Consider the following 220339-nt stretch of genomic DNA (forward strand, 5'->3'; position numbering starts at 1 on the left):
GTCACCATGCAACACCTCCTCATCCTCTCAGATTAAAGCGTGTTGCGATGACCGGTTGAACCCACCGATGGAAAGCGGACATTAAGGTCTAGACCCTAGAACCGAGGACACCCAGACTTTTTCAAATCGCTCGTTGAGTTCGTCCCATTCTCGTCGAGTAACATGCAATCCGTCCAACCAAACGGCTTTCAAAGCAGGCATGCCATATAGCAATGGTAAGGTTCCTGCTGCTGTGAAGGATGTCTGCTCGTCGTGACCCCCTATGGACAAATACTCTAGGTTCGGAAGCTGGGTCAGCACGTCCAGATCGTGCTCTGCGATCTTCGTCGACCATATGTCGAGCCAACGTAGTTGAGACATTGAACAGATAGCCCGAAGTCCTTCCTTGGTGACATCTGTGCTACCTAGCTCCAAATTTGTGATGATCTTCGACTCAGAGACCATCTGCGCAAAATCGTCGGTGAAGTTTGACTCTTCAAAGTCTAGTTCCGTCAGCGAGGGATTGCTGAGGAGCGCAGCGAGCGAGTCTTTCGTGACATGTGCAGAGTGCGCAGTCAGTTTTCTGAGAGTTGGAAGCTGTGCGATCTCAAACAAATCGCTGCTGCTGACGCCCCATTGACAGCTAAAATCCTCGAGGCTTTCGGCCTCCCTAAAGCCGACTAAACGACCGGACCCTGCAATTCCTAGTAGATGAAGTTCTTTTATGTCAGATATTTGCACAACGGAATTTATCGCCGCACGGGTAATGTCACACCAAATCTGAACGCGGCCTACGGACCGGATTGCTCTCAGATCTTCTGCATCGGCTTTCGCGAACAGCTTTTTCCATCGAATGTAGACCTCGTCATATTGCGGATTAGCCGCAAACTGAGCCTTGTGGTTATCGTCTAGAAATTCGTCACGTCCGCTCTCAAATGCGTCCAAGCTAAATTTCATTTTTTCTCGGTCCTACATGCCTACGACGCCACTTCCCCTGCTAAGGGTACGATCTGCAGTCTAAGAAGCCAAGAATGCGACCAATGGAGTTTAGCAAATGTCCGCAATAAGTCGTTTGTTGACTGGCGGCTTCCATCTCCCGCCGGATTCTGATGCCGGCCAAGCATAAGCTGCTTTTGGCCCCAGGGACTTCGACTGCGGCACCGTCCGACAAGCAGTAAGACACGCCGCCTGTCGAACGAGAAGCGACTCTAAAAGGTCCCTTATCCCTATCGATCCTCAAAACCCGTCAGCACGCCGACGGCGTTGATGCCGATCTCCTCGACGGCATAGCCGCCTTCCATGACGAACAGCGTCGGCAGGCCGAGCTTGGCGATGTGATGGCCGATCTTCGGATAGTCCGGGCTTTTCAGCTTGAACTGGCTGATCGGATCCTTCTCGAAGGTGTCGACGCCGAGCGAGACGATGACGATATCGGGCGCGTAAGCGGCGAGCCTGGCGCAAGCGTCTTCCAGCGAGGCACTCCAGGCGTCCCAGTCGGTGCCGAAGGGCATGGGATAGTTGATGTTGAAACCTTCGCCGACGCCCGCGCCGCGCTCGTCAGCATGGCCGAGGAAGAACGGGTATTCGACCATCGGGTCGCCATGCAAATTGAGCACCTGCACGTCGGCGCGGTCATAGAAGATTTCCTGCGTGCCATTGCCATGGTGGTAGTCGACGTCGAGGATAGATACACGGCTGGCGCCCTGGTCGAGGAACCATTGGGCGGCAACGGCGGCGTTGTTGATGAAGCAATAGCCGCCCATGAAGCCAGCGCCGGCGTGATGGCCTGGCGGACGGCAGAGCGCGAAGGCGGACCGCTCACCACCCTTGACCAGAGCCGCCGCGGTCAACGCGACGTCATAGGACGACTTGATCGCGGTCCATGTGCCTTCGACGAAGGTGGCGCCGGCGTCGAAGGAGTAGTAGCCGAGCAAGGCATCGACGCGCTGCGGCGGTACGTCGGCGCGCAGGCCGCGCGTCGGCCAGGTGAAGGGCATCGCCGTGCCCTTGTGGCCCTCTGCCGTCCATCGCGGCCAGACCGTCGGCAGGAAGTCGATGTAGTCGGTCTTGTGAATGCGCTTGGCCGCAGCGAGATCATGCTCGACCGGTCCGATGATCGGCCCCAGCTTCTCGCTCTCGACCCGCGCCTTGATGAACTCGGCCCGCGATGGCTTTTCGAAACCCGGCACGATGGCCGATGTGACCAGCTCCATCTGGCCGGCATGGCCGGCGTGGAGCGGGGAATAGACAGTCTTCATGAAGTTCCTCTCGAAGTGTGAAATCAGTCAAGGTTGAGATAGGGGGTCACCAGAGCGAGCCACATTCTTTCCACATCATCCTCGATGAGGTCGTATGTCTTGCGATCCCGTTTCAAACCTACGAGCCGGCAAGCGTGCCCGACATCCATCATCAGCACGCCGAGCCGACTGGCGATCTTGTCTTCAAGCGCCGGGTTCACATGCTGCAGCCATGCGGCGTACAGCGCGATGATCTGCTCGTCATATTCGTCCTGGATGGGTCTCAGATCGGCATTGCCGGAGATGGCTTCGATCACCGGCATCAGGGTGGCGTTTTCGAGATAAATCCTTGATGTATCGATGAAGAGCTTGCGCACTTCCTGTCGGAACTCGTCGCGGTTGGTGGGCGGAGTGACCTCGATGCGCCTGGCGATCACCTCGGGAAAGGATGACAGCCAGCGCCGGGCGAGGTCGAGAAGAATGGCTTCCTTGTTGGGAAAGTACTGGTAGAGCGAACCGACCGACAGGCCGGCGCGCTGTGCAATGGCGAGCGTCGTCGGCGTCTTGGTTCCTTGTTCCCGTGTCAAGGTCAGCGCCGCGTCGAGAATCCGGTCGACCACCTTGCTCGAACGTTCCTGCCGCGGCTGCTTGCGCGGTTCGAGCGCCATCCTGGTTTCGCGGCTGAGACTGCGTTTCACGGCTCGACGTCCTCCCACCCGGTCTCAACGCTATCCACAATACATTCGAAATTCGGCACGTTGACAAACGCGAATAATTAGTCGCATTCTTTTATCCACGCTGTTTTCGGAGATCACAAGGGGAAATTCAAAGCAGCGCACTGGGCATCAGTTTTCGCCCGATAGCGCCGCTCCAGCGGAGTGAAGGTTGTCGGACAAGAGGGTTGCCGGTCTCAGTCAGTCGTCAAAAGCGCGGAGTCGCGATGTCTGTCACGGGTGCGGGTGCTGATCTGATCGTCATCAATGGTCGCGTACAGACCATGGACGATGACAATCCCGCCGCCGAGGCCATTGCCGTCAAGGACGGCGCCATCATCGCCATCGGCAGCCGCGCCGCCATTGAAGCGCTCAAGGGACCAGCCACAAAGACCATCGACGCCATGGGCGGCTCGGTGATCCCAGGCTTCATCGAAGCCCACATGCATCTGTTTTCGGGAGGGGCCGAGCTCGCGCATCTTCAGCTTGGCGGCATCCACGGCTTCGAGGCGCTGCAGAAGGCGATCCGCGACTATGCCTCGACGCGGCCCGAGGCGAAGATGCTGGTCGGGCAGGGCGTCGATTATACCGTGCTCGGCGCCGAGCGAGTGACGCGCCATCATCTCGACGCCATTCTGCCGGATCGCCCTTTCTGCATGGCAGCGCCCGACCATCACACGATGTGGGCCAACACCAAAGCGCTGGAGATGGCCGGCATTCTGCAGGGGCGTACGCTCGGTCCGGGCAATGAGATCGTCATGGGCGAGGATGGCCTGGCCGCTGGTGAATTGCGCGAGGGGGAGGCGTTCGGTCCGGTGCTCGACCTTGCCGGCGAGAGCCGGGTGCGGCTGGGGCTGTCGACCGGCGGTGAGCCCGATCCGATGCCGTCGGCCGTCGGGCGCGCCGCCGACCGCGACATCATGCGGCGCGGGCTTGCCTGGTGCGCGCGCCACGGCATCACCTCGATCCAGAACATGGACGGCAATCTCTACCAGCTCGAATTGCTTTCCGAGATCGAGGCCGAGGAAGGCTTGCCCTGCCGCGTCAAAATCCCGTTCCACTACAAGAATTTCATGACGCTCGACATGCTCGACAAGGCCTCCGTGATGGCCGAGCGCTACGACAGCGAGTGGCTGTCATCGGGCATGGTCAAAGTGTTTTATGACGGCGTGCTCGACTCCTGGACCGCAGTCATGGTCGAGCCCTATGCGGACCGTCCCGACTGGGTGGGCGAGCCGCTGTTCACGCCGCAGCAATTCATCGACCTGGCGGTCGCCATCGACAAGCGCGGACTGCAGATCGCCGTGCACTCGATCGGCGATGGCGCGGTACGCGCGGTGCTCGACGGTTACCAAGCGGCGCAGAAGGCCAACGGCAAGCGCGATAGTCGGCACCGGGTCGAGCATATCGAGGTCACCACTGAAGCTGATGTGCCGCGTTTCGCCGAACTCGGCGTCATCGCCTCGATGCAGCCGCCGCATCCGCCCGGCGCCATGGATTTTCCGCTGGAGCCGACCATATCGCGCATCGGGCCGGCCCGCTGGCCGCTGAGCTATGCCTGGCGCACGCTGAAGGATGCGGGCGCGCATGTCGTGTTCGCGTCGGACTGGCCGGTGGCGGTGATCGACCCGATCCTGGGCATCCAGGCGGCAATGCTGCGCAAACCGTGGGCAGAAGCCGATCCGGACCAGAGTTTCTCGCTGCAGGAGGCGCTTGCCGCCTACACGGTAGAAGGCGCCTATGCCGAATTCGCCGAGCATCGCAAAGGCGTGCTGAAGCCGGGCTATATGGCGGATCTGGTGGTTTTGTCGGCTGATATCGAGAAGACGGCGCCGGCCGAATTGCACAAAGTGCGCCCGGTGACGACGGTCTGCGGTGGCAAGGTCACCTACCAGGCCTGAGAATGGCATGCGGCTTGCGAAGCTTGCGGCTTGCAAGGCGAATTGACTGACTGAACTGTGGTTCAAGGCCGGACTTGCCAACCTACCGGCCGTGTGGTCACATCGAACAGGGGAAAAACTCCGCCGAAAAGAGCGGGGTCAACAGTGAGGCGTATCGTGCCGGACAAACCGGATCGGAATGCAATTGAAGTCGTAAACGTCAGCAAAATTTTCGGATCAGGAGAAGGGCAGGTCGCTGCCCTCGACACGGTCTCGGTATCCATCCGCGAGAACGAGTTCTTCACGCTGCTGGGACCATCCGGCTGCGGCAAGACCACGTTGCTGAGGCTGATTGCCGGCTTCGACTTTCCAACCGCCGGCGAAATCCTGCTTTACGGCCAGGACATTGCGCCGCTGCCACCCTTCAAGCGGCCGGTCAACACCGTCTTCCAGTCCTACGCGCTGTTCCCGCACATGACCGTCGCCGACAATATCGGCTTTGGCCTCGAAATGCTGGGCAAGCCGAAGGCCGAGATCACGGCACGCGTCGGCGAGATGCTCAAGCTGGTCAAGATGGAGGCGCTGGCGGGTCGCCGCACCAGCCAGATCTCCGGCGGCCAGCAGCAGCGCGTGGCACTCGCCCGGGCGCTGGCGCCACAGCCCAAGGTGCTGTTGCTCGACGAGCCGCTCTCGGCGCTCGACTACAAGCTGCGCAAGGAAATGCAGATCGAGTTGAAGCGGCTGCAGCACGAGACCGGCATCACCTTCATCTTCGTCACCCATGACCAGGAAGAAGCGCTGACCATGTCGGACCGCATCGCCGTGATGTCGTCTGGCAAGATCCTGCAGGTCGGCTCGCCGCGCGACATCTACGACCGTCCGGCCGAGCGCTTCGTCGCGGATTTCATCGGCGAGTCGAATTTCCTCAAGGCGGACGTGGTCGGCGCGACTGGTGGCCGGGCGACGGTGAAGCTGTCCTCTGGCGTGCAAATCCCGGCCTCGCTACCGGAAGGCTTCAGCCCCAGTGGCAAGGTCACGATCGTCGTGCGTCCCGAGCATGCGCAGCTAGGGGCAGCCAGCCCGAGCGCTTCGCTGTCCGGCACCGTCGAGAACATCGTCTATCTCGGTACCGACACGCACTTTCACCTGCGCCTTGCAGGTGGCGAACCCTTCATCGTGCGGCGTCAGAACAGCCGCGGCGCCAGCGACGGCATCGTGCAGGGCGGCCAGGTCGGCATCGCGATCGGCAACGACGCCGCGCAAGTGCTGAAGGACTGATCATGGCGACCGCGGAAGAAGTCGCCAAGGCAGCGGAGCGGCGTGACGTCCGCGACCGCTGGCTGCTGTCAGCGCCAGCATTGCTGGTCATTTTTCTCGCCGCGACCGGCCCCTTGCTGATCGTGCTGATCTACTCGTTCCTGACGCCCGGCTCCTATGGCGATGTGAAGTGGCAATTTTCACCCGATGCCTGGCTGTCGGTGTTTATGGAGCGCGACATTTTCGACGACACGCTTTCGCTTGCGGCGGCGCATGTCACCATTTTCTGGCGCTCGATCAAGCTTGCGGTGGTGACGACCATCGCCACTTTGGCGCTCGGGTTTCCCACCGCCTATTTCATGGCGACGCGCAGTGAGAAGACCAGGGATCTCTGGCTGTTCCTGATCACCATTCCGTTCTGGACCAACCTTCTGATCCGTACCTTCGCCGTGCTGCAGATCATCCGCAACGAAGGCATCATCAACACCATTCTGCTCAAGCTCGGCATCGTCTCGGCGCCGGTGCAGATCCTCTACACCGACACCGCGATCCTGATCGGCATGGCCTATGTCTACCTGCCGCTGATGGTGCTGCCGATCTATGCCAGCATGGAGAAGCTCGATTTCCGGCTGGTCGAGGCGGGCTACGATCTCTACGCGACCCGCTTCAAGGTGCTGCGCAAGATCATCTTCCCGCTGGTCAAACCCGGCGTCATCGCCGGTTCCATCCTGGTCTTCATTCCGGCGCTCGGCGCCTATGTGACGCCGAGCGTGCTTGGCGGCGGCAAGAACATGATGCTGTCCAACCTGATCGAATTGCAGTTCGGCCAAGGCCGCAACTGGCCGCTCGGCTCGGCGCTCTCGATCACCGTGATGATCATCGTCATGGTGGCGCTGCTTGCCTATGTGCGCAATGCCGGCAAGTCGGGGGTGCGGCATGGCTAAGAACTTTTCCATCAAGCACCAGACCGGCTTCACGGCGATCGCCGCGACGTGTTTCATCGTGCTCTATCTGCCGATCATCGTGCTGGTCGCCTACGCCTTCAACGCGGCGAACTCGACGTCCGAATGGGGCGGCTTTTCGATGCGATGGTTCCAGTCGGCGTGGCAGAACGTGCAGGTCATCGACGCGACGCTGCGCTCGTTCCAGATCGGCGCCGTCGCGGCGGTGCTGTCGACCATCTTTGCCACCATGGCCGCGCTCGCCACCACGCGCACGGCGCCTTATCCCGGCCTGACCTTCAAATATGCGGCGATCAACCAGCCGCTGATGGTGCCCGAGATCGTCACCGGCGTGGCGCTGCTGATCTTCTTCTCGCGCATCAAGATCTTCACCGGCTATTCCGGCCTCGGCTATCTGATAGCCGCGCATACGGCGTTCTGCATTCCGTTCGCCTATCTGCCGATCCGGGCGCGCCTGGAGAACATGGACCTGACGCTTGAGCGCGCCGCGGCCGATCTCTACGCGACGCCGTGGAAGACCTTCCGCCGCATCACGCTGCCGCTTTTGTGGCCCGGCATCCTGGCCGGACTGATGCTGGCCTTCGTCATCTCGCTAGACGACGTCGTCATCACCGAGTTCGTCAAGTCGGGCGGCCAGGACACGCTGCCCACCTACATGCTCGGCCAGATCCGCCGCGGCATCACACCTGAGATCAACGCGATATCGACCGCCTTCCTGCTGCTTTCGGTTGCGATCGTCACGTTGTTTTTCTTTGTCAGCAGGAAACAAGACTGAACCTACAAATGGGAGTTAAAACCATGAACTGGAAAACAACGACAGCCGCCATGGGGTTGGCGCTGCTCGCAACGACGGGCCTGGCCCGCGCCGATGGCGAGTTGAACATCTACAATTGGGGCAACTACACCAGCCCCGACGTGATCAAGAAGTTCGAAGCCAAATACAACGTGAAGGTCACCATCACCGATTACGATTCCAACGATACGGCGCTCGCCAAGGTGCGCCAGGGCGGCACCGGCTTCGACATTGCGGTTCCGTCGCAGACCTACGTGCCGATCTGGATCAAGGAAGGACTCGTGCAGGAGACCGATCCGGGCAAGATGGAGAATTTCAAGAACGTCGCGCCGGAATGGGCCAATCCTGAGTTCGATCCGGGCCGCAAATATTCCGTGCCATGGGCCTGGGGCACGATCGGCGTCGTCGTCAACACCGATGCCTACAAGGGGCCGGCCGACACGTGGGGTATCGTCTTCAACACGCCGGACGAGTTGAAGGGCAAGGTCAATGTCGTTCCCGAGATGAATGACGTTATCTTCGCGGCGATCAAATATGTCGGCGGCCAGCAGTGCACGGACGACAAGGCGGTGCTGAAGAAGGTGCGCGATACGCTTGTCGCAGCCAAGCCGAACTGGATCGCCATGGAATACAACACCATCGAGAAAATGGGCGCGGGCGACTTCAAGGCGACCAGCGACTGGAATGGTTCGGCGCTGCGCCAGCGGCTGGCCAATTCGGCCATCCATTACAACTATCCGAAGGAAGGCTACGGCCTGTGGAGCGATAACGTCGTCGTTCTGAAGGAGGCCAAGAACGTCGAGAACGCCAAACTGTTCCAGAACTTCATCATGGATCCGGAAAACGCGGCCGGCCTCTCGGCTTTCCACCGCTACGCCAACGCCATCACCGGCTCGGACAAGTACATGCCGGCCGATATGAAGGATGCGCCGGAAGTCGTCATTCCGGAGGCTGCGAAGGCAAAGGGCGAATTCCAGAAGATGTGCGCGCCTGAGACCCAGGACATCTACACCAAGATCTGGACCGAACTGCAGAAGTAACGGCAGTCTGACTGGCCCGGTGGCATGCGCCGCCGGGCCTTTCCTTTGGAATTGCTTTCATGGACTCTTATCGCAACAGCGATCCGCGGCCACCGATCATGCAGGGCTCGCCGCCGCAATTGGTGCCGCCGAGGTTGGATTGGGACCGGCCGCCCTGGAACCGCTGGGCCTTCCAGCACATCCGCGAATTCCTTCCGACCATCGAGGTCTGGCGCGGTAATGGCCATCGCCACCGTTTCGAGCGCGCAGAGAGAGATCTCGACGCGCTGCCGGTGGAGGACAGCGAGGGCCGCCCGACAACGCTTGCCGGTCTGCTCGACGAAACCTATGCGGATGGCTTTCTCGTCCTGAAGCACGGCCGGATCGCCTATGAGCGCTATTTCAACGGCATGGACGAGCGCACGCTGCACTTGTCGCAGTCGATGGCGAAGTCGATAACCGGCACAGTGTTCGGCATACTGGTCGGGCGTGGGCTGATCGATCCGGCCAAACCGGTGACCGCCTATCTGCCGGAACTCGGCGAGACCGGCTGGGCCGGCGCCAGCGTGCAGCATGTGCTCGACATGACCACCGGCGTGCGCTTTTCCGAGGAATATACCGATCGCTATTCGGATATCGGCCAGGTCGATGTCGCCACCGGCTGGAAGCCGGTGCCGCCGGACAGCGATCCGGATTTCCAATGGCCGTCGCATCTGTTCGAACTGATCCTGCGGCTGAAAGACAAGGTGCGGCCACATGGTGCGGCGTTCGAGTACCGCTCGATCGAGACCGATGTGCTGGCCTTCATCATGGAACGGGCGACCGGCAAACGGCTGGCTCAGCTGGTGTCCGAGGAGCTGTGGCAGAAGCTCGGTGCCGACGAAAGCGCCTGCTTCACCGTCGACAGCGCCGGCTATGCGCTGGCCGATGGCGGCTTCAACGCGACACTGCGCGACTACGCCCGCTTCGGCCAGCTGATCCTCGACAAGGGCCGCGGCATCGTGCCCGCCGACTGGATCGAGGCGACGCGCAACGGCAGGCATGGGCCGGACTTCAATCCGAGCCTGCCGGAAGGCAGCTATCGCAACCAGTTCTGGATCGAGGATCCTCGCTCCCGTGCACTGATGTGCCGGGGCGTGTTCGGGCAAATGATCCATATCGACTGGGACACCAGCATGGTCGTGGTCAAGCTTTCGACCTATCCGGATTTCAGCAATGTTGCCTACTCCGTGGCGACGCTGAAGGCGGTGCACGCCATAGCCGAGGCGCTGGGCTGATCCCCAGCAAACCATCCCTTGAGGAAACGTCCATGACCGGCAAGACCGCGTTCGAGACCCGCTACGGCTTTCGCCGCAACGAGGTGCTGCTTTCCAACTGGCGCGAAAATCCGTTCAACCGGTGGTCGTTCCAGAACCTCGGCGAGATGGTGCCGACCGCCCCCATGGCGGCGACACCGGGAAGCGTCGATGCACCGGCGCGGGATCTCGGCGAGCTGCTCGGCGAAAAGGTTTCGATTGCCGGCGCGCCGGAGACGGTGACCCAATTCCTGACGCGTTCGAGCAGCGACGCGCTGACTGTGATGAAGGGCGGCAAGATCATCGGTGACTGGTTCGCGCCGCATATGGATTTCGGCGCCCGCCACATCGTCTTTTCGATCAGCAAATCGATCACCGCCATCATCGCCGGCATACTGGAAGGCGAGGGCGTGTTCGATCCGCAAGCGCCAGTGACCCAGTATATCAAGGAAGCCGCCGGCTCGGCCTATGGCGATGCGAGCTGCCGGCATGTGCTCGACATGAGCGTCAGCCTCGATTTCGAGGAGGCCTATCTCGATCCCGAAAGCGCCTTTGCCCGTTATCGCCGGGCGACGCTGTGGAATCCGGGCGGCGGCACGGAAAGCCTGCGCGAATTCATCCTGACCTTGCAGCGGCTGGCCGAACCGCATGGCGAAACCTTCCGCTATCGCTCGCCCAATTCCGATCTCCTCGGCATCCTGCTCGAGCGCGCTTCGGGACAGCGTTTCCCCGACCTGATGCGCGAGAGACTGTGGCTGCCGCTCGGCGCCGTCAGCGAAGCCTCGATCGGCGTCGATATGGAAGGCACGGCGCGCACCGCCGGCGGCATCTCGGTGACGCCGCGCGACCTAGCGCGGATCGGTGAGATGATGCGGCAGGGCGGAACGGCCAATGGTCGGCGCATCGTGCCGGAGGACTGGGTGCGTGACACAACTGTCACCGGCGGCAGTGCCAAGGCCTGGCAGCGCGGCACAATGGTGCCGTTGTTCCCGAAGGGACGTTACCGCAACAAATGGTACCAGACGGGTCACGAAAGCGGCGCCTTCTGCGGCATAGGCATCCATGGCCAATGGCTCTACGTCAATCCGAAGGCGGAAGTGGTGATTGCAAAAATGGGGTCGCAGCCGGTGCCCGAGGACCAGGCACTCGAACGCGAGATCGTTGCCCTCTTTGAAGCGCTGAGCCGTATGGTCTGACCCGACGAAAGCATGGCGCTTTCCTGTGGACCTCGTTGACGCTTGAGAACGCTGCGGTTGGCGTGGCTGATATCAGCGCCTATGGTCGCCGCTCTTTTCGACAAGAGTGGTTGACGCAATTCCCGATCGAAAACCGTTTCACACTTTTCCTGGAATTGCCTGGAGCAGGAACGACATGGCATCAGACATCAAGCGCATCGCAGCCATCATCGCTGCCGAGATCGGCGCGCGGCCCGAACAGGCGGCTGCGGCGATCGGCCTGCTCGATGAGGGCGCGACCGTGCCGTTCGTGGCGCGTTACCGCAAGGAGGTCACCGGCGGGCTCGACGACACGCAATTGCGCGACCTTGCCGAGCGGCTGGCCTATCTGCGCGAGCTCGATGCACGCCGCGACACCATCCTCGGTTCCATCCGCGACCAGGGCAAGCTGACCGAGGAGCTTGAAGCCAAGATCGTCGCCGCCACCACCAAGGCGGAGGTGGAAGACATCTATCTGCCCTATAAGCCCAAGCGCCGCACCAAGGCCGAGATCGCCCGGGAGCGCGGGCTGGGGCCGCTGGCCGAGGCGATCCTTGCCAACCGTTCGCTGGTGCCTGCCGAGGCGGCGCTTGCCTATGTCACCGAAGAGGTGGCCGACGCCAAGGCAGCGCTCGAAGGCGCGCGCGACATCCTGTCGGAACAGTTCGCTGAGAATGCCGATCTGGTCGGCAAACTGCGCAGCTACATGAAGGAGCGCGCCTTCATGCGCGCCCGCGTCGTCGACGGCAAGCAGGAGGCCGGCGCGAAATTCTCCGACTATTTCGACCACGTCGAGCGCTGGGCCAATGTGCCGAGCCATCGCGCGCTGGCGATGCTGCGCGGCCGCAACGAAGAGGTCTTGTCCCTCGACATCGAGGTCGACGCCGACGATGCGTCGCCGGTGAAGCCGGTCGAGCGGATGATCGCCAGTGCCTATACCATCGGAAGCAGCCTGCCGGGCGATCGCTGGCTGATGGAGGTTGCAGGCTGGACCTGGCGCATAAAACTGTCGCTGCACCTGACGCTCGATCTGATGCGCGACCTGCGCGAACGGGCGGAGGAAGAGGCGATCCACGTCTTTGCCCGCAACCTCAGGGATTTGCTGCTGGCAGCACCCGCCGGATCGCGGCCAACCATGGGGCTCGACCCGGGCATCCGCACCGGCGTCAAGGTCGCGGTGGTCGACGGCACCGGCAAGGTGCTGACGACGACGACGGTGTATCCGTTTCCGCCGAGGAACGATGTGCGCGGCACGCAGGCGGAACTGGCCAAGCTGATCCGCTTGCACAAGATCGAGCTGATCTCGATCGGCAACGGCACCGGCAGCCGGGAGACCGAGAAACTGGTCGCCGACATGCTGTCCGACATGCCTTCGGATGGCGGGCCGAAGCCGCTCAAGGTGATTGTCAGCGAAGCCGGCGCTTCGGTCTATTCGGCTTCCGCGACGGCTGCAGCAGAATTCCCCGGCCTCGACGTGTCGCTGCGCGGCGCGGTGTCGATCGCAAGGCGTCTGCAGGATCCGCTCGCCGAACTGGTCAAGATCGAACCGAAGTCGATCGGCGTCGGCCAATACCAGCACGATGTCGACCAATACCGGCTGGGCCGCTCGCTGGAAGCGGTGGTCGAGGACGCTGTCAATGCGGTTGGCGTCGATCTCAACACCGCTTCGGCGCCGCTTTTGGCGCGCGTATCCGGCCTTGGCGCATCGCTCGCCGACGCCATCGTCGCGCATCGCGATGCGACCGGACCGTTCGCCAGCCGCAAGGAGCTGCTGAAGGTGGCGCGGCTCGGACCGCGCGCGTTCGAACAATCCGCCGGCTTCCTGCGCATTGCCAATGGCAGCGAGCCGCTCGATGCCTCGTCGGTGCATCCGGAAGCCTATGGCGTGGCCAAGAAGATCGTCGCCGCTTGCGGCCGCGATGTGCGCGAGCTGATGGGCGACAGCGCCGCGCTCAAGGCACTCGACCCACGCGTCTTCGTCGATGAGCGTTTCGGTCTGCCGACGGTGCGCGACATCATTGCCGAGCTGGAAAAGCCCGGCCGCGATCCGCGTCCCGGTTTCAAGACGGCCACCTTCGCCGACGGCGTCGATGACATCAAGGATCTGAAGCCCGGCATGCTGCTCGAAGGCACCGTCACCAACGTCGCCGCCTTCGGCGCTTTCGTCGATATCGGCGTCCACCAGGACGGGCTGGTGCACGTCTCGCAACTGGCCGACCGTTTCATCAAGGACGCGCATGAGGTGGTGAAGGCCGGCGACGTCGTGAAGGTGCGCGTCGTCGATGTCGACATCAAGCGCAAGCGCATTGCGCTGTCCATGCGCAAGGACGGCGGCGAGGGCGGTGCATCGAAAGGGCCGCGCGACAATGGCGGCGGCAGGCCGGCGCCACGCTCGCCGGCGCCGCAGCGTCAGCCGGAACGGCCAGCCCAGCAAGGCGCGTTCGGCGCAGCACTGGCCGATGCGCTGAAGCGGAAGTAGCTACCACGCCAGAACAGCCGGCTCCTTCTCCACCTGGCCCAGCAGCCAGTCGCGAAAGCTGGCGACCGGCAGGTGGCCGCGCTTGTCGTGCGGGACGACGAGATAGTAGGCGCTGCGGCTTTGCATCGGCTGTCCCGGTGTCGGCACGAGCTGACCGCGCTGCAGCTCGCCGGCAATGAGAACCTGCGGCAGCAGCGCGACGCCAAGCCCGGCCATGCAGGCCTGGGCGACGGTGCCGAATTGCTCGAACTGCATGCCGGGCCCGCTCGGCGCGCTGAGACCTTGCGCTTCGAACCATTCGCTCCAGGCGCCGGGGCGTGTTGCCATGTGCAGCAGCGGCAGGCGGCTGATATCGGCTGCCGTGGCGATGTCGCGGCTGGCCAGGAACTCGGGGGAAACCACCGGCATCACGGTTTCACGCATCAGCAGCGTCGAGTCGGCATCCGGCCAGTCCGGTTGGCCGTGATGAATGGCGGCGTCGAGCCGCTCTCGGGCGAAGTCGAAGCGGCCGATGCGGGTGACGAAATTAATGGTGATGTCTGGATTGTTTTCAACGAAATCCGGGATCAGGGGCATCAGCCAGCGCGTGCCGAAGGTTGGCAGTATGGCAAGGTTCAGCATGCCGCTATGCCGATTACTCATCAATCCAAGTGCGGCATCGCGCAATTGGCCGAGGGCGGCGCGCACCGCTTCGGCGTAGACTTCGCCTGCCGCCGACAGCCGGACATTACGGCTGTCACGCTCGAACAACTTTCGGCCGAACTGCTCTTCCATAAGCTTAATCTGCCTGCTGACGGCGCCTTGGGTCAGGTCGAGTTCCTGGGCGGCGGCGGTAAAGGAGCCGAGGCGGGCCACCGCCTCGAAGGCTGCAAGGGCGCTGGTGCTCGGCAAAAGGCGACGCTGGACGTTCATAATCCATTACTACAGCTCATCGATCGGCGAAGCAATTTCGTTTGATTTTTTCAAGGCGGAGGCGGATAAGCCCGGGCAATCAAGATTTTTCTTTGCGCATGTCGTTGTCCCAAGACCGCTGAACACTTTTGGGCGACATGCATTTGGGAGAGACCGAGCCATGGCCGCCGACAAGAACGCGTTCGTCTGGGAAGACCCCTTCCTGATCGAGAACCAGCTTTCCGAGGATGAGCGCATGGTGCGGGATGGCGCGGCGGCGTTCGCCGCCGACAAGCTCGCACCGCGTATCGAAGAAGCCTATCTCGAGGAAAAGACCGATGCCGGCATTTTTCGCGAGATGGGCGAGGCCGGCCTCCTCGGCATCACCATCCCGGAGGAATATGGCGGGCTCGGCGCTAACTACGTCACTTACGGACTGGTGGCGCGAGAGGTCGAGCGGGTCGATTCCGGCTATCGCTCGATGATGTCGGTGCAGTCGTCGCTGGTGATGTATCCGATCCATGCCTATGGCTCGGAGGCGCAGCGCAAGAAATATCTGCCGAAACTGGCGTCGGGCGAATGGATCGGCTGCTTCGGCCTGACCGAGCCGGATGCCGGCTCCGATCCCGGCGGTATGAAGACGCGGGCCGAGAAGACGGCGAACGGCTACAAGATTTCCGGGTCGAAGATGTGGATTTCCAATGCGCCGATTGCCGATGTGTTCGTCGTCTGGGCGAAGCTGAAGGGCGAGAACGGCAAGGATGATATCCGCGGCTTCGTGCTGGAAAAGGGCATGAAGGGGCTGTCGGCGCCGAAGATCGGCGGCAAACTGTCGCTGCGTGCGTCGATCACCGGCGAGGTGGTGATAGAAGGCGTCGAGGTTGGCGAAGACGCTTTGCTGCCCAATGCCAGGGGCCTCGGCGGCCCGTTCGGCTGCCTCAACCGGGCGCGCTACGGCATTTCCTGGGGTGCGATGGGCGCGGCTGAGGATTGCTGGCACCGCGCGCGTCAGTACGGCCTCGACCGCAAGCAGTTCGGCAAACCGCTCGCCGGCACGCAACTGTTCCAGAAGAAGCTCGCCGATATGCAGACCGAGATCGCGCTCGGCCTCCAGGGCTCGTTGCGCGTTGGCCGGCTGATGGACGAGGGCAAGATGGCGCCCGAGATGATCTCGATCGTCAAGCGCAACAATTGCGGCAAGGCGCTCGACATCGCCCGCCAGGCCCGCGACATGCATGGCGGCAACGGCATCCAGATCGGCTACCACGTCATGCGCCACGCGCAGAATCTGGAGACGGTCAACACCTATGAAGGCACGCATGACGTGCACGCACTGATCCTTGGACGGGCGCAGACGGGGATACAAGCCTTCTTCTGAGCCGGCTTCCGCTGCTTAAATTAGGTGCACCGCAACATCTGTGCTTGGAGATTGGCCAGCAGATGTGTCAGGGTTCGGCTGCTAAAACACCGAACTTCGAGGCCCCATGGCAATTCTGGCAGCCGTCTACCATCTGACCCACTACAAATATGACCGGCCGGTGGTTCTCGGCCCACAGGTCATCAGGCTGCAGCCGGCGCCGCATTCCCGCACCAAGGTGCTCAGCCATTCGCTCAAGGTCGGACCAGCCAACCACTTCGTCAATCTGCAGCAGGATCCCTACGGGAATTTCCTCGCCCGCTTCGTCTTCCCGGAGCCGGTGACGGAACTGAAGATCGAGGTCGACCTCGTCGCCGACATGACGGTCTACAATCCGTTCGATTTCTTCGTCGAGCCGTCGGCCGAGACCTTCCCGTTCGAATACCCCGAAGAAATCCGCGACGATCTCGCCATCTACAGGACGCCTGAACCGGCCGGGCCGCTGCTGTCGGCCTTCCTCGCAACCATCGACCGCAGTGCGCCTAACACCGTCAATTTCCTCGTCGATCTCAACGCGCGGCTGCAGCGCGAGATCGGCTATATTGTGCGCATGGAGACCGGCGTGTTCTCGCCAGAGGAGACGCTGGCCGCGAAGAAAGGCTCGTGCCGCGATTCGAGCTGGCTGTTGGTGCAAATCCTGCGCAACCTCGGAATCGCCGCACGTTTCGTCTCCGGCTATCTGATCCAGCTCAAGCCCGACCTTGTGGCGCTCGATGGTCCAGCCGGAACCGCGGTTGATTTCACCGACCTGCATGCGTGGTGCGAGGTCTATCTGCCAGGCGCCGGCTGGATCGGCTTCGACCCGACCTCGGGCCTGCTCACTGGCGAAAGCCATGTGCCGCTGGCGGCGACGCCGCATTTCCGCAATGCGGCTCCCATCTCGGGCATGGCGAGCTTTGCCAATGTCGAGTTCGGCTTCGACATGCGGGTCGACCGCATTGCCGAGCATCCGCGCATCACCAAGCCGTTTTCCGACGAAAGCTGGCAGGCGCTGGATGCGCTGGGCAACAAGGTCGACGCCGCGCTGCAGGCCGGCGACGTGCGGCTGACCATGGGCGGCGAGCCGACCTTCGTCTCCATCGACGATTTCGAGTCGGCGGAATGGAACACCGCCGCCGTCGGCCCGACCAAACGCGAAAAGGCGGATGCGCTGATCAGAAAGCTGCGCGAACGTTTCGCCCCGGGCGGTTTTTTGCACTACGGCCAGGGCAAATGGTATCCGGGCGAAAGCCTGCCGCGCTGGACCTTCTCCCTCTACTGGCGCACCGACGGCCAGCCGGTGTGGAGCGATCCGTCGCTGATCGCGCGCGAAAAGAGCGACGCGAAGGTCGGACCGCAGCAGGCCGAAAGCCTGCTGACGGCAATCGCCGGCGAACTCGGCATCGATAAAGGCATGGTCAGCGAAGCCTATGAAGACCCGGCCGAATGGCTACTCAAGGAAGGCAAGCTGCCGGACAATGTCGACCCGTCCAATTCCAAGCTGGAAGACCCGGAAGAGCGCAGCCGCATGACGAAAGTCTTCGAGCGCGGGCTGACCAAGCCGTCGGGCTATGTGCTGCCGGTGCAGCGCTGGAACAGCCAGGCTTCGGCTTCAGAGCCGCGTTGGCGTTCGGAGAAATGGAAGACAAGGCGCGGCCGGCTGTTCCTGGTGCCCGGCGATTCACCGGTTGGCTACCGCTTGCCGCTGGGCACGCTGCCCTATGTGCCGCCGGCGCAGTTCCCCTACATTGTGCCGGTCGATCCGTCACTGCCGCGCGGACCGCTGCCGGCGCGTGAAGCAATACTGCCAGAAACGGCTCCGGCAGAACTGGAAGGCGCCGACGAAATGGCGCGCCGCCAGCAGGCGATTTCGTTCACCGCGACGACCGGCCAGCAGGACCGGGTCGAGCAGGAGATCACCGAGATCGGCGGCGCGGTGCGCACCGCACTTTCGGTCGAGCCGCGCGACGGGCGGCTCTGCGTGTTCATGCCGCCGGTCGAGGCGCTGGAAGATTATCTCGAACTGGTGGCAGCCGCCGAAAACGCGGCCAAGGCGATCGGCTTGCCCGTGCATATCGAAGGCTATGGGCCGCCGCACGATCCGCGCCTCAACGTCATCCGCGTGGCGCCCGATCCCGGTGTCATCGAGGTCAACATCCATCCGGCTTCGAATTGGCAAGACTGTGTGGCGACGACGACGGCGATTTACGAAGAGGCGCGGCAGACGCGGCTTGGCGCCGACAAGTTCATGATAGATGGCCGCCACACCGGTACCGGCGGCGGCAACCATGTCGTCGTCGGTGGCGCGACGCCGAATGACAGCCCGTTCCTGCGCCGGCCTGATTTGTTGAAGAGCCTGGTGCTTCAATGGCAGCGGCGGCCGTCGCTTTCCTATCTGTTCTCCGGCCTGTTCATCGGCCCGACCAGCCAGGCGCCGCGCTTCGACGAGGCGCGCCACGATTCGCTCTACGAGCTCGAAATCGCGATGGCGCAGGTGCCGCACCCCGACCAGGGCAATGCACCCTTGCCATGGCTGGTCGACCGGCTGTTCCGCAATCTGCTCACCGACGTCACTGGCAACACGCACCGCTCGGAAATCTGCATCGACAAGCTGTTCTCGCCGGATGGCCCGACCGGCCGGCTCGGCCTGGTCGAGTTCCGCGGCTTCGAGATGCCGCCCAATGCGCGCATGTCGCTGGCGCAGCAACTGCTTGTCAGGGCGATCATTGCCCGTGCGTGGAAAAACCCGCTCGACGGACGCTTCGTGCGCTGGGGCACGTCGCTGCATGATCGTTTCATGCTGCCGCATTATGTCTGGGCGGATTTCCTCGACGTGCTCGACGACCTCAAGCTCAACGGCTTCGAGTTCCGTCCCGAATGGTTCGACGCGCAGCTGGAATTCCGCTTTCCCTTCTGCGGCGAGGTGCAACATGCCGGCATCAAGCTGGAACTGCGGCAGGCGCTGGAGCCGTGGCACGTGATGGGCGAGCAGGGCGCCATCGGCGGCACGGTGCGGTTCGTCGATTCCTCGGTCGAACGGCTGCAGGTCAGGACCGAAGGCCTAAACCCGGAACGTCATGCGATCGTCTGCAACGGCCGCGTCGTGCCAATGAAGGTGACCGACAATCGCGAGGTCGCGGTGGCGGGCGTGCGCTTCAAGGCCTGGCAGCCGGCGTCGGGCCTGCATCCGGCGCTGCCGGTCAATACGCCGCTGGTCTTCGACATCTACGACCGCTGGTCGGGGCGGGCTGTTGGCGGCTGCGTCTACCATGTCGCGCATCCCGGCGGGCGCAGCTACGACACCTTCCCGGTCAACGGCAATGAGGCCGAGGCGCGGCGGCTCGCGCGCTTCGAGCCGCGCGGCCACACGCCGTCGGCCTATGTGCTGCGCAACGAAGAAGCCTCTGAAGACTTCCCGATGACCCTTGACCTCAGGCGGCCACCCAGACTCTGATCAGCGATGGCAAAGGGGAATCAGAAAAAGATACGCGGCAAGCCGCTGAGGCACAGTCTGCTGGAGCACTACCAGCCGATTGACGGTGTCGTTGACGAGATGGTCGATGCGTCGGGTCATCCGCGTCCAGCCTGGGCCGCTTTCATCGAGGCGCTGGAGGAACTGGGTCCGGAAAAGCTCGGTCAGCGCTTCGCCCGCGCCGACCAGTATCTGCGCGACGCCGGCGTCTATTACCGCGTCTACGACAAGGCCGGCGCCAATGAGCGCGAATGGCCGCTGGCGCATATTCCCCTGCTGATCGAAGACAGGGAATGGGCCGAGATCAGCGCCGGCCTCGTGCAGCGAGCCGATCTGTTCGAGGAGATCGTCGCCGACATTTACGGGCCGAACCGGCTGATCGAGAAGGGTATCCTGCCGGCCGGCCTGATTGCGGCGAGCCCTGAATATTTGCGGCCGATCGCCGGCACCCGGCCGGCCAGCGGGCATTTCCTGCATTTTTGCGCCTTCGAGCTCGGCCGCGGGCCGGATGGACGCTGGTGGGTTCTGGGCGACCGTACGCAGGCGCCGTCGGGCGCCGGCTTTGCGCTGGAAAACCGCGTCGCCACCACGCGTGCGCTGTCGGACATCTATGGCGAGATGCATGTGCATCGCCTGGCCGGCTTCTTCCGCCGTTTTCGCGATGCGCTGATCGGCATGGCCAAGGAGAATGACGGCCGCGTCGCCATACTGACGCCGGGGCCGCTCAACGAGACTTATTACGAGCACGCCTATATCGCCCGCTATCTTGGCATCATGCTCCTCGAGGGCGAAGACCTGACAGTCTCCGGCGGCAAGTTGATGGTGCGCACGGTGTCCGGGCTGATGCCGATCAGCGTGCTGTGGCGACGGCTCGATGCCGCCTTCGCCGATCCGCTGGAACTCAGGCCCGACTCGCAGATCGGCACGCCTGGGCTGGTCGAGGCGATCCGCCGCGGTGCCGTTTCGACCGTCAACGCGCTGGGCTCCGGCTTGATGGAGACGCGGGCGCTGCTCGCCTTCCTGCCGGAGATCTCGCGCGCATTGCGCGGCGAAGAGCTTTTGTTGCCGAGCGTCGCCACCTGGTGGTGCGGGCAGGACAGCGAACGCCGGCATGTGATTGCCAATCTCGACCGCATGGTGGTCGGCCCGGCGCTGTCGACGCGCCTTGCCTTCGAGGACGATGATCAGACCAGGCTCGGTTCGGCGCTGACGCCCGAGGAACGCACTGCGCTGATTGCGCGGATCGAGAGCGACGGCGGCGGTTTCGTTGGCCAGGAAGCGGTGACGCTGTCGACGACGCCGGTCTATGTCGGCGGCTGGCTGGAACCACGGCCGGCCAGCCTGCGCGTCTATCTGGCGCGCACGCCGGAGGGCTGGACGGTGATGCCGGGTGGTTTCGCCCGCGTTGGCCTCTCGCTCGACCCGACGGCCATCGCCATGCAGCGCGGCGGCCAGGCGGCCGACGTCTGGGTGGTCAGCGACAAGCCGGTCGAGCGCGAGACGCTGCTGCCGCAGGAGCATGACAGTTTTGCCCGCACCATGCCGGGCAGCCTGCCCAGCCGTGCGGCCGAAAACCTGACCTGGCTCGGCCGCTACATCGAGCGCTCGGAAGACACGGTGCGCATCCTGCGCGCCTATCATGTGCGGCTGGCCGAGACGTCCGATCCGGACATGCCGCTGCTCGCCGGCGTCAGGGACTATCTCGAACCGTTCGGCATCGACCTCGAAGCAGCCATTCCGCCCGGATTGATCGGCACGCTGGACAGCGCCGTCTACAGCGCCGGGCAGATCCGCGACCGGTTTTCGCCCGATGGCTGGCTGGCATTGAAGGACCTGTCCAAGACCATCCACCAATTCGCAACGACAGTGGCGCCGGGCGACGATGCGACGCGGGCGATGACGGTCATGCTGCGCAAGCTCGCCGGCTTTTCCGGCCTGCTGCATGAGAACATGTACCGTTTCACCGGCTGGCGTTTCCTCGAGATCGGCCGGCGCATCGAGCGCGGCATCCAGATCGCCCGCACGCTTGCCTGTCTCACCCGAGCCAGTGCGCCGGACGGCTCGCTCGACATGATGCTGGAGATCGGCGACAGCGTCATGACCCATCGCCGGCAGTATCCGGTGCGGGCCGGACGGCGCACGGTGATCGACCTTTTGGCGCTCGACCCGCTCAACCCACGCTCTATCCTGTTCCAGCTCGAACGGCTGAGGGCGGAAATCGGCCTCTTGCCGTCTGTCGGCCCGGAAGGGCATATGTCGGCGGCGGCCAAGGAAATCCTGCAGCTCAATACGGCAATTGCCGTCATGGAGCCATCGGAGATGTCGGCGGAGGTGCTGGACGATCTCGCCACCGAGATCGGCAACCTCTACAACAGCCTCGCCAAAGCGTATTTCGGCTAAGCAGGTTCCGCAAAAGTGTCGCGCGGGTTTTGCGAGAAGAGCCTCCGTCAAACAAGAAAAGTAGGCATGCTGTACGACATCAGGCTTCATCTCAGCTACGACTATGACGCCGCGGCCGGTGGCAGCCGACATCAGGTGCGCGTGTTGCCGCCGACCATTGAGGGCGTACAGCGTGTGGTCGCCGCCTCGCTTTCGTTTGTGCCGACCCCGTCGGAGCGCACCGATTTTTCCGATTTCTTCGGCAACAACGTCACCGCCATCGCCTTTCGCGATGTCCATGACGGGCTCGACATCAGGATGAGTGCGCGCGTGTCGGTGTCGCGTCCGGAGCCTGGGCTCGACGTGTCGCCCGACTTGCGGCGCCTGAGGGAAGAACTCGGCGCGGTGCGGTCACTGGCGGCTGACGCGCCGCATCACTTTCTCATGGCCAGCGATCATGCCGGCATCGATGCGGCGATCACCGCCTATGCACGCGGCAGCGCCAGCGGCTCGACGGTGGGCACGGCCATCGATCTGTGCAACCGCATCCATCGCGACTTCATCTATGACGGCAAGGCGACCACCGTGCATACCAGGGCAAGCGACGCCTTCCGCCTGAAGCGCGGCGTGTGCCAGGATTTCTCGCACATCATGATCGCCGGCTTACGCGGGCTTGGCATCCCCGCCGGCTATGTCAGCGGCTTCCTACGCACCATTCCGCCGAAGGGCAAGCCACGGCTCGAAGGCGCCGATGCCATGCATGCCTGGGTCCAGGTGTGGTGCGGGCGCGATGCCGGCTGGCAGGAATTCGACCCGACCAACGGCATGCGGGCAAGCAACGACCATATCACCGTTGGCTACGGCCGCGACTATTCCGACGTGGCGCCGATCGTCGGCGTCTTGAAAACCACCGGCGGACAAGTCGGCGACCAGGCGGTCGATGTCATTCCCGTTGCGCTGGAAAAAGCGTAGCTGCGTCGAAACGCCAACGAGCAAGATTGGCTGGTGCCGCCATTCTAAGTGGCGCGGCGGAACCAGTGGCCTGTCCGGCGCTTATCTACGAGAAAAATCTCGTGGAGGGGGCATGCTGGACAGATCCGGGGCGCCATCCGGCCGATCGGTTGCCGGGCAGGGAGTCAATGGGACGCCGAAGAATGGCGCGCAGGCCTCCGCCGAACAGGCTTCGCTGACCTATGTCAGCGACAGCGAGCCAGGTATTCGCCGCCTGAAGACGGGCGCGGGATTTTCCTACAAGGGCGCGAAAGGCCAGGCCGTCGGCGCTTCGGCCATCGCCCGCATCAAGGCGCTGGCCATTCCGCCCGCCTGGACGGATGTGTGGATCTCGCCCGATCCCGCCGGCCATATCCAGGCGACCGGCCGCGACCAGCGCGGGCGCAAGCAGTATCGCTACCATCCGCTGTGGGCCGCCGAGCGCGACGGCGCCAAATATTCGAGCCTTGTCGCCTTTGCCGAAAGCCTGCCGGAATTGCGTCGCCGCATCGATGCCGACCTGCGCCGCCGCGGCCTGCCGGCCGAGCGCGTCGTGGCGGCAATCGTCTGGCTGCTCGACAACACGATGATCCGGGTCGGCAACGCCGCCTACGCCCGCGACAACAAGAGTTTTGGGCTGACCACGCTGCGCGACCGCCACGTCGATATCCAGGGATCGAGCCTGCGCTTTGCCTTCAAGGGCAAGTCCGGCAAGGAGTGGAAACTGCAGCTGGTCGACCGCCGCATCGCCAAGGTTGTGCGCGGCGCGCAGGATATACCGGGGCAAAAGCTCTTCCAGTATCTGGATGAGGACGGCGCCCGGCATCCGGTTCGCTCCGACGACGTCAACCGCTACATCCGCGATGCTGTCGGAGAAGATTTCAGCTCCAAGCATTTCCGCACCTGGGGCGGCACGATCCATGCCGCGTCGCTGTTTGCACAGACGGAGCTTCCCGAAAGCCAGGCCGGGGTGAAGCGGGTGATGAATACCGTCATCGACAAGGTGGCCGAGCGGCTGGGCAACACGCGCGCCGTCTGCCGCAAATGCTATATCCATCCGCAGGTGTTCGAAGCGTGGTCGCAAGGACGGCTGCTCAGCGAAATGACCGAGGCCAACAAGCGCAAGCGATCGATAGACGGTCTCGACGACGAGGAGGCGCTGGTGCTTAGGTGGCTGAAGGTTCGGGAAGGCTGACCAAATCGCCATAAATTTTTGTCGACGCCGTGTCGGCATCGGTCCTACTGTTTCGTCCTTTGACAGAGAAAGGACTTGCCATGCTCTATGCTATCCTCTGCTACGCCTCCGAAGACGTCGTCTGCTCTTGGAGCAAGGAACAGGACGACGAGGTCATGACCAATCTTCTGGCGGTGCAGGAAAAGTATGCCGTGGCCGGCCGGCTTGGCCCGGTGGCGCGGCTGTTGCCGACCACCGCCGCGACGACGCTGCGCAAGGTCAAGGGCGAGCCCGTCGTCATCGACGGCCCGTTTGCAGAGACCAAGGAACAGTTCCTCGGCTTCTATACGCTCGAATGCGCCGATCTCGACGAGGCCGTCGATTTCGCGCGCGAGCTTTCCGAGGTCAATCCGAGCGGCGGTTCCTACGAGATACGTCCGGTTTCCATCTTAAATCCCGCCAGAGTGCCCGCATGACCGAACTTGCCTGGATCAGCAACGCGATCAGCACCGCCCGTCCGCAGGCGATGGGCGCGCTGCTGCGCTATTTCCGCGACCTCGACGCCGCGGAAGAGGCTTTCCAGGACGCGTGCCTCAGGGCGCTGAAGAACTGGCCGCAGAACGGGCCACCGCGCGATCCGGCGGCCTGGCTGATCTTTGTCGGCCGCAACAGCGGCATCGATGCGGTGCGCAAGCGCGCCAAGCAGGCGCCGATGCCGGAAGAGGACCAGATATCGGACCTCGAAGACGCCGAGAGCGATATCGCCGAGCGGCTGGACGGCGCGCATTACCGCGACGATATCCTGCGGCTTTTGTTCATCTGCTGCCATCCGGACCTGCCGGCGACGCAGCAGATCGCGGTCGCCTTGCGCATAGTCTCCGGTCTCACGGTCAAGCAGATCGCGCGCGCCTTCCTGGTCGGCGAAAGCGCCATGGAGCAGCGCATCACCCGCGCCAAGGCGCGCATTGCCGACGCCGGCGTGCCCTTCGAGACACCAGGCGCGGTCGAACGGTCGGAGCGGCTCGCCGCGGTCGCCGCCATGGTCTACCTGATCTTCAACGAGGGCTATTCGACCAACAGCGGCGAAGCGCCGGCGCGTGCGCCGCTTTGCGAAGAGGCCATCCGGCTGGCGCGGCTGTTGCTCAGGCTGTTCCAGACCGAGCCGGAAATCATGGGGCTGACAGCGCTGCTGTTGCTGCAGCATGCTCGTGCGCCGGCCCGTTTCGACGGCAATGGCGAGATCGTGCTGCTCGACGACCAGGACCGTTCACTGTGGAGCCGCAAGATGATTGACGAGGGCCTGGCGCTTGTCGACAAGGCGCTGCGCCACCAGAAGCCCGGACCCTATCAGGTGCAGGCGGCGATCGCCGCACTGCATGCGCGGGCGGCAACGCCCGAGGACACCGACTGGACCGAGATCGACCTGCTCTACAGCCTGCTGGAAGTGATGCAGCCATCGCCGGTGGTGACGCTGAACCGCGCGGTCGCGGTCGCCAAGGTGCGCGGCCCGGAAGCCGCCCTTGCCATGATCGAACCGCTCGGCGAAAGGCTGTCCGGCTATTTCCACTTCTTCGGCCTCAAAGGCGGCCTGTTGATGCAGCTCGACCGCGGCGAGGAGGCGCGTGTCGCCTTCGACCGTGCCATTGCACTCGCCAATACGGCGGCGGAAGCCGCCCACATCCGCATGCATATCGACCGGCTGATGAGGGATGGCGCCGTAAAGGCCCCCGCGAAGACAGCGCACTGAAGCCTGTTCCCCGCTGGCTCAATCGTGCAATCCCGGCTTGGACCATGCCGGGGTGGCGATTTTCCCCTGAAACGAGTAATGCCACGCCATGACAGCGCCTGAGGTGCCTTCGCGGCACGCGGGCGACGTGGCGCGAAGGCTCGATCGCCGCCACATGATGGCGAGCGAATCTGAAAGGGATAAAAATGACGATAGCGAAGGAAACGGCTGAACTTTTGGCGAAACTGGGCGTGGCCAAGGATGCGCTCACCGGCGGCGACCTCATCGTGCGCAGCCCGGTGACGGGCGAACAGATCGCGGCGCTGAAGACGATTTCACCGGCTGAGGCCGCCAGGACCATCGACGCCGCGCACACGGCGTTCCAGGCCTGGCGGATGGTGCCGGGTCCCCGCCGCGGCGAACTGGTGCGGCTGCTCGGCGAGGAGCTGCGCGCGCACAAAGCCGAGCTTGGCCGGCTGGTATCGATCGAGGTCGGCAAGATCCCGTCCGAAGGCCTCGGCGAAGTGCAGGAAATGATCGACATCTGCGATTTCGCGGTCGGGCTTTCCCGCCAGCTCTACGGCCTGACCATCGCCACCGAACGTCCGGGACACCGCATGATGGAGACCTGGCATCCGCTCGGCGTCGTTGGCGTCATCTCGGCCTTCAACTTCCCGGTCGCGGTGTGGTCCTGGAATGCAGCGCTGGCGCTGGTCTGCGGCGACGCCGTGGTGTGGAAGCCGTCGGAAAAGACGCCGCTGACGGCGCTCGCCTGCGAGGCGATTTTTGCCCGCGCGGTCAAGCGCTTCGGCGCGGATGCGCCGCAGGGTCTGGCGCCGGTGCTGATCGGTGATCGCGCCGTCGGCGAGATCCTGGTCGACCATCCCAAGGTGCCGCTGGTCTCGGCCACCGGTTCGACGCGCATGGGCCGGGATGTCGGCCCAAGGCTGGCCAAGCGCTTTGCCCGCGCCGTGCTCGAACTCGGCGGCAACAATGCCGGCATCGTCTGCCCGACCGCCGATCTCGACATGGCGCTGCGCGCCATTGCCTTCGGCGCCATGGGCACCGCCGGCCAGCGCTGCACGACGCTGCGGCGCCTGTTCGTGCATGACAGCGTCTATGATGCGCTGCTGCCCCGGTTGAAGAAAGCCTACGAGAGTGTTTCGGTGGGCAATCCGCTGGAGACTTCCTCGCTGGTCGGGCCGCTGATCGACAAGGCGGCTTTCGACGCCATGCAGAAGGCGCTGAAGGAAGCCGGCGCCCATGGCGGCAAGGTGACCGGCGGCACGCGGGTCGAGAATGGTCATCCCAACGCCTACTACGTGCATCCGGCGCTGGTCGAAATGCCGAAGCAGGTTGCGCCTGTGACGGAAGAAACCTTCGCGCCGATCCTCTATGTGATGAAATATTCCGACTTCGACGCCGTGCTTGGCGAGCACAATGCAGTCGGCGCCGGGCTGTCATCGTCGATCTTCACGCGTGACCTGCAGGAATCCGAGCGCTTCCTCGGCGTCGACGGCTCGGATTGCGGCATCGCCAACGTCAATATCGGCACATCGGGCGCCGAGATTGGTGGCGCGTTCGGCGGCGAGAAGGAAACCGGCGGCGGCCGCGAAAGCGGCTCGGATGCCTGGAAGGCCTATATGCGCCGCGCCACCAACACGGTGAACTATTCCAAGGCGTTGCCGCTGGCGCAGGGCGTGTCTTTTGACATCGATTGAGGCGGTGCGCTGGCTTCCCTGACCAGTTGATCCATCCCGCTTCAGTGGGGATGGATCGCTATCGTTCTGCCTGGATCGTTCCGCTTGCCGGCAATGGAAACGACGCCGCGAAAGCGGCATCGATGACAGCAAGCTTGGCGGCCTGCACGGTCATGTATTCCTGGTAGAAGCTGTTCGAGACCCACATCACCGAATGCCCGCGCCGGCCCATCCAGCCGACGCTGCCGAGCTTTTCGGCCTCGCGCAATTTGCGCGCCAGATGAGTGCGCGAAAGTTTTAACCAACTGGCGAATTCGCCGATCGAAACCACGCTGGTCGGGATCTGGTCGAGGCCGGCATGATCAGGGTCGATGCCCGACATCAGCCTATCCATGACGATGCCGCCATTGTTGAGCCAGATGAACAGCGAGAAGGTCTGCTTGGGCTCGCGCACCGGGTTGGAGGAAAGCAGGCCTTCCGCCACCATCGGCTGCAGCCTGGCGATCATGCCGTGCTGCTCGAGAAACAAGGTGAGGCGGTTGCCGCCATCGAGACCGTCGAGCGTGCGCAGGTGCGCGATCACCCAGCCGTCGAATTCCTTCAGCGTCGCCGCCGTCACCTGAAACGGGTGGGCCCGTCCGTCGCCGGTGTGCGGCAGGTATTCGATGATGCGATAGTGCAGCATCTCCTTGACGAAGGCCTCGGCGGTGTTGCGGCTGGCGACGGAATAGCGAAGCACGGCATCGATGAAGCGGGCGAGGGTAAGTTCCGTGCGGGGATCGCGCCGGTCGCGCGCGAAATGCAGGGCAAGGCCAGTGTGAGCCAGCAGCCAACGCTGTTGCGTGGCGAACACGGCGGCCAGGCGCGGGCTCGTTTCATAGATGTGCAGCAGAGCCTTCGACTGCGCCTGGACATAACGATGCAGCGCCGGATGGCCGGCAATATATTCGAAATTCAGCGCCATCCTCCTCGTCCTCCGGCAGCCCCCGGCAGCGAAGACGCAATCACATTTCCAGCCTTAGACGTCCGTGTCCAGCCATGCCAACCCGGACAAAAGGCCTAGAGCCGTCAATCGTTCCACAGACACGTTGAAATCGCTCCATCTCTTTGATTTTGCGGCAATTGCGATGGCGAAAGCGGCGCCTTGCATCGCGCTCGCGCGCCAAGCAACTCGAAATCGATTCCGCGACGCTGTGCCTTAGAATCAGACGTTGGCAGATGGCATCCAATACCTGCCTCTGCAAGCCAACAATGCCGTCCGCGAATCTGGGCTTCATTCGATCTACATCGGGAGAGCCGCGGTCCTCTTTGACCGGATGTCGGTTTGATCGGCTTGGTCACGTCTGACAAAACTGCGCCAGCCACCGTAGGTGGAGATATCGGACGCGCCTGCGAGGCCTGCGGTTTCGACCAGGAACCCTTTGGCCGCGCTGCCATCCTCGAGTTCGATCGTTCCTACACCGAGCGGCGACGGGATGGCAGCGACGAAGCGCCCGAAGGCGTCTGGATCAAGCCGCCAGACTTCAACGTCTATCCGCACACCATCCTTGGAGACCCGGACGAGACCGGGCTTTGGCACGGATTGTCCGGCAAGTGCATAGAGCCGGTAAGCGGGCGATGTCCTCACTGCCTTCGAGAATCTGGCGCCGAGATCCCGCAGTTGACCGTTGAGCGGCATTCCCGAAAGGTGCGCGCCTACGACCACCAGATCTATCATCCCGTCCTGCGCATATTCGCCGAACGGCCCCTGGTCCGGCTGTGCCCAGCCAGTGGCGCCGAGTGGAAGCGCACTCGCGGCATGGAGTTCGCGGGCGAGTCCCGCCGTCAACCAGTCGTTGCCTGCGGCGGCCAGCAAGGTCACGCTCATCGGCATCCCGTCGTCGCGCTTGCCGGTTGGCACGGCGATGCCGCACATGTCGAGCAGGTTGACGAAATTGGTGTAGGTGCCGAGCCGGCTGTTGGTGCCGATCGGATCGGCGAGCACGGCATCAACCCTATAGTGGGTCGGGGCTGTCGGGACGCAGAACAGGTCGACAGAAGCGATGACCGGCGCAAGCTTTGCCTTGTAAGCCTGTAGCGCATACAGGCCGTTGAAGGCGTCGGCGGCCGAAAGGTTGCGCGCGCCGCCGATGATCGTGCGCGTCACCGGATGGATGGCCGCTTCGTTGGCGTCCATGAAGTCGCGGATGGCCGCGTAGCGTTCGGCCACCCAGGCACCTTCGTAGAGAAGGTTGGCGGTGGCGTAGAAATCACTGAACGGAATTTCGATCAGCCGGCAGCCGAGCATTTCCAGACAACCAAGAGCCGCCTCGAAGCCCGCCCGCATCGAAGTGTCGCCGAAGAATTCGAGATCCGCCTTCGCCGGGACACCGACACTCAGTACAGGCGGGCGCACGGCAAGGGCCGGCACTTTGATCGCCCGCGAATAGGCATCGGCCGGGTCCTTGGCGGCGGCCACGCCGAACACCGCATAGGCGTCGTCGACGGTCAACGCGAAAACGGAGACGCAATCAAGCGTGCGGCAGGCAGGCACGACGCCGGCGGCCGAGAGTGCGCCGACCGTGGGTTTCAACCCGACAATGTTGTTGAGGCCGGCGGGAACCCGGCCGGATCCTGCCGTGTCGGTGCCAAGCGCGAAAGAGACGATGCCGCGCGCCGTCGCCACGGCGGACCCCGACGAAGAGCCGCCCGGCACGAGGCTCGCATTGATGGCGTTCCTCGGGATCGGATACGGCGTGCGCACGCCGACAAGACCGGTCGCGAACTGGTCGAGATTGGTCTTGCCCACCACAAGCGCGCCGGCGGCCTTGAGCCGCGCCACCGCTGTGGCGTCCGTCTCCGGCGTATAGGCATATTCGGCGCAGGCCGCCGTGGTCGGCATGCCTTCGACGTCGATGTTGTCCTTGACGGCGAAGGGGATGCCCCACAGCGGCTTCATCACCGGATCGAACGGCCCGAGCGCTTGAGCCTCGGCGAGCATCCGCGCCTTGCTGGCGACATGGATGAAGATGCCCGGATCGTCAGCAGCCGCGATGCGGGCGTGAACGGCATCGATCATGGCGGCAACGCTGAGGCCATCCGCGTAGGCCTTGTGCAGACCGCCGATGTCGAAGCGGATATCACTCATGTTGCCTCCCCCAGAATGATTACCGGCAGGTCCCATTGGATCAGCACGGTACAGCCGTCCTTCGTCCACACCGAATGCTCGGTTCCGACCGGATTCAGGACCACGCTGCCGGCCGGATAATCGCCATTCTCGTCGCTCTGCGTGCCATCGAGCACGACGATTGTTTCCAGCCCGACATGGCGGTGACGCGGCACGCCGGCGCCGGGCCGATAGTTGAGGATCGCGACCGATGGCTCGACCGGTCCGGCCTTGAGCAGCCAGTGGACCGCGATGCCCTCGCGAAAATGCTCGTATTTCAGATCGCGCCAGCCGCCGGCGGCGAGACCGGCAAAAGCCAGATTAGCCATTGGCAAGTCCCTGCAGCACCTGGTCGGTCGTCGCGGTCCAGCCGACGATCGCGCCCTGCGCGCGGATCATGGCGAGCGCTGCCGCCTTGAATTCGGGGAAATAGCTTTCGGTCGCATCCTCAGCCAGCAGGCACTCATAGCCCCGGTCATTGGCTTCGCGCATCGTCGTCTGCACGCAGACCTCGGTGGTGACGCCGGCAAAGACGAGTTGCTGCGCGCCGAGCCACTTGAGGTCGTTACCGAAGCTGGTCGCATAGAAGGCGCCCTTGCCCGGCTTCTCGATGACGATCTCGCCGGGCAGGGGGGCCAACTCATCGAGGATCGCCGTGCCCGGTTCGCCTGATATCAGCACGCGGCCCATCGGACCGATGTCGCCGATGCGGATCGACGGATTGCCACGGTTGCGCTTGGCCGGCGGCAGGTCGGAAAGGTCGGCTTTGTGGCACTCCATAGTATGGATCACCGGCAGGCCGGCGGCACGAAAGCCCTCGATCAGTTTCCTCACCGTCGGCACGATGGCCGTGACACGGCTGACATCGTTGCCGAGGCTGGCGCCGAAGCCGCCGGGCTCGGCGAAATCGCGCTGCATGTCGATGACGATCAGTGCCATGGATTCCGGCTTGAAGACGAAGGGAAACGGCAGCGCATCGATTTCAGCCATCAGTGATGTCCCGCCATATGCTCGCCGATGGTCTGGACGCTCGCCTGCGCGATCGGCGTTTCATAGACCAGCGCGCCGTCCGACATGACGAAGATGCGATCGGAGAGTTCCAGCAGTTCGTCGAGGTCTTCCGACATCAGAAGCACCGCTGCACCGGCATTGCGCGCCTTCATGATGCGGGCACGGATTTCGGCGACCGCCGAGAAATCGAGGCCGAAACACGGGTTGGAGACGATCAGCAGGTCGACCGCGCCAGTCAGTTCGCGGGCTAGCACGGCACGCTGCACATTGCCGCCAGACAGCGAGGCGATGGGCGAGGACAGTGACGCGGTCTTGACCCTGAACTGCTCGACCAGCCTGGCGCTGAACGCACGAATGGCACTGGTGCTGATCCAGCTCACAGGTCTGCCGTTGCCGTCGATGTCAAAGGTGCGGAAGGAGATGTTCTCGGCCACCGTCATTTTCGGCGCGCAGGCGTTCTTCAACGGCTCCTCGGGGATGAGACGGACATTGAGCGCGCGGGCCTCGGCGCGGGTCGCCGCATAGGTAGTGCCGCGCACCAAGACCTCGCCCGCCTCGAGTGGGCGCTGGCCGGCCAGCACTTCCAGCAACTCCTTCTGGCCATTGCCGGAAATGCCGGCGATGCCGACGATCTCGCCCGAGCGTACACCGAGATCCTCGATGCGGATCGACTTCAGCCCGGTTCTGTCAGGCGCCTTCAGCGACCTGACCTTCAGCACCGTTTCGGCATCGGGTTTCGGCGCGGCGCGGCTGTCGAGGGCTGCGATCGGCTGGTCTCCGATCATCATCGCCGCCATCGCCTTGTGGTCGAGATCGGCGACGCGGCCGGTTCCGGTGAGCTTGCCCTTGCGCAGCACGCTGACATCGTCGGCGAAGGCCGTCACCTCGTGGAATTTGTGCGAGATCATCAGCACAGTGAGGTCGCCCGCCCTGGTCATGGCGCGCACCAGCCCCAGCACCTCCTGCGCCTCGCCGGGCGTCAGCACCGAGGTCGGCTCGTCAAGCACCACGAAGGAGCGGCCGAGATAGAGCTGCTTGATGATCTCGAGCTTCTGCTTCTCGCCGGCGGCAAGCTCCGCCACCTTGACGTCGAGCGGCAGCTTGAACGGCATGCGCTCCATGAACATGGCAAGGCCGGCGCGTTCCTTGCGCCAGTCGATGATGCCGGGAACCGTTTTACGCGAAATGACGAGGTTCTCCGCACCCGTCAGCGAAGGCACCAGGGTGAAATGCTGGTAGACCATGCCGAGCCCGAGCGCCGACGCGTCGCGGGGACTGTCAATCCTGACCTCGCGGCCATCAACCAAGATGTCGCCGGAGGTCGGGTGATAAAAACCCATCATGCATTTGACCAGCGTCGACTTGCCGGCGCCGTTCTCGCCCAGCAGCGCATGGAACGAACCTGCCGGCACCTTCACGGAAACGCTGTCCAGCGCCGTGAAGCCGCCGAAGCGCATGGTCATGCCGATAGTTTCGACGCCGACGGCCTTTCTGACACTGTCGCTCATCACGGCTCTCTTACGGCAGCTGCGCGACAAGCGCCGTCGAATTCGACACCGTGCCGAAGACGCCGCCCTGCATCTTGATCATCTTGATCGCCGCCAGATGATTGCCGTGGTCGGTCGCCCCGCAGCAATCCTCCAGCATCATGCATTCATAGCCGCGGTCATTGGCCTCGCGCATGGTGGTGTGCACGCAGACATCGGTGGTGATGCCCGTCAGCACGATGTTCTGGATGCCGCGCTGGTTGAGGATCAGCTCAAGGTCGGTGGCGCAGAACGACCCCTTGCCGGGTTTGTCGATGATCGGCTCGCCTTCGATTGGATAAAGGTCGGGGATGATGTCCCAGCCAGGCTCGCCGCGCACCAGGATGCGCCCGCACGGGCCGGCATCGCCAATGCCGGCATTGATGCGGCGCGAACGCCAGCGCTTGTTGGCCGGCAGGTCGGCGAGATCGGGCCGGTGCCCCTCTCGCGTATGGATGATGGTGTAGCCCTTGGCCCGCATTGCCGACAGCACCCACTTGATCGGCTCGATCGGCGCGCGCACCAGTGAAAGGTCATAACCCATATGGTCGACATAGCCGCCGGGCCCGCAGAAATCCGTCTGCATGTCGATGATGATGAGCGCCGTGTTGTCGGGCCTGAGGTCGCCATTATAGGGCCATGGATACGGCTCGGCGTCGATCGTACGCTGGATGATTTCGGCTCTGGCGTTCATCGGCAAGAAACTCCAGTCATTTGGTGCCAAGTCTCATTTGGTGATCGACAGTTCACCCGGCGCGCCGGCAAGCGAGCGCGTCGGCGACGAGGTAGCAATCATGATGATGAGGGTGAGGATGTAGGGAGCGGCATAGAACAGGTAGTAGCCCTGCGTGACGCCGACCGATTGCAGGGCGGGGCCTAGCGCGCCTGCCCCGCCGAACAGAAGGGCCGCGGCAAAGCAGCCGAGTGGATTCCAGCGCGCGAAGATCACCAGCGCCACCGCCATCAGACCTTGGCCCGACGAGATGCGTTCGGTCCAGCTGCCGGGATAGTAGAGTGACAGGTAGGCGCCGCCGACGCCGGCCAGCGCGCCGCCGACGCCGGTGGCAAGCAGCCGCACCGTATCGGGGTTAAGGCCCATGGCGCGTGCGGCATCGGAGCTGTCGCCGACGACGCGCACGATCAGGCCGGCGCGGGTGTTGCGGAATGCCCACCACAGAACGACCGAAAGCACGGCTCCGATGAGGAACAGGACGTTGACGTCGAGCGCGGCCTGCACCTGTGGAATGTCGGACCAGCCGCCGAAGGGAATGGCGGGCAAATTGGGTGCCTTCGGCTTGATGAACGGCTTGCCGAAGAAGAAGGCGAGGCCCGATCCGAACAGCATCAGCGCGATGCCGATGGCGATGTCATTGACCTTGGGGAATTTGCAGATCCAGCCGTGGAAGAGACCGAAACAGATGCCGGCAACGGCAGCGGCGAGCAGGCCGATCCAGGGCGAGTTGGTCATCACCGCAACCGCATAGGCGGTCATGGCGCCGAAGACGAGTGTGCCTTCCAGTCCAAGGTTGATGCGGCCGGAACGCTCGGTGATCGCCTCGCCCAGCGAGACGAAGATGAAGGGTGTGGAGACGCGAATGGCGCCGCCCAGAATGGCCAGTGGTACGCCCCAGAGGCCGATCTCGGTCGCGTCCATCAGGCGACTCCCTTCCAGAGATCGGGGTTGAAAGCCTTGAGGCGGCCGTAGAAGGTTTCGCTGAACAGGATGACGATGAAGATCATGCCCTGCAACACCAGCACGGTGGCGTCGGGCAGGTCCATGCGGCGCTGGATCAGCCCGCCCGAGGCGTCGATGCCGCCGAGCAGGACGGCGACCGGGATGATGGCCAGCGGGTTGTGGCGGGCAAGGAAGGCGACGAGTATGCCGGTGTAGCCATAGCCGGCGGCGAGTGAGGCATTCGCGCTGCCCTGAACTGCGGCGACTTCCAGCATGCCGGCAAGCCCGGCGAAGCAGCCGGCCAGCGCGGTAAAGCCAACGATGAGCGGCCCGACGGCCAGCCCCTGGACCTGCGCTGCCCGCACATTGCCCCCGGCGATGCGTGCGGCAAACCCCCAGCGGGTCTTTTCGATCAGCACCCAGGATAGCACGCATGCCAGCACGCCGACGGCAAGCCCCCAATGCACCTCCATGCCGGGTATGTTGCCGATGCGGTAGGCCTCCGCCAGCGGCTGGGTCGACGGCTTGTTGAGCGAGGCCGGATCGCGCAGCGGCCCTTCCACCAGCTGGTTCATCAGCGCGATGGCGATATAGGCCATCAGCAGGCTGGAAATCGTCTCGTTGACGGCCCGGTAGTGGCGCAGCGCGCCGACGGCACCGATCCAGATGCCGCCGGCGGCCATGCCCGCCACGCCCATGACGAGTATGACAATGAAGGAGGGAGCGCCGCTGAGCGCCATGCCGGCCGCCGCAGCGGCAACGCCGCCGAGCACGATGGCACCCTCGCCACCGATGACGACGAGGCCAAGCCGCGCCGGCAGCGCCACGCAAAGCGCGGCCAGCAGCAGGGGCGCGGCGCGCGACAGCGAGTTCTGGACCGAGAACCAGGAGCCGAAGCCGCCGCGCCACATCACTTCGTAGAGTTGCACCGGCGATTTGCCGACCGCCAGGATGAACAGGCTGAAGATCGCCATGCCGACAACCAGCGCCAACAACGGAATGACGAAGGCTTCCGCCCGCCGTGCGACCCATTCCAGCGCCGGCGGATATCCCCTGGCGCCGAACAGCGCGGGCATTCCGGCTTCTGTCACCGTGTCCACCATCGTCCCGCTCCCCAGATCAGGCGGTCGAGCCGACGACACCCTCCACGAGATAGTCCATGCTTTCGAGCTCGATGGCGGTCTCAACGAAGGCCTGGCCTTCGGTGGCGACGACAACGCCCTTGTTGCTCTTCAACGGACCCTTGATGACGGAGAAACCACCCTTCATCATTTCCGCCAGCGTGGCGTCGAACTGCTTGCGCGCCGGCTCGCCGACGGCGGGGCCGAGCGGGCTCATCTTGACGAAGCCGTCCGCCAGCCCGCCGCGGGTGAAATTGGGCAGCGGCTTGCCAGCGACGAGGTCGTCGACGAACATCTTGTAGACCTTGGCCCAGTTCCACTCGGCACCCGTGAGGTATTTTTCCGGCGCCAGCGGGCTCTGGTTGGCGTGATAGCCGCAGACAAAGGCGCCGCGCCCGGCTGCCGTCTCGACGACAACTTTCGGGCTGTCGACGTGGCAGGTGATGACATCGGCGCCCTGGTCGACCAGGGCGTTGGTGGCTTCCGCTTCCTTCACCGCCAGCGACCACTCGCCGGTGAAGATCACCTGGCAGGTGATGGTCGGGTCGACCGAGCGCGCGCCGAGCAGGAAGGAGTTGATGTTGAGCAGAACCTGCGGGATCGGCTTGGCGGCGACGAAGCCGAGCTTCCTGGTCTTCGAGGTGTGGCCGGCGACGACACCGTTGAGATACTGGCCCATGCCGATATAGCCGAAATAGGAGCCGGCATTCATCGGATGCTTGGCCTTGTCCCACATGCCGCCGCAGTGACGGAACTGCACGTCAGGGAATTTCTTGCACATGGCCAGCATGTGGGGGTCGAAATAGCCGAACGAGGTCGGGAAGATCAGCGACGCGCCATCAAGGTTGATCATGGACTCCATCGTCTTCTGGACATCGACCGTCTCAGGCACGTTCTCCTCCTCGACGACGGTGATGCCCTCGATGCCCTTCAACGTCGCCGCACCTTCGGCATGCGCCTGGTTGTAGCCATAGTCGTCCTTCGGCCCGACATAGATGAAGCCGACCGTGGCGGCGGCGGCAAAGGCCCTCGAGATGGGAAAGGACGCCGAGGCAAGGCCGAGCGTTGCCCCGGCGGCGGTAGTCTTGAGCAACTGGCGGCGGCTAAGCATGAAACGGTCGGTCATGTTAATGCTCCTCTTTCAGGGCCCCTCAGGAAGCCGGTTAACGCCTCGATAAGAAAGTGCATGCAATCACCGTGCCAGTTCAAAAATTCAAATTTATGCAATATAATCAGAGGCACGGCTTTCTCCTTCTGCACAATGCGGCGGCAACTGCATACACTTTTTGCCTTCAGAACGGACAATTTGACACGCAGATTAAAATATAGGCATAGAAGGTGCCGGTGTGAGTCGTGACAGCGTGTTCGCTGTTCGATTTCATGGCCTGAAGAAGCGGGAGACGAGGCAGAGGTGTCGGGAAAGCGCAGCTTGATCCGGTCCGGTACGACCGTCGATCAGATGGTGAGGGCGATCGGCGACCGCATCGTCACCGGCGTGCTGCGGCCCGGTGAAAAACTCGACGAGGCTTCGCTTGCCGCCCGCTTCGACGTGTCACGCACGCCGGTGCGCGAAGCCCTTGGCCAGCTCAGCGCCATGGGTCTTGTCGAAAGACGGCCCAATCGGGGCGCGATCGTCGCGGTGGTCACCCAGGAACATCTGGCTTCCATGTTCGAAAGCATGGCGGAGCTGGAAGGGATTTGCGCGCGCTTCTGCGCCGAGCGCATGACCGGCGGCGAGCGCGGCGCGCTGGAGATCGAGCATCAGGCCTCGGCGCGGCTGGTGCGGCTCGGCGCTGAGGAGGAATACGAACATTTCAACACCGAATTCCACAGTCGGCTCTATCGCGGCGCCCACAGCACGCACATTTACGAACTGACAGCAACGACGCGCAGCCGGCTGGCCCCCTTCCGCCGCGCGCAGTTCAGGCTTGCCGGCCGCCTGGCCAAATCCTGGCAGGAACATGACGCCATCGTCACCGCGATTCTGCGCGGCGATGGCGTCGCCGCGGGCGCCGCCGCAAAGGATCATGTTTCAATCGTAAGCGTGGCAAGCGCTGTCTTTGCCCTCGGCGAACGGCCGAAGGGCGCTAGTACGACGCTGCCGGTCACCGCCAGCTGACAAAACAGAAGCGCGCCTGCAGAGGGCAGCTTCAGCCGTTCCCCGAAGGCTGATGACGGATAATGTTCGCGGCGCTCACCTCGGTGGCGATGAACTCGATGTCATACCGCGGGCTATTGACGCGGCGGGCGCCAACGGCCGTACGCGACTCTAAGTTCCCTTCACGATTCTCGGCTTGGGCGGTCGGCGGGATTGAGCCGCGCTTTCGAGGGTCAAGGCCAACCGCTTCTCGTCTTCTATGGCGCGATCGACAGCCTCAATTTCCTCTTGAAGCGCCTTCAGCTGGACTCCATAGCTAGAGCCATCGCTGTCTCCAATCTGAAAGCCACTTGCCCGCATTGCGTCGCGAGTATGATGGACGTTTCGAACTCCTTCGCGTCGAGTCGCGACCAGGATTTCCCGGAACTCTCCAAGACGTTCGATGTGACTGCGAGTCATTGGCGTTCTCCTATTTTGTCGTCATCGTCGCCGGAGGGAATTCAAAACCGGCTAAAACTTTACCGCGCAGAAGGTTTGACAGACTACAGGAGATACTCTCGACAAAGCATGAGTGCAGAAGCTCAAATTTGAACCTCTTGCTTAGGATCCAATCTATCGAGTGCTCGTCTTTTCGCCCAGCGCGCCTGCTGTTCGGCGCTCGTGCTGGTCCATATAGCTGTCGATTCTGGATCGTGAGGGTTCGTTTCTGAGTGCACAGCGATGCTGGCCTCAATGATCGACATGCGGTCCAGAGCGGGTCGGCTTCCTATGAGCCCGCTGAAAGACCCGTGCCGGCGGACTATGTCTGCCGACTGCCGTTCCCATCTCCGATGACTTCGTCTCGCAAGCGACAAACCGGTCCTTATGGGGCTTCGTAGAGTTCCAGCGGCAACCCATCTGGGTCGCTGAAAAACGCAAAACGTTGATCTGTATATGGGTCGATCCGGATTGGCTCAACGGCGACACCGGCGGCTTCCAGGCGCATAATTACGGGATCAAGATTCGCCACGGCAAACGCCAGATGTCTCAGGCCTGTCGCCTCTGGATAGGACGGCCGCATCACTGGGGCAGGGAAGGAGAACAATTCCAGTTGGACTGACCCGATCCGCAGATCCGCCTTCCACGACTGCCGGTCCTCCCGATAGACCTCCCGGATCAGATCGAGGCCGAGGAGGTCGACGTAGAACTGTCGCGACCGGTCGTAGTCGGTGCAGATGAGCGCGACGTGGTGAATTGCGTTCAGCATGCCACGAACTCTAGCCAAGCTGGGATTTGAGGCCAAGGTCACCATCGGGTATGTGGCACTTTGTCGATGTTGCCGTTCGGGAGGGGCGCCTCGCCCTTGAGGATTTTGCCTTGCGCACGATGTGCCGGCAGAGCGCAACCAAATCGGCATATCGGCTCTGGCCTCGCGATAGGTAGAGGGCAAGGCCGGCATCGGAGCTGCCCCCCGACTAAAATCTCAATACCCAGGCTTCCACTTTTCCCTTGCCTTTGACTTCGATAGCGCCGCGTGTCTCGAAGACGAATTGGTCCTTGAGCTGCTCGTAGACGGGGCGCGTCACCTGGACAGAGTCGGGAACTCCAGCAGATTCCATGCGGCTCGCCAGGTTCACTGTGTCACCCCATAAATCATAGATGTACTTACTCTTCCCGATGACGCCGGCGACCACTGGCCCGCTGTTGACGCCAACCCTGAGCTTCATTGAGACGTTGTGTTCCATCGCGTGCTCGCGGGTAATGTGGACCATGCGGATGGCCATGCGGACCATGCGCTCGGCGTGGTTGGCCACCGGCACGGGTAGGCCGCACACCGCCATATAGGAGTCGCCCACCGTCTTGATCTTCTCGATGCCGAGATCATTGGCGGCAACGTCGAAGCGCGTGAAGAGCCCGTTGAGAAACATCACGACATCGTGCGGCGGCATTTCCGATGTCAGTGCCGTGAACCCGACCAGGTCTGCGAATGCGACCGTGACCTCGGCGAAGCCGTCGGCGATCCTCTCCTCGCCGGCGCGCAGCCGATTGGCGATCGGTGCCGGCAGGACGTTGAGCAGCAGCTGCTCGTTCTCTCGGTTTTTGTTCTCGATTACGACATTCTTCCGGTGCAGATCCTCAACCATGCCATTGAAGGCCGAGCAGAGCTCGCCAATCTCGTCGCGCGTACGGACCGGCACGCTGGTCGCATAGTCGCCGGCAGAGAAGCGTTTGACCCCGGCAGTGAGATCGCGGAGCGGTCCGAGCAGCGCGCGTGAAAGCCAGGCGGCGGTGGCGGCGACCACGGCCATCGCCAGTCCTCCGACGAGCAGCAAATCCCGGCGGAGCTGGGCGATCGGTGCGAAGGCCTCGGCGCTGTCGATCTTGGCGACGAGAGCCCAATTGACATCGGAAATCGCTAGCGGTCCCCATGAAGCGAGCGTCGGGACGCCACGGTATCCGATGATCTCGCCCGTGCCCTCGACACCGGCGAGCGCGGCACGGGAGGCCTCGGTGTCGACGCGCTGATGCAGCACTGGTGTCCCGTAACGCTGAATGACGGCGATCTCCTCGTCCGAAGTGCCCACGGATTTGAGGTCGGCGAAGAAGTTATCGCGGTTCTCGTAGAACGCCCGCGGGCCAGAGCGCACCAGATAATCAGGTCCGACGAGATAGGCCTCGCCCGTGTCGCCGAACCCTTCCTGCCGCCAGCGGCGGTTACCGGTGACAACGTTGTCGATCTCATCATTCGACAATTGCGCGACCAGCACGCCGATGACGACGCCCTGGGCAATCACAGGTGCAGCCATGAAGGCTATCGGTGCGCCGTCCGATGGCGCATAAGAGGCGAAATCTACGAGGCATATGGCTGACGGGTCTGCGATTTGCGAGCAGCGGGCGACGGCGGCCGCGACGTTGGTGCGGCGGTACGGACCCAACTGAAGAGACGTGGTGAAATCCACCTCCTTCTCGACCGTATAGATCAGGCGACCTGATTTTGGATCGGCAATCATGAAATCGAAAAAGCCGACCGTGGTAGCCGCAGCGCGCATCAATGGATGATATATGGCATGCAGCCTGGAGTATTCGCTTCCGTCGCCGGCGTCGTCGAGAAGCTTGCGCCGCTCCGCCGGGTTGGGATTTTCCACAATGTAGTGATACTGCAGATAGTAGGGGGCACCGTCTACCGGCAGGTAGTCCGACAGGGCTGGTTCCCTGCCCAGGGTGCGCGTCATTCCGGGGATGAAGTTCTCGGCGTACCAATCGCCGACCCTCTGCCGTAGTTCAGGCGGCGCGCCTTCCCGGTCGAGTTGGTCGACCGCGGTCCGGAACTCGCGTGTAGCATCGACCACCATCTTGGAAGTGGCAAGCAGGCGCAGTTCCGCCTCGATCGTGCGAAAGTAGGTTTCGACCTGGCGCGTCTTGGTCTGACGGGCGGCCGTGAGTTGGTCAAAGACTGCTTTTCCGAGAGCGTCGCGGGCGCGGAAGTAACCGAGCGCCCCGGTGACCAGGACCGCGATCGCGCCAAGAAGCACGAGGGTTGTAAACAGCTTTGCAGCCAAGCCCCAGCCCGCTGGGCTGGATGAGCCGGTCACATCTGAAGAAGACATGAGATCTTGCTTTGCTTTGCATCGGGTCTTCGGAAACAGGAGCGTCGGCGTCGCATCGGACGCAAGCCAAGATTGTGTTTCATCTGCTACCCCTCCCTCGCATATGCATACCAAATTTACTGCGAGACGTGTGCGGGAATGTGTTGTGGATTCGACATGCTGGACGCCATGTCGCCGGATCCCGACAGGAAACCCTGGGAATCAACGGTAGCCAGTTGCTACGTGACGCGACATAAAAAGCAAGGAATGCGGCCACTTTGGCCACACTCAAGCTTTTGATTTTGCTTATGAAAGCGATGGTAGCGGGAGAGGGACTTGAACCCCCGACCCCAGGATTATGATTCCCGTGCTCTAACCAACTGAGCTACCCCGCCAGGGCGGCGAAAGGCCCGAAATCCGCCTTAAATCGAAAGGCATTTCGGGGCGTTCGCCAAGGTCGCGCGGATATAAGGTTGGGAGGGCGAGCCTGTCAAGCATCGATGCGTCAGGCGCGCCGGCATATTGCCGCTGGCAAAAAGCTTTGCCGGGCAGACCTCAGAGGCTAGAGCCTTTTCAATCCCGATGGCGTCGGGATGGGGCTCTGGTCTTTTGTTTGAGAATGGTCTTTTTCCGAAAAACCGGTTCCCACTTTTCGGGACCATGCTCTGGTCGCCGGGGTTGAGTTCGACGGGGCACGTCGCTATGTCTCGGCCAAGAAATTAGAGTTTTAAGCTGATGAAGCCGCGCATTGCAGTCCTCGGTTGCGGATACTGGGGCTCAAACCACATCCGCACCCTAAAGGCGCTTGGCGCGCTGCATGCGGTTTCCGATGCCAACCGGGCGCGGGCCGAAGGTTTTGCCAGCGAGCAGGACTGCCTGGCGATCGAGCCCGACCAGCTGTTCGTGCGTGACGATATCGACGCCATCGTCATGGCGCTGCCGCCGCAATTTCATGCCGATCTCGCCGTGCGCGCCACTGAGGCCGGCAAGGATGTGCTGGTGGAGAAGCCGATTGCACTGACTGTGCCCGACGCCGAAAGTGCCGTGCAGGCGGCAAAGGACAATGACCGCGTCTTCATGGTCGGTCATGTCTTGCGCTTCCATCCCGCCTTCGAGACGCTGAAGGCGCTGATCGACAATGGGGAACTTGGCGAAGTCCGCTACATCCATTCGCATCGCCTCGGCCTCGGCAAGTTCCACACCGAGAACGACGCGCTGTGGGATCTGGCGCCGCACGACCTGTCGATGATCCTGGCCATCACCGGCACCGAGCCGATCGAGGTCAGGGGCGAGGGTGCGGCACTGCTCGATAACCTCAGCGACTTCGCGCATCTGCATATGCGCTTTCCCAACGGATTGCGCAGCCATCTCTTCACCTCGCGCCTCAATCCCTACCGCGAGCGGCGGCTGACCGTGGTCGGCACCAAGGCGATGGCGGTGTTCGACGATGTCGAGCCGTGGGAGCGCAAGCTTGCCGTCTACCGCCACGCAGTGTGGCAGGACAGCGGCCAGTGGGCCTTCACCACCAACGAGCCGTCCTACGTCGCGGTCGGCCAGGGCATGCCCCTGACGCGCGAACTGGAGCATTTCATCCAGTGCATCGAGACGCGGGCCGAGCCGCGCACCAGCGGCGAGGAAGCGATCAGGGTGCTGCGCATCCTGACCGCGGGCACGGTCACGCACACCAAATCCTGAGACCGTTTGGAAGCTGCGCTGAAGGCAGTCTCTGAGAGGATGGCGCTTATTCCGCGGGAACCTGCGCCGGCCTGGCGGCGAGCCGCGTCAGCATGGCTTCGGCCTCGGCGCCGCGCTCGGAGCGCTCGATAAAGCCGCCGCCGAAGACGCGGGCTTCGTTGCCATCGTCGGAATAGAGCACGCAGGCCTGCCCTGGCGCGATGCCGGACTCGCCGTCGACCAGTTCGACAAAGGTGCTGCCGGCGCGGTGATGCAGCACGGCCGGCCGCGGCGGCCGCGTCGAGCGGACCTTGGCAAATAGTTCCATGCCGGCCGCCGGAATGTCGGACAGCGCGCGATCGCCCAGCCAGTTCATGTTGCGCAGGTAGATCTTGTGCGTCTCCAGCGCCTCGCGCGGGCCGACAATGACGCGCGCCCGGTCGGCATCGAGATGGACGACGTAAAGCGGCTCGCCGGAAGCGATGCCGATGCCACGGCGCTGGCCGATCGTGTAGCGCAATATGCCATCATGGCGCCCGAGCACGCGGCCGTCGATATGGACGATGTCGCCCGGATTGGCGGCAGCCGGCTTCAGCTTGGCGATGATGTCGGAATACCTGCCCTGCGGAACGAAGCAGATGTCCTGGCTGTCCTGCTTGGCGGCGACCGTCAGCCCCATCTCTTCGGCGATAGCCCGCACCGCCGGCTTCGACAGGCCGCCGAGTGGAAAGCGCAGATAGTCGATCTGCGCCTGCGTGGTGGCAAACAGGAAATAGCTCTGGTCGCGGTCGGCATCGACCGGCCGGAACAGTGCGCGGTGGGCGCCGTTGGCGCCGGAGCGGATATAATGGCCGGTAGCGAGCGCGTCGGCGCCAAGGTCCTTGGCGGTCGCCAGCAGATCGGCAAACTTCACCGTCTGATTGCAGGATACGCACGGGATCGGCGTCTCGCCGGCGACATAGCTCTCGGCGAACGGGTCAATCACCGCCTTGCGGAACCGCTCTTCATAGTCGAGCACGTAATGCGGGATGCCCAGCGTCTCGGAAACGCGGCGGGCGTCGTCAATATCCTGGCCGGCGCAGCACGAGCCCGCGCGATGCGTTGCCGCGCCATGGTCGTAGAGCTGCAGCGTGACGCCGACGACATCATAACCTTCGCGCTTCAAAAGGCCTGCGACGACGGACGAATCGACGCCGCCCGACATGGCGACGACGACGCGGGTGTTTTGCGGGCTGGCGGGAAGGTCGAGGCTGTTCATGGTTCTTTCATTCTGCGCGGCGCTTCAATGGCAGTGGCGCGAATATAGGTCAACCACATCAGCGGCGCCAGCTTTGCGGCAGCGCCGATTTGGCGGGAAAATTGTGCGTCTGCCGGCCGTTCACTCAAATGTCGACGAAAAGACTAACGCGGCGTTCATGATCCTTACCTAGTCATTAGGGTTCGCTTAGGCAATTTTTAAAGCTGTGGCGGTAATGTGGTGGGGATTGGGTCTTTGAGTTTTTTGTAGAGAGTACGATGACCGATCTTGTTAGACCGCGAGTCAAATATGTTATCGGGCCTGACGGCAGCCCCCTTACGATTGCCGATCTGCCGCCGACGAATACACGTCGCTGGGTTATCCGGCGCAAGGCGGAAGTGGTTGCTGCGGTGCGCGGGGGGCTTTTGAGCCTCGACGAGGCATGCCAGCGCTACAAGCTGACCACCGAGGAATTCCTGTCCTGGCAGGCGTCGATCGACGAATATGGCCTTGCCGGGCTGCGCACGACGCGCATCCAGCAATACCGGCACTAGAGCCGATCTGAACAAGAAAAAGGGCGCGGCAACCGCGCCCTTTTTTGCTTTGCCGCTACGTCCGCTTCAGACCGTCAGCACGACCTTGCCGATCGGCCTGGTGGCCAGAAAGGCATGCGCTGTTCCCGCCTGTTCGAGCGGAAACGCCTTTGCCACATGGACGGCGAGCTTGCCCGCATCGACCAGTTTGGCGAGTTCTACAAGGCCCTCGCGGTCGGGCACCACGGACATGCGCTCAACGCGAATGTTTCGCTCCTTGGCCTTGGCTCGGGTGGTATCGTGGACATCGAGCAGCGACACCAGGACGCCTCCGTCCTTCAGCACCGCCAGCGATTTGTCTGCATGGTCGCCGCCCACCGGCTCCAGCACCAGGTCGATGTCGCCAACTTCGGCGATGAAATCGCCCTCGGTGTAGTCGATCACCGCGTCGGCGCCGAGCGAGCGGACGAAATCGAGCTTTTCCGGGCTGGCGGTGGCGATGACGTAGGCGCCGCGCGCCTTGGCGATCTGTACCGCCAGGTGTCCGACGCCACCGGCGGCGGCATGGATCAGCACGCGCTGGCCATGCTTCAACCCGCCATGGCGAACAAGGCCTTGCCAGGCTGTCAACCCGGCCAACGGCAATGCGGCGGCATGGACGTGATCGATGCTTGCGGGCTTTAGTGCGATTTCATCGGCGGGCGTGACGGCCAATTCGGCATAGGCCGCTGCCTGTCTGGGAAAATGCGGCATGCCGAACACGGCGTCGCCGACCTTGAGGCCCGTCACGTCCGCGCCGAGCGCTTCGACGGTCCCCGAAATATCCCAGCCGAGGATGAAGGGCGGCTCGCCGAGAAGCGGGTAGTAGCCGCCGCGTACGGCACCATCGACCGGATTGATGCCGGCGCCCTTGACGCGGACAAGCACATCGCCGTGTTTTGGCGTCGGGTTGGGCCGATCGGCAATGACAAGGACGTCGGGTCCGCCGACGGAATTCTGGATAACGGCACGCATGGAAGCCTCTCCTGCTCTGTTGATGCCACTATCATTTGGATAGTAATATTCCCTTGTCTAGTATGTACCTTTTCCATATATAGGCACCTCATGGATAGTGATAATGATTGCGGCTCCGGCTATGACGCCTTCCAGCGGACGTGTCCTTCGCACGCCGTGCTTGAGATGCTGGCCAGCAAATGGGTCTATCTGACGGTTTGCGCGCTGCGCCGTGGCCGGATGCGCAATGGCGAACTGGCGCGCAAACTCGAAGGCATCACGCCCAAAATGCTGACGCAGACGCTGCGCGTCCTCGAGCGCGACGGGCTGGTGCGGCGCGAAGTCTTTCCCGTCATTCCGCCGCGGGTCGAATATGAATTGACGGAACTTGGCCAGAACCTGGCGGGGCTGCTCACCCAAATACGGTCCTGGTCGGAAGAGCACGTGCCCGACATCAAGGAAGCGCGGGCGCGGGCAGCGGCGGAGCAGGGGGGAGATTTGCAGGCGCAGGCCTGAAGCTGCGGCCGCCTTGCGGCCAGATCAGCAGCGCTCGGCTTTTTGGCGCTGCTACACTCAAAGCATGGTGTCAGGCGCCGGTTGGTTGAAACCCGGTCTTCAGCCGATCATGGCGCTGCGGCCGCCGAGTTCAGCGTCGCGGATCTTGGTGTCGCGCGATTCCAGCATCTCGGCCTTGGAAAGCTCCGCTTCAGCTTCGCCGAGTAATGATTCGGCAGCGCTTCGCTGCTGGGCGAGGTCACTTTGCGAATTCCTGAGGTTGTCGCGACGCAGACGCGCCGCCTTAGCGAAGGTCGGATAGGCAAAATGATTGATGTCGGTGATGCCGGCCTTCTTTTCTTCGGCGGTGATCTGAAGCTCCAGTTCGACGGCCATGCGCTCGAACTCGGCGATCATCGTGTCGAGCTGCAGCAGCTGCCGCCGCTTCTCATTCACCTGAAATTGCTTCAGCCGAACGAGGTTTTCACGTGACTTCATGATTCGGTACTCCCGGAAACGCACACCTGCACATATCGTCCAATCCGTCCGCCAGGGCCTGGCGCCACCCGTATCCACCGGCATTCCCCGAACTATGGGAAACAAATTCCTAAAGTTTTTTGCCGGCGGTAACCATTCGTTTACGGGCATTGTTAATCATAAGGGCGAGGACTTAAGGCCGGGTAAAAATTCCGGCTCCCGATACGGAAGCCGGCCAGCGAGTCCCTTGAGTCACTTAGTCCAACTTATTAATGTGTTGCATTAGCGATTTGGTTCTGTGATTCATCATTAGATTCAAGAGGGTGTAGAAAGCGGTTAAAAAATCTGGTACCGTCCTGGGTGCGGAATTAGGTTTTGTTAACCATTCGATGGCAGCCTTCTGTTCAGGCAATCACTGCTCCGGTCCCGGATGGGTCGTGACATGGTCCGGCGGCAGAAAAGGGGAATGAAATGCGCGTTCTGCTGATAGAAGACGACAGTGCAACCGCTCAGAGCATCGAGCTGATGCTCAAATCCGAAAGTTTTAATGTTTATACGACCGACCTCGGCGAAGAAGGTGTCGATCTCGGTAAACTCTATGATTACGATATCATTCTTCTCGATCTCAACCTTCCCGACATGTCAGGCTACGAAGTCTTGCGGACACTTCGCCTCTCGAAGGTGAAGACGCCAATCCTGATCCTCTCCGGCATGGCCGGCATCGAGGACAAGGTGCGCGGCCTCGGCTTCGGCGCCGACGACTATATGACCAAGCCGTTCCACAAGGACGAGCTGGTCGCCCGCATCCACGCCATCGTGCGCCGCTCCAAGGGTCATGCCCAGTCGGTCATCACCACCGGCGACCTGGTGGTCAATCTCGATGCCAAGACCGTCGAAGTCGGCGGCCAGCGCGTGCATCTGACCGGCAAGGAATACCAGATGCTGGAACTGCTCTCGCTGCGCAAGGGCACCACGCTGACCAAGGAAATGTTCCTCAACCACCTCTATGGCGGCATGGACGAACCGGAACTGAAAATCATCGACGTCTTCATCTGCAAGCTGCGCAAGAAGCTCGACGCTGCGTCCGGTGGCCAGAACTACATCGAAACGGTCTGGGGCCGCGGCTATGTGCTGCGCGAACCGGAAGACATTCGCGTCAGCGCCTGAGTGAACATCATCTGATTGAATTCAATGCAAAAAACCCGGCTCAGGCCGGGTTTTTTGCTGTCCCTTCCGTTCGAGTATGACCCGAATCAGGCGGCGATCTTCAGAGTACGAAAGCGCTCGAGAAGTTGCGGCCGGTTGAACGGCTTCAGGAGATAGCCTTGGGCGCCGGCGCGCTTTGCCTTCATGATCGAGGCAACGTCGACCTCCACCAGCGAAATCAGGATCTGCGGCTTGATCGCGCTTTCCATGGCGCGGACCTGGCGGATGACATCGACCGCCTGCATGTCGGGCAGGGCGCCGTCGACGACAATCACATCGGGCATTTCGGCAGCGCACATCTCTACCGCGTCAAGTCCGGTGGCCGCTTCGATCACCACCATGTCGGAGCCGCCAAGAATTCGTTTTGCGACCTTCCTGATCACACTTGAATCGTCGACAAACATGCAGCGCTTCATTTCCGGGTCCTCTTTGCCTTGGGGCGAACCGGCGGCATCCGGGGTTATCGAGATGCACCTTAGACCGATCTGGTAAAGAAGCCGAAAAGCCGTTAGGTAAAGTTTTTGCAAAAATGCCGTTTGCGTGCGGTCCCCAGCGGACGCGTCACCGACGATGAAACTTGGCTGTTCTGAATTTCGGCCAAAGCCGCAAATATCAGTGGCGAAAGATATTTGATTTGTTCTTGGCCGCCGGCCGAGCCGGCAAACGGCTTCGGGTCGTCAGACCGCGGACAGCACGATCTCTTCGGCTGTCGCGTGGATCGAGATCGTCATATTGGCCTCACGCGCAAGGAGCAGCGTGTAATAGGGCTGGACCGAATGGGCGTCGATCGGCTCCTCGGGCTTGTTGCCGGAATGCAGTTCGAGGAATTTCGGCGGCACGCGCAGCATCGGGCCGCTTGCCGCAAGCGCAAAGCGCGGCTCTGTATCGAGGTTTTCCAGCGTAACCACCAGCTTGCCGCCGCGCGGGATGGCTGCGTTGGCGACGAGCAGCAAATTGAGCAGCAGCTTGACCTTGTTTTTCGGCAGCAGGGCGCGAACCCCGTTCCAGATCAGTTCCGGCTTCTCGTTCTTCAGGAAAGCGATCGCGACGGACTCGGCATCGCCGGTGTCGATCATCATGCCGGCCGAACCGGCGGCGCCGAAAGCGATGCGGGCGAATTGCAGGCGGGCCGAAGCGTTTCTGGCGCTCTGGCGAATCAGTTTCATGGCGTCTTCGTCGGCGCCGCCTTCGTCGAGGAGCTCAAGGCCGTTGTTGATGGCCCCAACCGGCGAAATGATGTCGTGGCAGACTCGGCTGCACAACAAGGCTGCGAGATCGGGTGCGGAGAGAGAGAAAAGCTCGGCCATCGGCGAAAATCCCTGCTAAAAATTCACATCCTGGTGGCCACGGGGCCTACCGCCGCGCCTCACCCCACCCGAATCACGCTTTTTCCCCAGCGCTTCTGAATACACAGCGCCCGAGCGTGCAGCAACAAATCCACAATTTTCGTTAGCAAAAATGGCGTGTTTGCACAGGATGGGAGCCCGCACAGACGGTCAGACAGCCTTCGAACCGCCATGTTCATGTGGAAGGTTAATGGTTGAAAAAGGATTACGGCATAGTTTGCCCGTAACAGTCATCCTTAACGGCCGCCTAAAGAGCCGTACGGGGTACGAGGCGTCGGCGAAAGTGCTCCCTGACGGAGATTGGAAGCATGGTTTCCCGATTCTACGACCGGACCGTTGTCCGTGTCCTCTTCATGGCGATTGCCCTCATGGGCGCTCTCGCCTTCTCAACCTCTGCGTCGCGGGCGCAGGAATACACCGCTCAGGAGATCGTCGATTCTGGCCACAAGTTCTTCGGCGCGACGTCGGGCGGTCTGGCCACCGTCGTCGAGAAGATTTTTGCCTCCTACGGCCTGCCCAATGGCTATTTGCTCGGCGAAGAGGGTTCTGGCGCGGTGATCGGCGGCCTGACCTATGGCGAGGGCACGCTCTACACCAAGAATGCCGGCGACCATAAGGTGTTCTGGCAAGGTCCGTCGCTCGGCTGGGATTTCGGTGGCGAGGGATCGCGGGTGATGATGCTCGTCTACAATCTCGACGACGTCAGCAATCTCTACAACCGGTTCGGCGGCGTCGCCGGTTCTGCCTATGTCGTGGCAGGCGTCGGATTTAACGTGCTGCAGAACAACAGGGTACTGCTGGTGCCGATCCGCACCGGCGTCGGCGCGCGGCTTGGCGTCAATCTCGGCTATCTGAAGCTGACGCAGCGGCCGACCTGGAATCCCTTCTGAGCGATTCCGACCACAGTTCGACCCGATCAACAGGTTCTGACCCGATCAAGCTGCGGCATACTCTTGCCGCAGCGCTGGATTTGCGTCATGCGAACGTGGCAAAGTCCAGACTTGGCGGTTGCCGGATAGCGGCCCGCCCGTAACGGGTAGTCACCTTGGTTCAGTCGATCCTGTTCTTCGCCCTCGGCTTTCTGTGCGCCGGCTTTCTGGCGCTGCTGGTTGCGCCGGCCATCTGGCGGCGGGCGGTCGCGCTGACGCGCAAGCGTGTTGAGGCGTCGGTGCCGCGAACGCTGGCCGAGATCCAGGCCGACAAGGACAGCTTGCGCGCCGAGTTCGCCATGACGACACGCCGGCTCGAAATCAGCGTCAAGACGCTGCGCGAGCAGGTGAATGAGCAACTCGTCGAGATCAGTCGCGGGCACGAGGCGCTGAAAGGCCTGGCGGTCGAGCGCAAGGACAAGAAGCAGGCGCTTTCGGAGCTCGGAGAGAAAAACGAACTGCTCCTGCATCGCGAGCAGCAGATACAGCAGCTGATGGACAAGCTCGTACAAGCCGAGCGCATGATGGAAAAGCGCGCGCTCGAGCTGGAAAAGCTCGAGCAAATGTATGACGACGCCTCCTTCTCCTCCAGCAACAGGCAGATCGAACTCGTGGCACGCGAATCCGAGCTGGAAAAGCTTGCCAACGACATTGCGGTGCTGCGCGGCCAGCGCAAGGAGGCCGACAAGCGCCATCAGGAAGTCGTCGCCGAGGGCAAGGCCACGCGCGACGCGCTGAAGGCCGAGAAGAAAAGAACCACCGATCTCGAGAAGAAGCTCGAGCGCCTGCTCGCCACGCTTGCCGATCGCGAGGACAAGCTCGATCGCCGCGAAAAGGAACTGGCCCGGCTTCGCGAACGGTTGAAGGGCGAGGCCACGGGAGGCGCTGCGACCGCCGTTGGTCCGGTCGCTGCCCAGGACAATGCCCCATCCAGGGATGATGACATCGACAAAGTGCTGGCCAAGCTCGAAGGCGATCGCGAGCGCCTGGAAGCCAGGCTGACGACGCTGGCCCGTGAGAACAAGCGGCTGAAGACGGAGCTTGGCGGTTCCGAAACCGCGAGAAATGGCGACGACAGGCGCAGCGCCGGTGATGCGTTGCGCGAACAGATGAACACCCTGGCGGCAGAGGTCGTCAGTTTGACGGCCAAGCTCGAAGGGCCGGATTCGCCGATTGCCAAGGCGCTGGCGGCGCCACAGGAAACGCGATCGGGCAGCACCAGCCTCGCCGATCGCGTCCGGGCGCTGCAGAGGGCGGGTTCGGCGGGCTGAGCTTCGGGTAGCCGGCTTTCGAAAATCCTGGGCGACTACGACTTGCCAGTCGAAAAATGATGCAACGCGATGGCTGAGGCCGCAGCGACATTCAGGCTGTCGAACCCTTCAGACATCGCGATCCGCACCGTGCGTAGCCGGTGAAGCAGGCTCTCGGGCAGGCCTTCGCCTTCGGTGCCGAGATAGAGCGCCAGTCGTTTCGGCCTCGCGGCATCGCGGATGTCAGCCTCACCGCGCGGCGACAAAGCGACCTGGCCGAAGCCCAGCTCGTCGAGCTTCGCGATGAAAGTTTCAGTGTCGCCGAAGGACGCAAAGGGGACCTTCAGCGCGGCGCCGACTGAGACGCGGATCGCCTTGCGATACAGCGGATCGCAACAGGTCGCGTCGATAAACACGGCATCGGCGCCGAAGGCGGCGGCGTTGCGGAAGATCGATCCCATATTGTCATGGTTGGCGATGCCGACGAGCACCACGATCAACGCTTGCGCAGGCAACGTCTCCAGCAAGGCCTCGGCGGCCTGCGGCACGCCTTTGCTGCCGATCGCCAATATGCCGCGGTGGATGTGGAAGCCGGCGATCCTGTCCATGATGTCGCTTGCCGCAACATAAACCGGCAAGTCCGCAGGGGCCTTGCGCAGAATGTCGTCGAGCCCGGCCAGCCGGTTTTCGAGAACCAGGATCGACTCCGCGGCAAAGCGTCCGGTCGACAGCAGGACGTCCAGCACTACCTTGCCTTCGGCGAGGAACCGGCCATGGCGGCCGGTTAGATCGCGCTCGCGGATGTCAAGATAGGCGGCGACCCGCGGATCATGCGCGTCGTCGATCTGGATCGGATCCATCAATACCTCGGCCGGCGAAAAATCGTCAGCGAGGTAAGGAGCGATCGAAGCCGCAGGTCAAGTCCCGGCGCGGCGCAGACGCGTTGCCATCTGGGACAAGTCGCCTATCCCGAAAACGCCGTCCAGCATGCGCAACAGCTCGCGCACGGCTTCCGACTTGCAGGAATAGTAGATCATCTGCCGGTCGCGGCGGGTCTCGACAAGATCGAGCGCCCTGAGCTTGGCCAGATGCTGCGACAAAGCGGACTGACTGAGCACCACCTTTTCGGCGATGGCACCGACCGACATCTCACCGTCGGCCAGATAGCTCATGATCAAAAGCCGCTTTTCGTTGCCCATAAGGGTCAGAAATGTCGCCGCCGATTCGGCATTGGCGATTAGTTTGGTCGAGACCATGCCCCATGTTTCCCTGCTCATCCGAACGCTATGGGGGCAAATAGCGTTAGGTGCTATAATTCAGCGATGGATCGCGCTGCTGATTCAGCGTCGTATGAATCGTAGATCATTTCGCCCAAATCTCAAGACATGCTTTTGATTCATGACGATTATCCTTGCTAACCCTGCGTAGCCGGCGCTCGTCCGGCCTTGGCCATGTCGACAAGGACGGGCCGCAGGTCGCGCGCGGTCTTCAATGGTTGCGGAAAATAGACCCGGCAAACGGCGTCGCCCAATGCCAGGTCCATGCCGTCGGCGTCGAAGCCGGTCATGGTCCAGCCATCCCCTTCGGCCTTGGCGAAATGATGCGCATAGACGGCGATCGCATCGAGATGGTCGGCATTCATGTGGTCGAGGGCGGACTGTTCGCTGGCCGCCAGCTCGTCGACGATCGACCCATCGGTGACGAGATCGGCACGGTCGAGCAGATAGGCCTTGCCGAAGCCGCCATTCAGGCTGGCGCGCTCAGGCTCGAGGCGGAAGATCGAGAAATCGCCGAGCCCGGAATAGAGCTTTGCCTTGGGATTGCGGTTGAGATAGCGCCGCTCGGCGCGGGCATGCGCGCTCGAGCCGCGCTCAAGCGGCCGGGCCCGGCAAACAAGCGTTATCCTGGGGTGCGCCAGCGGATCGCCCTTGCCGGGTTCGCCGACAAGCAGCGAGCAGCGCGGCTCGGCAAGGATCGCGCCGGTGTGGGCGGAGAGCGCCGAGACCAGGATCAGCGGCGCGCCGTCGGTGTCGGTGGCGACCCCCACCCTGGAGGCCAGCGGCGAACCGGTTTTGGGCTCGATCACCGCCAGGGCGCCGAAACGAGCGCTGCGGATCAAGGTGCCAGCCAGCCTGACCGCCTCGGCGTCCGTCGCGCGAATGACCTCCTTCTTCGGCTCGTCCAAGATCTCACCGGGTTAAGTTGATTTTCTTCATCCAGTTATTGGCCAATCAGACCGGATTTGACAAGCGCTTTGATCTCATCGGCCGAAAAGCCGAACCGCGCCAGCACGATTTGCGGCCGCTGGTCATCATTGTCCGGCATGGTGGCAAGCGCCGGCTGTGAGGCCGAGAAGCGCGGCGCAGGCGCCGGGCGCTCAAGCGCGCCTGTCTTCACAAATGCGTGACGGGCGCTGATGTGTGGATGATCCCTGGCTTCGGTCAATGACAGGACCGGCGCGACGCAAGCGTCGCTTGCGGCAAACAGTGCATCCCAGTCGTCGCGTGTCTTCTGCCGGAAGCGGTCGGCAATGGCGGCGCGCATTTGGGGCCATGACGCCCTGTCGTACTGGCTGCGGACAAAATGCTCGCCGAGCGGCAGCAGGCCGGCAAATTCGGCGAAGAAGCGCGGCTCCAGGCACCCGACCGCGACATGACGTTGGTCCGCCGTCTCATAGGTGTCGTAGAAGGGCACGCCGGAATCGAGCAGGTTGGCGCCGCGCCGGTCGTTCCACAGACCGGCCGCCATGAAGGCGTGTATGGGCGCCGCCAGCATCGAAGCGCCTTCGACCATCGCCGCGTCCACCACCTGGCCTTTGCCGGAGCGCGAACGCTCAAACAGCGCGGCGAGCACGCCGGCGATCAGCATCATGGCGCCGCCGCCATTGTCGGCGATCAGGTTCAGCGGCGGAACCGGCCGCCCTTCCTCCCGGCCGATGGCATGCAGCACACCGGAATAGGCGAGGTAGGTGATGTCGTGGCCGGCGCGGCCTGCGAGCGGCCCGTCCTGGCCGAAGCCGGTCATTCGGCCGTAGATCAGCGCCGGGTTGCGCGCCAATGCGGCATCCGGGCCGAGACCTAGCCGCTCCATGACCCCGGGACGAAAACCCTCGACCAGCAGATCGGCTTTCTCGAGGAGACGCAGCACCAGTTCGATCCCCGATGATTGCTTGAGGTCGAGGCGCAGGATGGAGCGGCCGTGGCGGTCGAGATTGTGCTCATCGGAGAGCGGCAGCAGGGGTTGGTCCGAACCCGAACGCTCGACGCGGAGCACCTCGGCGCCCATTTCCGACAGCATCAGCCCGGCCAACGGCACCGGCCCGAGCCCGGCCATCTCGATGATTTTGAGGCCGGCAAGGGGGCCGGTCTTCACCACCGCTGCGCCGGCCACCATGGCCGTCTATTTCGGCGCCATGCGGATCGCCCCGTCGAGGCGGATGGTTTCGCCGTTGAGCATCTGGTTTTCAATGATATGCAGGGCGAGCGCCGCATATTCGGACGGCTCGCCGAGACGAGACGGGAAGGGCACGGCAGCGCCAAGCGAATCCTGCACCTCCTGCGGCATACCGGCCATCATCGGCGTCTTGAAGATGCCGGGTGCGATGGTGCAGACGCGAATGCCGGAACGCGCGAGATCGCGGGCGACCGGCAGCGTCATGCCAACGACGCCGCCCTTGGAGGCGGCGTAGGCGGCCTGGCCGATCTGGCCGTCATAGGCGGCCACCGATGCCGTATTGACGATGACGCCGCGCTCGCCGCCCTGCAGCGGCTCGAGTTTGGCGGCGCGGTCGGCGACGAGGCGGATCATGTTGAAGGTACCGATCAGATTGATCTCGATCACCTTGCGATACTGGTCGAGCGGGTGCGGACCGTCCTTGCCGATGGTTTTCACGCCGATGGCGATGCCGGCGCAGTTGACCAGGATGCGCGCCGGCCCAAGCCTTTTTTCCACTTCGGCGACCGCGGCCGCACCGCTTTCGGCGCTGCTGACGTCACACTGGATGGCGGTGCCGCCAATGTCGCCCGCCACCTTCGCCGCCCGGTCGACGCCGATATCGAAAATGGCGACGCGGGCGCCCTTGTCGGCCAGCGCGCGGGCGGTTGCCTCGCCGAGGCCGGAGCCGCCACCGGTTACGATCGCAATCTGGCTGTTCGGATTCATGCCGCGTCCTCCGTGCTGTTCCTGATCATGCTACGGAGGTCGCCGGCATGGTGCAACCTGACCAGTTCAACCGAGGGGCCTCGATCGGCCGGGCGATCAGGCCATCACCGGCGCGGGCTCGGCAATCCTGGCGACGCTGGCATGGCAGACCTCACCGGAGAGCCGCACGACCGCGCCAGGCACGATTTCGTGCGACAGCAGCCGGTCGAGGTCGACCGGGCGCGGCATGGAGATCTGGCCGCGCGGGATCTTCCTGAAGCCGAGCGGGCCGTAATAGGGCTCGTCGCCGACCAGGATCACCGCCGGCGCGCCGGCCTTGGCGGCCGCCTCCAGCGCGATCGCCACCAGCCGGCGGCCGATGCCGAGATTCTTGAAGGCGGGCCGCACGGCAAGCGGCCCGAGCATCAGCGCGCGGCCGGCGCCGGCCGCAATGCGGGTCATGCGCACCGATGCAACGACGATGTCGCCATCGACGGCGACAAAGGACAGCGCGCGCTCATGGCCGCCGGCCTCGCGAATCTTGTAGGCGGCCAGCACAAAGCGGCCGGGGCCGAAGGCTTCGTCGTTGATGGCTTCGATTTCGGGGTCGTGCGCCGGGGTTTCCGGCAGGTATTTCACGTCGGCAAGGCTCATGGTCTTCGCGGTCCGATATACGAGGAAGGTTGCTGCAAGCGGCAGCGTTCGCCAGTCAGCGCTTTCTAAGCGCGGGCGCCCTTTCGTCGTCGGTCAAACCATATCGAGGCAAAGTCGAACATGCGAAGTGTCCGCTAGCATCAATTTCCGGCGGCTGCAATCGGCTGTTTTCATAAGCCGTTCCGGGCGAGTGACGCTCTGTTCAGCAGATAACGTCTTCGACATTGCCGCCTTCCGCCTACATTGGCGAAAACGCACGCAAGGAGATTTCGCATGGGATTGCTGGTCGAAGGCAAATGGCAGGACCGCCCAGCCAAGGTCGATAGCGGCGGCAGGTTCATCCGCGCCGAGGCGCAATGGCGTGACTGGATCACGCGCGACGGCATGCCGGCGCAAGGCCGCAGGCGCGGTTTCAAGGCCGAACCCGGCCGCTATCATCTTTATGTCTCGCTCGCCTGTCCGTGGGCGCATCGCACGCTGATCTTTCGCGCGCTGAAGAAGCTCGAAGACATCATCTCGGTTTCGGTCGTGCATCATTTCCTCGGCGCCGACGGCTGGACTTTTCTGGCTGAGGACGGGGCCACCGGCGACACGCTCTACGGCCTCGATTTCCTGCATCAGATCTACACCAAGGCCGATCCCGCCTATTCCGGCCGGGTGTCGGTGCCGGTGCTGTGGGACAAAAAGCAAGAGACCATCGTCTCCAACGAATCCGCCGAGATCATCCGCATGCTCAATTCCGCCTTCGACGAATGGGGCGATGCCAGCGTCGATTTCTACCCGCCGGCGCTGCGCGGCGAGATCGACAAGGTCAATGCGCTGGTCTATCCGGCCATCAACAATGGCGTCTACCGGGCCGGCTTTGCCACCACGCAAGTGGCCTATGAGGAAGCGTTTGGAGAGCTGTTCTCGGCACTCGACACGCTGGAGGCGAGGCTGTCAAACCAACGCTATCTCACCGGCGGCCGTATCACCGAGGCGGATTGGCGGCTGTTCACGACGCTGGTGCGTTTCGACCCGGTCTACGTCGGCCATTTCAAATGCAATCTGCGCCGCGTCGCCGACTACCCCAACCTGTCGAACTATCTGCGCGATCTCTACCAGGTGCCCGGCGTCGCCGGCACGGTCAACCTGCACCACATCAAGACGCATTATTACGGCAGCCACGAGAGCATCAACCCGACGCACATCGTGCCGGTCGGGCCGGAACTCGATTATGCCGCGCCGCATGACCGGGCGCGGTTCAGGAAGGCGGCGTGAGCATCGGAACTGATAGGCTACCAGTACGGCGATACCGGTTCGCCCCCGAAAGCCTCGGCGATCCGCCGTAGCGTCGCCGGCGTCGTGCCTTGGGGCAAACGGTCGAGCGGGAAGAAGCTGGCTTCGGCGATCTCGTGGTCCGGCAGTTTCGGCGCCGTCTGGCTGAAGCTTTCGATGAGATAGAGGCCGACATGGTCGCGGCGGCTGGCGCGGCGGTTGAAATGCATCGATGTCAGCACCGGTGGGGCTGTCAGCACGATGTTACCTTCCTCTGCCAGTTCGCGCGTCAGCGCCTCGACCAACGTCTCGCCGACCTCGACACCGCCGCCCGGCAATTGCCAGCCGGGAACATAGGTATGGCGGATGAGGAAGACGGAATTCGAAGCGTGGTCGTGGATCAAGCCGCGCACGCCGAGCGTCATTGGCCGCCGCAGCAGGAAATAGAGATGGAACAGCCTTGCCCTGAGGCCGGGCCAGCCAGTCTGGCGAAAGGCCTGCGCCGGGTCCGATGTCGCCATCATCGGCGAAACTGTAAGCGGACAGGAAACAGTGAGTGGAAAGCGGGGGGCGCGTCGCCTATGAAGGAAGGATGTTCAGGCTCGCGCATATTTCCGATGTCCATCTGGGGCCGCTTCCCGGTGTAACCTATCGCGAACTCGCGTCCAAGCGCGTGGTCGGCTACGTCAACTGGCAGCGCAACCGCCGCCGCCATATGCATGATGCCGTCATTGACACCATTGTGGCAGACATGAAGGCGAGCGGTCCCGACCACCTCGCCGTCACTGGCGATCTGGTCAATCTGGCGCTCGACGGCGAGATCGAGATGGCCAAGCACTGGCTGGAGACGCTGGGCCCTCCGGAGGATGTCTCGGTGGTGCCGGGCAATCACGACGCCTATGTGCCGGGCGCCTTCGACAAGGTCTGCCGCTCCTGGGCGGCGTGGATGAGCGGCGACGACGTCACTGCGCCGATCGACCGCAACACATTTCCCTATCTGCGCGTGCGCGGCAACGTCGCGCTGATCGGCGTCTCGACGGCGCGCGCCACAGCACCCTTCATGGCCAACGGCTTCTTCCTCGAAGGCCAGGCGCAAAGGCTGGCCTCGGTGCTCGACGACACGGCCAAACGCGGGCTGTTGCGGGCGATCATGATCCATCATCCGCCGGTGCGCGGCGCCGTCACCCAACAAAAGCGCCTGTTCGGCATCTCGCGCTTCCACAAGACCGTTCACCGGCATGGCGCCGAGCTGGTGCTGCATGGCCATTCGCACCTGCCGTCGCTGTTCTTCATCGGCGGACGCGGCACCAGGATTCCGGTTGTCGGCGTCGCCGCTGCCGGCCAGTCGCCAGGCAGCAAGAACCCGGCGGCGCAGTACAATCTGCTCGATATCGACGGCGAAAAGGGCAACTGGCGGATCCGGCTGACGCGGCGTGGCCTGACGGGGCCTGCGACGCCGCCGTCGGACCTGCAGGTGGTGGAACTCGGCGTCGATGCCGAAGCATCGAAATCGCTGATCAGAAGCTGATCTTCATCGCCATCAGGCGATCCCAGAACAGCGCGGCCGCCACCGCGAGGCCGACCAGCGCGCCGGCGGCGATCACGCCGAGGCCGGACAGGAAGGTCGACCAGCGGTTGCCGGGCGCGGTTGCTTGCAAGGGTGGTTCGGCTTCCCGGACGGCAGCGCGGTTCAGGCCGGCGACGGCGGGCTCGACCCCGCCTTCCATCATGCGCTGGCGCTCGACGATGCGCTCCGCCACATAGCGCGTGACCTGATCGGCAACCGGTTTCATATCGGTCGATTCGGCAAGCACCACGCGGCCGATCCGGGTATCCCTGAGGAAGCGGTAGGTGCGACGGTCGCGCCCCATGGCAACATGGCTGACGGCGTCGATCCACAGCCTCGGCTGCAGGCCCGACGAAACAACGAAGTCGAAATTGTCCATATCAGCGGGCACGTCGGCAAAGACCGGGGCAAGTTCGGCGGCAAGCAGATCCAGCCGCATGCGATGCGCATCGCGCATGTCGACAACGATATCGTCGCGATCGGCAAAGGCGTTCTTTACGTCGCGAATGGCATCGGACAGTTTGCGCGACGGGGTTAAAGAGGTGAATTGCTCGTCTGAGTCCTTCATTATCCCTCGCTAATATGATTAATAGCGAGTTAACACAGCCGCCGGCAAAATGCACTGGCGAGATGCCGGAGCCAGTGAGGTTCAGCTCGCCGCGGCGCCGAATGTCGGACGCACACGCCTGCCGCGGCGTGCCATGTTCCGGCGCACGGCCTGGGCGACCACCTCAGGCACTTCTTCGACCAGCATATGGCCGGCATCGAGCACGTGATGGATATGAAAATGCGCCGGCAGGCCATCAGCATGGGTAACGGGCAGCACCGGATCGTCCGTTCCCCAAACGACCATCACCGGCATGTCGAGTGTGTCGAGCTGTTCGCGGGGGATGACGCCCTGACACTCGTCCCTGATCATGCCGGCGGCGATCTCGATCAGCTTGCGCAGCTGTCCGGGGCGACGGCGTACTTCGGCCAGGACGCCAACGATGCGTTCGGGCGGCGGACTTTGCGGCCCCGACATCGCGGCAAGGCAGGCGCGGATTTCCCGTGTGTCGGCCGCCGCGGCGTAGCGGCGCAACAGCGGTCCGTTGATCTCCGGGCCAACACCGCCCGGCGCCAGAAGCGTCAGCGAGGCTATTGTCTCGGGCTCGGCCAATGCCATCAGGGCAGCTATTGCACCACCCATCGAATGACCGGTGACATGCACCCGTCCTATCCCGCGCTCGGCCAGATCGGCGAGAACCGCTCGCGCCGCCGTCTTGGCCGGACCGCCGCCGGGGAAATCGAGCGACAGTCCGTGTCCCGGAAGATCGTAGGCCAGTGTTCTGATCCCGGGCGGCAGCGTCGCGGTCACCTCGCGCCAGATGTCATGGCAACCGCCGAAGCCATGCAGCAGGACGACCGTCTTCGGCCCTGCGCCCCGCTCGGCAACATAGAGGGATGAGACCATGAAAAATGTATGATTGTTGCTAGGTAGGTAGGACAGGAAATGCTGGATTGGGGTTGGATTGCTCCCAGTCCAGACCGATGGCCAGTAAAATTTTCGCGATCCGATATCAGCTGGCGTTGCCGAGGCCCGCGGCGTGCAACGCCTCGACCAGCCGGTCTGTCAGATCGCCGGGATATTTCCGTTCGGCGAAAGCCGCACGCGGGTCAGCGGCGAATTTCGGGAATTTGGTGTTCAACTCATCCAGAAGCTTGGCCGCGAGCTGCTCGCGGCCGGCCGCCTTGGCGCCGATCAGCCGCGCCGCCAGATAATGCGATTTCATCGCCGTCGTGCGCAGCGACTCGCCTTGTTCATGTCGCCCAGCATGAATTGTCCGGCGAAGAGACCGTAATCCCACCATGTCGGATGGCCACTGAACGTCTCGACGGCATGAGCCAGGATCGGTGTTCCCTCGGCATAATTGCCGGCAAAGATCAGACCATAGCCGTAAGCGGCAGCCATGCTGAGGTCGTATGGGTTGAGCTGATAAGCCTTGCGCATCCAGCGGATTGCTTCCTCGGTGTTGCCAAGGCGCGAGTAAAGGTAGCCGTACGCGCGGTGCGCATAGGGGCTGGTCGGCCCCATCTGGATGGCGCGATGGGCAAAAGACATCGCCTGTTCGACCGTCGCGCCAGGCGGATAGGCGTAGTGATCGGTCGCAGCCTCGAGATGGAGCGATGCCAGTTCCGAATAGACGAGCGACGATTTCGCACCCTGGCTGGCAAGGCTTTCCAGACAGCGATAGGCGGCCTCGTGTGTCTTGGTGCTCTGGTCGAGATAGTATCTGTCGTTGAGGATCAGGCAGCTCGTCAGACCGGTCTGGACGCCGTTCTGTTCGATGTAGCCGTAGAGCGGGCCGGAGGCGGGAATGGTCGAGCTGAGGATGGCAGCGATCCGATCCTCGACGGCGCCAGGTGCGCTGTCGGCCGCCGTCAGATTGCGGGACAAAAGCACACGGCCGGTCGCCACGCTCTGCAGTTCGAGCGTCACGTCACCTGCCATCGGCCCCGGCAAAACATCGAAAACGAAGCTGGTCGGGTCGGTGCTTGGATCGCGCTTGCTGTCGGCGTCGCGGCCGATGAAGTCGATGGTGTCGAAACCGGCAAGACCGGCGCGCAGCGAGGCGGCGACGCGGCCGGCCTCGGGGCCGGTGGCCTTCGCGGCGATGTAGACGAGGGGCAGCGCCTCCATCGTCGGCGATGCGATGCTGCTCGTTGCGCCCGCGGTCTCGACCGCCGCCGCCGGATCGCTGCCGGCAAGCAGTGCGCCGCTACCCTGGCGCAGGATGAGCACGCCCAGCATGAGGATGACCAGCGTCATGGCGACCCAGAAGAACTGGAGGTGGCGGGCTAGTGAAGGCCCCGGCTCTGTGATCGCCGAGGCCGTCGTTGGGAGCGCGGCACGAGAGGCCTGGTCAGGCGACCCGGGCAAGGCGGCTACCGCCTGCGCCAGCGCCACCGGCTCGTGCCCAACCGGCAGGCGTATGGCGTTGAGTTCATAGGACGGCACGTAGCCACCGCGCGGAATGGCAATGCGGACCGGTTCGGCTACGCCTTCATTGGCGAAATAATGCTGGAGGAGTTCGCGCAGCCGGCCTGCCTGCACCCGGACCACGGCATCGGTCGACGAATCGAAATCGCCGTCCTTGCCGAAGACGTCCATGGCGATGGAGAAACCCTTGAGCCTGTCGGCTTCGCCGGCTTGCTCGCGCTCCACAAGATAGCGCAACAACTTGCGTGCGCGCTCGGAACGTCCGAACGTTTCGCTGGCGAGTAGTCGCTCCAGTGTCTCGCGCACTGCGGGGGCGGCAGGCGTGGCATGCTGCAAGTGTCGATCCTCTCGAAGTCGGCACAGGTTGAGGCGCAATCATATAGAGCCTGCACTTCCATACAAGCTTGCTTATGTTATGCGATCGCGTACCGCACCGGATAATTGCTGATGGTTAACACGAGAAAACCGGTATTTCCCCCGGCAAATGGGGGATTTCCGGGCGCCGCGGATACAGCGCCCGGCGGGAAAATCAGCCAGCCTTGCGCCCGATGATACGGTTGGCAGCCGAAACAACGGCTTCCAGAGAGGCGGCGACAATGTTGGTATTGATGCCGGCGCCGAACAGCTTGCCGCCGGGATATTCCATCTCGACATAGGAGATCGCCGAGGCGTTCGAACCGCGCTGGAGCGAATGCTCGGAATAATCAAGCACCGACATGTCGACGCCGACATGGCGCGACAGCGCATCGACGAAGCCGTCGATCGGGCCGGTGCCGGAGCCGGTAATGGTCGTCTCCTTGCCGTTGTCGAGGATCAGCGCCTCCACCACGCGCCGGCCCTTCACCTCGGTGTCGGGATAGGTATGGTGGTCGAGGAATTTGAGCCGTGCGTCAGGCTGGTCGACATAGGTCTCGAGGAAACGATCATGGATGCGCTTTGCCGGCACTTCCTTGCCTTCCGCGTCGGTGATCGCCTGGATCTCCTGGCTGAACTCGATCTGCAGGTTGCGCGGCAGATTGAGGCCGTAATCGGCCTGCAGCACATAGGCGATGCCGCCTTTGCCTGACTGCGAGTTGATGCGGATGATCGCCTCGTAGCTGCGCCCGACATCGGCCGGATCGATCGGCAGATAGGGCACTTCCCATACCGGCGTGTTGGCCTTCTTCAGCGCCTTCATGCCCTTGTTGATGGCGTCCTGGTGCGAGCCGGAAAAGGCCGTGTAGACCAGTTCGCCGACATAAGGATGGCGCTCGGGGATCTTCAGCTGGTTGGAATATTCGTAGACGTCCTTCATCCGGTTGATGTCGGAGCAATCAAGATGGGGATCGACGCCTTGGGTGTACATGTTGAGCGCCAGGGTGACGATGTCGACATTGCCGGTGCGCTCGCCATTGCCGAACAGCGTGCCTTCGACGCGGTCCGCACCCGCCATCAGGCCGAGCTCGGTGGTGGCGATGCCGGTGCCGCGATCATTGTGCGGGTGCAGCGAAATCAACAGGTTCTCGCGGTTGTCGAGGTTGCGGCACATCCATTCGATGCGATCGGCGTAGATGTTGGGCGTCGACATCTCGACCGTCGAGGGCAGGTTGATGATCAGCTTGTTGTCGGGCGTCGGCCTCACGATCTCGGTGACGGCGTTGCAGATCTCCAGCGCGACTTCGAGTTCGGTGCCGGTAAAGCTTTCCGGCGAGTATTCGAAGCGGTAGCCGCCGCCGGCCCTGTCCGCCATGTCGGTGATCATCTTGGCCGCGTCGGTGGCGATGCGCTTGATGCCGCCGACGTCTTTCTCGAAGACGACGCGGCGCTGCAACTCACTGGTCGAATTGTAGAAATGAACAATCGGATTGGTGGCGCCCTTCAGCGCTTCGAAGGTGCGGGTGATGAGTTCGGGACGGCACTGCACCAGCACCTGCAGCGAGACATCGGCCGGCACATTGCCTTGTTCGATGCACCAACGGGCGAAATCGAAGTCGGTCTGCGAGGCCGAGGGGAAGCCGATCTCGATCTCCTTGAAGCCCATGTCGAGCAGCAGCGCGAACATGCGCGCCTTGCGCTCATGGCCCATCGGATCGATCAGCGCCTGGTTGCCGTCGCGCAAATCGACCGAGCACCAGATCGGCGCCTTGTCGATGACCTTGTTGGGCCATGTGCGGTCGGTGAGGCCGACGGTCGGATAGGGTTGGTATTTGCGGGCGGCGTCCGCCATGTGGCCGGCCGCGCGTTTTGCGCTTTCGGCTTCGCCGGATCGGATTTCTTCTCGTGCGTTCATCGTCGTTTCTCCCGGCGGCTCACGGATCGGTCTTCGGACGGATTGGTGGCGAGCGGCGCCTTACCAGATTTTCGTTCGCTTGATGTGAATTGCCAATTTTTAAACTGGCCAAGGAGCGTGCGCGTAAGCGGCGGTTCGACCGCCGGGCGCTCCTTCAGCGAACCCGGCGATCGCCGATAAGGCCGAGAAGAAGCAGGGTCGATGCCAGCGCGCGCACGGTCTCGCCGGCAAAACCGGCCGGACGGGAAGCGACGGAGGTGTGGCGCGTGTTCATGGCGGGTTTCTTACAGGAGCCGCCATGGACAGGCAAGTGGGCTGCGGTTTCGACCGCTTCCGAGCGGTCTTCCCCATGCGCGGCAAATGCGCCAAACTTGTGTGTAGCCGAGGTCGCAATGCTTCGCTGTCGAGAGGGGGCATCCATGAATTTCGTTTTCTTCTCTCCGCATTTTCCCGCCAACGGCGCCGATTTCTGCGACCGGCTGAAGAAGGCCGGCGCCACGGTGCTGGGCATTGGTGACGCGCCCTTCGATGCGCTGGACGGAAAGCTGAAGGCGGCACTGTCGGAATATTTCCGCATTGCCGACATGGAGGATTACGATCCGGTGTTCCGGGCGATGGGCCATTTCATCCACAAATGGGGCCGCATCGACCGCTTCGAGTCGCTCAACGAGCACTGGCTGGAGCTCGAGGCCAACATCCGCACCGACTTCAACATCTACGGCACCAAGCTCGATTTCGTGAAGAATCTGAAGCGCAAGAGCCGCATGCGCGCCTTCTTCCGCAAGAGCGGCGTCGATACAATAGCGCAGCGCAAATGCTCCGATCGGGCAGGCGCCATGACCTTCATCCGCCGCGTCGGCTATCCAGTGGTGGTGAAGCCCGATTCCGGGTCCGGTGCCTCGAACACCTTCAAGATTTCCAACGCCAAAGAGCTCGACCAGTTCTTCCGGGACAAGCCCGAGGATGTGACCTTCGTCATGGAGCAATTCATCGAAGGACTGGTGGTGACCTATGACGGGCTGGTCAACCGTGACGGCGAGGTGGTGCTTGCGGCCAGCCACCGCTACGACCAGAGCGTCATGGAGGTGGTCAACAAGGACCGCCACATGAGCTACACCTGCTTTCCCAGGATCAGTCCAGCGGTGGAGGAGGCAGGCAGGAAAATCCTGAAGGCGTTCGACGTGCGCGAGCGCTTCTTCCACATCGAGCTGTTCGAAACCAAGGACCGCGTCATCGCGCTGGAGGTCAATATGCGCCCGCCGGGCGCCTGGATGACCGATGCGATCAACTACACATTCGACATCGATGTCTATGCGGCGTGGGCCGACATGGTGGTGAAGGATGCCTCGGGCGGACCCTATGAGGGCAAGTATTTCACCGCCTATGCCAGCCGCAAGCAGCACCTCCACTATTTGCACAGCCATGAGGACGTGCTAGCCGCGCATCGCGACAAGATCGTCCACCATTCGCCGATAGAAAAGGTTTTCAGCCGCGCCATGGGAAATTACGCCTACCAGATGCGCTCGAAGGACGAGAGAGCGCTGCGCGAGGCCGTCGCCTACATCCACGCGGAAAAGGCGTGAACGCGATGGACATTTCCTATCACAAGCATTTCGCCCGCAATCTTGGCCGCGACATGGAATACAAGCGCTACGGCCATGCCGGCCGGCCGGTGGTGGTGTTTCCGACCTCGCAGGGGCGGTTCTATCAGTTCGAGGATTCCGGCGGGGTGGGTGCGCTCTCCGAATTCATCGACACCGGCCGTATCCAGCTGTTCGCGGTCGACGGCATAGATTCGGAATCCTTCTTCAACAAGCACGCCGACGCTGCCCACCGCATCGGTCGCCACGAGGCCTATTTCCGCTATGTCCGCGAGGAGGCGCTGCCGGAGTTTCTGGCCACCGCCGAGCAAGCCAATGGCGGGCGCAAATTGAAGCCGCTGTTCACCGGCTGCTCGATGGGCGGCTACCATTCCTCGAATTTCGTCTTTCGTTTTCCCGAACTCGCCAGCGGCGTCATCGCGCTGTCGGGCGTCTATTCGGCGCGCGACTTCTTCGGCAAGGCGCTGGAAGGCGACATCTTCTACAACTCGCCGCTCGACTATCTGCCCGGCATCGTCGATCCGAAACTGCTTGCCCGGCTGAAGGCGCTCAGGCTGATCTTCTGTTGCGGGCAGGGCGCCTGGGAAGAGCGGATGCTGGTCGAGACGCGCAAGCTGGAACAGATCCTGCGCGACAAATCGATTCCCGCCTGGGTCGACTATTGGGGTGGCGACGTCAGCCATGACTGGCCGTGGTGGCACAAGCAACTGGTCTATTTCTTCGGCCGCTGGCTGGATGAGGATCTGATGCATAGATTGGATTGATGACGACACCGGAACCCATCCGTCGTTTTGTCGAAGCCACCAATGAAGGCGACACCGAAGCCTTTCTTGGGACCTTTGCCGACGACGCATCCTTGAGCGACTGGGGCAACTCGTTCAGAGGCCGCGAAGAGATCGCGCGCTGGAACCAGTCGGACAACATTGGCGTGAAGTCCAATCTGCGCATCGTCCGCATCGCGGCGGTGGACGGCAACTGGCGCGTCCGCATCGCCGTCAAAGGCGAGGGCTTCAACGGCGAGGGGGACATGGTCTTCACGCTGGATGGCGACCGTATAGCGAGCCTCGTCATCAGCTGAGTCGCCTATCCTTCCTGGCATACCGGCAGCGGAACGGTTTCGTGCTCTACCGTCGATCCGCGGCGCAGGCCGAGGAAGACAACAAGGGCAGTGACGATGGTGATTGCCGCCAGCACAATCAGCAGCCTGTCGAAGGCCGTCTCGTAGGCCCGGATCAGTGTCGTGGCTCCGGCTCCCGGCAAGCGGGCTGCCGCTTCGCCGACATTGCCGGTCACCAGCAGCTGCGCGGCGGCGGTTGCACTGAGGGAAGACGCGGTTCCCTGGGCCGCCAGTTGCGCTGTCGTGAAACCCGACAGGACAGCCATGACGATGGCCAGCGCCACGCCCTCGCAAGCGACGCGGGTGGTGTTGAAGATGCCGACTGCCATGCCGGCACGCTCCTTCGGCACGACGCTGACGGCAAGCCCGTCCATCAGTCCCCAGGGCAGGGCGATGCCGACGCCGACCAGCATAAGCGGCGGCACCAGCGCGATGGCGACCGGCGGTGTCAGGCTCAGCCAGACAAGGCCGGCAGCGGCAATCAGCAGGCCCACGCCGCAGATCGTCGCCGGCGCGATCCAGCGTGCGAGTTGACCGGCGAGCAGAGGCAGGATCAGCAACGGTCCCGACAGGCATATCATCAATTGCCCGGCCTTGATCTCGCTCATCCCTTCGATGCCGATGAAGCGGATCGGCAACAGAAGGAGAAGGACGACGAAGCCATAGGCTGGTGCCGCCGCGAGGAACTGCACGCCGACGAAGCGGGGAAAGCGGAACAGCGAGAGATCGAGCATCGGTCGGCGCACGCGCCGCTCGACGATGACGAAGGCGGTAAAGAAGAGAGCAGCCATGGCAAGCAGTCCGATGACGAGCGGATCGGTCCAGCCGCTCTGCGGCGCCTGCAATACGCCATAGGTCAGCGATGCCAGCGCGATCGTGAAGGTGCCGGCTCCCGGCCAGTCGAGGCCGGTCGCATCCGGGTCGCGCGTCTCCTTGATGGTGCGAAGGCCGAGTAGAGCGGATGCTGCCGCAAGCGCTGTGACCAGAAGGAAGATCGACCGCCAGCCGAAGGCATCGATCAGCAGGCCCGACGCGATCGGTCCGAAGGCGAGGCCGATGCCGAAACTGGTGCCGAGGAAGGAGAAGGCGCGCAGCCGCAATTGCCCCTCGAATTCCTGGGCAAGCGCCGAGGCGCCGCCAGCGAAGGCAGCGGCACTGCCCAGCCCTTGCGCGGCCCGAAGTGTGTCGAACCAGACGATGTCAGGCGCCAGCATCGCGCCCAGCGTGGCCAGGACATAAAGGCCGAGGCCAACTATGAACATCCGCTTGCGACCGTGACTGTCGGCTAGCGCGCCTAGCGCCATCAGGGTGGCGCCGAAGGTCAGCATGAAGGCGTTCGTCACCCAGTTGAGTGTGATCGGGCTGCCGCCGAGATCGGCCGCGATGCGCGAAAGTGCGACGGCCGGGCCGGTGAAGGTCAAGGGCATGGTCATGGCGGCAAGGCATACCGACAGCAGGACGAGCCATGGCGCGGCGGCGCCGTTTTTGGTCTTGGAAGTCATGGGTTTTCCTATCTGAAGCAGGATCCGCCGGCCTGCCGCTGGGAGCGCGGCGCCGGTCGTGAGGAGAAGATAGGCCGACGACATTTGCAGAAAAATAGTATTTAATCTCCATATATATCGGACTAAAACGCTCGAATGGAGAAATGCGATGGAACGCCTCAACAGCCTTCAGGCCTTTGCCCGCACGGCCGAGTTCGGCAGCTTCATCGCTGCCGGCCGAACGCTCGGCATCTCGGCATCGGCCGTCGGCAAGAGCGTCGCCAGGCTCGAGCAGGACCTCGGCGTGCGGCTGCTACAGCGCAGCACGCGCCGTGTCGGGCTGACCGAGGAGGGCAAGCTGTTCAATGAGCGGGTGCGGCGTATCCTCGACGACATCGACGATGCCGAAGCCATGCTGTCGCGAACGCGAGAAACGCCGCATGGGCGGCTGCGCGTTTCGACGCCGATCGTGACCTATCACCTGCTGTTGCCGGTGCTGTCGGAGTTCATGGCGCGCTATCCCGAAATCGAACTCGACATCGACTTCAACGACCGCATCGTCGACCTCATCGACGAAGGCGTCGACATCGCGATCCGCAGCGGCGAGCTGCCGGATTCCCGTCTCGTGGCGCGGCCGCTTGCGCCCTTCCGGCTGCTGTTGTGCGCGGCACCTTCCTATATCGAGCAGCACGGCAGCCCGAGCGGGCCGGACGATCTCGCAAACCATTACGGCATACGCTTCCGGTTCCCCAACAGCGGCAAGCTGCAGGGCTGGCCCTTCATCGGCGGCAGTGTTGAGCCGCAGGTCCGCTCGATGCTGACCTGCAACAATACGGAGGCGTTGAAGGGCGCTACCATAGCGGGACTTGGCATCAGCTCGATGCCCGATTTCCTGGTCCGCGAGGCGCTGCGCGACGGCAAGCTGCTGACTGTTCTCGATGACCATGTCGACGGCCGCGGCCAGTTCCGCTTGCTGTGGCCGTCCAACCGCCATTTGTCGCCGAAGGTTCGTGCGTTCGTCGATTTCCTCCCCGACCGGCTTGCCGCGACGCTGAGCGGCTCGTAGTCCTTCAACAAATATGACTTCTCGTGCGCCAGGAATGGGCCTGCCGCGGCCGCCATCCGGTCGCCGCCTATCGGCGCCGCGACGCTGACGGCGATGATGAAGGCGGCGAGCGGGGCGCGAAGGATGACGAGGGCGGCGAGGATTAGGGCAGCGCTGTTGATGCGGAAGGGTCAATCATGGCGAGCCAGGAATGCCTCGGTGACGGCCATGCAATCCTGCCGTTCCTCGACATGCGGCATGTGGCTCGAGTGCGGGAAGACATGGCCTTCGACCGTCGGTATATGGTCGAGGAAGGGCTGCACGCAGGCCGGCGTGGCTTCATCGTAGAAGCCGCGAAAGGCCAACGTCGGCGCTTCGATCAGCGGCAAGCGGTCGATGATCGTCCAGTCGCGCATGGTGCCGACGACATGGAACTCGTTGGGGCCGTTCATGGTGTGATAGACTGTCGGGTCGGCGTCGATGGCGGCGAAAGTGCGCGCCACCTCGAGCGGCCAGGGCACGACGCGGCAGACATGCCGGTCATAGAACGCCCGGGTCGCCGCGAGGTAATCGGGATGATCCGTCGTGCCATCCGCTTCGTGGCGATCGAGCGCCTGTTGCACCGATGCCGGCAGCTCCGCGCGTAGCTGCCCCGCACCTTCGACCCACAGCTTCATCGAGGCAAGCGAGTTGGCGAGCACCAGCGCCTTGAGGCCTGCCGGCCGCCGCACCGCATGTTCGGCGGCGAGCATGCCGCCCCATGATTGTCCAAGCAGCGCGTAGCGATGCTCGATGCCGAGATGGGCAAGCAACGCATCCAGTTCGCCGAGGAAGAAATCGACCGTCCAGAAGTCGCCGCCCTTGTCGGGCAGGTGGGTGGATCGACCGTTGCCGATCTGGTCATAGTGGATCACCGCCCGGCCGAAGCCTGCGATGTCCTTGAAGCTGTCGACATAGTCATGGGTGCAGCCGGGACCACCATGCGCAACGACCAGCGGCAGCCTGGCCGAGCCCAAGTCTCCGGTCACGCGGTACCAGGTCCTGTATGGCCCATAGGCGCTGAAACCTTCTGCTTCTGCAAGACCGCTCATCGTAACCTCCGCCTGGCTCTCTCAATGGAAACCGCCGATCGGCGGTCTGCGTCATTGCTCGCGGCAAAGGGTACAGAGGCGGACGGGCAGGCGACCAGCTAGCAATAACATTAGTTTTGATGGTGCTGTCGCGCCAGGTTTTGGCCCTGGCTGATCGGTGCGAGCAGCCGGTAATGGGCCGCGAGCGCGATGGCGTGGAAGCGGTTGCGGGCGCCGAGCTTGCGGCTGGCGGCGTTGAGATGCAGCGTCGCCGTCGGCACGCTGCGGCAAATCTCATGGGCGATCTGCTTGGCTGTCAATCCGCATGCCGCCATGCTCAGACACTGGCGCTCCCGGGATGTCAGGTGGAAATACTGGCTTGTCCTCGTGCGCTGGTCGAAGCCGGCATAGACACTGTCGTGGAACAGGTGGCCGAGGTCGCCAATGCCGGGCAACATGGCGTGCGCCTCGGTTTCGAAATCCGGTTCGGGGTCAAGGCGGATGGCGGTGAAAGTGGCGAGGTCGCCGCCGTCGAAGCGGATCGGGACCGTCACGCCGCAAGTCATCTTGGTGTCCATGAGGTAGGTCACCACCGGATCGTGCTTGCGCTGCAGGATGCGCCGCATGACCGGGCTCTGAGACCCCTTGTGCGACCACAGGAACGGCCGCGACACCGCAAGCGCCGCCTCCTGCACCGGATCGAGCTGATAGTAGCCGCTCTTGCACCAGAGGTCCTGCATGTCGGACGGCACATTGGCGAGTGCCATCAGCGACGGTGTGATCAGCTCGCCGTCATGGCTGACCGGGACCGGCGTATAGTCGTAGATCAGCGAGGTGAAGCCGGCCGGCGCAAGCACGCGCATCGCTGCCGCCATCGCAGCATCGATGCTCATCCCGGTGTGAAATTCACCTTCGAAATCGCCGGACAGGCCCTGCATGAACAAAAGCTTACTCACCCGCCAATGTTTGTCAAACAGGCATCTTCGCCAAATGCCCAACAAATGAGCAGGATGCGACCGCAGCCTGTTGCTTTCGATGGTTCGGAGGTCCAAAACTATCTTAATTCACAGCTATCCGGCCGGCTTTCGCGCGCCATAGGCTGTGAGCAATGGGTCACGATCCCCCGACGCCCGCCATTTGGCGTTCGTCCCCCGCTTTCCCCAAGAGGAGCAAGACGATGCGATCCCGGAAGGTTTTCAGCGCAATGATGGCCGGTGTCGGCCTGGCCGGCCTCATGCTGATGGCGCCCATGGCAGGAGAGGCGGCACAAGAAGGCAAGGTCGGCGGAACGCTCAAGCTGCTCGCCAATGCGGCGGCCGGCACGATCGACCCGCACATCAACTACACGCTGCAATATTTCCAGATCAATTACATCGTCTATGACGGGTTGGTGACCTTCCGCAAGACCGGTGACAAGACTGGCTTCGAAGTGGTCGCGGACCTCGCCGAAAGCCTGCCTAAGCCGGAGGACGGCGGCAAGAAATACGTCTTTGCCCTGCGCAAGGGCATCAAGTTCTCCGATGGATCGGATCTGACGACGGCCGATGTCGTGGCGTCGTTCCAGCGCATGTTCAAGATCAGCGGTCCGACCACGGGCACGCTCTACAACGGCATCGTCGGCGCCGACAAATGCCTCAAGACGCCGGCGACCTGCACGCTTGAAGGCGGCGTCGTGGCCGACGAGGCGGCAAGCACCGTGACCTTCAATCTGGTGGCGCCAGATCCCGACTTCCTGCAGAAGATCTCGATCCCGCATGCGGCAATCCTGCCAGCCGAGGCACCGCTCAAGGATTCAGGCACCGTGCCCATTCCCGGCACGGGGCCCTACATGATCGCCAGCTACGATCCCAACAGTCTGCTCAAGATGGTGCGCAATCCGAACTTCAAGGAATGGAGCAAGGAAGCGCAGCCGGCCGGTTACCCCGACGAGATCGACTATGGCTTCGGGCTCACCGACGAGGCTGCGATCACCGCTGTGGAGAACGGCCAGGCTGACTGGATGTTCGATCCGCCGCCGGCGGACCGGCTCGCGGAACTGGGCACCAAATACGCCAAGCAGGTGTCCGTGCATCCGCTGACAGCGATGTGGTACGCGCCGATGAACACCAATCTGGCGCCGTTCAACGATATCCGCGTGCGCCAGGCCGTCAATTACGCCATCGACCGCTCGGCAATCGTCAAGCTGTTCGGCGGCAGCAACCTGGCGCAGCCGTCCTGCCAGATCCTGCCGCCTGATTTCCCGTCCTACGTGCCCTATTGCCCGTTCACCGCCAATCCCGGCGCAAAATGGTCTGCGCCTGACCTGGAGAAGGCCAAGGCCCTGGTCGCCGCTTCCGGCACCGCTGGCCAGGAGGTGACGATCATCACCGAAGACACCGAAGTGTCGAAATCGATCGGCGTCTATCTGCAGGACGTGCTCAACGGACTGGGCTTCAAGACCTCGGTCAAGCCGATCTCGCAGAATCTGCAGTTCACCTACATCCAGAACACCAACAACAAGGTGCAGATTTCGATCTCGCAATGGTTCCAGGACTATCCTGCGCCCTCCGACTTCCTGCAGGTGCTGTTCAGCTGTGCCTCGTTCACCCCTGGCTCGGACGCCTCGGTCAACATTTCCGGCTTCTGCGACAAGGCAGTCGACCAGAAGATGGCGGAAGCCCAGGCCGCCACGGTCACCGATCCGGCCAAGGGGGCGGAGCTGTGGACGGCCGTTGACAAAGCGGTCACCGACGCGGCGCCCGTGGCCGTGCTGTTCACGCCCAAGCGCGTCGACCTGGTCTCGCCGCGGTTGAAGAATTTCGTCTTCAGCCCGCAATTCTACTGGATCATGAGCCAGTCCTGGGTTGAGTGATCCGACACATTCGATCCGCGGCGGAGGATGTCTCATCCCCGCCGCGATTGCTTTTCCCGCCGATCGGTGCACTTTGAAGTCCAAGCCCCTGAAATTCGTACGATCATGGACGCTATGAGTGCCGGGCAAGCGCTGGTTCGGAGTCGTCGTGGCGCCGAGGGGCCATGGCGTACGGCGTGGCGCAAGCTCAAGAGCGATCGCGCCGCCATCATCGCCTTCGCCGTGCTGATGCTGATCGCTTTCGCGTCGCTGGCCGCACCCGTTTACGCCAGCTATGTCTCGCAGACGGATCCCTTTGTCACCAATCTCAATGGTGAGGTTGTCATCGACGGTGTCAACAAGGCGGTGCTCGAGCCGTCGACCGAAGGTCTGGGCCTCGGTTTCACCCCGCTCGGACCGAGCTGGGAATTCGGACCCTATATGCTGGGCGCCGACAATCAGGGGCGCGACGTCGCCGCACGCCTGCTTTACGGCGGGCGCAATTCGCTGCTCATCGCCGGTGCCGCGGCGCTGATATGCCTCGGTCTCGCGACGGTGCTCGGCGTCGTCTCCGGTTTCTTCGGCGGCCTTGCCGACACCTTGCTGTCGCGCATGCTCGATGTGCTATGGGCGTTTCCGATCTTCCTGCTGGCGATTTCGCTGTCGATCGTGCTGATCACGCAAAGCATCATCATCGGGCCGGTCGAAATCCGCTCGGGCAGTCTGTGGCTGCCGATCTTCATCATCGGCGTCGTCTATGTGCCCTATGTCGCCAGGCCCATTCGGGGCCATGTCCTGTCGCTCATGCAGGCCGAGTTCGTCACGGCGGCGATCGGCATCGGCGCCTCGCCGTGGCGCATCCTGCTCTACGACATCCTGCCCAATGTGATCACCCGGGTCATCGTCTTTGTGCCGCTCATCCTGGCGCTGAACATGATGACCGAATCCTCGCTATCCTTCCTGTCGATCGGTGTGCAGCCGCCCGACGCGAGCTGGGGCACCATTATCCAGGACGGGCAGGGGTTGCTCTATTCGCGCCCGATCGTCGCTTTGGCGCCGGGTCTGGCCATCGTGATCACCGTCCTGGCCCTCAACATTCTGGGGGATGGCGTGCGCGACGCACTCGACCCGAAATCCTCGATCAGGGTCGCCTGATGCTGGCGGCGCTCGTTTCCAGGCTGGGTCAGATGGTGCTGGTGATGTTCGGCATCAGCGTCGTCGCCTTTCTGATCTTTTTCGCCACCCCCGGCGCCGACCCCTCGGCGCGCATTGCCGGGCGCAACGCCTCGCAGGAGACCCTCGTGCAGGTGCGGCATGATTTTGGTCTCGACCGGCCGCTGCCTGTCCAGTACGGGCTGATGATGGAGCGGCTGTTCATCAGCCGCGATCTCACGTCCTTCGTCAATCGCGGCCAGAAGGTCGTCCCGACGGTGCTCGAGGCGATCCCGATCACCTTGTCGCTGGTGCTCGGCGCTGCAGTCTTCTGGGTGCTCGGCGGATTGATCGTCGGCGTCGTCGCCGGAGCGACGCGCGGCACGTGGCTCGACCGGACGCTGATGATCCTCAGCCTCATCGGCGTATCGATACCGGTCTTCTGGCTTGGCGAGGTCGCCAATCTGGTCACGCAGAGCCGCTGGCATGACAGCTGGCTGTTCTCCTGGGTGCCGCCGCTCGGCTACATCGCCTTTAGCGAAGACCCCTGGGGCTGGTTCAAGGCGCTGGTCATTCCCTGGTTCACGCTGGCCACCCTCTATATCGGCCTTTACGGCCGGGTGCTGCGGGCCAGCATCATCGAGACCATGCAGGAGGATTTCATCCGCACCGCGCGCGCCAAGGGCATCGGCGCGCGGCGGGTGCTGCTCAATCATGGCCTGAGAACCTCGCTTGTCGCCTTCGTCACCATGTTCGGGCTCGATTTCGGCGCCCTGGTCGGCGGCGGCGCCCTGCTGACCGAGGTCGTCTTCGGCCTGCAAGGGGTCGGCAAACTCACTTATGGGGCCTTGCAGACACTCGATCTGCCGATGATCCTGGCAACCGTCATCTATGCCTCGTTCTTCGTGGTCATGGCCAATTTCATCGTCGACGTCGCTTTTGTTTTCATCGATCCGAGGGCCAGGGATGCCCACTGAAGCGCCGCTGCTGGTTGTCGAGAACCTTTGCGTCTCGTTCCGCACCGAGGACGGGGTGGTGCCTGCAGTCAGCGGTGTCTCGTTTTGCGTCGAGCGGCGGGAAATCGTCGGCGTCGTCGGGGAAAGCGGTTCGGGCAAAAGCCAGACGCTGCTTGCCATCATGGGGCTGATCAGCAATCCCAACGCCGTCGTGACCGGGTCGGTTCGCTTTCTCGGCCAGGAGTTGCTGGGACTGAAGCGCCGGGCTCTCGACGCCGTTCGCGGCCGGCAGATCGCCATGATCTTCCAGGATCCGATGACGGCGCTGACGCCGGTCCACACGATCGGCGACCAGATCATCGAGCAGATCCGTGCGCATGAGAGCCTGTCGCGCAGTGCCGCGCGCAAACGGGCAGTGGACCTGCTCGACGCGGTTGGCCTGCCCAGCCCTGAAAGCGCCGTCGGCCGCTACCCGCACCAGCTTTCCGGCGGCATGCGCCAGCGTGCCGTGATCGCCATGGCGCTGTCGTGCAATCCGGTGCTGTTGATCGCCGATGAGCCGACGACAGCGCTCGACGTGACGGTACAGGCGCAGATCCTGGAATTGATCGGCCGGCTGCGCGACGCGTTCGGATCCGCCGTGATCCTGGTCACCCATGACCTCGGCGTGGTCGCCGAAGTCGCCGACCGCGTCATGGTGATGTATGCCGGGCGCGTTGTCGAGGAAGGCGGCAAGGGGCAACTCTTTCGCGAGCCGCTTCACCCCTACGCATGGGGCCTGTTCGGCTCGATCCCGCCGATGCACGGCCCGCGTCCTGCCCGCCTGGCGGCCATCCCCGGCAGCCCGCCGAAACTGAGCCAAATGCCGCAAGGCTGCGCCTTCGGGCCGCGATGCACGTTCCGCCATGAGGCCTGTTCAGGACTGCCTTCCCTCGGCGGCGCGGAAGGGCACCGGTCGGCCTGTTTTCTTCCGCAGGACAGCCGGCAGGAATTGCGCCGGACGCTGGCCGGCAGGGCCGTGCCGGCATGAGTCAGACCAAGCCGTCGCCACTGGTGCGGACCAGCGATCTCTCGAAACACTACCGGGTGGCGCGCTCGCCTTTTCAACGGCTGACCGTCCATGCCGTGGAGCAGGTGACGCTCGACATTTTTCCGGGCGAGACGCTTGGCATCGTCGGCGAGTCGGGTTGCGGAAAATCAACACTGGGACGCTGCCTCGTCCGGCTGACCGAGATCACTTCCGGGGCGCTCGAATTCGAAGGCCGGGACATCACAAGGGCGTCGCAACGGCAGCTTCGTCCGATACGCCGCCAGATGCAGATGGTGTTTCAGGATCCGGCCGCCTCCCTCAATCCGCGCCGGCGCGTCGGCGATCTTCTGGCCGACCCGTTCCGCGTCCACGAAAAACTGTCGCGATCGGAAATGGCGGATCGGGTCGAGGACCTGCTGCTTCGCGTCGAATTGCTTCCCGAACACGCGCAGCGTTTCCCGCATGAGTTCTCGGGCGGACAGCGCCAGCGGATCGGCATAGCACGCGCGCTGGCGCTGCGGCCGCGGCTGATCGTTGCCGACGAACCGGTGTCGGCGCTGGATGTATCGATCCAGGCGCAGATCATCAACCTGCTTTGCGACCTGCGCGACGCGCTCAACCTGACCTATGTGTTCATCGCCCACGACCTCTCGGTGGTCAGGCAGTTCGCGTCGCGGGTGGCGGTGATGTATATGGGCTCGATCATCGAGACAGGACCCGTCGACGCGGTCTTTTCAGCGCCGCGGCATCACTATACCGCAGCGCTCCGCTCTGCGGTGCCGGTCCCCGACGTCGACAACCGGCCGGGCCAGCGGATCGTGCTGAAGGGCGATCTGCCGAGCGCGCTCGACCCACCGTCAGGCTGCCGTTTCCATACGCGCTGCGTGGCGGCGACGTCGGTCTGTCGCCACGAACGTCCCGTTCTCTCGGTCGCCGGCAAGAACCATCTTGTCGCCTGCCACCATCCAAGGACAGGCTAGAACGGTTCACCGTTTCACGGAAATGGCGATCCGCTTAACTCCTTATTTTGACGCAATTCCGGACGGAAAACCGTCCACGCTTTTCCTGGAATTGCTCTGGAGCGGCTCGCGCCTCAGTAAGTGGCACGGCCGCCGGACAGGTCGAAGGTTGCGCCAGTGGTGAAGGAGTTTTCGTCCGACAGCATGAAGGCGACCATGGCGGCCGCCTCTTCGACTTCGACGAAGCGGCCACGCGGCACCTTGCCCAGCATGTAGGTGACCTGGGCCTCGGTCAGCTGTTCGAGGATGCGGGTGCGGGCAGGCGACGGCGTCAGCGCGTTGACGGCGATGTCGTGGCCGGCCAGTTCCTTGCCGAGCGATTTGGTCAGCGCAAGCACGCCCGCCTTGGCGGCGGAATAGGCGGCGGCGTTGGGATTGCCTTCCTTGCCGGCCACCGAGGCGACGTTGACGATGCGGCCGTAATTGCGTGCGATCATGCCGGGCACCAAGCGCTTGCAGCAGTAGAAAACGCCGTTGAGGTCGATGTCGATGATCTCGCGCCAGGCGACGGGATCATAATCCACCACCGTCGCCGCCGGCCCGGCGATGCCGGCATTGTTGACGAGCAGGTCGGCGGGGCCGAGCAAGCGCTCGGTTTCGGTCGCGGCGCGATCGACGGTTTCGATCAGCGATTGATCGCACAGCAAAGCCTCAATCCGGCCGAGCGGGGCGAGTTCGGCGACGGCGTTCTTCATCGCAGCCTGGTCGACATCCCAGATGGCGACGCTGGCGCCCGACGACAGCAGGCGTCGCGCGACCGCGAGGCCGATGCCTTGCGCGCCCCCGGTCACCACCGCGACACGGCCTGAGAGATCGACGGCATTCATGCGACGGTTCATGGGCAATTTCCTCTTCCCGGATCTTTGAATTCGTATTCAGTCCCTGACGGCTCTCGCCACCAGCCGCGCTATGCTCGGCCCGGCGATGAGCACGACCAGGAAGCGGGCCGACTGCAGCGCCATGACGAAGGAGATGTCGACGTTCTGCGCGGCGGCGGCGATGATGGCGACGCTGTCCATGCCGCCGGGACTGGTTGCGAGATAAGCGGTCAGCGGATCGATGCCGAGGACATGGCTGATCAGCCAGGCCATCCCACCGCAGAAGGCTATCAGTACGACAATTGAGGCGACGATCTGCGGCAGGGCGCGAGTCGCATGGCGCAGGACCGCCCGGGTGAAATTCAGGCCGATCGACCAGCCGACCATGCCGTAACTCAGCGCCAGCAACCATTGCGGCAGCTGCATCGTCACGCCAAAGCCGAGATGGACGATGGTGCCGAAGATGAAAGTGCCGAGGAAAAAGGGGGAGGGCAGCCGGCAAAGCCGGCCGGCCAGACCGCCGACGAGCGCAACGCCGAGCGTGGCGGCAAAGGCTATCGGTTCGATCGGTGGAAACCAGACGATGGCGGGTACCTCGATGCCAGACATGTCGACCCACATCTTGGCAACCAGCGCTGCCGTCATCGAGACGAAGATGACGCGCAGATACTGCATGAAGGCGACGAGGCGCTGGTCGGCGCCAAAGGCGCCGGCCATCAGCACCATGGCGGTGGCTGCACCCGGCGATGAGCCCCAGACCGCTGTGGTGCCGGGCAGGATGCGCCAGCGGCTGATCAGCCAGCCGAGCAGGCTGGACGCCGCAAGGGTCGCCAGCACCACGACGAGGAACAGCGGCCATTCCTTGTAGAAGACCGAAAAGATGTCGGCCGAGATCGACGCCGCGACCAGGCAGCCGACCACGGCCTGGGCGGAGGCAAAGACGGGGCGCGGCACGCGCACGGTGGCGCCATTGGTGCCGGCAAGGATCGCCGCCAGCATCGGGCCGATCAGCAGGGCGGCGGGCAGTGCGGCGTATTCCAGCGCGCCAGCGAACAGCAGCGAGAAGATCAGCAACACCAGCCACTGCCGAAGCGGACGCATGCGCGTCATGCGTTCGATGGCCGGCTGTTCTGGCGAGGAATCCATATCAGGTCTTAGACTTGGAGAAGAATGATGCGAACCCCGCCGAGGAAAACTCGAAAACCGCGTTTGCTTTCGATCATCACTCGTTCTTGACGGCGGGCAGGCCGAAACCCCCGACCGGATGGGTCTCGATCTGGAACTCGAAGCCGGAGATGAAAGGCCGCGCCTTGGCGATCGCCGCCTGGACTTCGGGCAGTTGCAGCGATGCCTTGTGGCTGGCCTGATCGGTCCACACTTCGGTGACCCAGATCGCGTCGGCGTCGGCCGGGTCGGTGGCGATGATGTAGCTCAGGCAGCCGGGGAGGGCGCCGGTGCTCTCGCGCAAAACGCCCATCATCGCGTCGCGCTGGCCGCGCGCCGCCCGCATCTTGCCGATCAGTCCGTACATTGCCTTACGTCTCCCCTTCAAACCTCAGCAAATTTCCACACGACATGCATAGGTTGCGAGACGCAGTATGCAATTGCCCGCTCAAGGCATCAACTGGCCACCGTTCACCTCGATCACCTGGCCGGTGATGTAGCCGCTCAGGAGATCGGAAGACAGGAAGAGATAGGCGCCAACGCAGTCTTCAGCGGTGCCGGCGCGTCCTTGCGGAATGGTGGCGACCATGCCCTTCATCTGTTCGTCGGTGGAATAGCGCTCGTGGAATGGGGTCGCTATGGTGCCGGGCGCCACCGCGTTGACGCGGATGCCGAAAGAGATCAGTTCCTTGGCCATGCCGCGGGTGACGTTGGAGACGAAGGCCTTGGCCGAGCCGTAGAGCCCGGCGCCGCCACCAGCGCCGTTGCGCGCGGCGATCGACGAGGTGTTGACGATGAAGCCGCCCTGTTTCTTCAGCCATGGCATCGCCTTGCGTGACGCCGTCAGCACCGAGCGGGCATTAAGATCCATCACCGCGTCGTAATGCGCCTCGGTCTGCTCGGCATAGGGCACGCGGCCAAGCATGCCGCCGGCATTGTTGACCAGCCCGTCGAGCCGGCCGAAATGCTCAGCGCTCTCCTCGACGACGCGTTCGACATCGGCGGCAGCTGAGAAATCGCCCTGGGTGAGAAACACCTCGCCGCCGCCGTCGCGGATGGTCTTGGCCAGCTTCTCGGCCGCCTCGCGGCTCGAATTATAGTGCAGCGCGACACGGCTCTTTTGCGCGGCATAGGCAAGTGCCAGGGCAGCACCTATGCCGGTCGAGGCGCCGGTGACCAGCACCGCCTTGCCGGCAAGATCGGGGATGACGAGGGTGGCCGCGGTCATGAGAACTTTTCCTTCGGGATGTCAGGCCTCCCTTCGTAGGCTCTCACGGCCTTCACGTTCAAGCCCGTGGCGGTTTATGGCCTGAGATAGACGTAGCCCTGACGCTGAAGTTCGGCGAGCTTGACGACGCCGCCCTTGTCGGCGGCGTGGAAGCCGTCGAGCAGGTCGGCAAGGGTGATATCCATGCCTTTCATGGTGTTGCCGCAAGCATGCGGCTCGAGGCCCTGCTGGACGAGGCCGGCAAAGCGTCCCGAAATCGCCGCCGATATGCCCTTCGACTTGAAGGCGGCAAGGGCCGGGCCATGCACGACCAGCACGATTTCCACATTGCCGCCGGTGCCATCATAGTGGTTCTTGATGTTGCCGAGCACGAAATTGACCTTGTCAACGTCGCTGAGATGATAGGCGACTTTGGGCTTTTCCTCGGCTGCTGCCGCCCGGCTCAGCCCGAACAAGCCGGCAGCGCCGGCAATGCTGGCCCGGAACATGTCGCGTCGGCGCATGGCATTCTCCCCGGCTTGACGCTCACCGCAAATTGCGTGGCTGTGACCGCGATACTAGCATAAATTGACGTTACGTCCTGTCGATGCGAGGAGGGGGTCCAATGGCATTCAGGGTAGGGGAATGGAAGAGATTTGCCGGCGCCGGATTTGGACTTGCGCTGCTCGGTTTGCTGGCCGGCACCGCCGTCGCCGACGACGCGCTAAAACTGGCTGAACTCAGCCCGAACGGCGCCGATGCCTGTTTCGGCCGGGTCTATGACGCGGCCCACCTCAAGGCACATCCGAAGCAGAAGGTGGCGCGGATATTCTTCCTCTATGGCCATGATCCGGTGAGCCGTCCGAATGAGGAGCCGACGGCAAACGCCGATACCTCCTACAATGGTTTTCTCACCACCACCGTGCGCGGCGCCAAGACGCCGCAATGGGCCGGCGGCTGGTGCAATCATGAATCGGAGGACGGCAAATCAGGCCCGATCCGCTGCGGCATGGACTGCGACCGCACCATGGCCTCGCTTAAGCTCGACGACAAAGGCCGCCTGATCCTCACAAATGTCTCGTCCGATCTCTATCTAGACGCCGGGTCGGAGGACGAACTAGGCGAAGCCGAATATGAACGGCAGGCGCTGGGCTCCGAGGACGACAATTTCCGCCTCGACCCGATGCCGGCCGCAACCTGCAAGGCCGAATTCGCGCGTATTGACCCGATCGATCCGGCGCTCGGCGCTCCGTTGCGCGAGCGGCTGAAGCCGGATCAGCCTTTCTGCTTCGGGCGCGACTACGATGCCGCGCATCTCTCCTCTCATCCCGACCAGGTGACGCAGACGATCCGCGTCTTCCGCGGACCGGTCGAACTCGCCTCCTTCGCCTCAGGCGGCGATGTCGCCAACTGGCCCGACGGCGCCGACATCGCCGTTACGGTCACCACGAGGAAGAACGGGGCCAAGGTCACGCAGACCTATTCCTGCCAGGGCGAAGCGGACCAATGGCGCTGCGCGGCCAGTTCAAAGATGAGCAATTTTGCTTGCGATATCGCGCAGAAGGAAATCTACCTCAAGCGTGGCGCCAACGGCACCATGATGCTGGCGAACCCCAACAACAGCCTGGCGATTGTCGATTTGTGCTCGAAGGCGGCTGGCGGCAAGACGGAGTCGGATGATAAGGTTTATCGGCTGGAGTCGATGCCGCAATCGGCTTGTTCGCCGTGAGCCCCCCCGCGCTTCGTCATCCTAAGGCGGAGCGACGCGAAGCGGAGTGCAGACCCTAGGATCCATTCCGTGACGCTGGCCGAAGAATGCGGCGACGCAGAACAGTTGCGCTGTTACAACGACCGGCTCTCAAGAGCTTGCACCGTGGCGGCTCTCTGATGTCTCGGCATGGATCCTAGGTCTGCGCCGCGTCGCTTCGCTCCTTGCTTCGCCCTAGGATGACGAAGTTAAGCTGGCTCAGCCAATCTCCAACGTCTCAGGCGAACGGCACCGCCGTCGTGCCCTTAGGCAGCTTCGCCTCGTCGTCCGGTTCGACATGGATGGTGACGCGCACGGACGGGATTTCGGCTTGCAGCGCGTCCTCGATGCGGTCGCAGATGACGTGGCTGGCGCCGACCGTCATGTCGGCGTCTACGACCAGATGGAACTCGATGAAGGTGGCGCGGCCGGCGATGCGGGTCTTGAGGTCGTGAACCTCCAGCGCGCCCTTGCAGTTGGCCGAGATGATGTCGCGGATGTGCATGTGCTCCTGCTGATCGACGGCTCTGTCCATCAGCCCGTTCATCGACGAGCCGATGACGTGCCAGCCCTGCCACAGGATGTTGAGCGCAACGAGGACGGCAAGTGCTGGATCGAGGATCTGCCAGCCGGTCAGGATTGCCCCGACGAGGCCGCCGAACACGCCGATCGAGGTCACCACATCGGTCATGATGTGCTTGCCGTCGGCAACCAGCGCCGGTGATTTCGCAGCCCTGCCGGCGCGGATCAGCGTCCAGGCCCAGAAGGCGTTGATGACGGTGGCAACGCCGTTGATCGCAAGGCCTTCCCAAGGCTGTTCGAGTGGCGCCGGCGTCTGCCAGGAGCGCCAGACCTCGTTGAGGATCAACAGTGCTGCAAGCACGATCAGCACGCCTTCCAGCACAGCCGAGAAATACTCGGCCTTGTGGTGGCCGAACGGATGGTCCTGGTCGGCCGGCTTGTAGCTGACCTGGATCGCCCAATAGGCGGCGGCCGAGGCAATGACGTTGACGATCGATTCCAGTGCGTCCGAATAGAGTGCGACCGAGCCGGTGATGTACCAGGCGGCAAGCTTGAGCGCGAGGACGACAAAGGCAACAATGATCGACCAGAAGGCAAGGCTGGCGATCCTTTGCCTGGCCGCTGCCTTAGCTGCGATCGCCGCCATGTTGTCCGTTGCCGCCATCGGAGCTAAGCGGCCTTTTCCTTGGCCTTGCGCGGCAGATGGGCGACGATGTTCTCGATGATGCGCATACCGGCATTGTGGCCGAGCGTCATGATCGATTCCGGATGGAACTGCACGGCGGCGATGGGCTCCTTGCGGTGCTCGAAGGCCATGATGACACCGTCCTCTGTCTCGGCGGTGACAACGAAGCCGTCGGGCAGCCGTACCGGATCGGCAAAGATCGAGTGGTAGCGGCCGACGGTGACTTCCTTGGGCAGGCCGGAGAAGATGATGCCGGGCTTGGAGACGCGGATGCGCGACGGCTTGCCGTGCATCGGCACATGCAACTGCCTGAGCTCGCCGCCATAAGCCTCGGCCAGCGCCTGCAGGCCGAGACAGACGCCGAAGATGGGCAGCTCGCGGGCGCGCGCTCGCCTGATGGTGGCGGCGCAATCGAAATCCTTCGGCGTGCCTGGCCCGGGTGACAGCACGACGAGATCAGGCTTCAGCCGGTCGAACACCTCTTCCGGCACCGGCGTGCGCACGGTCGACACATTGGCGCCGGTCTGGCGGAAGTAATTGGCCAGCGTGTGGACGAAGGAGTCTTCGTGGTCGACGAGCAGGATGTTGACGCCGTCGCCGACGCGCGCGGTGGTGCGTTCGGCGCCGGCGGCATTGCCTGATTTGGCGTCGCGGATGGCGGAGAGCATGGCGGATGCCTTCAGTTCGGTTTCGGCTTCTTCTTCCTCGGGGATACTGTCGAAGAGCAACGTGGCGCCGGCGCGCACCTCGGCGATCCCGTCCTTGATGCGGATGGTGCGCAGCGTCAGCCCGGTGTTCATGTCGCCGTTGAAATTGACCATGCCGATGGCGCCGCCATACCAGGCGCGCGGACTCTTCTCGTTCTGCTCGATAAAGCGCATGGCCCACAATTTCGGCGCGCCGGTGACGGTGACCGCCCAGGCATGCGACAGGAAGGCGTCGAAGGCGTCCATGCCCTCACGCAAACGGCCTTCAATGTGATCCACCGTGTGGATCAGGCGCGAATACATCTCGATCTGGCGGCGGCCGATGACGCGCACCGAGCCCGGATCGCAGACACGCGACTTATCGTTGCGGTCGACGTCAGAGCACATGGTCAGCTCGGATTCGTCCTTCTTGGAGTTGAGCAGTTTCAGGATCTGCTCACTGTCGGAAATGGCGTCGTCGCCGCGCTTGATGGTCCCGGAGATTGGGCAGGTCTCGACGCGACGGCCGTTGACGCGCACGAACATCTCCGGCGAGGCGCCGATCAGATACTCGTTTTCGCCGAGATTGATGAAGAAGGAATAGGGCGACGGGTTGATCGACTTCAGTTTGCGCGAAATCTCCGAAGGCTGTGTCTCGCAGCGCTCGTAGAACATCTGCCCGGGCACGACCTCGAACAGGTCGCCGCGCTTGAAGGAGTCCATCGCCTTGCGCACCAGATTGGCATACTCGCCCGGCTCATGGTCGCCGCGCGGTGGGATGCGGTCAGCGGTCTTGAACGGCTCGGCGATTTCGTCGCGAGGCAGTCCATCTGTCGAAAAACCCTCGCCGGAATAGTCGTAGCGATCAGTCCAGGCCTTGGTCGAATAATGGTCGACGACCAGGATCTCGTCGGGCAGGAACAGCACGAGGTCGCGCTGGCTCTGCTTGCGGTCCAGCTTGTAGTCGACCGGATCGAACTGGAAGGCGAGGTCGTAGCCGAAAGCGCCGTAAAGGCCGAGATTGGCGTCTTCCTCGGTCTTGAACAGAGCGGTGATGGCGCGCAGCACGGTGAAGACGGAGGGAACGCGGCTGCGCTCTTCCTCGGTGAAGACCCGGCCGGGCTTGGCGACGTCGAGGCGGATCAGCTTTTTCGAGCTTTCGGTGATAGTGACTTCGCTCAAGCTGGCGAGCACCTTGCCGATCACCGGCAACAGCACCTCGCCGCGGCTGTTCAGCGCCTCGATGCGCATGGCGCGGCCGCGCGCCGAGATCACCAGCGGCGGGTCGATGATGGCCGTATCCCAGCGCGTGTAGCGGCCGGGATACTCATAATTCGAGGAAAACACGGCACCGCGGCGCGAATTCAGCCCGTCGACATAGGCGTCGATCGCGCCGGCATAGGGCTTGTCGTGGCGCTCGCGGGTGATGGTGACGCCACCCCCGGTCACGAAGCGTTCAGCGCCGTTTTCCAGAACCTTTATCGTCGTCATTGCCGTCTCCATCTGGCTTGTTGGGCAACGGACCCGGAACTGGCTTTGAAAAAACAAATGGCCGCCCGGACATTCCGTTGCGGCCACCTTCTATTTTCACGCGCACGCGTTCGAACAGGCCGCTGTCAGCGAGCCCACCACCAAACGGTCTTGATCGAACGCATGTTCATGGGCGAAATCCATAGCGGCGAAAAGCCGGATGCGCAACAGGTTTGAAACGGCTGTTCGTGGCCGCCGCTTCCGCGGCCCATGGCACATCGCCAGAGCCGGCGGTCCTGCCTAGACTATTCGTCCAACATCGAGAAAGACCGGAAAGACAGCAATGACCGACCAGATCGAGCGCGCACGCACGTTCCATGCCCTCCATGTCAAGGGAAACCCCATCGTTCTCTACAATGCCTGGGATCCGGGCTCGGCCAAGATCGTCGAGAAAGCCGGCGCCAAGGCCATCGCCACGGGAAGCTGGCCGGTGGCGAGAAAATCCCGCTGGAGCTGGCGCTGGACAACATCAAGCGCATCGTGGCTGCGGTCGACCTGCCGGTGACCATGGACCTTGAAGGCGGCTATGGCATCGAGCCGGAGACCGTCGCCCAGACCGTGACACGTGCCCTGCAGGCCGGCGCCATCGGCTTCAATTTCGAGGACCAGATCGTCGGCGGCGCCGGCCTGCACGACATCGCCGTACAGGTGAAGCGGATCGAGGCGGCAGCGGCGGCGGTCAAAGCGTCTGGCATTCCGGCCTATATCAATGCCCGCACCGACATCTTCCTCAAGGCGAAGCCGGATGCGCATGACAAGGGTCTTCTCGACCAGGCGATCGAGCGGGCGAAGGCCTATGAAAAGGCCGGCGCGAGCGGTTTCTTTGCGCCGGGCCTCGGCGATGAGGGGTTGATCGAAGTGCTCTGCAAAGCGACGGCGCTGCCGGTCAACATCATCGCGCTGGCGCATGTGCCGCCGCGCCAGCGGCTGGCTGAACTCGGCGTCTCCCGCATCAGCCACGGGCCTGTGCCTTACCGGCAGATGGCCGAATGGCTGGAGGCCAGGGCGCGGCTGGCCATCTCTGGTTAGGTCAGTCTTCCAGCGTCCCGGACCTTGCGTCGGCGCTCTTCTTGTCGCCGACCAGCTTCAAGAGATCCTCGCCTGCGCGGATGATGCGGCGCGAACGGCGGGTCAGGATGACGCCGTCCTGCGGCGCCAACACTTCGGTGCGACCGCCGGTCTCGCCGGGTGTATGGACGATGGTGGCGAGGCGTGCGCCCTTGGCGACGCGGTCGCCGGGCTTGACGTCGTAGAGGATCGCGCCGGCCCGGGGCGCCGGCATCATGTCGATGTTTTCCAGCGGTGCGACGAAGCCGGCGAAGCTGCCCGGCACGGGCAGGGCAGGATCGGCGATCACGCCGCGCGCCACCAGCAGCCGGTAAAGCCCTTCGGCATCGGATGCGGCGAGCGCGCCGTCGACGTCGAGCATGCCGCGATATTCGACCGTGGTGGCGACGCGGCGATCGAGCTTCGCCACGCCGGCGGGGACGTTCTGGTAGGGCATGATCGTGGCGCCCTCGAAGGTGCCGTCAGTATCTTCGCTCCACAGCACTACCGCATCGATACCCATGGCGGCGGCGCAATCGGCCATCGCCGGCCACAGGCTGCTGTGGACGTAGAGATAGGCCAGTCCTTCATCGTCGCAATGCAGGTCGAGCACGATGTCGTGGCCGATCGAAAGCTGTATCAACCGCGTCTTCAACTGCTGGTCGGCGGTGCCGAGGGTGGTGTCCGGCAACAGCGTCACGTCGGGCGCGGCGAGCAGTGGAAAGCCGCGGTTGAAATTGTTGCGGGTGCCGAGATTGAAGCGGCCCTGATGCTCGCCGAAATGATATTGCGCGCGGCCGATCGGGTTGGCCCAGGGCACGACCGTGATGTTGCCCTTGATGCGGCCTTCAGCTTCGGCCTTGTTCAGCGCCGGCATCAACGCGTCGATGGCGACGACGCCCGGCAATTCACCGGCGTGGAGTGCCGCCTGCAGATAGGCCGAAGGTGCGGCCTTGTCGGCGCCGGCAAAGCGGAACACCGGAAATTCGTAGGAAACGCCTTCGGTGTCGCCGGCGATGCGTTCGATCGATTTCTGCATGGGATGCCTCCAGGATAAGCGGCGGAACACATGCACCTTTGCCGAAGGGCTGTCGATTGGTCCAGACTGCGCCGCTATGGGCGCAATGCGATCATTCAGCGGCAGCCGGAACGGTCGCTACAGGAGCTGACGTTCGAGCGCCTAAGAAGCCATTTCGGGCGCAATGAACATCGCTCCAATGCACCAATGCAGAAAGCGCTGAGCTTGACGCAGCCGGCCTCAGACGAGCGGCTTTAGCTCCTGGGCGATGGTGGGCAACAGCTCCGAGACGTTGGGATGGATGTGCACGGCGCGCGCCAGCGTGTCGACCGGCGCCTTGGCGTACATCAGGTCGAGCACGCAGTGTACCGCCTCGTCGCCGCCGGGGCCAAGCACCGAGCAACCAAGGATCTCCCTGGTGTCGGCGTCGACCAGGATCTTCATGAAGCCTTGCGTCTCGCCTTTCTCGACGGCGCGGCCGACGCGGGTCATCGGCCGCTGGCCGACCAGGGCCTTGCGCCCCGATTTCTTCACCGCAGCCTCGGTCATGCCGCAGCGGCCGAGCGGCGGATCGATGTAGAGCGCATAGGCCTCGATGCGGTCGCTGACCTTGCGCGGGTCGTTGTCGAGCAAGTTGGCGGCCACGATCTCATAGTCGTTGTAGGAGGTGTGGGTGAAGGCGCCCTTGCCGTTGCAGTCGCCCATCGCCCAGATGCCGGGCACGCTGGTGCGCAACTGATCGTCGACAGTGACGAATCCGCGCAGATCGACCGCGATGCCGGCCTTGTCGAGGCCGAGATCGTCGGTGTTGGGGGTCCGGCCCAGCGCCAGAAGCACATGCGAGCCGACCGCCGGCGGTTTGCCGGCGGAGAAGGTCACGGCGATGTCTTTGCCCTGTTTGGCGAACCGGATGTCGTCGGCGCCAACATGGACGGCTATGTCTTCGTTCTCGAGGATCGACAGGATGGCGGCCGACACGTCCTCGTCCTCGCGGCCTGTGAGGCGCGGGCTCTTTTCGATGACGGTGACTTCGGAGCCGAAGCGGCGAAACATCTGCGCGAATTCGAGCGAGATGTAGCTGCCGCCGACGACGACCAGATGGCGCGGCAGTACGTCCAGATCCATCATCGAGGAATTGGTGAGGTAGGAAATGTCGTTGACGCCGGGCAGGTCGGGCACCGCCGCACGGCCGCCGGTGTTGAGAAAAATTCGCTCGGCGGTCAGTAGATCGTTGCCGACGCGCACGGTGTGGGCGGATTCGAAGCGCGCATGGCCGCGATAGAGCGTGCAATTGTCCATGCCGGCGATCCAGTCTTCCAGCCCGGTGCGGGAGGCGCCCGACACCTTATCCTTGCGGGCCTTGATCGCTTTGTAGTCGACGGCGACGGGCCCGCCGAGCGTCACGCCATAGTCGGCGGCGCGGCGAGCGAGATGCGCGGCATAGGCGCTTGCCACCATCGTTTTGGTCGGAATGCAGCCGGTGTTGACGCAGGTGCCGCCGACGAGCTTGCGCTCGATCAGCGCCACCTTCATGCCAGCCGCGTTCAGCCGGCCGGCGAGCGGAGTGCCGGCCTGGCCTGCACCGATGACGATGGCGTCGAAGGTCTTTGCCGTCATGCCACAGCCGCCACGATCAGCAGGCCGCCGACGACAGCGACAGCGTCCTCGATGAGGGCGGCAGGCAAATCCTTGCCGAAGGCGGCCGCCAGCCGGCCGCGCAGTTCGGCGCCGCCGAGCGTGCCGATCACCGCGCCGATGGCACCGGCGATCAGGCCGCCAATGGTGGAACCGGCGGTCGCGCCGATCACCGCGCCGGCAAAGGCGCCCATGATGATGCGGGCGCCGAATTGCTGCGGCACTTTACGGCTCGGCGTCGAGGGCAGCTGGTCGGTGATGAGTTCAACGATGGCGAGGATGGTGAAGATGCCGACGGCGGCCCAATGGCCCATGAAACTTGCCCAGGTGCCGGCGACCGGTAGCCAGCCGAGATAAGCGCCCCAGGCGACCGCAGCCGGCGCGGTCATGGCGCGAAGACCGGCAATGATGCCGATCAGAAGTGCAAGCAGATAGAGCATGGTCGATCCCCTCAGTGCGGAACCTCGGACGGTCCGCGCGGCAAGCTAGCATAGGCCGGGGATTTGGACAGCGGGCTTTTCCCCGGATGAGGATTGTGCTTTGGCAGGAGATCAAATCGGAGGCGTAGCCATGTCCGCAAGCGAACGCGCAAAGATGATTGCAGGCCAATGGTACACCTGCATCGACGACGAACTCGAGGCGCTGCGGGTGGTCGCGCGCGATGCGGTGTTCGAGCACAATTCACTGCCGCCCCGGCAGCGCGGCAACATCGGTCCAGCGCTGTCGGCGCTGCTCGGCGGCGTGGGCGAGGGCGCCCGCATCGAGGCGCCCTTCCACTGCGCCTACGGCCTCAACATCCATCTCGGCGCAGGCGCCTTTCTCAATGCCGGCTGCACCATCCTCGACACAGCGCCAGTGCACATCGGCAAGCGGACGCTGCTTGGACCTCATGTGCAGATCTACTGCGCCGAGCACCATAAGGAGGCTGCGGGCCGGCAGGCGGGGCTGGAGATCGCCAGGCCGGTCACCATCGGCGACAGCGCCTGGATTGGCGGCAGCGCCATCATCCTCGGCGGCATCAACATCGGCGATGGCGCCATCGTCGGCGCCGGCGCGGTGGTGACGCGCGACGTGCCGGCAAATACCACCGCGGTTGGCAATCCGGCGCGGGCGGTCAAGCGCGGTTGAATCCTTCGCAAGTGGTCAGTGCGAAGCCACGCGCGCCACACGTTCATCCGGATCGGCTCGCCGCGAGAATTCACGCCGGTATTGCGCCGGTGACGTCTTGAGCCGCGCTGAAAAATGCTGGCGCAGCGAGGTGGCGCTGCCGAAGCCGGCGTCGAAAGCCACCATGTCCATCGATTTTTCCGTCGCCTCCAGCAGCCGTTGCGCGAGTTCGATGCGCTGGCCGACCAGCCACTCGCCAAAGCTGGTGCCGATCGATTTCTGGAAACGGCGGGTGAAGGTGCGCCGGGTCAGGCCGGCGGCCTCGGCGACACGGTCGAGGCTGTGTGTTTGGCCGAGCGTTGCCCGCACCGCGTCGAGCGCCTGGGTGAAGCGGTCGGTTGCCGGGGTCTTCGCCATCGGGCGCTCGATGAACTGGGCCTGCCCGCCCTGCCGGTGCGGCGACAGCACGATGTGCCTGGCCAGCCGCAGCGCTATCTCCGCGCCATAGCGGGCGCGCACGATGTGCAGGCAGCAGTCGAGCCCGGCGGCGACACCGGCAGAGGTGACGATGTCGCCATCGTCGACATAGAGCACGTCGGCGTCGACTTCGATGTCGGGATGCAGCGCCTGCAACCGGTCGGTGGAGGACCAATGCGTGGCCGCCCGCCGGCCGGCGAGCAGCCCAGCGGCGGCGATGGCGAAGGTGCCGAGACAGAGGCCAACGATCAGCGCGCCGCGTCGGTTTGCGCGCGTAAGCGCTTCGAGGAGCGGGGTGGGGAGCGGGGCGTCGAGATCTTTCCAGCTCGGAATGATGACGATGTCGGCATCGTCAAACGCGGGGAGCCCATGCGGCACCGCGATCGTCAGCCCGGCATCGGTGTGGATGGGCCCATCGTCGAGCGCGCAGACGCGAAAGTCGAAACGCGGCAGGCCGAGCTTGGTGCGGTCGGTGCCGAAAACCACGCACGGCACGGAGAGGTGGAACGGGCTGATGCCGTCAAAGGCGAGGACGGCAATGATCGGATCAGTCATGGGCGTTTCCAGCAAGCGAAGGCGGATTGTCCCAATTCTTTCGAATGATGTCAATCGGGCCACTTTTGGCAGTCTGGCGATCGGCTTATTTTCGACCTGTCCCATTCAAGCCCGAAAGGAAAACACCATGTCCGCCAACACCACGCCGCGCCGCGCACTCATCGTCATCGATGTCCAGAATGATTATGATGGCGGCAACCTCGCCATCCAGTATCCGCCGTTCCGCGACAGCGTCGTCAACGTGGCGCGGGCCATGGACGCTGCTACTGCCGCCGGCGTGAAGGTGGTGGTGATCAAGCAGATGGCGCCCGAGAGCTCGCCCGTCTTCGCCAAGGGCAGCCATGGCGCCGAATTGCATCCCGAAATCGCCAGGCGTAAGCGCGACCACTATGTCGAAAAGACCCTACCAAGCGCCTTTACCGGTACGGATCTTGAAATCTGGCTGCGCGCCAACGCCATCGATATGATCACCGTTGTCGGCTACATGACGCATAATTGCGACCTGTCTACCGTGATCCACGCCGTGCATATGGGCTTCGCGGTGGAATTCCTGTCCGACGCCACCGGCTCGCTGCCCTATGCCAACAGCGCCGGTTATGCCTCGGCCGAAGAGATCCACCGCGTGGTAAGCATCATTCTGCAATCACGCTTCGCCGCCGTGCTCAAGACCGCCGAATGGATCGATTGCCTGAAGACAGGTGCCCTGTCCGAACGTGACACGCCCTATGCGTCCAACCAGCGGGCGCTGGCGCGTAATGCGGCTTAGTTCTCAGGAAACAAAAAAGGCGCCGCATCGCTGCGGCGCCTTTTGATTGTCGAGATGAAAGATCTCAGAACAGGCCTTCGATCTGGCCGGCTTCGTTGAGGAAGATCTTTTCCGAGGATGGCGCCTTGGGCAGGCCAGGCATGGTCATGACCTCGCCGCAGATGACGACGACGAAGCCGGCGCCGGCTGAAAGCCTGACCTCGCGCACCGGCACGGTGTGGCCGGTCGGCGCGCCGCGCAGGTTCGGGTCGGTCGAGAAGGAATATTGGGTCTTGGCCATGCAGACCGGCAGGTGGCCATAGCCGGCCTGCTCCCAGGCATGCAGCTGGTCGCGCACCGACTTGTCGGCAATCGCTTCCGAGCCGCGATAGATGCGTTGGACGATGGTGTTGATCTTCTCGAACAGCGGCATGGCGTCGGGATAGAGCGGGGCGAACTGCGAGGCGCCGGATTCGGCCAGCGCCACCACCTTGTTGGCGAGATCCTCGATGCCGGCGGAGCCATGGGCCCAGTGCTTGCACAGGATCGCTTCTTCTCCCATCGAGGCGACATAGTCCTTCATCGCCTGGATCTCGGCGTCGGTGTCGGAATAGAAGTGGTTGATGGCAACCACCGCCGGCACGCCGAACTGCCTGATGTTCTCGATGTGGCGTCCGAGGTTGGCGCAGCCCTTCTTCACCGCCTCGATGTTTTCCTTGCCGAGGTCTTCCTTCTTGACGCCGCCATTCATCTTCATGGCGCGCACGGTGGCGACGATAACCGCCGCTGCCGGCTTGAGGCCCGCCTTGCGGCACTTGATGTCGAAGAATTTTTCGGCGCCCAGGTCAGCGCCAAAGCCGGCTTCGGTGACGACATAGTCGGCGAGCTTCAGCGCCGTTGTGGTTGCGACCACGGAGTTGCAGCCATGCGCGATGTTGGCGAATGGGCCGCCATGCACGAAGGCCGGGTTGTTCTCCAGCGTCTGCACCAGGTTCGGCTGCATGGCGTCCTTGAGCAGCACCGCCATGGCGCCGTCGGCCTTGAGGTCGCGGGCATAGACCGGCGTCTTGTCGCGGCGGTAGGCGACGATGATGTCGCCGAGGCGCTTTTCAAGATCCTTCAGGTCGTTGGAGAGGCACAGGATCGCCATGACTTCGGAAGCGACGGTGATGTCGAAGCCGGCCTCGCGCGGAAAACCGTTGGCGACGCCGCCAAGCGAGGCGATGATTTCGCGCAGAGCGCGGTCGTTCATGTCCATGACGCGGCGCCAGACGACGCGGCGGGTGTCGATGCCGAGCTCATTGCCCCAGTAGATGTGGTTGTCGATCAGCGCCGACAAAAGATTGTGCGCCGTGGTGATGGCGTGGAAGTCGCCGGTGAAGTGGAGATTCATGTCCTCCATCGGCACGACCTGCGCATAGCCGCCGCCGGCCGCACCGCCCTTGACGCCGAAATTCGGACCGAGCGATGCCTCGCGGATGCAGACGATCGCCTTCTTGCCGATGCGGTTCAAGCCATCGCCGAGGCCGACGGTGGTCGTCGTCTTGCCTTCGCCTGCCGGCGTCGGGTTGATGGCGGTCACCAGGATCAGCCTGCCGTCCTTGTTGCCCTTCACCGACTTGATGAACTCTGCCGAGATTTTCGCCTTGTCGTGGCCGTAAGGCAGCAGATGCTCGGTCGGGATACCGATCTTCTGGCCGATCTCCTGGATCTGCTTTTTCTTGGCGCCACGCGCGATCTCGATGTCGGACTTCACTTCGGCCATGACGGCTTTCCTTCGGATTGGACGGTGGAGGGGACGGGTTTGATCTCACTCGCAGGCATGTTGAACCCGGGCGCGGGCATGTTCTAACCCTGTCGCTGCCGCGGCGTCAACTTGCATGCAACTATGTTTCCTATGAAGAAAGTGTCTCCGCGGCCGGGCCGACCTGTCGCCGGTTCTTCCTGGCTCCATTGCCGCGCCGTATAGAAGCCAGAGGACGAGACATTGCGCCGTCTCAAAACAGCCGCGCAATGCACGGAATGCGACAGAGGCGACGGCGCAAATTTGCCATCGCTGCTGGCGTTGCGATAAGCGCTACTGCGTCAGAACGTTGCTGATCTCGACCATGTTGGAGCGCACGCGAAGCACGTAAAAACCCATCGTCGTCAGATGGGTCGGCATGATCCAGCCATCCTCGCGGCCATTGGCGATGATGAAGGGCTGGATGCGCAGCGCCGAGACGAATTGGGCGTCCATCGTGTCCCACAGATTGCCGAGATGCTTTTCCTTGATCACGTCCTCGAAGTCGGCCTGGGCGCCCTTCATCAGGCCGTAATAGGCATAGAGCTGGCCATAGGCGAACCAGAAGCGGTCGTCGGCGCGGAAGTCGAACCAGCCATTGTTGTGGTTTTCGGCGCGCTCCTTGAGGATCGCCGAGGTCGAACCGATGTCGGAGGAGATGCGGTCTATATACTGCTTCAGATTGTCGGCACGGGCGTCGAACGTCGCCTGGCAGGTGGCCAGGCGGGCGTTGAAGGAGCGCAGCTTGTTGACGGCATCGCGATAATAGCTCGGCGTCGGCGTCTTCGGTCCGAACGGGTTCAGGCCGAAATACCAGGTTTCCTCGTCGAACTGCAGATTGCCGCGCGCATCCTGCAGATCGGCGTCGATCTGCGATGTCGTGCGCACGCGACCGAGATTGTCGGCAAGCTCGGTGGCGGTGCGCCGCACCGCCTGGTTGATGCCGCGCTGGAACGAGGCCTTGTTGTCCATGAACGGCGTGTGATCCCAGTCGACGCCGAACAGGCCGAGCTTGTAGAGGATCATCGACGAGACCCAGGCATTCTGATTGACGTTGAAGTCGGTAAGGTCGGCCGCCACCTGGGCGATGCCCGAATTGCCGCAGGTCTTGGCGGTGTCGGTGCCGGCGCCGGCCGCGACCTGTTCGCCGGCGGAAATGTTGCGGTTCTCGAAGGTGTATTTGTCGACGTAGTTGGGGTCGAACTTGTTCCACCACTGGGTGGCGTAGAAGAAGTTGGCGTAGAGGCCGATCAGCACCAGAAGCGCCAGGCCCACCACCGCCTTCAGGATCCAGCCGCGCTGCGTATACCAGCGCCCCGCCCACATGAAGGGCCACAGGACCACGCCGATGGCGAGGCCGATGCCGCGGCCGATCCATTGGAAGATGCGGGTGAAGAAATTCACGATCGGATCAAGCATGGCTGTTTTCACCCCTCAATCAGTCAGGCCATAAAGACGGGTGCGAAACGCCACCTTGTCTTTCAAATATGTGGTTTTCAGAACGTCCACAACATGCGATCGCCAGGCATCGCTGTAGCCGTCATAGTCCTTGTAGAAGCCGGGCTTGTTGAAGACGTAGCGCGAGACGAAGTCCTGCGGCACGAAATCCGAGATCAACTGGTTGGTCAGCCATGCATCGGGATGGTCGGGCTTGCCGCGCACGACCAGGAAGCGCTGGCGCGGCGCGACATCCTCGATCTTGAGATGGCCGAGCTGGGCGATCTCGCGCTTGGCGGCGTTGAGGAAGGGGAAATTGCCATCGCTGGTGATCAGGTCGGCATGGCCGTGGATCCAGGTCTGCAGCCAGACCTTGTCCACGTCGGTCAGATTGCGGTTCGGCTCGGTGTCGCGGATCAGCGATCGCACCACCATCTCGGCGCGGTGCTCGAGATAGCCCGAGCTTTCGACCCATGACGCGCGCGGCAGTTCGATGCGGCCGGTGCTGGCCAGGAACTTGAACACCTTGTCGGCATCGTTGATCGAGAGGTAGCTGACCTGCCAGGGCCGCGAGCGGCGAAAGCCGGGTGCGGCCGGATCGCCGATGACCGTCGTCATATCGGAATCGACGAAGACGTAGACGCCGCCGAAATGGCTGGTCCAGTAGGCGTTGTGGCGGAAGATCACCTGGTCGGGAACCAGCGCGTTCTCTCTGATGTCGCCGCAGACCTTGGCGAGATCGACCATACGGGTCAGCATGGCATTGTCGCGCCAGGCGTCGGGCTCCTGCTTCAGCCGGTCGACGAGCTTGCCGAGCTCGGCCGCCTTGCCCAGAACGTCCTCGGCCGACAGCACCTTGAACTCGACCTGGCTGATCGACAGCAGATCCTCGATGTCGTTGACCAGCGGAACGGAATCCTCGATCTCGCCGTAGATGACGTCCTTGATGGTCAGCGCGTCGATGGCGCGCTGGTTCTTGGACATGAACTCGAACATCAGCTGCGAGGTGTTGGAGAAGGCGGTGTGCACCACCGGCAGGTCGATCTGCGACGGCGTCAGGATGATGAAGCGGCGATTGACCTCATTGGGATCGAGGTAGTTATAGTCGCCGCATTCCTCGGCGATCTCGGGCGAGAAGCCGGTGCGGTCGATCTGGAAACTCTTCAGCTTGGTCGGCTTCAGGCCGAAGGCAACAAGCGCCTTGTTGTAGCGCTGGATGAGGTGCGTCTCGTCGACGGTGAGCAGCCGGCCGTAGATCAGCTCGTTGTCGCGCAGGAGGTCGGGTTTTTTGCTCACCTTGCCTTCTCCCCGTTAACGGGGAGAAGGTGCCCGAAGGGCGGATGAGGGGCGGCGCAAACGCTCATCATCTTTCCGCCAACCTCGCTGCAGGCAGGAATTTCGCGTCGCTTCCGATCATTTTCTGGTTCAGCCGTCCATCCAGGACCGCAACAATTGTATCCAGCACGCTCTTGTGGCTTGCCAGTACGTCAGCGTGCCAAACCCTCAAAACAGACCAGCCGTTCCTGTTCATCGTTTCGTCCCTGTATCGGTCATAGGACCGATTTGCATGCTGGCTTCCATCGACTTCCACAACCAGGTTGGCTTCACGACAGGCGAAGTCGGCGAAATATGGACCTATTGGCAGCTGGCGAACAAATTTGTAGCCGTTCAGTCGTCGCCCGCGTAGTTCGTGCCAGAGTTTTTCCTCGGCATCGTTCTCGACTTTTCGAAGTTGCCGGGCTCTCGCCACCTTCGGCTCGTTTCCACCACGCACAGCGCTGCCCCTCATCCGCCCTTCGGGCACCTTCTCCCCGTTCACGGGGAGAAGGAAGAGGGGCACGCTTCACGCATTCCAGAGCCCCTTCTTCTTCATCTCCTCCATCTCACGACCCGCGCGTTCACGCAGCCTCGCGTCGCGCAGCAGTTTTTCCACCGCGGCGTCGTCGGATTTATCGGAGTAGCGGAACTCTGAGTCGGCGTAGCGGTTGATCTCCTGCATCACCATGTCCATCGAGAACGGCCCGCGCAGTTCCTCGATCATGGCTTTCTTCTCGTCATAGCCCTTGTGCATGAAGGCTTCCGGCTTCTCGAACCAGTCGTCCGGCAATTCGATGTCCATGGCGCGCATCTTGATGGCGTCGGTGACGTTCTTGATGGCGCGGCCGGTGAAGCGCGGTTCGGCATCCTTGATCAAGTGCAGATAGGTGCCGATGTCGGCCATCGATTTCGGCGCGCCATTTTCCTTCATGTAGCGCTCATAGACCTTCATCAGCCCGTCTTCCTGCGGCTTCCCATGCTCCTCATAGGCTTCGGTCACGGCGCGCTGGATTTCCTGCGCGGCGTAAAGCTTGTGGTCGCCAAGCGGGATCTTGTGGTTCTTGCCCGCGAGCAGCACGAAGATGTCGATGTAGTCGTCACGGCTCTGCGGCCCGTCGACCAGCCAGCGGGCGCCGGCACGCTGGCGCAGCGCGTCGTCGACATTTTCGGGGTAGTTGGAAAACATGCCGAAGGAGCAATTGCCGCGCACCACCGTGCCGGCTCCGGCAAAGGCATCCATCAACACGCCGGTGATTTCCTGCTGGCCGGCCGAAGCGCGGTCGTCGGAGCGGCGTGCCGCCACCTGGTCGATATCGTCGACGGTGCCGAAACCGATGACGCGCGGGTTCAAGACATTGTTGATGAACTGGCGGCAGTTCTGGCCGGATTTGCCCTGATAGGACGAGATCTGGTCGACGCCGAAATTCTCATAAGCGAAAGGATAGCCGGCGACCTGGCAATAGCCGTTGACGAGGCCGGCGATCATCTGGATCAGCGTCGTCTTGCCGGTACCGGGCGCGCCGTCGCCGATGAAGGTGAAGAGGAAGCCGCCGAGCTCGACAAACGGGTTCAGCTCGCGCTCGAAATCATAGGCCATCAGCATCTTGGCGAGCTTGACCGACTGGTATTTGGCGATGTGGTTGCCGACGACCTCTTCAGGCTTCTTGAAGGTCATCACCAGTGGCTTGGAGCGCTTGCCGGGCGCGACGTCGAAGCCGTCGAGGGTGAAATCGTCGGCGTCGATGCGGATATGGGCGTTCTCGAACGGGCCGATGCCGTCGAAGCGGCCTTTGCGCGCCAGCAGCCCGTCTATAGCGACGCGCGCGAAAGCACGCGCCCGCGTCGTCAGGTCGCCATCGTCCTTGGAGCCTGCAATCGCCTTGTCGAGACCGGCGACGATCGACTTCACCGCATCCTGAGGCGTGTCGAACAGGAAGTCCGGCTCGGGGATGTCGTTGGGCGCCTCGCCATCGCTGTCGATTAGCTGGAACAGATAGGACGCCAGGCTGAAGGCCGAAACGTAAGCCGATGCTGACAGAAGCTTCTTGAAGGTGGCGGCATCGTCGCCTTCCAGCGGCGCGCGGGTGTTCTTGGCCTGCAGGCCTTCAAGGTCTGAGCCCTCTGCAAAAACGTCGGAGATGGCGAGCGCAATCGCCAGGCCGCGCCGGGCGCGATAGAGCAGCGTGTGCTGCGGGATGCTCATCAGCTGGTCGTCGGGATGAATGGCGGCGACGGTCTTGGTCAGCTCGACCTCGCGCGTGCGCCGCACCGAGCCGACCGAGACTGTCGAGACGAAGCGGCGGTTGGTGCCGGCAAGGGCGGTGCCGGATTCGCGCGAGGGGTCTTCCAGAACGACGACGCGGGTGATGAAGCTCTGAGCGGTGGCGCGGTGCTTTTCGATCGCCGCTTCCGGGATGGTGGTCAGGCCGGTGTCCATGAAGGATGCTCCGTGGTGTGACGGTCAGACGTCTGAGATGACCTGCCCGTTGGACAGGATGTGAACCTTGTAGCCGGAAAAGATCTTCTGTGCCTCCCCCGCCGCGTAGAGTGCCTGATAGGCCTCGTGCGGGATCAGCGCGTGGTTCTCGTAGCTCGACACGCCCTGGCGTGCGGCTTCGAGATCGTCGGTGTTGATGAAGAATTCCTGCGTCGTCTTCTCGCTTGAAAACAGGCCTTTGCGTCCAGGTTTCTCGCCCTTGGAATAGACCTCCTGGATGGTCCAGGTAAGCAGCCAGGCATTTTCGGGCTTGCGCACCTTGGCCAGTACTTCGGTCACCGTCGAATTGTTGTCGGTGATACCAGCGGAATAGAAGGGGCCAAGCACGACGCGACGCAACTGCTTGGGGTGCAGCGGCTCGAAATCCTTGTCGAGATTGACCGCAATGGTCGCGGGCGACAGCGTGTAGGCGGAATTCTTCTCGGTGAAATCGTCGAAGCGGTGAGCGAGTTCGGGATTGAGCAGGCCGTCGACGGGGAGCGGAATGTCGACCCGTTCGTTGAGCTTGCCGTTGCCGTCGACAAGCTGGCTGATCATGGCTTCGGAGGAATCCTCCACCGTCACCATGTAGACCAGCGGCAGGTTGGCGCTGCCGTCGAATGTCGCCCAGTGGACGAGGTAATAGGGCCGGAAGGTTTTTGGATTGACCGAGACCTTGGCTGTCTGCGCCAGCGAGAACGGTCCAAAAGTCTGCTCGCTCTTGACGTCCTCGAGATAGAGCCGCTCGGCCATCGACTTCTGTAGCGCTTCGGGGAATTCCTTGTGGCGCAGGATGAAGTCGGCCATTTCCTCGCGCAATTCGCCGGCCAGCGGGATGTTGGCCAGCCGCGCGTCGGCCTGGCGGCGATCGTTTTCCAGTTCGAGCAGGTTCTGGAAGACGGGATAGCCGCTGTCGGCGCGCGAAATGCGGAACGTGTCCATGAAGCCGAGACGGTTGCGCCAGCAGGAGAACGACTTGTCCAGCCGGGCAATATATTCGGCGACGATCTTGGCGACGATTCCATGCCGGTAAAGCGGCGAGCGGTCGTCGCGCATGAACACTTCAAGGCCGCTGAGTGCGGCCGTGATGGCGGAAAAATAGCGCGCCGCCGCTTCGTTTTCGGGAGTCATGCCGGTGTGCCCGCGTGCAGCCGCCCCTTACGACTGCACGTAGTTCGCTGAATTGTGCTTCTTCATCACGTCGTCGAAACGGCGGGCAAAGGCATCGTCGGCGAGCTTCTTGCGGCGCTGGATGTCGGCGCTGGCGACCATGTTCTTCTCGTGCATTTCGAGGAGATCGCCAATGTGCTTTTGCGCGGCGGCGCCGATGCCGGCCATGGTCTCTTCGGCGGTGTTGTCGACCTGGCTGCCCAGCGTGTTGATCTTGTGGGCGACATCCTGCTGGGCGGCGGTCTTCAAAGAATCTTCCAGGGCCTTGTAAAGCACGATGCGCTGTTCGGTATCGATGGTCAGCTTGTTGATCAGCGTCGACTGCGCGGCAATCTGGTTGTTGAGCGAATCGACGAAGGTCTGGAACATCGAGGTGTAGCGCTCCAGCGTCTGGCTCTCGGCCAGCAGCTCCTGCTCCTTGGCCTGCTTTTCATTGTATTCGGTGGCCAGTTTCGAGCGCTCGCCCTCAAGCTGCGTGCGCTCCTTCTGGCTGGTCGACGCCGCGATCTTGTTCTCGATGTCGAGCAGCAGCGGATTGACCTCCTCGATGCGCTTCTGCACCGCTTCGAGGTTGGTCATGGTGGTCTTGCGGCGCTCGATCACCTGCGACAGGCTGGCTCCGGAAGTCTTGTAGCGCTGGTCGAGGACCTCTTTCTGCGCTTTCAGGATGCCGACGATGGTGTCGGATTTGACCAGAAGCTCCTGCAGATTGCCGGCCAGCGACATGTTGCGGACACGGTCGGTGCGCATGCGCTGCTTGCGTTGCGCGGAGAAGACGCCGACGAAGCTTTCCCAGCCGGTGTAGTTTTTCATGCTCTCGAATTCGGTGCCGAAGACGTTGGTGGCGTCTTCCAGCCCGATGATCAGGTCGGCGATGTTGCCTTCCATCACCTTCTGCTGCTTCAGCACGTCCTCGATGCGGGCATTCTCAATGTCGAAATTGGCGTCACCGATCTTCTTGTCGGCGGTGGCCAGCGTGTCAAGCACGGTGCCGGACTGCTCGATCTTGGTGCGCATGTCCTGCACGACTTGCCTGGTCTTGGCAATTTCGGCATCGAAATTCTGCAATGTCGCCATAGGGGCCTCCCGCTTCGGCTTCCGGTCGCTGGCTGCGAACAGCGGCGAATATATGTGGGGCATCCAGGGATTGAAAGACGCAAGACAAGACCCGCCCCGAAAACAAAAAAATCCGTCATCGTCTTGAAAGTCAATGAAGGCGGGGTCATGGCGTGATTAATTGGCCGGCCACACATTGTTCAACTGTCATTGAACTTTGATGCTGGCAAAGCAGCCGATCTTCGCTGGCGCCGATGCCCTGAAATTCGGCAGAGAACTCAACCGGTTACAGGCGCGAGACAGTTGGCGAAACCATCGCCGTCACGCTAAGCAGCCAGCCGTTCAGGGCTTCGGATCGGCCTTCAGGTAGGCGATGACGTTTGCGATGTCGTCGTCGCTGGTCAGGCCGGAGAACGCCATCTTATTGCCGGGTACTTTCAGCTTGGGCGCGCTGAGATAGGCCGTGAGGTTGGCTTCGTCCCAGACGAGGCCGGCGGCGCCGGCATCCTTCATGGCCTGCGAATAGTTGAAATTCTCGGCTGTGCCGGCGGTGCGGCCGACGACGCCGAGGAGATGCGGGCCGACCTTGTCGCGGTCGGTTGCCGCCTCGTGGCAGGCCATGCAGCGGTTGAACACTTTCTTGCCCAGCGCGGCGTCGCCGCCGGCCTGTGCGGCGATGATGCCGGCTAAGTAAAAAACGAACGCTGACGAAATGGCTCGAAGCATGGCGATCCCCAACTGCCCTAGCTGACCGGCAAAATAGGCGGCAGGCCTTAACAAACGCCATAGGGCGTAGGGGATCGCCCTCTTATTCATTGGGGCGGAGCGGGATTGCCGCGATTGCCTGCCCGATCGCTTTTTCAATTGCCGCCGATGAGTGGTTGTCGCGCACGAAGGTGCGGCCGCTCTCCGCCATCTCAGCCGCCGCTTGCGGGTGTTTCGCGAGATCGATGATTTTCGACGCCAGTTCGCCGGCATCGCTGCCGGACAGGAAATGCCCGCCCGCCTGCAGGCCGAGCCCTTCGACGGCTTTTTCGGTGGCGGCGACGACCAGGCCCGCTGCCATCGCCTCCAGCACCTTGATGCGGGTTCCACCGCCGAAGCGCAGCGGGATCGGCGCATAGACGCCGGCGCCGAGCAGGTCCGGTAGACAGGGCGGGTTTTCGATGAGCCTCAGCCCGTTTTTTGCGCAAGTCTGGCGCACGACATTGCCCGGGTTCCTGCCGGCGACGGTGATCGACCATGGCTGGCCGGAAGCGGCGAGGCGCGGCACCATTCTGCGGCCGATCTGCTTGACGGCGTCGATGTTGGGGAAATAGCCGAGATGGCCGATGAAGCACAGGCTGAGCTCACGGTACCGCTCGGGGCCAATCGGCAGAGAGAGAACGCTCTCGTCCGGAATGGGGTTGGCGATGAGCCTGATGTCGTTGACCGGACCGAGAGCGGACAGCAGCATCCCGTCGGTCCGCGAACAGACCCAGACCTGATCGGCGGCGGCCGCCGCACGCCTGTCGGCGTCGCGCGCCTGCGCTTTCTTGCGCCTGTTTTGGCGCCAGCCTCGAATTTGCTGCCACAGCGTCAGCCCGGCGATCCGGTCGGCCACCGTCCGGGAATCGATGTTGTGCAGGTCAAGTACGGCGCGCGCGCGATGCTTCCGCGCCAGCGTCAGCAACTGCGCAAGCATGATCTCCTCGATAACCACCAGGTCGGGGTCGAATTGCCGCCACAGCGCATCTGCCTCGGCCAGTTCGTCGTCCGGTATGATGTGCATGGTCGGGTGGGGGCTACGCCTGTGCCAGGGATCCCGGCCACGCGCCGCCTCGATGATTCGGTGACGGATGTTCGGCGGCAGGGAAGGCGTTGGGGCGCCAGTCAGGGTTACCGTCAAAACCTCGCCCATCGATGCCAACGCGCGCGCGTTGGCGGCATTCCTGATCTCGGCGCCTGACACCGGCGGAAACGGGCAATCGACTGCGAACTGGAGAATTTTCATGTTGCCCCGGCCGTTCAGCCCCTTGTGAAGCCGATGAAGTCGTCGGGCGCGGCGCGGCCCATTTCCTGTTCCCAATGGCGGCGGCAGAGCGAGACATAGACGTCCTTGCCGATCGCCACCTGTTCGCCCTGTCTGGCCACCTTGCCGTCAGGGCCGAGACGCACGACCATAGTCGCCTTGCGGCCGCAGCGGCAGATGGTGCGCACTTCGCGCAGGTCGTCGGCGATCGCCAGAAGGGCACGCGAGCCGGAAAACAGATTGCCCTGGAAATCGGTGCGCAGACCGTAGCACATGACCGGGATATTCAGCCGGTCGGCGATACGGGCAAGCTGCCAGACCTGCTCTTCCTCGAGGAACTGCGCCTCGTCGACGAAGATGCAATGCACCGTCGTGTGCTCATGGTGCTCGGCGACGCGGGCGTAGAGATCGTCGCCGTCGCGGAACATCTCGGCCTCGGTCTCCAGCCCTATGCGCGAGGAGATCAGCCCGGTGTCGCCCTTTCTGTAGTGGCCGGCGACGAACAGCATCGTCGTCATGCCGCGTTCGCGATAGTTGTACGATGCTTGCAAGAGCATCGTCGTCTTGCCGGCATTCATCGTCGCATAGTGGAAGTAAAGCTTGGCCATGCCGCTCTTTTAAGCCGAGTTGGCGCAGCGCGGGGAGGGGGGCACCTCAGCATTTCACGGGAAAAGCCATCTGCCATCGAAAAAGCGGCAGGCGTGTCGCTGTTTGGCCAGTCCGCGCCGTTGATCGTGATTGCCTTAATGCTTGAAACCACACCAGAATGGTGTTTGGCTGACGAAACAAGGCGGGCAGAGAAACCGTAACGACGCTTCGCCAAAGAATCACAATGGGAGACTACCAATGTCGCGTATGAACACCTTCGTTGCCGGCCTCGGTCTGGCGACTTTCCTGTCTACGAGTGCTGCTCTTGCCGGCGATCCGGAGAGCTGCAAGACAGTGCGCCTTTCCGATGTCGGCTGGACCGACATCCAGGCGACGACCGGCGTCGCTTCGGTGCTGCTCACCGCGCTCGGCTACGAGCCGCAGACGATCCAGCTGTCGGTGCCGGTGACCATGGCGTCGCTGAAGAACAAGGATCTCGACGTCTTCCTCGGCAACTGGATGCCGTCGATGACCAACGACATCAAGGACTACACCGCCGACGGTTCGGTCGAGACGATCAGCACTAACCTGACGGGCGCCGGCTACGGCATCGTCGTGCCGACCTACGTCGCGGACGCCGGCGTCAAGTCGCTGACCGATATCGGCAAGTTCAAGGACAAGTTCAACGGCAAGATCTATGGCATCGAGGCCGGCAATGACGGCAACCGCATTATCCTCGACATGATCAAGAACCCGAAGGACAATCTCGAAGGTTTCGAACTGGTCGAGTCCTCGGAAGCCGGCATGCTGACGCAGGCCGAGCAGTCGATGAAGAACAATGAGTGGATCGCCTTCCTCGGCTGGACGCCGCATCCGGTGATGGGCGCCATGAAGATCACCTATCTCGACGGCATGGGCGACAGCGGCTTCGGCGCCGCCACCGTCTACACCAATGTGCGCAAGGGCTACACCACCGAGTGCCCGAATGCCGGCAAGTTCATCGCCAACCTCAAGTTCAACCTGGACATGGAAGGCGAGATGATGGACGCGATCCTGAAGGGCGGCGACGCCAACACGGTCGCAGCCGACTGGCTGAAGAAGCACCCTGACGCGGTCGCGCCGTGGATTGCCGGCGTCACCACCTTCGATGGCGGCGATGCGGCGGCAGCGGTGAAGACCGCGCTCGGAAGCTGAGCCGACTGAATTCGGCAAAGCCGAACCAGGAAGGGCAGCCAATTTAGAAAGGGCTGCCCTTTTTCATATCCTGTGAGAAGATGACGTAACGACAGCAGAGGCCGGGGGCAGGCGGTCTCGCGCATGAGAGGGGCGATATGGATCCGATTTCGAAATTCATGGTCGATCACAAGATACCGATCGGCGCCTGGGGAAAGGCGTTCTTCGGTTTCCTCACCGACAATTTCGACACTGTGTTCAGGGCCTTTTCGAACGGCCTCAATTTCCTGCTAGACGGGCTGGTCGACATCCTGCTGGTGGTGCCGCCGGTGCTGCTGGCGCTGGTCGTCGCCATCATCGCCTGGCTGCTGCAGCGCTCGCGGCCGCTCGCCATCGGCGTCTTTCTTGGCCTGATCTTCATCATCAACCAGAACCTCTGGAAGCAGACGGTGCAGACGCTGGTGCTGGTCGTGGCCGCCGCCGCCATGGCGATGGCCATCGGCGTGCCGCTCGGCATCTGGGCCGCGCACAAGCCGAAGGTCTACCGCATCATGCTGCCGGTGCTCGACCTGATGCAGACGCTGCCAACCTTCGTCTACCTGATCCCGGTGCTGACGCTGTTCGGCCTCGGCAACGCGCCCGGCCTCATCGTCACCATCATCTTCGTCATCCCGACCGCGGTGCGGCTCACCCATCTCGGCGTCGTCTCGGTGCCGAAGTCGATCATCGAGGCCGGCGAGGCCTTCGGCGCCACCAAGCAGCAGCTGCTGTGGAAGGTCGAGCTGCCCTCGGCGCTGCCGACCATCATGGCCGGCCTGACGCAGTCGATCATGCTGTCGTTGTCGATGGTGGTGTTTGCAGCACTCATCGGCGCCGGCGGCCTCGGCACTGAAATCAACCGCGCGCTCGGCTCGCGCCGCATCGACCTCGGGCTCGAGGCGGGCCTCGCGATCGTCGTGCTCGCCATCGTGCTCGACCGGATGACGCGTATCGGCGTTGGAGGCAAGAAATGACCGTCGCTGTTGACTTCAAGAATGTCGATATCGTCTTCGGATCCGATCAGGCCGGTTCGCTTGCACTGATCGACGGCGGTGCCACGCGCGCCGAAATCCTCGAAAAGACCGGCAACGTGCTGGGCTGCGCGGGCGCCAGCCTGACCGTGCATGAGGGCGAGATCTCGGTGCTGATGGGCCTGTCCGGCTCCGGCAAGTCGACCCTGCTGCGGGCCGTCAACCGGCTCAATGTGGTGTCGCGCGGCCAGGTGTTGGTCAAGGACGGCGACAACATCGTCGATGTCGTGACCTGCGATCAGGCGACGCTGCGGCGGCTGCGCCAGAAGCAGGTGGCGATGGTATTCCAGCAGTTCGGCCTGCTGCCATGGCGCACGGTGGAGGAGAATGTCGGCCTCGGCCTCGAACTCGCCGGCGTGCCGGAACAGGAGCGCAAGGAGCGTGTGCATCGCCAGCTCAAGCTGGTCAATCTCGACCAGTGGGCGAAGAAATATGCGCATGAGCTGTCCGGCGGCATGCAGCAACGCGTCGGCCTGGCGCGCGCCTTCGCTACCGAGGCGCCGATCCTGCTGATGGACGAGCCGTTCTCGGCGCTCGATCCGCTGATCCGCACCAAGCTGCAGGACGAGTTGCTGCAGCTGCAGGCAGAGCTGAAGAAGACCATCATCTTCGTCAGCCACGATCTGGAAGAGGCGCTGAAGATCGGCAGCCACATCACCATCATGGAGGGTGGCCGCATCGTGCAGACCGGGGCGCCGGAAGACATCGTGCTGCGGCCCGCCAACGACTACGTCCGCGACTTCATCGCCAATGTGAACCCGTTGTCGGTGCTGACCGCCTGGAATGTCATGCGCGACCGTCGCGATCTCGAGCACGGCGATAACGGCTGGGTGTGGCTCGACCGGCGCAAGACGACGCGCTTCAAGATCGATGAGCACGGGCTGGTGGCGGCGGCCGAGCGCGACGGCAAACCGGCAGTGTGGGTGTCCTGCGCCGAGGTCGAGGCGCAGAAGGAAGAGACGGCGCAGGTGTTCTGGGCCAATCCCGGTACGTCGCTGAAGACAGTGATGCTGGCCATGCACCGCTCGCAGACGGCCCCCGTGGCGCTGTTCGATGACCAGTCGCGCTTTGTCGGCGCCATTGGCATACGCGACGTGCTGAGCGCGGTGTTGCGGCGTTAGGCCGGCAACGTCACCGATGAAACGGATTTTGACCTGGCTGTCGATGCGGCGGGCGGCGCAAGCGGCGCTCGGTTTGCTGATCGTGATTGCGATCCGCTCGAACCTGGAGTTCTTCCGCCTCGGAGGCGCGACCGCGTCGCCGCCGGGCAATGAGGAAGTCTTTTACATCGAAGGCTCGCTTGCTGCGTCCATCGCCGCACTTGTTGCTCTTGCCTTGCATGCGTTCGGACAACATCGCTGGGCAACGCTGTTCGCGGCAATTGTCATCATCGCCTTGCTGGCCTGGAAGATTGTTGCCGTTCCTTGACAGGCTGATAAGGCGGCCAAGGCTGGCTGCTTTGCGGGTTCAGCTAAGCCCGATGCGTTTGGCGCCGAGCTTGTAGAGGGCTGTCGCGTCTGGGTCGAAGCGGAAGGTCCCGATGAAGTCGTCGGTGCTATAGTCCGGAAGCGTCTTGCGGATGGCGGCGGCGAAGGTTTTGGCCTCGTCGAGCCGTCCGGCCAGCGCCAGGCAATGGGCGGCGATCGACAGGATGATGACATGGGCATTGGGGCGGGCGGCAGCCTTCAGTGCCCAACCGGCCGCCTCGTCGAACTGGCCCAGCCGGACATGGGCCATGGCGCGTGCACCCAGCATGCCGAATAGCAACGGATCGAACGGCGACAGATGGCGTGAGTGATCCGACGATCCGATCGCCGCTTGCGGGTCGCCCGACTGCGACTGCACGAAGGACAGCGCATAGTGGCCAAGCGCGAAATTGGGGCTGAGGTCGACAGCTCTTTCCAGCTCGACAAGCGATGCGTTGCCTTCGCCGCGCAGCCATAGCGCCCGGCCCATGGCCCAGTGCGCGGCCGGGTTGTGATCGTCGACCAACAAGCTCTGGCCCGCCGCTTCATAGGCAAACGCGCTGTCCTGGTCGCGGTCGCCCCAGCGCTGAAAAGCGCTCTGCCAATGGGTGAAGGACAGGCCGGCATAGGCGCGGGCGAAGGTCGGATCCTGACGTATGGCTATATCGAAGAAATGCCGGGCGACGTCGTTTTCGCTGCGGGTGAAGCGATACATGTGCCAGAGGCCGCGGTGGTAGGCGTCCCAGGCGTTGAGTGAATTGGGCGCCTTCAGCATGGCGCGGTTGCGCTCGACCGTCTCGATCTCGGATGAGATCGAGGCCACGATGCTGTTGCCGATATCGTCGAGGATCGCGAAGATGTCGTCGGGCCTACGCTCGAAGGTCTCGGCCCAGACGATCCTGGCCGTGCGCACCTCGACAAGCTCGACGGTGACGATCAGGCGCCCTGTCACGCTGCGCACCGTACCGGTGGCGACATAGTCGACATTCAGCCGGCGACCGGCATCTTCCGGCGCGATGTTTGTCTCGGCCAGCGCGAAGACCGAGCCACGGGCGATGACGAAGAAATCCCGGAGCTTGGCCAGGCGGGTGATGATGTCGTGGGTAAAGCCGTCGGCCATCCCCCCGCGAATGCCGCTGCCGGCGTCTTCGGCGAACGGCATCACGGCAAGCGAAGCTTTGTGCGGTGTCGAAGGCTCGGCACCGGCAAGCATGATCGGCGCCGGTTTCGCAGCCGGCGCCGTTACCGGCTGTGCCGGCAGAGTCGCGCAGTGACGTTCCGTGCGAATGGCCAGCCACGCCTGGCGCACCGGGCCGAAATCCAGCTCTTCCGACTGAAACAGCTGCGCTGCTGCTACCAGATGGTCCTCGCAGGCGCCGAACTGGCCGCGCCGTGCCAACCTTGCCAGAAGCGCGATGTGGGCGCAGCTGTCGAACGGGGTCAATTCCAGCCATTTTTCGAGATGAGAGGTGACGTCTTCGGAATCGGCCGGGAGCGTCTTGACCAGATGTTCCAGTATGGCTGCGTGGCAGGATCCGAAACGACGGCGTTGCGCGGTCAGCCAGCTGTTGAAGAGCGGGCTGCGGTCGATCTCCAGCCCCTCCAGAAAATCACCGACGAAGAGCTTTGACAGCGCCTGCAGTCGCTCGGGGTCGAGAGTTTCTATGCCCCCGGCAGTCCCCGCCGCGACATCCAGCACGTCGACCGAAATGCCGTCGAGATCAAGCGCGATTGTATCATCAGCGGTTTCGATCGTGCGTCGCCCCGGCTCGTCGAAAGCAGCCCGCAATTTGCTGAGGCACCAGCGCAGCTCACCTCTGGGGTCATTTGGGACATCCCACAGCAATTCGCACAGCTTGCCACGTCCGACCGGGTGGGGCGCCAGCACCAGATAGGCCAGCAGCGCGCGCAGCTTGCGCGATGCCGGCAGGACGACCGGGACGCCTTCGCGCGCAACCGCCGGCGGTCCAAACAGGCGCACGCTAAGACGTTGACGGCTGCTCTCCACGCTCGATTCCACGACGGATACCACGCCTTCTCCCACGCTGGCCCGCTGGCCCTGCTTTATCACCGAACACGACAAAGTGCACCCGGCTCGCAAAATTTGCGCGCCGGATGTGGGATTTACCACATTGCGGCACGTCAAGGACCTGTAGTGCGGCAAGGTGTCGAAACCTCGTCGCCCAAACCGCCGGTTTGTAACCGGCCCGTGAGCAAAACCAGGAGTTATCCATGTTGCATAAGCAGAAAATCAGGACCACGGCCGGCCGCGGCCGCCTGTTCGACAGCATTCTCGACACGGTCGGCGACACACCGGTCATCCGCGTCAACAATCTCGGCCCGGCGCATGCCACCATCTACGTCAAGGCCGAGTTCTTCAATCCGGCGGCGTCGGTGAAGGACCGGCTGGCGCTCAACGTCATCGAGGAAGGCGAGCGCACCGGCGCGCTCAAGCCGGGACAGACCATCGTCGAGGCGACCAGCGGCAACACCGGCATCGGCCTTGCCATGGTCTGCGCGCAGAAGGGTTATCCGCTGGTGGTGACGATGGCCGACAGCTTTTCGGTCGAGCGCCGCAAGCTGATGCGCATGCTGGGCGCCAGGGTGGTGCTGACGCCGCGCGCCGAAAAAGGCTTCGGCATGTACAAGAAGGCGGTGGAATTGGCCGAAGCCAATGGCTGGTTCCTGGCCCGCCAGTTCGAGACCAAGGCCAACGCCGACATTCATGAAGCAACCACGGGACGCGAGATCGTCAACGACTTTGCCGGCTCGCGGCTGGACTATTTCGTCACCGGCTACGGCACCGGCGGAACCGTCGCCGGCGTCTCGCGTGTGCTGCGCCGCGAGCGGCCCGAGACCAAGATCGTGCTGACCGAGCCCGCCAACGCGCAGCTTGTCGGCAGCGGCAAGCCGCAGGTGCGCGGCGCTGGTGGCGCGCCGGCCGCCAGCCATCCGGCCTTCGAACCACACCCGATTCAGGGCTGGACGCCGGATTTCATCCCTGATGTCCTGCAGGAAGCGATCGATGGCAACTTCTATGACGAGGTGATGTCGATCGCCGGGCCGGAGGGCATGAAATGGGCCAAGGCGCTGGCGCAGCAGGAGGGCATCTTCACCGGCATTTCCGGCGGTTCGGCTTTCGCCGTCGCGCGCCAGATCGCCGGCACGGCGCCGGCCGGTTCGGTGATCCTGTGCATGCTTCCCGATACCGGGGAACGCTACATGACGACGCCGCTGTTCGAGGGCATCGAGGCCGAGATGAATGCGGAAGAGCTCGCTCTCTCGCGTTCGACGCCCGGCTGCCAGTTCCCAGCATGATGGCGCGGGAGCAATCTGCATGGACGCGATGCCTGGACACTCGGCCGCAAGCACCGAGGAAACGCTTGACCCCTCGGACTGGGCCGATGTGCAGATCCTGTCGCATCGGATCGTTGACGATGCCGTCTCCTACCTGCGGGACGTCAGGGAACGGCCGGTGTGGCAGGAGATGCCTGGAGATGTGAGGGACTTCTTCACCGGCTCCCTGCCGCAGTTGCCGACGCCGCTTGCCGACATCTATGGCGATGTCGTGGACAAGGTGATGCCCTATCCGATGGGCAACATCCATCCGCGCTTCTGGGCCTGGTATATGGGGTCGAGCAATTTTACGGGCGCGCTCGGCGATTTCCTGGCGGCAATCCAGGGCTCCAACCTCGGCGGCGGCAACCATGCCGCCGCCCTGATGGACAGCCAGGTGGTCGACTGGTGCAAGCAGATGACGGGCATGCCGGCCTCGGCCAGCGGCACATTGGTCAGCGGCGGCTCGATGGCCAACATCATCGGGCTGACCGTGGCGCGCAACACCAAGGCCGGCATCGACGTGCGCGAGCACGGCGTTGCGGCCATCGAAAAGCCGTTGCGCTTCTATGGCTCGGACCAGATCCATTCCTGTCATCGCAAGGGGATGGAAGCGCTCGGCCTCGGCAACAGGGCGCTGCGCCGCATTGCCAGCGATGCCAGCCTGCGCATCGACATTAGGGCATTGCGGGCGGCGATTGCCGAAGACCGCGCGGCCGGGTTCAAGCCGGCATGCATCATCGGCAATGCCGGCACGGTGAACACCGGCGCGATCGACGATCTGCGGGCGCTGGCCAAGCTGGCGCATGAGGAAGACATGTGGTTCCACGTCGACGGCTGCATCGGTGCGTTGATCGCGATTGCGCCTGAGAATGCCCACCGCGTCGGCGGCCTCGAATGGGCCGATTCCATCGCGCTCGATCCGCACAAATGGCTGCATGCGCCGTTCGAGGCGGGCTGCGCGCTGGTCAGGGATGCTTCGGCGCATCGCACAACCTTTGCGGTGACGCCGGAATATCTGGAATCGACGCCGCGCGGCCTTGCCTCGGGGCAATGGCTGCACGACTACGGCCTGCAGACGTCACGCGGCTTCAAGGCACTTAAAGTGTGGATGGCGCTGCGGGAACACGGCGTCGAGAAATTCGGCCGCCTGATCGACCAGAACATTGCGCAAGGGCACTACCTCTCGAGCCTGATCGAGGCCGAACCGGCGCTCGAGCTGGCGGCGCCGACCAGCATCAACATCGTCTGCTTCCGCTATCGCGCGGAAAGGCTCGATGGCGAGCGCGCGAAGGCGCTCAACACCGAGATCATGCTGCGGCTGCAGGAAGACGGCATCGCCGCCATTTCCGATACGACGGTGCAGGGCCGGCATTGCCTCAGGGTGGCGATCAACAACCACCGCACCCGGCGCGAGGACCTCGACCTGCTGGTCGCCGAAATGGTTCGCCTGGGCAATGAGATCGCGTCTGCGTGACCGGCCACGGGGTCAGCCAGTCGGCTCTCAGCCGCTGGCGGCCTCCTTGAAATCGCCCCTGCCTGATCCTTCCGTGACGGGAAACGTCACGCCGGGAAGGTAGAATGTGATCGGGCGGATTTCGTAGACTGCCGAAGGGTTCACGCGACGCAAGTCGCGCGCAGCTGCAATCGCTGCCTCCTGCGTGGCGCAGTCGAGGACATAAAGACCCAGCAATTGTTCCTTGGTCTCAGCAAACGGCCCGTCGATGACGATGCCGTCTCCCGGACCGCGCAGCGTGACGGCGTTGGCCGTCGCGCCCAGTCTTGCCGCCGGCCCGAGCTTGCCGTCCCGGGTCAGCCTTGCATTGACCTCGAGCAGGTCGTGCATCAGCGCCGCATCCTGCTGCGGCGTCAGGGACTGGATGGTCTGTTCGACGTGATAGGCCAAGATGGCATAAAACATGCGGCGATCTCCTCCTGTTCGAGCGGCCGCACTATTGCAAGGTTGGGTTGGCTGATCCAGCCCCTGGTGCATACCGAGACGATAGTCTGCTGCCTTATGCTGTCAGCGGCAGGCTGAGTTCCGTCAGCAGGCCGCCGCCGGGATGATTGGACAGGTTGACTTCGCCGCCGGCGGCACGCGCAATGTTGCGGGCAATGGTCAGGCCGAGGCCAAGGCCACCGGTCTGCCGGTTGCGCGACTGCTCCAGCCGCACGAAAGAGCCGAACACCTGGTCGAGCTGCGCCTGCGGTATGCCCGGCCCCTCGTCGCGGATGACCAGCGTGATCGTGCCGTCGGACTGGCGCAGGCTCAGATGCGCCTTCTTGCCGTAGGTCACGGCATTCTGGACCAGATTGTTGACGCAGCGCTTGAGCGCCACCGGCCGCGCCATGCAGATCATGCCACGCGGCCTTGCGCCGTCATGGTCGAACGAGACGTCCTCGAAACCGTCGGCGATCGATTCCACCAGCGACCAGAAATCGATCCGCTCGCTCTTTTCCTCGGTGACCTCGAAGGTGGCGAAGTCGATGACGGAGCTGGCAATGCTCTCGATGTCGGCGAGGTCGTGGGCCAGCGCCTCGCGCGCCGTCGATTTGCGCAACAGTTCCAGGCGCAGCCGCATGCGGGTCAGCGGCGTGCGCAGATCGTGGGCGAGTGCCGCCGCAAGATGCTCGCGGTCCTCGACATAGTCGCGCAGCCGGACCTGCATGGCGTTGACGGCTTTGGCCGCGGCACGGATTTCGCGGCTGCCGGTCTCGGCGATCGGCGGGCTCTTCAGATCGGTGCCGATCCGATTGACTGCCGTTTCCATCATCCGGTAGGGCGCCGTCAGCCGGCGTAGCGACCAGATCGACATGATCACCACCAGCCCGGCGATCAGTGAATAGAGCGGCAGGCTGTCGAAGCTCAATATCGGTCCGACCGGCGTGTTGGGCTCGGTAAAGTTCAGCCATTGGCCGTCGGCAAAGCGGACCGATGCCGTCAGCTTGTCGCTCTGGGCAAAGCTTGCCGCCAGTCCCAGGAGATCACGCTCCACCGCGCCGACATCCTTGGTGAGCACCACGCCGCCAGGCGCGTTGGCTGCCTGCGATGCCGGATCGCGCCGGACGCGCGCGTCGGTGATGCCGAATTTCGACAGCCGCCCTACCAGGATGTCCTCGAGCTCGGCCAGTTCGTCGTCGCCGGCGATCGACGAGGTGACGGCGGGCGTGTCCGACACGGTGAGCGCATAGGTGGCGTTGAACAAGCCGGATGCCGTCAGCTTGCGCTGCTCTGGCGTGTCGTCGTGCATAAGCTGCACCAGCGAATAGGCGCGGTCGTTCAGCCGGTAGAGATCGACCTCGTCATTGGCGACGGCACGGTCGCGCGAGACGATATAGAGGGTGGCGACCTGGCTGATCAGCAGGCCGGCAATGACAATGAGCAAAACCCAGACCGGCAGGGTTTGCGGCAGCAGGCGTCTCATTCGGAGGTGGTCTCGGGCAGGAACTGGTAGCCGCCGCTGCGCACGGTCAGGATCAGCTTGGGCGTCTTGGGGTCGTCTTCCATCTTGCGCCTGAGACGGCTAACCAGAATGTCGATGCTGCGGTCGAAGGAATAGTCGCTGTCGCCGCCGGAAAGCTCGATGAGTTGGTCTCGCGTAAGCACGCGCTGCGCGCTTTTGACGAAGGTCTGCAAGAGGTTGAACTCAGCCATGGTCAGCTCGACCCTGACGTCGCCCGGCGCCATCAGCCGGCGGCGCGAACAGTCCATCGTCCAGCCGGCGAAATGGTAGATCTGCTTGGTGGTGGGGCGCTTAGGCTCGGCAGCACCATTACGTCTCAGCACGGCACGGATGCGGGCCAGAAGTTCGCGCGGATCGAAGGGCTTCGGAACATAATCGTCGGCGCCCATCTCCAGCCCCACCACACGGTCGGTGGTCTCGGTGACTGCCGTCAGCATGATGATCGGCGTGGAGTAGCTGGCGCGCAGGTCGCGGCAGAGCTCCAGCCCGCTTTTCCCGGGTAGCATCACATCGAGAACGATCAGGTCGACCTGCGTGCGGCGCAGTATGTCCTCCATCTCGATGCCGTCGGCGGCAACCGTGGTGCGCAGCCCGCGCTTCTGGAAAAATTCCTGAAGCAGGTCGCGAATGCCCTTGTCGTCATCGACGATCAGTATGTGTGCATCGGATTTCACGGCGATCCTGTCATTGCTGGCGGCCAGTCGGGGGGCCGCCCTTCGAGTCTGCTTTAGCGACGTCACCCACACGATAGAATTCTGGCCACATGTTGGCCAGCGGCGACGATCGCCTGCAGAGCCGATTTGCCAGAAACAATCCAGAAACAAAATTCTATATTCCGGAAAAACTTCCGAAAAAAATCAAAGGCATAAAGGTTGCCGTGGCGGTCAGGTCATCGGCTGCGACGCTAGTCTCTGGAGTAACGGACATTACCAATGCACAGGTTCGCGATCAGCTTGATGGGTGCGCTGTTCAGCATTTCGCTCGTCACGGCCGCGGTCGCAGCCTCCAGCGCAAAGGTGACGCCGGTCACAAGGAGCGAGCGCTGCATCGATCTCAATCGCCAGGTAGACGAAGCCCTCGAAACCCATGCCGCGGCAACGCAGGTCACCGCGGCGAAAGCACTGCAAAGAAAGGGAAACCGGTTCTGCGCCAACAAGAAACAGGCACAGGGTATCCGGATGCTCGCGAACGCTTTGAAGCTGCTTGGAGTGACACCGATCGACCCGGTTCAGTGACACTCAAAACCGACCCGCACAAACAAGGAATGAAGCCATGAAGAAGTCCATCCTCTCCGCCACCGGTCTCGCCGTCGCTCTCGCTTTCGCGATGCCGGCCCTGGGCAATGCCGCTGCCACCACGACCGCTGCTCCGGCTGCCACGACGGCCGCTCCGGCGACCACGACCGCGAAGCCCCCGGTGAAGAAGGTCGTCGCCAAGAAGCCCGTCAAGAAGCACAAGAAGGCCAAGAAGATCGTCAAGAAGGACGCTCCGAAGGCCTGATCCAGACCAGCCCGACAGGGTTGTCTGTAACAAGGCCGCTCCAGCCACACCCCCGGCTGGAGCGGCCTTGTCGTATCTGACGAGCGTGATTATCCCGTTGATGGGCGCCGGCCGCCCAGGACTTTAACCCGTTTGCAATGCCGGTCCGATAGGACAGCCAGTATGAAGAAGCGGCTTTCATCCATTCTACGTTCGATGGCCATTGGCGGCCTTGTGGCCTCGGCTGTGGTCAGGGTGCTGATTCAGTTTTCCGCCAGCCCGGTGCCCGATCCGGTGAGCGGGCGCACCGAGCCGTCGCTGTTTGCGCCGGCCATCTCCAGCAACTGGCAATACATCACACCATGGCAGAGCCTGCTGCTTGCCGTACTCACCGGTGGCGCGCTGGCCTGCTTTGTCGGCTGGCTCGCTGTCGCCGGGATGGAGCGCAAGGCGGCCGGATCCAGGCCGGATGCGGCATCCACCGCCCGGCAATTCCATACCCGTCGCATCATCGACCGCCAGGGCCGTTGAACCGCAGCAGACAGTTCCTAAATTTGTGAACGGCAGCACTCCCGGCAAGCCGGTTTCGCGCGCCGATCAAAATGGACGACCGCTTTCCCCCATGACAAAGTGAGAGCGACCCTCGCGCGATGACGGTTCCCGATGCCTGAAATCACCTCGAAGCCCCGCACCAAGACCAAGCCGCAGACCGAGCGGCCGAAGCTCTACAAGGTCATCCTCATCAATGACGATTTCACGCCGCGTGAATTCGTGGTGACGGTGCTGAAGGGCGAGTTCAAGCTCAGCGAAGACCAGGCGCACCGGGTGATGATCACCGCGCACCAGCGCGGCGTCTGCGTCGTCGCGGTCTTCACCCGGGACGTCGCCGAGACCAAGGCGACGCGCGCCACCGATGCCGGCAAGGCCAAGGGCTATCCGCTGCTGTTTACGACGGAGCCGGAGGAGTAGCTTCTTTCTCCCCGTTTACGGGGAGAAATGTCCGGCAGGACAATGAGGGGCGGCGCGGACGTCGACAATAGTTCAGATAGGTCTGCCGTAGAGATCGCTAATCACGTCAATTTCGCGCTGCCCCTCATCCGCCCTTCGGGCACCTTCTCCCCGTGAACGGGGAGAAGGAGGACACGCAACTTACCTTCCCTCGCGATACCACATCGCGCCCATTGCGAGCAGCAGCAGGCCGAGGCCGAGGAAGCCGCCGAACAGCGGCACGCGGGAGACTGCTTTCAGCACGCTGTCGTCGGTGGTGCGCAAGCCGATCCAGTCGGCGCCCGAGGCGGCGCCGGAGGCGCGGACCGGGACGATGGAGGGCAGGGCGACACTGCCGGTAAGCTCGCCAAGGGTCGAGGACGCCGCCAGCCGGCGCACGCTGCCGCCAGTGGCTTCCGCCGGCGCCTTCAGCCGGTTCTCGGTGGAGATGACGTCGGAGAATTCCGGCGCGTTGACCGGACCGACATGGGCAAGTGCGGTCAGGTCGCCATTGCCGATCTGGTAGAGGCCGATCTCCTTGGTCTCGACGCTGCCCAGGAAGACACCGGGTTCGGATTTCTCCAGCTTGACGATCAGTGCCTTGCCAGATGGGGTGATGACCTGGGCCGGGCCGGGATCGTCGCTCATTGTCTGGCGGCGGATTTCAAGCACCATGCCGCGGCCGTCGGCGGTCAGCCGCTCTTCCTCGAGCTCGGGCTCCTTCATCAGCCAGTGGGCGATGCGGCGATAGAGCTGGACATGCGGGCCGCCGCCCTCGAAGCCGCGCGCCCACAACCAGCCCTGATCGGACAGCAGCATGCCGACGCGGCCTTCGCCCTTGTGGTCGAGCAAAAGCAGGGGACGGTTGTCGGCGCCCTTCATCACCACTTCGCCTTCAGGGTTCTGCACGCCGATGGTACGGAACCAGCGGCTCCAGTGCGGCGGCTCTGTGGCCGAACCGTCGAGGCCGCGCGTCACCGGATGGCGCTGGCCAACATCGGTGAGGCGCGGATAGAAGGCCTTGTCGATGACTTCGCCGGTCGGCATCGCCGGCAGCGACGACATCAGCGGTGTGCGGGCAATCGAGGCGTCGCCGGCATATTCCGGCCCGGCTGCGATCAAAAGCGCGCCGCCCTTTTCGACATATTCGGAGATGTAGTCGTAATAGAGGATCGGCAGCACATCGCGGTGCTGGTAGCGATCGAAGATGATGAGATCGAAATCCTTGATCTTCTCGACGAACAATTCGCGCGTCGGGAAGGCGATCAGCGACAATTCGTTGATCGGTGTGCCGTCCTGCTTTTCCGGCGGCCGCAGAATGGTGAAGTGGACGAGATCGACCGAAGCGTCGGATTTCAGCAGATTGCGCCAGGTGCGCTCGCCGGCATGCGGCTCGCCGGAGACCAGCAGCACGCGCAAATTCTCGCGGATGCCGTCGATCAGCGCGATGGCGCGGTTGTTGGCGTCGGTCAGTTCGCCCGGCTCGCGGTCGATGGAGAGTTCGACGATGTTGCGGCCGGCGCCGGGAATGGTCACCTGCAGCGGCATGGCCTGGCCGATGGTGGCCTCTTCGACCGCCACCTGCTCACCATTGACCGAGACGCGCACATCGACCGGGCCGGTTTCGCCGTCGGTGGCGATGACACGGTAGGTCATGTCGAGAGGCTTGCCGACCAGGCCGAAGCGCGGCGCGTTCTCGAAGCGGATGCGGCGGTCCTTCTCGTGCTCATTGCCGGTGATCAGCGCGTGCAGCGGCGCGTTGAAGTCGGAGGCGGCGGGCGGTGCGTCATGCACCTCGCCATCGGTGATCATGATGGCGCCACCGATGCGCGATGGCGGCACGTCGCGGAAAGCGCCTTCGAGGGCTGCAAAAAGCCTGGTTTCGGTGCGCTCCTCCGCGGCTTCCGATTTGCCGGCCTCGACGACGCGGACGTCGAACTGCTTGAAGCGGGCAAGGCGCTGCTGCAACCCGGCCAGCGCTTCGTCTGTCTGTTTGGTTCGGTCGCCTATGTCCTGGCTCTGGCTGCGGTCGACGATGACGGCAACCACACTCTTCAACGCCTCGCGCTCCTCGTCGAGGAAGACTGGATTGAGCAAGGCGGCGCCCAGCGCAATCAGCGCGGCGAAGCGGAAGATCGCGCCGCGCTGGCGAAACCACAGGCCAACAGCCGCGAGCAGCAGCAGCGGCACGAGCACCAAAGCCAGCAAGGGCCAGGACAGCAGAGGTTCGAAGGAGATCGACCAGTTCATGATCTTACTGCCCCAACCGTTCGAGCAGGATCGGCACGTGCACCTGGTCGGATTTGTAGTTGCCGGTCAGCATGTACATCATGATGTTGACGCCGGCGCGCAGCGCGTAGATGCGCTGCATCGGGTCCGACGGCACGGTCGGCAGCAACGGGTCGCCATTCTCGTCGACAGCCCAGGCGCCGGCAAAATCATTGGCGGTGATGAGGATCGGCGAGACGCCGTCGCCGACGCGCACCGGCCGGTTCTCGGCATTGCTGGCGTCGAGCGAGGCTTCGACCCAGAGCGGGCTGCCGGCGAAGCGACCGGGAAATTCGGGCAGGATGAAGAAGGATTTGGTCAGCACATGGTCGGCAGGCACCGGCTCCAGCGGCGGCACGTTGAGATTGCCGAGGATGTCGCGCAACCGCTCCGTTGCCGGGCTCGCCGAATCCGCACCTATGCCGTTGGCAAACTGGTCGCGCGTGTCGAACAGCACCGTGCCGCCCTGTTGCATATAGGCGTCGATACGGGCGATCGCGGCCTCGCTCGGCATCGGCGCGGAAGGGTCGATGGGCCAGTAGATCAGCGGATAGAAGGAAAGCTCGTCCTTCGAGATGTCGACGCCCGCCGGCGCGCCCGGCTCAAGCGCGGTCTTCTCGATCAGGAAGCGGGTCAGGCCTTCAAGGCCGGCGCGGCTGATCGAATCGTCACCCGGCACGCCGGTCAGCACATAGGCGATTCGGGTCTTGGCAATGTCCTCGATGGCCGCGGCGTCGCCCGGTTTGGCATCGTCGGCGCGGGCGAGGTCGGCATGGCCAAACAGCATGCCGAGGCCGAGCAGCAGCGCAGCAGTCGTTGCGGCGGCCGAGCGAGCGCGGCGCGGCCTGCGCGACAACAGACCGCCCATCCAGAACACAGCCAGCGTGTCGAGCAGCATCAGCACCAGTGCCGCGGTGACCAACGGAGCCTTGAGGTCGCGTGATTCATCGAAAGCATATTGGATATTGGTCACCGGCACGGTGAATTGCGGCCGCGCCAGCGGCGCGAAGGCGGTGGCCGGATCGAGCAGATTGTGGGCGAAGACGCCGGTCTCGGAGCCATAGAGGCCGGGCGGGTTCTCGAACGTCACGGGCAGCGGGCCGGCGACGGGCACCAGCGGCCGTGCATCAGGCGTCGGCGGCACCAGCGCGCCGTCGGCCGCGATCATGCGGTAGGGTGCCAGCGACGTGGCGGCGGCTTCGGCGTTGGCGACCGCCGCACCCTGGTTGCGGGACAGCTGCACGATGCGCCGCAGCATCTCGACGAAGCTGCCAGAGATCGGCAGGGTCGACCATGTCGCTTCCGGCGTGACATGGAACAGGACGAGCGTGCCCTTGCCCTTTTTCAGCCCGGTCACCAACGGCGTGCCGTCGGCAAGCGTCGCCCAGGTACGCTCGACGATATCGGGCGTCGGCTCGGCCAGGACCTGCCGGCTCACCGTGACTTCGGCCGGCGGTGCAAGGTCGGCAAACGGGCCGTTCTTCGGAAACTCTGTCACCGCCTGCGGCGTCGTCCATGACAGGGAGCCACCCAGCGAACGCTCGCCGGTGCGCAGCCTGACCGGCAGAAGATCGTCGTCATTGCCGGCGGCGGCCAGTCGAGACCCGGCGAAGCGCACCAGCGTGCCGCCATTGTCGACCCAGTCGACCAGCCGCTGACGGACCTGCGGCGGAATGGTGCCGATATCGGCCATGACGATCATCGCCGGTTTCTGGTCGAGGAGCTGCGGGATGGCGTCGGCGAGATCAGCGCTCGACGGCTCGACCAGATCGGCAAACGGCTGCAGCGCGCGCCTGATGTAGTAGAGAGGCGACAGAAGCGGCTGCGCCTGGTCGGCCTCCGCCTGCGACAACAACCCGACGCGGCGGCGTTTGGAGCTTTCGTCGAGCACGCGCACCGCACCCGCCTGGCGCTCGCCATCGAGCGCGATCGAGGCGAAGTCGTTGCGCAGTTCGAACGGCACCGCCATCGTGCCGGTGGCGCTGGTTTCGCCGGGAGCGAATGTCAGCGTCGCATCGGCGATGCGCCGGCCCTTATCGTCGAAGGCGCCGGCGGTGACCTGAGCCGGGGCCGGATCGCCGGGAGCGCGAATGGCGGTCAGCGCAAAGCCGTCGACCTGGTTCTCGGCGCCGGTCAGCCCGGTCAGCGCCAGCCGGTCGGAGCTCGCCCAGACGACACGGGCGGCATTTCTCGACAGCAGCGTGTTGAAGGCGGCCTCGTCGCCTTTTGCCGCCAAGCCATCGGCCAGAACGGCAACGCTGGCGCCGGGCAAGGTCTCCAGCACCCCGGCAACGCGGGCATAGACGGCGGGGCGGTCGGTCGGGATCGGCCGCGGTTTTGCCGCGCGCAGCCGATCGAGTGCTGCGGCGGCGTCGAAGGGGCCGATCTCGGCATTGGGTTTTTCGGTGGTGAAGGCGATGACGACCGGCACACCATTCAAGCCGGCGTCGGCGATCAGCCGCTGGGCGGTGGCGACGCGCTTGCCCCAGTCGGCGGCACTTGCCCAGTCATTGTCGATGACCAGTGCCAAGGCTGCGCCCTCGGCCGGCAGTTTTTCGCGCGGGTTGAAGACGGGTTCGGCCAGGGCGGCAACGACAAGGGCGGCCATCAGCAGCCGCAGCAGCGTCAGCCACCACGGGCTCTGCTGCGGCGTTTCCTCGCGCTTCAGCACGCGGGCGAGGATCTTCAGCGGCGGGAACACCTCCGTTTGCGGCTTGGGGGGAGTGAGCCTGAGCAGCCACCAGATCACCGGCAGTGCCAGCAGGCCCCACAATACCATGGGGGCACCGAAGGAGAGCGGCAGCCAGCTCATGCGCTGACCTTTCCTGGCTGACCGCCACTGGCGGTCATGCCGGCACGACCGCTAGCGGCCGGCCCGGCAAAGCCATCGGCGGTCATCGCCATGTGGATACGCACCAGCGCCTCGGAAGCGAGGCGGTCCGTGTGGTTGACGGTGTAGCTCCAGCCCAGCCGCTTGCACCAGCCGGCCAATTCCTGGCGGCGCGCGGTGTAGAGCAGGCGGTATTCGTCGCCGAGCATTTCGGCGCGGCCGGCGGTCAGCTTGTCGCCGGTCTCGGGGTCGGTGAATTCGGTGCGTCCGGCATAAGGGAAGGTCTCTTCGGCCGGATCGGCGACCTCGATCAGATGCGCGCGCACGCCGTGGCGCGCAAGCACGTCGAGCCAGGCCATTGTCTCTTCGACCGGATCGAGGAAATCGCTGACGATGACGATGTCGCAAAAGCGGCGGATGCCGGACAGGTCGGGCTTTGCCGGCGGGTCGGCGGCGTGCATCAATTGCGCTGCGATGCGCTCGGCGCCGTTGCGGGCGGTGAACGGATCAGTCAGGCCCGGCCAAGCGATGCGCTCGCCGCTGCGCGACAGCAATTCGGCCATGGCCAGCGCCAGCACCAGCGCGCGGGATTCCTTGGATACGCTGGCGCCGGTCGATTTGTAGAGCATCGAGGGCGAGGGGTCGGCCCACAGCCACACCGTGTGGGCAGCCTCCCATTCGCGGTCGCGCACATAGGTATGGTCGTCGCGGGCCGACCGGCGCCAGTCGATGCGCGAGGAATCGCCTTCGACATAGGGGCGGAACTGCCAGAAATTTTCGCCGATGCCGCGCTTGCGGCGGCCGTGCCAGCCGGCGATCACCGTGTTGACGATGCGGCGCGCTTCGACCAGCAGATCCGGCACCAGCGAAGCCCGCAACCGGCCCCTGGCGAGCGCGTCGCGCGTCGCTGCCGGTGCCTGGACTTCGCCGATACGCGCCATCAGATGCCTTTGGCCAGTTTCGCCACCACGTCACGCACGGTCGTGCCCTCGGCGCGGGCGGCAAATGTCAGCGCCATGCGATGCTGCAGCACCGGCTCGGCCAGTGCGCGGATGTCGTCGACCGACGGCGCCAGCCTTCCGTCATAAAGGGCACGCGCGCGAGCGCAGAGCGTCAGCGCCTGGCTGGCACGCGGACCCGGACCCCAGGCGACGTGCTTGTCGGTCTCGGCATTGCCCTGGCCGGGGCGCGCCGAACGCACCAGCTTGAGAATGGCGTCGACGACGCTTTCCGGCACCGGCATGCGGCGGATCAGCGTCTGGATTTCCTTCAGCCGCACAGGCTGCAGGACGTTTTGCGCCTTCGCGTCCTCGATGCCGGTGGTTTCCAAGAGGATGCGGCGCTCCGCCTCGATTTCGGGATAGAGGATGTCGACCTGCATCAGGAAGCGGTCGAGCTGCGCCTCGGGCAGGGGATAGGTGCCTTCCTGCTCCAGCGGGTTCTGCGTCGCCAGCACGTGGAAGGGCGCGGGCAGGTCGTGGCGAACGCCCGCGATGGTGACGTGGTATTCCTGCATCGCCTGCAGCAGCGCCGACTGGGTGCGCGGCGAGGCGCGGTTGATTTCGTCGGCCATCAGCAATTGCGCGAAGATCGGACCGGAGATGAAGCGGAAGGAGCGCTTGCCGGCCTCGTCCTGCTCCATCACTTCGGAGCCGAGAATGTCCGATGGCATCAGGTCGGGGGTGAACTGGATGCGGCGCGAATCGAGGCCGAGCACGACGCCGAGCGTTTCGACCAACTTGGTCTTGGCAAGGCCGGGCACGCCGACCAGCAGCGCATGGCCGCCGGCCAGCAGCGCCACCAGCGTGCGCTCGACAACCGCTTCCTGGCCGAAGATGACGCGGCCGACGCCGTCGCGGACCCTGGAAATATCGGCCAGCGCCGTCTCGGCCTGGGCGATCATGTCCTTTTCGCTGATCGGGCTTTCCTTGACCATCACGCTCATGCCGCATCGATCCTTGTGCTGGAGGTACCGGCTTGCACTATCGCAGTGCGCAGAATGCCGCGATTCGGCCTCGCCTGGCGCCTACGAATGAACTTAAATCACAGACTTAGGCTGACAAGCGGAACAACAGTGACTATTTCGTGACCATGATGGACCGCTCCGAACATCGCGAACAAGGCCTTACCGGTGCCACAGAGGCCCGCGGCCTGGAGGCGCTGATCTCGCGCGCCACCCGCGCCGGCAAGGGCGCGGCGCCGGTGGAGCGCTGGAATCCCGACTTTTGCGGCGATCTCGACATGGAGATCAAACAGGACGGAACCTGGTTTTATCTCGGCACGCCGATTGGCCGCATGCCGCTGGTGCAATTGTTTTCCACCGTGCTGCGCAAGGACGAGGATGGCAGGACCTATCTGGTGACGCCGGTCGAACGGGTCGGCATCCGCGTCGTCGACGCGCCGTTCATTGCCGTCGAGATGGATGTTTCCGGCGCCGGCGTTGGGCAAATCATCACCTTCCGCACCAATGTCGGCGATGTCGTCGAGGCCGGACCCGGCCATCCGCTGCGCTTCGTCGACGAGAACGAGACCGGCGGGCTGAAACCCTATGTGCTGGTGCGCGGACGGCTGGAAGCGCTGGTGACGCGGCCGGTGATGTACGAACTGGTCGAGCATGGCGAGGAGATCGACATCGGCGGCAAGACAATGTTTGCCGTGCGCTCGAAAGGCGAGGTCTATCCGATCATGCCGGCGGAAAAGCTGAAGCGGCTGAGCGCATGATGGACCATGTGACGCCGCCGCCGTTTTCCACAGCGGATTTTCGCGCGCGTGTCGCGGTGCAGGCTGACGCCCATGCGGGCGACGATTATGGCGACCATCGCTTTAACCCGGGTCATCCCCGGCTGAAGCAGCTGAAGGCGCTTCGCGATGCTGCCGTGCTGATCCCGGTCGTCGACCACGGACGCGAAGCGACTGTGCTTTTGACCAAGCGGGCGGAAAGGCTGCGCAACCATTCCGGGCAGGTGGCTTTCCCCGGCGGTACGATCGATCCGACCGATCCGACACCGGAAGCAGCCGCGTTGCGCGAAACCTTCGAGGAGATCGGACTCGGCCAGGATCGCATCGAGATCATCGGCCGCATGCCCGACTATGTCGCCGGCAGCGGCTATCGCATTGCCCCGGTGCTGGCGATCGTGGAGCCCGGTTTTACTCTGTCGCTCAATGCCGACGAGGTCGACGCCGCCTTCGAAGTGCCGCTCTCGTTCCTGATGGATCCGGCCAATCACGCCAGGGACAGCCGCATGTGGAACGAGCTCGAATGGTTCTTCTACGAGATGCCCTATGGCGGCCAGCGCATCTGGGGCGTCACCGCCGGCATCATCCGCACGCTCTATGAAAGGCTTTATGCGTGAGTGATCCGATATCGCTGACGGGCAGAGCCGACTGGCTCGGTGAAAAACATCTTCAGCGGCTGCTTGGCGTTCTGGCGCAAGACGGCGAAGAGGCCCGGATCGCCGGCGGCGCGGTGCGCAATGCGCTGATCGGCCAGCCGGTCGCCGACATCGATATCGCCACCACTTGCCTGCCTCAGGAAACCATCCGCCGCGCTGTAGCCGCAGGCTTCAAACCTGTGCCGACCGGCATCGAGCATGGCACCGTCACGGTGGTTGCCGGTGGCACGGCCTATGAGGTCACCACGCTGCGGGCCGATATCGAGACCGACGGCCGCCGGGCCAAAGTGTCGTTCGGCCGCGACTGGAAGGCCGACGCCGAACGGCGCGATTTCACCATCAACGCGCTCTATGCCGAGGCCGATGGCACGGTCGTCGACCTAGTCGGCGGCGTCGGCGATATCAAGGCGCGCCGGCTGCGCTTTATCGGCGATGCCGAGCAGCGCATCCGCGAAGACTATTTGCGCATCCTGCGCTTCTTCCGTTTCTTCGCCTGGTATGGCGACGGCCGGCCCGATGTCGAGGGATTGAAGGCCTGCGCCCGGCTCAAGGAAGGGCTCGCGCAGCTCTCGGCCGAGCGCATCTGGTCCGAACTGAAGAAGCTGCTGGCGGCCCCCGACCCGTCGCGCGCCCTGCTGTGGATGCGCCAGGCCGGCGTGCTCACCAGTGCCCTGCCGGAGAGCGAGAAATGGGGCATCGATGCCATACACGGGCTGGTCAAGACCGAGAAAGATCTGGGCTGGGCACCAGACCCGCTGCTCAGGCTGGAGGCGATCGTGCCGCCGGATGCCGCGCGGATGAAGACGCTGGGGGAGCGGCTGAAGCTCTCCACCAATGAGGCGGACCGTCTGCGGCACTGGGCGCTGACGGATGCGGTCGAGCCCAAGACGAGCGAGGCGGAAGTGGCCAAAAAACTCTATGCCGGCGACCGCCAGGGTTTTGTCGACCGCCTGCGGCTGTCGCTCGCCTCGGCGCGGGCGCGCGCCGTCGAGGACAATGACGCGCTTGTCCGGGCCGGCGGTTTTTCGCGCCTGCTTGCATTTGCTCTGAAATGGGAAAAACCGGTGTTCCCGGTCAAGGGCGCCGATCTGACCGCGCTTGGCGCCTCGCCCGGGCCGAAACTCGGCGCGATCCTGAAAAACCTTGAAAAGGAATGGATCGGCTCAGGCTTTGCGCTCGATCGCGACGCGCTGCTTGAGCGCGCCGCGGAGGCCCTGAAAGCCGGATAGGGTATTTCCCTAGGCCGCGTCGCGCACCTTCTCGATGCGCGAGCGGATCGCTTCGATCATCGTCTCGCGGATGATCGTTTCGCCATGCGTCTCGCGCATATGGTCGACGGCGCGGCGCATGACCTCGGCTTCCTCGTCGGCACGGGTGTGCCACTCACAGCCGGGAACCAGCGAGCCGCAATGGAATTCCTTCATGGGATTTTCTCCTTTCCTCCTGGGAGCCTGCGCCTCTCATGGGCGCACGAAGCTCCCGTCACCTTTGTTTCGCGCCCTGTCGCCGCAGTCGGTTTTGGGGGCACGTACGGGGGAACAAGCATAACACGGTTCAGCGGTTTTGGTTGCCGCTAAAGCGTGTCGCGTCTAGACGGTTACACGCAACGCGCTTTAGTTCTTCGATTTTATGCATGTCATTTTCCCAAAACCGAGGTCACTTTTGGGTGACATGCATAGGCAAAAAAGGCGGAGCAGCGCTGCTCCGCCTCTCTACGCTACCCCAGAACAAGACCAGTTTGGTCTTGTTCCGACAGGGCCGTCACCTCATGATCTTGACTGCCTCGGCAACTTTGTTCTTGCCGCTCATGTCCCAGGAAACGCGGACCTTTTCGCCGGCCTTCAGGCCAGGATCCTTGAAGGTCTTGGGCAGCGTAAAGGTGGATCCGTCGTCCAGAACGAGGCTCATGGCCGTTCCATCGTAGGTCTTGACCGTGCCCGTGGTGTGCTTGACCGCGGCAAAGGCAACCGAGCCTGAGGCAAGAAGGGCGGCCGCGGCAGCCGAAACAATGAGTTTGCGCATGGTAAGTACTCCTGGAAAAATGCGGGGCATTCGATTGGGAAAATGCTCCGCTTCGTTAAGGGCCGTCTGGTTGCGTCGAGTCGCAGTTCGGGAGCGAACCACCGGCGCTTCCCGACCCGGAAACGACAAATAATCCTTTTAGTTCAATTGCCTATTAGACGAAAAAGATAATGGCAATGCCACATTGCCTGCCCAGATTCGGTGAATGGGACGCTTTTGCGGCTCACGCTTCGCTCACCGATTTGTTACGGCCATCTCACTTCCGGTGGCAGGCTGGACAGGATCGAGGCGACATTGCCGCCGGTCTTCAGGCCGAAGATGGTGCCGCGATCGTGAAGAAGGTTGAATTCGACGTAACGGCCGCGGCGGACGAGCTGTTCGTCGCGGTCGTCGTCGGTCCAGCTTTCATTGAAATGGGCCCGAACCAGATGGCCATAGACGACAAGAAAAGAGCGCCCGACATCCTGGACGAAGTTGAAATCGGCGTTCCAGCCGCCTTTGTCCTCGCTCGAATGCAGCCAGTCGAAAAAGATGCCGCCAACGCCGCGCGGCTCGTTGCGGTGCGGCAGATAGAAATACTCGTCGCACCAGGCCTTGAATTTGGGGTGGTCGGCGACCGCGGCGTTCTTCTCGCAGGCAAACCGCATGGCGCGGTGGAAGGCGACCGTATCGGGGTGATCTTCAGTGCGGTTTCGGTCCAGCACCGGGGTCAGATCGGCGCCGCCGCCGAACCAGTGGCGCGACGTCACGACCATGCGGGTGTTCATATGCACCGCAGGCACCTTTGGGTTCCACGGATGCGCGATCAGCGAAATGCCCGATGCCCAGAAACTCGGGTCTTCTTCGGCGCCGGGCATCTGCTTCCTGAACTCAGGCGAGAACTCGCCATGGACGGTCGAGGTGTGGACGCCGACCTTCTCGAAGACGCGGCCCCGCATCATCGACATGGTGCCGCCGCCGCCCTTGCCCTGGTCGCGCTCCCACGGCGTCTTTTCGAAACGGCCGGGCGACCATTCGACGAGCGGGCCGGTCAAGTCCTGCTCTATCTGCTCGAAGGTGGTGCAGATGCGCTCGCGCAGCGTCTCGAACCAGAGCCTGGCCTTCATCTTCTTCTGTTCAATGTCGGCTGGAAGGCCCGCCGGTATTTCTGGTCGTTCCAAATCACGTCTCCAGCCGAGCCGACAAATGACTCGTCTTTTCCGGGCGCGATCCCTAATCTCTTGGGAGCAAGGGTCAAGTGTCATCTGGTAGAGGCCCAGGAGTTCTTTGGTGCGCACCCCGGCAAGACCGCCGCTGCACGGCCTGAAGAAAAGGCTCGACCGTTCGCGCGCCGAGCACGAGCGTATGCCGCGTGACGGCTTTTTGCGCGAAACCTTCGTCCTGCCGCGCTCGGATGCGCGGCTCAAAGCCAAGGAATGGTTCGAACGCTTCCCCAAGCAGGCCTATTGGACCGAGATCGAGAGCTGGTTCGAACGGCCCGGAGACGTCATCGAATTCACGATACGGCGGCTGCCGGCGGCGGACTAGGGGATGTCACGGCAAAAACAGATCGCGCAACTTTGGAGAATCTAGGATCAGGTTCTCGCCAAGCAGTTTGCCGAATTTTTCCAACCCCATCTTCCGCGCTTCATCGAAGCTGATGGAGGTAAAGAGGGTTGGCATGCCGCCAGAATCGATCCGGTAGATGGAAATGAGCTGTGTCTCTTCGTCTGCTTGCATTAGGTGTCCTCGCAAAGATGTTTCCTCCTCATCGCCCAATGATCGCATGCCTTTGTTCATGACGCGATTAATCTCCGCGCGCCTGCCCCTTCTAGGGCCAGCCGGTCGCCCTTGTTCCTCAGCGGGCACTTGTCGATCGACATGCAGCCGCAGCCGATGCAGTCGGTGAGGCCGTCGCGCAGCTTCTTTAACTGGCTGATCTTGCGGTCGAGGTCGTCGCGCCATCCAGTCGACAGCAGGTTCCAGTCCTCGCGCGTCGGCGTACGGCCCTCCGGCAGCGATTCAAGTGCGGCAGCAATCTCGGCGAGCGAGATGCCGACCTCCTGCGCAATCCGGATGATCGCCACCCGCCGCAGCACGTCGCGCCCATAGCGCCGCTGGTTGCCCGCCGTGCGGTGGCTGCGGATCAGCCCGCGCGCCTCGTAGAAATGCAGCGCCGACACTGCCACGCCGCTGCGCATGGCCACCTGGCCAACCGTCAATTCCTTTATCGGAGCCATTTCGTTTTTCCGCTTGACCTCAAGTTAAGTTGAGCTTGTAGCCAGGAAATGTCGATAGGGCAATTGAGGAGAAGGCGATGTGCGCCTGGGTGAGAATGACGCAAGACGCAACGGCCGTTGGCGATGGCGACAACGCATTGAAGGTTCTAGCCGAGCTGCCGGATGGCTTCGCCGGCGACCATGGCGACGGACAGTGCGACATTGATGCTGCGCGTGCCGGGCTGCATCGGGATCGTCAGCCGCGCATCCGCCGCCCGATGGACAGAATCGGGCACCCCGGCGGATTCGCGGCCGAACAGCAGGATGTCGCCATCGGTAAAGGCAAAGCCGGTGTAGGCAGTCGCGGCTTTGGTGGTGAGCAGCACCAGCCGGCGCGCTTGGCCTCTGCGCCAGTCCTCGAAGGCGTTCCAGTCGACATGCCGGGTCAAAGCGGCCATTTCGAGATAGTCCATCCCGGCTCGCTTGAGCGCTTTGTCGGAGAGCGGGAAGCCGGCCGGTTCGATAATGTCGACGCCAAGACCGAGGCAGGCGGCGAAGCGCAGGATTGTCCCGGTGTTGCCGGCAATGTCAGGCTGGTAGAGAGCGATGCGGAGACGGTGGTTCATTTCCGCGTCTTCCTAATAAGTGGCAGATCGGCCACAGCGGACTCCTGGTTTTGGAAATTGCTGGACCTGCGGGTGGCCATTTTCTGCGAAGTCGATTATACCGCACGCATTGTCAACCCGAACCGATGGAGGGGTATTTCATGATGACCATGCACATCCAGCGCCCCTCCCGTGGGCTTACCTGCCTGCCGGCGGTTTCGGTACGACGATTTACCTGACTTCTTGGATCTGATCGCACCGATTCCCGCCGAACCCAGTTTTCGGCTTTCGAAGGAATCCTGCGATGTTTTTCAACCTGTTGAAGGGGCTGTACGCCCCAGCTGAGCGTGTCCCGACCGGGGTGTCCCCTCGTGTCCCGACCGATGCAATCCGTGCGTCCGGCCGAATGCCGGCGCACGACATTGCCTCGCCTTTTTATCTCTTTTTGCACACGGAGGACGGACCGATGTTCGATCCCTATAAAATACCTGGTTCAAGAAGCCTGCACGAGCGCAAGACGGCGACCTGGGCGTTGCTGGTCGGCGAGACCTATTCGTCGGTGGTTCACGCCGAGACGCGCCGGCGTCCGCATCGCGGCATGTTGCCGGATGTCGATTTCTCGCGCGCGGTTCCAGACCACAGTCGGCCGTCGCTGGTGCGCCGGATCATCCGGCTCATACGGCCGGGCGCGAAAAACCGGGCTGGCGGCGGCGTGCCGTCAGGTCAGTCGACCGCGTCTGTCGGCGAAAAGCCCGCAAGTCCCTATATTGGGCGAAGCAGGACCGATGGCCCGGGTGATTCCGGGCCGTCGGTCCCCGACTTCGTACGCTCCGGGGACCTTTCCCACGCCGCGTGAGCGGAAAACTGATTTGTGAGCATCAACATGTTCAGCTGGTTTGAAAAAAGGCTCGATCCGTTCCCCGCAGCGGAACCGGTCGAGCCGCCGAAGACGCTGGTTGCCTTCTGCGTGCATTATACGCGGGGCGCCTGGCCCTACATCATCGTCGATGCGGTGCTGGTGACGGCGATCGCGGTCGCCGAAGTGTGGATGTTCGGCTTCATGGGCCGCATCGTCGACTGGCTGTCCGGGCAGAATCGCGAAACCTTCCTGCAGACCGAGAGTTGGAAGCTCGCCGGCATGGCCTTCGTCGTGCTGTTTGCGCTGCCCGGTACGGTTTGGCTGCACTCGCTGCTCAACCAGCAGACGCTGATGGGCAACTACCCAATGCGAATCCGCTGGCAGGTGCATCGCTATCTCTTGAAGCAGTCGATGAGCTTCTACCAGGACGAATTCGCCGGCCGCATCGCCACCAAGCTGATGCAGACGGCGCTTGCCGTGCGCGAATGCGTCATCAAGGTGATCGACGTCCTCAACTACGTCATCGTCTATTTCCTCGGCATGCTCTTCATCGTCGGTTCTGCCGACGTGAGGCTGGCGGCACCGCTTGGCGTCTGGCTGCTCGGCTATATCGGCCTGTTGCGCTACTTCATCCCGAAGCTCGGAAAGGTCGGCGAGGCGCAAGCCAATGCGCGCTCGACCATGACCGGCCGCGTCGTCGACAGCTACACCAACATCCAGACGGTCAAGCTGTTTTCCCATGCGCGCCGCGAAGCAACGTTCGCCAGGGAAGGCATGGCCGGCTTCCTCGACACGGTCTACCGTTCGATGCGGCTGGTGACTGTGCTTTACGGCCTGCTCTACATCCTCAACGCGTTGCTGCTGTTCTCCGTGACGGCGCTGGCGCTGTGGCTGTGGCTTGGCCAGGCGGTGACGATCGGCGCCGTCGCCGTGGTCATCGGCCTTGTGCTCAGGATGTGGGGCATGTCGCAGTGGATCATGTGGGAAATGTCCGGCCTGTTCGAGAACATCGGCACGGTGCAGGACGGTATCGCCTCGATCTCGTTGCCGCGCCTGGTCGAGGACCGGCCGGGGGCGAAGGACATTGCCGTCACCAAGGGTGAGATTCAGTTCGACGATATCCGCTTCCATTACGGCAAGCAGAAGGGCGTCATCGAGAGCCTGTCGCTGACGGTGAAGCCTGGCGAGAAGGTCGGCATTGTCGGCCGCTCCGGTGCGGGCAAGTCGACGCTGGTCAACCTCCTGTTGCGCTTCTATGACCTTGAGAAAGGCCGGATCCTGATCGACGGCCAGGAGATCGCATCGGTGACGCAGGATTCGCTGCGCGCACAGATCGGCATGGTGACGCAGGACACCTCGCTGCTGCACCGTTCGGTGCGCGACAACATCCTCTACGGCCGGCCCGACGCCACGGAAGAGATGGTCGTCGAGGCAGCCGGGCGGGCCGAGGCGCTGGAGTTCATCGGCGGGCTTTCGGACCACACTGGACGCAAAGGGTTCGACGCTCATGTCGGCGACCGGGGCGTCAAATTGTCGGGCGGCCAGCGGCAACGCATCGCCATTGCTCGCGTTATGTTGAAGGACGCGCCGATACTTATCCTTGACGAAGCGACCTCGGCGCTGGATTCCGAAGCCGAGGCCGCCATCCAGGAGAATCTCTACAAGCTCATGCAAGGCAAGACCGTCATCGCCATCGCGCACCGGCTGTCGACCATTGCGGCGATGGACAGGCTCATCGTCCTCGACAAGGGCCGTGTCATCGAGGAAGGGTCGCATGAGGACCTCGTCGCCAGCGGCGGGCTCTACGCGCAGCTCTGGCAGCGCCAGTCGGGCGGGTTCCTGCTCGACGACGGCCCGGTCGATGCCGCCAGTGACGCCGTTGCAAACGACATCGGCGTGAAGGGCGAAGCCGCGGAATGATGACATCAGCATGATGACAGCCGTCTATCGCTGGTTCGAGAACTGGGTCTATCCGTTCAGGGAGCCGGCGAGCCTTCGGCCACCATCAAGCGTCGGCGGCTTTCTCTGGCACTATGTCGGCCAGGCGAAGTTCGCCTTCTTCGCCATGCTGGTCATCGGCGGCATCGCGCCGCTGGTCGAGGCCGGGCTGTTCTACTTCGTCGGCCGGCTGGTCGATATCCTCGACCAGCTGCCCGGCGAGCGCAGCTGGCACGCGCTGTGGACCGCCGCCGGTCCTGAACTGCTGTTCATGATCGCAGTGGTGCTGGTCATCCGCACCGTCGTGGTAGGTCTGTCGGCGCTGGTCAACGAACAGACGATCACGCCAGGCTTCTACAATCTGGTGCGCTGGCAGGCGCACCGGCACGTCTCGCGGCAGTCCTACACCTTCTTCCAGAACGATTTCGCCGGCCGTATCGCGACAAAGGTCTGGCAGGCGGGGCAAGCGACCGGCGATCTGATGGAGAGCTTCATCGAGGTCGTCTGGTTCATGCTCGTCTATACGGTGACGACGCTGGCGCTGGTCGCCGGGCTGGATCTCAGGTTGGCGGCGCTGGTGATAATCTGGATCGTCGCTTTCGGGTTTCTGGCCAAGCTCTATCTGCCCTCGATCCGCAGGAATGCCGAGGCGACCGCCGAGGCCGGCTCTATGATTACCGGCCGCTTCGTCGATTCCTATTCCAATGTGCAGACGCTGAAACTGTTCTCGGCCGATGGCGACGACCACTATATCAGGAACGGCTTCGACATCTATCTCGACGCGCTGCGACCCTTCACCCGCCGGCTGACCGGCGTGCGCATGGCGCTGACGACGCTGGCTGGCATCATGATCACGGCGATTGGCTGCTTTGCGGTCTATCTCTGGGTCGAAGGGGCGATCACCGTCGGCGCCGTCGCCTTCACGCTTTCCCTCGTGTTGCGGCTTAACATGCTGTTTGGACGGCTGATGATGCAGCTCAACGGCATTTTGCGAAATCTCGGCGTGCTGGAGAACTCCAAGGCGCTGATCACGCAGCCGCTAGGACTGATCGATGCACCCGATGCGAAGGAGCTTGTCGTCGCCGGCGGCCGCATCGAGGTGAAGAATGTCGAGTTCCACTATGGCAAGGGGTTCGGCGTGCTCAATGGCATCGACCTTGTCGTCAAGCCGGGCGAGAAGGTCGGGCTGGTCGGGCCGTCGGGTGCCGGCAAGACGACGCTCGCCAACCTGATCCTGCGGCTCTACGACCTCGAAAGCGGTGAAATCGCCATTGACGGGCAGGACATCGCTGAGGTGACACAGAATTCGCTGCGCGCCAATATCGGCGTGGTCAGCCAGGACACGGCCCTGTTCCACCGTTCGCTGCGCGACAACATCAAGCTCGGCATGCCCGATGCAACCGATGCCGAGGTGGTCGCTGCAGCGAAGAAGGCCGAGGCGCACGAGTTCATATTGGGCCTGCGCGACAACCGGGACCGTGCCGGTTACGAGGCCTTTGTCGGTGAGCGCGGCGTGAAACTGTCGGGCGGCCAGCGCCAGCGCGTGGCGATCGCTCGCGTCTTCCTCAAGGACGCGCCGATCCTGATCCTCGACGAGGCGACCTCGGCGCTCGATTCCGACATCGAGGCGGCGATCCAGGAGAACCTGACGCGGCTGATGGAGAACAAGACGGTCATTGCCATTGCGCATCGGCTGTCGACCATTGCGGCACTCGACCGGCTGGTGGTGCTGGACGGCGGCCGCATCGTCGAACAGGGCACGCATGATGAGCTGGTGGCGTTCGACGGGCTCTATGCGCGGCTGTGGAAACGGCAGTCCGGCGGCTTCCTCTATAACGAGGAAAGCGTGCTGGAAGAGACGCGGCCGGCAGAGTAGAACGCTGACATGTCGGTCAGGATGCCCTCGAACTTTGGACGCAGCAGCGCGCAGGAGAGCGCGCTCGACCTGCTCGGCCATGAGATCCTGGCCGAAAAGGCGGCCGCACTTGGCCGTACTGGTCAGCATGTCGAGGAGACACTGAAGAAGCTGCGCGAGAACAGCGACAGCGAACAGCGCCCCCGGCTGCTGAAGGAAGCCGCCGCGGCGGTGCACGCCTATTTCATCCAGCGCGAACTCTGCGGCTTGCGCCGGCATGATGCGGTGATCCGCGAGTACGACATCCCGAGGGCAGTGCTGGTCAGACTCGGCGCGAGCTAGAGATCATCGGCCGGCAAACAATCATTCCAGCCATTCGGTGATGAAACTGCCGCTTTCGTGGATGTCGGTCGATTCGATCGGGCCTGGGCCGAGATTGGTGAATTTGTGCGGTGTGTTCGGCGGCACGATCAGGATCTGGCCGGCAGTGGCCTTGATCCGCTGGTCGCCGATCGTGAACAGGCCGGTGCCCTGGCGGATGATGAAGATCTCGCAATAGGGGTGGGTGTGCAGGCGCGGGCCGCCGCCGATCTCCGCCTGGTAATTGAAGATCAGGCAGGAGTTGGAGCCGTAGGCGCCCAATTGCAGTTCGCCTTGCCAAAGGCCGGGCGTCCTGGTCCAGGTCTCGCGGTCGATGATGTGTGCCATGTCAGCGAGACTAGATCACGGCAACATGTCCTGTCGAGACAGGCGGGGATCCTCGGATTTGCCGGTATTTTCCTGTCGTTTAGCCGCCTTTGCAGGTCTTTGGGCAACTGGCCGACTGACGCGCTGTTCTGTCCCCGCGACAATCTGCCCTTGTGGCCTGACCCCGCTGGACAAAAACAGGCTTCACGCATAAACCGAAATCCAAATGCCGGAGGAGTTCGCTAGCTTGTTCGCCATGCGCTGTCGGGCCGGCGCGATGGAGCGGGAACAAAGCTCGGCCACCGGCTCGGAAGAGGCGAAAGGATCAGGCACCCGTGAGCGCAACCGATACCCAGGATCCGAACCGTCGTGATTTTCTTTACGTCGCCACTGGCATGGCCGCAGTGGTCGGCGCTGGGGCCGTCGCCTGGCCGTTCATCGACCAGATGCGCCCCGATGCCTCGACGCTGGCGCTGGCCTCGGTCGAGGTCGATGTTTCCTCGCTGACGCCTGGCATGTCGCTGATCGTCAAATGGCGCGGCAAGCCGGTCGTGGTGCGCAACCGCACCGAGCAGGAAATGAAGGACGGCGAGGCCGTCAACCTGGCCGATCTCAAGGATCCGATCGCCCGTAACGCCAATCTGCCGGCCGATGCGCCGGCGACCGACGCCAACCGTACCACGCCCGGCAAGGAAGCCTGGATGGTGATGGTGCAGGTCTGCACGCATCTGGGCTGCATTCCGCTCGGCCAGGAAGGCGATTTCGGCGGCTGGTTCTGCCCGTGCCACGGTTCGCAGTACGACACTGCCGGCCGCATCCGCAAAGGCCCGGCGCCGGAAAACATGGCCGTGCCAGTATTCAAGTTCATTTCCGATACCAAAATCCTTATCGGTTGAGGCAGGGGATATTTCGATGAGCGAGGGACACTCGACCTATACGCCCAAGACCGGTATCGAACGCTGGTTCGACGCCCGCATGCCGCTGCCGCGCATGGTCTATGACAGTTTCATCGCCTATCCGGTGCCGCGCAACCTCAACTATGCCTGGACCTTCGGCGGCATCCTGGCGATCATGCTGGTGGCGCAGATCCTGACCGGCATCGTGCTGGCCATGCACTATACGGCCGACACCAATCTCGCCTTCGGCTCGGTCGAGAAGATCATGCGCGACGTGAATTCGGGCTGGCTGTTGCGCTATCTCCACTCCAACGGCGCCTCGTTCTTCTTCGTAGCCGTCTACATCCACATCTTCCGCGGGCTATACTACGGCTCCTATAAGGCGCCGCGCGAACTACTCTGGATCCTCGGCTGCATCATCTACCTGCTGATGATGGCAACCGGCTTCATGGGCTATGTGCTGCCCTGGGGGCAGATGAGCTTCTGGGGCGCCACCGTCATCACCGGCTTCTTCAGCGCCATTCCGCTGGTCGGCGACTGGATCCAGCAGCTGCTGCTTGGCGGTTTCGCTGTCGACAATCCGACGCTCAACCGCTTCTTTGCGCTGCACTACCTCTTGCCGTTCATGATTGCCGGCGTCGTCGTGCTGCACGTCTGGGCGCTGCATGTCGTCGGCCAGTCGAACCCGACCGGCATCGAGGTCAAGTCGCAGACCGACACCGTCGCCTTCACGCCCTATGCGACCATCAAGGACGCGTTCGGCATGATCGTGTTCCTGTTCGTCTTCGCCTATTTCGTCTTCTACCTGCCGAACTTCCTCGGCCATCCGGACAATTACACGGTCGCCAACCCGCTGAAGACGCCGGCCCACATCGTGCCGGAATGGTACTTCCTGCCGTTCTACGCGATCCTGCGCGCCATCACCTTCAACATCGGACCTATCAATTCCAAGCTCGGCGGCGTGCTGTGCATGTTCGGCGCCATCGTCATGCTGTTCCTGGTACCGTGGCTCGATACCTCGAAGGTTCGCTCGGCGGTCTACCGGCCCTGGTACAAGCTGTTCTTCTGGCTCTTCGTGGCCGACGCGGTCCTTCTGGGATGGCTGGGCTCGCAGCCGGCGGAAGGCGGCGGTCTGTTGACCCTCATGATAGGTGAAGTCTCGGGCAACTACGTTGGCTACGCTCAAGCGGCGACGCTGTTCTACTTCGCCTTTTTCCTCGTCATCCTGCCGGTGCTCGGCCTGATCGAGACGCCGCGCAGGCTGCCGAATTCGATCACCGAAGCGGTGCTGGAGAAGAACAAAGGTGCCGGTGGCGGACATCCGGCAGGTGCGAATGCCGCGCCGGAAACCAAGGGCTGAGCGAGAATCTAAGGGGATTTGGCATGAAAAAGATTCTCACCTCGCTCGCCTTGCTTGGCCTGTTTGCTGGCGGCATCGGTGCCGTCGGGAGCGTGGCGATGGCCGCTGAAGAGGCGCATAACGCGGCCGCGCCGACGCATTTCCCGATCGACGAACCGAAGGAAATGGACTGGAGCTTTGCCGGCCCGTTCGGCACCTACGACAAGGCGCAGCTGCAGCGCGGCCTGAAGGTCTACAAGGAAGTCTGCTCGGCCTGCCACTCGATGAACCTGGTCGCGTTCCGCACGCTCGAAGGCCTCGGTTATTCGGAGGCGCAGGTAAAATCCTTTTCCGCCGAATACACCATCCATGACGGTCCCAACGATGCCGGCGACATGTTCGACCGTCCGGGCAAGCCGTCCGACCATTTCCCGGCGCCGTTCGCCAATGAAGAGGCGGCTGCCGCCTCCAACGGTGGCGCTGCTCCGCCCGATATGTCGCTGCTGGCCAAGGCGCGCGGCGTCGAGCGCGGCTTCCCGCGCTTCGTCTTCGACATCTTCACCCAATATGCCCAGGGCGGCCCGGACTACATCCATTCGCTGCTGACCGGTTACGACCAGACGCCGCCGGCCGGCATGGTGATCCCGGAAGGCACCCACTACAACCCGTACTTCATGTCCGGCGTGTCACTGAAGATGCCGAAGCCGCTCTCCGACGGCCAGGTCACCTATGATGACGGCTCGCCGCAGACGATCGACCAGTATTCGCGCGACGTCTCGGCCTTCCTGATGTGGGCCGCCGAGCCGCATATGGAAGACCGCAAGAAGACCGGCTTCCGCGTGCTTGTGTTCCTGCTTCTGTTCGGCGCCCTGGTCTATCTGACCAAGCGCAAGGTTTGGGAAGGCGTGGCGCACTAAGGCTGCGCAGCATGCGAGATCAAAAGAGGGCCCCGAAAGGCGTCCTTTTTGTATTTCGGCAGGTGGACGTGTCACATGGCCGTCACCCCTTGGGACGATCCTGCCTTGCCCTCATCAAAGGATCGCACCTATGAAAAGATATGCATCGCTCGCGGCGGGCTTCCTGCTGCTCGTTACTGGTTCCGTCGCCCTTGCCGATGACGCCCAGCCTTTCGTCACCAACAAGGACATCGACCTCACGATGATCCTGCCGCCGCCGCCGGCCAACGATTCGGCCGAGACCAAGGCCGAGCTCGGCGCGGTGCTGACGCTGCAGGTGACGCGCACACCAGAGATGGTGGCGAGCGCCGTCGCTGACGCCGAGGAGAATGTCTGGCGCTTCGCCGATGTCATGGGTCCGAACTTCAACAAGGACAAGCTGCCGAAATTCGGCGCCTTCTTTGATCGCGTGTTGGCCACCGAGGGCGCCGTGGTCGACCCGGCCAAGGATGTCTGGAAGCGTCCGCGTCCGCATCAACTCAGCGACCTCGTCAAGCCCGTGGTCAAGCTTTCGAGCTCCGGGTCCTGGCCTTCCGGCCACGCCACGGTCGGCACCATGATGGGCATCATCCTGGCCGACATGGTGCCGGAGAAACGCGCAGAGATCATGGCGCGTGCGGCGCAGTATGCCCACAACCGTGTGGTCGGCGGCATCCACTACCCGTCCGACGTCGAGATGGGCAGGATTTCCGGCAGTGTGATTGCCGCGGTCCTGCTCAACCGCGATGACTTCAAGGCCGAATACGATGTGGCCAAAGCGGAGCTGCGTTCCGACTTAGGCATGTAGACCGCTTCTCAGCAGCCGATTTCGACACAAAGGGGCGCCTTGGGCGCCCCTTTCCTGTTCATGGCCAGGTTTGTGGGGTCGTTCGACAAATGGTGCGTTGGCACGGCGGCGTCCGGTTGATATTCGACGCAGCGAAAGGCGGACGCCTGTGCCGCCATGAGAATGGAATCGATGATGCGGCTCAAGGACTGTCACAACTTTTCCGACTTCCGGCGCATGGCGCAGCAGCGGCTGCCGGGGCCGATCTTCAACTACATCGACGGCGCCGCGGACGACGAGGTCACCTATCGCCGCAACACCGAGAGTTTCGAGCGCTGCGACCTCGTTCCCAACGTGTTGCGCGGAGTGAGCGAGATCGACATGTCGGTAACGGTGATGGGCCAGAAACTGGCAATGCCCGTCTATTGCTCGCCGACCGCCTTGCAGCGGCTGTTCCATCATCAGGGCGAGCGCGCGGTGGCCAAGGCTTCGGCCAAGTTCGGCACCATGTTCGGCGTTTCCTCGCTCGGCACCGTCAGCCTTGAGGAAGCGCGCAAGATCAGCAGCAGTCCGCAGGTCTACCAGTTCTATTTCCACAGGGATCGCGGCCTCAACCGGGCGATGATGCAGCGGGCCAAGGCGGTGGGTGTCGAGGTGATGATGCTAACCGTCGACAGCATCACCGGAGGCAACCGCGAGCGCGACAAGCGCACCGGCTTTGCCATTCCCTTCAAGCTCAACCTTGCCGGCATGCTGCAGTTCGCGCTCAAGCCGGGCTGGGCGATCAACTATTTCACCCATGAGGGGTTCAAGCTGCCGCAGCTCGACGAGCATGTCGATATGGGCGGCGGCACGATGTCGATCAGCCGCTACTTCACCGAGATGCTTGATCCGTCGATGACGTGGGACGATGTCGCCGAGATGGTCAGACTGTGGGGAGGCCCGTTCTGCCTCAAGGGCGTCATGTCGGTGGAGGACGCCAAACGCGCCGTCGAGATCGGCTGCAGCGGCATCGTGCTGTCGAACCATGGCGGCAGGCAGCTGGACGGCTCAAGGGCGGCGTTCGACCAGCTGGCCGAGATCGTCGATGCCGTCGGCGACCAAATAGACGTCATCATGGATGGCGGCGTGCAGCGCGGCACGCATGTGCTGAAGGCTCTGTCGCTCGGGGCCAAAGCTGTCGGCGTCGGGCGCTACTATCTGTTTCCGCTGGCGGCCGCCGGCCAACCCGGGGTCGAACGGGCGCTCGAGCAGATGCGGGTCGAGATCGAGCGCGGCATGAAGCTGATGGGCTGCAGTTCGATCGAACAATTGTCGCGCAACAATCTCCGTTTCAGGTAATCTCGGCTCATGAAATCCTCACTCGAAGACACGCTGCTCGCCGCGATCCGCACCATTCCGGACTATCCGAAGCCCGGCATCCTGTTTCGCGACATCACCACTTTGCTCGGCAATGCGCGTGCCTTCCGCCGCGCCATCGACGAACTGGTGCATCCCTATGCCGGCCAGAAGATCGACAAGATCGCCGGCATCGAGGCGCGCGGTTTCATCCTTGGCGGCGCCGTGGCGCACCAGCTTTCAGCCGGCTTCGTGCCGATCCGCAAGAAGGGCAAATTGCCTTACGAGACGGTGCGCGTCGCCTACAGCCTGGAATACGGGCTGGACGAGATGGAGATGCACAAGGACGGTGTTGCACCGGGTGAGAAGGTGATCCTGGTCGACGATTTGATCGCCACCGGCGGCACGGCGGAGGCGGCGGTGAAGCTTCTGAGACAGATCGGCGCCGACATCCTTGCCGCCTGCTTCGTCATCGACCTGCCGGACCTTGGCGGGCGCGCCAAGCTGGAAGCGCTGGGCGTTCCGGTGCGGACGCTGATCGGGTTTGAGGGACATTGAGCAGGTCTTCCCTTCTCCCCCTGTGGGAGAAGGTGGCCGAGCGAAGCTCGGTCGGATGAGGGGTGTTCCAGGGAACGCCAACGTCTCACTCGGTCACGCACCCCTCATTCGTCTTGCCGCTGCGCGGCAATCCACCTTCTCCCGCAGGGGGAGGAGGAAGAGGCGCTACTAAGCTTTCACCAGCACCGCGCTGTCGAACTCGAGCACCTTGTCCGTCGAATCGAAAGCATCCGCGCGCAGTGCCAGCACCCGCCATCCTGGGCGCGACGAGATCGGGCGATGCGACAATGCCGTGCGCGTGAAGCTGACGGTTTCCCCGGCATAGACCGGTTTCAGCCATTTCAGGTTCTTGAAGCCGGGCGAGGGGCCGAATTCCGGCACCGGGCCGGGGCCGGTCCAGCCTTCGGTGTCCATGCGGGTTTGGAGGTTCAGCTTCATCCAGGTAGCGGCGGTGTGCCAGCCCGACGCGCAGAGGCCGCCGAGCACGCTGCTCCTGGCTGCTTCCTCGTCGACATGAAAGGGCTGCGGATCGTATTTCCGGGCGAAGGCCTTGATCGCCTCCGGCTCGAATGTATAGGAGCCGAGAGCGACGGTGACGCCGATGCCGAAGAACTCGTCGAGGGTCACGCCATGGCCTCACGGGTCTGGAACATACAGGTGTTCTCGAATTCGAAGACGCTTTCGCCGCGCTGGTTGAAAAGCTCGCTGCGCATGGTGATGAGGCCGATCTGCGGCCGCGATTTGGACACCCGCTTGGCAAGGACGGTGGTGCTGCCGCTCAAAATGTCGCCGGCCAGCACCGGCTTTTTCCATTTGACATAGTCGACGCCGGGCGCGCCTTGCGAGGTCGAGTCCAGCAGGAAGGCATCGCACAGCATGCGCATGAAGATCGCGCAGGTGTGCCAACCGGAAGCGGCAAGCCCGCCAAGGATGCTGGCCTTGCCGGCTGTCTCGTCGAGATGCATGGGCTGAGGGTCGAACTCGGTGGCGAATTCGACGATTTCGGCCGCGCTCACCTGCTTGGCGCCGAGGTCGATCGATGCGCCTTCGGTGAAATCCTCATAGGCCCAGGTCTTTCCGGTCATGATCCTAATCCGGTTCAAGGTTGTACGATCACCGGGCATCCGGATGCCGTCCGGGCGGCATTCGGTCAAGCGATTTCTACTGAGCCAGGGGACTCCAAACCAAGGGATCGAGCATGATGTCATCCGAAAACCGCTTCGCACTTTTCGGCATCATGCTCCGGTCAGAGCCAGCCGCGGCGGCGGAAATACCAGAAGGGCAGGACCGCCGACAGGATCATCAGGCCGATGGCGAAGGGGTAGCCGAACTCCCATTTCAGCTCCGGGATGACATCGAAATTCATGCCGTAGATCGAGGCCACCAGCGTCGGCGGCAGGAAGATGACGGCGGCGACCGAGAAGATCTTGATGATGGCGTTCTGTTCGATCGAGATCATGCCGAGCGTGGCGTCGAGCAGGAACGAGATCTTCTGCGACAGGAAGGTGGCGTGGTCGGCGAGCGACAGCACGTCGCGCGACACGGTCTTGATGCGGGCGCGGATGTCCTTGCTCATCTTGATCTGGGTCGCGACATGGGCGAGGAAGCCGGTGAGGCGCTGCAACGAGATCAGGCTGTCGCGGATCGAGGAGGCGATGTCCTCCTTGCGGCCGATGGCCTTGAGCAGTTCCTGGAAATCGCGGTTGCGTTTATTCACCTTGGTCGAGCGCGCTTCGAAAATGTCGCGCGAGATCGTCTCGATGTCGCGGCCGGCGCGTTCGAGAATGTCGGCCAGCCGATCGACGATCGCCTCCAGCAGGCCGATCAGGATGGTGTTGCCCGTGGTACAGCCCGTCGCCACCTTCTCGGCGCGCAGCGGAAAGGTCTTGAACGCCTTCGGCTCGTGATAGCGGATGGTGACCAGTCTCGGACCGGCAAGCACGAAGGTGACCGGCGACATCAGCGGATCGTCGATTTCAGTCTGCGCCGGTAGAGTTGCAGTCATGAAGTAGGCGCCGTCCTCGATATAGAGGCGGCTCGAAATCTCGATCTCCTCCATCTCCTCACGCGTCGGGATGGCGACGCCGAGCCAGGTCTCGATCGTGGCTTCTTCTTCCTTGGTCGGGTTGAGCAGGTCGGCCCAGACGACCTGATCGCCATTGGCCACGAGATCGTCGGCGAGGCGCAGGCGGTCATTGTCGACGACGAAGGCCTTGATCATCGCCGCTCTCCGTTGGCTGGGGCAGGCGTGTCATGGACGACGCCTGTTTCAGGACTGTGACCGGCTGAACTATCGAGATGGGCGCTGCCGGATGATGTTTGCTGCGCTTAGACCCGGCGTTCGGCAAGGTCAAGCCGAGCCCACCTCATGGACATGGCACTCTTACGTGTTGAATTTGAACAGCAGCACGTCGCCGTCCTGGACGACATATTCCTTGCCTTCGTCGCGCGCCTTGCCGGCTTCCTTGGCCGCCACTTCGCCGCCCAGCGTGATGTAATCGTTAAAGGCTATGGTCTGGGCGCGGATGAAGCCGCGCTCGAAATCGGTGTGGATGACGCCGGCGGCCTGCGGGGCCTTGTCGCCCTTGTGGATGGTCCAGGCGCGCGTCTCCTTGGGCCCGGCGGTGAAATAGGTGATGAGGTGCAACAGATCGTAGCCGGCGCGGATGACCTTGTTCAGGCCAGGTTCGTCGAGCCCGAGCGAGGACAGGAACTCCATCTCTTCCTCGTCCGAGAGCTGAGCGACTTCGGCCTCGATCGCGGCCGAGATCACCACGGTGCCGGCGCCCTGCGCGGTCGCCATTTTCTCGACAGCCGCTGTGTGCTCGTTGCCGGTGGCGGCGTCGGCTTCGGCGACATTGCAGACATAGAGAACGGGGTGCGAGGTCAAGAGGTTCAGCCCCTGCAGGATGCGCAGGTCTTCCGCTGAAATGCCCTTGAGCAGGATGCGGGTCGGCTTGCCGGCCTGCAGCAGCTCCAGTGCCGCCTCCATCATCGGCAGCACGGTGGTTGCTTCCTTGTCCTTCGAGCCGGCGCGCTTGCGGATCTGCACGATGCGGCGCTCGAGGCTGTCGAGGTCGGCGAGCATCAGTTCGGTCTCGACCGTCTCGGCGTCGGCGACGGGGTCGATGCGCCCCTCGACATGGGTGATGTCGTCATCCTCGAAGCAGCGCAGCACGTGCACGATGGCGTCGACCTCGCGGATGTTGGCGAGGAACTGGTTGCCCAGCCCTTCGCCCTTGGAGGCGCCGCGCACCAGGCCGGCAATGTCGACGAAGGAGATGCGGGTCGGGATGATGTCCTTCGACTTGGCGATTGCGGCGATCTTCTGCATCCGCGGGTCTGGCACCGCGACCTCGCCGGTGTTCGGTTCGATGGTGCAGAACGGATAGTTGGCGGCCTGCGCCGCCGCCGTCCTGGTCAACGCGTTGAAAAGCGTCGACTTGCCGACGTTGGGCAAGCCAACGATGCCGCATTTGAAACCCATGTTCGTCCAGTCCTATCGGGAATTCGAAATTTGATCAGGGCTATGGGCGATAGGGGTGAGGAACGTCAAGCCCTGCGGTCCCGATAGCGTCGGCGCTCAGTCCTTCTTGCCGAACAGCTTTTTCAGCATCGCAGCCATCGGGCCGCTTTCCGGCAGCTTGGCCGGTGCCTGCTGCGGCCGGGCCTGGCGGATGTGGCTCTGGGCTTTGGGGCCCTCAGCCTTCGGCGCCCTGGATGGCGGGCGGTCGTCATCGCCGGTCGGGGTTAGCTTGTCGCGCAGAGCCAGCGTAATGCGGTTCATGAAGGAACTGTCGTCGCCCTTGGCCAGCAGCCCGGCATCGTCGGCGATAGCATCGAGCAGCACGTCCAGCCATTCGCGGTCGGCCTTGGCGAAGTCGCCGAGCACATGGCCGTGCACCATGTCCCTCACGCCGGGATGGCCGACGCCGATGCGCACGCGGCGAAAATTCTTGCCGACATGCTGGTCGAGCGAGCGGATGCCGTTGTGGCCGCCGGCGCCGCCGCCGACCTTGACCCGCAATTTGCCGGCCGGCAGGTCGATCTCGTCATAAAAGACGGTGAGCGCCTCGGGGCCGATCTTATAGAAGCGCAGGGCTTCGCCGACCGGCTGTCCCGACAGGTTCATGAAGGTCTGCGGCTTGATCAGCAGGATCTTTTCGCCGGCAATCGTGCCTTCGGCGATCAGGCCCTGGAACTTCTTCGACCAGGGCGAAAAGGAATGGCGGCGGGCGATAGCGTCCGCCGCCATGAAGCCGACATTGTGCCGGTTATGAGCGTATTTCGCGCCCGGATTGCCGAGGCCTGCAAAGACAAGCATCGTGCGCTCCGGACCCGAAAATTACTTCTCTTCGGCAGCCGGAGCCGCCGCTTCGGGGGCTGCCGCTTCCGCCGTCTCTTCCGTCTCCGGCTTCATCGCCGATGAGCCGGCAATGGTCGCGATGGTGAAGTCGCGGTCGGAGATCACCGGCTTGACGCCGGCCGGGAGGGTCACCGCCGAGATGTGGATCGAATCGCCAATGTCGGCGCCGGTGAGATCGACGGTGATGAATTCCGGGATCGCATTGGCCGGGCAGTGGAACTCGACTTCGTGACGCACGATGTTGAGCACGCCGCCGCGCTTGATGCCGGGCGACTTGTCTTCATTGATGAAGTGGACAGGCACGTCGACATTGACCTCGGTGTCCTTGCCGATGCGCAGGAAGTCGACATGCATCGGGAAGTCCTTGACCGGATCGAGCTGAAAATCCTTGGGCAGAACCTGGATTTTCTGGCCGTCGACATCGATCGTGGCGATCGTGGTCAGGAACCCGCCGCCGTGGATCTTGTAGAAGACGTCCTTGTAGCCGAGCGCAATCGCCAGGGGAGGCTGCTTGTCGCCGTAAATAACTGCAGGCACTTTACCGTTGCGGCGAACTGCACGGGCGGACCCCTTACCGACCTGTTCGCGCGCTTCGGCCTTGAGCTCGTAAGTATCGTGGCTCATGGCATTTCCTTTCGCGTGTTATGGAGCGTTTGCGGCGGGCAATGTGCCTGGACCGTAAACGTCGAAAGCCGCCTGGCCTGGATATCCGAATGCCGGAAGCCGCATACGCGGACCTTTGTTCGGGATCACAAGGGAAGGCAGCCTTCCGCCGCGTTGCCTCCAAGGGTGTCTACGCGGGTGGCGGCTCTATAGCGGAAGGTGGGAAAGGGTGCAAGTCGGTGGCAATGGTCGGTATTGCACTTTGAATGCGCTTGGCACCGTGGCCGGACATTTCCAAGTCCAAACCTGCTGTTTGCACCAAATTCCAACGACGTTGCGAGCTCGCTGGAGATATTCCACCGCCTAGATGTTCTCACGGGTGTAGATCTCGAAGGGCAGGATAGTGGTGACGTTGCCGCTTTCATTCGGCGCCGAGACGACGCGGATCATGCCGGCCAGTGCTTCCTGCGCGATGCGGGCGAGTGGATGCGAGATGACGAAGGTCAGCGTGCCGTCGAGCAGTGCCGGGCGGGTCGAGTCCATCAGTTCGTAGCCGACGACGACGATGCTGCCGGCGCGGCCGGTGGAGCGGAGCGCAGCAATGGCGCCGGTGATGCCCCCGCCGGCGACATAGAGGCCGGACAGATCCGGATTTTCGTTGAGCAGCTTTTCGGTCATCTCCTGCGCGATCGCGCTGGATTCGAAGGTCAGCAACGGCTCCAGCAGCGTGAAATCAGGCGCGTGCTCACGGAAATAGGAGCGGAAGCCGCTCTCGTTCATCTCCTGGCAGCGGTAGCGATGATTGCCGACGAGGATGCCGAGCTTGCCGGGCGCCCGGCAGACATGCTCGAACACCCAGGCTGCGGTGCGCCCGACCTTCCAGTTGTCGAGGCCGATATAGTTGACATGGCCAGTGGCCGAGATCTGCGAAATCAGCGCGAAGACCGGGACGTTGCGGGCATGCAGCGCATCGACCGCCTGGGTGACGAGAGGATGGACCGCGGCGACAACGCCGACGGCGTCGCATTCGGCGCCCAAGGCCAGCATCCGGGCGGCGACGTTCTGCGGTGACAGATCGTCGAGAAACTCGGTGCGCAGCTCTATCTCGCAGTCGGGGATGGTCGGCGCCACCGTGCGCAGCGCCTCGGCGATGTTGCGATAGAAGGCGCGGCCGGGTTGGTGCAGCAGAAAGCCGAAGCGGTAGCGCGGCCGGGCGGCCGCTATGCGGCTGCGCAGCGCGCCCATGCCGTAGAAGCCGATCTGCTCGGCCGCCAGCCTGACGCGCTCGCGCGTGCCCTGGCGGACGGCGCCGGCGCCGCTCAGCACCCGGTTGACGGTGGCCACCGAGACGTTGGCCTCGGCGGCGACATCCCTGATCGTCGGCCGCTTGTTCTGATCCATTTTGTCTCATCCGTCTGTAGCAATTGATGCGAAGATATCATTTGCCGTGCACGATTGATATGAATGACACAATAAAGTTGGAATAAACATTCTATTCTTGATTCATTTTGGATCAAGATGTTTATCTCCGGAAAAGCAAGCAAGGCGGACGCACCGCCAGCCCAGGGACAGCAGCAGCACAGCGCAGACGGGTTTTCGCCCACCGCCTCGGCGGTGTCAGGCAGCGTGCGCGTGCGGCAATGTCTGCGTTGCGGGCGCGGCATTGCGGGTGGAGGATTGGCATGGACGATCTCAAATACGGCGCGCGCGACAAGCGCGGGGACTGGAAGCCGAACGGGCGCATCGAGGGGGCGCCGTTGTGGAACTGGCCACCCAGGCTGCCGAAAATCCTGGCATGGCTGCCCGGCTATATCTGGCCGTGGAATGCGTTCCACATGGCGACGGCGCTGATCTACTGGTTCTGTGTTGTCCCCGGCGTCGAGACGATGAAGACGCTCAGCTGGGGTTGGGCGTTGTGGCTCTACGCCGTCAACGCCGCGGCGATCCTGGTGTTCTACGGCATCTTCGAGTTGCGCTACTACATCAAGCGCGCCCAGGCGACGCGTTTCAAATACAACCACAAATTTCCAGGCGATGCGCCCTCGGACGTGTTCTGGTTCCAGAGCCAGAACCTCGACAACTTCCTGCGCTCGTTCTTCATCACCATCCCGCTATGGACCGTGGTCGAAGTCATTTTCCTGTGGTGCTTTGCCAATGGCTACGCACCCTGGGTCAGTTGGTCGGATCATCCAGTCTACCTAGCCGCACTGGTGCTGATCGCGCCGGCCATCCACGAGGTGCACTTCTTCTTCATCCACCGCCTGATCCACTGGGGACCGCTCTATCGCTGGATCCATTCTGTCCATCACAATTCGATCAACCCCTCGCCGTGGTCGTCGCTGTCGATGCACCCGGTGGAAGGGTTTCTCTATCACGCGGTCGCCTTCTGGCACCTTGTCATCCCGTCCAATCCGATCGTCGCGCTGTTCCAGCTGCATGTCGCCGGCTTCGGCGCCGTCAACGGTCATCTCGGCTTCGACAAACTTGAGGTGAGCGAGGACACGGCCGTCGATAGCCATGCCTACACGCACTACCTGCACCACAAATATTTCGAGGTGAACTACGGCGGCGATGGGCTGATCCCGCTCGATCGCTGGTTCGGTACTTGGCACGACGGCACCAGGGAGGGCGACGCCATGATGGACGCCCGGTTCCAGAGAAAGAAGGAACGCATGAACGCCAAGGCTGCGGCGAACCATTGATCTCGCGACATCACGCGCAACGGGAGAGGTGCGCGTGCAGATGAATTCAACGTTTTCTAAATCCGTCCGAGGACGGCAACCGGGAGGAAATGACATGAAACGCACCACGAACCTTCTGACGGCGATGATGACGGCCGCCGTGCTGGCGACATCAGCCACAGTGGCGATGGCCGACGGGGCGAAGATCTTCGTCATCGGCGGCAAGGCGGACGACCCGTTCTGGTCGAAGGTCAAGAAGGGCGCCGACGACGCCGGCAAGGTCGCCGAACTGACCGGCGGCTCTGTCACCTGGCTCGGCCCGCAGAACTACGACAATCTCGGCCCGGACGCGGCCAAGCTGATCCGCACCGCGCTCAGCCAGAAGCCGAGCGCCATTGTCGGCCCGGACTGGGTGCCCGAGGCCATGGATGACGCCTTCAAGGAAGTCGTCGCCGCCGGCGTGCCGCTCATCGTCTACAATTCCGGCGGCATGGATGCAGCCAAGCGGCTCGGCGCCATGAACTATGTCGGCAACGAAGAATACACGGCCGGTTTGGGCGGTGGCGCCTATTTCGGCAGCCATGGCGCCAAGAACGTCTTGTGCGTCAACACCTTGCCGGGCTCCACCAACACCGAAGACCGCTGCAAGGGCATCGCTGACGCCATCGCCAAGAGCGGCGGCAAATCGAGCCAGCTGCCGCTGCCTTCATCCAGCTTCGGCAACCCGACCGCGGTCGCCGAGGCGATCAAGGCGGCCGTGTTGAAAGACAATACGCTCGACGGTGTCATCACCATCAGCGCCGGCGACGCCAACAGCGCGGCCAACGCCATCAGCCAGGCCAGTGTCGGCGACAAGGTCAAGCTTGCGTCGTTCGACATGGACGAAACCGGTCTGCAGCGCATCAAGGACGGGACGCAATTGTTCGCTGTCGACCAGCAGCCCTATTTGCAGGGCTATCTCGCCGTGTCGCTGCTGAACGGCTTCGTCAACTATGGGCTGGACCTGCCGACGAAACCGGTGCTGACCGGGCCGGGGATCGTCGATGCAGGCAATGTCGACGCGACGATGGGTGGCGCAGCGGCCGGCGCCCGATAAAGCTCCGCCTCACCTTCTCCCCTTGTGGGAGAAGGTGGATCGGCGCGCAGCGCCGAGACGGATGAGGGGGTGCTGGAAGAAACGCCAACGCCTCCCTCCGCCCAGCCCCCTCATCCGCCGCCTTCGGCGACAACCTTCTCCCACAGGGGGAGAAGGGGAGCCATGTTCAAGCCAGGGACCAGTTCGATGACATCCCAAGCCCATCACCAACCCGCGGTGGCAGCGACTGCGCAACCCGCCTCTTCGATGCCATCGATAGGCAGCCTCGTGCGGCGCCCAGAGGTCGGCTCGCTGATCGGCATGATCGCCGTTCTTGTCTTCTTCTCGATCTTCGGCGGCGCCAATTTCTTGTCGGCCGGCGGCTCCGCCAGCTGGCTCAACGTCGCCTCGGAACTCGGCATCATTGCCCTCCCGGTGGGGTTGCTGATGATCGCCGGACACCTCGATCTTTCCATCGGGTCGATGATCCCGGCCAGCTCCATGACCATTGCCATCCTCTCGGGCCATTACGGGTTGCCGATCATCGTCGGCATCCTCGCGGCGCTCTCCCTCGGGCTGGCTGTCGGATTCATCAACGGGGTGCTGGTGATCCGCACCAAGGTGCCGTCCTTTGTCGTTACGCTCGCAACGCTGTTCGCGCTGGCCGGACTGACGCTCGGCATCTCGGTCATCCTGTCCGGCAGTACGAGTGTGGCGCTGAAGAGCGGGCCGACCGCCAAGCTGTTGTTCGGCGACTATCTCGGCGGCAAGTTCCAGGTCACCCTGTTCTGGTGGATCGCCATCATCCTGGTTGTCGGGTTCATCCTGAATTTCTCGCGCTTCGGCAACTGGATCCTGGCCATGGGCGGCGATGCCGTCAGCGCCCGCAATGCCGGCATTCCGACCGACCGGGTGACCATCGCGCTGTTCATGAGCAGCGGCTTGTGCGCAGCCTTCGTCGGCATGTCGCAGGCGATCCTATACAACAGTGCCCAGGTGGCGGCAGGGCAGTCTTTCATCTTCAACTCGATCATCGCCGTGGTCATCGGCGGCGTGATGCTCACCGGCGGCTACGGTTCGGTGGTCGGCATCGTGCTCGGCACGCTGACCTTCTCCATCGTCAACCAGGGTATTTTCTACACCGGTTTCGACGCCAACTGGGCGAGCCTCATCATCGGCGTCCTGCTGCTCGCTGCCGTGCTGATGAACAATACATTCCGTACCATGGCGTTGACCTACGCGCCGCGCACCAGACAGAGGGTCCGCTGATGACAACGCCCCTGCTCAGGCTGACCGGTATCAACAAGTCGTTCGGTCCGATCGACGTCCTCCACGACATTTCGCTGGAGGTTAACGCAGGCGAGGTGCTGTGCCTGCTCGGCGACAATGGTGCCGGCAAATCCACGCTGATCAAGATACTCTCCGGCGTCCACAAGCCGACATCGGGGACAATGGAAATGGACGGCAAGGCGGTCGAATTCGCCAGCCCGCGCGACGCCAGCGACCATGGCATCGCCACCGTCCACCAGTTTGGTGGGACGTTCGCGCTGATGAGCATCGGCCGTTCCTTCTTCGTCGGCGCCGAGCCGACACGGCGCTGGGGGCCGCTGACCATCTACGATCGCAAGCGGGCCAACGAGATCGCCGTCACCGAGATGCGCCAGCTCGGCATCACCCGCATCGACGACGGCGACCGCCTCGTCGGCGGACTGTCCGGCGGCGAACGCCAGGCGCTGGCCATCGCGCGCGCCGTGCATTTCGGCGCCAGCGTGCTGATCCTGGACGAGCCGACCGCGGCGCTCGGCGTCAAGGAGGCGGCGCACGTGCTGCGCATCGTGCTGCAGGCACGCCGCAAGGGCATCGCGGTGATCTTCATCACCCACAATGTCGTCCATGCGTTGACCGTCGGTGACCACTTCGCCGTGCTGATCAGAGGCTCCAAGGCCGCCGATTTCCGCAAGGGCGAGAAAAGCCGCGAAGCGATCACCGATTTGATGGCGGGCGGCGAGCAGATGGCAGAGCTTGAAGCCGAGATCGAGGGCTTCAGTGCGACACAGTGAAGGCGCCCATCTCCTCCTCCCGGGCATCTTCCTGTGCGGCCGGCGGAACGCATGGTTCCGCCGGCCGCCTTTTCAACCAACCAGAGACAGGCTTGCAGGAACCAGCAATGGCAAAGTGGATTGATGCGTGTGCGACGGACGATATCGAGGAAGAGGATGTCATCCGCTTCGATCACGAAGGCCGGACCTTCGCCATCTTCCGCAGTCCGGACGATGCGTTCTTCTGCACCGACGGGTTGTGTACGCATGAGAAGGTGCATCTCTGCGACGGGCTGGTCATGGAATACAGGATCGAATGTCCGAAGCACAACGGCGTGTTCGATTACCGGACCGGCGAAGCCGTGCGCGCGCCGGTCTGCGTGAACCTTAAAACCTACGCCACGAAGGTCGAGGACGGCCGCGTGCATATCGAGGTCTGACATGTCCGATCCTTTTACGCTTGCGGCTTGCGCCGAAATGCTTTGGCGCGACCGGCCGATGGAGTTCCGCCTCAAGCGCCTCACCGAAATGGGCTTCCAGGTCGGCCTGTGGAACTGGCCTGAGCACAACCTCGCAATGCTGGAGAAATCCGGCGCTACCTTCTCGATCATGAACGGCTATCTGCGCGGCCGGCTGGCCGATGACGAGGGCGCCGCCGAACTGTTGAAGACGGCAAAGGAGACGGCGGCGGTCGGCAAGCGCCTCGGCGTCGCACGGCTCAATCTGCACGGCACCGGTCTCGGCGAGGGCGGCCTGCCGGTCACGCCTTGCGAGACCATCACTGGCGCGATGTGGCTCAAGGCGCGCGACACGCTGAACCGCATCGCTGATCTCGCTGAGGCCGAGGGCGTAACCTTCACGCTGGAGAATTTGAACCTTCCGGTCGACCATCCCGGCGTGCCGTTTGGGCGTGCCGAGGATACGCTTGCTTTGGTATCGAGTGTGAACCGGCCGGGGCTGCGCCTCAATCTCGACCTCTACCATGCGCAGATCGGTGAAGGGAATCTGATCGAGCTGTGCCGCAACAGCCTGCCATGGATCGGCGAGGTCCAAGTCGCCGACGTTCCCGGACGCATGGAGCCCGGCAGCGGCGAGATCAACTACCGAGGCATTGCCCGTGCGCTGAAGGACATGGGTTATCGCGGACCCGTGGGACTGGAGGCGTTTGCCTCCAGTGATCCCGAGGCTGCCCTGCAAGCCTTCCGCGAAGCTTTCACAGTCTGAGGAACGACAATGGTCACCAAGAGCAGCCGCCCCACGGTCGCCGACATCCGCGCCATGAAGAGCCGCGAACAAAAGATCTCCATGCTTTACGTCACCACGCTCGAAGAGGCTGCGGCGGCGGATGCGGCCGGCGTCGACATGCTGTCGATCGAGGGCCGCTTCTTCTCACCCGAGATGCGCGAGGCGGCCGGCCGCTGTTTCGTGCAGGTCGGGCTGCCCTACGGCCCCGCCGGCAATCTGGTCACCGCAGAGGATTATCTCAAAACCGCCTACCACTTCATGCGCATCGGCGGCGACTGCTTCTACTGTGCCGCGTCGCTCGATATCCAGAAGACGCTTTGCGACAATGCCGTGCCGGTCGTCGCCCATGTCGGCCTGATCCCGTCGCAATGCACCTGGACCGGTGGCTTCAAGGCCGTCGGCAGGACAGCCGAGAGCGCGCGTGCGGTGTGGGATCACGTCAAGCGGCTGGAGGCCATTGGCTGCTTCGGTGCGGAGCTGGAGGTGGTGCCCGACCGCATTGGCGAACTGATCACCAGGAATACGCCGATGATCATGCTTGGCATGGGTGCCGGGCCGCATGCCGATGCGCAATACCTGTTCAGCGAGGACGTGCTCGGCCACACGGCTGGCCACAGACCGCGCCACGCCAAGACGTACCGCAACTTCGCCGCCGAATATGAACGGCTGCAGCGCGAGCGCGTCGCCGCCTATCGCGAATTCATCTCCGACGTGCAGACGGGCGTCTATCCCGAACCGCAGCACGTGGTCCCTATCACCGACACGGAACTGTCCACTTTCAAGGCGGCTTTAGGCCTGTAGCGTATTCGCTGCCGGCCTACTGATTGCCGCTCAACGCGTCACGCAGCGTCTGGATCTGCCGGTTCAAGGCATCGAGCTGCGCCAGCGTCATGCCCGAGCGCTCGATCAGGGTTTCGTTGAGGCAGTTGCACTGGGTGAGCAGCGCGCGACCGGCTGGGGTCAGATCGACCTGTACCTGACGCTCGTCGGTCTGGCTGCGCTGGCGGGTGACCAGGCCTGCCTGTTCCATGCGCTTGACCAGAGGCGTGATCGTACTCGATTCCAGAGCGAGCCTGTGCGCGATGCTGCCCACCGACATGCCGTCGGCCTCGGCAAGCGCGTTCAGCACCAGGTACTGCGGATAGGTGATGCCCATCTCGTCCAGCATCGGCTTGTAGGTGCGGTTGATCGCCATTGAGGTGGCGTAGAGCGTGAAACAGAGCTGATTGTCCAAGGGGAGAGGCACGGCCCATTCCTTTGCCGACTGAGCATTCTCAGATATGTACCACGAAAAAAGATATCGCGATACATATTTTTTGTAGACAAGGGTTTCGATCTACGCTAGCAATATTGTTATCGCGATATTTATTGTCGCGAAAGCGATCAACGGAGATTGAGATGACCAAGCCCGGCAGCAGCACGATCACCACCAAGGACGGCACCGAGATTTTCTACAAGGATTGGGGAACCGGCCAGCCCATCGTATTCCATCACGGCTGGCCGCTGAGCAGCGACGACTGGGACGCCCAGATGCTGTTCTTCCTGTCCAAGGGCTACCGCGTCATTGCCCATGACCGGCGCGGCCATGGCCGCTCGACACAGACGGATACCGGCAACGAGATGGACACTTACGCCGCCGATGTCGCGGAACTTGTGGCACATCTCGACCTCAAGGGCGCCTTCCATGTCGGCCATTCGACCGGGGGCGGTGAAGTGGCCCGCTATGTCGCGAAGTATGGCTCAGGCGGTCGTGTCGCCAAGGCTGTCCTGATCGGCGCCGTGCCGCCGATCATGCTGAAGACGGCAGCCAATCCCGGCGGCCTGCCGATCGAGGTGTTCGATGGTTTCCGCGCCGCCCAGGCCGCCAACCGCGCCCAGTTCTTTCACGATGTTGCAGCCGGTCCGTTCTACGGCTTCAACCGTCCCGGCGCCCAGGTATCGCAGGCTGTCGTCGAGAATTGGTGGCGCCAGGGCATGATGGGCGGCACCAAGGCGCATTACGATTGCATCAAGGCGTTCTCGGAAACCGACTTCACGGAAGACCTTAAGGCAATCGACGTGCCGGTGCTTGTCCTGCATGGCGACGACGATCAGATCGTTCCAATCGCCGACTCGGCGCTGCTGTCGGTCAAGCTGCTCAAGAAGGGCGAGCTCAAGGTCCACAAGGGTCTTCCGCATGGCATGGCGACGACCCATGCCGATGTCATCAACGCCGACCTGCTGGCCTTCTTCAAGGCCTAGAAATCTGCGACTTGGATAAACAAAGGCACCGCCGTCGGGCGGGTGCCTTTGTGCTGTTATCGAAATGTCCGCGGGGCAGCGCCTATTTGGCGAGAAAACCTGTGATCAGCTCGACGGTGGCGTCGGGGTTTTCCTCCATGATCCAGTGGCCGGAGTCGGGCACGATGCCGCCCGTGACATCGGTGGCAACAAGCCGCAAGATATCGGCCTGCGTAGTGCCGGCGGATTTTTCCCCACCAACAGCCAGCACCGGCATGGTCAGTTTGCCGCCGGCTGCGAGCATCGCCTGGTTGTCGATCGCGTCCTGGTCAAAGGCCTTGAATTGCTCGAAAGCGTCATGCATCGCATGCGGGCGGGCATAGAGTTTGGCGTAGTGCTTGCGCGTTGCCTCGTCGATCTTCTTGGGGTCGGCCGACAGCTCGTTGTAGAAACGATCGAGATAGATGCGCTCGCGCCCCGCGACCAGCCGCTCCATATCCGGGCCGCGGAAGTTGAAGTGCCAAAGCAGCGGGCTTTGCTTGATCTTTTCCCAGTCGCCGATTCCCGGCAGCGGCGCATCGATGATGACCCATTTGGTGATGCGTTTGGGATATTGCGCGGCAAGCGCATAGCCGACCATGTTGCCAATGTCGTGCGTGACCAGGTCGGCCTTGTCGATCTTCAGGGCATCCAACACGCCGGCAATGTCGACGGCCTGGTTCTTCTTGGTGTAGCCCGCGTCCGGGTGAGCAGACAGACCCATGCCGCGCAGGTCCGGCACGATGACGGTATGGTCCTTCGCAAGTGCCGCCGCCGCGGCGCCCCACATGTCTCCGGTATCGGCAAAGCCGTGCAGCAGCACGACGGCGGGGCCCTTTCCGCCGACGCGCACATAGAGTTTGGTGCCGTTGGTTTCGACGGACTGCGTCTTGAAACCCGGGGGGAAAGGGACGATGCGTGCCGTCGCCGGCAAGGTAACAAGGAGCAAACCCACCACGGCCAACATGATTTTGCGCATATCATCTCCAGAGCTGCCGGAGGCCCCAAGCCTTCGTTGATGCTATTTCCTAGCAGTCTTTTCACCCGGCGTAAGGTGAAAGAATCAAAGAGGGCGCGGCAGCTGCCACGCCCTCATGTCGCGTTCTGGAGATCGGCGGTTTTCAGCCGGTCGTCGCCTGCGCCTTCCTGGCTTCCTTCATGTTGGGCAGGAACACCGTCAGCAGGCCGAGCAGCGGCAGATACGAGCAGACCTGGAAGACAAAATCGATGCCCTTCATGTCGGCGATAACGCCGAGCACGGCAGCCGCAATGCCGCCCATGCCAAAGGCGAAGCCGAAGAAGATGCCGGCGATGGTGCCGACACGCCCTGGCACCAGTTCCTGCGCAAACACCACGATGTTGGAGAAGGCCGATGACAGGATCAGGCCGATCAACACCGTCAGCACCATCGTCCATTCGAAATTGGCGTAAGGCAGCGCCAGCGTGAACGGCAGCACACCGACGATCGAGAACCAGATCATCGCCTTCTGGCCGTAGCGGTCGCCGAACGGACCTCCGAGCAGGATGCCGAGCGCCGAGGCGCCGAGGAACAGGAACAGCATCACCTGGCTCATCTGCACCGACACGCCGAACTTATGGATGGAATAGAAGGTGTAATAGCTGGAGAGAGAGGCGATGTAGGCGTTCTTGCTCAGCACCAGCAGCGTTAGCACCGCCAGCGCTCCCATGACCTTTTTGCGCGGGAAGGGCGAGACGAAGCTTGCCGCCTTGCGATTGCCTTGCGCGGCGCGCATCCGACTGTACCAGCTGCCGACCCGCGACAAAACAATGATGCCGATCAGCGAGCCGACGGCGAACCAGGAGATGCTGGTCTGGCCGAAGGGCACGACGATGAAGGCGGCGAGCAGCGGCCCCATCGACTGGCCGAAATTGCCGCCGACCTGGAACAGCGATTGCGCCAGACCAAAGCGACCGCCCGAGGCGAAGCGGGCAATACGCGAGGATTCCGGATGGAAGATCGCCGAGCCGATACCGATCAGCGAGGCGCCGACCAAAAGCAGCGCATAATGGCCGGCATAGGCGAGCACGATCAGGCCGATCAGCGAGGACGCCATGCCGTAGGGCAGGGAATAGGGCATTGGCCGCTTGTCGGTGATCATGCCGATGACCGGCTGCAACAATGATGCCGTGACCTGGAAGGTGAAGGTCAAAAGACCGATCTGCCAGAAGTCGAGACCGTAATTTTCTTTCAGCAGCGGATAGATCGCCGGCAGCAGAGACTGCATGATGTCGTTGATGCCGTGGCAAAAGCTCACCGCCAGGATGACGGTAAAGGCGGTTGCTTGGGCTGAAGGAAGACTGGCGGGCGCCGACGGCGCAATGCTGGTGGCTGTGGTATCGGTCAAGGCAGGCTCCTAGGTCTTTTTGGCGGGTGGTTTGCCCGCGGGCAGGCTTGGCGGCCGCTTCTCGCGGACCGCTTAAGGACGTCCTTACGGAGCGCCTTGGGACGTTTGCCTTATAAGCCGCTTGCGGGGCGACTTCTTTCGTGTTTTGGTCCAATAGTTTCGCAAGTGGGCCATAGCCGATGCCACATGGCAGGGACATCTTCCGCGCCGGCAATGCCGATCTCGGACGGTTGCACGAAAGCCGCTGGCAGTGGCTGGAGGAGGTTGCCGGCCCTGCAGTGGCTTTGCCGACCGAATACCCGGACGGCTACCACGTGCCGCACCACCGCCACAGCCGCAGCCAGCTGTTGCATGCGCTGGTCGGCGTCGTGCTGGTGACGACCAGGTACGGGCGCTGGATGGTGCCGCCCGATCACGCAATGTGGATCCCGGCGGGCACCGAGCATTCCGTCGAGATGCTGGGCGATGTCTCGATGCGCTCGGTCTATGTCATGCCGGCCGCGATCCCCGGCCTGCCGGAAGGCTTGCGCGTCGTCGGCGTCACCGAGCTGATGCACAGCTTGATCGTGGAGTCGGAAAAGCTGCCGCAGGGCGGCGAACTGGAAGGGCGCGGCGGGCTGATCATGAACCTGCTGTTGCACGAAATCCCGATCTTGCCGGAACGGCCGCTCGGGCTGCCGTTCCCGACTGATCCGAGGCTGGCGGCGCTCTGCCGGCGCTTCGTGGCGGCACCGTCGCCGCATGCCACGATCGACGAATGGGCCGATGCCGCCGGGATGAGCCGGCGCTCCTTCACTCGCGCCTTCCACCGTCAGACTGGACTGTCCTTGTCGACATGGCGCCAGCAGGCCTGCCTGTTCGCGGCACTTCCCAGGCTCGCCGACGGCGAGCCGATCACCAGGGTGGCGCTTGATCTCGGCTATGACAGCGTGCCGGCCTTCATCACCATGTTCAAGCGAATGCTGGGCGCCTCGCCGCGCGGCTATATGCGCGGCGCGCGCGACAATGGCGAAGCCATGCGGCGGGCTCCGCCCCGCGCGCTGTCCTTACCTCAGTCCATCTGAACGCCGCTCGCCTTGACGATCGGCTCCCATTTGGCGAGCTCAGCCTTCACATGTGCCCCCAGCTCTTCCGGGGTGGAGCCGACGATCGAGGCGCTGAACGTGCCCATGCGGGCAATCACATCGGGGTCCTTCAGGGATTCAACTGCCGCCTTCTGTAGCACGGCGACCACCTCCGGCGGAGTGCCCGCAGGCGCGAACAGTGCGTTCCAGCTGTAGGTCTCATAGCCGGGGATGGTTTCGGCAATGGCTGGCAAATCGGGGAAGGAGGGAACGCGCTCCTTGGTGGTAACGCCGAGCGCCCTCAGCGTCCCGCTTTTGATATGGCCCGATGAAGACGGCAAATTGTCGAACATCATCGGCACCTGATTGCCGATGACGTCGTTCAAGGCCGGTCCAGCGCCCTTGTAGGGTATGTGCTGCATGCTCACCCCGGCCATCGTCTTGAAAAGCTCGCCCGAGAGATGCAGCGGGGTGCCGTTGCCTGACGAGGCGTAGGCGTATTTGTCCGGGTCCTTCTTCAGCAACTCGATCAGTTCCTTGACGTCCTTGGCGGGGAACTGAGGGTTCACGACCAGGACGTTCGGCACCAGCACAAGCAGCGATATCGGCGCAAAATCCTTCTCCGCATCGTAAGGTTTTGTCTTCAGGATCAGCGGATTGAGTGCGTGTGTCGCAACCGTGCCCATGAGGATCGTGTAGCCGTCCGGTTCGGCGCGGGCGACCTGGGCGGCACCAATGCTGCCGCCGGCGCCGCCGACATTTTCGACGACAATCTGCTGGCCGAGTTTTTCCGACATCTTGTTGGCGACAAGGCGCGCAACCAGATCCGTTGAGCCGCCGGCGGAGAAGGGGACAACCATTGTGATGGTCCGGTCCGGAAAATCGGCGGCCCAAACCGCCGGCGTCGAAAAGACAGCCGCGATGGAAACCGCAAGCCCGAGCAAAGTCCTACGCCGCATCTGCTACTCCTCCATTGTTTGGAGGGGCAGTATGCCATGCCAAGCGCGTCAGGAGAAACGTCTGCGTCCTGCAACAATGCAGATTACGGGCTGCTAATATGGGCGTCCGCTTAGTCGAACAGGCTCGATACTGACTCTTCGGTCGCCGTGCGCGAGATCGCCTCGCCCATCAGGTCGGCGATGGAAATGACGCGGATGTTCGGCGCATCGAGCACGCCCTGCGTCGGCTGGATCGAATCGGTAATCACCAGTTCCTGCAGCTTCGAGCCGGCAATGCGGGCCACCGCGCCGCCCGACAGCACGCCATGGGTGATGTAGGCGGTGACACTGGTGGCGCCGTTGGCCAAGAGCGCGTCGGCGGCGTTGCACAGCGTACCGCCGGAATCGACGATGTCGTCGATCAGCAGGCAATCCTTGCCGGCGACCGCGCCGATGATGTTCATCACTTCGGATTCGCCGGGGCGTTCGCGGCGCTTGTCGACGATGGCCAGCTGCGCATCGAAGCGCTTGGCCAGCGCGCGGGCGCGGACCACGCCGCCAATGTCGGGCGAGACGACGACGACATTGGCAAGCTGCTTGTATTTGGCCTTCACGTCGCGGGCCATCACCGGCACCGAGAACAGATTGTCGGTCGGAATGTCGAAAAAGCCCTGGATCTGGCCGGCATGGAGATCGAGTGTCAGAACGCGGTCGACGCCGGCGCGGGTGATCATGTTGGCGACCAGCTTGGCCGAGATCGGGGTGCGGCCCGAGGCGCGGCGATCCTGCCTGGCGTAGCCGAAATAGGGGATGACCGCGGTGATGCGCTTGGCCGAGGAGCGCATGAAGGCGTCGATCATGATGAGCAGTTCCATCAGATGATCGTTGGTCGGAAACGAGGTCGACTGCAGGATGAAGACATCCTCGCCGCGCACATTTTCCTGGATCTCGACGAAAATTTCCTGGTCGGCGAAGCGTCTGACGCTGGCCTTTCCCAGCGGGACGTTGAGATAGCGGGCGACCGCTTCGGCCAGCACCCGGTTGGAATTGCCCGCGAAAAGCTTCATGCACCGTTCCTGGCGAAGGATGGAGAGGCAGACAAACTCTCTTAGGCCTCTTAATCGGGCTTTTAGCGAGCCGTGCCGGTATTGCAAGCCTCGTTGACGGGAATCCGCCGGCTAATCTCAAAAACGTCAACGCATGACGGATGCCGGCAACAGGCGGATCAGCCGGCGCGGCCGCCGAGCCAGGCCGCGAACTGGTCGATCGTCTGGTCGGCGATCGCCTGCATGGTGGCGGGCGCGACCGCGGGCCAGCCTTCGGCGGCATTGACCGACGCCGCCTTCTGCTGGCCGTTGATGCGATGCAGCCGGTTGCCGGCGGGGTCATAGACGTCCCAGACATAGATGACGGTGGTGTCCGTGCCTTCCGTCATGGTCGAGAAGTAGCCCTTCAGCACATGCGTGGCGGCCTGGTCTGCGCTGCCGGCAAGGGTGATGCCGCGCTGCCTGGCGCGCGTCTGCAGTTCGGCCGTCAACGGCGTTGCCGCTTCCACCGAAGCGCCGACGATCGGAGCGATCTGCAGCCGCGTCTTCGCCAGGGCCGCGGCGCTCTGCGCAGGGTTGGCGGGTGTGGTGGCGCCGACGGCCGGCGACGATGGCGCAGGCGTGGCCGGCGCGGTGCCCGGGGCCGCCGATAGCGGCTGGGCCGAGGCTGCCGGCGGCGTGATGGCGGAGGGTTCGAGGACGTCCTTGGCGTTGGTACAAGCGGCCAGCACGAGCGCTGCGAGCAATGACACGGTCGTCACATGCGATCGTCCCATCTGCCCGAAAACTCCCTATGTCTTTTACGCAATTCCGGACGGAAAACCGACTACACTTTTCCTGGAGTTGCTCTCGTGAACGCCCCCGCGTGGACCAGTCATTATGGATTCACTGTACGATCAAGTCGAGATCATGGCGTGAAAGCGGCTTCGGCTGGGATTCGGTGGTCAGGTAGGTGCGGCCAAGCGTCATTGCCGTCTCGGTTTCGGAGTCCATGATGATCATGTGCGCGAACAGCGTCATGTTGGGCGCGATCGGCTCGGGATTGCCCTGGTAGAACATCGGCATGTCCATCCAGGAAGGGGTGAAGCGGGCGCCGACCGAGTAGCCGCAGGCGTTGAGCCGGTGCTTGGTCAGATTATGCGCTTCCAGCGTGCGCGCATGCGCGTCGAAGACGTCGCCGAAGGTGTTGCCGGGCGTCATCGCCTTCTCGACCGCCAGCAGGGCGGCCCGGGCGGCGTCGAACAGCTCCTGATGGCGCTTCGACACCTTGCCGGTCAGCACGGTGCGCATCATCGGTGCGTGATAGTGGTGGAAGACGCCGGCCCATTCGAGCGTCAGCTGGTCGTTCTTGGTCAGCTTGCGGCGTCCGGCCTTGTAGCGGCAGAGCAGCGCGTCGACACCCGAGCCAATGATGAATTCATTGGCCGGATAGTCGCCGCCGCCGGCAAAGACCGCGCCCTGCATGGCGGCAAGGATCAGCGCTTCGTCGCCGCCCTGTTTGATCAGCGGCAGCGCCGCGTCGAGCGCGTCGTCGGACAGATTGGCGGCTTTTTCGGCCTTGGCGATTTCGGCCGGGCTCTTGAACAGCCGCAGCCGGCCGACAATGCCGGAAGCATCGGCGATCTGGCCGAAGGTCTGCAACTGTTCGTCAACGCGGCGGCCGTTGAAGGCGGTCAGGCCATGGGTGTCGTATTCGACGCCGATGCGGGCGCCGAGCAAATTGAGGTCGTTTAGCAGGTTGCGCAGGTCGATCGCCGGGTTGGCGCCGTCGCGATCGGTCCACAAGACAATCTTGTCGATGATCGAGGTGTGACGCGCCTGGCGCAGGTCGGCCGAGCGGGTGAGCAGCACCATCGAGCCGTCGGCCTTCACCACCAGGCACTGGAAGAAGCAGAAGCCGAACGTGTCGTAGCCGGTCAGCCAGTACATGCTTTCCTGGGCGAAAAGCAGCACCGCGTCGAGCTTCTTCTCGGTCATCTCGATCATCAGCCGGTCACGCCGGGCGTCAAATTCCGATCGTTCGAAATGCAGCGCCATTATTCGTTCTCCAAAACAATTGCCGAAACCTGCCGACCGTAGTCCGGTTCCTTGCGATGCGTCGTGCGCCGGTAGGAAAAGAAGAGATCCTCCTCGGCATAGGTACACCGGCCAAGCCCCTCTGCTATCACGCCGGCTTTCTTCAGCCGGTCGATCGTATAGAGGTTGAGATCGAACATCGCATGCCCGGGATTGGCCGATGGCATGAAATAGCGAATGTTTTCGACATCGGCTTCGACGAAACGGGCGACGAATTCCGGCCCGACTTCGTAGTTTTCAGGGCCGATGGAAGGGCCGAGAACCGCAACGATGCGCTCGCGGCGGGCACCCAGGCTTTCCATCGCCGCAATGGTGTTTTCAAGCACGCCGGTGAAAGCACCCTTCCAGCCAGCATGCGCCGCGCCGACGACGCGCGCTTCAGCGTCTGCAAACAGGACCGGGCCGCAATCGGCTGTCGAGGCGCCGATAGCGATGCCCGGGCGGTCGGTGACGATGGCATCAGCCTTGGGCCGCGGGCCGGGAAACGGCTCGCTCACGATGACGACGTCGGGCGAGTGGACCTGATGCGCGGTCAAGAGATGGCTGGCCGGCACGCCCATCCAGGCAGCGACCCGGCGGCGGTTCTCGGCGACCAGCATCTGGTCGTCATCCGAGCCAGTGCCGATGTTGAGTCCTTGGTAGATGCCGCTGGAGACACCGCCGATACGGGTGAAATAGCCATGGCGGATGCCTTGCGGCTTCGCCGCTTCCAGCAGTTGCGAGCGAACAGGATCCGGTTTGGTCTGATTCAGCATGGATGGGTTTGTTGTCCGCGCCAGCGCTTTCGTCAAGGCGAAGTTCGGTCAGTATTTGCGGCAGCCATCGCGCATCGGCTCCGAGTTGGCGAAAAGCAGGCATTCGACTATAGCCAATGGCCAGACAATTTCCGGGGCGGGCGAAAGTGCATGGGCTGGAATCCAGTCAAAAGCCTGATCCGACAGATCCATCGGAACCGGCAGGTGCGCAAGGCTAAGGACTTTCGCAACACGCTGGTGAAAGGCTATTTCCGCTCACGCAATGCGGCGTCGGGGGCGGAATTTGCCGATAGCCTCAGGCAGACCGGTGCCCGGCATTTTTGCTTCTCCATCGCCTACAACACGCCCTGGGTCATCGATGCGCTGACTCAGGCGTGGTTGACTTATTCCACCGCGATGACGCTGGTGGTCATCGACAATTCGTCCAGGCCCGCAGCGCGGCAGGCGATCGAGGCCATCTGCCGGCAGCGCGGCATCGCCTATTTCGGCTTGCCGCGAAATCCCGAATGGAATCCGAACCGATCGCATGGCATCTCGATGAACTGGGTCTTCCACAACATTGTGCGCCCGCTGCGGCCCGACCTGTTCGGCTTTCTCGACCATGACTGCTTTCCCGTGGTTGCCGTCGATTTAGCCAGGCGCATGGAGGGCAAGAACGCCTTCGGCACCAAATATCCCGCCAAAAGAGGCTATCAGGGATGGTACTTCTGGGCGGGGCTCTGCTTCTTTCGCTTTTCGGTCGTCGAGGATCTCGATCTCGATTTCACGCCCCGCTTCGACACCGGGCTCGATACTGGCGGCGGCAACTGGCCGATGCTGCGCGACAGGCTGGATGACGACAACATCGTCAATGCAGAAAAGACCACGGTCAGCTTGAACCTCGGCGGCATCGAGGCCGATCATCGCATGCTGGATAACAGCTTCTTTCACGTCGGCGGCGCTTCGTATCGCGGGCTGATCAGCACGCGGCACTATCGCCGGCTGATGTGCGATCATGTATGGGAGACCTATCTTGGCGGTGTGGCGGGGCGGCTGGTAAACGATCTCTGACGGTCACCATGGCTGATGCGGCAGGATTTTCAGGACCTTGAACAGCGTGCCCATGGCGTCGGGCCCGGCCAGGCGCTCGACGGCGTCGGCAATGGTTTGGCGTGCCTCTTCGCTGGCCTGGCTGCCCAGCAGGCCAGCCCGCTCAAGCAGACCCATGGAAAGCAGAAAGTCCCCCTGCGTCGTCAATTCCACATCGAGGCCATGCGCGCGCACGAGAGAGGCCAGTGCCGCAAAGTCGACATGCGCGGTGAGATCGGCTTGCCCGGGATTGGCCAGTACATCTTCGGGAGCGTGCCTGCGCACGGCCTGCAATGTATCGCCGAAGCCGGGCTGGAGATGGCCATAGTCAGGGAAGAGGCCGGCGCCGCCGTCGCGGCTTATGCGCTCGGCAATGGCCGCCATCAGCGCGGCGCGGGCCGGCGCCACCTCGACAACAGCGCCTTGCGGCGCCTTGGCGGCATTGTCCGGTAGCAGCGTCGCCTCGACCGAGCCGGCGCCGGCGAAGAAGCTCAATGCATCACTGTCATCGAGGCCGATCATCCGTTCTCGCCATCCGGCTCCGGAGCGAATGAACTGGCGGATCGGCACGGCGTCGAACAATTCGTTGCCGACGATCAGCAGCGGCGCCTGGGGCAGCGTGGCAATGGTTTCGTGCCAGTTGACCTCAACTGAACTCTCGGCAAGCGTCTGTTTCTGAATTTCGGTCAGTCGCGGGCTGGTTTCGATCAAGGCGAAGGACGCACCGGCAGCGAGCGCAGGATCGAGCCGTGACAGGGTGCGCAGCATGTCCTTCATCAGCGTGCCGCGTCCCGGACCGATCTCGGCGATGGTGACCGGCAGCGGCCGGCCGATTGCCAGCCAGGCTTGATACAGCCAGACGGTGACGAGTTCGCCGAACATCTGGCTGATCTCCGGCGCGGTGATGAAGTCGCCGGGGGCGCCGAACGGCTCGCGCGTCGTGTAGTAGCCGTCGCTGGGGTCGAACAGGCAGAGCGCCATATACTCGTTGACGGGTAGGGGGCCTAGCGCACCGATCAGGTCGATGATGCGGGTCTTCAGCCGTGTCATGCCGGCTGTGGCTGCGGCGCCGGTTTGGCGGTGGCCATCGCCCAGATGCCGGCCAGCACCATCGGCAGCGACAGCACCATGCCCATTGTCAGCCAGCCACCAAGGAGGTAGCCGAGTTGCTGGTCGGGCTCGCGGAAGAATTCGACGAAGATACGCGACAGGCCGTAGCCGCAGATGAAGGCGCCGCCGACGAATCGCGGCGTCTTCAGCTTCAGCCGCGAATGGGTGAGGAACCGCAGGACCAGGAACAGCACCACGCCTTCGAGCAAGGCCTCGTAGAGCTGGCTCGGGTGACGGGGTTCCAGGCCAGCGACACAACCCGCCGCCGACTGAAGGAGACGCTCGTTGCAGAAGACGACGCCCCAGGACACATCGGTGACGCGGCCCCACAGTTCGGCATTGACGAAGTTGGCGACACGGACAAGGCCGAGTCCGACCGGCACGCCGGCCGCCACGACGTCGAACAGCGACCAGGTGCGGATGCCGCGTTTGATGGAAAACAGCGTCATGGCCAGGATGACGCCGAGTAGCCCGCCATGGAACGACATGCCGCCCTGCCAGATGGCGAAGATATCGAGCGGGTGGTCGATGTAGCGTTTGAGGTCGTAGAACAGCACGTAGCCGGTACGTCCGCCGAGCACGACGCCGACGGCGGCCCAGACGATGAAATCGTCGAGATCGATGGGCTTCATCGGCAAGATGCCGTCAGGCCACAGCATGGTGTTGGTGACAAGCCGCTTGGCATACCACCAGGCGAACAGGATACCGACGATGTAGCCGATGCCGTACCAGTGCACCGCCAGCGGCCCGATCTGGACCAGGATCGGGTCGATGTTGGGGAAGGGCAGCGAAGCCATCGGCAGCAGGAAATAGTCGTTCAACAGGGTCTCCCGGAAGGGCTCGCGTTCGGGCGCGGACCATGCGGCAGGGTTTTGGCGGGGTCAAGGCAAGGTCACGGTTGCCTTGACGTCGCAGATGGAGGGCTCAACCTTGCGGCTTGCCGGCGACCAATTGCCTGAGGGCGTCGTTGATCCTGTCCTGCCAGCCGGGCCCGTCTTCCTGGAAATGATCGAGCACGGCTCGATCGATCCTGATCGAAACGAGCTCCCTGACGTTCGGTGCGGCCGAGGCTTCGCGAATTGGTGGCGCCGGCTTTTTGACCGGCTTGAAGGCAGCCTCTGCGGCTTCCATCGGATTTGTCGGTCGGCGCGGAGGCGTTGCCATTGGTTGATCCTGAGTGAGAGGAGGCACAATAATAGGCGATGTAGCGCCATCCCGTACAGGCTGGCCGTTGAGGTGCGACGCCGCACCAGGCTTCAACCTTCTTGCATTCCGCGCCCAGCGCCATTACGTCAATTCGAGCAAGCGAGGATTTGCCATGTCGACCGGACCGAACCGCATTCTCGATGAGTTCGCCAAGCTGATGACCGATGCCGCCGGCGCCGCGCAAGGCGTGCGCCGCGAGGTCGAGACTGCCTTCAAGGGGCAGGCCGAACGCATCCTCAACACCATGGACGTGGTGCAGCGCGAAGAGTTCGAGGCTGCCCGCGACATGGCCGCCAAGGCCCGGGAAGAGAACACCAGGCTGGCCGCCCGCATCGACGCGCTCGAAGCCAGGCTTGCCGAATTGACCGGACAGGCCGCACCGGCGGCGGCGGCAAAGCCGAAAGCAAAAAAATAATCTTTAAACTTTTCCACAAAGCGCAATCCGAAAAAGTGCTTTGCCGTGAATCGTTTACCGGCAATGCATGAATCTTTGTGACAGCGCCTTTCCACATGCGGATGACGCAGTGCGAAAAATTAGGCTGTTCACGCGACTCCCGATCAATAGACTGAATTTGTTGCATGATTCGGAGCAGGGTCATGCGGCCGGGCGGTGGGGTCCGGTCCGGGGTCTTTGTGTCGTGAAGTCCTGGCCGTCCGAGTTCTAGACAAGATTGTTCGTCGTGTGTGCCCCGCGGAGCGTGTGGCGCTCCCCTGAACACAGGAAGCATTCCATGGAACTTCTCGAACTCGAATTCTCCCGCGAAATCCATCCGGTGGATGTCATCGAGCAGGTGGCCCATAACAATGACTGGTCCTTTGAGCGGGCCGGCGATGACGAAATCTCGATCTCGGTTGCCGGCAGCTGGACCGACTATCACGTCTCCTTCTCGTGGATGGAGGATTTCGAGGCGCTGCATCTGGCCTGCGCGTTCGACATCAAGGTGCCGGAAGCCCGTGCGCTGGAAGTGATGCGGCTGCTGTCGCTGATCAACGAGCAGATGCTGTTTGGCCATTTCGACCTGTGGGAGCAGGAGGGCGCGATCATGTTTCGCCAGTCGCTGCTGCTCGCCGGAGGGGTCGAACCGTCGAGCCAGCAGGTCGAGGTCCTGTTGTCGTCGGCGCTGGAAGCCTGCGAATGCTATTTCCAGGCCTTTCAGTTCGTCGTCTGGTCGGGGACCTCGGCCAAGGATGCGCTGGCCGGCGTCCTGTTCGAGACCTATGGCAACGCCTGATCGTCCATAAGAAAAGAAGATGAGTTCGAGCAGCGCGCGCAAGCCCGAGATCAGCTTTGCCGATTTCGATCGTGTCGACATCCGCGCCGGCACCATTGTCGAGGCCGAGCCTTTTCCCGAAGCGCGCAAGCCCGCGCTCAAGCTGAAGATCGATTTCGGGCCCGATATTGGCGTGAAGAAATCTTCGGCGCAGATCACCAAATATTATGCGCCGGAAACGCTTGTGGGACGGCAGGTGTTTGCGGTGGTCAATTTTCCGCCGCGCCAGATCGGCCCGTTCATGTCCGAAGTGCTGACGCTCGGCTTTCCCGACGAAGAGGGCGCCGTGGTGCTCGGCGCCATTGAGCGCAAGGTGCCGGACGGCGGGCGCTTGTTCTAACTGCCCCTAGGCGGCCAGCTTGCGCTTGGTGCCAAGCGCCTCTTCGACCGTGTCCATGAACATTTCGGCGCAGGCTTTCCAGCTGTAGCGCATGGCGCGTTCGCGCGCCTGGGCGCGGTCGACGTTCAGCGCGGCGAGCGAGGCCTCGCGCAGGTCGGTCGACACCGCGCCGCCGATGCCGTCGCCGACAATGTCGATCGGCCCGGTGACCGGATAGGCGGCAACGGGTGTGCCGCTGGCCAGCGCCTCGATGATGACGTTGCCGAAGGTGTCGGTGCGGCTGGGGAAGACGAAGACGTCGGCCGAGGCGTAGATTTCGGCCAGTTCGTCGTTCGGACGGTGGCCAAGAAAGTGCGCCTGCGGATATTTCACCTTGAGCTTGGCCAGTTCCGGTCCTTCGCCGACGATCACCTTGCTGCCGGGCAGGTCGAGATCGAGGAAGGCGCTCAGGTTCTTCTCGATGGCGACGCGGCCGACGCACAGGAACACCGGGCCGGGAAAGCCGAGGTCCTTCTTCTTGTCCGGGCGGAAATGATCGGTATCGACGCCACGCGTCCATGGCCGCAGCTTGTTGAAACCGCGCGCGGCGAGATCGTCGGCCAGCGACTGGGTGGCGACGAGTGTGCCTTGTCCCGAATTGTGAAAATCGCGCAGCCAGCGATAGGCCCAGCTCTCGGGCACCGGCAGGCGGGCGCTGAGATATTCGGGGAAGCGGGTGTGATAGCTGGTGGTGAAGGGACGGCCGGCGTTGCGGCAATAGCGCCGCGCCATGATGCCGAGCGGTCCCTCGGTGACGATGTGGATGTGGTCGGCCTTGCGCGCCTCGATCAGCCGCGCGACGTTGCCGGGCGTGGTCAACGCCAGCCGGATGTCGGGATAGGTCGGCAAGGGCAAGGTGCGAAAGATGTTCGGGGTCAGGAAGTCGACCTCGACGTCGAAGGATTTCAGCGTTTCGGTGAGCCGCTCCAGCGTGTGGACGACACCGTTGACTTGGGGGCGCCAGGCGTCGGTAACCATCAGGATGCGCATGGCGGCCCTTTGCTCGGATCGTCGGTTGCCTTGATGCCACGGCGGAACGGCACCCACGCGGCTGCCCTCGCTTCGCTCCAGCGTACCCGGGCAGGCACGAGGTCGAAGTGAGGCGGCTGAGCCGAATCAACTGAGGTCGCGCGCTTCATGCGCGCTCTTGACCATGATTTCATGACGGGCGGATGAAGGCGGTTTTGGCCAGGCCCGCCTTCGGGATCATGCTCTGATCAGGCAGGCACCTTGATCACGGCCCGCAGGCCGCCGAGCGGGCTGTCGTCCAGCATGATGTCGCCGCCATGGCTGCGGGCGATGTCGCGGGCGATGGAGAGCCCAAGGCCGGTGCCGCTGGCGTCGAGGTTGCGCGCCTCGTCGAGCCGCACGAACGGCTTGAACACGTCCTCGCGCTTTTCCAGCGGAATGCCCGGACCGTCATCATCGATGGTGACGACGAGCGAGCCGCGGCCGTGATCGGCGCTGATCTCCACCGTCTTGGCATAGCGTAAGGCATTGCCGGCGACATTGGACAACAGCCGGGCGAAAGCGTGCGGGCGCACATGCACGTCCGGGTCGCCGGCGAGCACGGTCGACAGCTTGCGCTTGTGCAGCGACGCCTCCTCGCCGAGCTTCTGGAAATAGGCCTCAAGATCGAAATGGCCGGCATCTTCTGACGCTTCGCCGCGGGCAAAGGCGATATAGCCCTCCAGCATCGACTGCATGTCGTCGATGTCCTGGTTGAGCGCCGCCTTGGTCTCGGGCTTGCCGCCGGCCAGCGCCAGCTGCAGCTTGAAGCGGGTGAGGATGGTTCTGAGATCATGGCTGACGCCGGTCAGCATGGCGGTGCGCTGTTCCAGCTGGCGTTCGATGCGCTCCCGCATCTGGATGAAGGCAAAGCCGGCGCGGCGAACCTCCTCGGCGCCGCGCGGGCGGAAGTCACGCGGCATCGGCCGGCCCTTGCCGAAGCTTTCGGCGGCCTCGGCCAGAGACAGGATCGGCCGGATCTGGTTGCGCAGGAAGGGAATGGCGATGGTCAGCAGCACCAGCGAGGTGCCGACCATCCAGATCAGGAAGATGTGGGTGTTGGAAGCGTAGGCCTGGCTGCGGCGCACGAAGACGCGCAGCACCTTGCCCTCGAGCTGGATGCGGACCTCGACGATGTTGGAATTGCCGACCGTGTCGATCCAGAACGGGCGGTTGATCTGGCGCGTGATCTCGCTCGAGAGGACGTCGTCCAGGATCGAGAAGAAGGGCTTCGGACCGGGAGCCGGCAGCGGGTCGGGCGGAAGCAAGTCGACCTTCAGCTGCATGCGGTCCTGCGCGATGCGGATGATGTTGGCGTAGTCGCCATCGTGCGGGTAGGTCTCGATCATGTCGATGATCGCGGCAATGTCGCGCACGGTGGCTTGCGACAGGCGCTGCGTCACGGTTGCCCAGTGGCGTTCCATGAAGTCGAAGGCGACGACCGACTGCAGAAGGATCATCGGCGCGATGACGATGATCAGCGAGCGGGCATAAAGCCGCTTCGGCATATAGAGCGCGACCAGCCGCCAGAACCGGTTCCAGGCGCGCGGCATGGCTTTCAGCGCGCGCGATATGCGCGCGCCGAAGCCGTCCGACCGTTCCAGTTGCGTGGTCGCCATGTGTTCTTCCGCTGGTCGCTCGTCGATGGCACTCGTCTATGGCCAAACGGCGGCCATCGGGTGGCATTCTATTCCACGCCGAGCCGTTCTGGAACAGCCGTGGCATGGCAGCCGATACCGGAAGGGCGCAGAAGCGCAAGAATCGTGAGCACCGGCGCGTCGGGACGTTGGAACCACTTCGCGGATTGGGCGTTGCGAGCGGATGATCAGACGATTCGCCTACGCCCTTATCTTCGTCCAGGTGTCCATGGCGACCGCGCTGGCTACACAGGTCTTCCTGTCGACCACCGAGCAAGACCTTAAGTCGGAACGCTGGCTTGCACTGGCGTCGGGCGGAAACGAGGGATGCGCCAAGGCGACGTGGCCCAATATTCCGGAACGATGTCTGCAACGAGTCGAGCCCAAGGTGGTGACGCTCGTGCTCAGCCAAAACAACTAGTGGCTGCGCCGTACCCGCATGGCTCTTGCTGACTTGCAGGCTGCCACGCGCAGCCGGCTGCGGCACCGGGACCAGCAAAGCTCCGTTAATCCTCGCTCAATCTCTGCGCTCTATCTTGAATGCCAGATTGTCGAGGGTGACATGAAGCGCAAGTCGATAATGCTCTTTGCCTTCCCAGCTCTGATCCTGCTGATTTTGGCAGGGGAGCGCATGGCGACCTTCTTGCTGGGAGCCTATCCGGCCAGTCCCACAATGTGGCGGATCTGGCTGGAACTAAGGCCGCTGTCGACACTGTTCTGGCAACAGATCGATCTCTCTCTGGGGGCGTCGATGGTTCTCGATGCCTCTATCCTGGCCGCCCTGTCGATCGTCTGCTGGATGGCGTGCCGCACAAGAAAGTCGGCTGCTTTCTTCTTCATTGCAAATCACGTCGCTCTGCTTTTTGCAGGGTTGATGATCGCCGTCACCAGCCATTCCGAAACAGCAAGCACAGTCGCCTCATTCACGGTACCCGGAGGTCTTCCATTCTCACTGATGGTCGATTTCACCTTGAAGAACAGTCTTGTGCTGTTTCTGGGTGTGACAGCATGCGCCTATTGTCATGTTGCCTTCCTCAGCGAAAGCCGACAGCGGTCAGAAGCGCTGGCCGTGAGACTTGTTGCCCTGCAGCGAGACTACTAGGGCAGCCCACGTCTTCCAGCGCTAGTTGATCTTTCGGTAGTAAACCTTGCCGTCGGCCTGTTGTATGCGCTGGTAGTTGGGGCTTGGGGCAGGGGCTGCGGCCGCGATCCTGTTTTTCGGCGGGCGCGGCGCATCGACGACGCTGGGCTCGGCCGCGCCTTCACCGTCGAGAACGGCGGGTGCCTCCGCCATGCTGCTGGTCGTGTCAACGGAAGGTTCCACTGCGCTCGACATGACGTCGTCACGGGCAAGAGGCTGGCTCTGTTCAAGCCGGGCTATGCTCCTGTTGATTTCACCAAAGCTGCTCTGCAGTTGACTGTCGAGTTTTTCAAATCGGCTCTGAAAACCGTTGTTGACCGTGTCCAGCCGGCTCCCGATTCGTTGTTCGAACGTCCCGAGTTGTTGCAGGCGTCCTTCCAGAACGCGCATATCGCTGATGCCGCGGTAGAGATAGACCGCGGCTATTATGTTCACCAGAGTGAGCAGGGACGCGCCGACGATGACCGCGCCGATAATGCTTTTGTCGTTCGGTTTCCCAACGACAGCCTGCTCTTCAATGCGGGCTGCTGTCCCAATCTCGATTGCCGGCATGTCCGGTTCGCTGATCATCGTCATTGAACCACCACCTTTGCGCCGATCGCGACGCGCTTGAAGAGATCGATCACATCGGTGTTGGTAAGGCGAAAACACCCCGATGTTCCGTCGAAGCCAACCCCCGACGGATCGTTGGTTCCGTGTATCCGATAGAGCGTGTCACGCCCATCCCGAAGCAGATAGAGCGCCCTGGCGCCGAGCGGATTGTAGGGACCGGCCGGCACCATTTGCGGCAGCTCCGGCTGGCGGGCGCGCATTTCGCGCGGTGGGCGCCATTCCGGCCATTCGGTCTTGGCCCCCACCTTGACGACCCCGGTCCAGCCAAATCCGTCCCGTCCGACGCTGATCTGATAGCGAAGCGCCTGGCCTTGTCGGGTCACCAGATAAAGCGCCTTCTCGCCCTTGCGGATAACGATCGTGCCGGGCTGTTCCGTGGTCTCGAAGGCGACAGTCTTGCGCAGGCTGGGGCCCATTGCCGGCAGCGGCGGCCGATCTGAAAGTGCCGATCGCGCGCTGGCGGGGGCCTGGACCGACATCGCCAGCGCCATGCCCATGACGCAGACCAATCCCGGGCCAATTCGATACCCACTCGGCCGATACCTATTTGGCAGCGTCATCGAGCCGCTCTTTGAACATCCGCTTCAGGTCCTTGTTGAAGCGCGCACGCCCATCCACCTCGGCAGGCAGGATAGCACGGTTCAACGCATCGGTCAGAAGCGCATTGTCCAGCGCGACCGATTTGATGTGCGGCGCCTTGAAGATCTTTTCCAGCTCGCTGCGCGAGAAGTGGTTGCCGAACCATTTGCGCTTGTGCTTGTTGGCGACCAGCGTGATGCTGACCTTGTTGCCGCGCAGTTCGCGGATCTTCTTGTAGAGCCGCTTGCCTTGCCGAAGCGAGGCGACGTTAAGTTCGAAGACTATGAAGATCTCATCGCTCGTCGACAGCACGGAGTTGTGCCAGGGGGTTTCGATGTTCGGCAGGTCTATGACGATGTCGTCGAACCGGTAGGCGACGAGGTCGAGCAACCGGAACACAAAATCCGCGCCCTGCGGCTCGAACGGCAGCTGCGGCCGCTCGAAGGCATAGAGCGTCAGGCCGGACGGCCGCGAAAGCTTGATGACATCCATAAGCTCGACATCGAGCCGTTCCGGCTGGCCGATGATGCCGGCAAGATCGAACTGGTTGAACAAGTTGAGATAGGCGCCGCAATTGGCGCTCTGGAAATCGAGATCGACCAGGCAGGTCGAAGCCGCGCGTTCAGACGATTTCGATGCCAGGTGTTCGGCCGCCGACAGAGCGAGCGTTGTTGCGCCGGCGCCCCCGCTGGCGCTGATGAAGGTGATGATGCGGCTTTTCGTTCCCTGGTTGCCAGTGTCGTGGAAGGTCACCGCGTTCAGCAGTTCCTTGGCGTCGAGCGGCTTGTGCAGCCAGTCCGAAGCGTTCATGCGCACCAGCGCTCGCGTCTGCTCCGACGTCAGTTCGTCGGAGACCGCGATCAGCGGCACTGCTGCCCATTTGGCGCGCGCCTCGACGATGCCCGGCTGGCCGAGCAGCTCGCCATGGCCAAAGTCGAGGATGACGATGCCGGGGCGCGTATCGGCGGGCGGTCCGTTGAGGAAGTCAGCCGTATCGGAAATCCTGACGTCGTAGATCGCCAGCGCCTCGAGCCGCGTCGCCACATCGCGCTTGAACTGAGGGTCGGACGAGAACAGGGCGACCTGCTTGCGTTTTGTCGGAAGAACCTTGGTGTTGATAGCGTTCATGGGTAGGTGACCTTCAGGTCTTCGCCCGTGACCGTGCTCAGCATGGAGGGCATTGTCATGTTTCCGAATCCGAACAGTCCCCCCAGGAAGAAAAACTGGTAGCTCATGTTCTGCAGGTTGACGGTTATGGTCGGCACAGGTCCACCCAATCGTGTCTGGTAGCCGAGACCGGTGGCGGCATAGGTGATGACAACATTGGAACGCAGCAGGCCCGGGAAGAAATGGCACATGCCGGGCCGTATGGTGAGCCGTTGGACTGCGGTGATTGGCGGACAGAAATCGTTGTTGGTGACTGCAGTGTCTCCGCGGAATATGCGGCTGAATTTGTTGGCGTCGAACGTGCCGCCATTGCTGCATGCGCCTGTAGTTCCAGTGTATTTGCAGACAAAGGGACCATACGCGCCGGCGACAATCGGCGCGCCTGGCGTCGAGGTCGGCGCGGCAGCGGCAAGATTGGTCACGACCGGGTCGGAGATGGATGCCAGCCGCCCTCCGATCTGGACTGCCTTGGTCGCGGCATTCCATTGGTAGAGAGCGTAGCCGAAATCGACGAAGCCCAGGGTCAGCGCAAACAGCAGCGTCGAAACGATGGCCATTTCCACCATCGTTGAACCGTCTTCCGATTTTGCAAAGCGCGTGATCATGTTCAGAATCGGATCAACCGCTCCTCGTGGAAGCCGTTGAGCGTGATCGGACCGATGTCGAGCAACGACAACATGCCGATGCCGCTATAGGAATAGGCGCCTGTCGCCCTGACGATGCAGACCTGTGCGGTGGTGGAACGGTACTCTGTGACGCCGGCAACCACCGCGTCGTGGCAGGAAGCGCTGTCGCCGATGGTCACCGTCGCATTGTTGGATGCCCCTCCCGCTTTCTGCCAGCCCTTGACGCGCGCACTGCCTGTGCCTGCCACATTGCCGAACACCGCTATGTTGGCGGCGATGTTGGCGCAGTTGATCGCCGCGAGGCCGTTGTCGGTGTACATCTGGCTGTTGCAGCGGGCGGCGAAACGCGCGGCATCTGTCAGCCCGGCCTCCATCAGCAGCTTGTCGTGGATCAGATTGCCGAATTCGAACACGCCCGCCGACAGGGGCACCATCAGCGGCAGTATCAGCGCCGTCTCGACAAGCGCGGTGCCGCGATGATCGCGTCGAAATCTGTTGAGGTGATGGAACAGGGTTCTGATCATCGCCATCACCGGTAGAGCTGAGCTTCGTCGCGCAGGTAATTGTCGAGCGTACCGCTGCCGCCCTTGCCGGTTATGTCGACCAGTTCCACGAAGATGTCCTTACCGTCCCTGATCGACTCGGTGATGAAGAAACTGGCGAACCTCCTGACCGGAATGCCCGTCAAGCGGCCGTTGAAATTCATCCCAGAAGCCTTGAGCGCATTGCAGTCCAGGATTGCGCCGTAAAGCAACCGGCGGTCTGGGGTCGAGATCGGGGTGCCGGCCCCAGCAGGCGGCGTGCCTTTTTCGCCACCGACAGCCGCGTCCCCAACGATGTTGTTGTCGATCTCGTAGCGATAGGTCTCATATCGCGTCGGGAGGTTGGCGCCGGTGCCGGATAGGGCCGCAGGCACGGCACGCGTGGGGTGATTGGCAGCCCAGTAGCGCGCGAAGTTCCAGTCGCCGGCGCCCATGCGCCCGCCCATCATGGAGCAACTGCCGGAGATCTGGCACGAGTCGCGTTCAAGCCCGACCCCCTTTGTGGGGTCCGTTTCGTAGACGACCTTGTTGCTCTTGACGAAACTGTTCCAGTTTTTGGCGCCCTTGCGCACATTGACCGCAGGTCCGTCCGAGTAGTTGGACGCATCGATACCGAAGCGCGAGTTGATGCCATTCTCTACAGGCCCGGTATTCTGTCCCGGCTCCGTGTCGACGCCGTCACGCGAATAGCAATTCTGCGGCTTGGAGTCAGCGAGCATCTTTTCGAGTTGGTTGGCGCCGTTGCCGAATGGCGAAGCCAGAAAAGCGAAGTTACCGGGAAAGTAATACCCATCTCCACGCAGCTTGATCTGGCGACGACGGTATTGCCTGGTTTGCGCTGCCTGCTCCAGCGTGACGCCGCCGGTGATGGTTGGATCCTCATACGGGTTGCACATGAAAACCGGCGTGTACTCGCAAACGCCGGATGTGAACCCGGCAGTCGCCACTGCCCCGATGGCCCACGAATTGTTGGTGCCGCCCGGCAGGAACGATACCGGGAATAGTGTGTCGAAGCCGGTGGGCGTGACCTTGACCTGTATGAATTTGCTCTCATCCTCGCCAACAGCCTGAGTGGAATCGGCAAGATAAGTAGCCTGATTGGCAGTCGTTATCTGGGTGCCGTCGGCAGGGGGGATCGCCTTGAGGAAGCACCAGGAAATGTTGCCGGCGGCGTTGCATCGCACCGTGCCGCCCGGTTGCCCGGAAGTCAGGGTGAACCGGCCGGAGGTCGAGAAATTGCTCTCATTGTCGACCAGCGTCGCCATGGCGCGCTCTGCCCTACCCCATGCACCGGGAAAGCCGTCAAGTTCTGCGGCCCCGGCCAACGAAAAGGCATCGGCTGCCTTTTGCATGTCGTTTCGCAGATTGTTGGCCCGGCTCATATCGATCACCAGCAGCGAAAAGCCGATGAGCGCGGGCAACGTGATGGCCACTAGAACGAGGGCTATACCCCTTTGATCGTGCCAGAACGCGCGAATGGTTCGCAACATGGCGTTACACTTAGCTCCCCTGGCGCCAGAACCCTCGTTCGCCTGGCGCGTATAAAACCGCATCCTTCTGTTCAGTTCGTGGTCGGTGTACCGACATTGACCGTGATGTTCGGCGCCGGCGGCGGCGGTGGCGGAATCTTGTACCTCTGGGCGACACCGGCAGAGCGTGCGCCGTCACCTTCGATTTTGGTGTTCTTCGAGGCCGGATTGAGCGGATCGACCGTCTGCAGCAGCGAATTGAATTTCTGCGTATCGCCGGCAGCCAGTGTCACCGTGTCGTAGTTGTTCAGATAGTCGGCTGCGCAGCCAGTCAACGCGCCGGCACACAGGAGGAGGAGGATCAGGACGACGCTATTTCTTGACATAGAGCATCTTGTCCTTCGATTTGACGTCGAGCATGTGGCCATAGGGGCCGGTGACGCCGTCGCCTTGTTCATATTTCCGGATCATGTCCTTGTTCACCTCGAGCTGACCGAGCACGAAGAATTCCGGATCGTTGGCCGGCCGTGTCTTGTCGAACGGCGTCGCCAGTTGTTCGCCTGGCTTCACCGGCCGCACGACGTGCGGCGTGACGATGACCACCAGTTCGGTCTCTTCCTTCTGATTGCTCGAATTGCGGAACAGCGTCCCGATGACCGGCACCTGGCCGAGCCACGGCACCTGCTCCTGAAGCTTGGTTGTCTTGCTCGACAGAAGCCCGCCGACCGCGAAGCTCTGTCCGTCGCGCAGTTCGACGACGGTATCAAGCTTGCGGTTGGTGAAGATCGGGTCACCGGCGGTGGTGAAGCCGGTGAGGTCGCTGACCTCCGGCGCCAGCTTCATATGGATCTTGCCGTCGTCGAGTACCACCGGCGTGAACAGCAGATTGACGCCGAATTGCTTGTACGTGATGGTTACCTCGCCATCGTTGCCGATGACACGGATAGGCACTTCGCCACCAGCGTTGAAGCTGGCGGGCTCGCCGGAAAGCGTTGTCAGGTTGGGATTTGCAAGCGTGCGCACGACCCCCTTGGCCTCAAGGGCTTCAATGATCAGGTCGACCTTGATGTTGCTGTCAATGACGCGGGTGATCAGCGCCGCGAAGGGATTGCTGGTCGACAGCAGGCCGGTGAGGATATCGCCCGGGCCGAGCACTATATTATCCTTGTCGACGGTGGCGATGCCGGTTGCGGCGCGTGTCGTGCCGCTGCCGTTCGTGCTCCTGATCGACACGCCGAGATCGCGACCGGCGTTGCGCTTGGCTTCCAGAACACGGACCTCGAGGTTGACCTGCTGGCTGTCGTCGACAATGACGGAATTTATGATGGCGTCAGGCCCATACTGCTGCACCACCTCCATGATGGATGCCAGCGTCGCGCCATCCTTGACGTGACCGCCAAGCCTCACCTTGCCGTTGATCGAACCGATCTCGATGCGCGCCCGGGGCGCCACCTGGCGGATCGCTTGCGCCATGTCGCTGACGTCGACGCCGACCTCGATCTGGATCACGCCCAGCGAGCGCTTTTCCGGGGAGAACAGGTTAACCGTGGTGGTGCCGGCGCTCTTGCCGATGACATAGAGCGTGCGGTCGGTCATCGGCTGGGCATCGGCGATCTTCTCGTCGCCGACAACGATATCGCCGAGATTGGCGCTCACCTGGAGAGTCACCGACTGTGACATCGGCAGGAAAATCCGATGGACGCTGGGGTTCGACACATCGATGAAACGGTCGGCTGCGTGGGCTGTAGAGCCAAACGGCAATAGCCCCGCAGAACAAGCCAGAGCGGCAGCCGCCAGTGGTCCCCAGAACGCACGCATCTAAAGCTACCCCCTTGCCGGCTGATTCGGACTCCACCTATCCTAATATGCCGGTATTACTTTTGTCGCGGCACATCATATTTTTCGAGTTTTATACCTCGAAAAACACCGACTGTCGCGCGCGCCGGTGGTTCCGGCTGCACATATTTGACCACTTCCTTTACAACTTCCTGTACCTGCGGCGCAGATGCCACAGCCGGGGCCGGCTTGATCTTGCTCAGATCGTCGAGCTTGCTGCCTACCCGGTCAACGGCCTGCGTCAGCCCGGCCAGTTTGTCGTCGGCGCGCTTGCGATCGGCTGCCGCCTCGGCTTCGGCTGCCGCCTGCTTGGCAAGTTCAGCCTGCCTTGTGGCGACATCGTCGGGCGTATCGCCGGTCAGGTCCGAAAGCGTGACGCGTTCGGTCGTCTCGCCCTTGCTGGCCGCCGCCTGACGGAGCGCCAGCGACAGCTGGCCAGCGCCGGCGGCCAATGTCAGCTTCTGCGCATCCTTGGTGCTGACCTCCAGCGTCACCGACTTCACCACCGTCGGGCTATCCTTGCTCTCATCCGCCACCTGGTCGACGGCGAGCACCTTCATGCTCTGCAGCAATACATCGACGAAACTCTTGTCGGGGCCTTCATCGCTGCGCACCGTACGGGTCAGCAGCACGTCGACACGGTCGCCAGGGAAAACGAAGCCGGCAACGCCGAGCACGTCGTTGACCCTGATGGAAACGGCTTTCATGCCTTCGCCGAGCACTGCCGAAAGCGTGGCACGCTGGCCGGGGCCTGTGATCTTTGTAGCAATTATGGGCTCATTGGCCCCGATCGCCTGCAGTGCCTGCTTGGCGTCGCCGGTCAGGAGCTCCTTGGTGCTCTTGAAGGCGCCAACCGGGACCGCGCCAGCCGGCCATGCGATTTCACGTAACTTTTCGGCGGTCAGCGTGTCGCCGAACTTCAGCGCCACTGCCGCCACCACCACCGTGTCACGCTGGACACCGTTCGCTTGCGCCAGCGCATTGCGCTGGTTCGCCAGCCAGATATTGGCAAGTACCACGGCCAGGACGCCGAACACGCCGGCGAGAACGATCATGATGATTGTGTTAGCGCGCATCGACCCAGCCCCCAATCCCATTGTGCATTAGCATCGCCCGCCCGGGCGATCAGGCCCGGGCATCGCTGCCCAGGCCTGAGATAGGTAAGTATCAGCTGCCGGTGCCGCTGCCGCAGGTACCGATACCGCTCGACTGCAGGTCGGTGCAGAGGTCGGTGAAACGACCGTTCACCCAGAGCCCGATGCCGACGATGATAAGGATCGCGGCGCCGGCGATGATGCCGACCAGGATAGAATATTCGACCATAGCAGCGCCGTTGTTATCGTCGCGGAACTGCCGGGCCACCGTCATGAGCTTTTTCATGTCAATGTCTCCCCTTGGAGGTTTGAACCCGACGAGACAGAGCCAAGGATGAACCCCATACCCAAGCATCCCCCGTCGACTTGATCTAAGTCTCACAAAAAAGCGAAGTCAAATGGGATTAACGGTTCCTTAACCTTCGAGTACCCCTCGAATACCAGTTGGGAAGCTAGTTCAATTACGACAAGGGATTGATTCGATTTGCTTTTTTAGCGCCCTTAACCATTCGTTCACAAATCTGCCGCACTCTTGCTGGGAACACCATCATATTAGCGTATGTGTATAATCCTTTATGTGTAAGGGTTTACGGGCTCTCCCGTTGACACATGAGCGCGTTGCAAGGCGAAACGTTTCGTGAGGTCGGAGTTGAGGTGTGCCCCCGGATACACAGTCCCAAAATAAAACGATTTTTTTGGGGTCTCGTCTTAACTATGTTGTAAGTATTCGATCCTTTCGGCCGCGCTCGGCGCTTGTGCCAGGTGTGGTTAACGCTTAGTTTCCAACCTTGGGGATTCTCGGGGGTTCGAGCGACATGTTAGGCCGCTTCATCAAGGGACCAAGTGAGCGTCAGGTGGAGCCGCTGGCTCCGACGCTATTGCAGCCGGTTGCAGCGCCAGCGGCGGAAATCGCGGCGAACGCCGATGATTTTCTGACGCTCAAGGTCGATCTGCACAGGCATCTCATTGAACGGTTCAATCTTGCGGTTCTGGAAACAGCATCCAAGGACGAGATCTTGAACGAGATCCGCCCGATCGTGCGCGAGTTCGTTCGCACCCGCGCCGTGCCGTTGAATGCTCGAGAACTCGACCAGCTTACCAGCGATACGGCGGACGAGATGCTCGGGCTGGGACCGATCGAACCGCTGCTCAAGGATGACTCGATCGCCGACATCCTGATCAACACCCACAATCGGGTATTTATAGAGCGCCGTGGTGTGATCGAGGAAACCGCGATCCGGTTCCGCGACGAGGCGCACCTGCTGCGTATAATAAACAAGATCGTGTCGGCCATCGGCCGCCGCGTCGACGAGTCCGCGCCCATGGTCGATGCCCGACTGGCAGACGGTTCGCGCGTCAACATCGCGGTGCGGCCAATTTCGGTGGATGGCCCGTTGGTGTCGATCCGCAAATTCTCCAAGAATCCCTATTCGCTCGAGCGGCTGATCGCGTTCAATTCGATCCGCCCGCCGATGGTGGAATTGCTGCGTATCGCCGTGCAGGCGCGCAAGTCGATCCTGGTTTCAGGCGGTACCGGCAGCGGCAAGACGACCTTGCTCAATGCGCTGTCGAGCTACATTCCATCCACCGAGCGACTGATCACCATCGAGGACGCGGCGGAACTGCAACTGCAGCAGCCGCATGTCGGCCGTCTAGAAACGCGTCCACCCAATGTCGAGGGCAGGGGCGAGGTTCGCCAACGTGAGTTGCTGAAGAATGCACTGCGCATGCGACCCGACCGCATCATCGTCGGCGAGGTTCGTGGCGAAGAAGCCTTCGACATGCTTCAGGCCATGAACACCGGCCATGAAGGTTCGATGACCACCATCCATGCCAACACGCCGCGTGATGCCATATCCCGGCTGGAGCAGATGGTCGGCATGGCCGGCATGCCGATGACGCATGAGTCCATCCGGGCCCAGATTGCCTCGGCCATCGATATCATCGTGCAGACGCAGCGTCTATCGGATGGCGGGCGGCGGGTCGTCTCCATATCGGAATTGACCGGCATGGAAGGCAACGTCGTCCAGCTTCAGGAAATCTATCATTTCGTTCGCCGCGACGTGACAGCGGAAGGCAAGATCATCGGCGATTTTCGCGCGACCGGCGTGCGTCCGCGTTTTGCCCAGGAAGTCGCGATGCTAGGGCATCAGTTTGCCAAGGAAGCCTTCAATCCGCAGGTTCCTCTCTGATGCCGACCGGCCAGACGCTACTTTACTTCATATACGTGCTCGCCGCTGCGTCGGTGATCCTGGCCGCGGAGTCCTTCTATGTATCGTATGCATCGCGGCGCGTCCGTGCCGGAGTCATAAACCGGCGTCTTCAGCGCCTGGCGGAAGAAGCACCGGCCGAAAAGACACTGCAAGGCCTGCTGCGCGAACGCGGACTGACCGATTCGGGGGATTATATCTTCGGCATGGTCGCCCTGAACCGGCTCTACACCCAGTCGGGCATCACCGGCAATCCGATGGCTTTCGCCGCAATGTTCCTGTTGGCAGGATTGGTGCTGGCCCTGGTCTTGCCCTTGATCCTCGGATTTTCGTCCATAGCAGGGCTCCTCGCCTTTTTGCTTGTGGGGTTCGCCCTGCCGCTTCTGGTGCTCCGGCGGGCACGCAACAAGCGTATCGTGAGATTCGCTGCCCAGCTTCCCGACGCATTGGACATGATCGTCCGTTCGCTGCGGGCCGGGCACCCGACCACCGTTGCTATCGCACTCGTGGCTCGCGAAATGCCTGACCCGCTCGGCACCGAATTCGGCATCGTTTCCGACGAAATCACATTCGGCCTCAGCCTTGAGCAGGCGGTGCGAAAGCTTTCGCAGCGAGTTGGGTTCGAGGGGCTTCATCTGCTCTCGGTGTCGCTGTCCATTCAAGCCAAGACCGGCGGCAACCTCACCGAAATCCTGGCCAATCTCTCATCCGTGCTGCGCGAGCGGCAGAAACTGCGCTTGAAGATCCGGGCATTGTCGGCGGAGGGTAGGATGTCGGCATGGATCATCTCGCTGTTTCCGGTCGTCATGCTTGCCCTGCTTATGATCATCGCGCCGAGCTACTACGGGGCTGTGTGGAACAGCCCACTCCTCATGCCGGCGTTCCTGATCTTCGGAATCTGGGCGTTGCTTGGTGACTTCATCATGTACCGAATGGTCAATTTCGATTTCTGACGAGAGCGAGATATAAACGTGTTTTCGGGTACCCAGGATCTGGGATTTCTGGTTTCCATCGCAGTCTTCCTGGCGGCGATGGCGCTGTTCCTGTTCGGCGCGCTGATTTTCCGGCCTGCCTTGCAGACGCGAAAACTGGTGACGGAAAGTCTGAAGTCCGAAGGCATCGCGAGCCGTCGGTCGCTGGTCGGCCAGGAGCAGCTCGCCAAGATAGCAGCGCAACGACCCGTCGATGCCTATTTCCGATCAGTGGAAAAAGAGCGAGGCGAGCCTAACGCTCTTGAAGCAAAGCTCTTTCGTGCCGGATTCTACCAGGCCAGCGCTCCGCTATTCTATACACTCGCCAGGATCGGCGCTGTCGCCGTCGGCTTTCTGGGAGTGTACACTGGCTTGCTTGCGGTGGTCCCACCGCAAATTCCAGGGGTTTTGGTATTCGCGGCAGCCGCGCTGTTTGGCCTCGCCTGTCTGGTTGTTCCGAGCATTGCGTTGGATCGCTTCGAGAATGCCAAGAAGGAAACCTATCGCCGGGGTTTTCCCGACTTCATGGATATGATGATTACTTGTGCCGATGCCGGCATGAGCCTGGAGGCCGCCGTGGAGCGGGTGAGCCAGGAATTGGCCGGCACGCACAAATGGCTAGGCATACAGCTTGCGATCATGAATCTGCAGTTGCGCGCCGGCAAGCCTTTGCGCGAGGCTCTCCGGGATCTTTCCGAGCGTCTTGGTCTCGATGAGGCGCGGGCGCTTTCGATATTGTTCCGGCAATCGGAGGAACTCGGCACCAGCCTGACGGATGCTCTGCGCGTCTACAGCGACGAGATGCGCGGCAAGAGAATTCTTAGGGCAGAGGAACGCGGCAATGCGCTGCCGGTCAAGATGATGATCCCGCTGGGGGTCTGCGTCTTTCCGGTGGTTCTGATGATTGTCCTGCTGCCGATCATCATTCGCATGAAGGGTATTTTCTTCTAGTTATGGTTACGCTTTGATTCTAATGTGATGTTAGGGGCAACCCTTGGGGACATAAATATGAGATGGCAAAATGCGGCCGCGGCCGGCCTGTTGATCATGGCGATTGCCGGCTGCCAGACTGACGCCGCGGACGGTGTCGTTCGCACCAACGAACCCTCCAAGGGCGACGTGACGGCTTTTGGCGATGCTTTCGACGGGCTGAAGACGGTCAGCGATGTCGAATACTATGCCTCCGACCTGGCCGTCGCCGAAGCCAAGAACCAGTTCCGCGCGGAAAATTACGGCAATGCCGGCGCGCTGTTCTACAAGGCGACGCAACTGGCGCCAAATGACGGTGTTGCCTGGCTGGGTCTCGCCGCCTGCAGCGACCGCATCCATCGCTTCGACCTTGCCGACCGGGCCTATGGCCGGGCGTTCAAACTGATTGGCCCGACACCCGAATATTACAACAATGTCGGCTATTCGTATCTGCTGCGCGGCAAGCTGCAGGACGCGCGCACCAACTTCCTCAAGGCCTATGAGCTGGCGCCCAAGGATCCGACCGTGGCCAACAATTTGAAGCTCCTGTCGTCCAGCGTGCAGAATGTCGAGCGGTAGAGCGCCTCTATGTTGCTTGCCGCATCGCTGCTGCTGAAGGCGTTGGCGATCCCTCTGCTTGCGAGGATCGCGTGGCTCGACTTCGTCACCCAGAAGATATCCAACAGCAATGTGCTGCTGCTGCTTTGCCTGGGCGCCGGGTCACTGCTGTTGTTGGCTGTTCAGTCCGGATCCTGGTGGGATATGGGGCTGAGCGCGATTGCCGGCCTGCTGCTGTTTGTCGTGTTCTTCCCGTTCTGGGTCTTGCGCAAGATCGGTGCCGGCGATGTCAAGCTGATGGCTGTGATCCCGATCCTGGTCGGCGGCACCGGTCTCGTCGTGTTTTCTCTGCTGCTGATGGTGTTCGCCGTGGCCATGGCCGTGGTCGTGAAAAACCCGTTCCTGCTGCCGGCGGGCGCATTTCGCCTCTATGTCCAGCATATGGACCGGAAGGGCGTGGTGCCGTTTGGCGTGCCGATTTCGGCAGCTGCGATTGGCGCTATCGCCGTCGGCATCTACTGGAGTTTGGTCTTCGCCAGCAGCTCCGGAATCCTGGAACAGCTTCACTGAAACCCCAGCAATCCGCTCTGTTGTCGCGAGACCTAAAATCAAAAGCGCAACCGGCTGGATTGAAACCGCCCGGCCGAGGCGCGCCTATTCCACGCTGAGCCGATAGCCGATGCCGCGCACCGTCTGCAGCCAGACCGGGTTGGACGGGTCGCGCTCGATCTTGCGGCGCAGGCGGTTGATCTGGACGTCGATGGTGCGCTCGCCGACTTCCGAATCGTCGCCGACCAGCTCATGGCGCGGTATGGTTTCGCCGGCGCGTGCGGCGAAGATCGCCAGGATCTCCTGCTCGCGGTCGGTCAGCTTCAGCGCCTCGCCGCCACGCTTCAGCTCGCGCCTGGCAATCTGGAAGGTGTAGGGGCCGAAGACCAGCTGCTCGACCTTGGGCGTGGTTGCCGGGCCGCCGCGGCGCAGGATGTTGTTGATGCGCAGGATCAGCTCGCGCGGGTCGAAGGGCTTGGGCAGATAATCGTCGGCACCGGCCTCCAGCCCGGTGATGCGGCTGTCGGTTTCCGAAAGCGCCGTCAGCATCAGGATCGGCACGTTCTTCTCCTCACGCAGTGCCTTGGTGAGGTCGACGCCGGTTTCACCGGGCATCATGACGTCGAGGACGAGGAGGTCGAAGTCGAGCCCGGCGAGCTTGCGCCTGGCTTCGCCGGCATTTCCCGCGACGGTGACCCGAAAACCGTTTTCGGTCAGATATTGCTTGAGCAAATTGCGGATGCGGGTGTCGTCGTCGACCACAAGCAGATGCGGCGCGTCATCGTCCGGCGCCGCCGGCTGGTCCACCCTGTCAATGGTCTCCATGGCTTTTCCCTGACATGTTTGCAGGCACAATGTCGATCTGCGCCCTTAGTTCCGGATTGACCATGGCTTCCAGGAATCTTTCGATCAAGGGGCGCTCGCTGGCTCCGGAATCTTCCAATGCAGCACGGATGCGGCGTGACTGTGGCCGCGCCAGGGCCAGCGCCAGGGCGCGGCCCTTGGCCGTCGGGTAGAGTTCACGCTGGCGGCGGTCGCGCGGGCCCTGCAACTGCACGATATGGTCGGTGTCGATCAGCTGCTTCAGCACCCGCGCCAGGCTCTGCTTGGTGATCTTAAGCACGTCGAGCAGTTCGGCGACCGTCAGCCCCGGCCGGCGGTTGACGAAATGCAGCACCCGGTGATGGGCGCGGCCGAAGCCGTAATCGGCCAGGATCTGGTCGGGATCGGACGTGAAATCGCGGTAGGCAAAGAAGAACAGTTCGATGATGGCGAAGTCGATGCCGTCCTCCTCGGTGATCGCCGTCTTGATCGGTTTTCCGGCAGCTGGGCTTCGATCCGTCATCATTTCTCCGTCCATAGAGGGAAATTATGTCAGTACTATTGACGTAATTTCCCCGCAATGGTAATTTTTGACAAGCTTTTGGGCGGATTGCGAACGAAAAGGCAAGGGAGCGCGGTTTTTCCGGAACTTCCTGAGTTTGCCAGAGTTCGATTATCCGCTTACGCTTCAAGATACCCGGCCGCCCTGACGCGGCTGTCGCGAAACAAACAAGAACACCAATGATGTGCGGGCCGCCGCCCGCGGGAGGTTTCCATGGCATCCGTTCCCTTCGACCAGCTTGAAGGCTTCATCTGGATGAACGGCGAGTTCGTCAAATGGGCCGACGCCAAGATCCACGTGCTGACCCACGGCCTGCACTATGCCAGCGCCGTCTTCGAGGGCGAGCGCGCCTATGGCGGCGCGATTTTCAAGCTGAACGAGCATACCGAGCGCCTGCATGAATCGGCGCGCCTGCTCGGCTTCAAGATTCCCTATTCGGTGGCCGAGCTCAACGACGCCTCGACCACGCTGTTGAAGAAGCAGGGTTTCCAGGACGCCTATGTCCGGCCGATCGCCTGGCGCGGCAGCGAACAGATGGGCGTTTCGGCGCAGAACAGCCGCATCAACTGCGCCATCGCCATCTGGCAATGGCCGAGCTATTTCGACCCGGCGCAGAAGCTCAAGGGCATCCGCCTCGATCTGGCGGAATGGCGCCGGCCCGATCCGCGCACGGCGCCGTCGAAGTCGAAGGCCGCCGGCCTCTACATGATCTGCACCATGTCCAAGCATGCCGCCGAGGCCAAGGGCTATGCCGACGCCATGATGCTCGACTGGCGCGGCCAGGTCGCCGAAGCCACCGGCGCCAACATCTTTTTCGTCAAGGACGGCAAGATCCATACGCCCAAGCCCGATTGCTTCCTCGACGGCATCACCCGCCGCACCGTCATTGGCCTCGCCAAGGACCGTGGCCTCGAGGTGATCGAGCGCGCCATCATGCCTGAGGAGCTCGAAGGTTTCGAGCAGTGCTTCCTCACGGGGACGGCGGCGGAAGTGACGCCGGTTTCCGAGATCGGTCCCTACCGATTCGAGGTCGGCGAGATCGCCAAGACTTTGATGAACGACTATTCTGCTGCAGTGCAGCCTAAGCATGCGATAGCCGCAGAATAACGGAAATCACAGCTTTTTTCGCAAGCAGGGGCGGTTTTAGGGCCGCCCCTTTTATTTCAGCATTTACGCATTTGACTTTCGTCTAATTCGGCGTCTCATGATGGTGTCGGCCCGGGAGGCTGGCAGCTATGGAGGGACTAGGGACATGGATACGAACACGCTCATTGCGATCGTTGTGCAGGTAATAGCGGGTGTTATCGGTGGTCAGGCGGTCGGCGTCGCGCTGAAGAATGCGGCGATGGGCCAGTTGACCAAAATCCTGGGCGGCGCCATTGGCGGCGTCGGCGGCGCGGCGATCCTCGGCAGCCTGCTCGGCGGCGGCACGGTCGACCCGGCAGCGGCCGCGACGGCAGCAGGCAGCGCGTTTAACGTAGACAATCTCGTCGGCGGCGCAGGCGGCGGCGCGATCCTGACCGGCATCATCGGTGCGGTCATGGGCGCGATGAAGAAATAAGCCTCGAAATCTCGGGCTTCGTCAAATGGGCGGCCGTTGGGCCGCCCATTTCTGTTTTGGGGTCTGTCAAGATTGTCGCGGAGCTGTGGACGTTGCCTGCCTGTGCCTCTACATCACGCCAGACACAGCGAAAGGACAATCATGGGTCAGCTCAATGCCGGCATCGTGCCGGTCACGCCCTTCCAGCAGAACTGCACCATCCTGTTCGACATGGATGACAAGCATGGCGTCGTCGTCGACCCGGGCGGCGACATCGGCCAGGTGCTGGCGGTGCTGAAGGACAATGCGATCTCGGCCGGTGCGATCTGGATCACGCATGGCCATATCGACCATGCCGGCGGCGCCATGGAGCTGAAGCAAGCACTCGGCATCGAGATCATCGGCCCGCACGAGGCTGACAAGCTGCTGCTCGACAATCTCGAAAACCAGGGCCAGCGCTACGGTATTGCCGGGGTGCGCAACTGCGTGCCCGACCGCTTCCTCAGCGAGGGTGAGACGGTGTCGTTCGGCTCGCATGTATTCGAGGTGCTGCATTGCCCCGGCCATGCGCCGGGTCATGTCGTGTACTATAACCGGGCGGCCAAGTTCGCCCATGTCGGCGATGTGCTGTTTCGCGGCTCGGTGGGGCGCACCGATCTGCCGGGCGGCGATCATGCGACGCTGATCGCCTCGATCAAGAACAAGCTTTTGCCGCTCGGCGACGACATCGGCTTCATCTGCGGCCATGGTCCGGGCGGCCGTTTTGGCGAGGAGCGGCGGACCAATCCGTTTCTGACTTAGCGATGTCTTTTTGCCAAACAAAAAAGCGCCGGCCTTGCGGTCAGCGCTTTTTTGTCAGGGAAACCTCAATTGGCGGTGCAGAAATGCTGCTCGCCGTCATTGCCGGTGAACGTGCCGCTGCGGGCATTGAAGCTCCGGTAGCGGTCCGAGCAGTACTCGTACCAGTCGCGGGTCCACGGCTCGGCATAACGGTCGGCATAGACGACGCGCGGCTGTGCGTAGTAACGGCGGACCGGCCGCACTTCGCGGTACTCGTAGTCGTCGTCGTAAGCGCTGTTGTAGCGCGGCTGCGGGTTGCTCAGCGCGCCGGCAATCAGGGCGCCTGCCGCGAGGCCGACGACACCTGCGGCGAGAGCGTCGCCATTATGGTGGCGGCCATGATGATGGCGCCAGCCCCAGTCATCGGCATTGGCTGCAGAAAAGGTGGTGAGCGTGGTCGCGGCGAGCGCGGCGCCCAGGATGGCGGTCTTGAAAATGCGGTTCATTTTGGTCTCCTTCGTGCCGGTCCGGGTAGTTCTTTCGGGGATGCGGTCCGGCCTTGGGGACGATTAATAGGAGACCGTGGCTGAACGGGGGCTGAACGGAATTTGCACCTTTAATTCAGGTCATGCGGCAAAAACCACACGCTTGCGGAAGGCGCTCCGCCTCATCAATCTCCGCCCAGACTGTCTTCAGCCGGCTTAGCCGACCGACAGATTGACGGCCTTCGGACCCTTGCCGCGCTTGTCCGGCTCGGTGTCGAATGTCACTTTCTGCCCATCCTCCAGACCGGGAAGACCCGACGCCTGCACGGCGGAAATATGGACGAAGACATCCTTCTGCCCGTCGTCCGGCGTGATGAAGCCGAAGCCTTTGGCATGATTGAAGAATTTGACGGTGCCGGTCTGCGGCATGGGAAGCTCCCTTTGATCCCATAAAGTCCAGTTTTCGGGCCGGCAAATGCCCGAAGGGAAATTTGTCCTTTATTTTAGCGCCATCGGCAAGAGAAAGTTTTGACGAACTCGGCAACGATCAAGGGGGCTCAAATAGATCGTTGCACCGAAGGCAGTTCTCGTCAGACGATCGCTCCGGCGACCAGCCGTTCCATGAGCGGTCGGGTGTCCTTTGCCACGGCGACGGCGGACATGAAAAAGGCGCGACGGGAAACGTCGCGCCTTCGAATATCTGGGACGGCTGACAAAGCCGGTTCAAGCGCGCTCAGCGCTTTTTTCGCGCGCCCTGGCGGGCGCGCCGGCAACGCCGGTTCAGGCCGCGCGGAGATTGACCGCCTTCGGACCCTTGCCCATGCGATCGGGTTCAACGTCGAACGTTACCTTCTGGCCGTCGACGAGGGTACGCAGGCCCGAAGCCTCGATCGCGGAAATGTGGACGAACACATCCTTGGCGCCGCCGTCGGGCGTGATGAAGCCGAAGCCTTTGGTCGCGTTGAAGAATTTAACGGTGCCGGTCTGGGCCATTGGGGAAACTCCTTCACCCGTGTCAGTCTTGTGGTTTGCCCGCCGCCTGGCATCGTGGGCAAGTCCCGGTGGTTGCTTCGGCAGTCCTGCATTTGCGCATGGTAAAACCCCCCGCCGAAAACGGGGCCGTCAGAGATTCACAGTATCGGGGAAAGGTCGTCCAAAACGTTCCGCTCTCCGGGTCGCAAATGCCCGAACACAAAATTTATCGCACGGAAACGTGATAGTTGCAAGATAGCGCCGCGGGCCGCGGCCATCGACGCTTCCCAACGCAGGCGCTTCGATAAACCCGGCCCTGTTGGCGGTCATCAGCCAGAGCCCGGCCACGCATGGTCCAGCGGATATAGTCCAAGGTCAAAGCAATGCGGGAGACGGGTATCGCATGGCTCCGCCGCGCCGCAAACAGGGGTTGCATTTGGCAAGGGAATGACGAGGATCGACAGGCGCGTTTTGCGCCGGGACGGGGGGTCTCGAGGGAGGCATATTCATGAGATCTCTTGCGACGATCTTCTCGCGCCAGGGTTTTGCCATTCTCTTCCTGTCGGGTCTTCTTGCGGCCTGCACCGTCGTCGTCGATGAGGGGCCGGGACCGCGTCCGCGCCCGCCACGGCCCGAACCGGAATTCTGCACCAGGGAATACGAGCCGGTCTGCGCGCGGCGCGGTGGCGACCGCCAGACCTTCGCCAATGCCTGCCTCGCGGAGCGCTCGGGCTACCGCATCGTGCGCGACGGCCCTTGCGGTGATGGCGGTGGCGGCGGCGGTGGCGAGGAGCCGACGTTATGCACCCGCGAATACGCGCCTGTCTGCGCCCGCCGTCATGGCGAGCTGCGCACCTTCCCCAACGCCTGCGAGGCTCGTGCCGCCGATTATCGCGTCGTCGACAACGGTCCCTGCTGAGCGGGCGAAGAACGGGGCGAGACCTGTGGCTCGCCCCGAGGGCGGACAGCCGCGCCAGCGCCAAGGCCGGGAAGGGTGGCTGGACGAAATGAGACGAGCGCTTAGCGTCGCGCGCGGATCAGGTCGGAATGGTTGCCTACGCCGGATACGCCCCGTCGGCGGGGCCGGCGTAGAGTTCTGCGCCGTTCTCGTCGCAGATACGCAAGCGATCGGGGATCTGCGGCATGGCCAGCGTATGGAACAGCGCGGTGGCGCCCTGCAGGGCGGCGCGCAGGTTCGGCGCGTCAAGCGACACCTTGTCGAGCGTGGCTTCGTCAGTGTTGCGCGAGCGGTAAAACTCGATAAAGAACGTCAAGCAAGCCTCCGTTGCAGAGTTTTGCGCGAGATCGTCGGTCCCTTGCCGGCAGGCACACGAAGCGCCCCGCGGGCTGGTCAGCCCTTCGACTTCGGCTTCAGGCTGCTCTCTGCCTGCTTGACGGCGGAACCGAACGGGGAGGCGGCCTTGGCCACCACCTTGTCTTTCTTGGGCTTGCGCGTTTCGCGGTTGCTGCGCTGCTGACCTTTGGCCATCTTGTCTGCTCCTCGTATGTGTTGGGTGGGCGCGGTGTCAGATGGCCGGCTTGTCGGTGACAACCGGGTCAGCCACTTCGAGATTGTCTTCCGTCGTCACCCGCTCGTAAGTCTCCTGCTCGCTGCGGATGCGGTATTGCGGCGAGCCGTCCTTGACCGGCAATCTGCTCTTGATCTGAAACAGCTCCGCCGTCTTCTGGGCGAGACCGCTGCGACTCTTCATTCGCACGGTCTCGCCGATGGCGAACAGGTGCGAGGGCGTGTCGGTGCGCGGACGCGCATTCTGCTGGAAGCGGATCATGCTGCGTTCTCCTGGTCGCGCCTCAGCGCTGTTTCGAGTTCGAGGTAGTCTATGGCGACAAGCTGGCTGGTGGTCGAGTTCTTCACCGCCCTTGCCGGCAAATGGATGAAGGTGGCGACGCGACGCCAGGCAAGTCGCGACATGCCCTCGATCAGCTCTTCATCGTGATCGATGTCATAGTCGCCGGCCGGCAGTTGCCCTTCCAGTCCGCCGAGCACGAAGGGTGCCGCGAAATGGGCGATGGAATGGGTGGTGCGCTCCGACATTGGCTTGGCTCTGGTTCCGCCTGGACGCGCTGCACGCCACTGTGCCGGCAATTCAGATATGGGCGATTTGGAATGAGTTTGGCGGGTCGAGAACTTCTGACGCCGCGATATGCCAAGCTTGGCCCAAAAACGATCTTGCAACTCATAGCCTTAAACAGCGGCTTGTTCAAGATAATTTCTGGCTCGATTCGGCCCGTCTAAAAATTTAAAGCATGTAAATCTTGGATAAAACTGCTATGAACTCATTATATCAACAAATCCCCTATCGATGGCGCGCCGGAATAATTGTCCTGTCGTCTGCTTTTATTTTTTCTGAAAAGGCGAAAACTATGAGAATCATGAAAACACCGGACGGCCCAGCCGCGACCATCGCGCCAGTCGTTGCGTTCCCGAAAGCCCTCTCTGTGCGCCTGACGATAAGGAGCGACGAAGCGGCACGGCGCAAGGTCGCCGACACTGACGGGACGTTGCGGCGGGAGCGCCAGCTTGTCGAAAGCAACCGGCTGATTTGACCGGCCGAGCTTTGTCATGACCTGCAGCGCAGCGCGCTGGCTGGACACCCCGCAGCACTTTGATTTTACGCTCGGTTCTTGTCCGGACCGAAGACGACACCCGCTGCGATCTGCCCTTGAATCTGTCTCTTCCATGCCTTAGGTCCGGCAAGCGGACAAACACGGCAGGTTTCCCATCAACAGAGATCAGAGAAGAGCGGCGGGTGCTGGAACTGGCGGACAGCCGCCGCTGGGCCTCGACCAATATGTGCAGCAGGCGCTGCAGCTGCATCAGGCCGGGCGCCGGCAGGAGGCCGAGGCGCTCTACCGGCAGGTGCTGGCGCGCAATGCCAATCACGCGGCGGCGGCACACTTCCTGGGCTTGCTGCTGCACCAGACCGGGCGCAGCGCCGAAGGGCTCGAGCTGATCGAGCAGTCGGTGCGTCTGCAGCCGAAGAATCCCGATTTCCTCAACAATCTCGGCACGGTGATGCGCGATCTCGGTCGCGTTGCAGCGGCCGCCGATTTCTTCCGCGGGGCGGTCGATCTCAAGCCCGACCAGCTCGCGGCACGCGATAATCTGGGTTCGGCGTTGAAACAGCTCGGCCAGTTCGAGGAGGCCGAAGCGATCTATCGCGGCACAGTCGGGCGCAATCCCTTCCATGTCCGTGCCCGCATCGGGCTTGCCGAAACGCTGCAGGAGGCCGGGCGTCTGAAGGAGGCGCTGGCAACCTTCCGCGAGGCGCTGACCATCCGGCCCAAGGATGCCGACCTGTTGCATGGGCTCGGCGTCGGGCTGATGGAAAAAGGCAAGCTCGATGAAGCGGCCGATCTATTTCGGCAGGCGCTGGCGATCACGCCGGGCATGGCCAAAGCCTGGCTGATGCTGACGCAGGTCAAGCGCCAGAAGGAGCGCGACGCCGAACTCGCCGGCATGGAGGCACAGCATGCCAAGGCGCCCGCCGACAGCGTGGCGCGCATGCAGCTCTCCTTCGGCCTCGGCAAGGCCAATGACGATTTGAAGGATTACAGCAGGGCCTTCGATTATTTCGCCGAAGGCAATGCCATTCGCCGCAAGGGCATCGACTACGATCCTGTCAGGACACGCGCCGAATTCGATGCGATGAAGACGGTGTTCGACGCCGGATTTTTCGAAAAGCACAAGCCAGCCGCGCTATCGGACGACACGCCGATCTTTGTCGTCGGCATGCCGCGCTCCGGCACCACGCTGGTCGAGCAGATCATCGCCAGCCATCCTGAGGTCTACGGTGCGGGCGAGCTCAGCATTTTGAAGACCGCAGTCGGCAAGCAGTTCCCGACAACCATGCCCGGCGGCTTCCCCTGGGGACTGGTTGACGTATCCGACACGGAGTTCGCCGAGGCAGGCCGAGCCTATCTCGACATGTTGCATGCCCGCTATCCCAACTTCAGGCATGTCACCGACAAGATGCCTGGCAACTTCCTGCTCATCGGCTTTATCCATATGATGCTGCCGAACGCCAAAATCATCCATTGCGCACGCGACGCGGTGGCGACCTGCCTTTCGATCTACAAGGTGCATTTCCGCGGCGACAGTCACCGCTACGGCTATGATCTCGGCGAACTCGCCGACTTCCACAATCTCTACACCGACATCATGGCGCATTGGCGCAGCGTGCTGCCCGGCATCGTCCACGATGTGCGCTACGAGGATTTCGTCGCCGACCAGGAAGGACAGACGCGGGCGCTGATCGCGCATCTCGGCCTACCCTGGGATGACAAGGTGCTGTCTTTCCACGAGACCGATCGTCCGGTGCGCACGGCTTCGGCGGCGCAAGTGCGCCAGCCGATGTATCAGGGCTCGATCGATCTGTGGAAGCGGTATGGCGACAGGCTGAAGCCGCTGCTGGACAAGTTGGACTGAGGTGGCGGCTACAGCTCCACGAAGGGCTGGAAGCCGCCGAAGATCATGCGCTTCATATCGAAGGGCATAGGTCGATCGGGTGTAAAACGCGGGTCGGCCATCACCTTGGCCATGACGGCATCGCGGCTCGCGCGCGATTGGTAGACGGCCCAGGCGAAGATGACCACTTCGTCGTCCTTGGCCTGCACGGCACGCGGAAACGAGGTGACTTCGCCATAAGGGACGTCGTCACCGATGCATTCGACATAGGAAAGCGCGCCGTGCTCCATCCAGATCGGTCCAGCCAGATTGGCCAGCTTCTTGTAGTCATCAAGCTTCGCCTTCGGCACTGCGAGTACAAAACCATCGACATAGGACATTGCGGGTTCCTTTCGTGAAATCGGGCGCCGGGTCGGCAGGGGTGCAACCCGGCGCGTGAGGCGCATCACAGAGGACGATGCGCTCCTGGAGGTACTAGGTCTTCTTCACCGGCGCGTTCATCGCCCATTCGACGCCGAAGGGGTCGCGCATGTTGCCCCACTGGTCGCCCCAGAACATGACCTGCAGCGGCACGGCGACTTCGCAGCCGGCCTCGACGGCGCGCTTCCACCAGGCCTCGATGTCGTCGGCGCCGAGATGGAGCTGCATGGTGTAGCCCTGCGGCTTGACGGCGGGCATGCCGTTTTCGGGATAGAAGTCGGAGAGCATCAAGGTCGAGCCGTTGATGTGGAGATGGATGTGCATGGTGCGGCCCTGGTCGTCCGGCGGATAGAAGAACACCTGCTCGGCGCCGAAGGCCTTCTTGTAGAATTCGGCAGCCTTGAAGGCGCCGTCCAGTTGCAGATAGGGGGTCAATCCACCGAGAACTTTCGCGGCTGGCTGAACGGGGGTCTGGTCGGTCATGTCTTGCTCCTCTTTGCGTTTGGTCTGGGCGCTTGATGTGGTCTTGCGAACCCCAGGACGAACGAGGCGGCGGCAATCCTACATGGCCGCTGCGATTTTTTGGCATGAAATGAACTTGCGTCGGCGGTGCCCAATCAGAGCGCAATCCTCGCCGCCCGCAGGCTAGAACAGGGGACTGCTTCTTCAACCGCCTGAGACGACTATGATCCTCTACTACCAGACCCACTCGCCCTTCGCGCGCAAGGCACTGGTCTTCGCCCATGAGGTCGGCCTTGCCAATCGGCTCAAGGTCATTCATCACGAGACCAGCCCGACCTTGCGAAACGCCCGTGTCTATGCCGAAAACCCGCTTGGCAAGGTGCCGGTGCTGCTGCGGCCGGATGCGTCGCCGCTCTTCGATTCCGATGTCATTTGCGCCTATCTCGACACGCTGCATGACGGCCGCAGGCTGGTGCCGCAGGATGGCGAGGCGCGCTGGCAGGCGCTGCGGCTGCAGGCGGTGGCTCAGGGTCTGGCGCAGACTGGTATAGCCTTGCGCTGGGAGACGGAGAGAAGGCCCGAACAGTTGCGCTACGCCGCGCTCGCTGAAGGATACAAAGACAAGATCGAGGCGAGCTATGACTGGATCGACAGCACGCTGGACGACGAGGCGCCGCTGCATGTCGGCCATATAGCGCTCGCCACCACACTATCCTGGATGGCGTTCCGCCAGCTTCCGTCGTTTCGCGCCAGGACACGTCTGACACGCTGGTTCGAGGCGTTCGAAAAGCGCGGATCGATGCAGGCGACGCCGCTTTCGGGCGATACGCATGACTGAGCAACGGTCGCCCCGCGGCGGCCTGCATCGATATTTTCCGACTGCATGGTCAGGATGCCCTGCAGATCCGCGGGCCGTTTTGCGCGTCGATGACGATTTCCGGCCAGCCAATATCCTTGCGCAGTTCGATCGGCAGGGACAGCAGCTCGCGTTCGCTGCGATAGCGGGCGCGGTTCTGTGCGTAGCGGGCGGCAACGCGGCCTATGGATGACAAAATGGACATGATGCTTTCTCCTCAGATGAAGCCGGCATCATCGTGTCGGCATCCCAAGGACGCAGCAGATTCAGGCGATCCGACAGGTCGTCGAAATTTTTTTGCTGCAGAATTGATATCCCATTCAGACGCCGCCGAATGTGACTACGCAACCTTGAGCGTCGGGATGGCTGAAACATCAACTTCACGCTCGGCGTGCCAGGCATCGAAAGCCGCCTGCATCCGAAGCCAGATCGCGGCGCCGTCGCCGAACAGCTTCCCAAGGCGGGCAGCCACAGCCGGCGAAACCGGTTTCTTTTCGCGGATGATGTCATAGAGCTGCTGTCGGGAGATCCCGAGCAGATTTGCGATTTCCACCTTGGTCTTTCCAGTTGCCGGGATAATGTCCTCAAGCAGCGCTCCCGGGTGGGAGGGACAACGCTCAATCGGACGCGTCGGCTTGTGCACGGTCATAAGTCGAACTTCTCCAATCTGGCCGCCTCGGTGGTATTGCTCGAAATCGACGCGGACGGCGTCCATGCCGTCGAACTCAAATGTGATGCACCACGGGCCATTGACATGGACCGTGTAGCGGATGGGATCGAAGCCTTTCAGCGCGTGGAAGTCGAAGCCGGGGAGGTTCATCTCCTCCGGCGTTTCTGAAGCTTCCAGGCGGTCAAGCCGGACAAGAATGCGCTTGTGCATCTTGGCGTCGATCTTGCCGGTTTTCCCGGTTTGAAAGAGGTCCCACAGCGCCTTATTCTTGAAGGACTTGATCATGACGTATGTAAACATATTGCTTACATAAATCAAAAGGATGTAAGCAGATAATTTACAGACGAATTGATCATCCATAAGTCGATCGAGCGTCGATCCTTCGCCCTCAACCGTCTGCTTCGGCCACAGAACGGAAGAAGTCTTCCGGGTCCTCGACTTCCGTCAGCCGCCGTTTGTCGATCAACCAGAAACGGTTGCCGATGGCGCGGATGAAGGATCTGTCATGCGAGGCGAGCACGCAGCTCGCCTGGTGCTTCAGCAACTCCTCCTCCAGTGCCTCCTGGCCGTCGATATCGAGATGGTTGGTCGGCTCGTCGAGCAGGTAGAAATTGGGGTTGGCGAGCCTCAGCGCCAGCATCATCAGCCGCGCCTTCTGGCCGCCAGACAGCACGCCGATCTTTTTGTCCTGCATCTCGATGACCACGCCGGCGCCGGCGAGCAGCGAGCGGGCGCGCTGCTCGCCGACATCGTAGCGGCGCGAAACCATGGCCAGCGGCGTGTCGTCGCCGCTGATCCCGGCGAGCGCCTGGTCGCTGTAACCGAGCACCGTCGACGGCGTCACCTTCAGGTTGGGCACGGTGTCCGGATCGGCGATGGCGTTGCGGATCAGATTGATGAAACGCGACTTGCCGACGCCGTTGCGGCCGAGCAGCACGATGCGGTCGCCCTGGCAGATGTGGCGCTTGCCGGTCTTGAACAGCAGCGTGCCGTCGGGCGTCTCCACCGCGGCGTCGTCGAGTGTGACCAGCACCTTGGCGTGGGTGCCGCGGTTGGCCAGCCTGATCGCTCCGGCCGATTTCTCGCGATGCGCGGATACCGCCGCTTCTTCCAGCCTCTCCGCCCGTTCCCGGAGCTGCTTGGTTTTCACTGTCAGGAGGTCGCTGCCGGAATTGATGCCGATGTTGTTCAGCTTCGCCGCTTGCTTTCGCAACTGCTGCGCCACCTTCATATCGCGCTCGAACCTGCGCGCCATCGAAGCGTCCAGTTCGTCCAGGGCCTGCCTTGCCCTGGAGTAGGGTAGCGCGAACACCGGCGATTCCTCAGGGCGCAGGAACAGCGTGCGGTTGGTGGTGGCGTCGAGAAAGGCGCGGTCGTGGCTGGCGATCACCACCGGCACCTCGCGCTGCAGCGCGTTCAGCCAGGTCTCCAGCTGGCTGATCTTGGCGAGGTCGAGATGGTTGGTCGGCTCGTCGAGCAAAAGCACATCTGGCTCGGTGACCCAGACGCGGGCGATCAGCGCCAGCCGCTGCCAGCCGCCGCTCAGCGCCTGCATTTCTCGCTCGCGCATCGGCTCCGGCACGTCGAGCGAATCCAGCACTACGTCGACCCGCCACAACTCGCTGTCGGCCTGCTCCGGTGGCAAGGCGTCGGCCACCACCTGGTGGAAGGTGCGGCCGAGAAGGGCAGGGGGGACCGACTGTTCGACATGGCCGACGCGAAGGCCGCGCGTGCGGGTGATGTCGCCGGAGGTCGGCTCCATCGCGCCGGTCAGGCACTTCAGCAAGGTCGACTTGCCGCGGCCATTGGCGGCAACGATGCCGAGCCGGTCGCCGGTGCCGATGGTGAGATCAAGATTGGAAAACAGCGGCGCACTCATGGTGACGCCGAGGGATTTGAGGCTGATCAGGGCCATTTTTGATTTCTCTGGTCTTGCCGGAGACAACTCCGGATGCACTTTGACGGTGTGCGTGCCGGCCATCAGGCTCAGCGTTGCGCACCACGAAGGGCAGACCAAAAAATCGAAGCGGGAAAACCCGTGATGTCCCTGGTCAGCCCTGCAAGCTCGCCTGCAGGGCAGAAATCGGGCCACGCTGACGGTGGTGACGATGAAACGTAAACACGTGAGCCCTCCTTTCAAGACAAGACGTTGAGTGTGGGTGGTGACTACACCAGACGCGAGGGTGAGGGCAAGGGTCCGCCGTTGGGTCGCCAGCTGTTGTTGGCGTTAAGCCCATCTTGTATCCACAGGCAATGTCCGTCAGAACTACTGGGTAACCGACATCGGATCCTCGGAATGCTGAGCAGAGAGCCTCTTTATCGGCGGGAAAACACGCGAACTCATGGTGTTCGCCACGGAGGCAGCGATTACAAGTTTTCCCGGCATGTCAAAAGAGAGAGCACGACAAGCCGCGGCTCGATGCACGGAAAAAAGCAGCAAGGGCTCGATTACACACCGCTGTTTCGGTTCCTGCTTTCAAAGGTCGGACAGGACTGGTCCGAAGTTCACAGCCAGGCGGTAGCGCGGCTCGATCGACAAGACCCGATCTTCTGGATGGTGGCGCTCAATGACGGCGACAAGAAGCCGTTCGTCCGCATAGGGGACAATTCATATTACAGCGGCTTGTATGTCGATGAGGACAATCGCTTGGCGCTTGTAGATCCGGACCTCAGGCTGGAAGACATGAAGCCCAGTTGTTCGTGTTGTACGCACACATTCAATGGCGTCCCGTTCGTCCGAGAATACGAAGCCGGCTGAGCCTACTTCCCCGGCCTGCCCGTCTTTCCCGGCCGGCGCTTTTCGCGGCGGGCGTCGCCTGGATCCTCGTAGGAGCCGATACCGGTTCGCTGGCGCACAATTGGCTTGACGGAATCGTCGCGATCCTTCGCGCCCCCCTCTGTCCTGCCGGACATCTCCCCCACTTGGAGGGAGATTGGCTGTGGCTTGGCCGGCACTTTTCCTTCGACGGGCTTTTCGGTGCGGCGCACCGTCATCTCATCAAGCGAGTTCTTCTTGAACAGCGGCTTGGTAGCATCGCCCGGAATGCCGAAATCGGAGCCGTGCGCTTCGGATGCCGACTGTTTCTTGAACAGCGAACGCGAGACGGCGCCTGCCGGCGTCGGCATGTCGGTGCCGGGCCCCATGTCGTCGATCGAGGGCTTGGCGAAGAGCGGCTTCTTCACCGGCACGGCGCCATCGGCGCCCATCTCGTCTAGATCGGGCTTGCGGAAGAGGTTGGGGCGGGCAGCCTTGGCCGCCTCTTCGGCGGCGCGGGCTTCATCGAGTTTGCGGAAACGCTCCTGTTCCTCAACCGTACGATGTTTGGCCACGCCCTTGTTGTGCTTGCCCTTCTCGCGGCCCGAAACCGGGCTTTCCATGTCGGCGTATTTGGCGAGCGGGTCCTCCGCGATCGACAGCTCCATCTCGCGCAAGCGCTTGATCTCGTCGCGGATGCGGGCGGCCTTCTCGAAGTCGAGATTGGCGGCCGCGTCGCGCATCTGCTTTTCCATCGCGTCGAGATGGGCCTTGAGATTGTTGCCCATCATGGCGCCGGCGCTGTCGGTGAACTGCGAGATATCGGCGCGGACGTGGTCCTTCTCGTAGACCGAATCCAGAATGTCGGAGATGCGCGACTTCACCGATTCCGGGGTGATGCCGTTGGCCGCGTTCCACTCCATCTGCTTTTCGCGGCGACGGTTAGTCTCGGCCATCGCCCGCTCCATCGAGCCGGTGATCTGGTCGGCATAGAGGATGACCTTGCCGTCGACGTTTCTGGCGGCGCGGCCTATGGTCTGGATCAGCGACGTCTCCGAACGCAGGAAGCCCTCCTTGTCGGCATCGAGAATGGCGACGAAGCCGCATTCGGGAATGTCGAGGCCTTCGCGCAGCAGGTTGATGCCGACCAGCACGTCGAAGGCGCCGAGGCGCAAATCCCTAAGAATCTCGATGCGCTCCAGCGTATCGATGTCGGAGTGCATGTAGCGGACGCGCACGCCCTGCTCGTGCAGATATTCGGTCAGGTCCTCGGCCATGCGCTTGGTCAGCACCGTGACCAGCGTGCGGTAGCCGGCGGCGGTGGTGTCGCGGATCTCGCCGACGACATCGTCGACCTGGCTCTTGGCCGGGCGGACCTCGACCGGTGGGTCGATCAGGCCGGTCGGGCGGATGACCTGCTCGGCAAAGACGCCGCCGGAGTGTTCCATTTCCCAGCCGCCGGGCGTCGCCGACACCGCGACCGAGAGCGGTCGCATGGCGTCCCATTCCTCGAAGCGCAGCGGACGGTTGTCCATGCAGGACGGCAGGCGGAAGCCGTATTCGGCCAGCGTCGCCTTGCGGCGAAAGTCGCCGCGATACATGCCGCCGATCTGCGGCACGGTGACGTGGCTTTCGTCGACGAAGACCAACGCATTGTCGGGGATGTATTCGAACAAGGTTGGCGGCGGGTCGCCCGGCTGGCGCCCGGTGAGATAGCGCGAATAATTCTCGATGCCGGCGCACGAGCCGGTCGCCTCCAGCATCTCGAGGTCGAAGCGGGTGCGCTGCTCCAGCCGCTGCGCTTCCAGCAGACGTCCAGCCTTTTCAAGCTCTTGCAGGCGCTGCTTGAGCTCTTCCTTGATCGACTTGATGGCTTGATTCAAGGTCGGGCGCGGCGTCACATAGTGCGAGTTGGCGTAAATCTTCACGCTCTTCAGTTCGCCGGTTTTCTGGCCGGTGAGCGGGTCGAATTCGGTGATCGCCTCGATCTCATCGCCAAACATCGAAATGCGCCAGGCGCGGTCCTCAAGGTGGGCCGGGAAGATCTCGATCGTATCGCCGCGGACGCGGAACGAGCCGCGGACGAAGTTGATGTCCTGGCGCTTGTATTGCTGGGCGACGAGGTCGGCGAGCAGAGCGCGCTGGTCGAGCCGGTCGCCGATCTGCATCTGGAAGGTCATCGCCGTATAGGTCTCGACCGAACCGATACCGTAGATGCAGGATACCGAGGCGACGATGATGACGTCGTCGCGCTCGAGCAGCGAGCGCGTCGCCGAATGGCGCATGCGGTCGATCTGCTCGTTGATCGAGGATTCCTTCTCGATGAACGTATCGGTGCGCGGGACGTAGGCCTCCGGCTGGTAGTAGTCGTAATAGGAGACGAAATATTCCACCGCGTTGTCGGGGAAGAATTTCTTGAACTCGGAATAGAGCTGCGCGGCCAGCGTCTTGTTGGGCGCCAGGATCAAGGCGGGGCGCTGGGTCTCCTCGATCACCTTGGCCATGGTGAAGGTCTTGCCGGAGCCGGTAACGCCGAGCAGCACCTGGGTGCGGTCGTTGTTGTCGACGCCTTCGACGAGATCCTTGATCGCCGTCGGCTGGTCGCCGGCCGGCTCGAAATCCGACACCATCTTGATGGCGATGCCGCCTTCGGATTTTTCCGGGCGGGCAGGGCGGTGCGGCGTCCACAGCACGCCGTCCTTGTGCAGCGGATTGCCGGATTCGATCAGCGCCGACAGTGCCGCCACCGTGGCGGTGACACCGCTCGACGTCATGGTCTCGGCGTCTTCCAGCGAGATGTCGAGACCGGCGACCGGGTTGAGACCGGCTGCCGTGCGTTCGCGCGCCGTGGCCGCGCCACCCATCGAGGTGCCGCGTGCCGTGCGTCCGGGAGCGGCGGATCGCTCGGGTATCTTTTTCGCGGCCTTTGGCGATTTGCCGTCCTTGCCGGAAAGGCGTCCTTCCTTCTCGGCCTCCTGCTCGATCTGCTCGGCCCAGTCCGCAATCGAGCCGGTCAGCGGCGTACCGGTGAAATCGGCTTGCGGCGCCTCGGCGAAGCCACCCTTGTGCAGCGGCTCCGAGGCATCGAGGAAATCGGTCAGCGGGCTGCGCCGCTTGGGCGGCGAAGCGCTGTTATCACCCACCGTCGAGGGCGTCTTTTTATCAGGGAGTTTGGCCATGCCCCGAATATGGGCAGAGTCCGCCAAAATGGAAAGGGTGCAGTGGCGAGCGGCCTGATGCGAGCCGACGCTGCTGACACAAGGGTGTCAGGAGCGCTGGCGCGACTGCCTTGCGACGGTCCTCAGTTGAACCATAGCGCAAAGGTCAAAAACCCGGCGCCGCCGAACTGGCGCTGGATCTGGTCGAACTCGTCGCTGGTCAGGATCTTGCCACTCTCGAGATAGGGCGCGATCGCAGGGCCGGTGATCGACAGAACCAGGTCGAAATTCTTCGGCTCCTCGAAGAAGCGCTTCATGTTGATGCCCTTGTCGGCGATGCGGAAATGCGGCAGCAGTGTGCGACCTTCGAGCAGATCCTCGGCCATGGTCAAGGCGGCGAGCCAGGCCTGCACCTGCTCTTCGCCGACTTCGAGCCCGGTCAGCGGGTTGGCGCCCTTCTGCTGCGGGCCGGGCAGCCACTCGCGGTCATTGTCGGTCTCGGTGCGGATCGCCTTCCAGTCCTCACGTGATAGCCGGATCATCTCCAGCAAATGGCGGCGCGCCGCCTGCCGGCGCTCGGGCTCGACCACCGGCCAGTTGACGAGATGGACCAGCGAGATGAAGTCGGCAATGCGCCATTCCGAGGCCAACATGCCGCCGCTGCCGCCGTCCAGCGGCACCAGCGTGTCCTGCAGCGGCAGTTTGGCGTGCGGGAACAGCATGTGGAACGAGCCGTCGAACATGTTTCGGAAATCATGCGCGAGCCAGAAATCGGCCTGCGCCATCAGGAACTCGGCATAGCCCTGCAGCCAGTAGCCGTCGGCGCGGTCGAAGCGGAAGGCGAGCGCCGGCGCGGTATCGTCGGGTGCGATGCCGCCACGCGCCAGCGAGGCCATGATGGCGGCCATGCTTTCGTCCGGCGCGATGGCGCCGTCTTCGTTGAGATCGATGCCGACATGGGTGAGGTCGATGACCATGCCGATATCGGCATCCGCCGGTACAGAGCGCAGCGTGGCGGCGGATTTCTCCAGCCGGTCGCGGAAGGCGACCAGGATGGCGCGGAACTGCTCGTAGGTCAGCGGTTCGGGACTGGGATTGTCGGGGACCGGAAGCCGCATCAGCGGCAGCATAAAGGATTGCGGGCTTTCGAAACCGTGACGGTGCAGGCCGCCGCCAAGGATTTCCAGCGCGGTGAAGAATTCGCCAGCGCCGGCGGCATAGGCCGCTGCCGGATCGCCTGATGCCGCGGCTTCGAGCGCGGTCAGCGCGGCATTGCGGTCGGACACGGTTTTGGCTTCGAACAAAGCGGTTGCCGCTTCGGGCGCCGCGGCGCGGGCGGAAGATATCGGCAGCAACAGAAGGAGGGCCGACGCCAGCAGGCCTGCAAAACGTGTCATCTCATTCCTCCACCATGTCATTGTGCAGACATTACACGCATTTGGCGCCGTGTCTGCCGGCGGCAATGTTTCAAGGACTGACGGTCGACACTTCCCGGGCAGACCGTCTACACAAGCCAACCAACTGGGCAAACGATTGGGCGTCGCGTGTCGAACTATCCACTTTCCTACAAACTGTCATGGCTGCCGCGCTTCCTGAAGCCGTCGCTCGGCGGCGATGTCAGGGACTTTGCGCCGATCGCGGCCACAACCATCATCGATCCGCCCGGACGGAAGGTGAGGTTGGCTTTCGTCGGCGACATTTCGGCGGTGGCAAACAGCATCGCGCCGGAGTGCGATCCTAATATCGCAAAGCTGCTGGCGTCGGCCGATCTGGTGATCGGCAATTGCGAGAGTCCGGTCGTGGAGCGGCCGAGCGCAGCGCTTGGCACGCGGCTCGGCACGCACCATGCGATGAGCGAGCGGTTTCTCGCCGAGGCACTTGCCGCCGTCGGCATCGCGCGCGAAAGACTGGTGCTGTCGCTGGCCAACAATCATGTGCTCGACCAGGGTATCGCCGGTTTCGACGAGACCGTTGCGGCGCTGAAACGGCTCGGCATCCGCACCATCGGCACCGCGAAAAAAGGACCTGTCGAGCAGGTCAAGGCCGGGTCGCTGACGATCGGCTTTACCGCCTTCACGCTGTGGCGCAATGGCGACGCCGTATCGTTCAACGAGCGTGTGTCGATGCAAAGCGATCCGGCGGCATGGGCAAAAGGTGCGGCGGGCAAGAGCATCGATCTGCGCTGTGCCATTCCGCACTGGGACTGGGAGTTCCGGCATTTTCCGCGCCCGCAAACGCAGGCGCTGGCCAGGCTGCTCGCCGCGCATGGCGTCGGACTGATTGCCGGACACCATGCCCATGTCGTGCAGCCGGTGCAGTGGGTCGGCAAGACGCTTGTCGCCTATGGGCTCGGCGACTTCCTCGGTACCGCCTTGGCGCGCCAGCCATGGCCTGGCCGCATCGGCGGCATTTTCGTCGTCGATGTCAGCGCCGACCTCGGCAAGGGCGGCACCATCGCCGGCTACCGGATGCATCCCTTCATGCGGCTGCGTGCCGGCGGACATGAGCGTTTGGTCCCGGTCGAGGCGCTCACCGGCCCGATGAAGGGCAAGGTCGAGGCCCGGCTGAAGGCGATTTTCGGTGACTGACGACTTTCCGCAAAAGCAGCTATCATGGATGCAATCAAGCTTGCGGAGGGGGGCGATGGAAACAGCGGATTTCATGCCTGATGAAACGGTCGTCGCCGGCATCAGGAAGAACATCGAAACCTATGAGGCCGGACGCGCTTCGGCCTACCGGCAGGTACGCTGGCGGGTGCCGGTGTTTCTCGGGCTGCTGCTGGTCTTCGTCGCGCTGGTGGCCTGGCTGTTCAACAAGGTCGCCGACGCCAACGAGCAGTGGTTCTCGACACCGCATGTGTTTCTGTATATCGGCGGCTTCTTCGCGGCATTGCTGCTCTATTTCCTGGCGATGAGACCGGCAACGCGGCTGCAGCAATCGTTCCGCGACACGCTGCTGCCGATCATCTTCGGCTTCATCAGGGATGTGCGCTATCAGCACGGCGTGACGCCGAATTCCTTCGACCGGCTGCCGCGCGCCGTGGTCGGCGCCTTCAACCGGCAGAGCTTCGACGACATCGTATCCGGCCGCTACGAGGAGTTTCCGTTCGAGCTTTACGAGGCGGAGTTGCGCCAGGGCACGGGCAAAGGCTCGTCGACGGTCTTCAAGGGCGTCATCGTCGCCTTCGAGACGATCACGCCGTTCCCCGGCACATTGGTGGCGACGCGGCGCAGCAATGCGGTCGTCGGTTTCTTCCGCGGCATCTTCGCTGGCAAGATGCAGGAACTGTCGAGTGGTGATCCCCTGCTCGACGGCGACTATGAATTTCGCACTGACAATGTCGCCGCCGCCCAGCCGCTGGTGGCTGGACGGCTGGCGCAGGCGTTGAAATGGCTGCATGAAACTTGGGGTGATGATCCGGCGCGGGTAGCGCTCAACGGCAGTGACGGTTTCCTGCTTTTGCCGCAGCCGAAGAACTTTTTCGAGCTGCCCGCCATTTCCGTGCCGCTCGATTACACCAGGCATATCGCACCGATGATCGCCGATATGGGCTCGATCCTGGCGACGGCTGCGCTGGTGCGCAAGATCGGCGCGACGGATGGCGAGGCGGTGGCAAGCTAGGCTACCATCCTCGGCGATTAGATCGGCGTTCCATCCGGCATCGGCGGCCGAAACGACCTTCCATTTTTCGCCGGGATATTCGGCCTCACCCACTCCTCGGCGTCAGCAGTCGAAACCTTCTGGAGTTTTCAACGGCAGTGCGGCACCGTGGTATGGCCCGAACGGCGCGGCCGCTCACAATCCGCTGGGCACCAGGCCTGACAGCCAGTTCGCCGATCGCTTGGCCATGCCGACCGTTGCCGACGCGGCGCGGCCGAGGTCGGTCTTGACCAACGCATAGCCGTTTTGGGTACGGTAGAGAACGCCGGTTCCGCCATCCACCACTTGCTCATAGGCGACGGGCCGCGCTGCTGCTGCTTCCATGGCCGTCGTCGGCGAGCCGACCGGAACGCTCGGCCGACGGCTCAGTTCCGGCGGCAACGGGTTTTCTTCAGATTGAACGCTCCGGCTGGCCGGCTTCAGTTCCGGGCGGGATGCAGTCGCTGCCAGTTGTGAAGAGGATGCCGAGCCCTTGGTGCGGCAGATGCCGGAGACCAGCGGATAATTGAAGTTCTTCTGGTGCAGCATCTGGCTTTTCATCGCCGCTTCGCAGTCGGCGATCGTCGCCCACTTCGCCGGCGTCTCACCTATATATTCGCAAAGCTTGGCGTCGCAGTCGCAGCCGACGATGGTCATGGCGACAAGGGCGGTCTTGATCACGGTCTTGTCCTTCGGATTGCCCCCTCGGCAGCCCCCTCCATCGCGCGCGAACAAGGCGGGATTTTGGCCACGGTCGCCGAATGAGCCAGCGATGCGGTTTCGAGGGGTGTGGGGCGCCCAAAAGACAGTCGGCGCCGGGATTTCTCCCAGCGCCTCCCTGTCAGATCAGGACACGGTCGCGGCAGCAACTTCCGTAAAGTCGTCGCGCCATGCCGGCCTTGATTTTGACGGCCCTGCCAGTCACCACCCGAAGGCGATGCCCGTTCCAGGCCACGCCGTTCTCCACCCTTGCGAGCTTCGCTCAGCGTGCCATCGAAGGTTTTGCCGTCCTTCATGGCAGCATCGGTCCGCCGTCGGCGTTCGCACGCTTTCCGCGGCCCCGTAGGTCTCGGCATCCGTCCCTCGAACAGGCAAGCCTGCTTTCGTTTCGGGCCGTACGGGCCTCAGGAAATCCGCCTTTTCGCTTTGCCTTTCGGCGTGGCGATCGGTAGCCGCCTGAGATGGGTTGAACTTACGCCGGGTAAGGGTTTTGGGGAATGGGGGCGAGGCTGTGGATAACGGGATTATCGGGGATGGTTTGCCACGAACCCCGGAATTTTTGTGGCTGCTGCTTTAGACAGCCTTCCCCGCTTTTTGACGCTCCAATCGGCCGCGCCTCTTGCCCCGGCGGTCGGCACGGGTATCAATGCCGGCAAAGGACTTTGCGGCCACCACGTCCCGCCGTCCTTTTGGGGAGGCGTCGTTGAAAGTCGGGGTGGTGCTCAATCCGATAGCCGGTGGCGGCCGGCTGAAACGGCATTGGCCGGAGGTCGCCGCTTCGTTGAAAAGCCATTTCGGCGATTTCGAGTTGCGCGAGACGCAGGCCGAGGGTGATGCCGAAAGGCTGGCGCTCGACCTCGCGGCCAGCGGTTTCGATCTGGTGATCGCGGCCGGTGGCGACGGCACCGCCAGCGAGGTGGCCGACGGATTGCTGCAGGCATTCGATGAGAGTGACCGAACATCCGAGCTCGGCTTGCTGCCTTGTGGCACCGGCATCGACTTCGCACGCGGGCTCGGCCTGCCGAAAGAGGTGGACGCGGTGCTGAAACGGATCGCCGAGGCGAAGGCGCGCAAGGTCGATGCGGGGCGCATCTGCTACATTGATGATCATGGCGCGTTGGCCAGCCGCCACTTCATCAACATCGCCAGCCTCGGCCTGTCCGGCGCCACCGACCGCGCGGTCAATGCCGACAAACGCAAGGGCAAGATGTCGGCCAAGGCGCTGTTTTTCTGGCGCACCGTGGTCGAGTTCATCCGCTACCGCTTCCAGGACGTCCGGATCACCGTCGACGATGGTGCGCCGGTCGAGGCGCGCATGGCGCTGGTGGCGGTGGCCAACGGCAAATTCTTCGGCGGTGGCATGATGATCGCGCCGGACGCCGAGCTCGCTGACGGCCAGTTCGACATCGTCATCCTGCGCGCGGCCGGCAAGCTGAAGCTGATCTGGGACATTCGCCTGCTCTATGGCGGACGGCATCGCAACCATCCGGCAATCACCATATTGCGCGGCCGGAAAGTGGTGGTCGAACCACTCGGCGATGCCGAGAAGAACGGTGCGCTGGTCGATATTGACGGCGAGTCGCCAGGTCGCATACCGGCGACCTTCGAGATTTTGCCGGGAGCGCTGACGCTCAGATATTGAATCAAGTGCCTCAGGGGCTGATTCTGAAGGCCGGACTAAACCCCTGAAGGCATTGGCTAAATATTTGCCGGCTAGGTTTCAAGTTTGACCGGGAAGCCGGGGGCGCGCAGGTCGGTGCCGACGGCGTCCTCGAGCAATTTGACGATCTGGGTCGACCAGGCGCTGCCGCCATAGGCCGCTTTTCCCTGCTCAAAAATCGCGTTGACGCGGGTGGCAAGGTCGAGCGGTACGCCAGATTGTTCGGCCATGGCGAGCGCAAAGCCGAGGTCCTTCAGCGCCAGGTCCATGGTGAAGCCGATATCGTAGGAGCCGTTGAGGATGAGCTGGCTTTCGGTCTCGTGGACGAAGCTGTTGCCGGAGGAAGCCACGATGGCGTGGTAGGACTGGGCGAGGTCGAGCCCGCCTTGCTTGGCCAGCATCAGCGCCTCGCCGGCGGCGACCAGATGGATGAAGGCCAGCATGTTGGTGATGACCTTGATCACCGCCGCCGAACCGACCGGCCCCATCAGAAACGACTTGGCACACATCGCTTCGATGGCCGGCCTATGGCGTTCGTATAGGGCGGCATCGCCGCCGACCAGCGCGGTGATCTTGCCGACCGCCGCCAGATGCACGCCGCCGGTGACCGGGCACTCAAGCGTCTCGACGCCTTTCGCCGAGGCGAGAGCGGCGAGGCGCAGAATCTCATCGCGGCCGTTGGTCGACATCTCGATCCAGGTGCCGCCGCGGGCCAAGCCTTCGAGCAATCCGCCGGGACCAACCAGCACGGCTTCGCTGATCTTGGGCGAGGGTAGGCAGGTTATGGCGTTGCCTGCCCGTGTCGCCGCTTCGGCAGGGCTGTTGGCGGCGGTGGCGCCGAGCGCCACAAGCCGCTCGACGGCAACGGGGTCACGGTCGAAGACGGTGACGGCAAAGCCGTTGCGAAGCAGGCTGGCGGCAAGGTTGCCGCCGAGATGGCCAAGGCCGATGAAGGCGTAGCGCTCGCTCACGGCATCAGCGGCGTCTGCATCATCTGCAGATGCAAATCCTTGCCGGTGTAAGGGTGTGCATCGCAGACCGCTTCGTTGAGCTCGACGCCGAGGCCCGGCTCTTTCGAGGGGATGACATTGCCGTCTTGCCACCCGATCTTCTTCTTCAACAGCGTGGCGTGGAAGCCATCCCACTGTTTCAGCGATTCCAGGATCAGGAAGTTGGGCAGCGTCACCGCCAGCTGGATGTTGGCCGCACCGACGATCGGGCCGCAGTAGCAGTGGGGCGCGACCTGGATGTGGTAGGCCTCGGCCATGGCGGCGATCTTCTTGGTTTCGAGAATGCCGCCGGAGCGGCCGAGGTCCGGCTGCAGGATGGTCGCGGCGCGGTTCTCGATGACGCGGGCGAATTCGAACTTGGTCGTCAGCCGCTCGCCGGTGGCGATCGGGATGGAGGTGCCGCGGGCGACCTGCGCCATCACTTCGGGCATGTCAGGCGGCACCGGCTCCTCGAACCACAAGGGATCATAGGGCTCGATGGCGCGCGCCATGCGCAGTGCGCCGGACGCCGTGAACTGGCCATGCGTGCCGAACAATATGTCGGCGCGGGTGCCGACGGCTTCGCGGATCGCCTTGATCATGCGGGTGGAGACATCGATGTCGATGAGGCGCGGCTGGTGGCCGTCAAAGGCGGTGTAGGGACCGGCCGGGTCGAGCTTGACGGCGTTGAACCCCTGCTCGACATATTCGAGCGCGCAGGCAGCCGCCATTTCGGGGTCGTTGTAGACGTTCCTGCCGTCCGGCGCGTCTTCCGAATGGACGCTGCCGGTGTGCGGATAGAGATAGGTGTAGGAACGCAGCGTCTCATGCACCTGGCCGCCGAGCAATTTGTAGACCGGCTTGTTGGCTTCCTTGCCGACAATGTCCCAGCAGGCCATTTCGAGTGCGGAAAAACAGCCCATGCCGGTCACGTCAGGACGCTGGGTGAAGCCGGAGGAATAGGCGCGGCGGAAGAAATTTTCGATGTCGTGCGGATCGCGGCCGATCAGGTAGCGCTCGGCCATGTCCTCGACGAGTTTGGCCGTGACGTGCGCCGAGAAGGTGGCGTTGTAGGCCTCGCCATAACCGACCACACCACCATCGGTGGTGAGCTTGACGAAGATGAAATACTTGCCGCCGATGCCGGGCGGCGGATTGCCGACAACCCAGGTCTTGACGTCGGTGATCTTCATTTTTGGTCCTCCAGAACCAGTTCGGCGCCCTTCCATCCGGTCAGAACAGAGGCGGCGTTGGTGTTGCCGGTAATGTTGGCGGGAAAGATCGAGGCGTCGATGACGCGCAGGCCTTCGAGACCATGGACTTTCAGGCGCGGGTCGACCACCGCCTGCCCGGCATCGGGGCCCATGCGGCAGGTCGAGACCGGGTGGTAGACGGTGCCCGAGCGTTTCCTGAAATCCGCGATCAGGTCAGCGTCGGAGCTGATCGACGGCCCGGGCAAAACCTCTTCGGCGATGATTTCGGCCATGGCGGGCATCGAGGCGATCTTGCGCACGAATTTCACCGCCGCCAGCATCTCGTCGACATCGGCATTGGTGGAATAGGCATTGGCGACAATCTTGGGATAGTCGCGCGGACTGCTGGAGCGGATCATGATCTCGCCGCGGCTCGACGGGCGGCAGTTGGACAGGCCGATGGAAAAGCCCGGCCACGGATCCGGTGTCAGGATCGGCCGCTCGCCGCTCTTCGGAATGACGGTCGAGAAGGCCTGGAAATAAAGCTGCATGTTGGGCCGTGAGAACGTCGGGTCGGTGCGGAAGAAACCGCCGCCATGGTTCATCGACAGCGACAGCGGGCCGGAACGGGTGAGGATGTATTGCATGCCGACCAGCATTTTCCCCCACCAAGGCCGCAGGATCTGGTTCAGCGTCGGCACCTTGGCCTTGAACGTGTAGTTGATGCCGACATGGTCCTGCAGATGCGCACCGACATTTTCGTTGGCGCGGACGACCGGGATGCCGAGGCCAGCGAGCAGCGCCGAAGGGCCGACGCCGGACAGTTGCAGCAATTGCGGCGAGTTGATCGAGCCGGCGGACAGGATCACCTCGCGGCCGGCGCGGACCGTCTTCGTCTCACCGTTCTGCAGATACTCGATGCCGACGGCGCGCTTGCCCTCGAAGAGAATTTTGCTCGCCAGCGCATTCGTCTCGACGCGGACATTGCAGCGCTTCATCGCTGGGCGCAGGAAGGCACGCGCGGCCGACATGCGGCGGCCGTTCTTGGTCGAGATCTGGTAGATGCCGACGCCTTCCTGGGCAGCGCCGTTGAAGTCCGGGTTGAGCGGCAGGCCTGCCTGTTGGCCGGCGGCGAGGTATCGCCTGGTCAACGGATGGACGGTGTTTGTGCAATCACTGATGTGCAACGGCCCGCCGGTGCCCCGCCATGCGTCGGCGCCGGCCTCATTGTCCTCGAGCGCCTTGAAGGAGGGCAACAGATCGTCATAACCCCAGCCGGGATTGCCGGCATCGCGCCAATCATCAAAGTCCTCGCGCGCACCCCGGATCCAGACCATAGCATTGATCGAGCTTGAGCCGCCAACCAGCTTGCCGCGCGGCCAGTGGTCGACATTGCCGGCCAGGCCGGGATCCGGTTCGGGCTTGTAGTTCCAGTTGACCGCCGGGTCGAAGAAGGTCTTGCCGTAGCCAAGCGGCATTTGCACATAGAAGCGGCGGTCGGTGCCGCCGGCTTCCAGCACCAGAACGGAAAAGCGGCCCGACGCCGACAGTTTGTCGGCGAGAACCGAGCCGGCCGAGCCGGAGCCGACGATGATGAAGTCATAAGTCTGCATGAACTTGGACGGCTCCGGAAAACTGGCGGCAGCCTAGACGCGGCAGGCTCGCCGCGTCGCCGCGCCTTCCGGCATGCGTTGTGAAAAATACGACCGGAAGACGCGTCGTTTGGAAAAGCCATCATGGAACCGACATTGCGCCGCCGGCCTCCACGTCGCGTTGACCTGTCGGCGCCGTGACGCTACGGGATCGAGGGCAATCGTTTCAGGGGATTTGGCGCATGGTGCATTACGCGGACGGCCGGCCGATCGGCGATCTGACCTTGCGCACGCTTGCCATGCCGGCGGATGCCAATGCGGCCGGCGATATCTTTGGCGGTTGGGTGATGGCGCAGATGGACCTGGCCTGCGGCATCCGCGCCGCCGAGCGCGCCAAGGGCCGGGTGGTGACGGCGGCGGTCAAGGAGATGTCCTTCGCCAAGGCGATGAAGATCGGCGACACGCTGTGCATCTACACCCACGTCGAGCGCGTCGGCCGCACCTCGATGACGCTCAAGGTGGAAGCCTGGGCACAGCGCTACCTCTCCGACCTGATGGAGAAGGTCACCCATGCCGATTTCGTCATGGTGGCGCTGGATAGCGACGGTAAGCCGAAGCCGATTCCGACGGAAAGCTGACGCGAGACGATTCCGCGCCCGGCGCTTTGTAACATCTCCCGCGCGGGTGATGCGCTTCGCGACATCCAATGGTTGCCTTCGTCTCCGATTCTGCGGATGGCGGAGGGAAGACAATGCGTCAACATATGCTGAACGGCTGGCTCGTGGCGGCCCTTGTCGCAGTGATCTGTCTGCTTGGCACGACCGCCTATACCGAGATCAGGAACGAGCTTCCAAGCATCGCCTGCATGCACGACCGGACCGTCGGCGACCAGCGGACTGCCCGGCGGGCTGCAAACGTCCAGACGTGTGGCGCGGTGTGTTGCAACACCCCCTCGCCAAAGGCCTGAGGGTCCCTCAGCAGAAAACGCTTGTCAGCCTCAAAATGATGATGCACGGGGCGAGCCAAACGCTGCCGTTGGTCGTGACGGCGTGCAAGCCGGCTCAGTTGAGTGTCTTCAAGAGAAAAACCCTTGCGCAGCAAGGCTTTCAGCCGTTCAAGCCGTCGAATTTCGCGCGCGCTTCCTGAACTCTGCTGGTGTTCTTGCGCGCCCAGAGACCGAGCGCGCCGACCGGCACCAGCAGCTCGTGGCCGAGCTCTGTCAGCTCATAATCGACGCGCGGCGGGATCGTCGGGAAGACGGTTCGGGTGACGAAGCCATCGCGCTCCAGACCGCGCAAAGTGGTGGTCAGCATCTTCTGCGAAATGCCGCCGACAGCAGCGCGCAATTCATTGAAACGCAACGGCCCGGCGCCGAGCTTGCCGACGACCAGGACGGTCCATTTGTCGCCGATGCGCTGCAGGATTTCCGAGACGGCGCGGCAGTCTTCGGTGTTGTGCGGGTGCCTCAGTAACAAAACGGTGCCTCCTTGCGCAGTGGTTTGACAGTATCTCATATAGCGCCGGTATCCAAACGATACCAGCTTTTACATATATGGAGAGCCCCATGTCCAAGCCCAAAATCGCCATCGTCGTCGGTTCGACCCGCGCCGCCCGCTTCGCCGACGTGCCCGCCCAGTGGATCGCCAAGATCGCCAAATCGCATGCCGACATCGATGTCGAGATCGTCGACCTGCGCGATTGGCCGCTGCCCTTCTTCGACGAGGTTGCCTCGTCCGCCTGGGCGCCGTCGCAGAACGAAGTGGCGCAGCGCTGGCAGAAGAAGGTCGCCGAATTCGACGGCTTCATCTTCACCGCTGCCGAATACAATCACGGCCCGACGGCCGTGCTGAAGAACGCCATCGATTACGCCGCCAATGAATGGAACAAGAAGCCGGCCGGCTTCGTCGGCTATGGCAGCGTCGGCGGCTCGCGCGCTGTCGAACATCTGCGTCTGGCTGCTGTCGAGCTGCAGATGGCGCCGGTCAAGTCCGCCGTTCACATTGCCTGGGGCGATTTCCTGGCGGTACGCCAGGGCGAGAAGAAGCTCGAGGAGATCGAGCATCTGAACCAGGCGGCTACTGCCCTGGTTAATGACGTTGCCTGGTGGGCCCGCGTGCTCAAGGCAGCGCGTCAGGCCGACGCGATTGCCGGCGAAGCCCAGGCAGCCTGAGTGTCCGGATCATCCTCCCAAGGATAACATCCCCCAAAAGGGCGGCGCTTGCGCCGCCCTTTTTTCATTTGCAGGAAGCAGTGGCTGCCTTCACAGCCAACCGCCGGAAAAACCGGCTCGATGCAGTCCGGTGGCGATGGCTGGCACGCGGCGCATCAGCAGCCAGAGGAAGTCCGATCGGTGGTTTTCGATCATCAGGGCAATCGGCCCCTGATTGATGCCGACATGGTCCGGTGAGACCCAGCCGCAGGCGCGGCCGTCGGCGGCGGCGATCGTCGGGTTGAAGCTTGCGGCGAAGCCGTAAGGATTGCCCACAAGCAAGTCCATCTCGTGAAAATGGCGCAGCGCCGGCAGCACGATCTCCGGCGCAAAGGGGAGGGAGGCGATCGCGGCCCAAGGCGACAGCGTGCCGTCGTCAGGACCGAAAGGCGCGCCGCGGGCGAGATAGCCGAAGAAACGGCGGCCATCGAGCCGCATTTCACGCTTTGTCGGGCCTGGGCCGTCGCTGGCGGTGACACCCCAGCAGTTCTCGCCATAGCCGGTCAGTCCCTTCGGATTGCGGATGGCATAGTCACGCTGCAGATAGGTCGCCTGGCGGCTGTTGTGGAAATAATCGCTGTCGTGGTCGCGCATGAAGGCATCGCGGATGCCGCGAAAATCGATCCAGATATGCGAGAACTGGTGGATGAAAAGCGGGCCGGCATAGACCAGCTCGCGGCCGTAGATTGTCTTCCACTTGTAGGTGGACAGCCATGCCGCGTAACTCTCGGGCGGCAGTGAGTGGGTCGGCGATCCCAATCCAAGCACGTACAGGATCAGCGCCTCATCAAATCCTTCCCAGCGGTAGCGGAGGAAGCCCTTTTCAGGCCGCCAGCCATGGGTGACGGTGGCGCCGCCATTTTGTGCCCAGCGCCAGTCGGCGCGGCGGTAAAGCGCATCGGCGAGCCGGCGGATTTCCAGTTCGGATTCATCGTCTTCGTCGAAATAGGCGCCGGCGGCCAGAACGCCGGCCAGCAGAAGTGCGGTATCGACCGTGGACAGCTCGCAGTTCCAGACGCGGCGGCCGGTCTTCATGTCAAGGAAATGATAGTAAAAACCCTTGTAGCCGGTGGCATCGGGCTCCGGTCCATGCGGGGCGTTCCAGAAGAAGCGAAGGGTTGCGAGCGTCCGCTCAATTGCGGCGGCGCGCGTCATGAAACCGCGCTCGACACCGACGGGATAGGACGACAGAGCGAGACCGACGGCGGCTATGCTGGCAGGCGACGCCGACGTGTTGCGGTCGGCGACCAGGCCGTTGGCAGGGTTGGCCTCGTTGAGAAAATACTCGAAGGACAGGCGCTGGATGTCTTGGAGCAACTCGTCATTCAGCGCGTGTTCGTTCGATGCATCCATGACTACCGATATAGAGGCTTTGGCGGCATTTCCCACATTTGCGTCGGATCAATCATAGGTGAGAAAGGCTGACAACGAAACCGACTGCCAGCACCATCTCACTGCAACTGCCGGCGACCATGCTGGCTGTCGCCTGCCTACCACTTCATCTTGAAACCCAACGAGCCGCCGACGGCGTAGCTGTCGCCGAAATCTTCCAGGCTCGAGCGCGCCAGCACCTCGCCATGGACGGCGTAACGGTCATCGGCCCAGCTCAGCGAGCCGCCGAGGCCGAGTCCGCCCCATAGCGGCTGCGCCTTGCTGACCAGCCTGGTGGAGGAGGCTACATCGGACACGCCGACATCGGTGCCGTCCAGGAAGTCGTAATAGAGGTTGGCGATGCCATAGACGTGCGAGCGGCTCGACTGACCGGCCTCGTTCTTCCACTCGTTCTCATAGTCGGCCGACAGGCCGAGGCGGCCGGTTAGGCTGTCGCTGCTGCCGTTGGAAACGACGGCGCCGAAGGGATCGGCGAAGGTGTCGAAATCGACCGAGGCATAGCTGAGCTGCGCCTGCGGGGTCAGCGACCATCTGCCTTGAAGAGCGATCTTCTGTCCGGCCTCGATTCCGAGGCCATAGCCGAAGCCGTTGTTGCCGTCGGCGAGGCGTCGGCTCAGCGTCGCGGACTCGAGGTCGCTGTCGAACCAGGTGAGTTGCGCCTGCGTGTCGACATAAAAACCGTTCTTGCCATGCCAGGTCAGCGTGCCGCCGACGCCATAGCCGGTCGTGTCGATCGAGCCGACGCCGAACCCCGAGGCGACATCCGACTTCACCGTGCCGTAGTGAACGGTGACGCCGCCGACCACGACGCCGGCTGCCGTTTCGGAGAGCAGGACATCGAGACCCGCCTGCAGCTTCCAGAGGTCGGCATCATAGTCGGTTCCGGTCGTACTCGTGCCGGGATCGAATTGGCTGTGCGTCGCCTCGATGCGGCCCCAGATCGGGTTGCCTGCCTCGGCGCCCGCCGATCGCGGCGCCCATGAGCGGTTGCCGACCCGCTGCTGCAGCGTGCCCGGCTGGTTGAAGCTCTGCAGCACGCCGGCGTAAGCCTCGTAGATCGGAACGGTGGGCGCGTAGAGCGGCGATGTCGGGTCGTCAATCAGCGCCGAGCGCAGATACCAGTCGCCATCGGTCGGTGTGCTGACGCCGTTCTGATAGAGACGGTAGGCATAGGCGCCGGCCACCACGGCCTGGTCGCCCTCGAAGACGTAGTCACCCTGAAGGTTGAACGTGCCGGCCGACGCGCCGCCGACATCGATGATCTTGATGCCGTTGACGGTCTGCCCGCCCAACCCGCCGATGCCGATCACCTTGACGTTGGCGGTGCCCGACGTGTCGCCGGTGATAACCAGCTTGTCGGTTGGGGAGGCATCGCCGTCGAGTATGGTTTCGATCTCGACGGTGCCGCCGGCGCCGACGAAATTGCCCTGCACCGTCAGCAGGCCGATCGAATTGCCGGGCGCGATCACGCCGCCAGCCTGCAATGTCGTGGAGCCGACCGTGCCGTTGCCGCCAAGCGCACCGCCGCTGAGAATGGTGACTGCCGAATTGGCGAGCGAGCCGTTGACCGAGAGCTTGCCGGCCTCGATCGTGGTCGCGCCGCTCAGCGTGTTGATGCCGGTGAGGTTGAGATTGCCGGCACCCCTCTTGGTGAGTGTGCCGGTGCCGTCGATGATGGCGGCAAAGCTGGCATTGGTCGGCTGGTCGAAGACGAGCGCGGCGTCGTTCAGGATGTTGCCGGTGCCGAAGCTCGTTGCCTGGCCGATCAGCGTGCCGGCCGAGACCGTCGTGCCGCCGCTGTAGGTGTTTGCGCCGGTCAGCGTCGTGCTGCCGGTGCCCTGCTGCACTACCGCGCCGCTGCCGGAAATCGCCCCGGCGAGGGTCATGCCGTTGGAGCGGTCGAAGATCAAGGTGCCGTTGTCGGTGACGTTGCCTGATATCGAGCCTGATGTGCCGCCATTGCCGAGCTGCAGCGTGCCGGCCGAGATCATGGTCACGCCGGCATAGGTGTTGTCGGCGGTCAGGATCGTGGTGCCGGTGCCGATCTGGCCCACCGCGCCGCTGCCGGAGATGGTGCCGGCAAAGGTCACGGCATCGGAACGATTGAAGGCAAGCGTCCCGTTGTCAGTGACATTACCTGATACCGAGCCTGACGTGCCGCCATTGCCGAGTTGCAGCGTTCCATCTGAAATCGTTGTGACGCCGGCATAGGTGTTGTCGGCGGTCAGGATCGTAGTGCCGGACCCCAAC

General features: G+C 63.0%; 220 protein-coding genes, 1 tRNA gene and 2 pseudogenes (1 of these 223 cut by a window edge). 96 read left to right on the plus strand and 127 right to left on the minus strand.

Annotation, left to right across the window (positions count from 1 at the left end; all coding sequences use genetic code 11):
* Positions 1 to 81 precede the first annotated feature (81 nt).
* The 3 genes from ACWTU9_RS10805 to ACWTU9_RS10815 form a co-directional block, all read right to left on the minus strand.
* Positions 82 to 936 (minus strand): hypothetical protein, encoded by an 855-nt coding sequence (locus tag ACWTU9_RS10805; RefSeq protein WP_455858286.1) that lies wholly within the window; start codon positions 934 to 936, stop codon positions 82 to 84.
* 269 nt (positions 937 to 1205) lie between these two features.
* Positions 1206 to 2237: a histone deacetylase family protein gene (locus ACWTU9_RS10810; RefSeq protein WP_455858287.1), complete on the minus strand. Its 1032-nt coding sequence runs from the start codon at positions 2235 to 2237 to the stop codon at positions 1206 to 1208.
* Positions 2238 to 2260: 23 nt separating this feature from the next.
* Complete coding sequence (locus tag ACWTU9_RS10815; RefSeq protein ID WP_455858288.1) at positions 2261 to 2914, minus strand: TetR/AcrR family transcriptional regulator; 654 nt, start codon at positions 2912 to 2914, stop codon at positions 2261 to 2263.
* A 242-nt stretch (positions 2915 to 3156) separates the two neighbouring features.
* Between ACWTU9_RS10815 and ACWTU9_RS10820 the strand changes: the two genes are divergently transcribed.
* The 8 genes from ACWTU9_RS10820 to ACWTU9_RS10855 all read left to right on the plus strand — a co-directional run bounded on the left by ACWTU9_RS10820 (position 3157) and on the right by ACWTU9_RS10855 (position 13828).
* Positions 3157 to 4830 (plus strand): amidohydrolase, encoded by a 1674-nt coding sequence (locus ACWTU9_RS10820; RefSeq protein ID WP_455858289.1) that lies wholly within the window; start codon positions 3157 to 3159, stop codon positions 4828 to 4830.
* Positions 4831 to 4986: 156 nt separating this feature from the next.
* Positions 4987 to 6087 (plus strand): ABC transporter ATP-binding protein, encoded by a 1101-nt coding sequence (locus ACWTU9_RS10825; RefSeq protein WP_455858290.1) that lies wholly within the window; start codon positions 4987 to 4989, stop codon positions 6085 to 6087.
* A gap of 2 nt (positions 6088 to 6089) precedes the next feature.
* A complete protein-coding gene (locus ACWTU9_RS10830) occupies positions 6090 to 7010 on the plus strand; it encodes an ABC transporter permease (protein ID WP_455858291.1) in 921 nt (306 codons plus the stop codon).
* Positions 7003 to 7803, plus strand: coding sequence for an ABC transporter permease (locus ACWTU9_RS10835; protein ID WP_455858292.1), 801 nt, complete (start codon positions 7003 to 7005; stop codon positions 7801 to 7803). The genes ACWTU9_RS10830 and ACWTU9_RS10835 overlap by 8 nt, the downstream gene beginning before the upstream one ends.
* A 23-nt stretch (positions 7804 to 7826) precedes the next feature.
* Positions 7827 to 8861 (plus strand): ABC transporter substrate-binding protein, encoded by a 1035-nt coding sequence (locus ACWTU9_RS10840; protein WP_454585726.1) that lies wholly within the window; start codon positions 7827 to 7829, stop codon positions 8859 to 8861.
* 59 nt (positions 8862 to 8920) lie between these two features.
* Positions 8921 to 10117, plus strand: a complete 1197-nt coding sequence (locus ACWTU9_RS10845) for a serine hydrolase domain-containing protein (RefSeq protein ID WP_455858293.1) — start codon at positions 8921 to 8923, stop codon at positions 10115 to 10117.
* Positions 10118 to 10149: 32 nt separating this feature from the next.
* Positions 10150 to 11331 carry a serine hydrolase domain-containing protein gene (locus ACWTU9_RS10850; RefSeq protein ID WP_455858294.1) on the plus strand — a complete coding sequence of 394 codons (1182 nt, stop codon included), beginning with the start codon at positions 10150 to 10152 and terminating at the stop codon, positions 11329 to 11331.
* A 175-nt stretch (positions 11332 to 11506) separates the two neighbouring features.
* On the plus strand, positions 11507 to 13828 hold the full coding sequence (locus ACWTU9_RS10855; protein WP_455858295.1) for a Tex family protein: 2322 nt from the start codon (positions 11507 to 11509) through the stop codon (positions 13826 to 13828).
* Here the strand turns inward: ACWTU9_RS10855 and ACWTU9_RS10860 are convergent, their stop codons facing one another.
* Positions 13829 to 14740: a LysR family transcriptional regulator gene (locus ACWTU9_RS10860; protein ID WP_455858296.1), complete on the minus strand. Its 912-nt coding sequence runs from the start codon at positions 14738 to 14740 to the stop codon at positions 13829 to 13831.
* Positions 14741 to 14900: 160 nt separating this feature from the next.
* On the opposite strand from ACWTU9_RS10860, the gene ACWTU9_RS10865 reads away from it, so the two are divergent.
* From ACWTU9_RS10865 to amaB, 8 genes are all read left to right on the plus strand, one after another.
* Positions 14901 to 16097: an acyl-CoA dehydrogenase gene (locus ACWTU9_RS10865; protein ID WP_455858297.1), complete on the plus strand. Its 1197-nt coding sequence runs from the start codon at positions 14901 to 14903 to the stop codon at positions 16095 to 16097.
* A gap of 106 nt (positions 16098 to 16203) precedes the next feature.
* Positions 16204 to 19569 carry a transglutaminase family protein gene (locus ACWTU9_RS10870; RefSeq protein WP_455858298.1) on the plus strand — a complete coding sequence of 1122 codons (3366 nt, stop codon included), beginning with the start codon at positions 16204 to 16206 and terminating at the stop codon, positions 19567 to 19569.
* A gap of 6 nt (positions 19570 to 19575) precedes the next feature.
* Positions 19576 to 21987 carry a circularly permuted type 2 ATP-grasp protein gene (locus ACWTU9_RS10875; RefSeq protein ID WP_455858299.1) on the plus strand — a complete coding sequence of 804 codons (2412 nt, stop codon included), beginning with the start codon at positions 19576 to 19578 and terminating at the stop codon, positions 21985 to 21987.
* A gap of 66 nt (positions 21988 to 22053) precedes the next feature.
* Positions 22054 to 22938: a transglutaminase family protein gene (locus tag ACWTU9_RS10880; RefSeq protein WP_455858300.1), complete on the plus strand. Its 885-nt coding sequence runs from the start codon at positions 22054 to 22056 to the stop codon at positions 22936 to 22938.
* A gap of 112 nt (positions 22939 to 23050) precedes the next feature.
* Complete coding sequence (locus tag ACWTU9_RS10885; protein WP_454585717.1) at positions 23051 to 24151, plus strand: DNA topoisomerase IB; 1101 nt, start codon at positions 23051 to 23053, stop codon at positions 24149 to 24151.
* An 80-nt stretch (positions 24152 to 24231) separates the two neighbouring features.
* Positions 24232 to 24606: a YciI family protein gene (locus ACWTU9_RS10890; RefSeq protein WP_455858301.1), complete on the plus strand. Its 375-nt coding sequence runs from the start codon at positions 24232 to 24234 to the stop codon at positions 24604 to 24606.
* A complete protein-coding gene (locus tag ACWTU9_RS10895) occupies positions 24603 to 25877 on the plus strand; it encodes an RNA polymerase sigma factor (protein ID WP_454585716.1) in 1275 nt (424 codons plus the stop codon). The genes ACWTU9_RS10890 and ACWTU9_RS10895 overlap by 4 nt, the downstream gene beginning before the upstream one ends.
* 185 nt (positions 25878 to 26062) lie before the next feature.
* The gene (amaB, locus tag ACWTU9_RS10900; RefSeq protein ID WP_455858302.1) at positions 26063 to 27577 is read left to right on the plus strand and encodes an L-piperidine-6-carboxylate dehydrogenase; all 1515 of its coding nucleotides are present in this window, start codon (positions 26063 to 26065) and stop codon (positions 27575 to 27577) included.
* A 58-nt stretch (positions 27578 to 27635) separates the two neighbouring features.
* On the opposite strand, the gene ACWTU9_RS10905 is transcribed toward amaB, so the two are convergent.
* The 9 genes from ACWTU9_RS10905 to ACWTU9_RS10945 all read right to left on the minus strand — a co-directional run bounded on the left by ACWTU9_RS10905 (position 27636) and on the right by ACWTU9_RS10945 (position 37160).
* Complete coding sequence (locus ACWTU9_RS10905) at positions 27636 to 28520, minus strand: hypothetical protein (protein WP_454585714.1); 885 nt, start codon at positions 28518 to 28520, stop codon at positions 27636 to 27638.
* Between the two features lie 318 nt (positions 28521 to 28838).
* Entirely contained in the window at positions 28839 to 30683 is a 1845-nt protein-coding gene (atzF, locus tag ACWTU9_RS10910; protein ID WP_455858303.1) for an allophanate hydrolase, read from the minus strand.
* A complete protein-coding gene (locus ACWTU9_RS10915; RefSeq protein WP_455858304.1) occupies positions 30680 to 31030 on the minus strand; it encodes a cupin domain-containing protein in 351 nt (116 codons plus the stop codon). Before ACWTU9_RS10915 ends, atzF begins: the two co-directional genes overlap by 4 nt.
* Complete coding sequence (locus tag ACWTU9_RS10920; protein ID WP_454574602.1) at positions 31023 to 31691, minus strand: cysteine hydrolase family protein; 669 nt, start codon at positions 31689 to 31691, stop codon at positions 31023 to 31025. Before ACWTU9_RS10920 ends, ACWTU9_RS10915 begins: the two co-directional genes overlap by 8 nt.
* Positions 31691 to 33220 carry an ABC transporter ATP-binding protein gene (locus tag ACWTU9_RS10925; protein WP_455858305.1) on the minus strand — a complete coding sequence of 510 codons (1530 nt, stop codon included), beginning with the start codon at positions 33218 to 33220 and terminating at the stop codon, positions 31691 to 31693. The genes ACWTU9_RS10920 and ACWTU9_RS10925 overlap by 1 nt, the downstream gene beginning before the upstream one ends.
* A 10-nt stretch (positions 33221 to 33230) precedes the next feature.
* Positions 33231 to 33932 (minus strand): biuret amidohydrolase, encoded by a 702-nt coding sequence (gene biuH, locus ACWTU9_RS10930; RefSeq protein ID WP_455858306.1) that lies wholly within the window; start codon positions 33930 to 33932, stop codon positions 33231 to 33233.
* A 33-nt stretch (positions 33933 to 33965) separates the two neighbouring features.
* Positions 33966 to 34892, minus strand: a complete 927-nt coding sequence (locus ACWTU9_RS10935) for an ABC transporter permease (protein WP_455858307.1) — start codon at positions 34890 to 34892, stop codon at positions 33966 to 33968.
* Entirely contained in the window at positions 34892 to 36016 is a 1125-nt protein-coding gene (locus ACWTU9_RS10940) for an ABC transporter permease (protein WP_455858308.1), read from the minus strand. Before ACWTU9_RS10940 ends, ACWTU9_RS10935 begins: the two co-directional genes overlap by 1 nt.
* Before the next feature lie 16 nt (positions 36017 to 36032).
* A complete protein-coding gene (locus ACWTU9_RS10945; protein ID WP_455858309.1) occupies positions 36033 to 37160 on the minus strand; it encodes a BMP family ABC transporter substrate-binding protein in 1128 nt (375 codons plus the stop codon).
* A gap of 303 nt (positions 37161 to 37463) precedes the next feature.
* Here ACWTU9_RS10945 and ACWTU9_RS10950 point away from each other — a divergent pair, with 303 nt between their 5' ends.
* Complete coding sequence (locus tag ACWTU9_RS10950; RefSeq protein ID WP_455858310.1) at positions 37464 to 38153, plus strand: GntR family transcriptional regulator; 690 nt, start codon at positions 37464 to 37466, stop codon at positions 38151 to 38153.
* Between the two features lie 150 nt (positions 38154 to 38303).
* Here ACWTU9_RS10950 and ACWTU9_RS10955 read toward each other — a convergent pair whose 3' ends face one another.
* The 4 genes from ACWTU9_RS10955 to ACWTU9_RS10970 all read right to left on the minus strand — a co-directional run bounded on the left by ACWTU9_RS10955 (position 38304) and on the right by ACWTU9_RS10970 (position 42093).
* The gene (locus ACWTU9_RS10955) at positions 38304 to 38591 is read right to left on the minus strand and encodes a hypothetical protein (protein ID WP_455858311.1); all 288 of its coding nucleotides are present in this window, start codon (positions 38589 to 38591) and stop codon (positions 38304 to 38306) included.
* 403 nt (positions 38592 to 38994) lie between these two features.
* Complete coding sequence (gloA2, locus tag ACWTU9_RS10960; RefSeq protein WP_455858312.1) at positions 38995 to 39378, minus strand: SMU1112c/YaeR family gloxylase I-like metalloprotein; 384 nt, start codon at positions 39376 to 39378, stop codon at positions 38995 to 38997.
* A gap of 208 nt (positions 39379 to 39586) precedes the next feature.
* Positions 39587 to 41719, minus strand: a complete 2133-nt coding sequence (locus tag ACWTU9_RS10965) for an adenylate/guanylate cyclase domain-containing protein (RefSeq protein WP_455858313.1) — start codon at positions 41717 to 41719, stop codon at positions 39587 to 39589.
* Between the two features lie 297 nt (positions 41720 to 42016).
* Positions 42017 to 42093 (minus strand) — tRNA-Met (locus ACWTU9_RS10970).
* Positions 42094 to 42433: 340 nt separating this feature from the next.
* On the opposite strand from ACWTU9_RS10970, the gene ACWTU9_RS10975 reads away from it, so the two are divergent.
* Positions 42434 to 43393, plus strand: coding sequence for a Gfo/Idh/MocA family protein (locus ACWTU9_RS10975; RefSeq protein WP_454585701.1), 960 nt, complete (start codon positions 42434 to 42436; stop codon positions 43391 to 43393).
* Between the two features lie 46 nt (positions 43394 to 43439).
* On the opposite strand, the gene mnmA is transcribed toward ACWTU9_RS10975, so the two are convergent.
* Complete coding sequence (gene mnmA / locus ACWTU9_RS10980; RefSeq protein ID WP_455858314.1) at positions 43440 to 44630, minus strand: tRNA 2-thiouridine(34) synthase MnmA; 1191 nt, start codon at positions 44628 to 44630, stop codon at positions 43440 to 43442.
* Positions 44631 to 44887: 257 nt separating this feature from the next.
* Between mnmA and sciP the strand changes: the two genes are divergently transcribed.
* Positions 44888 to 45163 (plus strand): CtrA inhibitor SciP, encoded by a 276-nt coding sequence (gene sciP, locus ACWTU9_RS10985; protein ID WP_013529904.1) that lies wholly within the window; start codon positions 44888 to 44890, stop codon positions 45161 to 45163.
* Positions 45164 to 45229: 66 nt separating this feature from the next.
* Here sciP and ACWTU9_RS10990 read toward each other — a convergent pair whose 3' ends face one another.
* Positions 45230 to 46156: an NADP-dependent oxidoreductase gene (locus ACWTU9_RS10990; RefSeq protein WP_455858315.1), complete on the minus strand. Its 927-nt coding sequence runs from the start codon at positions 46154 to 46156 to the stop codon at positions 45230 to 45232.
* Between the two features lie 90 nt (positions 46157 to 46246).
* On the opposite strand from ACWTU9_RS10990, the gene ACWTU9_RS10995 reads away from it, so the two are divergent.
* A complete protein-coding gene (locus ACWTU9_RS10995; protein WP_454577206.1) occupies positions 46247 to 46651 on the plus strand; it encodes a winged helix-turn-helix transcriptional regulator in 405 nt (134 codons plus the stop codon).
* 99 nt (positions 46652 to 46750) lie between these two features.
* Here the strand turns inward: ACWTU9_RS10995 and ACWTU9_RS11000 are convergent, their stop codons facing one another.
* Positions 46751 to 47128, minus strand: coding sequence for a flagellar export protein FliJ (locus tag ACWTU9_RS11000; RefSeq protein ID WP_454577288.1), 378 nt, complete (start codon positions 47126 to 47128; stop codon positions 46751 to 46753).
* A gap of 450 nt (positions 47129 to 47578) precedes the next feature.
* Here ACWTU9_RS11000 and ctrA point away from each other — a divergent pair, with 450 nt between their 5' ends.
* Positions 47579 to 48274 (plus strand): response regulator transcription factor CtrA, encoded by a 696-nt coding sequence (gene ctrA / locus ACWTU9_RS11005; RefSeq protein ID WP_006203583.1) that lies wholly within the window; start codon positions 47579 to 47581, stop codon positions 48272 to 48274.
* An 86-nt stretch (positions 48275 to 48360) separates the two neighbouring features.
* On the opposite strand, the gene ACWTU9_RS11010 is transcribed toward ctrA, so the two are convergent.
* Together ACWTU9_RS11010 and chpT are read right to left on the minus strand one after the other, a co-directional pair.
* Positions 48361 to 48729 carry a response regulator transcription factor gene (locus ACWTU9_RS11010; protein ID WP_454585698.1) on the minus strand — a complete coding sequence of 123 codons (369 nt, stop codon included), beginning with the start codon at positions 48727 to 48729 and terminating at the stop codon, positions 48361 to 48363.
* A gap of 261 nt (positions 48730 to 48990) precedes the next feature.
* A complete protein-coding gene (gene chpT / locus ACWTU9_RS11015) occupies positions 48991 to 49620 on the minus strand; it encodes a histidine phosphotransferase ChpT (RefSeq protein WP_455858316.1) in 630 nt (209 codons plus the stop codon).
* Positions 49621 to 50012: 392 nt separating this feature from the next.
* Between chpT and ACWTU9_RS11020 the strand changes: the two genes are divergently transcribed.
* Both ACWTU9_RS11020 and ACWTU9_RS11025 read left to right on the plus strand, forming a co-directional pair.
* Entirely contained in the window at positions 50013 to 50549 is a 537-nt protein-coding gene (locus ACWTU9_RS11020) for a DUF1134 domain-containing protein (RefSeq protein WP_235984549.1), read from the plus strand.
* A 155-nt stretch (positions 50550 to 50704) separates the two neighbouring features.
* Positions 50705 to 51859, plus strand: a complete 1155-nt coding sequence (locus tag ACWTU9_RS11025; RefSeq protein ID WP_455858317.1) for a hypothetical protein — start codon at positions 50705 to 50707, stop codon at positions 51857 to 51859.
* 35 nt (positions 51860 to 51894) lie between these two features.
* On the opposite strand, the gene ACWTU9_RS11030 is transcribed toward ACWTU9_RS11025, so the two are convergent.
* The 6 genes from ACWTU9_RS11030 to ACWTU9_RS11055 form a co-directional block, all read right to left on the minus strand.
* On the minus strand, positions 51895 to 52698 hold the full coding sequence (locus tag ACWTU9_RS11030) for a TrmH family RNA methyltransferase (protein WP_455858318.1): 804 nt from the start codon (positions 52696 to 52698) through the stop codon (positions 51895 to 51897).
* Positions 52699 to 52755: 57 nt separating this feature from the next.
* On the minus strand, positions 52756 to 53094 hold the full coding sequence (locus ACWTU9_RS11035; RefSeq protein WP_454577211.1) for an ArsR/SmtB family transcription factor: 339 nt from the start codon (positions 53092 to 53094) through the stop codon (positions 52756 to 52758).
* A gap of 158 nt (positions 53095 to 53252) precedes the next feature.
* Positions 53253 to 54023 (minus strand): HugZ family pyridoxamine 5'-phosphate oxidase, encoded by a 771-nt coding sequence (locus ACWTU9_RS11040; RefSeq protein ID WP_455858319.1) that lies wholly within the window; start codon positions 54021 to 54023, stop codon positions 53253 to 53255.
* A gap of 35 nt (positions 54024 to 54058) precedes the next feature.
* Positions 54059 to 55231 carry a CaiB/BaiF CoA transferase family protein gene (locus ACWTU9_RS11045; RefSeq protein WP_455858320.1) on the minus strand — a complete coding sequence of 391 codons (1173 nt, stop codon included), beginning with the start codon at positions 55229 to 55231 and terminating at the stop codon, positions 54059 to 54061.
* A gap of 6 nt (positions 55232 to 55237) precedes the next feature.
* Positions 55238 to 55999: a 3-hydroxyacyl-CoA dehydrogenase gene (locus ACWTU9_RS11050; protein ID WP_455858321.1), complete on the minus strand. Its 762-nt coding sequence runs from the start codon at positions 55997 to 55999 to the stop codon at positions 55238 to 55240.
* A gap of 96 nt (positions 56000 to 56095) precedes the next feature.
* Positions 56096 to 56632, minus strand: a complete 537-nt coding sequence (locus ACWTU9_RS11055; RefSeq protein ID WP_454577214.1) for a GNAT family N-acetyltransferase — start codon at positions 56630 to 56632, stop codon at positions 56096 to 56098.
* A gap of 273 nt (positions 56633 to 56905) precedes the next feature.
* Between ACWTU9_RS11055 and ACWTU9_RS11060 the strand changes: the two genes are divergently transcribed.
* Positions 56906 to 57892 carry a glutathione S-transferase family protein gene (locus tag ACWTU9_RS11060; protein ID WP_455858322.1) on the plus strand — a complete coding sequence of 329 codons (987 nt, stop codon included), beginning with the start codon at positions 56906 to 56908 and terminating at the stop codon, positions 57890 to 57892.
* A 17-nt stretch (positions 57893 to 57909) separates the two neighbouring features.
* Here ACWTU9_RS11060 and ACWTU9_RS11065 read toward each other — a convergent pair whose 3' ends face one another.
* The gene (locus ACWTU9_RS11065) at positions 57910 to 58410 is read right to left on the minus strand and encodes an NUDIX domain-containing protein (protein ID WP_455858501.1); all 501 of its coding nucleotides are present in this window, start codon (positions 58408 to 58410) and stop codon (positions 57910 to 57912) included.
* A 71-nt stretch (positions 58411 to 58481) separates the two neighbouring features.
* Between ACWTU9_RS11065 and ACWTU9_RS11070 the strand changes: the two genes are divergently transcribed.
* The gene (locus ACWTU9_RS11070; protein WP_455858502.1) at positions 58482 to 59417 is read left to right on the plus strand and encodes a metallophosphoesterase family protein; all 936 of its coding nucleotides are present in this window, start codon (positions 58482 to 58484) and stop codon (positions 59415 to 59417) included.
* Here the strand turns inward: ACWTU9_RS11070 and ACWTU9_RS11075 are convergent.
* The 5 genes from ACWTU9_RS11075 to leuA all read right to left on the minus strand — a co-directional run bounded on the left by ACWTU9_RS11075 (position 59407) and on the right by leuA (position 64705).
* Entirely contained in the window at positions 59407 to 60024 is a 618-nt protein-coding gene (locus ACWTU9_RS11075) for a hypothetical protein (RefSeq protein ID WP_455858323.1), read from the minus strand. The genes ACWTU9_RS11070 and ACWTU9_RS11075 overlap by 11 nt on opposite strands.
* Before the next feature lie 81 nt (positions 60025 to 60105).
* Entirely contained in the window at positions 60106 to 60909 is an 804-nt protein-coding gene (locus ACWTU9_RS11080) for an alpha/beta fold hydrolase (protein WP_455858324.1), read from the minus strand.
* Between the two features lie 106 nt (positions 60910 to 61015).
* Entirely contained in the window at positions 61016 to 61228 is a 213-nt protein-coding gene (locus ACWTU9_RS11085; RefSeq protein ID WP_455858325.1) for a hypothetical protein, read from the minus strand.
* Entirely contained in the window at positions 61225 to 62772 is a 1548-nt protein-coding gene (locus ACWTU9_RS11090; RefSeq protein WP_455858326.1) for a tetratricopeptide repeat protein, read from the minus strand. The genes ACWTU9_RS11085 and ACWTU9_RS11090 overlap by 4 nt, the downstream gene beginning before the upstream one ends.
* Positions 62773 to 62965: 193 nt before the next feature.
* On the minus strand, positions 62966 to 64705 hold the full coding sequence (leuA, locus tag ACWTU9_RS11095; RefSeq protein ID WP_455858327.1) for a 2-isopropylmalate synthase: 1740 nt from the start codon (positions 64703 to 64705) through the stop codon (positions 62966 to 62968).
* A gap of 419 nt (positions 64706 to 65124) precedes the next feature.
* Here leuA and ACWTU9_RS11100 point away from each other — a divergent pair, with 419 nt between their 5' ends.
* Genes ACWTU9_RS11100 through ACWTU9_RS11110 form a run of 3 tightly spaced genes read left to right on the plus strand, consistent with a single transcriptional unit; the run spans position 65125 to position 67384 of the window.
* Positions 65125 to 66288 (plus strand): ATP-grasp domain-containing protein, encoded by a 1164-nt coding sequence (locus ACWTU9_RS11100; protein WP_455858328.1) that lies wholly within the window; start codon positions 65125 to 65127, stop codon positions 66286 to 66288.
* 5 nt (positions 66289 to 66293) lie between these two features.
* Positions 66294 to 67070 carry an esterase family protein gene (locus ACWTU9_RS11105; protein ID WP_455858503.1) on the plus strand — a complete coding sequence of 259 codons (777 nt, stop codon included), beginning with the start codon at positions 66294 to 66296 and terminating at the stop codon, positions 67068 to 67070.
* Positions 67070 to 67384 (plus strand): nuclear transport factor 2 family protein, encoded by a 315-nt coding sequence (locus ACWTU9_RS11110; RefSeq protein ID WP_455858329.1) that lies wholly within the window; start codon positions 67070 to 67072, stop codon positions 67382 to 67384. The genes ACWTU9_RS11105 and ACWTU9_RS11110 overlap by 1 nt, the downstream gene beginning before the upstream one ends.
* A 5-nt stretch (positions 67385 to 67389) precedes the next feature.
* Here ACWTU9_RS11110 and ACWTU9_RS11115 read toward each other — a convergent pair whose 3' ends face one another.
* A complete protein-coding gene (locus ACWTU9_RS11115; RefSeq protein WP_455858330.1) occupies positions 67390 to 68925 on the minus strand; it encodes an MFS transporter in 1536 nt (511 codons plus the stop codon).
* A 148-nt stretch (positions 68926 to 69073) separates the two neighbouring features.
* Between ACWTU9_RS11115 and ACWTU9_RS11120 the strand changes: the two genes are divergently transcribed.
* The gene (locus ACWTU9_RS11120; RefSeq protein WP_455858331.1) at positions 69074 to 69970 is read left to right on the plus strand and encodes a LysR family transcriptional regulator; all 897 of its coding nucleotides are present in this window, start codon (positions 69074 to 69076) and stop codon (positions 69968 to 69970) included.
* Positions 69971 to 70140: 170 nt separating this feature from the next.
* On the opposite strand, the gene ACWTU9_RS11125 is transcribed toward ACWTU9_RS11120, so the two are convergent.
* Both ACWTU9_RS11125 and ACWTU9_RS11130 read right to left on the minus strand, forming a co-directional pair.
* A complete protein-coding gene (locus ACWTU9_RS11125) occupies positions 70141 to 71040 on the minus strand; it encodes a proline iminopeptidase-family hydrolase (protein WP_455858332.1) in 900 nt (299 codons plus the stop codon).
* A 110-nt stretch (positions 71041 to 71150) separates the two neighbouring features.
* Positions 71151 to 71975 (minus strand): helix-turn-helix transcriptional regulator, encoded by an 825-nt coding sequence (locus ACWTU9_RS11130; protein ID WP_454585680.1) that lies wholly within the window; start codon positions 71973 to 71975, stop codon positions 71151 to 71153.
* Positions 71976 to 72196: 221 nt separating this feature from the next.
* Here ACWTU9_RS11130 and ACWTU9_RS11135 point away from each other — a divergent pair, with 221 nt between their 5' ends.
* The 5 genes from ACWTU9_RS11135 to ACWTU9_RS11155 all read left to right on the plus strand — a co-directional run bounded on the left by ACWTU9_RS11135 (position 72197) and on the right by ACWTU9_RS11155 (position 77967).
* A complete protein-coding gene (locus tag ACWTU9_RS11135) occupies positions 72197 to 73870 on the plus strand; it encodes an ABC transporter substrate-binding protein (RefSeq protein WP_455858333.1) in 1674 nt (557 codons plus the stop codon).
* A gap of 105 nt (positions 73871 to 73975) precedes the next feature.
* Entirely contained in the window at positions 73976 to 75004 is a 1029-nt protein-coding gene (locus ACWTU9_RS11140) for an ABC transporter permease (protein WP_455858334.1), read from the plus strand.
* Entirely contained in the window at positions 75004 to 75978 is a 975-nt protein-coding gene (locus ACWTU9_RS11145) for an ABC transporter permease (RefSeq protein ID WP_454585677.1), read from the plus strand. The genes ACWTU9_RS11140 and ACWTU9_RS11145 overlap by 1 nt, the downstream gene beginning before the upstream one ends.
* Positions 75968 to 76987 carry an ABC transporter ATP-binding protein gene (locus ACWTU9_RS11150; protein WP_455858335.1) on the plus strand — a complete coding sequence of 340 codons (1020 nt, stop codon included), beginning with the start codon at positions 75968 to 75970 and terminating at the stop codon, positions 76985 to 76987. The genes ACWTU9_RS11145 and ACWTU9_RS11150 overlap by 11 nt, the downstream gene beginning before the upstream one ends.
* Positions 76984 to 77967, plus strand: a complete 984-nt coding sequence (locus ACWTU9_RS11155; protein WP_454585675.1) for an ABC transporter ATP-binding protein — start codon at positions 76984 to 76986, stop codon at positions 77965 to 77967. Before ACWTU9_RS11150 ends, ACWTU9_RS11155 begins: the two co-directional genes overlap by 4 nt.
* Before the next feature lie 113 nt (positions 77968 to 78080).
* Here ACWTU9_RS11155 and ACWTU9_RS11160 read toward each other — a convergent pair whose 3' ends face one another.
* The 5 genes from ACWTU9_RS11160 to ACWTU9_RS11180 form a co-directional block, all read right to left on the minus strand.
* Positions 78081 to 78833 carry an SDR family NAD(P)-dependent oxidoreductase gene (locus ACWTU9_RS11160; protein WP_455858504.1) on the minus strand — a complete coding sequence of 251 codons (753 nt, stop codon included), beginning with the start codon at positions 78831 to 78833 and terminating at the stop codon, positions 78081 to 78083.
* 48 nt (positions 78834 to 78881) lie between these two features.
* A complete protein-coding gene (locus ACWTU9_RS11165) occupies positions 78882 to 79970 on the minus strand; it encodes an AbrB family transcriptional regulator (protein WP_455858336.1) in 1089 nt (362 codons plus the stop codon).
* A 76-nt stretch (positions 79971 to 80046) separates the two neighbouring features.
* Complete coding sequence (locus ACWTU9_RS11170; protein ID WP_454577225.1) at positions 80047 to 80355, minus strand: putative quinol monooxygenase; 309 nt, start codon at positions 80353 to 80355, stop codon at positions 80047 to 80049.
* 81 nt (positions 80356 to 80436) lie between these two features.
* On the minus strand, positions 80437 to 81216 hold the full coding sequence (locus ACWTU9_RS11175) for an SDR family NAD(P)-dependent oxidoreductase (protein ID WP_455858337.1): 780 nt from the start codon (positions 81214 to 81216) through the stop codon (positions 80437 to 80439).
* A 74-nt stretch (positions 81217 to 81290) separates the two neighbouring features.
* Positions 81291 to 81719, minus strand: coding sequence for a DsrE family protein (locus tag ACWTU9_RS11180; RefSeq protein WP_455858338.1), 429 nt, complete (start codon positions 81717 to 81719; stop codon positions 81291 to 81293).
* 101 nt (positions 81720 to 81820) lie between these two features.
* On the opposite strand from ACWTU9_RS11180, the gene ACWTU9_RS11185 reads away from it, so the two are divergent.
* Positions 81821 to 82924 carry a hypothetical protein gene (locus tag ACWTU9_RS11185; RefSeq protein ID WP_455858339.1) on the plus strand — a complete coding sequence of 368 codons (1104 nt, stop codon included), beginning with the start codon at positions 81821 to 81823 and terminating at the stop codon, positions 82922 to 82924.
* A gap of 256 nt (positions 82925 to 83180) precedes the next feature.
* Here ACWTU9_RS11185 and ACWTU9_RS11190 read toward each other — a convergent pair whose 3' ends face one another.
* Entirely contained in the window at positions 83181 to 84128 is a 948-nt protein-coding gene (locus tag ACWTU9_RS11190; RefSeq protein WP_455858340.1) for a cation diffusion facilitator family transporter, read from the minus strand.
* Positions 84129 to 84133: 5 nt separating this feature from the next.
* A complete protein-coding gene (locus tag ACWTU9_RS11195) occupies positions 84134 to 86338 on the minus strand; it encodes an anthranilate synthase (RefSeq protein WP_455858341.1) in 2205 nt (734 codons plus the stop codon).
* Positions 86339 to 86648: 310 nt separating this feature from the next.
* Between ACWTU9_RS11195 and ACWTU9_RS11200 the strand changes: the two are divergent.
* Positions 86649 to 87394: pseudogene (locus tag ACWTU9_RS11200) on the plus strand (isocitrate lyase/PEP mutase family protein).
* Position 87395: 1 nt separating this feature from the next.
* On the opposite strand, the gene ACWTU9_RS11205 reads toward ACWTU9_RS11200, so the two are convergent.
* The 3 genes from ACWTU9_RS11205 to ACWTU9_RS11215 all read right to left on the minus strand — a co-directional run bounded on the left by ACWTU9_RS11205 (position 87396) and on the right by ACWTU9_RS11215 (position 90505).
* The gene (locus ACWTU9_RS11205) at positions 87396 to 88451 is read right to left on the minus strand and encodes a succinylglutamate desuccinylase/aspartoacylase family protein (protein WP_455858342.1); all 1056 of its coding nucleotides are present in this window, start codon (positions 88449 to 88451) and stop codon (positions 87396 to 87398) included.
* Between the two features lie 219 nt (positions 88452 to 88670).
* Positions 88671 to 90047, minus strand: coding sequence for an FAD-containing oxidoreductase (locus tag ACWTU9_RS11210; RefSeq protein ID WP_455858343.1), 1377 nt, complete (start codon positions 90045 to 90047; stop codon positions 88671 to 88673).
* Entirely contained in the window at positions 90044 to 90505 is a 462-nt protein-coding gene (locus tag ACWTU9_RS11215) for a DUF4126 domain-containing protein (RefSeq protein ID WP_455858344.1), read from the minus strand. The genes ACWTU9_RS11210 and ACWTU9_RS11215 overlap by 4 nt, the downstream gene beginning before the upstream one ends.
* 130 nt (positions 90506 to 90635) lie before the next feature.
* Between ACWTU9_RS11215 and ACWTU9_RS11220 the strand changes: the two genes are divergently transcribed.
* A complete protein-coding gene (locus tag ACWTU9_RS11220) occupies positions 90636 to 91193 on the plus strand; it encodes a sugar O-acetyltransferase (protein ID WP_455858345.1) in 558 nt (185 codons plus the stop codon).
* Between the two features lie 15 nt (positions 91194 to 91208).
* Here the strand turns inward: ACWTU9_RS11220 and ACWTU9_RS11225 are convergent, their stop codons facing one another.
* On the minus strand, positions 91209 to 92204 hold the full coding sequence (locus ACWTU9_RS11225; protein WP_455858346.1) for a helix-turn-helix domain-containing protein: 996 nt from the start codon (positions 92202 to 92204) through the stop codon (positions 91209 to 91211).
* A 127-nt stretch (positions 92205 to 92331) separates the two neighbouring features.
* Between ACWTU9_RS11225 and ACWTU9_RS11230 the strand changes: the two genes are divergently transcribed.
* Positions 92332 to 92970 (plus strand): cysteine hydrolase family protein, encoded by a 639-nt coding sequence (locus tag ACWTU9_RS11230; protein ID WP_455858347.1) that lies wholly within the window; start codon positions 92332 to 92334, stop codon positions 92968 to 92970.
* Positions 92971 to 93034: 64 nt separating this feature from the next.
* Here the strand turns inward: ACWTU9_RS11230 and ACWTU9_RS11235 are convergent, their stop codons facing one another.
* From ACWTU9_RS11235 to ACWTU9_RS11280, 10 genes are all read right to left on the minus strand, one after another.
* The gene (locus ACWTU9_RS11235; protein ID WP_454585662.1) at positions 93035 to 94714 is read right to left on the minus strand and encodes a formate--tetrahydrofolate ligase; all 1680 of its coding nucleotides are present in this window, start codon (positions 94712 to 94714) and stop codon (positions 93035 to 93037) included.
* 312 nt (positions 94715 to 95026) lie between these two features.
* Positions 95027 to 96151, minus strand: a complete 1125-nt coding sequence (locus tag ACWTU9_RS11240; RefSeq protein ID WP_454585661.1) for a DUF2333 family protein — start codon at positions 96149 to 96151, stop codon at positions 95027 to 95029.
* A gap of 15 nt (positions 96152 to 96166) precedes the next feature.
* Positions 96167 to 97465, minus strand: coding sequence for a DUF6638 family protein (locus ACWTU9_RS11245; RefSeq protein WP_455858348.1), 1299 nt, complete (start codon positions 97463 to 97465; stop codon positions 96167 to 96169).
* A gap of 67 nt (positions 97466 to 97532) precedes the next feature.
* Positions 97533 to 97943, minus strand: a complete 411-nt coding sequence (locus ACWTU9_RS11250; RefSeq protein ID WP_455858505.1) for an endonuclease domain-containing protein — start codon at positions 97941 to 97943, stop codon at positions 97533 to 97535.
* 69 nt (positions 97944 to 98012) lie between these two features.
* Positions 98013 to 99923 carry an ATP-binding protein gene (locus ACWTU9_RS11255; RefSeq protein WP_455858349.1) on the minus strand — a complete coding sequence of 637 codons (1911 nt, stop codon included), beginning with the start codon at positions 99921 to 99923 and terminating at the stop codon, positions 98013 to 98015.
* A gap of 24 nt (positions 99924 to 99947) precedes the next feature.
* The gene (locus ACWTU9_RS11260) at positions 99948 to 101093 is read right to left on the minus strand and encodes a hypothetical protein (protein ID WP_455858350.1); all 1146 of its coding nucleotides are present in this window, start codon (positions 101091 to 101093) and stop codon (positions 99948 to 99950) included.
* A gap of 27 nt (positions 101094 to 101120) precedes the next feature.
* Positions 101121 to 102209, minus strand: coding sequence for a hypothetical protein (locus tag ACWTU9_RS11265; RefSeq protein ID WP_455858351.1), 1089 nt, complete (start codon positions 102207 to 102209; stop codon positions 101121 to 101123).
* 321 nt (positions 102210 to 102530) lie between these two features.
* Positions 102531 to 102914: a c-type cytochrome gene (locus ACWTU9_RS11270; protein ID WP_455858352.1), complete on the minus strand. Its 384-nt coding sequence runs from the start codon at positions 102912 to 102914 to the stop codon at positions 102531 to 102533.
* Between the two features lie 82 nt (positions 102915 to 102996).
* On the minus strand, positions 102997 to 104181 hold the full coding sequence (locus ACWTU9_RS11275; protein ID WP_455858353.1) for a glycosyltransferase: 1185 nt from the start codon (positions 104179 to 104181) through the stop codon (positions 102997 to 102999).
* A gap of 14 nt (positions 104182 to 104195) precedes the next feature.
* Positions 104196 to 104807 (minus strand): thymidine kinase, encoded by a 612-nt coding sequence (locus ACWTU9_RS11280; RefSeq protein ID WP_455858354.1) that lies wholly within the window; start codon positions 104805 to 104807, stop codon positions 104196 to 104198.
* 238 nt (positions 104808 to 105045) lie between these two features.
* Between ACWTU9_RS11280 and ACWTU9_RS11285 the strand changes: the two genes are divergently transcribed.
* The 4 genes from ACWTU9_RS11285 (at position 105046) to ACWTU9_RS11300 (ending at position 108458) form a co-directional block, all read left to right on the plus strand.
* The gene (locus ACWTU9_RS11285; protein ID WP_454577246.1) at positions 105046 to 105981 is read left to right on the plus strand and encodes a choline ABC transporter substrate-binding protein; all 936 of its coding nucleotides are present in this window, start codon (positions 105046 to 105048) and stop codon (positions 105979 to 105981) included.
* A 137-nt stretch (positions 105982 to 106118) separates the two neighbouring features.
* A complete protein-coding gene (gene choW, locus ACWTU9_RS11290) occupies positions 106119 to 106973 on the plus strand; it encodes a choline ABC transporter permease subunit (RefSeq protein ID WP_454577247.1) in 855 nt (284 codons plus the stop codon).
* Positions 106970 to 108151 (plus strand): choline ABC transporter ATP-binding protein, encoded by a 1182-nt coding sequence (gene choV / locus ACWTU9_RS11295; RefSeq protein ID WP_454585654.1) that lies wholly within the window; start codon positions 106970 to 106972, stop codon positions 108149 to 108151. The genes choW and choV overlap by 4 nt, the downstream gene beginning before the upstream one ends.
* Before the next feature lie 16 nt (positions 108152 to 108167).
* Positions 108168 to 108458 (plus strand): hypothetical protein, encoded by a 291-nt coding sequence (locus tag ACWTU9_RS11300; RefSeq protein WP_455858355.1) that lies wholly within the window; start codon positions 108168 to 108170, stop codon positions 108456 to 108458.
* Positions 108459 to 108497: 39 nt separating this feature from the next.
* Here ACWTU9_RS11300 and ACWTU9_RS11305 read toward each other — a convergent pair whose 3' ends face one another.
* Positions 108498 to 110528 carry a transcriptional regulator gene (locus tag ACWTU9_RS11305; protein ID WP_455858356.1) on the minus strand — a complete coding sequence of 677 codons (2031 nt, stop codon included), beginning with the start codon at positions 110526 to 110528 and terminating at the stop codon, positions 108498 to 108500.
* 200 nt (positions 110529 to 110728) lie between these two features.
* Between ACWTU9_RS11305 and ACWTU9_RS11310 the strand changes: the two genes are divergently transcribed.
* Together ACWTU9_RS11310 and ACWTU9_RS11315 are read left to right on the plus strand one after the other, a co-directional pair.
* On the plus strand, positions 110729 to 111814 hold the full coding sequence (locus tag ACWTU9_RS11310) for a PLP-dependent cysteine synthase family protein (protein WP_455858357.1): 1086 nt from the start codon (positions 110729 to 110731) through the stop codon (positions 111812 to 111814).
* Between the two features lie 19 nt (positions 111815 to 111833).
* Positions 111834 to 113309: a pyridoxal phosphate-dependent decarboxylase family protein gene (locus tag ACWTU9_RS11315; RefSeq protein ID WP_455858358.1), complete on the plus strand. Its 1476-nt coding sequence runs from the start codon at positions 111834 to 111836 to the stop codon at positions 113307 to 113309.
* A 27-nt stretch (positions 113310 to 113336) separates the two neighbouring features.
* Here the strand turns inward: ACWTU9_RS11315 and ACWTU9_RS11320 are convergent, their stop codons facing one another.
* From ACWTU9_RS11320 to ACWTU9_RS11330, 3 genes are all read right to left on the minus strand, one after another.
* On the minus strand, positions 113337 to 113753 hold the full coding sequence (locus ACWTU9_RS11320) for a YciI family protein (RefSeq protein ID WP_454585650.1): 417 nt from the start codon (positions 113751 to 113753) through the stop codon (positions 113337 to 113339).
* A 94-nt stretch (positions 113754 to 113847) separates the two neighbouring features.
* Positions 113848 to 115257 (minus strand): ATP-binding protein, encoded by a 1410-nt coding sequence (locus ACWTU9_RS11325; RefSeq protein WP_454585649.1) that lies wholly within the window; start codon positions 115255 to 115257, stop codon positions 113848 to 113850.
* On the minus strand, positions 115254 to 115970 hold the full coding sequence (locus ACWTU9_RS11330) for a response regulator (protein WP_455858359.1): 717 nt from the start codon (positions 115968 to 115970) through the stop codon (positions 115254 to 115256). Before ACWTU9_RS11330 ends, ACWTU9_RS11325 begins: the two co-directional genes overlap by 4 nt.
* A gap of 258 nt (positions 115971 to 116228) precedes the next feature.
* Between ACWTU9_RS11330 and ACWTU9_RS11335 the strand changes: the two genes are divergently transcribed.
* From ACWTU9_RS11335 to clpS, 4 genes are all read left to right on the plus strand, one after another.
* Complete coding sequence (locus ACWTU9_RS11335) at positions 116229 to 116531, plus strand: hypothetical protein (protein WP_455858360.1); 303 nt, start codon at positions 116229 to 116231, stop codon at positions 116529 to 116531.
* Positions 116532 to 116568: 37 nt separating this feature from the next.
* Entirely contained in the window at positions 116569 to 116796 is a 228-nt protein-coding gene (locus ACWTU9_RS11340) for a hypothetical protein (RefSeq protein WP_455858361.1), read from the plus strand.
* 162 nt (positions 116797 to 116958) lie between these two features.
* Positions 116959 to 117306 (plus strand): hypothetical protein, encoded by a 348-nt coding sequence (locus ACWTU9_RS11345; RefSeq protein ID WP_455858362.1) that lies wholly within the window; start codon positions 116959 to 116961, stop codon positions 117304 to 117306.
* 132 nt (positions 117307 to 117438) lie between these two features.
* The gene (gene clpS / locus ACWTU9_RS11350; RefSeq protein WP_181061326.1) at positions 117439 to 117744 is read left to right on the plus strand and encodes an ATP-dependent Clp protease adapter ClpS; all 306 of its coding nucleotides are present in this window, start codon (positions 117439 to 117441) and stop codon (positions 117742 to 117744) included.
* Between the two features lie 180 nt (positions 117745 to 117924).
* On the opposite strand, the gene ACWTU9_RS11355 is transcribed toward clpS, so the two are convergent.
* The 4 genes from ACWTU9_RS11355 to ACWTU9_RS11370 are packed head-to-tail and all read right to left on the minus strand — an operon-like array spanning position 117925 to position 124805.
* Positions 117925 to 120012 carry a hypothetical protein gene (locus ACWTU9_RS11355; protein ID WP_455858363.1) on the minus strand — a complete coding sequence of 696 codons (2088 nt, stop codon included), beginning with the start codon at positions 120010 to 120012 and terminating at the stop codon, positions 117925 to 117927.
* A gap of 4 nt (positions 120013 to 120016) precedes the next feature.
* Positions 120017 to 122842 carry a DUF4159 domain-containing protein gene (locus ACWTU9_RS11360; protein ID WP_455858364.1) on the minus strand — a complete coding sequence of 942 codons (2826 nt, stop codon included), beginning with the start codon at positions 122840 to 122842 and terminating at the stop codon, positions 120017 to 120019.
* On the minus strand, positions 122839 to 123801 hold the full coding sequence (locus tag ACWTU9_RS11365) for a DUF58 domain-containing protein (RefSeq protein ID WP_455858365.1): 963 nt from the start codon (positions 123799 to 123801) through the stop codon (positions 122839 to 122841). Before ACWTU9_RS11365 ends, ACWTU9_RS11360 begins: the two co-directional genes overlap by 4 nt.
* Entirely contained in the window at positions 123801 to 124805 is a 1005-nt protein-coding gene (locus ACWTU9_RS11370; protein WP_454577262.1) for an AAA family ATPase, read from the minus strand. The genes ACWTU9_RS11365 and ACWTU9_RS11370 overlap by 1 nt, the downstream gene beginning before the upstream one ends.
* Positions 124806 to 124951: 146 nt before the next feature.
* Here ACWTU9_RS11370 and ACWTU9_RS11375 point away from each other — a divergent pair, with 146 nt between their 5' ends.
* From ACWTU9_RS11375 to ACWTU9_RS11385, 3 genes are read left to right on the plus strand one after another with little or no spacing between them, the layout of a single operon-like run.
* Positions 124952 to 125581, plus strand: a complete 630-nt coding sequence (locus ACWTU9_RS11375) for a DUF1285 domain-containing protein (RefSeq protein WP_455858506.1) — start codon at positions 124952 to 124954, stop codon at positions 125579 to 125581.
* Positions 125581 to 126213: a CoA pyrophosphatase gene (locus tag ACWTU9_RS11380; protein ID WP_455858507.1), complete on the plus strand. Its 633-nt coding sequence runs from the start codon at positions 125581 to 125583 to the stop codon at positions 126211 to 126213. The genes ACWTU9_RS11375 and ACWTU9_RS11380 overlap by 1 nt, the downstream gene beginning before the upstream one ends.
* Positions 126210 to 127481, plus strand: a complete 1272-nt coding sequence (locus tag ACWTU9_RS11385; RefSeq protein ID WP_455858366.1) for a CCA tRNA nucleotidyltransferase — start codon at positions 126210 to 126212, stop codon at positions 127479 to 127481. Before ACWTU9_RS11380 ends, ACWTU9_RS11385 begins: the two co-directional genes overlap by 4 nt.
* 9 nt (positions 127482 to 127490) lie before the next feature.
* Here ACWTU9_RS11385 and ACWTU9_RS11390 read toward each other — a convergent pair whose 3' ends face one another.
* The 3 genes from ACWTU9_RS11390 to hemF all read right to left on the minus strand — a co-directional run bounded on the left by ACWTU9_RS11390 (position 127491) and on the right by hemF (position 129434).
* Entirely contained in the window at positions 127491 to 127676 is a 186-nt protein-coding gene (locus ACWTU9_RS11390) for a DUF1059 domain-containing protein (RefSeq protein WP_454577264.1), read from the minus strand.
* 337 nt (positions 127677 to 128013) lie between these two features.
* The gene (locus ACWTU9_RS11395) at positions 128014 to 128274 is read right to left on the minus strand and encodes a DUF1344 domain-containing protein (RefSeq protein WP_455858367.1); all 261 of its coding nucleotides are present in this window, start codon (positions 128272 to 128274) and stop codon (positions 128014 to 128016) included.
* A gap of 245 nt (positions 128275 to 128519) precedes the next feature.
* Positions 128520 to 129434, minus strand: a complete 915-nt coding sequence (gene hemF, locus ACWTU9_RS11400; RefSeq protein WP_455858368.1) for an oxygen-dependent coproporphyrinogen oxidase — start codon at positions 129432 to 129434, stop codon at positions 128520 to 128522.
* Between the two features lie 109 nt (positions 129435 to 129543).
* Here hemF and ACWTU9_RS11405 point away from each other — a divergent pair, with 109 nt between their 5' ends.
* Complete coding sequence (locus tag ACWTU9_RS11405) at positions 129544 to 129801, plus strand: hypothetical protein (protein ID WP_112396426.1); 258 nt, start codon at positions 129544 to 129546, stop codon at positions 129799 to 129801.
* Between the two features lie 6 nt (positions 129802 to 129807).
* Here ACWTU9_RS11405 and ACWTU9_RS11410 read toward each other — a convergent pair whose 3' ends face one another.
* The 3 genes from ACWTU9_RS11410 to ACWTU9_RS11420 form a co-directional block, all read right to left on the minus strand.
* Complete coding sequence (locus ACWTU9_RS11410) at positions 129808 to 130053, minus strand: hypothetical protein (RefSeq protein ID WP_454585640.1); 246 nt, start codon at positions 130051 to 130053, stop codon at positions 129808 to 129810.
* Positions 130050 to 130493 carry a redox-sensitive transcriptional activator SoxR gene (gene soxR, locus ACWTU9_RS11415; protein WP_455858369.1) on the minus strand — a complete coding sequence of 148 codons (444 nt, stop codon included), beginning with the start codon at positions 130491 to 130493 and terminating at the stop codon, positions 130050 to 130052. The genes ACWTU9_RS11410 and soxR overlap by 4 nt, the downstream gene beginning before the upstream one ends.
* Before the next feature lie 146 nt (positions 130494 to 130639).
* A complete protein-coding gene (locus ACWTU9_RS11420) occupies positions 130640 to 131098 on the minus strand; it encodes a tRNA (cytidine(34)-2'-O)-methyltransferase (protein ID WP_455858370.1) in 459 nt (152 codons plus the stop codon).
* A gap of 283 nt (positions 131099 to 131381) precedes the next feature.
* Between ACWTU9_RS11420 and ACWTU9_RS11425 the strand changes: the two genes are divergently transcribed.
* Genes ACWTU9_RS11425 through ACWTU9_RS11440 form a run of 4 tightly spaced genes read left to right on the plus strand, consistent with a single transcriptional unit; the run spans position 131382 to position 136071 of the window.
* Positions 131382 to 131933 carry a hypothetical protein gene (locus tag ACWTU9_RS11425; RefSeq protein WP_455858371.1) on the plus strand — a complete coding sequence of 184 codons (552 nt, stop codon included), beginning with the start codon at positions 131382 to 131384 and terminating at the stop codon, positions 131931 to 131933.
* Positions 131934 to 131960: 27 nt separating this feature from the next.
* Positions 131961 to 133856: an ABC transporter ATP-binding protein gene (locus ACWTU9_RS11430; protein WP_455858372.1), complete on the plus strand. Its 1896-nt coding sequence runs from the start codon at positions 131961 to 131963 to the stop codon at positions 133854 to 133856.
* 10 nt (positions 133857 to 133866) lie between these two features.
* Positions 133867 to 135750 carry an ABC transporter ATP-binding protein gene (locus ACWTU9_RS11435; protein WP_455858373.1) on the plus strand — a complete coding sequence of 628 codons (1884 nt, stop codon included), beginning with the start codon at positions 133867 to 133869 and terminating at the stop codon, positions 135748 to 135750.
* Positions 135751 to 135759: 9 nt separating this feature from the next.
* Positions 135760 to 136071, plus strand: a complete 312-nt coding sequence (locus tag ACWTU9_RS11440) for a DUF6665 family protein (RefSeq protein ID WP_455858374.1) — start codon at positions 135760 to 135762, stop codon at positions 136069 to 136071.
* A gap of 21 nt (positions 136072 to 136092) precedes the next feature.
* Here the strand turns inward: ACWTU9_RS11440 and ACWTU9_RS11445 are convergent, their stop codons facing one another.
* The gene (locus ACWTU9_RS11445) at positions 136093 to 136437 is read right to left on the minus strand and encodes a cupin domain-containing protein (RefSeq protein ID WP_455858375.1); all 345 of its coding nucleotides are present in this window, start codon (positions 136435 to 136437) and stop codon (positions 136093 to 136095) included.
* A 314-nt stretch (positions 136438 to 136751) separates the two neighbouring features.
* On the opposite strand from ACWTU9_RS11445, the gene petA reads away from it, so the two are divergent.
* The 6 genes from petA to ACWTU9_RS11475 all read left to right on the plus strand — a co-directional run bounded on the left by petA (position 136752) and on the right by ACWTU9_RS11475 (position 142269).
* Positions 136752 to 137312 carry a ubiquinol-cytochrome c reductase iron-sulfur subunit gene (petA, locus tag ACWTU9_RS11450; protein WP_027024461.1) on the plus strand — a complete coding sequence of 187 codons (561 nt, stop codon included), beginning with the start codon at positions 136752 to 136754 and terminating at the stop codon, positions 137310 to 137312.
* Between the two features lie 16 nt (positions 137313 to 137328).
* A complete protein-coding gene (locus ACWTU9_RS11455; protein WP_454585633.1) occupies positions 137329 to 138672 on the plus strand; it encodes a cytochrome b in 1344 nt (447 codons plus the stop codon).
* Between the two features lie 23 nt (positions 138673 to 138695).
* Complete coding sequence (locus tag ACWTU9_RS11460; protein WP_454585632.1) at positions 138696 to 139568, plus strand: cytochrome c1; 873 nt, start codon at positions 138696 to 138698, stop codon at positions 139566 to 139568.
* Positions 139569 to 139698: 130 nt separating this feature from the next.
* Positions 139699 to 140394 carry an acid phosphatase gene (locus ACWTU9_RS11465; protein ID WP_455858376.1) on the plus strand — a complete coding sequence of 232 codons (696 nt, stop codon included), beginning with the start codon at positions 139699 to 139701 and terminating at the stop codon, positions 140392 to 140394.
* Between the two features lie 174 nt (positions 140395 to 140568).
* Positions 140569 to 141714 (plus strand): alpha-hydroxy acid oxidase, encoded by a 1146-nt coding sequence (locus tag ACWTU9_RS11470; protein WP_454586466.1) that lies wholly within the window; start codon positions 140569 to 140571, stop codon positions 141712 to 141714.
* A gap of 9 nt (positions 141715 to 141723) precedes the next feature.
* On the plus strand, positions 141724 to 142269 hold the full coding sequence (locus ACWTU9_RS11475) for an adenine phosphoribosyltransferase (RefSeq protein WP_013529989.1): 546 nt from the start codon (positions 141724 to 141726) through the stop codon (positions 142267 to 142269).
* A gap of 168 nt (positions 142270 to 142437) precedes the next feature.
* Here the strand turns inward: ACWTU9_RS11475 and ACWTU9_RS11480 are convergent, their stop codons facing one another.
* The 7 genes from ACWTU9_RS11480 to ACWTU9_RS11510 all read right to left on the minus strand — a co-directional run bounded on the left by ACWTU9_RS11480 (position 142438) and on the right by ACWTU9_RS11510 (position 148639).
* Positions 142438 to 142896, minus strand: coding sequence for a MaoC family dehydratase (locus tag ACWTU9_RS11480; protein WP_454577278.1), 459 nt, complete (start codon positions 142894 to 142896; stop codon positions 142438 to 142440).
* Positions 142893 to 143354: a MaoC family dehydratase gene (locus tag ACWTU9_RS11485; protein ID WP_455858377.1), complete on the minus strand. Its 462-nt coding sequence runs from the start codon at positions 143352 to 143354 to the stop codon at positions 142893 to 142895. The genes ACWTU9_RS11480 and ACWTU9_RS11485 overlap by 4 nt, the downstream gene beginning before the upstream one ends.
* Positions 143355 to 143515: 161 nt before the next feature.
* Positions 143516 to 144490, minus strand: a complete 975-nt coding sequence (gene corA, locus ACWTU9_RS11490; protein WP_455858378.1) for a magnesium/cobalt transporter CorA — start codon at positions 144488 to 144490, stop codon at positions 143516 to 143518.
* 162 nt (positions 144491 to 144652) lie between these two features.
* Entirely contained in the window at positions 144653 to 145756 is a 1104-nt protein-coding gene (gene ychF / locus ACWTU9_RS11495; RefSeq protein WP_455858379.1) for a redox-regulated ATPase YchF, read from the minus strand.
* A 96-nt stretch (positions 145757 to 145852) separates the two neighbouring features.
* Complete coding sequence (gene pth, locus ACWTU9_RS11500) at positions 145853 to 146593, minus strand: aminoacyl-tRNA hydrolase (RefSeq protein WP_455858380.1); 741 nt, start codon at positions 146591 to 146593, stop codon at positions 145853 to 145855.
* 21 nt (positions 146594 to 146614) lie between these two features.
* Positions 146615 to 147259: a 50S ribosomal protein L25/general stress protein Ctc gene (locus ACWTU9_RS11505; RefSeq protein WP_454577283.1), complete on the minus strand. Its 645-nt coding sequence runs from the start codon at positions 147257 to 147259 to the stop codon at positions 146615 to 146617.
* 342 nt (positions 147260 to 147601) lie between these two features.
* Positions 147602 to 148639 (minus strand): LacI family DNA-binding transcriptional regulator, encoded by a 1038-nt coding sequence (locus ACWTU9_RS11510; RefSeq protein WP_455858381.1) that lies wholly within the window; start codon positions 148637 to 148639, stop codon positions 147602 to 147604.
* A gap of 281 nt (positions 148640 to 148920) precedes the next feature.
* On the opposite strand from ACWTU9_RS11510, the gene ACWTU9_RS11515 reads away from it, so the two are divergent.
* From ACWTU9_RS11515 to ACWTU9_RS11545, 7 genes are all read left to right on the plus strand, one after another.
* A complete protein-coding gene (locus ACWTU9_RS11515) occupies positions 148921 to 149940 on the plus strand; it encodes a sterol desaturase family protein (RefSeq protein WP_455858382.1) in 1020 nt (339 codons plus the stop codon).
* Between the two features lie 94 nt (positions 149941 to 150034).
* The gene (locus tag ACWTU9_RS11520; protein ID WP_455858383.1) at positions 150035 to 151015 is read left to right on the plus strand and encodes a sugar ABC transporter substrate-binding protein; all 981 of its coding nucleotides are present in this window, start codon (positions 150035 to 150037) and stop codon (positions 151013 to 151015) included.
* Positions 151016 to 151261: 246 nt separating this feature from the next.
* Positions 151262 to 152263 (plus strand): ABC transporter permease, encoded by a 1002-nt coding sequence (locus ACWTU9_RS11525; RefSeq protein ID WP_455858508.1) that lies wholly within the window; start codon positions 151262 to 151264, stop codon positions 152261 to 152263.
* Positions 152263 to 153054, plus strand: coding sequence for an ATP-binding cassette domain-containing protein (locus ACWTU9_RS11530; RefSeq protein WP_454585622.1), 792 nt, complete (start codon positions 152263 to 152265; stop codon positions 153052 to 153054). The genes ACWTU9_RS11525 and ACWTU9_RS11530 overlap by 1 nt, the downstream gene beginning before the upstream one ends.
* Before the next feature lie 107 nt (positions 153055 to 153161).
* The gene (locus tag ACWTU9_RS11535; RefSeq protein WP_454585621.1) at positions 153162 to 153473 is read left to right on the plus strand and encodes a MocE family 2Fe-2S type ferredoxin; all 312 of its coding nucleotides are present in this window, start codon (positions 153162 to 153164) and stop codon (positions 153471 to 153473) included.
* Between the two features lies 1 nt (position 153474).
* Positions 153475 to 154257 carry a TIM barrel protein gene (locus tag ACWTU9_RS11540; protein ID WP_455858384.1) on the plus strand — a complete coding sequence of 261 codons (783 nt, stop codon included), beginning with the start codon at positions 153475 to 153477 and terminating at the stop codon, positions 154255 to 154257.
* Positions 154258 to 154266: 9 nt separating this feature from the next.
* On the plus strand, positions 154267 to 155079 hold the full coding sequence (locus ACWTU9_RS11545; RefSeq protein WP_455858385.1) for a 3-methyl-2-oxobutanoate hydroxymethyltransferase: 813 nt from the start codon (positions 154267 to 154269) through the stop codon (positions 155077 to 155079).
* Between the two features lie 16 nt (positions 155080 to 155095).
* Here ACWTU9_RS11545 and ACWTU9_RS11550 read toward each other — a convergent pair whose 3' ends face one another.
* Positions 155096 to 155524, minus strand: coding sequence for a MarR family winged helix-turn-helix transcriptional regulator (locus tag ACWTU9_RS11550; RefSeq protein ID WP_455858386.1), 429 nt, complete (start codon positions 155522 to 155524; stop codon positions 155096 to 155098).
* A gap of 152 nt (positions 155525 to 155676) precedes the next feature.
* Between ACWTU9_RS11550 and ACWTU9_RS11555 the strand changes: the two genes are divergently transcribed.
* Positions 155677 to 156519, plus strand: a complete 843-nt coding sequence (locus tag ACWTU9_RS11555; RefSeq protein WP_454585617.1) for an alpha/beta fold hydrolase — start codon at positions 155677 to 155679, stop codon at positions 156517 to 156519.
* 82 nt (positions 156520 to 156601) lie between these two features.
* On the opposite strand, the gene ACWTU9_RS11560 is transcribed toward ACWTU9_RS11555, so the two are convergent.
* Both ACWTU9_RS11560 and ACWTU9_RS11565 read right to left on the minus strand, forming a co-directional pair.
* Positions 156602 to 157516 (minus strand): alpha/beta fold hydrolase, encoded by a 915-nt coding sequence (locus ACWTU9_RS11560; protein WP_455858387.1) that lies wholly within the window; start codon positions 157514 to 157516, stop codon positions 156602 to 156604.
* Positions 157517 to 157658: 142 nt separating this feature from the next.
* The gene (locus tag ACWTU9_RS11565) at positions 157659 to 158903 is read right to left on the minus strand and encodes an MFS transporter (protein WP_455858388.1); all 1245 of its coding nucleotides are present in this window, start codon (positions 158901 to 158903) and stop codon (positions 157659 to 157661) included.
* A gap of 179 nt (positions 158904 to 159082) precedes the next feature.
* On the opposite strand from ACWTU9_RS11565, the gene ACWTU9_RS11570 reads away from it, so the two are divergent.
* On the plus strand, positions 159083 to 159967 hold the full coding sequence (locus ACWTU9_RS11570; protein WP_455858389.1) for an AraC family transcriptional regulator: 885 nt from the start codon (positions 159083 to 159085) through the stop codon (positions 159965 to 159967).
* On the opposite strand, the gene ACWTU9_RS11575 is transcribed toward ACWTU9_RS11570, so the two are convergent.
* The 5 genes from ACWTU9_RS11575 to pgeF form a co-directional block, all read right to left on the minus strand.
* Positions 159955 to 160926, minus strand: a complete 972-nt coding sequence (locus ACWTU9_RS11575; RefSeq protein ID WP_455858390.1) for a Bug family tripartite tricarboxylate transporter substrate binding protein — start codon at positions 160924 to 160926, stop codon at positions 159955 to 159957. The genes ACWTU9_RS11570 and ACWTU9_RS11575 overlap by 13 nt on opposite strands.
* Before the next feature lie 110 nt (positions 160927 to 161036).
* Entirely contained in the window at positions 161037 to 161972 is a 936-nt protein-coding gene (locus ACWTU9_RS11580; RefSeq protein ID WP_142869247.1) for a ribose-phosphate pyrophosphokinase, read from the minus strand.
* A gap of 158 nt (positions 161973 to 162130) precedes the next feature.
* On the minus strand, positions 162131 to 162727 hold the full coding sequence (locus tag ACWTU9_RS11585; RefSeq protein ID WP_454585612.1) for a hypothetical protein: 597 nt from the start codon (positions 162725 to 162727) through the stop codon (positions 162131 to 162133).
* A gap of 109 nt (positions 162728 to 162836) precedes the next feature.
* Positions 162837 to 163988 (minus strand): M24 family metallopeptidase, encoded by a 1152-nt coding sequence (locus ACWTU9_RS11590; RefSeq protein ID WP_142869245.1) that lies wholly within the window; start codon positions 163986 to 163988, stop codon positions 162837 to 162839.
* Positions 163988 to 164782, minus strand: a complete 795-nt coding sequence (gene pgeF, locus ACWTU9_RS11595; protein ID WP_455858391.1) for a peptidoglycan editing factor PgeF — start codon at positions 164780 to 164782, stop codon at positions 163988 to 163990. The genes ACWTU9_RS11590 and pgeF overlap by 1 nt, the downstream gene beginning before the upstream one ends.
* Positions 164783 to 164932: 150 nt before the next feature.
* Between pgeF and ACWTU9_RS11600 the strand changes: the two genes are divergently transcribed.
* Positions 164933 to 165832 carry a hypothetical protein gene (locus ACWTU9_RS11600; RefSeq protein WP_455858392.1) on the plus strand — a complete coding sequence of 300 codons (900 nt, stop codon included), beginning with the start codon at positions 164933 to 164935 and terminating at the stop codon, positions 165830 to 165832.
* Between the two features lie 3 nt (positions 165833 to 165835).
* Here ACWTU9_RS11600 and ACWTU9_RS11605 read toward each other — a convergent pair whose 3' ends face one another.
* From ACWTU9_RS11605 to ACWTU9_RS11615, 3 genes are all read right to left on the minus strand, one after another.
* Positions 165836 to 166900, minus strand: a complete 1065-nt coding sequence (locus ACWTU9_RS11605; protein ID WP_455858393.1) for a class I SAM-dependent methyltransferase — start codon at positions 166898 to 166900, stop codon at positions 165836 to 165838.
* A complete protein-coding gene (gene lgt, locus ACWTU9_RS11610) occupies positions 166897 to 167781 on the minus strand; it encodes a prolipoprotein diacylglyceryl transferase (protein WP_455858394.1) in 885 nt (294 codons plus the stop codon). The genes ACWTU9_RS11605 and lgt overlap by 4 nt, the downstream gene beginning before the upstream one ends.
* A gap of 103 nt (positions 167782 to 167884) precedes the next feature.
* Entirely contained in the window at positions 167885 to 168124 is a 240-nt protein-coding gene (locus tag ACWTU9_RS11615) for a BrnA antitoxin family protein (RefSeq protein ID WP_455858395.1), read from the minus strand.
* A 154-nt stretch (positions 168125 to 168278) separates the two neighbouring features.
* Between ACWTU9_RS11615 and ACWTU9_RS11620 the strand changes: the two genes are divergently transcribed.
* The 3 genes from ACWTU9_RS11620 (at position 168279) to ACWTU9_RS11630 (ending at position 169777) form a co-directional block, all read left to right on the plus strand.
* The gene (locus ACWTU9_RS11620; RefSeq protein WP_023711152.1) at positions 168279 to 168581 is read left to right on the plus strand and encodes an accessory factor UbiK family protein; all 303 of its coding nucleotides are present in this window, start codon (positions 168279 to 168281) and stop codon (positions 168579 to 168581) included.
* 316 nt (positions 168582 to 168897) lie between these two features.
* Positions 168898 to 169398, plus strand: a complete 501-nt coding sequence (locus tag ACWTU9_RS11625; RefSeq protein ID WP_006202532.1) for a type III secretion system chaperone family protein — start codon at positions 168898 to 168900, stop codon at positions 169396 to 169398.
* A 19-nt stretch (positions 169399 to 169417) separates the two neighbouring features.
* On the plus strand, positions 169418 to 169777 hold the full coding sequence (locus ACWTU9_RS11630) for a tRNA-binding protein (RefSeq protein ID WP_455858396.1): 360 nt from the start codon (positions 169418 to 169420) through the stop codon (positions 169775 to 169777).
* A 6-nt stretch (positions 169778 to 169783) separates the two neighbouring features.
* On the opposite strand, the gene ACWTU9_RS11635 is transcribed toward ACWTU9_RS11630, so the two are convergent.
* Both ACWTU9_RS11635 and ACWTU9_RS11640 read right to left on the minus strand, forming a co-directional pair.
* Positions 169784 to 170806, minus strand: coding sequence for a glycosyltransferase family 4 protein (locus ACWTU9_RS11635; RefSeq protein WP_455858397.1), 1023 nt, complete (start codon positions 170804 to 170806; stop codon positions 169784 to 169786).
* 227 nt (positions 170807 to 171033) lie between these two features.
* Positions 171034 to 172443 carry an ATP-binding protein gene (locus tag ACWTU9_RS11640; RefSeq protein ID WP_455858398.1) on the minus strand — a complete coding sequence of 470 codons (1410 nt, stop codon included), beginning with the start codon at positions 172441 to 172443 and terminating at the stop codon, positions 171034 to 171036.
* Positions 172444 to 172645: 202 nt separating this feature from the next.
* Between ACWTU9_RS11640 and ACWTU9_RS11645 the strand changes: the two genes are divergently transcribed.
* Complete coding sequence (locus ACWTU9_RS11645; RefSeq protein WP_454576880.1) at positions 172646 to 172882, plus strand: hypothetical protein; 237 nt, start codon at positions 172646 to 172648, stop codon at positions 172880 to 172882.
* Between the two features lie 141 nt (positions 172883 to 173023).
* Positions 173024 to 173563 (plus strand): hypothetical protein, encoded by a 540-nt coding sequence (locus ACWTU9_RS11650; protein ID WP_455858399.1) that lies wholly within the window; start codon positions 173024 to 173026, stop codon positions 173561 to 173563.
* Between the two features lie 21 nt (positions 173564 to 173584).
* Here the strand turns inward: ACWTU9_RS11650 and ACWTU9_RS11655 are convergent, their stop codons facing one another.
* From ACWTU9_RS11655 to ACWTU9_RS11700, 10 genes are all read right to left on the minus strand, one after another.
* Positions 173585 to 174178 (minus strand): hypothetical protein, encoded by a 594-nt coding sequence (locus ACWTU9_RS11655; RefSeq protein WP_455858400.1) that lies wholly within the window; start codon positions 174176 to 174178, stop codon positions 173585 to 173587.
* A complete protein-coding gene (locus ACWTU9_RS11660) occupies positions 174175 to 174774 on the minus strand; it encodes a L,D-transpeptidase (protein ID WP_455858401.1) in 600 nt (199 codons plus the stop codon). Before ACWTU9_RS11660 ends, ACWTU9_RS11655 begins: the two co-directional genes overlap by 4 nt.
* Positions 174758 to 175921 carry an AAA family ATPase gene (locus tag ACWTU9_RS11665; RefSeq protein WP_455858402.1) on the minus strand — a complete coding sequence of 388 codons (1164 nt, stop codon included), beginning with the start codon at positions 175919 to 175921 and terminating at the stop codon, positions 174758 to 174760. Before ACWTU9_RS11665 ends, ACWTU9_RS11660 begins: the two co-directional genes overlap by 17 nt.
* Entirely contained in the window at positions 175918 to 176565 is a 648-nt protein-coding gene (locus ACWTU9_RS11670) for a TadE/TadG family type IV pilus assembly protein (RefSeq protein ID WP_455858403.1), read from the minus strand. The genes ACWTU9_RS11665 and ACWTU9_RS11670 overlap by 4 nt, the downstream gene beginning before the upstream one ends.
* 2 nt (positions 176566 to 176567) lie before the next feature.
* Complete coding sequence (locus ACWTU9_RS11675; RefSeq protein WP_455858404.1) at positions 176568 to 177110, minus strand: TadE/TadG family type IV pilus assembly protein; 543 nt, start codon at positions 177108 to 177110, stop codon at positions 176568 to 176570.
* A gap of 5 nt (positions 177111 to 177115) precedes the next feature.
* Complete coding sequence (locus ACWTU9_RS11680; protein WP_455858405.1) at positions 177116 to 178618, minus strand: TadE/TadG family type IV pilus assembly protein; 1503 nt, start codon at positions 178616 to 178618, stop codon at positions 177116 to 177118.
* Between the two features lie 71 nt (positions 178619 to 178689).
* On the minus strand, positions 178690 to 178983 hold the full coding sequence (locus ACWTU9_RS11685) for a hypothetical protein (RefSeq protein WP_455858406.1): 294 nt from the start codon (positions 178981 to 178983) through the stop codon (positions 178690 to 178692).
* Positions 178970 to 180415, minus strand: a complete 1446-nt coding sequence (locus ACWTU9_RS11690; RefSeq protein ID WP_455858407.1) for a type II and III secretion system protein family protein — start codon at positions 180413 to 180415, stop codon at positions 178970 to 178972. The genes ACWTU9_RS11685 and ACWTU9_RS11690 overlap by 14 nt, the downstream gene beginning before the upstream one ends.
* A 56-nt stretch (positions 180416 to 180471) precedes the next feature.
* Positions 180472 to 181509, minus strand: a complete 1038-nt coding sequence (gene cpaB, locus ACWTU9_RS11695) for a Flp pilus assembly protein CpaB (protein WP_455858408.1) — start codon at positions 181507 to 181509, stop codon at positions 180472 to 180474.
* A gap of 91 nt (positions 181510 to 181600) precedes the next feature.
* Complete coding sequence (locus ACWTU9_RS11700) at positions 181601 to 181813, minus strand: Flp family type IVb pilin (RefSeq protein WP_455858409.1); 213 nt, start codon at positions 181811 to 181813, stop codon at positions 181601 to 181603.
* Between the two features lie 529 nt (positions 181814 to 182342).
* On the opposite strand from ACWTU9_RS11700, the gene ACWTU9_RS11705 reads away from it, so the two are divergent.
* The 5 genes from ACWTU9_RS11705 to ACWTU9_RS11725 all read left to right on the plus strand — a co-directional run bounded on the left by ACWTU9_RS11705 (position 182343) and on the right by ACWTU9_RS11725 (position 186805).
* A complete protein-coding gene (locus ACWTU9_RS11705) occupies positions 182343 to 183719 on the plus strand; it encodes a CpaF family protein (protein WP_455858410.1) in 1377 nt (458 codons plus the stop codon).
* Complete coding sequence (locus ACWTU9_RS11710) at positions 183719 to 184690, plus strand: type II secretion system F family protein (protein WP_455858411.1); 972 nt, start codon at positions 183719 to 183721, stop codon at positions 184688 to 184690. The genes ACWTU9_RS11705 and ACWTU9_RS11710 overlap by 1 nt, the downstream gene beginning before the upstream one ends.
* Positions 184691 to 184768: 78 nt before the next feature.
* Positions 184769 to 185659 carry a type II secretion system F family protein gene (locus tag ACWTU9_RS11715; RefSeq protein WP_455858412.1) on the plus strand — a complete coding sequence of 297 codons (891 nt, stop codon included), beginning with the start codon at positions 184769 to 184771 and terminating at the stop codon, positions 185657 to 185659.
* Between the two features lie 57 nt (positions 185660 to 185716).
* Entirely contained in the window at positions 185717 to 186256 is a 540-nt protein-coding gene (locus ACWTU9_RS11720) for a tetratricopeptide repeat protein (protein ID WP_455858413.1), read from the plus strand.
* Between the two features lie 9 nt (positions 186257 to 186265).
* Positions 186266 to 186805: a prepilin peptidase gene (locus ACWTU9_RS11725; protein WP_455858414.1), complete on the plus strand. Its 540-nt coding sequence runs from the start codon at positions 186266 to 186268 to the stop codon at positions 186803 to 186805.
* A gap of 84 nt (positions 186806 to 186889) precedes the next feature.
* Here the strand turns inward: ACWTU9_RS11725 and ACWTU9_RS11730 are convergent, their stop codons facing one another.
* Positions 186890 to 187609 carry a response regulator gene (locus ACWTU9_RS11730; protein ID WP_454576897.1) on the minus strand — a complete coding sequence of 240 codons (720 nt, stop codon included), beginning with the start codon at positions 187607 to 187609 and terminating at the stop codon, positions 186890 to 186892.
* Positions 187596 to 188129 (minus strand): MarR family winged helix-turn-helix transcriptional regulator, encoded by a 534-nt coding sequence (locus ACWTU9_RS11735; RefSeq protein ID WP_455858415.1) that lies wholly within the window; start codon positions 188127 to 188129, stop codon positions 187596 to 187598. The genes ACWTU9_RS11730 and ACWTU9_RS11735 overlap by 14 nt, the downstream gene beginning before the upstream one ends.
* Before the next feature lie 252 nt (positions 188130 to 188381).
* Between ACWTU9_RS11735 and ACWTU9_RS11740 the strand changes: the two genes are divergently transcribed.
* The 3 genes from ACWTU9_RS11740 to ACWTU9_RS11750 all read left to right on the plus strand — a co-directional run bounded on the left by ACWTU9_RS11740 (position 188382) and on the right by ACWTU9_RS11750 (position 190509).
* Complete coding sequence (locus ACWTU9_RS11740; protein ID WP_112561042.1) at positions 188382 to 189275, plus strand: branched-chain amino acid aminotransferase; 894 nt, start codon at positions 188382 to 188384, stop codon at positions 189273 to 189275.
* Between the two features lie 145 nt (positions 189276 to 189420).
* The gene (locus tag ACWTU9_RS11745) at positions 189421 to 189729 is read left to right on the plus strand and encodes a hypothetical protein (RefSeq protein WP_455858416.1); all 309 of its coding nucleotides are present in this window, start codon (positions 189421 to 189423) and stop codon (positions 189727 to 189729) included.
* 141 nt (positions 189730 to 189870) lie between these two features.
* Entirely contained in the window at positions 189871 to 190509 is a 639-nt protein-coding gene (locus ACWTU9_RS11750; RefSeq protein WP_455858417.1) for an MBL fold metallo-hydrolase, read from the plus strand.
* A 65-nt stretch (positions 190510 to 190574) separates the two neighbouring features.
* Here ACWTU9_RS11750 and ACWTU9_RS11755 read toward each other — a convergent pair whose 3' ends face one another.
* The 3 genes from ACWTU9_RS11755 to ACWTU9_RS11765 all read right to left on the minus strand — a co-directional run bounded on the left by ACWTU9_RS11755 (position 190575) and on the right by ACWTU9_RS11765 (position 191966).
* Positions 190575 to 190994 carry a BA14K family protein gene (locus tag ACWTU9_RS11755; protein ID WP_454585584.1) on the minus strand — a complete coding sequence of 140 codons (420 nt, stop codon included), beginning with the start codon at positions 190992 to 190994 and terminating at the stop codon, positions 190575 to 190577.
* Between the two features lie 195 nt (positions 190995 to 191189).
* Positions 191190 to 191402 (minus strand): cold-shock protein, encoded by a 213-nt coding sequence (locus ACWTU9_RS11760; protein ID WP_112561038.1) that lies wholly within the window; start codon positions 191400 to 191402, stop codon positions 191190 to 191192.
* Positions 191403 to 191753: 351 nt separating this feature from the next.
* The gene (locus ACWTU9_RS11765) at positions 191754 to 191966 is read right to left on the minus strand and encodes a cold-shock protein (protein ID WP_006202520.1); all 213 of its coding nucleotides are present in this window, start codon (positions 191964 to 191966) and stop codon (positions 191754 to 191756) included.
* A 487-nt stretch (positions 191967 to 192453) separates the two neighbouring features.
* Between ACWTU9_RS11765 and ACWTU9_RS11770 the strand changes: the two genes are divergently transcribed.
* Positions 192454 to 192864 (plus strand): Kazal-type serine protease inhibitor domain-containing protein, encoded by a 411-nt coding sequence (locus ACWTU9_RS11770; protein ID WP_455858418.1) that lies wholly within the window; start codon positions 192454 to 192456, stop codon positions 192862 to 192864.
* A 136-nt stretch (positions 192865 to 193000) separates the two neighbouring features.
* On the opposite strand, the gene ACWTU9_RS11775 is transcribed toward ACWTU9_RS11770, so the two are convergent.
* The 4 genes from ACWTU9_RS11775 to ACWTU9_RS11790 form a co-directional block, all read right to left on the minus strand.
* The gene (locus ACWTU9_RS11775) at positions 193001 to 193219 is read right to left on the minus strand and encodes a hypothetical protein (protein WP_455858419.1); all 219 of its coding nucleotides are present in this window, start codon (positions 193217 to 193219) and stop codon (positions 193001 to 193003) included.
* A 77-nt stretch (positions 193220 to 193296) separates the two neighbouring features.
* Positions 193297 to 193434: a hypothetical protein gene (locus ACWTU9_RS11780; protein WP_181058783.1), complete on the minus strand. Its 138-nt coding sequence runs from the start codon at positions 193432 to 193434 to the stop codon at positions 193297 to 193299.
* A 37-nt stretch (positions 193435 to 193471) separates the two neighbouring features.
* Positions 193472 to 193735, minus strand: coding sequence for a hypothetical protein (locus tag ACWTU9_RS11785; protein ID WP_455858420.1), 264 nt, complete (start codon positions 193733 to 193735; stop codon positions 193472 to 193474).
* Positions 193732 to 194001 carry a hypothetical protein gene (locus tag ACWTU9_RS11790; protein ID WP_455858421.1) on the minus strand — a complete coding sequence of 90 codons (270 nt, stop codon included), beginning with the start codon at positions 193999 to 194001 and terminating at the stop codon, positions 193732 to 193734. The genes ACWTU9_RS11785 and ACWTU9_RS11790 overlap by 4 nt, the downstream gene beginning before the upstream one ends.
* A gap of 236 nt (positions 194002 to 194237) precedes the next feature.
* Between ACWTU9_RS11790 and ACWTU9_RS11795 the strand changes: the two genes are divergently transcribed.
* Together ACWTU9_RS11795 and ACWTU9_RS11800 are read left to right on the plus strand one after the other, a co-directional pair.
* On the plus strand, positions 194238 to 194513 hold the full coding sequence (locus ACWTU9_RS11795) for a hypothetical protein (RefSeq protein ID WP_455858422.1): 276 nt from the start codon (positions 194238 to 194240) through the stop codon (positions 194511 to 194513).
* 247 nt (positions 194514 to 194760) lie between these two features.
* Positions 194761 to 196395, plus strand: a complete 1635-nt coding sequence (locus ACWTU9_RS11800) for a tetratricopeptide repeat-containing sulfotransferase family protein (protein ID WP_455858423.1) — start codon at positions 194761 to 194763, stop codon at positions 196393 to 196395.
* Between the two features lie 8 nt (positions 196396 to 196403).
* Here the strand turns inward: ACWTU9_RS11800 and ACWTU9_RS11805 are convergent, their stop codons facing one another.
* Both ACWTU9_RS11805 and ACWTU9_RS11810 read right to left on the minus strand, forming a co-directional pair.
* Positions 196404 to 196754, minus strand: coding sequence for a DUF1428 domain-containing protein (locus tag ACWTU9_RS11805; protein ID WP_455858424.1), 351 nt, complete (start codon positions 196752 to 196754; stop codon positions 196404 to 196406).
* Positions 196755 to 196848: 94 nt separating this feature from the next.
* Positions 196849 to 197277, minus strand: coding sequence for a VOC family protein (locus ACWTU9_RS11810; protein WP_455858425.1), 429 nt, complete (start codon positions 197275 to 197277; stop codon positions 196849 to 196851).
* 202 nt (positions 197278 to 197479) lie between these two features.
* Between ACWTU9_RS11810 and ACWTU9_RS11815 the strand changes: the two genes are divergently transcribed.
* Positions 197480 to 198094 carry a glutathione S-transferase family protein gene (locus ACWTU9_RS11815; RefSeq protein WP_455858426.1) on the plus strand — a complete coding sequence of 205 codons (615 nt, stop codon included), beginning with the start codon at positions 197480 to 197482 and terminating at the stop codon, positions 198092 to 198094.
* Between the two features lie 49 nt (positions 198095 to 198143).
* On the opposite strand, the gene ACWTU9_RS11820 is transcribed toward ACWTU9_RS11815, so the two are convergent.
* The 4 genes and pseudogenes from ACWTU9_RS11820 to ACWTU9_RS11835 form a co-directional block, all read right to left on the minus strand.
* Entirely contained in the window at positions 198144 to 198317 is a 174-nt protein-coding gene (locus tag ACWTU9_RS11820; protein WP_454576906.1) for a hypothetical protein, read from the minus strand.
* 135 nt (positions 198318 to 198452) lie between these two features.
* A complete protein-coding gene (locus ACWTU9_RS11825; protein ID WP_142869203.1) occupies positions 198453 to 198761 on the minus strand; it encodes a HigA family addiction module antitoxin in 309 nt (102 codons plus the stop codon).
* A gap of 30 nt (positions 198762 to 198791) precedes the next feature.
* Positions 198792 to 199067: pseudogene (locus ACWTU9_RS11830) on the minus strand (type II toxin-antitoxin system RelE/ParE family toxin); the annotation flags it as partial.
* 103 nt (positions 199068 to 199170) lie between these two features.
* Complete coding sequence (locus ACWTU9_RS11835) at positions 199171 to 200697, minus strand: ABC-F family ATP-binding cassette domain-containing protein (RefSeq protein ID WP_455858427.1); 1527 nt, start codon at positions 200695 to 200697, stop codon at positions 199171 to 199173.
* A gap of 381 nt (positions 200698 to 201078) precedes the next feature.
* Here ACWTU9_RS11835 and ACWTU9_RS11840 point away from each other — a divergent pair, with 381 nt between their 5' ends.
* The gene (locus ACWTU9_RS11840) at positions 201079 to 201540 is read left to right on the plus strand and encodes a hypothetical protein (RefSeq protein WP_455858428.1); all 462 of its coding nucleotides are present in this window, start codon (positions 201079 to 201081) and stop codon (positions 201538 to 201540) included.
* 2 nt (positions 201541 to 201542) lie between these two features.
* Here the strand turns inward: ACWTU9_RS11840 and uvrB are convergent, their stop codons facing one another.
* On the minus strand, positions 201543 to 204716 hold the full coding sequence (gene uvrB / locus ACWTU9_RS11845) for an excinuclease ABC subunit UvrB (protein ID WP_455858429.1): 3174 nt from the start codon (positions 204714 to 204716) through the stop codon (positions 201543 to 201545).
* A gap of 122 nt (positions 204717 to 204838) precedes the next feature.
* The gene (locus ACWTU9_RS11850; protein ID WP_455858430.1) at positions 204839 to 206092 is read right to left on the minus strand and encodes a hypothetical protein; all 1254 of its coding nucleotides are present in this window, start codon (positions 206090 to 206092) and stop codon (positions 204839 to 204841) included.
* Positions 206093 to 206239: 147 nt separating this feature from the next.
* Between ACWTU9_RS11850 and ACWTU9_RS11855 the strand changes: the two genes are divergently transcribed.
* Both ACWTU9_RS11855 and ACWTU9_RS11860 read left to right on the plus strand, forming a co-directional pair.
* Complete coding sequence (locus ACWTU9_RS11855) at positions 206240 to 207283, plus strand: CapA family protein (protein ID WP_455858431.1); 1044 nt, start codon at positions 206240 to 206242, stop codon at positions 207281 to 207283.
* Positions 207284 to 207338: 55 nt separating this feature from the next.
* The gene (locus tag ACWTU9_RS11860; RefSeq protein WP_455858432.1) at positions 207339 to 208316 is read left to right on the plus strand and encodes a hypothetical protein; all 978 of its coding nucleotides are present in this window, start codon (positions 207339 to 207341) and stop codon (positions 208314 to 208316) included.
* Positions 208317 to 208490: 174 nt separating this feature from the next.
* Here ACWTU9_RS11860 and ACWTU9_RS11865 read toward each other — a convergent pair whose 3' ends face one another.
* Positions 208491 to 209015 carry a hypothetical protein gene (locus tag ACWTU9_RS11865; RefSeq protein WP_455858433.1) on the minus strand — a complete coding sequence of 175 codons (525 nt, stop codon included), beginning with the start codon at positions 209013 to 209015 and terminating at the stop codon, positions 208491 to 208493.
* A 742-nt stretch (positions 209016 to 209757) separates the two neighbouring features.
* On the opposite strand from ACWTU9_RS11865, the gene ACWTU9_RS11870 reads away from it, so the two are divergent.
* Positions 209758 to 210696 (plus strand): diacylglycerol/lipid kinase family protein, encoded by a 939-nt coding sequence (locus ACWTU9_RS11870; protein ID WP_454585570.1) that lies wholly within the window; start codon positions 209758 to 209760, stop codon positions 210694 to 210696.
* Positions 210697 to 210767: 71 nt separating this feature from the next.
* On the opposite strand, the gene ACWTU9_RS11875 is transcribed toward ACWTU9_RS11870, so the two are convergent.
* Genes ACWTU9_RS11875 through ACWTU9_RS11885 form a run of 3 tightly spaced genes read right to left on the minus strand, consistent with a single transcriptional unit; the run spans position 210768 to position 214509 of the window.
* Positions 210768 to 211685, minus strand: coding sequence for an NAD(P)-dependent oxidoreductase (locus ACWTU9_RS11875; RefSeq protein ID WP_455858434.1), 918 nt, complete (start codon positions 211683 to 211685; stop codon positions 210768 to 210770).
* Complete coding sequence (locus ACWTU9_RS11880; RefSeq protein WP_455858435.1) at positions 211682 to 212896, minus strand: mandelate racemase/muconate lactonizing enzyme family protein; 1215 nt, start codon at positions 212894 to 212896, stop codon at positions 211682 to 211684. Before ACWTU9_RS11880 ends, ACWTU9_RS11875 begins: the two co-directional genes overlap by 4 nt.
* Positions 212893 to 214509, minus strand: a complete 1617-nt coding sequence (locus ACWTU9_RS11885) for a GMC family oxidoreductase (RefSeq protein WP_455858436.1) — start codon at positions 214507 to 214509, stop codon at positions 212893 to 212895. The genes ACWTU9_RS11880 and ACWTU9_RS11885 overlap by 4 nt, the downstream gene beginning before the upstream one ends.
* Before the next feature lie 221 nt (positions 214510 to 214730).
* Between ACWTU9_RS11885 and ACWTU9_RS11890 the strand changes: the two genes are divergently transcribed.
* Both ACWTU9_RS11890 and ACWTU9_RS11895 read left to right on the plus strand, forming a co-directional pair.
* Positions 214731 to 215126: an acyl-CoA thioesterase gene (locus tag ACWTU9_RS11890; protein WP_023671995.1), complete on the plus strand. Its 396-nt coding sequence runs from the start codon at positions 214731 to 214733 to the stop codon at positions 215124 to 215126.
* 113 nt (positions 215127 to 215239) lie between these two features.
* Positions 215240 to 215455 (plus strand): hypothetical protein, encoded by a 216-nt coding sequence (locus ACWTU9_RS11895; RefSeq protein ID WP_455858437.1) that lies wholly within the window; start codon positions 215240 to 215242, stop codon positions 215453 to 215455.
* 139 nt (positions 215456 to 215594) lie between these two features.
* On the opposite strand, the gene ACWTU9_RS11900 is transcribed toward ACWTU9_RS11895, so the two are convergent.
* A complete protein-coding gene (locus ACWTU9_RS11900; protein WP_454576918.1) occupies positions 215595 to 215963 on the minus strand; it encodes a winged helix-turn-helix transcriptional regulator in 369 nt (122 codons plus the stop codon).
* Positions 215964 to 216052: 89 nt separating this feature from the next.
* Between ACWTU9_RS11900 and ACWTU9_RS11905 the strand changes: the two genes are divergently transcribed.
* Positions 216053 to 216658 carry an NADPH-dependent FMN reductase gene (locus ACWTU9_RS11905; protein WP_455858438.1) on the plus strand — a complete coding sequence of 202 codons (606 nt, stop codon included), beginning with the start codon at positions 216053 to 216055 and terminating at the stop codon, positions 216656 to 216658.
* Positions 216659 to 216748: 90 nt separating this feature from the next.
* Here the strand turns inward: ACWTU9_RS11905 and ACWTU9_RS11910 are convergent, their stop codons facing one another.
* Complete coding sequence (locus tag ACWTU9_RS11910; RefSeq protein ID WP_455858439.1) at positions 216749 to 218050, minus strand: glucoamylase family protein; 1302 nt, start codon at positions 218048 to 218050, stop codon at positions 216749 to 216751.
* Positions 218051 to 218187: 137 nt separating this feature from the next.
* A protein-coding gene (locus ACWTU9_RS11915; protein WP_455858440.1) for an autotransporter family protein crosses the window boundary here: on the minus strand, positions 218188 to 220339 show its 3' portion. It continues 8 nt past the right edge of the window; the window shows 2152 of its 2160 coding nt (coding positions 9–2160); its start codon lies off the right edge, out of view; it ends in the stop codon at positions 218188 to 218190.

Source organism: Mesorhizobium sp. 128a, from assembly GCF_053848025.1.

What these genes read in the sequence shown, in the direction of transcription:
- ACWTU9_RS11050 (WP_455858321.1), bottom strand. Translation starts at nt 55,999, where the DNA reads ATGAATCCGAACAGCCAGATTGCGATCGTAACCGGTGGCGGCTCCGGC.
- ACWTU9_RS11825 (WP_142869203.1), bottom strand. Translation starts at nt 198,761, where the DNA reads ATGACCGTGCACAAGCCGACGCGTCCGATTGAGCGTTGTCCCTCCCAC.
- ACWTU9_RS11685 (WP_455858406.1), bottom strand. Translation starts at nt 178,983, where the DNA reads ATGTCAAGAAATAGCGTCGTCCTGATCCTCCTCCTCCTGTGTGCCGGC.
- ACWTU9_RS11440 (WP_455858374.1), top strand. Translation starts at nt 135,760, where the DNA reads ATGTCGGTCAGGATGCCCTCGAACTTTGGACGCAGCAGCGCGCAGGAG.
- ACWTU9_RS10920 (WP_454574602.1), bottom strand. Translation starts at nt 31,691, where the DNA reads ATGGCTGAAATCGATGCGCTGCCGTTTCCCTTCGTCTTCAAGCCGGAA.
- ACWTU9_RS11555 (WP_454585617.1), top strand. Translation starts at nt 155,677, where the DNA reads ATGACCAAGCCCGGCAGCAGCACGATCACCACCAAGGACGGCACCGAG.
- biuH (WP_455858306.1), bottom strand. Translation starts at nt 33,932, where the DNA reads ATGAACGCCAGAGCCGAAATCATCCAGCGTACGATCGACGCCGAGCCG.
- ACWTU9_RS11605 (WP_455858393.1), bottom strand. Translation starts at nt 166,900, where the DNA reads ATGACACGGCTGAAGACCCGCATCATCGACCTGATCGGTGCGCTAGGC.
- ACWTU9_RS11570 (WP_455858389.1), top strand. Translation starts at nt 159,083, where the DNA reads ATGCCACATGGCAGGGACATCTTCCGCGCCGGCAATGCCGATCTCGGA.
- corA (WP_455858378.1), bottom strand. Translation starts at nt 144,490, where the DNA reads ATGATCAAGGCCTTCGTCGTCGACAATGACCGCCTGCGCCTCGCCGAC.
- ACWTU9_RS10805 (WP_455858286.1), bottom strand. Translation starts at nt 936, where the DNA reads ATGAAATTTAGCTTGGACGCATTTGAGAGCGGACGTGACGAATTTCTA.
- ACWTU9_RS11115 (WP_455858330.1), bottom strand. Translation starts at nt 68,925, where the DNA reads ATGACTTCCAAGACCAAAAACGGCGCCGCCGCGCCATGGCTCGTCCTG.
- ACWTU9_RS11750 (WP_455858417.1), top strand. Translation starts at nt 189,871, where the DNA reads ATGGGTCAGCTCAATGCCGGCATCGTGCCGGTCACGCCCTTCCAGCAG.
- ACWTU9_RS11150 (WP_455858335.1), top strand. Translation starts at nt 75,968, where the DNA reads ATGCCCACTGAAGCGCCGCTGCTGGTTGTCGAGAACCTTTGCGTCTCG.
- ACWTU9_RS11390 (WP_454577264.1), bottom strand. Translation starts at nt 127,676, where the DNA reads ATGAAGGAATTCCATTGCGGCTCGCTGGTTCCCGGCTGTGAGTGGCAC.
- ACWTU9_RS11125 (WP_455858332.1), bottom strand. Translation starts at nt 71,040, where the DNA reads ATGAGCGGTCTTGCAGAAGCAGAAGGTTTCAGCGCCTATGGGCCATAC.
- ACWTU9_RS10990 (WP_455858315.1), bottom strand. Translation starts at nt 46,156, where the DNA reads ATGCGTGCCGTTATCCAGAATTCCGTCGGCGGACCCGACGTCCTTGTC.
- ACWTU9_RS10860 (WP_455858296.1), bottom strand. Translation starts at nt 14,740, where the DNA reads ATGAACGTCCAGCGTCGCCTTTTGCCGAGCACCAGCGCCCTTGCAGCC.
- ACWTU9_RS11060 (WP_455858322.1), top strand. Translation starts at nt 56,906, where the DNA reads ATGGGATTGCTGGTCGAAGGCAAATGGCAGGACCGCCCAGCCAAGGTC.
- ACWTU9_RS11700 (WP_455858409.1), bottom strand. Translation starts at nt 181,813, where the DNA reads ATGAAAAAGCTCATGACGGTGGCCCGGCAGTTCCGCGACGATAACAAC.
- ACWTU9_RS11505 (WP_454577283.1), bottom strand. Translation starts at nt 147,259, where the DNA reads ATGAGCCACGATACTTACGAGCTCAAGGCCGAAGCGCGCGAACAGGTC.
- ACWTU9_RS11075 (WP_455858323.1), bottom strand. Translation starts at nt 60,024, where the DNA reads ATGAAGGACTCAGACGAGCAATTCACCTCTTTAACCCCGTCGCGCAAA.
- ACWTU9_RS11535 (WP_454585621.1), top strand. Translation starts at nt 153,162, where the DNA reads ATGGCAAAGTGGATTGATGCGTGTGCGACGGACGATATCGAGGAAGAG.
- ACWTU9_RS11460 (WP_454585632.1), top strand. Translation starts at nt 138,696, where the DNA reads ATGAAAAAGATTCTCACCTCGCTCGCCTTGCTTGGCCTGTTTGCTGGC.
- ACWTU9_RS11035 (WP_454577211.1), bottom strand. Translation starts at nt 53,094, where the DNA reads ATGGTCTCGACCAAACTAATCGCCAATGCCGAATCGGCGGCGACATTT.
- ACWTU9_RS11785 (WP_455858420.1), bottom strand. Translation starts at nt 193,735, where the DNA reads ATGATCCGCTTCCAGCAGAATGCGCGTCCGCGCACCGACACGCCCTCG.
- ACWTU9_RS11640 (WP_455858398.1), bottom strand. Translation starts at nt 172,443, where the DNA reads ATGGCGACCACGCAACTGGAACGGTCGGACGGCTTCGGCGCGCGCATA.
- ACWTU9_RS10875 (WP_455858299.1), top strand. Translation starts at nt 19,576, where the DNA reads ATGGCAAAGGGGAATCAGAAAAAGATACGCGGCAAGCCGCTGAGGCAC.
- ACWTU9_RS11795 (WP_455858422.1), top strand. Translation starts at nt 194,238, where the DNA reads ATGAACTCATTATATCAACAAATCCCCTATCGATGGCGCGCCGGAATA.
- ACWTU9_RS11770 (WP_455858418.1), top strand. Translation starts at nt 192,454, where the DNA reads ATGAGATCTCTTGCGACGATCTTCTCGCGCCAGGGTTTTGCCATTCTC.
- soxR (WP_455858369.1), bottom strand. Translation starts at nt 130,493, where the DNA reads ATGGCTCCGATAAAGGAATTGACGGTTGGCCAGGTGGCCATGCGCAGC.
- ACWTU9_RS11160 (WP_455858504.1), bottom strand. Translation starts at nt 78,833, where the DNA reads ATGAATGCCGTCGATCTCTCAGGCCGTGTCGCGGTGGTGACCGGGGGC.
- sciP (WP_013529904.1), top strand. Translation starts at nt 44,888, where the DNA reads ATGACCGATCTTGTTAGACCGCGAGTCAAATATGTTATCGGGCCTGAC.
- ACWTU9_RS11325 (WP_454585649.1), bottom strand. Translation starts at nt 115,257, where the DNA reads ATGAGACGCCTGCTGCCGCAAACCCTGCCGGTCTGGGTTTTGCTCATT.
- ACWTU9_RS11135 (WP_455858333.1), top strand. Translation starts at nt 72,197, where the DNA reads ATGCGATCCCGGAAGGTTTTCAGCGCAATGATGGCCGGTGTCGGCCTG.
- ychF (WP_455858379.1), bottom strand. Translation starts at nt 145,756, where the DNA reads ATGGGTTTCAAATGCGGCATCGTTGGCTTGCCCAACGTCGGCAAGTCG.
- ACWTU9_RS11370 (WP_454577262.1), bottom strand. Translation starts at nt 124,805, where the DNA reads ATGAGCGTGATGGTCAAGGAAAGCCCGATCAGCGAAAAGGACATGATC.
- amaB (WP_455858302.1), top strand. Translation starts at nt 26,063, where the DNA reads ATGACGATAGCGAAGGAAACGGCTGAACTTTTGGCGAAACTGGGCGTG.
- ACWTU9_RS11740 (WP_112561042.1), top strand. Translation starts at nt 188,382, where the DNA reads ATGGCATCCGTTCCCTTCGACCAGCTTGAAGGCTTCATCTGGATGAAC.
- leuA (WP_455858327.1), bottom strand. Translation starts at nt 64,705, where the DNA reads ATGAACGCACGAGAAGAAATCCGATCCGGCGAAGCCGAAAGCGCAAAA.
- ACWTU9_RS11215 (WP_455858344.1), bottom strand. Translation starts at nt 90,505, where the DNA reads ATGCTCTATCTGCTTGCACTTCTGATCGGCATCATTGCCGGTCTTCGC.
- ACWTU9_RS11380 (WP_455858507.1), top strand. Translation starts at nt 125,581, where the DNA reads ATGGACCATGTGACGCCGCCGCCGTTTTCCACAGCGGATTTTCGCGCG.
- ACWTU9_RS11705 (WP_455858410.1), top strand. Translation starts at nt 182,343, where the DNA reads ATGTTAGGCCGCTTCATCAAGGGACCAAGTGAGCGTCAGGTGGAGCCG.
- ACWTU9_RS11315 (WP_455858358.1), top strand. Translation starts at nt 111,834, where the DNA reads ATGGACGCGATGCCTGGACACTCGGCCGCAAGCACCGAGGAAACGCTT.
- ACWTU9_RS11280 (WP_455858354.1), bottom strand. Translation starts at nt 104,807, where the DNA reads ATGGCCAAGCTTTACTTCCACTATGCGACGATGAATGCCGGCAAGACG.
- ACWTU9_RS11070 (WP_455858502.1), top strand. Translation starts at nt 58,482, where the DNA reads ATGTTCAGGCTCGCGCATATTTCCGATGTCCATCTGGGGCCGCTTCCC.
- ACWTU9_RS11530 (WP_454585622.1), top strand. Translation starts at nt 152,263, where the DNA reads ATGACAACGCCCCTGCTCAGGCTGACCGGTATCAACAAGTCGTTCGGT.
- ACWTU9_RS11745 (WP_455858416.1), top strand. Translation starts at nt 189,421, where the DNA reads ATGGATACGAACACGCTCATTGCGATCGTTGTGCAGGTAATAGCGGGT.
- ACWTU9_RS11675 (WP_455858404.1), bottom strand. Translation starts at nt 177,110, where the DNA reads ATGATCAGAACCCTGTTCCATCACCTCAACAGATTTCGACGCGATCAT.
- ACWTU9_RS11145 (WP_454585677.1), top strand. Translation starts at nt 75,004, where the DNA reads ATGCTGGCGGCGCTCGTTTCCAGGCTGGGTCAGATGGTGCTGGTGATG.
- ACWTU9_RS11680 (WP_455858405.1), bottom strand. Translation starts at nt 178,618, where the DNA reads ATGTTGCGAACCATTCGCGCGTTCTGGCACGATCAAAGGGGTATAGCC.
- ACWTU9_RS11320 (WP_454585650.1), bottom strand. Translation starts at nt 113,753, where the DNA reads ATGTTTTATGCCATCTTGGCCTATCACGTCGAACAGACCATCCAGTCC.
- cpaB (WP_455858408.1), bottom strand. Translation starts at nt 181,509, where the DNA reads ATGCGCGCTAACACAATCATCATGATCGTTCTCGCCGGCGTGTTCGGC.
- ACWTU9_RS11710 (WP_455858411.1), top strand. Translation starts at nt 183,719, where the DNA reads ATGCCGACCGGCCAGACGCTACTTTACTTCATATACGTGCTCGCCGCT.
- ACWTU9_RS11180 (WP_455858338.1), bottom strand. Translation starts at nt 81,719, where the DNA reads ATGCGCCGACGCGACATGTTCCGGGCCAGCATTGCCGGCGCTGCCGGC.
- ACWTU9_RS11100 (WP_455858328.1), top strand. Translation starts at nt 65,125, where the DNA reads ATGAATTTCGTTTTCTTCTCTCCGCATTTTCCCGCCAACGGCGCCGAT.
- pgeF (WP_455858391.1), bottom strand. Translation starts at nt 164,782, where the DNA reads ATGCTGAATCAGACCAAACCGGATCCTGTTCGCTCGCAACTGCTGGAA.
- ACWTU9_RS11625 (WP_006202532.1), top strand. Translation starts at nt 168,898, where the DNA reads ATGGAACTTCTCGAACTCGAATTCTCCCGCGAAATCCATCCGGTGGAT.
- ACWTU9_RS11725 (WP_455858414.1), top strand. Translation starts at nt 186,266, where the DNA reads ATGTTGCTTGCCGCATCGCTGCTGCTGAAGGCGTTGGCGATCCCTCTG.
- ACWTU9_RS11470 (WP_454586466.1), top strand. Translation starts at nt 140,569, where the DNA reads ATGCGGCTCAAGGACTGTCACAACTTTTCCGACTTCCGGCGCATGGCG.
- ACWTU9_RS10890 (WP_455858301.1), top strand. Translation starts at nt 24,232, where the DNA reads ATGCTCTATGCTATCCTCTGCTACGCCTCCGAAGACGTCGTCTGCTCT.
- ACWTU9_RS11010 (WP_454585698.1), bottom strand. Translation starts at nt 48,729, where the DNA reads ATGAAGCGCTGCATGTTTGTCGACGATTCAAGTGTGATCAGGAAGGTC.
- ACWTU9_RS11425 (WP_455858371.1), top strand. Translation starts at nt 131,382, where the DNA reads ATGTTTTTCAACCTGTTGAAGGGGCTGTACGCCCCAGCTGAGCGTGTC.
- ACWTU9_RS11365 (WP_455858365.1), bottom strand. Translation starts at nt 123,801, where the DNA reads ATGGCGCGTATCGGCGAAGTCCAGGCACCGGCAGCGACGCGCGACGCG.
- ctrA (WP_006203583.1), top strand. Translation starts at nt 47,579, where the DNA reads ATGCGCGTTCTGCTGATAGAAGACGACAGTGCAACCGCTCAGAGCATC.
- ACWTU9_RS11905 (WP_455858438.1), top strand. Translation starts at nt 216,053, where the DNA reads ATGTCCAAGCCCAAAATCGCCATCGTCGTCGGTTCGACCCGCGCCGCC.
- ACWTU9_RS11120 (WP_455858331.1), top strand. Translation starts at nt 69,074, where the DNA reads ATGGAACGCCTCAACAGCCTTCAGGCCTTTGCCCGCACGGCCGAGTTC.
- ACWTU9_RS11650 (WP_455858399.1), top strand. Translation starts at nt 173,024, where the DNA reads ATGAAGCGCAAGTCGATAATGCTCTTTGCCTTCCCAGCTCTGATCCTG.
- ACWTU9_RS10895 (WP_454585716.1), top strand. Translation starts at nt 24,603, where the DNA reads ATGACCGAACTTGCCTGGATCAGCAACGCGATCAGCACCGCCCGTCCG.
- ACWTU9_RS11475 (WP_013529989.1), top strand. Translation starts at nt 141,724, where the DNA reads ATGAAATCCTCACTCGAAGACACGCTGCTCGCCGCGATCCGCACCATT.
- ACWTU9_RS10880 (WP_455858300.1), top strand. Translation starts at nt 22,054, where the DNA reads ATGCTGTACGACATCAGGCTTCATCTCAGCTACGACTATGACGCCGCG.
- ACWTU9_RS11620 (WP_023711152.1), top strand. Translation starts at nt 168,279, where the DNA reads ATGTCGACCGGACCGAACCGCATTCTCGATGAGTTCGCCAAGCTGATG.
- ACWTU9_RS11435 (WP_455858373.1), top strand. Translation starts at nt 133,867, where the DNA reads ATGATGACAGCCGTCTATCGCTGGTTCGAGAACTGGGTCTATCCGTTC.
- ACWTU9_RS11735 (WP_455858415.1), bottom strand. Translation starts at nt 188,129, where the DNA reads ATGACGGATCGAAGCCCAGCTGCCGGAAAACCGATCAAGACGGCGATC.
- ACWTU9_RS11585 (WP_454585612.1), bottom strand. Translation starts at nt 162,727, where the DNA reads ATGGGACGATCGCATGTGACGACCGTGTCATTGCTCGCAGCGCTCGTG.
- ACWTU9_RS10835 (WP_455858292.1), top strand. Translation starts at nt 7,003, where the DNA reads ATGGCTAAGAACTTTTCCATCAAGCACCAGACCGGCTTCACGGCGATC.
- uvrB (WP_455858429.1), bottom strand. Translation starts at nt 204,716, where the DNA reads ATGGCCAAACTCCCTGATAAAAAGACGCCCTCGACGGTGGGTGATAAC.
- ACWTU9_RS11110 (WP_455858329.1), top strand. Translation starts at nt 67,070, where the DNA reads ATGACGACACCGGAACCCATCCGTCGTTTTGTCGAAGCCACCAATGAA.
- ACWTU9_RS11575 (WP_455858390.1), bottom strand. Translation starts at nt 160,926, where the DNA reads ATGCGGCGTAGGACTTTGCTCGGGCTTGCGGTTTCCATCGCGGCTGTC.
- choW (WP_454577247.1), top strand. Translation starts at nt 106,119, where the DNA reads ATGGATCCGATTTCGAAATTCATGGTCGATCACAAGATACCGATCGGC.
- ACWTU9_RS11665 (WP_455858402.1), bottom strand. Translation starts at nt 175,921, where the DNA reads ATGAACGCTATCAACACCAAGGTTCTTCCGACAAAACGCAAGCAGGTC.
- ACWTU9_RS10935 (WP_455858307.1), bottom strand. Translation starts at nt 34,892, where the DNA reads ATGGACGCGACCGAGATCGGCCTCTGGGGCGTACCACTGGCCATTCTG.
- ACWTU9_RS11000 (WP_454577288.1), bottom strand. Translation starts at nt 47,128, where the DNA reads ATGAAGTCACGTGAAAACCTCGTTCGGCTGAAGCAATTTCAGGTGAAT.
- ACWTU9_RS11255 (WP_455858349.1), bottom strand. Translation starts at nt 99,923, where the DNA reads ATGGACACCGGCCTGACCACCATCCCGGAAGCGGCGATCGAAAAGCAC.
- ACWTU9_RS11720 (WP_455858413.1), top strand. Translation starts at nt 185,717, where the DNA reads ATGAGATGGCAAAATGCGGCCGCGGCCGGCCTGTTGATCATGGCGATT.
- ACWTU9_RS10820 (WP_455858289.1), top strand. Translation starts at nt 3,157, where the DNA reads ATGTCTGTCACGGGTGCGGGTGCTGATCTGATCGTCATCAATGGTCGC.
- atzF (WP_455858303.1), bottom strand. Translation starts at nt 30,683, where the DNA reads ATGAGTGATATCCGCTTCGACATCGGCGGTCTGCACAAGGCCTACGCG.
- ACWTU9_RS11275 (WP_455858353.1), bottom strand. Translation starts at nt 104,181, where the DNA reads ATGAAAATTCTCCAGTTCGCAGTCGATTGCCCGTTTCCGCCGGTGTCA.
- ACWTU9_RS11175 (WP_455858337.1), bottom strand. Translation starts at nt 81,216, where the DNA reads ATGACCGCGGCCACCCTCGTCATCCCCGATCTTGCCGGCAAGGCGGTG.
- ACWTU9_RS11885 (WP_455858436.1), bottom strand. Translation starts at nt 214,509, where the DNA reads ATGCAGACTTATGACTTCATCATCGTCGGCTCCGGCTCGGCCGGCTCG.
- ACWTU9_RS11715 (WP_455858412.1), top strand. Translation starts at nt 184,769, where the DNA reads ATGGCGCTGTTCCTGTTCGGCGCGCTGATTTTCCGGCCTGCCTTGCAG.
- ACWTU9_RS10975 (WP_454585701.1), top strand. Translation starts at nt 42,434, where the DNA reads ATGAAGCCGCGCATTGCAGTCCTCGGTTGCGGATACTGGGGCTCAAAC.
- ACWTU9_RS11655 (WP_455858400.1), bottom strand. Translation starts at nt 174,178, where the DNA reads ATGACGATGATCAGCGAACCGGACATGCCGGCAATCGAGATTGGGACA.
- ACWTU9_RS11765 (WP_006202520.1), bottom strand. Translation starts at nt 191,966, where the DNA reads ATGGCCCAGACCGGCACCGTTAAATTCTTCAACGCGACCAAAGGCTTC.
- ACWTU9_RS11780 (WP_181058783.1), bottom strand. Translation starts at nt 193,434, where the DNA reads ATGGCCAAAGGTCAGCAGCGCAGCAACCGCGAAACGCGCAAGCCCAAG.
- ACWTU9_RS11190 (WP_455858340.1), bottom strand. Translation starts at nt 84,128, where the DNA reads ATGGCGGCAACGGACAACATGGCGGCGATCGCAGCTAAGGCAGCGGCC.
- ACWTU9_RS11340 (WP_455858361.1), top strand. Translation starts at nt 116,569, where the DNA reads ATGAAGAAGTCCATCCTCTCCGCCACCGGTCTCGCCGTCGCTCTCGCT.
- ACWTU9_RS10905 (WP_454585714.1), bottom strand. Translation starts at nt 28,520, where the DNA reads ATGGCGCTGAATTTCGAATATATTGCCGGCCATCCGGCGCTGCATCGT.
- ACWTU9_RS11020 (WP_235984549.1), top strand. Translation starts at nt 50,013, where the DNA reads ATGGCGATTGCCCTCATGGGCGCTCTCGCCTTCTCAACCTCTGCGTCG.
- ACWTU9_RS10865 (WP_455858297.1), top strand. Translation starts at nt 14,901, where the DNA reads ATGGCCGCCGACAAGAACGCGTTCGTCTGGGAAGACCCCTTCCTGATC.
- ACWTU9_RS11395 (WP_455858367.1), bottom strand. Translation starts at nt 128,274, where the DNA reads ATGCGCAAACTCATTGTTTCGGCTGCCGCGGCCGCCCTTCTTGCCTCA.
- ACWTU9_RS11430 (WP_455858372.1), top strand. Translation starts at nt 131,961, where the DNA reads ATGTTCAGCTGGTTTGAAAAAAGGCTCGATCCGTTCCCCGCAGCGGAA.
- ACWTU9_RS11560 (WP_455858387.1), bottom strand. Translation starts at nt 157,516, where the DNA reads ATGCGCAAAATCATGTTGGCCGTGGTGGGTTTGCTCCTTGTTACCTTG.
- ACWTU9_RS11635 (WP_455858397.1), bottom strand. Translation starts at nt 170,806, where the DNA reads ATGCGCATCCTGATGGTTACCGACGCCTGGCGCCCCCAAGTCAACGGT.
- ACWTU9_RS11485 (WP_455858377.1), bottom strand. Translation starts at nt 143,354, where the DNA reads ATGACCGGAAAGACCTGGGCCTATGAGGATTTCACCGAAGGCGCATCG.
- ACWTU9_RS11465 (WP_455858376.1), top strand. Translation starts at nt 139,699, where the DNA reads ATGAAAAGATATGCATCGCTCGCGGCGGGCTTCCTGCTGCTCGTTACT.
- ACWTU9_RS11880 (WP_455858435.1), bottom strand. Translation starts at nt 212,896, where the DNA reads ATGAAGATCACCGACGTCAAGACCTGGGTTGTCGGCAATCCGCCGCCC.
- ACWTU9_RS10830 (WP_455858291.1), top strand. Translation starts at nt 6,090, where the DNA reads ATGGCGACCGCGGAAGAAGTCGCCAAGGCAGCGGAGCGGCGTGACGTC.
- ACWTU9_RS11235 (WP_454585662.1), bottom strand. Translation starts at nt 94,714, where the DNA reads ATGGCCGAAGTGAAGTCCGACATCGAGATCGCGCGTGGCGCCAAGAAA.
- ACWTU9_RS10945 (WP_455858309.1), bottom strand. Translation starts at nt 37,160, where the DNA reads ATGACCGACCGTTTCATGCTTAGCCGCCGCCAGTTGCTCAAGACTACC.
- ACWTU9_RS11890 (WP_023671995.1), top strand. Translation starts at nt 214,731, where the DNA reads ATGGTGCATTACGCGGACGGCCGGCCGATCGGCGATCTGACCTTGCGC.
- ACWTU9_RS11645 (WP_454576880.1), top strand. Translation starts at nt 172,646, where the DNA reads ATGATCAGACGATTCGCCTACGCCCTTATCTTCGTCCAGGTGTCCATG.
- ACWTU9_RS11045 (WP_455858320.1), bottom strand. Translation starts at nt 55,231, where the DNA reads ATGGTGGCCGGCGCAGCGGTGGTGAAGACCGGCCCCCTTGCCGGCCTC.
- ACWTU9_RS10965 (WP_455858313.1), bottom strand. Translation starts at nt 41,719, where the DNA reads ATGTCTTCTTCAGATGTGACCGGCTCATCCAGCCCAGCGGGCTGGGGC.
- ACWTU9_RS11155 (WP_454585675.1), top strand. Translation starts at nt 76,984, where the DNA reads ATGAGTCAGACCAAGCCGTCGCCACTGGTGCGGACCAGCGATCTCTCG.
- ACWTU9_RS11510 (WP_455858381.1), bottom strand. Translation starts at nt 148,639, where the DNA reads ATGGATCAGAACAAGCGGCCGACGATCAGGGATGTCGCCGCCGAGGCC.
- ACWTU9_RS11790 (WP_455858421.1), bottom strand. Translation starts at nt 194,001, where the DNA reads ATGTCGGAGCGCACCACCCATTCCATCGCCCATTTCGCGGCACCCTTC.
- ACWTU9_RS11835 (WP_455858427.1), bottom strand. Translation starts at nt 200,697, where the DNA reads ATGGCCCTGATCAGCCTCAAATCCCTCGGCGTCACCATGAGTGCGCCG.
- ACWTU9_RS11355 (WP_455858363.1), bottom strand. Translation starts at nt 120,012, where the DNA reads ATGAACTGGTCGATCTCCTTCGAACCTCTGCTGTCCTGGCCCTTGCTG.
- ACWTU9_RS11285 (WP_454577246.1), top strand. Translation starts at nt 105,046, where the DNA reads ATGTCGCGTATGAACACCTTCGTTGCCGGCCTCGGTCTGGCGACTTTC.
- choV (WP_454585654.1), top strand. Translation starts at nt 106,970, where the DNA reads ATGACCGTCGCTGTTGACTTCAAGAATGTCGATATCGTCTTCGGATCC.
- ACWTU9_RS11540 (WP_455858384.1), top strand. Translation starts at nt 153,475, where the DNA reads ATGTCCGATCCTTTTACGCTTGCGGCTTGCGCCGAAATGCTTTGGCGC.
- ACWTU9_RS10810 (WP_455858287.1), bottom strand. Translation starts at nt 2,237, where the DNA reads ATGAAGACTGTCTATTCCCCGCTCCACGCCGGCCATGCCGGCCAGATG.
- ACWTU9_RS11195 (WP_455858341.1), bottom strand. Translation starts at nt 86,338, where the DNA reads ATGGAGACGGCAATGACGACGATAAAGGTTCTGGAAAACGGCGCTGAA.
- ACWTU9_RS11185 (WP_455858339.1), top strand. Translation starts at nt 81,821, where the DNA reads ATGGCATTCAGGGTAGGGGAATGGAAGAGATTTGCCGGCGCCGGATTT.
- ACWTU9_RS10995 (WP_454577206.1), top strand. Translation starts at nt 46,247, where the DNA reads ATGGATAGTGATAATGATTGCGGCTCCGGCTATGACGCCTTCCAGCGG.
- ACWTU9_RS11455 (WP_454585633.1), top strand. Translation starts at nt 137,329, where the DNA reads ATGAGCGAGGGACACTCGACCTATACGCCCAAGACCGGTATCGAACGC.
- ACWTU9_RS11270 (WP_455858352.1), bottom strand. Translation starts at nt 102,914, where the DNA reads ATGCTTCGAGCCATTTCGTCAGCGTTCGTTTTTTACTTAGCCGGCATC.
- ACWTU9_RS11345 (WP_455858362.1), top strand. Translation starts at nt 116,959, where the DNA reads ATGAAGAAGCGGCTTTCATCCATTCTACGTTCGATGGCCATTGGCGGC.
- ACWTU9_RS11525 (WP_455858508.1), top strand. Translation starts at nt 151,262, where the DNA reads ATGCCATCGATAGGCAGCCTCGTGCGGCGCCCAGAGGTCGGCTCGCTG.
- ACWTU9_RS11170 (WP_454577225.1), bottom strand. Translation starts at nt 80,355, where the DNA reads ATGTACGGACTGATCGGCAAGATGCGGGCGGCGCGCGGCCAGCGCGAC.
- ACWTU9_RS11140 (WP_455858334.1), top strand. Translation starts at nt 73,976, where the DNA reads ATGGACGCTATGAGTGCCGGGCAAGCGCTGGTTCGGAGTCGTCGTGGC.
- ACWTU9_RS11420 (WP_455858370.1), bottom strand. Translation starts at nt 131,098, where the DNA reads ATGAACCACCGTCTCCGCATCGCTCTCTACCAGCCTGACATTGCCGGC.
- ACWTU9_RS10855 (WP_455858295.1), top strand. Translation starts at nt 11,507, where the DNA reads ATGGCATCAGACATCAAGCGCATCGCAGCCATCATCGCTGCCGAGATC.
- mnmA (WP_455858314.1), bottom strand. Translation starts at nt 44,630, where the DNA reads ATGAACAGCCTCGACCTTCCCGCCAGCCCGCAAAACACCCGCGTCGTC.
- ACWTU9_RS11760 (WP_112561038.1), bottom strand. Translation starts at nt 191,402, where the DNA reads ATGCCGCAGACCGGCACCGTCAAATTCTTCAATCATGCCAAAGGCTTC.
- ACWTU9_RS11660 (WP_455858401.1), bottom strand. Translation starts at nt 174,774, where the DNA reads ATGACGCTGCCAAATAGGTATCGGCCGAGTGGGTATCGAATTGGCCCG.
- ACWTU9_RS11230 (WP_455858347.1), top strand. Translation starts at nt 92,332, where the DNA reads ATGTCCGCCAACACCACGCCGCGCCGCGCACTCATCGTCATCGATGTC.
- pth (WP_455858380.1), bottom strand. Translation starts at nt 146,593, where the DNA reads ATGCTTGTCTTTGCAGGCCTCGGCAATCCGGGCGCGAAATACGCTCAT.
- ACWTU9_RS11030 (WP_455858318.1), bottom strand. Translation starts at nt 52,698, where the DNA reads ATGGATCCGATCCAGATCGACGACGCGCATGATCCGCGGGTCGCCGCC.
- ACWTU9_RS11545 (WP_455858385.1), top strand. Translation starts at nt 154,267, where the DNA reads ATGGTCACCAAGAGCAGCCGCCCCACGGTCGCCGACATCCGCGCCATG.
- ACWTU9_RS11260 (WP_455858350.1), bottom strand. Translation starts at nt 101,093, where the DNA reads ATGACTCCCGAAAACGAAGCGGCGGCGCGCTATTTTTCCGCCATCACG.
- ACWTU9_RS10885 (WP_454585717.1), top strand. Translation starts at nt 23,051, where the DNA reads ATGCTGGACAGATCCGGGGCGCCATCCGGCCGATCGGTTGCCGGGCAG.
- clpS (WP_181061326.1), top strand. Translation starts at nt 117,439, where the DNA reads ATGCCTGAAATCACCTCGAAGCCCCGCACCAAGACCAAGCCGCAGACC.
- ACWTU9_RS11360 (WP_455858364.1), bottom strand. Translation starts at nt 122,842, where the DNA reads ATGAGCTGGCTGCCGCTCTCCTTCGGTGCCCCCATGGTATTGTGGGGC.
- ACWTU9_RS11860 (WP_455858432.1), top strand. Translation starts at nt 207,339, where the DNA reads ATGGAAACAGCGGATTTCATGCCTGATGAAACGGTCGTCGCCGGCATC.
- ACWTU9_RS11210 (WP_455858343.1), bottom strand. Translation starts at nt 90,047, where the DNA reads ATGACGGCAAAGACCTTCGACGCCATCGTCATCGGTGCAGGCCAGGCC.
- ACWTU9_RS11085 (WP_455858325.1), bottom strand. Translation starts at nt 61,228, where the DNA reads ATGAAATCGCATTATCTGGCGGCGCGGCTGATCGGCGCCAAGGCGGCC.
- ACWTU9_RS11590 (WP_142869245.1), bottom strand. Translation starts at nt 163,988, where the DNA reads ATGGCGCTGCATTTCGAACGATCGGAATTTGACGCCCGGCGTGACCGG.
- ACWTU9_RS11730 (WP_454576897.1), bottom strand. Translation starts at nt 187,609, where the DNA reads ATGGAGACCATTGACAGGGTGGACCAGCCGGCGGCGCCGGACGATGAC.
- ACWTU9_RS11755 (WP_454585584.1), bottom strand. Translation starts at nt 190,994, where the DNA reads ATGAACCGCATTTTCAAGACCGCCATCCTGGGCGCCGCGCTCGCCGCG.
- ACWTU9_RS11240 (WP_454585661.1), bottom strand. Translation starts at nt 96,151, where the DNA reads ATGCTTGATCCGATCGTGAATTTCTTCACCCGCATCTTCCAATGGATC.
- ACWTU9_RS11520 (WP_455858383.1), top strand. Translation starts at nt 150,035, where the DNA reads ATGAAACGCACCACGAACCTTCTGACGGCGATGATGACGGCCGCCGTG.
- ACWTU9_RS11615 (WP_455858395.1), bottom strand. Translation starts at nt 168,124, where the DNA reads ATGGCAACGCCTCCGCGCCGACCGACAAATCCGATGGAAGCCGCAGAG.
- ACWTU9_RS11300 (WP_455858355.1), top strand. Translation starts at nt 108,168, where the DNA reads ATGAAACGGATTTTGACCTGGCTGTCGATGCGGCGGGCGGCGCAAGCG.
- ACWTU9_RS11220 (WP_455858345.1), top strand. Translation starts at nt 90,636, where the DNA reads ATGTCCGCAAGCGAACGCGCAAAGATGATTGCAGGCCAATGGTACACC.
- ACWTU9_RS11670 (WP_455858403.1), bottom strand. Translation starts at nt 176,565, where the DNA reads ATGATCACGCGCTTTGCAAAATCGGAAGACGGTTCAACGATGGTGGAA.
- ACWTU9_RS11515 (WP_455858382.1), top strand. Translation starts at nt 148,921, where the DNA reads ATGGACGATCTCAAATACGGCGCGCGCGACAAGCGCGGGGACTGGAAG.
- ACWTU9_RS10850 (WP_455858294.1), top strand. Translation starts at nt 10,150, where the DNA reads ATGACCGGCAAGACCGCGTTCGAGACCCGCTACGGCTTTCGCCGCAAC.
- ACWTU9_RS11065 (WP_455858501.1), bottom strand. Translation starts at nt 58,410, where the DNA reads ATGGCGACATCGGACCCGGCGCAGGCCTTTCGCCAGACTGGCTGGCCC.
- ACWTU9_RS11165 (WP_455858336.1), bottom strand. Translation starts at nt 79,970, where the DNA reads ATGGATTCCTCGCCAGAACAGCCGGCCATCGAACGCATGACGCGCATG.
- ACWTU9_RS11265 (WP_455858351.1), bottom strand. Translation starts at nt 102,209, where the DNA reads ATGGCGACATTGCAGAATTTCGATGCCGAAATTGCCAAGACCAGGCAA.
- ACWTU9_RS11895 (WP_455858437.1), top strand. Translation starts at nt 215,240, where the DNA reads ATGCGTCAACATATGCTGAACGGCTGGCTCGTGGCGGCCCTTGTCGCA.
- ACWTU9_RS11690 (WP_455858407.1), bottom strand. Translation starts at nt 180,415, where the DNA reads ATGCGTGCGTTCTGGGGACCACTGGCGGCTGCCGCTCTGGCTTGTTCT.
- ACWTU9_RS11410 (WP_454585640.1), bottom strand. Translation starts at nt 130,053, where the DNA reads ATGAACAAAGGCATGCGATCATTGGGCGATGAGGAGGAAACATCTTTG.
- ACWTU9_RS11310 (WP_455858357.1), top strand. Translation starts at nt 110,729, where the DNA reads ATGTTGCATAAGCAGAAAATCAGGACCACGGCCGGCCGCGGCCGCCTG.
- ACWTU9_RS10870 (WP_455858298.1), top strand. Translation starts at nt 16,204, where the DNA reads ATGGCAATTCTGGCAGCCGTCTACCATCTGACCCACTACAAATATGAC.
- ACWTU9_RS11820 (WP_454576906.1), bottom strand. Translation starts at nt 198,317, where the DNA reads ATGTCCATTTTGTCATCCATAGGCCGCGTTGCCGCCCGCTACGCACAG.
- ACWTU9_RS11810 (WP_455858425.1), bottom strand. Translation starts at nt 197,277, where the DNA reads ATGACCGACCAGACCCCCGTTCAGCCAGCCGCGAAAGTTCTCGGTGGA.
- ACWTU9_RS11205 (WP_455858342.1), bottom strand. Translation starts at nt 88,451, where the DNA reads ATGCAGAAATCGATCGAACGCATCGCCGGCGACACCGAAGGCGTTTCC.
- ACWTU9_RS11850 (WP_455858430.1), bottom strand. Translation starts at nt 206,092, where the DNA reads ATGACACGTTTTGCAGGCCTGCTGGCGTCGGCCCTCCTTCTGTTGCTG.
- ACWTU9_RS10915 (WP_455858304.1), bottom strand. Translation starts at nt 31,030, where the DNA reads ATGGCTAATCTGGCTTTTGCCGGTCTCGCCGCCGGCGGCTGGCGCGAT.
- ACWTU9_RS11225 (WP_455858346.1), bottom strand. Translation starts at nt 92,204, where the DNA reads ATGACTGATCCGATCATTGCCGTCCTCGCCTTTGACGGCATCAGCCCG.
- ACWTU9_RS11105 (WP_455858503.1), top strand. Translation starts at nt 66,294, where the DNA reads ATGGACATTTCCTATCACAAGCATTTCGCCCGCAATCTTGGCCGCGAC.
- ACWTU9_RS11815 (WP_455858426.1), top strand. Translation starts at nt 197,480, where the DNA reads ATGATCCTCTACTACCAGACCCACTCGCCCTTCGCGCGCAAGGCACTG.
- ACWTU9_RS10940 (WP_455858308.1), bottom strand. Translation starts at nt 36,016, where the DNA reads ATGGTGGACACGGTGACAGAAGCCGGAATGCCCGCGCTGTTCGGCGCC.
- ACWTU9_RS11055 (WP_454577214.1), bottom strand. Translation starts at nt 56,632, where the DNA reads ATGAGCCTTGCCGACGTGAAATACCTGCCGGAAACCCCGGCGCACGAC.
- ACWTU9_RS11445 (WP_455858375.1), bottom strand. Translation starts at nt 136,437, where the DNA reads ATGGCACACATCATCGACCGCGAGACCTGGACCAGGACGCCCGGCCTT.
- ACWTU9_RS11805 (WP_455858424.1), bottom strand. Translation starts at nt 196,754, where the DNA reads ATGTCCTATGTCGATGGTTTTGTACTCGCAGTGCCGAAGGCGAAGCTT.
- ACWTU9_RS11630 (WP_455858396.1), top strand. Translation starts at nt 169,418, where the DNA reads ATGAGTTCGAGCAGCGCGCGCAAGCCCGAGATCAGCTTTGCCGATTTC.
- ACWTU9_RS10845 (WP_455858293.1), top strand. Translation starts at nt 8,921, where the DNA reads ATGGACTCTTATCGCAACAGCGATCCGCGGCCACCGATCATGCAGGGC.
- ACWTU9_RS11910 (WP_455858439.1), bottom strand. Translation starts at nt 218,050, where the DNA reads ATGGATGCATCGAACGAACACGCGCTGAATGACGAGTTGCTCCAAGAC.
- ACWTU9_RS11840 (WP_455858428.1), top strand. Translation starts at nt 201,079, where the DNA reads ATGCTGAGCAGAGAGCCTCTTTATCGGCGGGAAAACACGCGAACTCAT.
- ACWTU9_RS11375 (WP_455858506.1), top strand. Translation starts at nt 124,952, where the DNA reads ATGATGGACCGCTCCGAACATCGCGAACAAGGCCTTACCGGTGCCACA.
- ACWTU9_RS10955 (WP_455858311.1), bottom strand. Translation starts at nt 38,591, where the DNA reads ATGACTCGCAGTCACATCGAACGTCTTGGAGAGTTCCGGGAAATCCTG.
- ACWTU9_RS11580 (WP_142869247.1), bottom strand. Translation starts at nt 161,972, where the DNA reads ATGAAGCTTTTCGCGGGCAATTCCAACCGGGTGCTGGCCGAAGCGGTC.
- ACWTU9_RS10925 (WP_455858305.1), bottom strand. Translation starts at nt 33,220, where the DNA reads ATGAGCGACAGTGTCAGAAAGGCCGTCGGCGTCGAAACTATCGGCATG.
- ACWTU9_RS11335 (WP_455858360.1), top strand. Translation starts at nt 116,229, where the DNA reads ATGCACAGGTTCGCGATCAGCTTGATGGGTGCGCTGTTCAGCATTTCG.
- ACWTU9_RS11600 (WP_455858392.1), top strand. Translation starts at nt 164,933, where the DNA reads ATGGGCTGGAATCCAGTCAAAAGCCTGATCCGACAGATCCATCGGAAC.
- ACWTU9_RS10840 (WP_454585726.1), top strand. Translation starts at nt 7,827, where the DNA reads ATGAACTGGAAAACAACGACAGCCGCCATGGGGTTGGCGCTGCTCGCA.
- ACWTU9_RS11080 (WP_455858324.1), bottom strand. Translation starts at nt 60,909, where the DNA reads ATGGTCTCATCCCTCTATGTTGCCGAGCGGGGCGCAGGGCCGAAGACG.
- chpT (WP_455858316.1), bottom strand. Translation starts at nt 49,620, where the DNA reads ATGGCCGAGCTTTTCTCTCTCTCCGCACCCGATCTCGCAGCCTTGTTG.
- gloA2 (WP_455858312.1), bottom strand. Translation starts at nt 39,378, where the DNA reads ATGCTGAACGCAATTCACCACGTCGCGCTCATCTGCACCGACTACGAC.